The sequence below is a fragment of the Micromonospora globosa genome (assembly GCF_000717585.1).
Taxonomy (GTDB): Bacteria; Actinomycetota; Actinomycetes; order Mycobacteriales; family Micromonosporaceae; genus Micromonospora; species Micromonospora aurantiaca.
Map to the genome: position 1 here is coordinate 1 of NZ_JNZR01000005.1, position 228,639 is coordinate 228,639.

Consider the following 228,639-nt stretch of genomic DNA (forward strand, 5'->3'; position numbering starts at 1 on the left):
GGGCAGGGCGGGGCAGGGGCGGGGCGGGGCAGGGCGCGGGCTACGGGTGCAGGGCGGCGGGGGTCAGGGTGCCTGTCGCCACCAGGACGGCGGGGCCGGAGAGCCAGCACGAATCGGCTGTCACAGTGACCGTCAGACGCCCGCCTGGCACGTCCACAGTCATCGTGCCGGTGTCCAGGCCGGCGTCACGCAACGCCACCGCCGCCACCGCGCACGCGCCGGTGCCGCAGGACAGCGTCTCGGCCGAGCCGCGCTCGTACACCCGCATCAGCACGTGCCCGTCGGTGCCGTCGACCGGCTCGCCCGGCGTGGTGAACTCGACGTTCACCCCGGACGGGAACGTCGAGGCGTCCACCTCGGGCGCGCGGGTCAGGTCGAGGGCCGTCAGCTCCAGCGCGGCGGGCAGCGCGCACACCAGGTGCGGGTTGCCGACGTCCACGGCGGTGCCGGGCAGCGTCAGCCCGCCGAGCGTGGCGGTGGCCGTGTCGTACAGCCGGGGGCGGCGCATCTCGACCGCCACGTCCTCGCCCTCGACGCGGGCCCGCACCAGGCCGGCGCGGGTCGCGATCGGCAGCGTCCCGCCCGACGGGGCTGTGAGCGAACGGTCCAGCAGGTAGCGGACGAACACGCGGGCCCCGTTGCCGCACATCTCGGCGAACGAGCCGTCGGAGTTCCAGTAGTCCATGAACCACTCGGCCTCACCGGCGAGCGCGACGCCCTCGGGGTGCTTGGCGGCGCGTACGACACGCAGCACGCCGTCGCCGCCGAGCCCGCGCCGCCTGTCGCAGAGCGCGGCGACCAGGCCGGGTGTCAGGTCGAGGGTGCCGTCCGGGTCGGGCAGGATGACGAAGTCGTTGCCGGTGCCGTGACCCTTGGTGAACTCCACTCCCCCATCATGGCCGATGCTCGGCGACCACCCGCAGGGCAGTGTCGAGAAACGCGGGCGACGCCGAGTCCAGCCAGTGGACGCGCGGGTCACGCCGGAACCAGGAGCGCTGCCTCCGGACGAACCGGCGGGTCGCGCGGATCGTCTCCTCGTGCGCCTGCGCCTCGGTCAGCTCTCCGGCGAGGAACCGCAGCACCTGCTGGTAGCCGAGCGCCCGGCTCGCCGTCCGCCCGTCGGGCAGCCCTTCGCCGACCAGCGCCCGCACCTCGTCGACCAGGCCGTCGGCCCACATCCGGTCCACCCGCAGCGCGATCCGCTCGTCCAGCGCAGCGGTGTCCAGGTCCACGCCGAGCTGCACCGACGGGTAGTACGGCGTGGGCGACGGCAGCGACGCGGTGAACGGCGCGCCGGTCAGCTCGATCACCTCCAGCGCCCGCACGATCCGCCGCCCGTTGGTGGGCAGGATGCTCGCCGCCGCGCCCGGGTCGGCCTCGGTCAACCGCGCGTGCAGCGGCAGGGGGCCCACCGCGGCGAGTTCCGCCTCCAGCCGCTCCCGCAGCGCCGGGTCGGTGCCGGGGAACTCGAACTGTTCCAGCACCGCCCGCACGTACAGCCCGGAGCCGCCCACCAGCAGCGGCACCCGTCCCCGGGCCAGGATGTCGTCGACGGCCGCGCGGGCCAGCGCCTGGTATTCGGCGACGCTGGCCGGCTCGGTCACCGGCCAGATGTCCAGCAGGTGGTGCGGCACGCCCTCGCGCTCGGCCGGCGTCAGCTTCGCGGTGCCGATGTCCATGCCCCGGTAGAGCTGCATCGAGTCGGCGTTCACCACCTCGCCGTCGAGCGCGTGCGCCAGTGCGATGCTCAGCGCCGACTTCCCGGCCGCGGTCGGCCCGACCACCGCCACGACCGTCACGACCGCTCCCAGTTCGCCACGAAGTAGGCGACGCCGTAGGGGGCGCGGTGGTAGCTCAGCTCGCCGCGCCAGTCGCCGCCCGCCGCCCTGGCCGCACCGGCCAGCACCTGCCACGGCGCCCGCCCGGCGGCCCTCAGCTCCGCCGACAGCCCCGGGTCCAGGCCGAGCAACGCATCGGCGTCCGCGCCGGCCAGGGCCGCGGCGACCCCCTCGTCGTACTCCTCGGCGCGCGGATCGTCGTACCCCGGCGCCTTGACGCCCCGGCAGGCGGACCCGTCGCCGAGCACGAGCAGCGCGACCCGCGGATCGTCGTCGTCGATCAGGCTCGCGCCGAACTCCGCGCACTCGGCCGGTGTGGCGTCGTGCGCCACCGACCGGGCCAGGCGGGGCAGCTCGGTGCCGGAGCGGTTGAGCAGCCAGGCGCCGACGGTCAGGCTCAGCGGCAGGCGCTCCCCGCCGGAGCAGGAGATCTTCCACAGCCGCACCGGCCGGTCGAGCCCGAAGCCGCGCAGGGAGCCCCAGTCGGCGGAGTTGAACCGGACGGTCTCCGGCCCGCCGCCGACGAGCAGGATCGCCTCGGGGCCGGCGGCGAGCAGCCGGGCCACAGCGGCGTCGGCGGCGGCGCGCAGGTCGTCCAGCTCGGGCGCGGCGGCGCCGGCCAGCTCGGGCACGATCAACGGTGGGTGGGGGCACACGGCGGCGGCGACCAGGGACACGCCCCCAAACCTATCGGGATCCCCCGGTGCGTCCCCGCGCCGATCCGGTCATCGGGGGCGTACAACACCGTATGGTCACGGTCGGCGACAGGCGCTCGACACGGACGGGGGCGGACCTGTGACAATGCCGGGAGAAAGTTTGCTGCGCCGTGGCGGCGAACGAGGGGGCTGTCCCCTCGACGCCGGGAGAACGAGGATGGGCACATGAGCGACTGGACTGCCTTCGGACGGGTCGACGAGGACGGCACGGTCTACGTCAAGACCGCCGAGGGCGAGCGGGTGGTCGGATCCTGGCAGGCAGGGGCACCGGAGGAAGGGCTCGCCCACTTCGCCCGGCGCTACGCCGACCTGGTGACCGAGGTCGATCTGACCGAGGCGCGGCTCAACTCGGGCGCGGCTGATGCCGGCCACTCCCTGACCACGATCCGCCGCATCCGTGGGTCGCTGGCCGAGGCGCACGTCGTCGGTGACATCGACGCCCTTGCCGCCCGCCTGGACAAGCTGGCCACCGTCGCCGAGGAGAAGGCCGGCGAGGCCAAGGCCGCCCGCGAGGCCGCCCGGGGCGAGGCGCTGGCGCGCAAGACCGCCCTGGTCGAGGAGGCCGAGAAGCTGGCCGCCGAGTCGACCGGCTGGAAGACCGCCGGTGACCGGCTCAAGGAGATCCTCGACGAGTGGAAGACCATCCGCGGCGTCGACAAGAAAGCCGACGGTGAGCTGTGGAAGCGGTTCGCCGCCGCACGGGACGGCTTCACCCGCCGCCGGGGCGCCCACTTCGCCTCCCTCGACCAGCAGCGCAAGCAGGCGCAGACGGTCAAGGAGGAGCTGGTCGCCGAGGCGGAGAAGCTCAAGGACTCCAGCGACTGGGGCGTCACCGCCGGTCAGCTCAAGGACCTGATGGCCCAGTGGAAGGCCGCGCCGCGCGCCGCCAAGGAGGCCGAGCAGAAGCTCTGGGAACGGTTCCGCGCCGCGCAGGACGAGTTCTTCACCCGCCGCAGCGAGGTCTTCTCCGCCCGCGACAACGAGCAGCGGGCCAACCTGGAGCGTAAGCAGGCGCTGCTGGCCGAGGCCGAGGCGCTGGACGTCGACGGCGACCCGAAGGGCGCCCAGGCGAAGCTGCGGGAGATCCAGGCGCAGTGGCACGAGGCCGGCCGGGTGCCGCGCGAGGCCGCCGCCGGGCTGGAGCGCCGGCTGCGGGCCGTGGACGACAAGGTCCGCGACGTGATGGACTCGGCGTGGCGGCGTACCTCCAAGGAGGACAACCCGCTGCTGGCGCAGATGCGCGCCCAGGTCGCCGAGGCCGAGGACCGGCTGGCCCGGGCCCAGGCCGCCGGTGACGCCCGCCGGATCAAGGAGGCCGAGCAGGCGCTCGCCTCGAAGCGGCAGTTCCTCCAGCTCGCCGAGCAGGCCGGCTGACGCGAGCACCCCGGCCGGGCAGGCCGGCGGACAGACACATCGGGTGAGCCCCCGGCCGGGTCGGCCGGGGGCTCACCTGCGTCCGGGCCGGGTTGACGCATCGAGGCAGGCTGATCAGAATGAGCGGCGGAGCCAGGTTCCGGCACCGGCACGAGGGCATCGACGGCTGATCTGCGCCGTCGACGATCGCCGGTGCGACATCTCGCGGGTGGCCGTCCACACGACACGGCCCGGCGCGCGCTGCGCGCGTACTCGATGACGAGCGGGACGTGCCTCCTGGTCCTGCCGCCCGCGGCGCCTGCGCGGCGCGGGCATCCGAAGTGGAGCTTCCATGCACCGACGCACCGCCCTCGGCGGCGCCCTGACGGCGCTCGCCACCGCGGCAGCCGGCGTTCTCGTCGCCGCCGCCGTCTCCACCGCACCGGCCGCTGCGGCGGCCGGTGGCACCGGCACCGGTTACCTGCACACCAGCGGCAGCAAGATCGTCGACAGTACGGGCGCGACGGTCCGCCTGACCGGCATCAACTGGTTCGGGATGGAGACCGACAACAAGACGTTCCACGGCCTGTGGTCGAGCAACCCGTGGCGCTCGCAGCTCGACACCATGGCCCGGCTGGGCTACAACACGCTGCGGATCCCGTACTCGAACGACGCGCTCAAGGCCGGCGCGACAGCCACCGGCATCAACGACTTCGTCAACCCGGACCTGATCGGGCTCTCCCCGCTGCAGATCCTCGACAAGGTCATCGACTACGCGGGCAGCAAGGGGATGCGGGTCATCCTGGACCGGCACCGGCCCACGTCGGCCGGGCAGTCGCCGCTCTGGTACACCTCGACGGTCTCCGAGGCGACCTGGATCAACGACTGGAAGATGCTGGCCCAGCGGTACGCCGGCAACACCACTGTGATCGGCGCGGACCTGCACAACGAGCCGCACGCCGAGGGCACCAACCCGGCCGCCACCGGCGCCTGCTGGGGCTGCGGCGACACCGCCCGGGACTGGCGGCTGGCCGCCGAGCGGGCCGGAAACGCGATCCTCGGCGTGCAGCCGAACTGGCTGATCTTCGTGGAGGGGGTGAGCTGCCCGAGCGGCGGCCTGTCGAACGTCTGGGACAACGACCCCAGCAACGACGAGGACTGCGGCTGGTGGGGCGGCAACCTGTCCAAGGCCGGGCAGTTCCCGGTCCGGCTGAGCGTGGCGAACCGGCTGGTCTACTCGCCGCACGAGTACGCCACGTCGGTGTACCGCCAGGCCTGGTTCGACGACCCGACCTACCCGGCGAACATGCCGGCCATCTGGGACAAGTACTGGGGCTACCTCTACAAGCAGAACATCGCGCCGATCATGATGGGCGAGTTCGGCACCACGCTCCAGGACCCCAAGGACAAGATCTGGCTCCAGAACCTGATGGCGTACACCGGCACCGGCGTGAACGGCATGTCGTTCACATACTGGTCGTGGAACCCGAACTCCGGTGACACGGGCGGCATCGCCAACGACGACTGGACCACGATCAACCAGCCGAAGCAGGACATCCTCACGCCGTACCTGATCCCGCCGACCGGCGGTGGCGGCACCACCAGCCCGTCCCCCACCGGCACGCCGAACACCTCACCGGCGCCGACCACCCCGCCGCCTCCGGTGACCGGTGGCTGCACCGCCACCTACAAGCAGATCAACTCCTGGTCGGGTGGCTTCCAGGGGGAGCTGACCGTCAAGAACACCGGCACCGCCGCGGTGAACCCGTGGTCGGCCACTTGGACGTGGCCGTCCGGCGTGACGCTGGCGAGCGGCTGGAACGCCACTGTCACGCAGTCCGGCACCACTGTGACTGCCGCCGCGCCGGCCTGGGCGTCGTCGCTGGCGGCGGGCGCCTCGGTCACCGTCGGCTTCACCGCCAACGGCACCGCCGCGACGCCGGGCGGCGTGAAGCTCAACGGCACCGCCTGCTGACGTAAGGAAGGGCCCCTTCTTAACGCCTCCGGTAGAGGAAGGGCCCCCTTTTAACACCGAGTGTTAAAAGGGGGCCCTTCCTTACATGCGGTCAGGGGGCGGCGCAGCCGCCTACCGGGGCGGGTGGGACGGCCGGGGCGCCGACCGTCGGCAGTCCGAGCAGCACGCCGGGGGTACGCGGAACCTGTCCCGCCTCGGCCGCGTCCCCGGCCCGGGTACGCCGGTGCGCCAGCGGCGCGCCGTCGGCGTTGAGGTGGTGCGGGGCGGCGTACGTGACAGTGGTGTGCACGATGTCGCCGGGACGGATCCGCCCGGCCAGGTCACCGGTGGCGAAGTGCACCAGCCGGCCGTCGCGGGCCCGGCCGGACATCCGGCCGGTGCGCTCGTCCTTGCGGCCCTCGCCGACGGCCACGAGCACCTCGACTGTCTCGCCGACGAGCTTCTTGTTCTCCGCCCAGGTGATCTCCTCGACGCAGGCGATCAGCCGCTCGTAGCGTTCCTGCACGACCTGCTTGGGCAACTGGCCGTCCATGGTCGCGGCCGGGGTGCCGGGGCGCTTGGAGTACTGGAACGTGAACGCCGAGGAGAACCGCGCCTCCCGGACCACGTCGAGCGTGCGGGCGAAGTCGGCCTCGGTCTCGCCGGGGAAGCCGACGATGATGTCGGTGGTGATCGCCGCGTCCGGCATCGCCGCCCGGACCTTCTCGATGATCCCCAGGTAACGCTCCGACCGGTACGAGCGGCGCATCGCCCGCAGCACGTCGTCCGAGCCGGACTGCAACGGCATGTGCAGCGAGTGGCAGACGTTAGGCGTCTCGGCCATCGCGGCGATCACGTCGTCGGTGAAGTCCTTCGGGTGCGGGCTGGTGAACCGCACCCGCTCCAGCCCGTCGATGTCGCCGCAGGCGCGCAGGAGCTTGCCGAACGCATACCGGTCGCCGAACTCGACGCCGTACGAGTTGACGTTCTGCCCGAGCAGCGTCACCTCCAGCACGCCGGAGTCGACCAGCGCGCGGACCTCGGAGAGGATGTCGCCGGGGCGGCGGTCCTTCTCCTTGCCGCGCAGGGAGGGCACGATGCAGAACGTGCACGTGTTGTTGCAGCCGACGGAGATCGAGACCCACCCGGCGTACGTCGACTCGCGCCGGGTCGGCAGCGTGGAGGGGAAGACCTCCAGCGACTCCAGGATCTCGACCTCGGCCGCGGCGTTGTGCCGCGCCCGGTCCAGCAGCGCCGGCAGCGAGCCGATGTTGTGCGTGCCGAAGACGACGTCCACCCAGGGCGCCTTGCGGACGATGTCGCCGCGGTCCTTCTGGGCCAGGCAGCCGCCGACGGCGATCTGCATCCCGGGGTGCTTCGCCTTCACGGGGCGCAGATGACCCAGGTTGCCGTAGAGCCGGTTGTCGGCGTTCTCCCGGACCGCGCAGGTGTTGAACACCACCACGTCGGGCTGCTCGTCGGCCTCCGCGGCGCGCACGTACCCGGCGTCCTCGAGGAGGCCGGAGATGCGCTCGGAGTCGTGCACGTTCATCTGGCAGCCGTACGTACGCACCTGATAGGTGCGCGGGCTGCCCGCGGCTGCGGTAGTCATGACCCGGACAGCGTATCCGGGTGTAGCCGATCGGATCGAACGAGGAGGAGCCGTGTGCCGGAGCATCAAAACCCTGCGTGAGCCGTACGTCCCGGTGGTGACCGAGGAGGACATCCGTGCCGCCGCGTTGCAGTACGTCCGGAAGATCTCCGGATTCCGTACCCCGGCCGCGCACAACGCGGCCGCGTTCGACGCCGCTGTGGACGCCGTGGCCGCCGCCACCGCGACGCTGCTCGACCAGCTCGTGGTGCGGGGGCAGCAGCCGGCGGCCCGGGGCTGAGCCCGGGGCCGCCACCGCTCGCCGCCGGAGGGGACACGGCGGCGAGCACCTGTCACGGGTGCCGGCCGGCGTCCGCGCTCAGGCGGCGGCGAGCGCCGGGGCGACCGTGTCGGGGGCCCAGCGGGAGCGGTGGCACTGCGACCAGCCCCGGCAGCGCGCGTCGGCGACGGTGCAGAGCCGGTGGTGGCTGAGCACCTCGCCGTCGTCGGTGTCGGCCACGTCGAAGTGCACCGGCCGGATGGTGCCGTCCGGCGCGACCAGCAGGTGCCGGCCGGCGTCGAGCGTGTCGTCGCGCATCAGGCAGTTGCGGCCCAGCAGCCGGGCCAGCGCCGCGATCGCGGGCAGCTCGGACAGGCTCTCGGGCACCCCGTAACAGTCGACCACGGTGCCGTACAGCCCGGGCGCCTCCCACACGTCGCAGACCACCGCGTACGCGGGGAGCCGCATCGGGTCGGCGACGGCCATGGGCATCACCACCCGGCCGAGCGCCTCGGCCAGTGCCGGGTAGACCTCCACCGGCTCGCCGCCGTCGATTCTCCAGTTCCACAGCTCGGTCATGCCGCCTCCTCGCTGCGCTCGTTCCACCGGCCTCCGGATCGGGCCTTAATGTCGATGGTGGGGTGCATTTGACCTCAGCCGGGCGCAAGTTACCGGTCTGTGACCATTCCGGGCAAAATTCCCTCGGGCGACGTTGCCCGGAGTAGCTGGAAGATGACAGTTTATCGGGTACGGTGCCGCGGCGACGGCCCAGCCGCGCCGTGGATCCGGCGGCTCAGCGCACCCGGATCAGGTGCTCCGACGCGGGCAGCAACTCGCCGATCACAGTGCCGCCCGGCACCTCACCGGCGACCAGCAGGCCACCGGAGGTCTGCGCGTCGGCCAGCAGCAGCTGCTCCCCCTCGTCCGCGCCGCCGAAGTCGGTCCACGGGGTGACCCATTCCAGGTTGCGCCGGGTGCCGCCGCTGACGTACCCGTCGCGCAGCGCCTCCCGCGCGCCCGTCAGATACGGCACCGCCGCCGCGTCGATCGCCACCGTCAGGCGGCTCGCGCGGGCCAGCTTCGAGGCGTGCCCGAGCAGGCCGAAGCCGGTCACGTCGGTGCCGCAGCGGATGCCCGCGGCGATCGCCGCGCGGGCGGCGTCCCGGTTGAGCCGGGCCATCGACTCGACCGCCTCCGGGAAGCGCTGCCCGGTCTGCTTGTGCCGGGTGTTGAGCACGCCCACGCCGAGCGGCTTGGTCAGCGACAGCGGCAGCCCGGCCCGCCCGGCGTCGAGCGTGATCAGCTCCTCCGGCCGGACCACGCCGGTGACCGCCAGGCCGTACTTCGGGCCGTCGTCGTCCACGCTGTGCCCGCCGGCCAGGTGGCAGTTCGCCTCCCGGGCCACGTCCAGACCGCCGCGCAGCACCTCGCGGGCCATCTCCGGCGGCAGCACGCCGCGCGGCCAGCAGAGCAGGTTGAGCGCGACGAGCGGGGTGCCGCCCATCGCGTACACGTCGGAGAGCGCGTTGGCGGCGGCGATCCGCCCCCAGTCGTAGGCGTCGTCGACCACCGGGGTGAAGAAGTCGGCGGTGCTGACCAGGCCCGTACGCTCGTCCAGCCGGACCACCGCGGCGTCGTCGCCGTTCTCCAGGCCGACCAGCAGGTCGGCCGAGCCGCCGGTGGCGCCGAGACCGGCGACCATCGCCTCCAGCTCGCCGGGTGGGATCTTGCAGGCGCAACCGCCACCACGTGCGTAGTCGGTCAGCCGGATCGCGTCGGTCACCGCCTTATGATCTCCGGCCTGCCCCGGCGGCGCCACCCGGCCCCACCGGCGGGTGACGAAATTCGGACGGGCCGGTACGCCGGTGACCGGTGTTACCGCTCCGTGACCATCTGAGTTGCGATCTGCCACATCACCCCGCCTACAGTTGCCCAACCGGGGGTCGACCGACCCCCGAATTCCGCCATGGACGACAGGGACGGTGGACGACGTGACGACGGGCGACCCGCTGATCGTGCTCGACGGGGTGAACAAGTGGTTCGGGCCGCTGCACGTGCTCGACGACGTGTCCCTGTCCGTCGGCCGGGGCGAGGTGGTCGTGGTCATCGGCCCGTCCGGCTCCGGCAAGTCGACGCTCTGCCGCACCATCAACCGGCTGGAGCCGATCGACAACGGCACCATCACGTTCGACGGGCAGGCGCTGCCGGCCGAGGGCAAGCCCCTGGCCAAGCTGCGCAGCGAGGTCGGCATGGTGTTCCAGTCGTTCAACCTCTTCGCGCACAAGACCATCCTGGAGAACGTCACGCTGGGGCCGGTCAAGGTCCGCAAGGAGAAGCCGGCCGCGGCCCGTGAGCGCGGCCTGGCCCTGCTGGACCGCGTCGGCATCGCCAACCAGGCGGACAAGTACCCGGCGCAGCTCTCCGGCGGTCAGCAGCAGCGGGCGGCGATCGCCCGCGCGCTGGCCATGCAGCCCAAGGCGATGCTGTTCGACGAGCCGACGAGCGCGCTGGACCCGGAGATGGTCGGCGAGGTGCTGGACGTGATGACGTCGCTGGCGAGCGAGGGCATGACCATGGTCGTGGTGACCCACGAGATGGGCTTCGCCCGGCACGCGGCCAACCGGGTCATCTTCATGGCCGACGGCAAGCTGGTCGAGGACGCGCCGCCGGCCGAGTTCTTCGCGAACCCGCGCAGCGAGCGGGCCAAGGACTTCCTCTCCAAGATCCTCACCCACTGAGCGTCCGTAGTGGAGTCGTCCCGTCGACTCCGTCGAAGAAGGAGATGAGTATGCGTTACAAGCGCGTGGCGGCGGTGGCCATGATGGCCTCGCTCGCCCTGTCCGCGGCCGCCTGCGGCAAGGAGGGGAACCCCGCTCCCAGCGGCGGCGGCAACGCCAGCGGTGGTGCGCAGGGCGACAACTGCAGCAGCTCGGGCGTCACCTTCACCCCCAAGACGGACGCCAACGTCGCCGGCAGCCCGGCCTTCGAGAAGATCAAGTCGGCCGGCAAGGTCGTCATCGGCGTCAAGTTCGACCAGCCGAACCTCGGCTACAAGGACGCCCAGGGCAAGCGCTGCGGCTTCGACATCGAGATCGCCCAGTACGTCGCCAGCACGCTCGGCGTCGACCCGGCGAAGATCGAGTACAAGGAGATCGCGTCCGCCAACCGGGAGACCGCGATCAAGGGCGGCGAGATCGACTACTACGTCGGCACCTACTCGATCACCGACAAGCGCAAGAACGACGTCTCCTTCGCCGGGCCGTACTTCGTCGCCGGCCAGGACCTGCTGGTCCGCAAGGACGAGTCGTCGATCACCGGCAAGGACACGCTCAAGGGCAAGAAGGTCTGCTCGGCCACCGGCTCCACGCCGATCCAGAAGATCCGCGACGAGGGCCTGACCGAGGGCGAGAACATCGTCGAGTTCAAGACCTACTCCGAGTGCGTCTCGCAGCTGCTCGACAAGAAGGTCGACGCGGTCACCACCGACGACGCCATCCTCAAGGGCTACGCCGCGCAGAACCCGGACGAGCTCAAGGTCGTCGGCCAGCCGTTCAGCACCGAGAAGTACGGCATCGGCCTGCCCAAGGACGACAAGGCGCTGCGTGACTACGTGAACGACCAGATCGAGGCGGCGTTCACCGACGGCACCTGGAAGAAGATCTACGACGGCACGCTCGGCAAGTCCGGCTCGCCGGCCACCCCGCCGCAGCTCGAGCGGTACTGACGGTCCGCACCGACGTCGGACCGGGCGGGGAGGTCCTCCTCCCCGCCCGGTCCCGTCTGGAGAGAGTGAGAGCGAGGTATGGGCGAGTTCTTCCGCGTCCTGACGGACAACGCGAGCCTGTTCCGCGAGGGGTTCTACAACACCGTCAAGCTGTTCCTGATCGCCGGCGTCGGCAGTCTCGTCCTCGGCATGCTGCTCGGCGCGATGCGGGTGTCACCGGTCCCCGCGTTGCGGGCGTTCGGCGCCACCTACGTCAACCTGGTCCGCAACACTCCCCTGACGCTGGTGTTCGCGTTCCTCGTCTTCGCGGTGCCGAAGCTGGACGTCAACATCGACTACTTCAACAGCGCCTGCATCGCGCTGATCGCCTACACCTCGGCGTTCATCTGCGAGGTGGTCCGCTCCGGCGTGAACACGGTCGCCACCGGCCAGGCCGAGGCGGCCCGCGCGCTGGGCATGACGTTCGCCCAGGTGCTGACGCTGATCGTGCTGCCACAGGCGCTGCGGGCCATGGTCCCGCCCATGATGAGCGTGCTCATCGCCATGCTGAAGAACACCACGATCGCGGCCGGCTTCTCCGTGCTGGAAGCGGGCGCCATCCCGGCGTACATGTCGGAACGGGGTGAGCCGCAGTTCATCGTGCTCACCTGGATCGTGATCGGCTTCCTGATCCTGATCATCCCGCTGGTGGTGCTCCAGCGGATCCTCGAGCGCAAGTGGGCGGTGGCCCGGTGAGCAGCAGCAGCGTCCTCTACGACATCCCCGGCCCGAAGGCCCGCAGGCGCAACCGGATCCTCGGCATCGTCTCGATCGCGGCGATCGTCGCGCTGATCGCGTTCGTGGTCTACAAGTTCAACCAGACCGGCCAGTTCGAGGCCCGCAAGTGGGAGCAGTTCCAGTACGCGGCCGTGCAGCGGGAGCTGCTGAACGGCCTCTGGGCCACGCTGAAGGTCGCCGCCGTCGCCACCGTGCTGGCGCTGCTGTTCGGCGCGTTCTTCGCCAGTGCCCGGCTCAGCGACAAGGTGTTGTTCCGCGCTCCCGCCACGTTCGTGGTGGAGCTGTTCCGGGCCATCCCGCTGCTGATCCTGATCTTCTTCGGCTACTACGTGCCGCTCCAGTACGGCTGGCCGATCGACAAGTTCTGGGCGCTGGTCATCGGGTTGACGCTCTACAACGGCTCGGTGCTGGCGGAGATCTTCCGCGCCGGCATCAACGCCGTGCCGTACGGGCAGTCCGAGGGCGCGTACGCGATCGGCATGCGCAAGAACCAGGTGCTGCGGCTGATCCTGCTGCCGCAGGCGTTCCGGTCGATGCTCCCGGCGATCGTGAGCCAGCTCGTCGTCCTGCTCAAGGACACCGCGCTCGGCTTCATCATCACGTACCCGGAGTTGCTCTTCGTGGGCAAGCAGATCGGCGGCCGGCTGGCGTTCGGCCTGCCGTACGTGCCGACGTACCTGATCGTCGCGGCCATCTACATCAGCATCTGCGGCCTGCTGTCGGTGCTGGCCTGGTGGCTGCAGAAGCGGCTGACCCGGCTGCCGCGCACCGCGGCCAAGCCGGTGGCGGCCACGCAGACCGACGGTGGCACCGGCGCCACGCCGCTGTGAGCTGACGTCGTCCGACGGACACGGAACGGGCGGGTGGGGTTCTCCCCCACCCGCCCGTTCTCGGTCTTGCCGGTCTAGCGGGCGATCTCGGTGACCCGGGACTCGCGCACCACTGTCACCCGGATCTGACCCGGATAGGTCAGCTCCTCCTCGATCTGCTTGGCCACGTCCCGGGCCAGCACCGCCGCGCCGATGTCGTCCACGTCGTCCGGCTTGACCATCACCCGGATCTCCCGGCCCGCCTGCATGGCGAAGACCTTCTCCACGCCCAGCTTCCCGGCTGCGATCTCCTCGATCCGCTCCAGCCGCTTGACGTACGCCTCCAGGCTCTCCCGCCGCGCGCCCGGCCGCCCGCCCGAACAGGCGTCCGACGCCTGGGTCAGCACCGCCTCGATGGTCTGCGGCGGCACCTCGTTGTGGTGCGCCTCGATGGCGTGCACCACGTCCTCGCTCTCGCCGTACTTGCGGGCCACGTCCGCGCCGATGATCGCGTGGCTGCCCTCCACCTCGTGGGTGAGCGCCTTGCCGATGTCGTGCAGGAACGCGCACCGCTTGATCGTCGGCACGTCCAGCCGCAGCTCCGCGGCCATCACCCCGGCGATGTGCGCGGTCTCCACCAGGTGCTTGAGCACGTTCTGCCCGTACGACGTGCGGTAGCGCAACCGGCCCAGCAGCGTGACCAGCTCCGGGTGGATCTCGGTGATGCCGACCTCGACCAGCGCGTCCTCGGCGGCCCGGAGGCACAGCTCCTCCACCTCCTGCCGGGCCACGTCGTAGACCTCCTCGATCCGGTGCGGGTGGATTCGGCCGTCCAGGACCAGCTTCTCCAGCGTGACCCGGCCGACCTCCCGGCGTACCGGGTCGAAGCACGACAGCAGCACCGCCTCGGGCGTGTCGTCGATGATCAGGTTGACGCCGGTGACCGACTCGAAGGCGCGGATGTTGCGCCCCTCCCGGCCGATGATGCGCCCCTTCATCTCGTCGCCGGGCAGGTGCAGCACGCTGACCACGCTCTCCGCGGTCTGCTCGCTGGCGACCCGCTGGATGGCGTCCACCACGATGTTGCGGGCGCGCTGCTCGGCGCTGCCCCGGGCGTCCGCCTCGATCTCCCGGACCAGCAGCGCGGCCTCCCGCTTCGCCTGCCCCTCGATCGACTCGACCAGCTCGGCGCGGGCCGCGTCGGCGGTCAGGCCGGCCACCCGCTCCAGCTCCCGGCGGCGCTGCTCCTCCACCTCGGTCAGCGTCCGCTCGCGCTCGGCCAGGGCGGCCTCCCGGGCGGCGAGCGCCGCGGTGGCGGCGGTGAGCTGCCGCTCCCGTTCGGCCAGCCGCTCCACCTCCTCGGTGTGCAGCCGCTCCCGCTCGTCCATCCGGGCGGCCCGGCGTTCCACCTCGGCCGCCTGCTCCCGGGTGGTGGCGGCCAGCACCGCCACCTCCCGCTCGCCGCTGCGCCGGGCGGTGGCGCGTAACTGCTCGGCGTCCGCCTCGGCCTGCTTGTGCGCCCGCTCCAGCACCGTGTCCGCCTCGGCGCGGGCGTCGTCGAGCACCCGCCGCGCCTCGGCCCGGGCCGCCTTCGCCTCCGCCTTGGCGGCGGCCGCCTCGGCACGCGCCGCCGCGGCCGCGGACTTAGCAACGTCGATGGTGCTGTTCACCTCGTCGGCGGCCGTCCGCAACGCCGCGAGGGACTGTTCCTGCCGGTCCTTCTCCGCGATGAAGGCCGGGTCCTCCGGCGCGGGCGCCAGGCTGAGCCGCTTGAGGGTACGCACGCCGAACAGCACGGCGCCGACCACCACCACGACCAGCAGCAGCACGACCAGGAGGAGGACGACGTCGAAGGCGCTCATCGAGCCGCTCCGCACCGGTACGCGGGCACACTCGCCCGCCGCACTCCGGCGACCCGGCCGGCGTCGCCGGCCCGTCGGGGCTCGGTGGCCGGGCTGTCGCCCGCCGATGCGGGGTCGGGGCCGTGTGGCAGACCGCCGGTGAACCTGTGCCGCCCTGCCATGGCCGCCTCCCCCTGAAACGTCGGCGCCGCAGGACACGCGCGAAGGACACGCGCCTGCGGCTCTGGACGCCCGACCGGAGCGGCTGGCTGTGGGCAGCTTTCCGTCGGCGGTGTCCCTCATGGGGCACCGCTGGCGGCCGGTTGCAGTTGTCGGAGGCTCCGAAAGGTTCCGGAGCTTCCGTCAAGGGCCGGTGTAGCTGGCCAAAGTGATGCTGTTCTGTTACGAGATCTATGTTGTGCGCTTAGCCTGCGCTGGTCGGGCAAAGTGAGCCTGTATGGCGAGGCTAGGTCGCGAGGGGCCGTTCGGTCAAGGAGTCATGATCAAACCACCCGGACGGAGAGAAGTTACGACGTCACTCAGTGGTGATCAGATGCCGGACAGGCCAGGACAAACCCCGCCCCGTAGCGCCGCGACTCGGCCGCTCCGACCTGCTCATGCCCCTCTCGCACCCCCATGATCAGCTCCGCCGTCACCGTCCCACCCCCGTGATCGAGGACTCGACGTCCACCCACGACCGCCCAGACGACACAAACTCCTTGATCACCGTCCGGCCGCGCGGCCGCGCCGCCGGGGGTGGCAGGGCCGGCCGGTCCGGCCGGGCGCGCGCGATCATGAGGTTGGCCTGGACAAAGCGGACGGGAAGTGCCGCCAAGTTCATGATCGACCTGGCCGGGTGAGGGTCGCGCGAGGGCTGCGCCGAGCCGGCGCCGGGTGGGTCAGCGTGCGGCGGCGGTGAGGGCTGCGGTCACCAGGGTGGCGTTGTCGGGGGCGGGGGTGCCGTCGGGCAGCAGCAGCGTGTCCTCCAGGCCGATCCGGGTGTGCAGGCCACGCCGGACCGCCTCCGCGTACACCGGCCAGGTGGCCGGACCCTCCCCGTGCAGCAGCACCGGCGGGTGCCCGCCGGGCAGCGCGGCGAGGATCGCCGCCGCGTCGGCGAGCGCCGTCTCGACCTGCTCGGCCATGCACTCGACGAGGACCCGCCCGGCGGGCGTAGAACAACGACGCCAGGCGTCGACCGCCGCCGGGGTCCACAGACCGGCCTCGACCATCACGCCGCGCTCGTACAGGGCGGCGGCGACCTCGGCCGCTCCGGGTTCGTGGGCGTTCACCGAGGCGAAGTCGGGCAGCACCGTCCAGGCGCGGACGGCGGCGGCCCGCTCGGCCGGGTCGGGGACGATCCAGGCGCCGGTGCTCACGCCGACCGGCAGGCCGGGACGGGCGTCGCGGATGGCGGTGACCGCCGCCGCGATCACTGCCGGGTCGAGCGACTCGGTGCCGCCGTCGTCGCGCGGGTGCGCATGCACCGCCGCCACCCCGGCGGTCGCGCAGCGCACCGCGTCGGCGGCCAGTTCGGCCGGGGTGAGCGGCACGGCGGGGTGCTCGTCCAGCCGTCGGGTGCCGTTGAGACACGCCTTCAGCACGGGTGTGCGCCTCCCTCGGGACGGCGGCCGCGACGCCGGCGGCCGGTCGGTCAGTCGAGCCGGCGGGAGTCGAGGTCGTGCTCGGCGTCGGCCATCGCGTCGGCGTCGATGTGCTCGGCGAACTCGGCCGCCTCGGCGCTCTGCGCGGCGAGCGCGTCCTTCACCGCCCGGATCGCCACCCCGGCCGGGTAGCCCTTGCGCGCCAGCATGCCGACCAGACGCCGGAACACCGCGTCCGGCTCGCCCCGGGTGCTGCGCAGCTTGCGCTCCACCAGGGCGCGGGCGGTCTCCGCCTCGGTCTCCTCGTCCAGCCCGTCCAGTGCCGCGCCGGCCACCTCGCCGTCGACACCGCGCTGACGCAGCTCGTTGGCGAGTGCACGGCGGGCCAGCCCGCGGCCGTTGTGCCGGCTGCTCACCCAGGCGCGGGCGAAGGCGGCGTCGTCGACGATGCCGACCTCGTCGTACCGGTCGAGGACCTGCTCGGCGACCTCCTCGGAAATGCCGCGCCGGGCCAGCGCACCTGCCAGCTCGGCCCGGGTCCGCGGGCGGACCGCGAGCTGCCGCAGGCAGATCTCCCGGGCCAGCTCGGCCTCGTCGCGCGGCGGAGCCGGAGCCTCCCCTGCATCGGGCTCCGCCGCGCGATCACGGCGCCCCCGGCGAGGCCGGGGCGTACCTGTGGCGTCGCCCGTACGGGGTGGACCGGCATCCCAGCCCCGGCCCGTACGGGCGCGTCGTCCTGCCACGGGTCAGCGGATCAGAAGTCGACCGGCGGCAGTTCCGGGCCACCGGCGGCGTCGCCCGCACCACCGGTGCCGACGCCGAGCTTCTCCAGGATCTTCTTCTCGATCTCGGCCGCCACGTCCGGGTTCTCGCGGAGGAACTCGCGGGCCTTCTCCTTGCCCTGGCCGAGCTGGTCGCCGTCGTAGGTGTACCAGGCGCCGGACTTGCGGATGATCGCCTGCTCCACACCGACGTCGATCAGCGAGCCCTCGCGGGAGATGCCCTTGCCGTACATGATGTCGAACTCGGCCTGCTTGAACGGCGCGGCGACCTTGTTCTTCACGACCTTGACCCGGGTGCGGTTACCGACCACGTCGGTGCCGTCCTTGAGGCTCTCGATGCGGCGCACGTCGAGCCGGACCGAGGCGTAGAACTTCAGCGCCCGCCCACCGGTGGTGGTCTCCGGGCTGCCGAACATCACGCCGATCTTCTCGCGGAGCTGGTTGATGAAGATCGCGGTGGTGCCGGTGTTGTTGAGTACGCCGGTGATCTTCCGCAGCGCCTGGCTCATCAGCCGGGCCTGGAGACCGACGTGGCTGTCGCCCATCTCGCCCTCGATCTCGGCGCGCGGCACCAGGGCCGCCACCGAGTCGATCACGATGATGTCGATCGCGCCGGAGCGGACCAGCATGTCCGCGATCTCCAGCGCCTGCTCGCCGGTGTCCGGCTGGGAGACCAGCAGGGCGTCGGTGTCGACGCCGAGGGCCCGCGCGTACTCCGGGTCGAGCGCGTGCTCCGCGTCGATGAACGCGGCGATGCCGCCGGCGCGCTGGGCGTTGGCCACCGCGTGCAGCGCGACGGTGGTCTTACCGCTGGACTCCGGACCGTAGATCTCGACCACCCGGCCGCGGGGCAGACCGCCCACGCCGAGCGCCACGTCGAGCGCGATGGAGCCGGTCGGGATGACAGCCGTCTGCACGACGGGCCGCTCCCCCAGCCGCATCACCGAACCCTTGCCGAACTGCTTGTCGATCTGAGCGAGAGCAAGGTCGAGCGCCTTCTCCCGGTCAGGCCCTGCTGCCATCGTTGCCACCCCTGCCTTCGCCGGCGTCTTTCCTGAGCTTCGCGTCACGCGGGACACGCTAGGCGCTGGGTCCGACAGAAAACCAGCCGACGGGCCGTGAGCTGTGGACGAGCACCCCGCTGTGGACAATAGCCGAACAGGTGTACGACTGAGCAAGCGACACGCGGGATCGACGAAAAGGCTGCTCAGCGTAGTCGGGCGGGCACCCGGTCCGGATACGCGGCGACCACGGCGCGCCACACCACGTGCGTTTGCTCACCGGCCGCGAGCGCCTGCTCGATGGTCCGCCCGCCGAGCTGGGACAGCACCTGGTCCCTGGCGATGCTGGTCGCGTACCCGGGCCCGAACGCCTCCTCCAGCCGCGTCCAGAAGTCGGTCAGCCGCACGTGTTCAGTCCTCCTCGTCGAGTGGTCGCGTGCCGGTACGGCGCAGCGCCAGCGCCACCAGCGGCACCACAGCGATCGCCGCCAGCAGGGTGAGCGTCGGGTACCCCACGGCCCGCATGACGAACCCGCTCGCCGCCGCCGCGCCCGCCCCGGCCAGCCCCATGAGCAGGTCGGACAGGCCCTGAACGCCGGGCCGGTCGGCGGTGGGCACCGACTCCGACAGCAGCGTCGAACCCGCCACCATCGTGCCCGACCAGCCCAGCCCGAGCAGCGTCAGCCCCACCGACAGCAGCGCCGTGTGGTGCCCGGCGGTGCCGGAGACCGCGCACGCGGCCAGCAGCAGCGCCACGCCGCCGAGGATCACCGGCCGGCGGCCGACCCGGTCGGTGAGCCACCCCACCACCGGCGACAGCGCGTACATGCCGGCGATGTGCAGGCTCAGCACCAGGCCGACCACGGGCAGCACGTCCTCGTCGGAGTGCCACTCGCCGAGGTGCACCGGCGTCATCGACATGACAGCGACCATCACCAGATGCCCCACCGCCACCGCGGCGATGCCGAGGCGTGCGGCCGGCCGCCCGCGTACCGTGCGCCATGCAGCGACCATGCCACCGCGGCGGGTGACAGCCGGCGCGGCGCCGGGTGCCGGCTCGGCCGCCGCCAGCCGGCGCGCGGTGAGCAGCGGGTCCGGCCGGAGCAGGACCAGGAGTACGACGGCGGTGAGCGTGAACGCGACGGCGCTGAAGGCGAACGGGCCGGCCAGCGCCGGCAGGCCCCAGCCCCGGGTGGTGTCGTCGGCGAGCGCGGCGAAGTTCGGCGCGGCCACCGCGCCGATGGTGGTGGCCCACACCACCAGCGAGAGCTGCCGTCCCCGGCGTTGTGGCTCGGCCAGGTCCACCGCCGTGTAGCGGGCCTGGAGGTTGGCCGCCGTGCCGCCGCCGAACAGCAGCATGCCGACGAAGAGCAGCGGCACCAGGCGCGTCACGGTGGCGACCACCACCAGCACGCCGCCGACCGCGCCGACCGCGTACGCGAGGACCAGACCCGGCCGCCGACCACGCGCGGTCATGAGCCGGGTGACCGGGATGGCGAGCAGCGCGGCGCCGACCACACCGGCGCTCTGCGCCAGCCCGGCCAGGGCGGTGCCGGCGACCCGGGCGGCGAGCAGCGCGCCGACCGAGATGCCGATGGTGACGCCGATGCCGCCGATGATCTGGGTGAGGAAGAGCAGCCGGACGGTACGCCGCTGGATGCCGGCGACGTCGGGCCGGGGCGGGGCCGGCGCGGTCAGGTCGGTGGACATGCGGCGCTCCTGGTGGGGACGGGTGCCCCATCCTCCCGCACCGGCCCGCCCGGCCGGCACCCGGTTTCGCTACAGGCCGAGGCCCCGGCCGATGATCTCCTTCATGATCTCGGTGGTGCCGCCGTAGATGGTCTGCACCCGGCTGTCCAGCCACGCCTTCGCCACCGGGTACTCCGCCATGAAGCCGTAGCCTCCGTGCAACTGCACGCACCGGTCGGCGACCTTGGTCTGCAACTCGGTGGTCCACCACTTGGCCTTCGCCGCGTCGGTCACCGAGAGGCGGCCCGCGTTGAACTCGGTGACGCAGTGGTTGACGAACGTCCGCGCGATGGTGACCTCGGTGTCCAGCTCGGCCAGCAGGAACCGGTTGTGCTGGAACCGGCCGATCGGCCGCCCGAACGCCTCCCGGGAGCGGGCGTACTCGATCGTCAGCGCAAGCAGCTTCTCGCAGGCCGCCACCGCGGCGACGGCGATGCTCAGCCGTTCCCGGGGCAGGTTGGCCATCAGGTGGTAGAAGCCGTGGTTCTCGGTGCCGATCAGGTTCTCCGCCGGCACCCGGCAGTCGTCGAAGAACAGCTCGGCTGTGTCGTTGGCCTTCAGGCCCACCTTCGCCAGGCGGCGGCCCCGGCTGAAGCCCGGCGTGCCGCTCTCCACCACGACCAGGCTCACCCCGTGCGCGCCCTGGTCCGGCGCGGTCTTGGCCACCACGACCACCAGGTCGGCCATCTCACCGTTGGTGATGAACGTCTTCTGCCCGTTGAGGACCAGGCTGTCGCCGTCGCGGACCGCGCTGGTGCGGATGCCGGCCAGGTCGCTGCCCGCGCCCGGCTCGCTCATCGCGATGGCGGTGACCAGGTCGCCGGAGCAGAAGCCGGGCAACCACCGCTTGCGCTGGTCGCCGGTGGTCAGCTCGGTCAGGTACGGCGCGACCACGTCGTTGTGCAGCCCGAACCCCAGGCCGGTGCACCCGGCCGCGACGATCTCCTCGTCCAGCACCGCGTTGAAGCGGAAGTCGCGCTGCCCGCCGCCGCCGTACTCGGGGTCCACGTCCGGGCCGAGCAGCCCGGCCGCGCCGGCGGCCCGCCAGACCTCCCGGTCGACGATCCCGTCGGCCTCCCAGCGCTCGTGGTGCGGCACCGCCTCCCGGGTGAGGAACCGGCGGCACAGGTCACGGAACTCGTCGTGGACGGGCTCGTAGAGATGCTGCTCCATGGCGGCAAGTCTGGCACCGCTCACCCCCGCCGGACAGGGGCGAACCGGACGGGGTGGCCCGCCGCCGCGCGGTGGACCAGGATGACCGGATGAGCACACTCACGGGGAAGCAGGTGGCCGAGGCCGGGCTGGACGGGTGGACGTACCTGCTGGGGGCGTTGCAGACGCGCATCCGTACCCCCGATTTCGCGGCCGGACTGGCGCTGGTGGCCGCGGTCGGCGCGGAGGCCGAGCGGGTCGACCATCATCCGGATCTGGACCTGCGCTACACCCACGTGGACGTGCGGCTCTGGTCGCACGACGCGGGTGGGGTGACGCAGCGTGACCTGCGGCTGGCCCGGTTCATCTCGGGGCTGGCCGCGGATTCCGGGCTGACCCTGTCGGCCGCCGGGCTGGCCCGCCTGGAACTCGCGCTGGACACCCCGGAGCACGCCGCGGTGCTGCCGTTCTGGCGGGCGGTCCTGGCCTGGCAGTCGCCGGACGGCCGCGGACCGGACGACGACGAGGTACGCGACCCGGACGGCGTGCTGCCGACCGTCTGGTTCCAGCGCTCCGGCCGGGACGAGCCGCGGCAGCGGTGGCACCCGGACGTGTGGGTCGACCCGGCCGAGGTGGACGCGCGCATAGCGGCGGCGCTGGCGGCCGGCGGGACGCTCGTCAGCGACGCGGAGGCGCCGAGCTTCTGGGTGCTCGCCGACCCGGACGGCAACCGGGTCTGCCTCTGCACCTGGCAGCAGCGCTCCTGAGAAGCCGGGGCAGCGGCGGGCGCGGCCCGGCGATAGCGTGCCCGATGTGGACGCACGCGCGCTGATCGAGGAGTTCAACGCGGCCTGGCTGCGGGGCGACCTGGCCGCGGTGTCGGCCTGCCTGGCCGAGGACGTCACCTACTGCCCGAACGCCTGGGACGGGCCGGCCGGCACGGTACGGGGGCGGGCGGCGGTGGCCGACGTCTTCGCCGGGCAGCTCGGTCCGGGCGACGGTCCGGCGCTCGGCGCGGTCTGGGCCACCGGCGACCGGGCGGTCTGCGAGTGGGCCTGGCCGCCGGCCGAGGACGGCACCGTGCTTCGCGGGCTGGACGTCTACCGGGTCCGGGACGGGCGGATCGTCGCCAAGGACGTGTTCGGCAAGATCACTTCTTGAGTGCCTTCGCGGCCACCTTCAGGTCGGCGACCAGGCCCTCGTAGGCCACGTCCTGGTTGTCGGCGCGCAGCACCGCGGACGGGTGGATGGTGGCGAGCAGCCGGGCCGCCGGGGCGTCGGCCACAGCGCCCGCCCGGTCCACCGGCACCCGCTCGAAGTCCTCCGGGTGCTGGGCGGCGGCGGGCCAGGGCAGCAGCTCACCGCGCTGCTTCGTCACCCGGAAGCTCGGGCCGAGCAGCGCCTTGGCGGCTGTCGCGCCGAGCACCACCACGATCTCCGGGCGCAGCCGGGCGAACTCGGCGACCAGCCAGGGCCGGCAGGCGGTGACGTGCACCCGGTCCGGGGTCTGGTGGATGCGCCGCCTGCCGCGCAGCTCGAAGCGGAAGTGCTTCACGGCGTTGGTCAGGTAGATCTGGGCAGGGTCGAGCGCCGCGTCGTCGACGGCCTTGCGCAGCAGCCGCCCGGCCGGCCCGACGAACGGCAGCCCTTTCTGATCCTCGATGTCGCCCGGCTGCTCGCCGACGAATACCACGCGCGCGTGCTCGTCGCCGCGGCCGAACACGGTCTGGGTGGCGTCCCGGTACAGCTCGCAGCCCCGGCAATCCCCCGCCGCGGCGCGCAGCTCGTCGATGGTGTCCGCCGACGGCGGGATGAACTCCTGTGCGCCGGGTGCGCTCTCGGTCTCGGCCATGCCGATCGTTCTACCCCGTCGGGCGGCGCGCACGCGAGCGGCCCGCCGCGCTGTCCGGAGGTGTTAAGAAGGGGCCCTTCCTATACCGAATGCGTTAAGAGGGGGCCCTTCCTTCCCGCGGTGAGGGCGTCGGCGAGCGCGGGGACGTCCGCCTCGTCCAGCGCGCTCACCGAGACGCGCACGGCGGGGGCGGCGGCGATCCGGTACAGGCCGCCGGGGGCGAGCGACCACCCGGCGTCGCGCAGCGTCGTGATCGCCACCGTCTCGTCGGGCACCGGCACCCAGACGTTGATCCCGGTACGCCCGTGCGCTGCCACCCCGCGCGCGGCGAGCGCGGCCACCAGCCCGTCGCGCCGCCTGTCGTAGCTGTCCGCCGCGCGCCGTACCAGCCCGGCGGTGGCCGGGTCGCGCCAGAGCGACACGACCAGCCGTTGCAGCACAGTGGAGACCCAGCCGGCGCCGACCCGCGCCCGCCCGGCCACCCGGGCCACTGTGGCCTCGTCGCCGGTCAGCACCGCGAGCCGCAGGTCGGGCCCGTAGGGCTTGCTCACCGACCGGACGAAGGCCCACGCCGGGGTCGCCCCGGCGAGCGGATGCAGGGGTACGCGGGCCAGCTCGGCGGCGTGGTCGTCCTCGATCAGCAGCAGGTCGGCCCGTCCGGCGAGCAGCGTCCGCAGCGCGCCGGCCCGGTCGGCGGAGACGGCGGCGCCGGTCGGGTTCTGCGCCCGGCTGGTCACCACGAGCGCCCGGACGCCGGCGGTGAGCGCCGCCCGGACGCCGCCGACTGTGGGGCCCTCGTCGTCCACCGGCACCCCGACGGTACGCAGCCCGAGCGCGGCGATCAGGTCGAGCAGGTTGGCCCAGCCCGGATCCTCCACCGCCACCGCGTCGCCGGGGCGCAGGTGGGCCGCGAGGAGCCGTTCGATGCCGTCGAGCGCGCCGCCGGTGACTGTGAGCGCGCCGGCCGGCACGCGATCGGTGGCGAGCCGGTCCCGGGCCAGGGCGGCCAGGTCGGGCAGCACGGCGTCGGTCGCGTACCCGCCAGGGGGTCCGATCTCGGTGGCGAGCGCTGCCAGGTGCGGGCCGAGCGGGGGCAGCAGCCGGGGGTCGGGCTGGCCGGCGGAGAGGTCACGGCCGCCGGGCAGCGGCGGGGGCAGCAACGCGGCGCGGCGACCGGCGACCGGCGGGCGGGGGCGGACCCGGGTGCCGTGCCGGCCAGCGGTCGCGACCAGGCCACGTTGCCGCAGTTCCTGGTACGCCTTCGCGACTGTGGCCGGGCTGACGTCCAGCTCGGCGGCGAGCGCGCGGACGGCGGGGAGGGCGTCGCCGGGGGCGAGATCGCCGGTGCGGATGCCGGATTCGACGCTTGCCGAAATCGCGGCGGAGGTCGAGCCGGCGATCTGATAATGTGCTGCCACAGTTCGGAGATTGTACTAGAACAAAGGTGGGATGTCACGTGTACGCCCCGACCGAACGCACCACCGCCACCCGCACCCGCGACCGGATGCACTACGACCGGGTCACCGCGCACGCGCTGCTCGACGAGGCGTACCACTGCGCACTGTCGTTCACTGTGGACGGCGAGCCGCGCATCCTGCCGACCCTGCACGTGCGCATCGGAGACACGCTCTACCTGCACGGATCCACCGGCAGCCGGCCGCTGCTCGCCGCCCGGAGCGAGGCCGGGCTGAGGGTCTGCGTCGCCGTCACCCACCTCGACGGGCTGATCTACGCCCGCTCCCAGTTCCACCACAGCGCCAACTACCGGTCGGTGGTGGCGCACGGCACCGCCCACCTGGTCGACGACGCCGGCGAGAAGGCCGCGGTGCTGACCGCGCTTGTGGAGAAGGTCGCCGCCGGCCGGTCCGCCGACAGCCGCCCGCCGAACCGGCGCGAACTGGCCGAGACCGCCGTGCTGGCGCTGCCGCTGCGCGAGGTGTCGGTACGGATGCGCACCGGCGGCGTCAACGACGAGCCGGCCGACGAGGCGCTGCCGTACTGGGCCGGTGTGGTTCCGCTGCGGCTCACGCCGGGCCGCCCCGAACCCGCGCCCGGGGTGAGCGCGCCGGTGCCGGCGTACCTGCGTGCGGCCCGCTCGCCGTGGCACGAGCCGGCGGTGCTGCGCGGCGAGCACGTCGTGCTGGAGCCGCTCGACCTCGCCCACGCCGACGAGCTGTACGCCGCCACCGCCGACCCGGAGGTGTGGCGGCACCTGGGTGGTACGCAGCCCGCCGACGCCGCCGGGATGCGCCAGGTGGTCGCCGCCTACCTGGACGCGCAGGAACGCGGCGAGCAGGTGTGCTGGACCCAGCGTTGCGCCGTCACCGGCGCGGTGATCGGCACGACCTCCTACTACGAGATCGACCCGGTCCGCCGGTCGGTGGCGATCGGTTACACCTGGCTGGGCCGCCCCTGGTGGCGTACCGGCGTCAACACCGAGGCGAAGCTCCTGCTGCTGGGCCGGGCCTTCGACGACCTGGACGCGGTCCGGGTGGTCTGGCACACCGACATCCGCAACGAACGCTCGCAGCGGGCCATCGAACGGCTCGGCGCGAGCCGGGAGGGCGTGCTGCGCCGGCACAAGCAGCGCGCCGACGGCTCCTGGCGGGACACCGTCCAGTACTCGATGCTCGCGCAGGAGTGGCCGAAGGCACAGGTCAGCCTGCGGGAAAGGCTTCGCCCGACGGCACCCGCGGCGTCATGATGTCCGGCGTGCTGGGGATCACCGACATCTGGACGTACGTGCTGGGCACCGTGGCGATCGTGCTGCTGCCCGGCCCGAACTCGCTCTTCGTGCTGGCCACCGCCGCCCGCCGGGGCGTCGCCACCGGTTACCGGGCCGCGGCCGGGGTGTTCGTCGGCGACGCGGTGCTGATGGTGCTCTCCGCCGCCGGGGTGGCCTCGCTGCTCCAGGCGTATCCGCCGCTCTACCTGGTGATCAAGTACGCCGGCGCGGCGTACCTCGGATATCTGGGGCTGGCCATGCTGCGCGGCGCGTGGCGGCGCTGGCGCGACCGCAACGACCCGGCCACGCCGCGCCTGATCGACGAGGTGGAGCCGGCGGAGCAGCGGGAGCCGTTCCGCCGGGCGCTGGTGATCAGTCTGCTCAACCCGAAGGCGATCCTGTTCTTCGTCTCGTTCTTCATCCAGTTCGTCGACCCCGGGTACGCGTGGCCCGCGCTGTCGTTCCTGCTGCTCGGGCTGATCGCACAGGTCGCGAGCGCGCTCTACCTGACCGTGCTGATCTTCACCGGCACGTATCTGGCGGCCCAGTTCCGGCAGCGCCGGCGGCTCGCCGCGAGCGGTACGACTGCCGTCGCGGTGCTGTTCCTCGGCTTCAGCCTCAAGCTCGCCGCCGGCTGAGGTGTAAGGAAGGGCCCCTTCTTAACGCCTCCGGTAGAGGAAGGGCCCCTTCTTAACAACGCACACGCACGCGCACACGCGCGTGCACGCTCACGCGCTCACGTGCCGTCGCCGCCTCCGCCACCACCGCCGATGCCGGCGCCGCCGGCCGTACCCCCGAGGCCGTAACCCGGCGCGACCGGACGGTCCGGCGGGCGGCTGACGTGCGCCGACTCGCGGATCGTGGCCGACCAGTCGGCGTGCGCGGCGGCGGCCGCGTGCCTGTCGATGGCGTGCCGCAGCCAGCCGTCCACAGTGGCCACCCAGTCGCGCTCATCGGCACCGGCGTGCCAGACCCGGAACCGGCTGATGCTCTGGTGGGTGATCCCGGCCAGGGAGAGCCGCCGGTCCAGCCAGAGCAGCACCTCCACGCCGGCCGAGTCGGTCAGCATGATCATTTCGAGTTCGGTCATCGGGCCGGCGTAGAGCGGGGCGGCCCAGAAGCCGTACCACTGCTGGAACGGCAGCGTCTGCTCCACCCCCGGCAGCCGTCCCTCGCGCAGCCCGGCTTGCCGGATCGCGAAGCCGAGCGTGTCCAGCGCGGCGAGCACGTGCTCCTGGGAGGGCAGCGGGTGGATCAGCACCGGCACCATCGCGCCCTGGTCCACCTCCGGGTCCACCGACACCTCGGTACGCAGCCCGGTACGCAGGCTCAGCAGCGGCACCCCGCCGTACGTGGTCACCGGCGACTCCCACGGCAGCGGCACGGCGAACTCGACGGCCCGCCGCCGTCCGGCCGGCACCACGAACCGGCCCGCGATCGTCCACGTCTGGAACTGCACCAGGCGGCGCGGCGCCTCCGGGTCCTCCGGTTCGACCTGGGTGACCAGGCCGAGCCGGATGTGCCGGACCGGTACGTCCGACCCGCCGGCGGCGAGCGTCACCCGGCCCGGCAGGCTCAGGCCCGGCCGGGTGCTCGGGTTGGGCAGCGTGGTGCTCACCGAGAGCCCGGTCCAGGCGGAGTCCCGCGACACGCCGGTCAACCGCATGCCGGGGCTTTCCCGCTGCCCGCCCGGCCATGCCCGGCCGGGACGGACGCCGGCCCGGCGAAGTGGTTGTCCCACCTCGCCGGGCCGGTACGGATCACGACGGTCAGCGCATCCGGCGCCCTCGCGGCACCGGGTCGGTCTCGTCGTCGAACTCGCCGATGACCTCCTCCAGGAGGTCCTCCAGCGCGACGAACCCGATCGGCCGGGTCGGCCCGCCACCGTTGCTCACCAGCGCGAGCTGCGCCTGCCGCGCCCGCATGGCGGCCACCGCCTCGGTCACCGACGCCTCGGCCGGCAGCGTGAAGGCGCTGGTCATCAGCTCCTCCGCGGTCGCCGGGCGGCCGGTGGTGACGGCGCGCACCGCCTCGCGTACGTGCACCAGGCCGCACACCTCACCACCGGTGTCGACCACGGCGAGCCGGGACCGGCCGCTGTCGCGGGAGACGTGCTCGATCCGCTCGGCGGTCTCGCTCCGGCCCACCGTGACGATCTGGTCGAACGGCTCCATGACCTGGGCGACTGTGGTGCCCTGGAGTTCCAGCATGCTGGTCAGCAGCTGGTGCTGCTCGGCGCCGAGCAGCCCGTGCTCCCGGGACTGCTCCAGCAGGATGCGCAGCTCGTCCGGGCCGTGCACCTGGGCGAGCTGGTCCTGCTGCTGCACCCCGAACAGTCGCAGCATCGCGTTCGCGAGCCCGTTGAGCAGGGACAGCACCGGCCGGGCGATCCGGGCGAACGCCCGGAACGGCAACGCCAGCAGCATCGCGGACCGCTCCGCGTCGGTGATCGCCCACGACTTCGGGGCCATCTCGCCGACCACCAGGTGCAGGAACGTCACGAGCGACAGCGCGAACACCAGCGCCACCACGTGGCTGACCGCCTCGGGCAGGCCGACCGCGTGCAGCAGCGGGCTGAGCAGGTGCTCGATGGCCGGTTCGGCCAGCGCGCCCAGACCCAGCGTGCACAGCGTGATGCCGAGCTGCGCGCCGGCCAGCATCAGGCTCAGCTCGCGGACGCCGTCCAGCGCCGCGCGGGCCGCCCGGCCGCCACCGGCCGCCGCCTGCTCCAGCCGGTACCGCTTGGACGCGACGAGCGCGAACTCGGCGGCCACGAAGAACCCGTTGAGCGCCAGCAGCACCACGGAGGAGAACAACGCGAATCCGGGGCTCATGCGGAACCCTCCCCGGACACGGAGGCGGCGGGCCGCAGCCGCACCGAGTCGGCCACGTGCCGGTCCACCGCCAGCACCTCGACGAGCACCCGCGGGCCGCCGGCCGGCTCGTCGCCGTCCGTGGCGACCGGGATCTCCAGCCGGTCACCGACCTCGGGCACCCGGCCCAGCTCCCGCATCACCAGACCGGAGAGCGTGTCGTACTCGGGCGCCTCGGGCAGTTCGATGCCGGTGCTGTCGGCGACCTCGTCGATGCGCCAGCGCGCCGGGACCACCCAGGAGCCGTCCTCCTGCCGGGCCGCGGCCCGGTCCGGCGGGTCGTCCTCGTCGCGGATCGGCCCGACCAGTTCCTCGGCCAGGTCCTCCAGCGTGATCACGCCGGCGAAGCCGCCGTACTCGTCGACCACGCAGGCGAGCTGCCGGTGCCCGGACCGCAGGCGGTCCAGCACCGTCGGCAGCGGCAGCGTCTCGGGCACCAGCAACGGGGGTACGGCCACCGCGTCGACCCGGGTGGTCGCGCGCTGCGCCGGGGGCACCCCGAGCACGTCGGCGATGCCGACCACGCCGACCAGGTCGTCGACGCCCTCGGCGCCGCTCACCGGGAACCGGGAGTGGCCGGTGTCGAGCAGCTCGACGATCCGGCTGACCGGCTCGTCGGCCCGGATGGTGTGCACGTCGACGCGCGGCACCATCGCCTCCCCGGCGGTCAGCTCCCGGAAGTCCAGACCCCGGTCCAGCAGGTCGGACATCTCGGCGTCGAGGTGTCCCTCCTCCCGGGACTCGGCGATGATCTGTTCCAGGTCCTGCGGGGTGGCGCCGCTGGGCAGCTCCTCGATCGGCTCGATGCCGATGCGGCGGAGCAGCCGTACGGCGGCCCGGTCGAACAGCGTGATCAGCGGACCGGCGATCTTCAGGTAGATCAGGGTGGACCGGGACAGCGCCCGGGCGAGCGGTTCGGCCCGCGCGATGGCCAGGTTCTTCGGGGCCAGCTCGCCGAGGACCATCTGCACCACTGTGGCGATGATCAGGGCGAGGGCCACCGACAGCGGCAGCGACACCGAGCTGGACAGCCCGGCCACGCCGAGCAGGTCGGCCAGCCCGGCACCCAGGTACGGCTCGGCGACGTAACCGACGAGCAGGGCGGTCACTGTGATGCCGAGCTGCGCGCCGGACAGCATGAAGGAGAGCCGCCCGGTCACCTCCAGGGCCCGGGCCGCGGCACGGTCGCCACCGTCGGCGAGCTGCTTGAGCTTGCCCCGGTCCACGGCGACGTAACCGAACTCCTGGGCCACGAAGTAACCGGTGGCGGCGGTGAGGACGGTGATGAGAAGGAGACCGACGAGGATCAACACGGGAGGTTCAGTGCTCCCGGGGTCGTCGGGGAGGGAATTCGCCGGGTATTACCCGGCCGGCTACTGCTGCCCTCCGGGGCAGGAGAGTCGATCATGCGGCCCATTTTATCGGTACCCGCTGGACGTTCGCTGAGGGTGCCGGGAAGCCTCCCGCACGTCCGGTTCAGCGTCCGGCCAGCTCGTCGGCGTCCAGCAGCGTCCGGTCGACCCGCCCGGAACGGTACGCGGCCCGTCCGATCATCTGCGCGGCCACCGGCGCGGTGGAGAGCTGGAAGATCGCCACCAGGACCAGCATGCCCAGATCCGAGGGGGTACGCAGACGCAGCGCCAGCCCGGCCAGCAGCAGCAGGACGCCCAGCACCTGCGGCTTGGTGGCCGCGTGCATCCGGTCCAGCACGTCCGGGAAGCGCACCAGCCCGATGCCGGCGACCAGGGCCAGCACCGCCCCGACCAGCAGCAGCACCCCACCGACCCAGTCCGCGACGGCGCTCATGCTTCAGCCCGGACCGCGAAGCGCACCAGCGACACCGAACCGATGAAGCCGAGCAGCGAGAGCACCACCAGCACGGGCAGCGTGGTGGCGTGCCGGTTCACAGCGGCCTCCGCCCCCACCGCGGCGAGCATCGCCGACAGCAGCAGGTCGGCGCCGACGACCCGGTCGAGCAGGGACGGGCCGCGGTAGATCCGGGCCAGGGCGAGCAGCGCGGTGGCCGAGAGCAGCACGGTCAACGCGACGGCGAGCAGGACTGTCACGGATGGTTCCTCCGTTCGGCGGGTTCGAGGTCGAGCCGGCGTACCTCGTCGGGAGATCCGATGGCGCGGACGATGCGCCGTTCGACGGCGAGCACGCGCTGGCGGCTCTCGGCCAGGTCGTCGGGTCCGCGTACGTCGAGCACGTGCACGTAGAGCACGCCTGCGGCCCGGTCGACGTCGAGGATCAGCGTGCCCGGCACCAGCGAGATCACCTCGGCGGTGAGCGCCAGGTTGAGATCGGTACGTACGCGCAGCGGCACCGCGATGATCGCGCCGCGCGGGCGGTAGCCGAAGCGCAGCGCCACGGCTGCTACGTGCACGCTGGCGCTGACCAGCTCCGCGACGAACGTCGCAGCGAACACCAGCAGCGCGCGGGGGCGTACCCGGCCACCGAACGTGACCGGCGGCAGCGGGAAGAACAGCAGCACCGCCACACCGATCACCAGGCCGGCGACCAGGTTGCCCCAGGACACGTCGCCCCACAGCAGCATCCAGGCGACGACCAGCCAGCCGAGCGCGACCGCCTGGTCCCGCCGCCGCCCGCCCCGCCCCACGGTCGGCACCGGCGCGTCCGGGGCGGGCACCGCACGGGGTACGCCGGCGGGCTCACCGGTCGCGCCTCCGCCCGGGGGCAGGTCGTCGGTCACGGCACGTCCCGGGGCAGGACCGCCCGCACGTACGGGGTGCGCTCGCGCAGGTCGGTGGCCGCGTCCGCGGTGACCTGGAACAGCGGCCCGGCTGCCAGCGTGAACAGCACGCCCAGCGCCACCAGGGCGGTGGTGGCCCCGACCATCATTCCGGGCAGCCGGGCCGGCGGGGTGGTGGTGGCCAGCCGGGGCGCCCGCCAGAACGCGATGTTCCACACCCGGGAGGCCGCGTAGAGCGTGAGCAGGCTGGTCAGCGTGCCGGCCGCGACCAGCACGGCGGGCAGCGTCCCGCCTGCGGCCACGCCGGCCTGGAGCAGGCCGAGCTTGCCGAGGAAGCCGGAGAACGGCGGGATGCCCGCGAGGTTCATCGCGGGGACGAAGAAGAGCACGCCGAGCATCGGGGCGATCCGCGCCAGGCCGCCGATCCGGCGCAGGTCGGTGCTGCCGGCGCGTTCCTCGACCAGGCCGGCGACCAGGAACAGCGTGGTCTGGATGGTGATGTGGTGCACCACGTAGAAGATCGCCCCGGACAGGCCGGCGACGCTGCTCAGCGCCACCCCGAAGATCATGTAGCCGATGTGGCTGACGAGCGTGAAGGACAGCAGCCGCTTCAGGTCCGACTGGGCCACCGCGCCGAGGATGCCGACCACCATGGTCAGCCCGGCCACCACCATCAGCAGCGTGGCGACCTGGCCGCCGGGGAACAGCAGCGTCTCGGTGCGGATGATCGCGTACACGCCGACCTTGGTGAGCAGGCCGGCGAAGACCGCCGTCACCGGGGCGGGCGCGGTCGGGTAGCTGTCCGGCAGCCACGCCGACAGCGGGAACACGGCCGCCTTGATCCCGAACGCGAGCAGCAGCGTCAGTTGCAGGGTCAGGCGTACGCCGGACGGCAGCGCGTCCAGCCGGCCGGCGAGCTGCGCCATGTTCAGCGTGCCGGTGGCCGCGTACACCAGCCCCACGGCGGACAGGAACAGCAGCGACGACAGGATGCTGACCACCACGTACGTCGATCCGGTCCGCAACCGCACCTCGGTGCCGCCCAGCGTGATCAGCACGAAGCTCGCGGCCAGCAGGATCTCGAAGCCGACGAACAGGTTGAACAGGTCCCCGGCCAGGAAGGCGTTCGTCACGCCCGCGGTCAGCACCAGGTACGTGGGGTGGAAGATGCTCACCGGCGCGGTCTCCCCGGTCTCCCCCCGGCCCTGGCCGATCGAGTAGAGCAGCACGCACAGCGTCACCGCCGAGGAGACGAGCACCATCAGCGCCGCCAGCTGGTCCGCCACCAGCACGATGCCCACCGGCGCCGGCCAGCCGCCCACCTGCACCACCACCGGCCCGAACCGGTACGCCTGCACCAGCAGCACCGCCGCCACCACCAGGACGCTGGACAGGCAGAGCACGCTGATCGACCGCTGCAGGCGGGCGCGGCCGGACAGCAGGAGGGTGAGCGCCGCGCCGAGCAGCGGCACCACCACCGGCAGCGGGACGAGGGCACTCATGGTTTCTCACCGTCCCGGTGCAGCCGGCGGCGCGCCGGCTCCGGGTCGACCTGTTCCGGGTCCTCGTCCGGGCCCTCGCCGCCGAGGTCGGCCGTGGACACCTCGTTGCTCTCGGCGAGCCGGACGATCTGCCGGTCCTCCAGGTCGTCCTGCACCTCGTCGTCGCCGCTGGTGTACCAGCTCCGGTAGGCGACAGCCAGCAGGAACGCGGTCAGCCCGAACGTGATCACCACGGCGGTGAGCACCATGGCCTGCGGCAGCGCGTCGCTCATCTCGCCCTGCGAGGTGGAACCGACGAGCGGGGCGGCGCCGGACCGCCCGCCGAGCAGGATGAGCAGGTTCACGCCGTTGCCGAGCAGGATGATGCCGAGCAGGATCCGGGTCAGGCTGCGTTCCAGCAGCAGCGTGACACCGGCGGCGACGAGCACCCCGACCGCCAGCACCAGCACCAGCGTCGGCCCGGCCGCGCCGCGCGTCATGACTGACCCTCGCGCTGGACGACCAACCTGCGCCCCGCCTCGCCCGCCGCCTCCACGTGCCGGTCCACCTCGGCGCCCAGGCTCCGCAGGATGTCGAGCACCAGCCCGACCACCACCAGGTACACGCCGATGTCGAAGAACAGCGACGTGACCAGGTAGAAGTCGCCGACCACCGGCAGCCACAGGTTGACCTTGACGCTCTGGAGCACCTCACCGGTGAGCGCCAGGCCGAGCACGCCGCTGCCGACCGAGATGCCCAGGCCCGCGCCGAGCACGGTGCCGGCCCCGACCGGCGCCGCCTCGGCCAGCTCGTACCGGCCGCCGGCCAGGTAGCGCAGGGCCAGCGCGAGGCCGGCGACGAGCCCGCCGGAGAAGCCGCCGCCGGGGGCGTTGTGCCCGGAGAAGAGCAGGAACAGCGAGAAGATCAGGACGGTGTGGAAGATCAGCCGGGTGACCACCTCGAACACGATCGAGCGCCGCCGTTCCGGCAGCGTCTGCCCGCCGCGCAGCCACACCGTGCGCCGGTCCCCGGCGCGCAACGCGGCCGGTGGGGGACGGCGGGGCCGTGGCCCGGTGCGGGAACGCTCGTAGATCAGGCTGGCCACGCCGGTCGCGGTCACCACGAGCACCGAGATCTCCCCCATCGTGTCCCAGGCCCGGATGTCGACGAGCGTCACGTTCACGACGTTGCGGCCGTACCCCTCGATCAAGGCCAGGTCCGGGAAGTCGGCAGAGATCGACGGCGCCCGCCGTGCCCCGGCCGCGGCCAGCGCCAGACCGGCCATCACCACACCGGCGGCGATCCCGATGCCGCGCCGGACCCAGCGGCTGCGGCGCAGCGGCCGCGCCGAGAACCGCTCCGGCAGCCGCCGCAGCACCAGCACGAACACGGCGATCGTCGCGGTCTCCACCAGGAACTGGGTCAGTGCCACGTCCGGCGCGCCGTAGAGGACGAACATCATCGCGGTGCCGTAGCCGGTCACGCCGACGAGCAGCATCGCGGTGAGCCGGCGGCGCGCGCCGACCGCGAGCAGCGCGGCGACCGCGATCACCACGCAGACCACGAGCTGGGCCGGGTTGTCCCAGGGCGCCAGGTCGACCCGCCACGGCGTGGTGGCGATCATCGCCCCGCCCGGCACGAACACCAGCACGAGCAGCACCGTGCCGAGGTACTGCGGCAGCGAGCCGCGCTGGGTGGCGCCGGTGACCTCGATGGCGAGCCGGTCGAAGGCGTGCGTCACCCACTCGTACCCCTGGTTGCCGCCCACCGGCGAGCGCAGCCGGGCCAGCGCGGGCGCCAGCGGGCCGCGGACCAGGTGCAGCACCACACCGCCGGCCAGCACGAGGGCGGACAGGCCGAGCGCCGCCGTGGGTCCGTGCCAGAGCGCCAGGTGCTCCTCGACCGGTCCGAACAGCTCGGCGTACGGCTCGAACAGGCCGCTCAGCCACCCGGCCGCCGGACCGGCGGCGAGCCCGGCCACGGCGAGCAGCGCCGGGGGTACGAGCATCGCGGCGGGTGGGCGGGCCAGCTCGGTGTCCGGCGTGCCGGGCCGGGTGCCGAACGCGCCCCAGAGGAACCGGATGCTGTACGCGACGGTGAGCGCGCTGCCCACCACCAGCACGGTCAGCACCAGCGGATCACCGGTGAACGCGGCAAGCGCCGCCTCCTTCCCGACGAACCCGAGCAGCGGCGGCACCCCGGCCATCGAGGCGGCGGCCAGCGTGGCGACGACGGCCAGCACCGGCGCGGTCCGCCTGACCCCAGACAGCTCCCGCAGGTCACGGGTGCCGGCCTCGTGGTCGAGGATGCCGACGACCAGGAACAGTGCCGCCTTGAACAGGGCGTGTGCCGCCAGCATCGCCACCCCGGCCAGCGCCGCCTTCGGGGTGCCCGCGCCGAACACCACTGTGAGCAGGCCGAGCTGGCTGACCGTCCCGTACGCCAGCAGCAGCTTCAGGTCGGTCTGCCGCAGCGCCGCCCAGCCGCCGATGACGAGCGTGACCAGTCCGGCGACCACTGTGACCGGCCGCCACCCGTCGACCGGGGCGAGCACCGGGCCGAGCAGTCCGATGAGGAAGATGCCGGCCTTCACCATCGCCGCCGCGTGCAGGTACGCGCTCACCGGCGTCGGGGCGGCCATCGCCACCGGCAGCCAGGCGTTGAACGGGAACACCGCGGACTTCGCCAGCGCCCCGGCGAGGATCAGCAGCACGGCGACGACCAGGTACCCGCCGCCGGGCAGCGGCGCCGCCGCCACCGCCGACCACCGGTAGCCCCCGGCGTGGTGGCCGAGCAGCAGGAACCCGACGAGCATTGCCAGCCCGCCCAGCGTCGTCACTGTCAGCGCCTGCGCGGCGGCCCACCGGCTGGACCGGCGCTCGGTGCCGTGCCCGATGAGCAGGTACGAGAAGACGGTGGTCAGTTCCCAGAACACGTAGAGCAGCAGCAGGTCGTCGGAGACGACGAGGCCGAGCATCGCCCCGGCGAAGGCGACCATGACGGCGGCGAAGCGGGCCAGCCCGGTGGACCCGGGCGGGAAGTAGCGGGCGGAGTAGACCAGCACCAGCGCGCCGACGCCGCCGACGAGCAGCAGCATCAGCCAGGACAGCGTCGTGACGCGCAGCGCCACGTCGAGCTGGAGCTGCGAGATCCAGGGGTACGTCTCGACCACCGCGCCGCCGTCGCGTACCGCCCCTGTGTGCGCCGCCGCCCAGACCGCTGTGGCGGCCGGGGCGAGCGCCAGCATCAGGCAGGCGCGCGGACCCCACCGGCGGACCAGCAGCGGGGCGAGCAGCGCCGCCACCAGGTGCACGATCAGCAGGACGAGCACGCGTACTCCCGGTCGAGGTGACAGCGCGCGAACACGCTGGTGTCACAACCGATCACACGCCACAGAGGCACCGAACCGGGCGGTTTTCCCCAAAACCCACCCTCACCTCACCGGCCCACCCGACGTGCGCCCGCCCCGTCGCCCGGTGATCAAGGAGTTCGTGTCCGGAACCGCGCCGGAACCCACCGCGAACTCCTTGATCACCGGAGCGGTGGGGGTGAGGAGGGGCGGTGGGAGGGGTGGGGTCAGGGGGTGGGGTTGGGGGTGGCCAGCTGGCGGGCGGCGCGGTCTACCGCGCGCTGGGCGGCGACCAGGGAGCGCAGCGGCAGCCGGGCGTCCCGGCTCTCCCGGCGCTGGACGAAGTAGTGCACAGCGGCCCGGACCCGGGCGCGGTCGGCGGCACTCGACCGGGCGGTCGCGAGGATCATCTCGCGCAGCCGCGCGGCCAGCTCCTCGGCCAGCTCCAGATCGGGACCGTGCAGCGCGGCGCGGAGCGCGGCCAGTCGACTGTCGACCTTGCGGATGAGCACGTCGGTTCCGGAACCCAGACCTCGGTCCTCGACGGTCATCCACGCCTCCACCCCACGCCGCATCGCGAGTGAAGTTACTTTATGTTGCAGCCCACAAGCAAGCAGTTAAGTAAGACTTAACGGAATAATCGCCCATTCCATTCTTGGGCTGCTGCGGGCGGGACGGAACGGTCCGGCGGCGGGCCGGATGTCACACCCGCGCGGCAGGATGGGAGCGTGGCGGACGAGGTGACCCCGTCAGGCGGGTCAGGCAGGTCGGGCGGGTCAGGCAGGTCGGGCGGGTCGGGCGGGTCAGGCGGGGTGCTGGCGGATTTCGGCGCGGCGACCCGGGAGTGGTTCACCGCGGCCTTCGCCGCGCCCACCCCGGCCCAGGAGGGCGCCTGGCGCTCGGTCGCCGCCGCCCGCAACGCGCTCGTCGTCGCGCCGACCGGCTCCGGCAAGACGCTCGCGGCGTTCCTCTGGTCGCTCGACCGGCTCGCCAAGGAGCCGCCGCCGGCCGATCCCCGGCGCCGCTGCCGGGTGCTCTACGTCAGCCCGCTCAAGGCACTCGCCGTCGACGTGGAACGCAACCTGCGCGCCCCGCTCACCGGCATCCGCCAGGCCGCCTCCCGGCTCGGCCTGGTCCCGCCGGACATCACCGTCGGCATGCGGACCGGCGACACCCCGGCCGACGAGCGCCGGGCCTTCGCCCGTACCCCGCCGGACATCCTCATCACCACACCCGAGTCGCTGTTCCTGCTGCTCACCTCCGCCGCCCGCGACTCACTGCGCGGCGTCGACACGGTCATCGTGGACGAGGTGCACGCGGTGGCCGGCACCAAGCGCGGCGCGCACCTGGCGCTGTCCCTGGAACGGCTCGACGCGCTGCTGGAGCGGCCCGCGCAACGGATCGGACTGTCCGCCACCGTCCGGCCGATCGACGTGTGCGCCCGCTTCCTCGGCGGCGCACGCCCGGTCGACGTGGTGCAGCCGCCGTCCAACAAGACCATCGAGGTCAGCGTCCAGGTTCCGGTGGAGGACATGACGCGCCTCGACGAGCAGGAGCCACCCGAGGACGATCTCGGCGGCCTCGCGCCCCGCCGCCCCTCGATCTGGCCGGCGGTCGAGGAACGCGTGTTCGCGCTGATCCGCGCGCACCGGTCCACGATCGTGTTCACCAACTCCCGGCGCAGCGCCGAACGCCTCTGCGCCCGCCTCAACGAGCTGGCCGCCGAGGAGGTCGAGGCGGCGTCCGCCCCGGAGGGCAGCCGCGTGGCCCGGGGCGGGGAGCCGGTGCGCGTATCCGATCTGCTGCCCGGCGCCGACGGCCCGCCGGCCGGCGACGGCGCCGGGCCGGTGCGTGCGCCTCGGCAGCCGGCGGAGGTGATGGCGCAGTCCGGCGCGGCGGCCGGGGCGCCGGCGGTGATCGCGCGGGCGCACCACGGCAGCGTGTCCCGGGAGGAGCGCAAGCAGATCGAGGAGGCGCTCAAGTCCGGCCGGCTGCCCGCCGTGGTCGCCACGTCCAGCCTGGAGCTGGGCATCGACATGGGCGCTGTCGACCTGGTGGTGCAGATCGAGGCGCCGCCGAGCGTGGCGGCCGGGCTGCAACGGGTCGGCCGGGCCGGGCACCAGGTCGGCGCGGTCTCGCGCGGCGTCGTCTTCCCCAAGCACCGGGGCGATCTGCTCTCCTGCACTGTGGTGGCCGAGCGGATGGGCGCCGGGGCGATCGAGGAGCTGCACTACCCGCGCAACCCGCTGGACGTGCTGGCCCAGCAGATCGTGGCGATGGTGGCGCTGGAGCCGTGGCGGCTCGGCGACCTGGCCGTGCTGGTCCGGCGGGCGGCGCCGTTCGCGGAGCTGCCCGACTCGGCGCTGCACGCGGTGCTCGACATGCTCTCCGGGCGTTATCCGTCCACCGCGTTCGCCGAGCTGCGGCCCCGCCTGGTCTGGGACCGCGCCACCGACGTCCTGACCGGCCGGCCCGGCGCCCAGCGGCTCGCCGTGACCAGCGGCGGCACCATCCCCGACCGGGGCCTGTTCGGCGTGTTCCTGGCCGGCGCGGAGCGGGCCGCGCGGGTCGGTGAGCTGGACGAGGAGATGGTCTACGAATCCCGGGTGGGCGACGTGTTCCTGCTCGGCTCGTCCTCCTGGCGGATCGAGGAGATCACCCCCGACCGGGTGCTCGTCTCCCCCGCGCCCGGTCAGGCGGCCCGGATGCCGTTCTGGAAGGGCGACCAGCTCGGCCGCCCGGTCGAGCTGGGGCGGGCGATCGGCGCCCGGGTCCGGGCTCTGCTGCGGCAGTCCGACACCGACGCGGTGGCGGCGCTGCGGGCCGGCGGGCTCGACGACTGGGCCGCCGGCAACCTGATGAACTACCTGCGCGAGCAGAAGGCCGCCACCCGGTCGCTGCCGGACGACCGGACGGTGGTGGTCGAACGGTTCCGCGACGAGCTGGGCGACTGGCGGCTCGCCGTTCACTCGGTGCTCGGCGCGCGGGTCAACGGGCCGTGGGCGCTGGCGATCGGTCGCCGGCTGGCCGAGCGGTACGGCGTGGACGCCCAGGTCATGCCCTCCGACGACGGCATCGTGGTGCGCCTGCCGGACACCGCGGAGACGCCGCCCGGCGCCGACGTTGTCGTGTTCGAGCCGGACGAGATCGCCCAGCTCGTCGAGGAGTCGGTGGGCACGTCGGCGCTGTTCGCGTCCCGGTTCCGCGAGTGCGCGGCCCGGTCGCTGCTGCTGCCCCGGCGTGACCCCCGGCGGCGGCAGCCGCTGTGGCAGCAACGCCAGCGCGCCGCGCAACTGCTCGACGTGGCCCGCGAGTACGCCGACTTCCCGGTCACGCTGGAAGCCGCCCGCGAGTGCCTCCAGGACGTCTTCGACCAGCCCGCCCTCGGCGAGCTGATGCGCGACCTGGCCGCCCGCAAGGTACGCCTGGTCGAGGTGGAGTCCGAGCGCCCGTCGCCGTTCGCCAGGTCGCTGCTGTTCGGGTACGTCGGCGCGTTCCTCTACGAGGGCGACGCCCCGCTGGCCGAGCGGCGGGCCGCCGCGCTGGCGCTCGACTCCGGCCTGCTCGGCGAGCTGCTCGGCCGGGTCGACCTGCGGGAGCTGCTCGACCCGGAGGTGCTCGCCGAGACCGCGCGCCAACTGCGCTGGCTCACCGAGCAGCGACGTCCCCGCGACCCGGAGGACGTGGTCGAGCTGCTGCGCGTGGTCGGTGACCTGAGCAGCACCGAGCTGGCCGAGCGGGGAGTCCCGGAGTCCTGGACCGACGAGCTGGCGGCGGCCCGGCGGGTGCTGCGGGTCCGCATCGCCGGCGAGGACCGCTGGGTGGTCGTCGAGGACGCCGCCCGGCTGCGCGACGCGCTCGGGGTGGCGCTGCCCGTCGGGGTCGCCGAGGCGTACCTCGCGCCGGTGGCCGATCCGCTCGCCGACCTGGTCGCCCGGTACGCCCGCACGCACGGCCCGTTCGCGGCCGCCACCTGCGCGGCCCGGTTCGGGCTCGGCGTGTTCGTGGTGGAGCAGGCGCTGCGGCGGCTCGCCTCGGGCGGCCGGGTGGTCTCCGGCGAGTTCGCTCCGGACAGTGTGGGCACCCAGTGGTGCGACGCCGAGGTGCTGCGCATGCTGCGCCGTCGCTCGCTCGCGGCCCTGCGCCGGGAGATCGAGCCGGTGCCGCCGCGCGCGCTCGCCGCGTTCCTGCCCCGCTGGCAGCAGGTCGGCTCGTCGGCGCGGGGCGTCGAGGCGGTCGCCGCCACCGTCGAGCAGTTGCAGGGCGTGAGCGTGCCCGCGTCCGCGCTGGAACGCCTGGTGCTCCCGGCCCGGGTCGCCGACTACTCCCCCGCCCAGCTCGACGAGCTGTGCGCCGGCGGCGAGGTGGTGTGGGCCGGCGCGGGCGCGATCTCCGGCGGCGACGGGTGGGTGACGCTCGCGTACGCCGACGTGGCGCCGCTGCTGCTCCCGCCGCCGGACGAGGCACTGACGCTGACCCCGCTGCACGAGTCGGTGCTCGACGCGCTCGCCGACGGGCAGGCGTTGTTCTTCCGCTCGCTGTCCGACCGGGTCGGCGCCACAGACGACGCCGCCCTGTCGGGCGCGGTGTGGGATCTGGTGTGGGCCGGTCACCTCACCAACGACACGCTCGCGCCGCTGCGCGCCGCGCTCGGCGCCGGCGGGGCACACCGGTCCCGGCCGTCGGCGCCGCGCACCCGCTACCGCCGTCCGGGCCGGGTGGCGCTGCCCAGCCGGGGCGGTCCGCCCACGATGGCCGGCCGCTGGTCCCGGCTGCCCGGACGCGACCTCGACCCCACCCGCCGCGCCGCCGCCCTCGCCGACCTGCTGCTGGAACGGCACGGCGTGGTGACCCGGGGCGCGGTCGTGGCCGAGCAGGTCACCGGCGGCTTCGCCGGGGTCTACCCGGTGCTGTCCGCGATGGAGGAACGCGGGGCGGCCCGGCGCGGCTACTTCGTCGAAGGGCTCGGCGCGGCGCAGTTCGCGGTGCCCGGCGCGGTGGACCGCATCCGCGCGCTCGCCGACGACACCCAGGGCCGGGGCGGTCCGACAGTCGTGCTCGCGGCCACCGACCCGGCGAACCCGTACGGCGCGGCGCTGCCCTGGCCGGAGCGCGTGGTCGACTCCGGCGACGGCGCGGCACCGGCCACCGGCCACCGGGCCGGGCGCAAGGCGGGAGCGCTTGTCGCGCTCGTCGGCGGTGACCTGGTGCTCTACGTGGAGCGGGGCGGCCGGACGATCCTGTCGTTCACCGACGACACCGACACGCTCGCCGCGGCCGGCAAGGCGCTCGCCGACGCGGTGCACTCCGGTGCGCTCGGCGCGATCTCGGTGGAACGCGCCGACGGCGAGGCCGTGCACGCGTCCCCGCTGCGCGACGCGCTGACCGCCGCCGGTTTCCGCGCCACCCCGCGCGGGCTGCGTCTGCGCGGCTGACCGCCCGGCGTTACGGGGAGCGGGCACGTAGGGTGGGCCGGTGGCCTCGATCCGGGTACGCCAGGCGCGCGACGGGGACCGCGCCGCGCTGACGGCGCGGCACGAGCGGGAGTGGGGCGGACCGATCGTGGTGGTCCACGAGCTGCGCCTGGCGCGGCACCTCAGCGGGGCGGGCAACACGTGAACGACACCCCGCGGTGTGTCTCGCTGACCACCGACTACGGGCTGTCCGACGGGTTCGTGGCGGCGTGCCACGGCGTGCTGGCCCGGCTCGCCCCGGCCGTCCGGGTGATCGACGTGACGCACCTGGTGCCACCGGCCGACGTACGCCGGGGCGCGGCGGTACTCGCGCAGACGGTGCCGTACCTGCCGTGGGGCGTGCACGTGGCGGTGGTCGACCCGGGCGTCGGCACGACGCGGCGCGGGATCGCGCTCGCCGCGCCCGGCGGACTGCTGGTCGGGCCGGACAACGGGCTGCTGGTCCCGGCCGCGGAGGCGCTCGGCGGAGTGACCGAGGCGGTGGAGCTGACCAACCCGGACTGGCTCGGCCCGGTCGTCTCCCGCACGTTCCACGGGCGGGACGTGTTCGCGCCGGTGGCCGCCCGGCTGGCGCTCGGCGCGCCGCCGGCCGAGGCGGGACCGGCAGTGGACCCGGGCACGCTGGTCCGGCTGCCGGAACCGGTGGTACGCGCCGAGCCCGGCGGCTTCAGCGCGGAGGTGCTGACCGTCGACCACTTCGGCAACGTCCAGCTCGCCGCGCCGGGCACGCTGCTCGACGGCCTGCCGTCCCGGGTGCTGGTGAACGGCCACGAGGCGGTCCACGGCCGTACCTTCGGCGACGCGGAACCCGGCGCCCTGGTGGTCTACGTCGACTCCGGCGCCCAGGTCGCGATAGCGGTGAACACCGGCCGAGCCGCCGACACCCTCCGAGCCACCCCAGGCGCCCTGGTCACCATCACCCGTCTCCCCCGCGATCTTGCAGTTGATGCCCCGGCATAACGGGCGAATGCCCCCGGGGCAGGGCCGAAACTGCAAGATCGCGGAGGAGAGCGGGGACGGGCGGGGACGGACGGGGACGGGGGCGTCAGCAGCGGGGGACTGTGCCGCCGTAGATCGAGGACAGGTACGCGTGGCTGACGTAGTTGCCGCCCACCAGGCGGTACCACCTCGTCGTCGTGCGGTACGTGCCGGCGATCCGCTGCCCGGTCACGTAGCACTGCACCGGCACGTGGGCGTACGTGGCGGCCAGGCCCCGGCTCGCGTAGGAGGTGCTCGCCCCGGCCCGCAGGTTCAGCGGCCCGGAACCGACCACCGCCCGCGCCCCGCCGCCGGTCCACAGCAGCGTCACGTCCACCCACGCGTTGTCGGTGAGCCGCAGCCCGTCCCAGAACGTCCCGTCGGCCAGGTCCAGCCCGGCCGGGTTGCGGACGGTACGGCCGAACTGGTCGCGCCCGCCGTTGTAGCCGTTCTGGTACGCCGCCTGCGCCTCGGGCAGCCCGCGCGGCAGGTCCTTCCAGTTCTCCCTGATCGACGCCGGGTTCCACCAGTCGTCGCGGGTGTTCCACGGGCCGACGTCCCACACCGGGGCGTACTCGCAGCGGCTGCCGTTCGTCGTGCAGACCTTGACGGTGTAGTCGCCGGTGTTGCGCGGGGACAGGCCGCGCCGGGTGGGCAGCGCCGCGAAGTGGTCCCGGGTACGCACCGTGTGCCCATTGGCGGTGATGCCGCCGACCAGGCCGATCCGGGTCGCGTACACCCGGTACTTGAGCGCGGCGGCCGGCTGGACCGCCGTGGTGGCGACCTTGTCGGCGGCCAGGGTCAGGCCGGTGACGGTGGCCTCCGACGCGCTGCCGCTGGTGGTCAGCACGACGCGCGCCTGCACCCGGCTGACCGGTGCGTCGAACACCGCCTCGGTGGCGTCGCGCCACTCGGTCCAGCCTCGGCCACGCCAGCCGCGTACCTGTGCCACCGCCGTACCCCCGTCGCCGGTGCGGGCGGCGAACTGCGCGCGTACCCGGGTCGCGGGCCGGTCCAGGGTGCGCGGCGCGGACAGCAGGATGCCCTCGGCGACCGGTCCGCCGACGGCGGCCGGGCGGGTGCGGGCGTTGGGCCGGGGGTCGGCGAGCCGCAGGCGGCCGGACCGCCAGGCGACGTTGACGTCGTCGCCGCCGGCGACGGCGAGGTCGACGGACCAGCGTTCGGGGCCGGGCGCGGCGGCGCGGGCCGGTACGGCGGTGGGCGGGGGCGCGGCCGACGCGGGCGTGCCGGGCAGTCCGGCGGCCACGGTGAGCAGGGCGGTCAGGGCGACGACGGTACGACGTCGTGTATATGCCATGGGCATCTCCTCAGAACCCCCTGATCGTGGCGTTTCCGCAGATCAAGTGGAACCTCAGTACAAATAGCGACACATGCGAATTCTGCTCGGCCGGGGGACAATGGCCGGGTGCCCGAAGGCGACACCGTCTGGAACACCGCACGCGTCCTGCAACGCGCGCTCGCCGGGGCCCGGCTCACCGGGTCCGACTTCCGCGTGCCGCAACTCGCCACCACCGACCTGACCGGCTGGACCGTGCGCGAGTCGGCCAGCCGGGGCAAACACCTGCTGCTGCGCCTCACCCGCACCGACGCCGAGCCGTGGACACTGCACTCGCATCTGCGGATGGACGGCGCCTGGCGGGCGTACGCCCCGGGTGAGCGCTGGAGCGGACGGCCCGCGCACCTGATCCGGGTGGTGCTGCGCTCCCCCGCCGCTGTCGCCGTCGGCTACCACCTGCACGAGCTGGCGCTGGTGCCGACGGCCGAGGAGGAGTCGCTCGTCGGCCACCTCGGCCCGGACCTGCTCGGCCCGGACTGGGACGCCGACGAGGCGGTCCGCCGGCTCGCGGCCGACCCGGACCGCACAATCGGTGAGGCGCTGCTCGACCAGCGCAACCTGGCCGGGGTGGGCAACCTCTACAAGTGCGAGGTGCTGTTCCTGCGCGGCGTGTCGCCGTGGACGCCGGTGGGCGCAGTGCCGGACCTGACCGGCACCGTCGCGCTGGCCCAGCGGCTGCTCGCGGCCAACCGGGGCCGCTGGACGCAGAGCACCACAGGAGTGCTGCACCGGGGCGGGACCAGCTACGTCTACGGCAGGCGGGCGCAGCCGTGCCGCCGCTGCGGGACGGCCATTCGCAAGGAGGAACTGGGCGAACGGGTCACCTACTGGTGTCCGGCCTGCCAACCCGGCGTGGAACTTCCACGAAACGCCCAAGATCGGCCGAGATAGGGACGATTGGGTACTTCCGCCTCACCCCTGTGACGTCGCATGCTGCGGTGGACCGCTCACGGATCGTCAGCAGCGCGTACGCCCGCCACGCCGGGGTGTCGGCCGGCGCGCCCCGACCCCGGGGAGAGCCATGGTGCTGTTCCGCCGCAGCCGGCCCGGACGCCCGGACCGCGCCGCCGTCGTCGCCATCGCCGAGGAGACCGCGCCCACCGGTGACCCGACGCCGCCCGGTTCCGTCGCGCCCGCCGTTCCGGCCGCTCGCGGCAGTGACGAGGAACCCGGCGGCGGCCCGGCGCCTGCAAGCCTGGACCCGGCCGCCGTCCCGCGCCTGTTCGGCCCGGTGCCGAACACCGCCGCCAGCCCGCTGCCCACGCTCGACCCGGACGGCCGCCCGGTACCCGGCACCGGCATCCGCAAGTTCGCCGACCCGCTGCCGCTGCCCGGGCAGCCGGCCACCGCCGGGCTCGGCGCCCGCCTGCCCGTCGCCGTCCCGGACACCATCACCTGGCCGGGCTGCGACTACTACGAGATCGGCCTCCAGGAGTACGCGCAGCGCCTGCACCGCGACCTGCCCGCCACCCGGCTGCGCGGCTACCGCCAGCTCAACCTGGGCACCGACGCCTCCGGGCACAACACTGTCGGCCCGCCCGACCGCCCCTGGCACCTCGGCCCGATGATCGTGGCCCGGCGGGGCCGCCCGGTACGGATCAAGTTCATCAACCAGCTCCCCACCGGACGGGCCGGCGAGCTGTTCCTGCCCGTGGACGAGACGGTCGACGGCGCCGGAGCCGGGCCGCTCGACGGTCCCGCCCCGTACCCGCAGAACCGCGCCGTACCGCACCTGTCCGGCGCGCAGACCGGCTGGATCAGCGCCGGCAACCCGTGGCAGTGGGTGACCCCGGCCGGCGAGATCACCCCGTACCCGACGGGTGTGGGTGTGACGCCGGTGCCGGACATGCCGCCGCCCGGCGCGGGCGCCACCACGCTGTACTTCCCGAACGACCAGAGCGGCCGGCTCATGTGGCTGCACGACAACACGCTCGGCCTGTCCCGGCTCACCGTCTACTCCGGGCAGATCGCGCTCTACCTGCTCACCGACCCGGCCGAGGAACGGCTCGTCGACGACGGCGTGCTGCCCGCCGACCAGCTCCCGCTGGTGATCGAGGACAAGACGTTCGTACCCGACGACGCGCAGCTCGCCGCCCAGGACCCCACCTGGGACCGGGACCGCTGGGGCGCCAAGGGCAGCCTGTGGCACCCGCACGTCTACCAGCCGCGGCAGAACCCGTACCGGCTCACCGGCACCAACCCGACCGGGCGCTGGGACTACGGGCCGTGGACCCACGACCCGGACGGCGGCGCCAGCCCGTGGGTCGCCCCGGTGCCGAACCCGCACCACGACCCCGACACCGACCCGGACGAGCCGCCGCTGGTACCGGGCGTGCCGCACCCGTCGGCGGTCCCCGACGCGTACGGCGACACTCCGCTCGTCAACGGCGTCGCCTACCCGTACCTGGAGGTCGCGCCGCGGGCGTACCGGTTCCGGATCCTCAACGCCTGCGCGGACCGCGCGCTCAACCTCCAGCTCTACCGGGCCGCCTCCGACGCGCCGATGTGGGCCGAGGACGGCAGCCCGGCCGACCCGGACGCCGGTGAGGTGCCGATGGTCGAGGCGGTACGCGCGCCCGGCCGGCCCGCGTACTGGCCCGCGGACGGACGCGACGGCGGCGTGCCCGACCCGGCCGCCGCCGGACCCGAGATGATCCAGATCGGCAACGAGGGCGGCCTGCTCCCCGCCCCCGTGGTGCTGACCAACCGGCCGGTGGACTACCGGTACGACAGGCAGGACCCGACAGTGCTCAACGTGGACGGGCACGCGCTGCTGCTCGCCCCCGGCGAACGGGCTGACGTGGTGGTGGACTTCTCCACTGTGCCGCCGGGCAGCACGCTCATCCTCTACAACGACTGCCCCGCGCCGCTGCCCCGGTTCGACCCCCGCTACGACCACCACACCGGGGCACCCGACCGGACCGCCGCCGGTGGTCTGCCGCCGACCCGCCCCGGGTACGGCCCGAACACCCGTACGCTGCTCCAGATCCGGGTCACCGGCACCCCCGCGCAGCCGTACGACACGCGGAGGCTCGCCGAGCGGCTACCCGGGGCGTACGCCCGCAGCCAGCCGCCGCCGATCGTGCCGCAACCCGCGTACGACACCGCGATCGGCACCTCCACCCCGCGCCCGACGCTGGTTCCCGCGCGGGCCACCTCGGTCACGTTCACCCCGGCGGGCGCGACCGCCCCGGTCACGTTGCCGCTGGCCGTGAAGTCGGTCGGGCAGGTGTTCGAGGCCCGGCACGGCCGCGCGGTGGGACGGCTCGGCGTCGGCCACCCGGTCGCCGGGCCGCTCGCCCCGGCCACGCTGCCGCTGGGACCGGCCGACCCGGCCACCGAGGTGCTGCACGCCACCGACCCGGCGGTGGCGGTCGGCGCGCCCGGCGACGGCACCCAGCTCTGGCGGATCGTCGGGGACGCCCCGCGTACTCATCCCGTCCACATCGAGGGCTGCGACGTACAGCTCGTCAACCGGGTCGGCTGGGACGGCACGGTCCGCGCGCCCGACCCGGGCGAGCTGGGCTGGAAGGACACCGTCCGGGTCAACCCCCGGGAGGACGTCGTGGTGGCGCTGCGTCCCGTCCCACCAGCCCTGCCGTTCAAGATCGGCGACAGCGTACGGCTGCTCGACCCGACCCGCCCGGCCGGCGCACGGCTGGACGCCGGCCCGGTCAGCCCGGTCGACGGCCGCCCCGCGGTCGTGGTCAACCAGCTCGTCAACCTCGGCTGGGAGTACCGCTGGCAGACCCGCTCGGCCGGACTGCGCGACCAGGGCATGAGCCGGCCGCTGGTGGTGCGCGTGGCACCCAAGGCGCCGACCGGCCTCACCGCCACCCCGGCACCCGGCAGCGCCACCGCGCTCCCCGCCATCGCGCTGACCTGGACCGGCAACGGCAGCCGTCCCGTACCGACGAGCCACCGGCTGCAACGCGCCACCGACAGCACCTTCACCACCGGCCTGACCGAGATCACGGTGGCCGCCACCGCCACCCGGTACACCGACGCCACAGTCACGCCCGGCGTCACCTACCACTACCGGATCCGTGCCGAGAACGCGGTGAGCTGCTCGTCCTGGTCCAACGCCGTACCGGCGGCGGTGCACCTGTCCGCGCCGACCCGGGTGACAGCGGTGCTGCCGCCGACGGGGCCGCTGCGGGTGGCGCTGCGCTGGGCCAACCACTCCTTCGCCACAGGCGTGGACGTGCAGCGGGCCACGAACCCGACGTTCACCAGCGGTCCGGGCACCACGGCCATCGCCGTGGGCGAGTCCCACGTGGACCCGGCCGTCGCGCCGGACACCACGTACTACTACCGGGTACGCACGACGTACCTGGGCGCCGCCTCACCCTGGTCGACTGTGGCCACCGTGACCACACCGGCCCGGCCGGTCGCGCCCACCGGCGTGAGCGTCACCGCGAGCGTCTCCGGGCCGGACACCGCCAGCGTGACGGTGACCTGGTCGGCGCCGACGCCGGCCGGACCGGGCGCCGGTTTCGTCGTGCAGCGCGCCACCGACGCCGCCTTCACCCGTGAACCGGCGACGTTCCACGTGACCGGCCGAGGCTTCACCAACACCGGCCTGGCCCGAGGCATGACCTACCACTACCGGGTACGAGCGACAAACGTCGTAGGCACGTCCCCCTGGACCCCCCCAGCCCGAACCACAACCCCCACCTGACCTCGCCCCCATGCGCCTGCCGAGCGTTGATCATGAAGTTAGCGGCAGTTTCAGAGATCAACACCACCGCCAACTTCATGATCGAGCCCGTGGGTCACCCGCCCGCCGCCCCCTCCCTCCCTCCCCCGTGATCAAGGAGTTTGTGTCCGGATCAGGCGCGCATCAGGACACAAACTCCTTGATCACCGGAGTGAGCGGCGCGGGTGGGGTGGGTGGCGCGGATGACGGGAGGACCGGCAAGCCCGGGGCGCGAGAGGGCAGGGGCGCCGGGCGGAACGCCGCCCCGGAGTGCCGGAGCCCGGCGATCATGAAGTTGACGGCCGAAATGGAGATCGAAACCGCCGTCAACCTCATGATCGATCGCGCTGGTCGGGCGCCGCGCTTGGACGGTGATCAAGGGGTTTGTGTCGGGATCCGGCTGCGGGGAGGACACAAACTCCTTGATCAACGGGGAGACCGGGGCGGGAGGGGCGGGGCGGGGAGGGGAACTGTCAGGGGGCGCGGAGAGGGGTGCGGAGTTCGGCCAGGGCGGAGGCTACGCCGTGCAGCAGGTCGGTGGCCTCGGTCAGCCGCGCGGCGGCCGGGTGCTCGGTGTTCGGACGGGCGTCCTCGGCCACGTAACCGGCGGCGGCCACCACCAGCCGCTCGTACGCGGCCACCCCGTCCTCCAACTGGGCCACCAGCGTGGCGTGCACCTCGTTCAGCGTGCTCTGCGGGGTCAGCTTCGCCGCGCGTTCCACGCTCGCCACCCGGGTCGCCAGCTCACGCAGTGAACGATCGGCTTCGGCCGCCTCCCGGACCGCCGGCTCGGCCAGTCCGGTCAGCCGTCCGGCCAGCCCGGCCAGGGTGAGCGCGGCCCGGTCCAGCCGGGCCCACGGCTCGGCCGCGGCGGTGCCGCGCAGCGCGAGGCGGGAGCGGACCCGGCGTACCTCGGCCACGACGCCCGGGCCGACGGGCAGCCGCTCGACGGCGGCGACCAGCCGGGCGCGGGAGCGGGCGGCGGCCTCCGCCGGGTCGAGGGCGGGCGGTGGCGGCACGGCGGCCAGCGCACGGTGGTCGACCCAGCGCCAGGCGGCCACCGCGATCGCGCTGCCCGCGGCGCCGGCCCAGGCCGCGTCCGCCAGACCCAGTCCGGCGTACGGGGTCAGCACCGCGGCGGCGCCGCCGAGCCCTCCGGCCAGCACGCTCCACCGCCGCGCCGAGTTGCGTAGCCTGCGCAGCCTGCGGAAGTGCCGGGCCCGTTCGTCCGCCATCGTGTCCGCCCCTCCGTCAGCCGGTCGTGGTCTCCCCGGTGCCGCGTTCCCGGCTCATGCTGGCCCGGATCTCGTCGAGACGGGCTGCGGCTGCCGGATCGGCCGGCTGCCCCACGGCGGGGGTCTCGGACCGGCTGCCGAGCTGCTCGCCGGCCATGCTCGACCGGATCTGCTCCAGTCTCGCCGATCCGGCCGAGTCGAGCGTGGCCTTCTGGATCTCCAGCATCCGGCCCTCGACCGAGTTGCCGGCCAGCTCGGCCCGGCCCATCGCGGTGGCGTAGCGGCGTTCGATCCGGTCACGGACCTCGTCCAGCGAGGGGGTGTTGGCGGGCGCGGTGAGCGACGACATCGACTCCAGCGAGCGGGCCACGCTCTCCTGCATCTTGGCCTGCTCCAGCTGGCTGAGCAGCTTGGTGCGCTCGGCCAGCTTCTGCTGGAGGATCATCGAGTTGTTCTCGACCGCCTTGCGGGCCTGTGCGGCCGCGCCGAGCGCCTGGTCGTGCAGCGTCTTGAGGTCTTCCAGCGCCTGCTCCGCGGAGACCAGCTGGGTGGCCAGCATCTGGGCGGTCTGCTCGTAGCGCCCGGCCTCGGCCTCGTCGCCCCGGCCCCGCGCCTGGTCGGCCACCGCCAGCGCCTGCCGCGCGTTGCCCTGGAGCTGTTCCACCTCGGTCATCTGCCGGGACAGCTTCATCTCCAGCTGGCGCTGGTTGCCGATCACCGCTGCCGCCTGCTGCACCAGCGCCTGGTGCTGGCGCTGCGCCTCCTCGACGGCCTGCTGGATCTGCACCTTCGGATCGGCGTGCTCGTCGATCTTCGCGCCGAAGAGCGCCATCAGGTACTTCCAACCCTTGACGAACGGGTTCGCCATCTCCGCCTCGTCCCCTCAGTAGCGTCGCGCCTACATCGTCCCAGCCGGACGCCACTCCGGCACCCGTACGCTCCTGATCAACAGTACGACGCGAACGCCAGCACTGCCCACGACGTGACAGCCGGGGTCAGGCGGCGCAGACCACATCCCGCTCGGCGGGGCGTACGCGGGTGCTGCGCAGCGTGGCCTTGAGCGGCGAGTCCTGCCGGACCTGGACGGCGACCCCGCCGTCGGAGGTGACCTGCCGGACACCGCGGTTGGTGGCCTTGCGCACGGCGGACGGGCCCACCGGAGCCGGCTCGACCCGCTCGTCGGTCACCGGCACCAGCACGCCGGGCATCTGCTCGGCCAGGGCGACCGTGTCGCTCACCTCGCGCAGCAGCTCGGACAGGCGGGCGCCGAGCGCGTCGCAGATCGCGGCCAGCAGCTCGCTGGAGGGTTCCTTCTGGCCGCGTTCGATCTCGGAGAGGTAGCCGAGGCTGACGTTGGCGGCGGAGGAGACCTCGCGGAGGGTGCGGTGCTGCCCTTGCCTGCGTGCTCGCAGCGCGTCACCGATCACCCGGCGTAGCAGGACCATCGCACCTCCCCCTGAACGGGACCACCATCTCCGGCCGGAACACGTCGCGCCGGACGCGGCGGACCGCCCCGGCGCCGACGGCGACCGCCGGAGCCTTCCCGCAACCGTACCCGTTGGTCGCCACGACGACATCCCACCCCGCCTCTGAAAATCCGGGCGGATCGACAGGTCCGGCGATCCCGCCGCCGGGCGTGTCGGCGCCGCGCGGGCTCACCGGCGGCCCGCCCCCGCCGCCTCGGCGGCGTCGGCGTCGGCGGGGAGTTCGATGCGGTCGGCGAGCAGCCGCAGCGCCTCGATCACGGCAGCCGAGCGGATGTGGTCGCGGCCGCCCTTGAGGTCGAGCCGGCGCACCTCGGTGCCGTCCGGTCCGGCGACCGCCACGTAGACCAGGCCGACGGGCTTGTCGTCCTGCGGCTCCGGACCGGCCACGCCGGTGGTGGCCAGGCCCCAGTCGGCGCCGCAGCGCTGCCGTCCGCCCTCGGCCAGCGCGGCCGCCACGTCCGGGTCGACCGGGCCGCGGTCGGCCAGCAGGTCCTCCGGTACGCCGGCGAGCGTCGCCTTGAGTTCGGTGGCGTAGACCACCATGCCGCCCCGGTAGATGGAGCTGACCCCGGCGATCTCCACGATCGCGGCGGCGAGCAGGCCGCCGGTCAGCGACTCGACGGTGGCCAGCGTCTCGCCGCACTCGTGCAGGCGGTGCACCACGGCGGCCGCCGGGCTGCCGGCGGGCCGCTGGTCTCTCGCGTCGGTGTCCATGCCCGCCCCCATTTCCCGCCCCACGCCGGCTTACTCGTCCGCCGTCCGGGCCGACGGACCCTCGCCCCGGACCGACTGACCCGCCGTCCGGGCCGACGGACCCGCTGACCGGCTCAACGGGCCGGGCGGCGCAGTCGCAACGCCTGGGCGATGTAGTCGAACCCGGTGACCACTGTGACCACGACGGCCGCCCCCATGATCCACGGCCCGATCGCGGCGAGCGCCTCCGGCATCGGCCAGAGATACCAGGTGATGGCCAGGATCTGCAGCGCGGTCTTGACCTTGCCACCACGACTGGCGGCGATCACCCCGTGCCGGATCACCCAGAAGCGCAGCCCGGTGATGCCCAGCTCGCGGACCAGGATCACCACGGTCACCCACCAGGGCAGCCGGTCGTAGAAGGAGAGCAGCACCAGGGCGGCGCCGGTGAGCGCCTTGTCGGCGATCGGGTCGGCCACCTTGCCGAGCGAGGTGACCAGTTCGTACCGGCGGGCGATCCAGCCGTCGACCAGGTCGGTCGCGGAGGCCACCACGAAGATCACGCAGGCGGCCGTCCGCCAGCCCGCGTTGCTCATGCCGGAGGCGATCACGGTGGCCACGAAGACCGGCACCAGTACCAGGCGCGCGCCGGTGAGCAGGTTCGCCGCGTTGAGCAGCGGTACGGGGGCAGCCGCCGTCGACTCCGCTCCCGTCATGTCCCGCATCGCCCCACGTGGCTTCCCCGCTCCATCAGGGCCCGCCGTCACCGTACCGCGCCGGGCGCCGCCGAGATCATCTCATCCGGTACGGCGACCAGGTCCACGCCCTCGGTCGCCGTCACCGTGGCCCGGACCAGGTCACCGGGGCGCAGCGCGGCCAGATCGACGCCGCCGCCGACGGGCGCGACGAGTGTGGTCGAGCCGTCGACCTCGGGCGCCTGGTGGGCGGCCCGCCCCTCCACCACCCCGTCGGCGGTCGAGTCCACGAGCACCTCCACCGTCGCGCCGAGGCGTTCCTCGGCGCGCTGCGAGCAGAGTTCGTCGGCCAGCGCGCTGAGCTTGTCGTACCGCCGCTTGATCGTGGCGGCGGAGACCTTGCCGGTCAGGCCGGCGGCCTCGGTGCCGTCCTCGTCGCTGTAGTCGAACATGCCGATCGCGTCCAGCCGCGCCTCGGTCAGGAACCGGACCAGCTCGGCCACGTCCTGCTTCGTCTCGCCGGGGAAGCCGACGATGAAGTTGCTGCGCGCGCCCGCGTCCGGCGCCAGCGCGCGGGCGGAGGCGAGCAGTTCCAGGAACCGGTCGGTGGAGCCGAAGCGCCGCATCCGGCGCAGCACCGGCTCACTGGAGTGCTGGAACGACAGGTCGAAGTACGCGGCCACGCCCGGCGTGGTGGCGATCACCTCGACCAGGCCGGGCCGGGTCTCGGCCGGCTGGAGGTAGCTGGCGCGGACCCGCACGATCCCGTCGATCGCGGCGAGCTGCGGCAGCAGCTTCTCCAGCGCGCGGGGGTCGCCCAGGTCCTTGCCGTACGAGGTGGAGTTCTCGCTGACCAGCACCAGCTCGCGGACGCCGGTCTTGGCCAGCCACTCGGCCTCGGCGAGCAGCTCGTCCGGGGTACGCGAGACGAAAGCGCCGCGGAAGGCAGGGATGGCGCAGAACGCGCACCGCCGGTCGCAGCCGCTGGCGAGCTTCAGCGAGGCCACCGGGCCGGTGTCGAGCCGGTGCCGCAGCACCTGCCGCAGGTGGGCCGGGGTGTGCGCGTCGGTCTCCGGTGCGACCCGGGCCGGGGTGCCGTGCCCTGGTAGCGACACCGCCGCGTCGCGGCGCTTCACCGGGGTCAGCGGCAGCAGTTCCCGCCGGTCGCGGGGGGTGTGGGCGCCGATCGCCTCGCCGGCGAGCACCGAGTCGAGGCGGGCGGCGATGTCCGGGTAGTCGTCGAAGCTGAGCACGGCCTGCGCCTCGGGGAGACTGTCGGCCAGCTCACGGCCGTACCGCTCGGCCATGCACCCGGCGGCGACGACCTTCGCGCCGGTGTCGGCGGCGGCCAGCAGCGTCTGGATCGAGTCCTGCTTGGCCTTCTCGACGAACCCGCACGTGTTCACCACCACCACGTCGGCGCCCTCGCCGTCGGTGGTGACCTGCCATCCGTCGGCGTTTAGCCGGGCGGCCAGCTCCTCCGAGTCGACCTCGTTGCGGGCGCAGCCGAGGGTCAGCAGGGCGACGCGGCGCCCGTCGGATCGCGGGGTGGAGGAGGAGGCAGACACCATCCGAGGGTACCGGGCCGGTTCCGGTGCGCCGCGCACCCGTCCGGCCAGGGTCAGCGCGCGGACACGGCCACCCGGGCCAGCCGATCGAGGAGGAACACCTCCGTGCCGGCCAGGCCGGTGGAGCAGAAGACCGAGATCTGGTCCGCGGTGGTCCGGCCGGGAGCCGCGCCGGCCAGCACCGCGCCCAGGTCGCGCAGCCGCCCGGCGTACGGCTCGACGGCGGCGAGCATCGGCGGGACGTACGCGGCTGCCTGCCCGGGTGAGTCGGTGACCAGCAGGTCGGCGGCGTCGAGCAGGTCGGGGCCGAACTCGTGCCTGTCGACCTGCTTGAAGCCAACCGTGTTGACGTGGGTGCCGGGGGCCAGGTCGGCGGCGTCGAGCACCGGGACGGTGCTGGTGGTGGCGAGCACCACGACGTCGCGGTCGCGTACCGCGGCGGCGGCCGAGCCGACGGCGCGGGCCGGCACACCCAGCTCGGCGCGGACCCGCGCGGCGAACGCGTCCCGCCGGGCCGCCGAGCGGCTGAACACCGTCACCTCGCGCAGCGGCCGGACCGCCGCCGCGGCCCAGACCTGGGTCCACGCCTGCCGGCCGGACCCCACCACGCCGATCGTGGCGGCGTCCGCGCGGGCCAGGGCGTCCACCGCCACGCCACCGAGTCCTCCGGTACGCCGGGAGCCGAGTTCCTCGCCGACGGCGATGGCGCGTACCGCGCCGGTGGCCGCGTCGTGCAGCACGACGAGCTGACCGCTCTCCGGGTGGCCGAACGTGTCGTACGAGCGGAAGCCGTACCACTGCCCGGTGAGGTGCCCGGCGGTGAGCACCATCCGGCCCCCGCCCAGCGGCGCGGACGCCCGGGGCGGGGCGATGAGCCGCCCGGCGTGCGCGGCCAGCAGCGCGTCGCGCATGGCCGCGACGGTGAGCGGGGCGTCCACGGCGGCCGCGACGTCGTCGTCGGAGAAGAGCACGGTCATGCGTTCCATCGTGCAACCTGAAGTTGACGTCAACTCCACTCATGGTGGGCTTTCTCACCCCGCCGCCGACCCGGCCCGCCCGGTGCTACCGTCGGCCACGACGGCCCGCGGGCCGTCCCGGACGAGTGGTGGGCGTACCCGGTCAGGCCAAGACGCCCCGCGTGACCTAACCGTCGCCCGGCCCGCTCCGCGCCGGGCCCGCCCGTCAGAGGTGATGTCCCATGGCCTGGATCGTGCTGGTGATCTCCGGACTCCTGGAGACCGCGTGGGCGATCGCGCTGGACCGCAGCGCCGGCTTCACCCGTCCGCTCCCCTCCGCCGTCTTCGCCGTCACCCTGGTCGGCAGCATGGCCGGCCTGGCGTACGCGCTGCGCGACATCCCGGTCGGCACCGGCTACGCGGTGTGGGTCGGCATCGGCGCCGTGGGTACCGCGCTGGTCGGCATGCTCGCGCTCGGCGAGCCGGTCAACCTGCCGCGCGTGGCCTGCCTGCTGCTGGTGGTGGCCGGTGTGATCGGACTGAAGCTGTTCGCCTGATCGATGCCGCCTCCGGTTTGGACGGTACGGCGGCCGGGGTACCCGATCTCCCGTCGACACGTAGCGAGATCACCCACGGAGGAAACCATGGCCGACATCCACGCCACCGCCCGTCCGCGCAGCAGCGCCGCCCGGATCTGCACGATCATCGCGTTCGTCTTCGCGGCCATCGCGATCTTCATCCTGCCGCCGCTGTTCGGCCTGGTCGGCCTCGTGCTCGGCATCGTCGGCGCGGTCCTCGGTGACAAGCCGCTGGGCTGGTACGCCGCTGCCGCGAGCGTCGCCGGCGCCGTGATCGGCATGATCATCAGCTACGTGGTCCTCACCAACTGAGACCGCCGAACCGCGAACGGGCCCGCCGGGACGACCGGCGGGCCCGTTCGCGTGTACGGGTCAGTCCTCGCCGCCACGCAGGCCGGCCAGGACCTCCTCCAGCTCGTCCGGCTTGACCAGCACGTCGCGGGCCTTGGAGCCCTCGGACGGGCCGACCACGCCCCGGGTCTCCATCAGGTCCATCAGCCGGCCCGCCTTGGCGAAGCCGACCCGCAGCTTGCGCTGGAGCATCGAGGTCGACCCGAACTGCGAGGTGACCACCAGCTCGACGGCCTGCACGAGCAGGTCCAGGTCGTCGCCGATGTCCTCGTCGATCTTCTTCTTGCTGTCCTGCGCCGGGGCGAGCACGTCCGGGCGGAACTCCGGCTCGCGCTGGTCCTTGCAGAACTTCACCACGTCGGCGATCTCGCGCTCGGTGACCCAGGCGCCCTGGATGCGCTGCGGCTTCGACGCGCCCATCGGCAGGAACAGGCCGTCGCCACGGCCGAGCAGCTTCTCCGCGCCCGGCTGGTCCAGGATGACCCGGGAGTCGGCCAGCGAGGACGTGGCGAACGCGAGCCGGGACGGCACGTTAGCCTTGATCAGGCCGGTGACCACGTCGACCGAGGGCCGCTGGGTCGCGAGCACCAGGTGGATGCCGGCGGCCCGGGCGAGCTGGGTGATCCGGACGATGGAGTCCTCCACGTCGCGCGGCGCGACCATCATCAGGTCGGCCAGCTCGTCCACGATCACCAGCAGGTACGGGTACGGCCGCATCTCCCGCTCGCTGCCCGGCGGCGCCTTGATCTCGCCGTTGCGCACCTTGCGGTTGAAGTCGTCGATGTGCCGGACCCCGTTGGCGGCGAGGTCGTCGTAGCGCATGTCCATCTCGCGGACGACCCACTCCAGCGAGTCGGCCGCCTTCTTCGGGTTGGTCACGATCGGCGTGACCAGGTGCGGGATGCCCTCGTAGCCGGTCATCTCGACCCGCTTCGGGTCGATCAGCAGCAGCCGCACCTCGTCCGGCGTGGCCCGGGTCAGGACGGACACCAGCAGCGAGTTGAGGCAGGACGACTTGCCCGCGCCGGTGGCTCCCGCAATGAGAATGTGAGGCATCTTCGCGAGGTTGGCCACCACGTAGCCGCCCTCGATGTCCTTGCCGAGCGCCACCACCATCGGGTGGTGGTCGCTCGTCGCCTCGCGGGAGCGCAGCACGTCGCCGAGCGACACGTTCTCCGGGTCGGTGTTCGGGATCTCCACACCGACCGCGCTCTTGCCCGGGATCGGGCTGAGGATGCGGACGTCCGGCGACTTCACCGCGTACGCGATGTTGCGGGACAGCTGGGTGATCCGCTCGACCTTGACGCCCGGGCCCAGCTCCACCTCGTACCGGGTGACTGTCGGGCCGCGGGTGAAGCCGGTGACGGCGGCGTCCACGTCGAACTGCTCGAAGACGCCTGTGAGCGCCGCGATCACCTCGTCGTTGGCCTTGCTGCGGCTCTTCGGCTTGGCGCCGCTGCCGAGCAGGTTCGCCGGCGGCAGCGTGTAGTCGCCGGCGAGCCCGGTCAGCGCGAGCTGCTCGGCGCGGGTGGGCAGCGGCGAGTGCTCCGGCGGCTCGACCGGCTTGCGGTTCGCCGGCACCTTCGGCGGCTTGCGCGGCAGCACCAGCGTCTCCTGGAGGTCGACGCCTGCCAGCTCGTCGTCCGGGTCCAGCGGCTCCAGCGGCGGCGGCATCCGCTTCGCGGGCCGCTTGCGGGCGGGCTTCGCCGGCGCCTCGTCCTCGGCGGACTCCTCGTCGGCGTCCGCCCCGGCCGGGTCGGCGCGCAGGCCGAGCCGCTCCGGGATCTTGTTGATCGGCGTCGCGGTGACCACGAGCAGGCCGAACACCAGCAGCAGGAGCAGCAGCGGCATGGCCACCCAGGCGGTCACCGCGGACTTCAGCAGGTCGCCCACGCCCGCGCCGATCAGACCGCCGGCGAAGTCACGCTGGACCTCGTCGACCGGGTTCTGCCCGATGTGCAGCATCGCGGCGGTCGCCAGCATCATCGAGCCCCAGCCGACCAGGCCGCGACCGCGGTGCTCGGGGTCGGCGGGGGTCCGCATCAGCCGCCACGCGCCGACCATGAACAGCACCGGAAGGATTATCGAGATGGCGCCGATGAACAGCCGTACGGTGTCGGCCAGGTGCCGGCCCACCGGCCCGGCGCCGCCGCCCCAGATGCCCACCGCGCTGAGGATGGCCAGGCCGAACAGCAGCAGCCCGGCGCCGTCGCGGCGGTGCTCCGGATCCAGCTCCCGGGTGGACGCGGCCTGCCGCCCGGCCGCCCGGAACGTCCAGCCGACCGTGTGCGCAAGTCCCATCCAGACGGCACCGACCGCCCGGCCGACGAACGCGGCCGGGCTCGGCCCGGGAGCCGGGCGCCGACGCGCCGGTTTCCGCGCCGCCGCCTTCTTCGCCGGTTGCCGGGCGCGGTTGTTCGTGGTGCCACGCGGCGACGCGCCGCGCCGCCGGCTCGCCTGAGAGGTACGGCCCGCCATAGAGTCACGGTAACGGCGGCACCCGGTGGATCGCCGCTTTTCCGGGTCGTGTCCGCGCGTCGCAGCACGGGTCGGACCGTCGTTTGTGTTATTCGCCTCAGAAGGGATGCCCGATGGCGTCGCCGGAGATCGAGGACGGTCCGGACGGTCCGCTGGCCGGACACCCGCAGGAACTGCGCCCGCTGACCGGCGAGCTGATCGCCGCCGTGCTCGGCCACCGGGGGTACGCGGTGGTCGAGGAACCCGACGGCGCGCTGGTGGGCCGCTGGGAGCGGAACCTGATCTGGTTCCACCGCCGGGGCGTGGCCGGTGAGCTGCTCCAGGTACGCACAGTCGTCGCGGACCACTTCGGCATCGAGCGCGTGCCCGAGCTGCACGCCTTCTGCAACACGTGGAACCACGACCGGCTCTGGCCCAAGGCGTACGTGCACGTCGCCGACGACGGGTCGGCCCAGGTGTGCGGCGAGGTCACCACCGACCTGGAACGCGGGGTGACGCCGCACCAGCTCGACCGGCTCGTCGACTGTGGCGTGACCACCGGGTGCCAGCTCGCCGCCGCCGTCGACGAGCTGGCCGGCGGGACGCTCCGGTGACCACGGCACGCGACCGGGGGCTGGCCGCCGCGCTCGCCGACGCCCGGGACCGGCCCGACGGCGCGGAGCGCTGCGCCGAGCTGGAGCGGATCGCGTCGCGGGCGGACGCCACCGGCGACCCGCGTACCGCCCTGTCGGCACGGTTCGCGCTGGTCGAGGCGTACCTGCACCGGGGCGAGCGGTGGCGGGCGGTGGAGCCGGTCCGGCGGATGCGGACCACGCTGGACGGACACCCCGGGCTGCTGGACGCCCGCCCGGACGAGCTGACCCGGTTGCGCCGGCACCAGCGGCAGGCGGTGGAGGCGTCGTTCGGCACGCCCCGGGTGGGTCTGGACCAGGCCCGGTCCCTGTTGGACGCGCTCGCCGGGGAACTGGGCGAGGACGCCGCGCCGGTGGCGGAGCTGCGCTGCCGGCTCGCCGACCACCTCGGCGACGAGCCGGCGGCCCGGCGGGCGTACGAGCGCTGGTCGGCGGCGGACGCGAACGACCCGGTGGGCGGGTGTGCGGGGTGCGCCCCGGCGCGGCGGGCCGACCTGCTGGCCGGCTGGGGCGAGCCGGACGCGGCACTGGCGGCGCTGGCCCCGGCGCTGGCCGGCTGGGTCGAGCCGCAGTCGGTACCGACCCGGCGCGGCGAGCGGCAGGCGGCAGCCGCCGGCGCGACGGCCTGCACCGATCAGCCGGAACGGGCGCTCGCCGTGGGGCTGCTGCCGTGGCTGCGTACCGGCGCGGTGACGCGGGCGGCCCGGGCGCACGTACGCGCGTACCGCCGGCACCGCAGCGAGCGGACGGCGTTCCCGCTGCTCGCCGCACACCTGCGCTTCTGCGCGCTGGGCGGCTACCTGCATCGTGGGCTGGAGATCCTCACCGAGCAGCTGCCCGAGCTGGACCGCCCGGCCGACGACCTGGCCGCGATGGAGTTCGCCGCGGCGGGCGCGCTGCTGTGCGGACTGGTCGCCGAGGCCGGGCTGGGCGGGCGGCGGATCCACCGCCCGGGGCACGGTTCCCGGCCGGCGGCCGAGGTGGACGTGGCGACGCTCGGCACGCAGTTGCAGGGGCTGGCGACGGCGCTCGCCGGCAGCTTCGACGCCCGCAACGGCACCGGGCACCAGTCCGGCCGGATCGCCTCCTGGCTGGCCGAACGGCCGCTCGCCGCGCCGGTGTCGCTGGCTGCCGAGAGCGAGTTCGACGAGGAGCCGGACGCCGATGATCCGGCCGAACCCCTGCTGCCCGGGCCGGAGGAACCGGCCCCGCTGGACGCGGCGCTGCTCGCCGCCGCGCTCGACGCCCGGGGCGAGCCGTACACGCCTGAGCCGGACGGCACGCTCGCCGGACGGTGGGGCGAGGCCACGATCCAGTTCCGCCTGCTCGGCCGAGACGGCGACGTGCTGCACGCCCGGGTGGTGGCGGAGCGGCGGCTGCCGGCCGGTCGACGCGCCGAGGCGTACGCGTTCTGCAACGCCTGGAACCACGACCGGCTGCTGCCCGCCGCGTACGTGCACGAGCCCGGCGACGGGACGCTCGTGCTGGCCGCGGGCATCTCCACCGACCTGTCCTGCGGGGTGGCCCCGGCGCAGCTCGCGGTGCTGGTGGCCGCCGCGGTCCGCACCGGCACCGCGTACGCCGAAGCGGTCGCCGCGCTGCCCTGACACGCGGCGCGGCCCCCGATCACCGGGCGGTGGTGATCGGGGGCCGCGGTCTGGGTGCGGCGGTCAGCGGGCGGAGAACGCCAGCGTGTACTCGCCGGAGCCGGACAACCCGAGGACGCGGTACCGGTATGCACCGGCCTGGGTCTCGGTGGTCAGGCGGGCTGTGCCGTCGGCGGTGGCCGCGCGGGCCACGGTGCGGAACGCGCCGCCGGTGAAGCGTTGCAGCTCCAGCACCACCCGGGCGCCGTCCGGCGCGGACAGGCACGCCTCCTGGGTGCCGTCGGGCACCCGGTAGAAGCGCCCGTCCGGCTGGACCTGGGTCCGTCCGGCGGCGATCCGGCCGGTCCGGCTCACCTGGCCGGAGCACTCGGTGTCGTCCGCCGGCGGGGTGGGCTCGGCGGTCGCGGGCGGGGTGGTCTCGCCGCCGCCCGCAGGCGGCTGCGTGGGCGCGGGCTGGTCGCCTGCGGTGACGAGCGTCAGGTTGTTGCGCTGGAGGATCTCGTTGACCGGCTGGAAGAACGTGGTGCCGCCCCGGGTGCAGTCGCCGGATCCGCCGGACGTGACGCCCTGCGCCTGGTCGCCGGAGAGCCACGCGCCGCCGGAGTCACCCGGCTCGGCGCAGACGTTCGTCCGGGTCAGCCCGGTGACGGTGCCCTCCGGGTAGTTGACTGTGGCGTTCTTCGCCTGGATCAGGCCGCAGCGGGTGCCGGTGGTGGAGCCGGACCGGCAGATCGACGCGCCCACCGGCGCCTCGGTGGAGCCGTTCACCGCCACCGTGCCGCCGTCGTTGAAGTCGGTCACCACGCCCTGCGGCGTCCAGTCGGCGTTCACCCGCACGAACGCCCAGTCGTCACCCGGGAACGAGGACGCGGCGAACGTGCCCTGGGCGACCCGGTTGGATCCGGTGGTGCGGTCCCCCGGCCGGCCGCAGTGCCCGGCGGTGACGAACCCGCCGACCACTGAGAAGCCGACCGAGCAGCGGCCCGCGTTGTTGATCAGGTAGGCGTCGCCGCCCCGCACGTCGAACAGCGGGCGCGGGGCCTCGTCGGCGGTCCGCACCCGAACCATCGCGGCCTTCGACCCGGCGGCGGCGGCGAGCCGTCGGCCGTCGGCCTCCGCGCCCGGCCGGGCGATCACGACCACCGCGTTGTCTGCCACGTCGACGTACCAGCCGGCCACGTCCGGGCTGGCGTCGGCGCCCGCCGCGTCCAGCCGGCTCTTCACCGCGTCCAGCTCGGCGACGCCGCGGGCCACCCGCTTCGGAACCGCGCCCGCCGCCCGTACCCGCGCCTCGCCGGCCGGATCGGCCACCGCCACGGTGAGCGTGGCGCCGTCCGCGCTGAGCCAGCTTCCGCCGTAACCGGCGCCGAGTTCGCCGCGCAGCCGGGTGACGGTGCCGGCCGCCCACCGCTCGGTCCGCAGCCGCTTCACCGCCTGGTCGCGGGTCAGCGCGAGGTCGCGGCCCATCGCGTCCAGAACCTCCGGGGCGACGCCGTCGGCCGCCGGCGCGGCCCGCCGGGGTTCCTCACCGGCGAACGACGGTACGGTCACCGCCGCCGTCAACCCGGCCGCCGCCACCAGTACGCCGATGGCTGTCATCCGTCTGCGGTCCATCCGCCACGCTCCTCCCGACCGGCGCAGGGGCACGCCGGCCATCGGGAGGTACGGAGACGGACGCCGATCGGATGAGTGCGGTCACCACGTTTCGACACCGCGTGTCGGGGCGTACCCGGAAAGCGACGGCGCCGGCCCACCGCGGACGGTGGACCGGCGCGCGGCGCGGTCGGGTCAGACCTCGACGACGGTCGGGACGATCATGGGCCGACGGCGGTACGCGTCGTTGACCCAGCGGCCCACCGTGCGGCGGACGATCTGCTGGAGCTGGTGCGGGTCGGTGATGCCGTCCGCGGCGGCCCGGTTCAGCGCCTCGGTGACCAGCGGGACCACCGCGTTGAACGCCTCCGGGTCCTCGGAGAAGCCCTTCGCCGAGACGGTCGGGCCGGCGACCACCTTGCCGGTGACCGAGTCGACCACGACTGTCGCGGCGATGAACCCGCCGTCGCCCAGGATCCGGCGTTCGGTGAGCAGCGACTCGCTGACGTCGCCGACGGCGAGACCGTCGACGTAGACGTACCGGCTCTTGACCCGCCCGACCAGGCTGGCGCGGCCCTCGACCAGGTCGACCACGTCGCCGTCCTCGCAGAGCACGACCCGGTCCGGCGCGACGCCGGACTCGATGCCGAGCCGGGCGTGCGCCCGCAGGTGCCGCCACTCGCCGTGCACCGGCATCAGGTTGCTCGGGCGTACCACGTTGAGCAGGTAGAGCAGCTCACCGGCCGGGGCGTGGCCGGAGACGTGCACCTTCGCGACGTCCTTGTGCACCACCACGGCGCCGGCCCGGGCCAGCCGGTTGATCACCCGGTAGACCGAGGTCTCGTTGCCGGGCACCAGCGAGGACGCCAGCACCACCGTGTCGCCAGGGGCGATGGTGATGTGCCGGTGGTCGCCGCTGGCCATCCGGCCCAGCGCGCTCATCGGCTCGCCCTGCGAACCGGTGGACATCAGCACGATCTGCTCGGGCGGCAGGTTCGTGGCCTCCTCGATCCCGACCACCAGGCCGGGCGGGATGTTGAGCAGGCCCAGGTCGCGGGCGATGCCCATGTTGCGGACCATGGACCGGCCGATCAGCGCCACCTTGCGGCCGTGCTCGACGGCCGAGTCGAAGACCTGCTGCACCCGGTGCACGTGCGAGGCGAACGAGGCGACGATGATCCGCCCCTTGGCCTTCGCGAAGATCGAGTCGAGGACCGGGCCGATCTCCCGCTCCGGCGTGACGAACCCGGGGATCTCCGCGTTCGTCGAGTCGGACAGCAGCAGGTCGACGCCCTCGGCGCCGAGCCGGGCGAACCCGGCCAGGTCGGTGATCCGCCCGTCGAGCGGAAGCTGGTCCATCTTGAAGTCGCCGGTGTGCAGCACCAGGCCGGCCGGCGTACGGATGGCCACCGCCAGCGCGTCCGGGATCGAGTGGTTCACCGCGAAGAACTCGCACTCGAACGGGCCCAGCCGTTCCCGGCCGCCCTCCCGCACGGTCAGCGTGTACGGCTGGATCCGCCGCTCGGCCAGCTTCGCCTCGACGAGCGCGAGCGTGAACTGCGAGCCCACCAGCGGGATGTCCGGCTTGTGCGCGAGCAGGTACGGCACCGCGCCGATGTGGTCCTCGTGGCCGTGCGTGAGCACGATCGCCTGCACGTCGGCCAGCCGGTCCAGGATCGGGCCGAAGTCGGGCAGGATCAGGTCCACGCCCGGCTGCTCGACGTCGGGGAACAGCACCCCGCAGTCGACGATCAGCAGCTTGCCGTCGTACTCGAAGACGGTCATGTTCCGGCCGATGGCGCCGAGTCCGCCGAGCGGGATGATCCGCAGGCCGCCCTCGGGCAGCGGCGGGGGCAGTTCACCCTCGATGTGCGCCTCGGTCACGCGTCACCTCATTCTGCGACGCCGTCGCGCGGCGTCCGTCGTGTCGTTGATTCATTCGGGCAGGGGCAGGCCCGCCGCGGCGCAGTCGGCGCGCAGCTGGGCCAGTTCGTCACCGGTGGCGTCGACGAGCGGCGGCCGCACCGGGCCGGCCGGGCGACCCTGCGCCCCCAGGCCGGCCTTGACCAGGATCGTGCCCTGGGTGCGGAAGATGCCGGTGTAGAGCGGCAGCAACCGTCGGTGCAGGGCGAGCGCACCGGCGTTGTCGCCCGCCTCGAACGCCTCGATCATCTGCTTGGTCAGCGCGCCGGTGAAGTGGGTGGAGGTGCCGACCACGCCGACCGCGCCGATCGACAGCATCGGCAGGGTGAGCGCGTCCTCGCCGCTGTAGTAGGCCAGGTCGGTGCGGCTGAGCACCTCCGACGTGGCGAACAGGTCGCCCTTGGCGTCCTTCACCGCGACGATCCGGCCGTGCTCGGCCAGCTTGACGAGCGTCTCGGTGGCGATCGCCACGCCCGCGCGGTGCGGGATGTCGTAGAGCATGACCGGCAGGCCGGTGGCGTCCGCGACTGTGGTGAAGTGTCGCAGCAGCCCGGCCTGCGGCGGCTTGTTGTAGTACGGCGTGACCACCAGCAGGCCGTGCGCACCGGCCTTCTCGGCCTGCGTGGCCAGCTCGACTGTGTGCCGGGTGTCGTTGGTGCCCACACCGGCGACGATGCGGGCCCGGTCGCCGACCGCCTCGACCACGGTGCGGATCAGCGACTCCTTCTCCGCCTCCGTGGTGGTCGGGGACTCGCCGGTGGTGCCGTTGAGCACCAGCGCGTCGTTGCCCTGCTCGTCGACGAGATATTCGGCCAGCCGGGCGGCGCCGTCGAGATCCAGGCCGCCGTCCGGCGTGAACGGGGTCACCATGGCCGTCATCACTCGCCCGAACGGGCGCGACGCGCCCCGGCTCGGGGCGGCGGAGTGGTCGTGCGTCATGCTCACAACCTAGCGGACGGCCGCCGGTGGCCCGGCGGCGAAGGGCGACGAGTCACTCCGCGTGCGGCGACGCAGCCACCTCGGAGCCGTCGGGCAGGGTGGAGATCACGAAGTCGGCGAAGACGTTCGGCGCGACACCCTTGAGCTGGCGCAGGCACTCCACCGCCAGCTCGCGGATCTCCACGTCGGCGTGCTCGGTGGCGCGCATCTTCACGAAGTGCCGCCAGGCCCGGTAGTTGCCGGTCACCACGATCCGGGTCTCGGTGGCGTTCGGCAGCACCGCCCGGGCCGCCTGGCGGGCCTGCTTGCGGCGCAGCGTCGGGTTGGGCTCGTCGGTGAAGCGGGCCTCCAGCCCTTCCAGCAGCTCGGTGTACGCCCGCACCGCCGCGTCGGTGGCCTCGACGAACTTCTTGTGCAGCTCCGGGTCGTCGGCGATCACCGACGGCTCGACCATCGCCGCGTCCCGCTCGGGCACGTAGCGCTGGGAGAGCTGGGAGTAGGAGAAGTGCCGGTGCCGGATCAGCTCGTGGGTGAACGAGCGGGAGACGCCGCTGAAGTAGAAGCTCACCGAGCCGTGCTCCAGCACGCTCAGGTGGCCGACCTCCAGGATGTGCGCCAGGTAACCGGCGTTGGTGGCGGTGGCCGGATTCGGCTTCTTCCAGCTCTGGTAGCAGGCCCGGCCGGCGAACTCGGCGAGCGCCTGCCCACCGTCGGCGTCGGTGGACCAGGGCACCTCTTCGGGCGCCTGGAACTGGGTCCACGCGATCAACTTGACCTGGGGCTGAACCATCTCCGGCATTCCTGCGACTGTAGTTGGCCCGCGCCCGGCGTGGAAATCGGGCACGCGGCCGGCCAGCGGGCGCTCCGCCCAGGTGTCTCGGCCTGAGTCGTCCGATATCGCCGCTCCGGCTCTCAAGATCTTGGTAGGAAATGGCCCCCATAGGGGCGCTGCGCTTCCAAGATCTTCTCCGATCCCGCTTTGCGGAACATCGAACCCGGATAGCGGGAGCGCTCCGGCGGAGAGGGCGGAGAGCGCTAGACGTAGAGCGAGGTGAAGGGTGCCCAGGGCAGGTTGCGGACGACCGAGAAGACCCCCCACGCGGCCAGGAACACGCCGATGACCTTGGGGCTGAACTGGATCTCGGGCAGCTTCCAGCCGAACGCCCGGTTGCCGGCCCAGGCCACGAAGAGCCAGGCCAGGAACGGCAGCGCGAAGACGAACAGGAAGTGGTGCCGGGCGGCGGCGGGCAGGTCGCCGTGCAGCACGTACCAGAGCGCGCGGGTGCCGCCGCAGCCCGGGCAGTCCAGCCCCGTGGTCAGCTTGAGCAGGCAGGTCGGTGCGGCGTCCGGGTCGCTGCGGGTCGGGTCGCTGATCAGGGCGTACGCGATGCCGAGGCCGACGCAGCCGAGCGCGGCCAGCGGCACCGCCCAGCGCGGGGCGCGGGCGTGCAGGCGCAGCACCATCCGGGTGAACCGGTCGGCCTCGACCGGCTGGTACGCCACCGGGTAACCCGGCCACGGCGCTCCGGGCGCTCCCGGCGCTCCGGCAGGGGTGTGCGCTCCGGCGTGCGCGAACGCGGGCGCCAGGGCGTGATCGTGCGCGTCGGCGGCCGACGACAGCCCGCCGGGTGCCGGGGCGTACGCGTCCGGAGATGGGCCGGCGAGCGCGTGCGACGGCGATCCGGACTCCGGCTGCGCGTGCCCGTGCGGGTGCGGCTGGGGGTGCGGGTCGGGCGCGGTGGCAGGCCGGTCAACGCTCGTCACGCGCTCACCGTACACCGGCCACGCCCACCAGCGCGGCGGCCAGCGGCCCCGCGAGGTCGCCCGCGGCGGGCGGGGCGACCGCGTCCAGGCCGAGCCAGCCGGCCAGCCGGTAGAGCTCGGCGGCGAGCGCCACTGCCGTCTCCCCCGGGTCGGCGCCCGGCTCGACCCAGGCGGCCGGCACCAGCAGCGCCCCGGCCTTCCGGTCGGCCTTCAGGTCGACGCGGGCGGTGAAGCGCTCGCCCTGTCGGAACGGCAGCACGTAGTAGCCGTAGACCCGCTGGGGCGCCGGCACGTAGATCTCGATCCGGTAGGTGAAGCCGAACAGCCGCTCGGTGCGCGCCCGCTCCCAGACCAGCGGGTCGAACGGGCTGACCAGCGTGTTGCCGCGTACCCAGCGGGGCAGCCGCGCGTCGGCGTGCAGGTAGGCCGGCTGCCGCCAGCCCTGCACCGTGACCGGGGTCAGTTCGCCCGCCTCGACCAGCTCGGCCACCGCCCGCCGCGCCCCGGCGACCGGCAGCCGGAAGTAGTCGCGCAGGTCCGTCTCGGCGGCGACGCCGAGCGAGCGGGCGGCGATCGACACGAGCGACCGGTGCGCCTCGGCGTCGCCCGGGGTGGGCGCGTCCAGCACGGCGGCCGGGAGCACCCGCTCGGGCAGGTCGTAGCGGCGGGCGAACGAGTTGGTGCGGTCGGCGGCGGTGACCTCGCCGGCCCAGAACAGGAACTCCAGCGCCCGCTTCACGGCCGACCAGTTCCAGCCCCAGTTGCCGGTCTCCCGCGGGGCGTCGTGCTCGATCTCGGCCGCGGTCAGCGGCCCCCGGGCGGCCACCTCGTCGCGGACCCAGGCGACCAGCTCGGGCTGCTCCTCGGCGATCCGGCGCATGCCGCCCCACGCCTCGTCGCGGGCCTTGGCCATCCGCCAGCGCAACGCCGGGTGCAGCCCCACCGGGACCAGCGACGCCTCGTGCGCCCAGTATTCGAACAGCTCACGCGGGCGGCGGTAGGCGGCGGTGTCCAGCAGGGCGGTCGGGTACGGCCCGAGCCGGCTGTAGAGCGGCAGGTAGTGCGCGCGCTGGAGCACGTTCACCGAGTCCATCTGGATCAGCCCGACCCGGTCGAGCACCCGGCGCAGGTGGCGGCGGGTGGGCACGCCTGAAGGCGCCGGGTCGGCGAAGCCCTGGGCGGCCAGGGCGATCCGGCGGGCCTGGGCGAGGGAGAGCGATTCCGGTACGGCCATCGTCGGCGACCCTAATCCAGCGGTACGACATCGGGAGCGGCGGCTGGACCGATCGCCCGTCGGGGCATAGAACGGACAGGTGCTCACCATTCGCCGGGAGGAACCGGACGACGCCGAGGCCATCGCCCGGGTGCACGTCCACGGCTGGCAGGCCGGGTACGCCGGGATCATGCCCGAGGAGGTGCTGAGCCGGCTGAACCCGCGCGCCTGGGCGCAGCGCCGCCGCGACCTCGGCACCGCCGACCCGGAGCACCCGTTCACCACGCTCGTCGCCGTGGACGGCGGCACGATCGTCGGGTTCACCACGTTCGGGCCGTACCGGAACAACCAGGACCGCGGCGACCTCGACCCGGCGCACGGCGAGCTGCTGGCGATCTACCTGGAACCGGCGCACTGGGGTTCGGGCGCCGGCCGGACGCTGCTCGCGGCGGCCCGGGACGGCCTGGCCGAGCGGGGCTGGACCGGGTACCGGCTCTGGGTGCTCGCCGACAACGCCCGGGCCCGCCGCTTCTACGAGCGGGCCGGGCACTCACCGGACGGTGAGGAGTCCGCCTACCCGGTGCCGCTGTCCGGTGGCCGCACCCCGATCCTGCTCCGCGAGCTGCGGTACACCACCGGAGGCTGACCCGGCCGGGACGCCGTCGCCGGGACGCCCGCCGCCGGCCGGCGTGAGCCAGCGCCGGACCGGCAGCCCGAGCAGCAGCGCCAGGCTGATCCACACGTACGTGTTGCTGCCGAGGAAGCCGTCCACGCCAGTGAAGTCCTTCTCCCAGGACCAGACGATCCGGCTGCACAGCAGCGCGTACCCGATCAACGCGGCGGCCAGCAGCAGACGGCGCCGGCGGCTGCGCGCGGGCGCCGCCATGCCGTTGTCGACGAGCAGGATCAGGCCGGGCAGCAGCCAGACCAGGTGGTGCACCCAGGTGACCGGGCTGACCAGGCACATCACGGCACCGGTGAGGGCCAGGCCGGTGGCCTCGTCGCCGGCGGCCACCGCCGCCCGCGAACGCCACGCCCACACCACGAGCGTCAGGAGTACGAGCACCAGCCAGGCGATCGTGCTCGGGTGCTGCGGGTCGAGCCGGGCGACCACCCCGCGCAGCGACTGGTTGGAGACGAACGCCAGCTCGCCGACCCGGTCGGTGTTCCACAGCGCCTCGGTCCAGAACTCCCGGGACGCGTCGGGGAAGAGACCGGCGGCCACGAGCGTGGCGACGGCGGCCGTGCCGACTGTGGTCAGCGCGGCCCGCCAGCGGCCGGTGACCAGCAGGTAGACGATGAAGATGCCGGGCGTCAGCTTGATCGCGGTGGCCAGGCCGATGCCCACGCCCGCCCAGCGGCTGCGCGCCGGCAGCAGCCACAGCAGGTCCACCGCCACCAGGAACAGCAGCAGCATGTTGACCTGGCCGAAGTTGACCGTCTCGCGCATCGGCTCGTACGCGGCCGCCAGGCAGAGCGCCACAGCGAGCGCGAACCAGCGGGTCCAGCCGGACCGGCGGGCCACCGGGTCCAGCAGCCGCCAGATCACCACGGCGCTCGCCAGCACCGTCGCGGTCACGCTCACCACGATCGCCGCGCCCCACGGCAGGTACGCCATCGGCAGCATCACCAGTGCGGCGAACGGCGGATAGGTGAAGCCGTACTGCGTGCCGGGGCGCAGGAAGTCGTAGATCTCCCCGCCGTCACGCGCCCAGTACGTCAGCGCGCCGTAGTAGACCTGGAGGTCGAAGAAGCCGTGCCGCACCGCCGCCACGGAGAGGAACACGGTGACCGCCGCGGCGAGCGCCACCACGGCGACGACCTGCGTGATCGTCCGCCCGGCACCCTGCGCCACCGTCACCCTCCTCGCCCTGCGTAGGCTCACGTGCCATGGCTGCAGGCTACGTCCGGCCCGCGCGTCCCGAGGACGCCGGCGAGATCGCACGCATCCAGCTCGCGACCTGGCGGGTCGCGTACCGCCGGATCCTGCCACGGCACGTGCTCGACAACCTCGACGAGGCGTACCTCGCGCGGCGGTGGAGTGCGGCGGTGCAGGAGCCGCCCTCGGGCGCGCACCGGGTGCTGGTCGCCGTCGAACAGGCGGCGCAATCCTATCTGGTGGGGTTCGTCGCCTCCGGTCCGGCCGACGCCGACGCGCTCGCCCCCGACGAGCCGGCCGAGGCGCTCGGCTCGGACGTCGCCGCGGTCACGGATCTGCTGGTCGAGCCCCGGTGGGGGCGGCGCGGGCACGGCAGCCGGCTGCTCGCCGCGGCCGTCGACCACTGGCGCGCCGACGGTCTGACCCGGGCGGTGGCGTGGGCGTTCGACGCCGACGCCGCGACCCGGAAGTTCCTCGGCTCGACCGGCTGGGAGCCGGACGGAGCGGCCCGCGCGCTGGACGTGGACGACATGCTGGTCCCCCAGATCCGCCTGCACGTGGCAGTCCCGGAGGAAAATCTTCCGCCGCAGCGATGAGTTCCGCTCGTCTCGCCGGTCCACCCTCGCGTGGGTGGGCCGGCGGTCCCGGCACGGGGCAGGACCGCCACCCCACCCGCCGCACCCCGCCCCGATCCAGTCGATCATGAAGTTGGCGGCCTTTTCGATCTCCCCAACTGCCGCCAACCTCATGATCGGCCAGGTACAGGCCGGGGGGGGTGAGGGTGAGGGGGAGGGTGGGGGTCAGGCTGGGGGGAGTTCGGCTACCAGTTCTTCGTCCTCCATCGCGCCTGTGGGGTGGAAACCCAGGGACGTGTAGAGGGCGGCGGCGGGCTTGTTGTCGGGGTGGTAGCTCAGGCGGATCGGCCGGCCCGCCTCGGCGAGCCAGTCGGCGAGCGTCCGCACTGTGGCGCGGCCCAGGCCCCGCCCCTGCTCGGCGGCGTCGATCACCATGCCGCCGATCCAGCGCGACTCGTCGTCGTCCACGCCCCACATGACGTGGCCGACGACCGTCTCGTCGGCGTAGACGGCCAGCGAGTTCCAGACGTCCGAGCGCTCGGTGAGAAGCAGGTAACGGGCGGCCAGCGCGGCCACGAAGGCGCGCTGGTCGTCGTGCGGCGCGACGTCCGCCACGGCCCGCCAGTTGTCGTCGTCCACCGGGCGCAGCGTCACCCGGCGGCCGGTGCGGTCGGAGTGTCCGGAATCGATCATGAAAACAGCCTAGGTCCACGCCGCCGACCAGGCAAAACGGTTTCCCGCAGCAGGCCGGAGCACGCCGCGCGACGGATCAGTCGAGCAGGGCGTCCAGGCCGACTGTGAGACCGGGCCGGCGACCCACCTCCCGGACCGCGAGCAGCACGCCGGGCATGAACGACACCCGGTCGTACGAGTCGTGCCGGATGGTGAGCGTCTCGCCGGTGGTGCCGAACAGCACCTCCTGGTGGGCGACCAGGCCGGTGGCGCGTACCGCGTGCACGCGTACCCCGTCGATGTCGGCACCGCGGGCGCCGGCCACCTCGTCGCGGGTCGCGTCCGGCGCGGGCCCCAGGCCGGCGTCGGCGCGGGCGGCGGCGATCAGCCGGGCCGTGTGGGTGGCGGTGCCGCTCGGCGCGTCCAGCTTGCGCGGGTGGTGCTGCTCGACGATCTCGACCGACTCGAAGTAGCGGGCGGCGCGCGCCGCGAACTGCATCATCAGCACCGCGCCGATGCCGAAGTTGGGGGCGATCACCACGCCTACGCCAGGCCGGCCGGCGAGCCAGCCCCGCACCTCGGCGAGCCGCTGCCCGGTGAAGCCGGTGGTGCCGACCACCGCGTGCACGCCGTGCTCGACGCACCAGCGCAGGTTGTCCATGACCGCGTCGGGGGTGGTGAAGTCGACGACCACTTCGGCACCCGCCTGCGCCACCGCCTCCAGGTCGTCGCCCTGGTCGACGGCCGCGACCAGCTCCAGGTCGGCGGCGGAGTCGACCGCCTTGCAGACCTCCATGCCCATCCGGCCCCGGGCACCGAGCACACCGACCCGGGCCGCCGTCTTCTGCTGCTCAGTCACGGGCCACAACCTATCCCAGCGCCCGGCACGGGATCCGGCGGACCGGCGCGGCGCTCAGGACCGGTGGGGCGCTCAGCTCGTGGCCGTGAAGCTGCCGGAGTCGAACGGACCCACCACGGCAAGCGACATGGGCCGGCCGAGCAGGTCGGCGGCGAGCATGTTCACGTCGTCGAGCGTCACCGCGTCCACCCGGGCCAGCAGGTCGTCCACCGGCATCAGGTTGCCGTAGAGCAGCTCCCCCTTGGCGAGCCGGCTCATCCGCGAGCCGGTGTCCTCCAGCCCGAGCACGAACGAGCCCTTGCTCATCCCCTTGCCCCGGGCCAGTTCCGCCTCGGTGATCCCCTCGGCGGCCACCCGCGCCAGCTCCGCGCGGGTCAGGTCCAGCACCTCGTCCACCTTGCCCGGCGCGCACCCGGCGTAGACGGCGAACACGCCGCTGTCGGCGTACTGGCTGGCGTAGGAGTAGACCGAGTACGCCAGGCCACGCTGCTCCCGGATCTCCTGGAACAGCCGGCTGGACATGCCGCCGCCGAGCACGTTGTTGAGCACGCCGAGCGCGAACCGCCTGTCGTCGGTGCGGTCGATCCCCGGGCAGCCGAGGATGACGTGCGCCTGCTCGGTCTCCTTCGGCTCGACGAGCGTGGTGGCCGGCTTGGTGCGTACCGTCGGGGTGGCCGCGCGGTGCGGCGCCGGCGACGCCGGGTCGGTGTCCAGCGGGGTGCCGCGCAGCGCCTGCCGGACCAGCTTGACCACTGCGGCGTGGTCGAGGTTGCCGGCGGCGGCGATCACGATCTGCGGCGCGGTGTAGCGGCGGCGGTAGAAGCCCTGGATCTGCCGCCGGGTCATCGGCGTGACCGTCTCCTCGGTGCCGGAGATGAGCCGGCCCAGCGGGTGGTCGCCGTAGACGGCGCGGGCGAACAGGTCGTGCACCTCGTCGCCGGGCTCGTCGTCGTGCATGGCGATCTCTTCGAGGATGACGCCGCGTTCGGTCTCCACGTCGGCGGCGGTCAGCACCGAGTCGGCGACCAGGTCGCACATGACGTCGATGGCCAGCGGCAGGTCCTCGTCCAGCACCCGCGCGTAGTAGCAGGTGTATTCCTTCGTGGTGAAGGCGTTCGTCTCGCCGCCCACGGCCTCGATCTGCGACGAGATCTCCAGCGCGCTGCGTTTGTTGGTGCCCTTGAACAGCAGGTGCTCCAGGAAGTGCGCGGCGCCGGCCTGCGAGCCGGTCTCGTCGCGCGAGCCGACCGCCACCCAGATGCCGAACGACACGCTGCGCATCGCCGGGATCGCCTCGGTGAGCACCCGCAGCCCGCTGGGCAGCACGGTACGGCGGACGGTGCCGCCGAGCGGGTCGTCGCTGAGCGTCCGGGTGACCGCGCGGGCCGCCGAACCGGTCGACGCCACCCCCCGTCCCGTCGAGGCGACTGACGAACTCACGAGAACCTGCTCTCCGGATGACGAGGAACGGCGGGACGTACGACGGCTCCAGCTCGCGCAGGCGACCTGGAGCCGTGGGCCGGCCCGGGCGACGCGGACGTCACCCGGGCCGGTCGGTGGATCAGCTGTGCCGGGTCCGGCGACGCGGACGGGACTCGCCGCCGCCCTCGCCACCCTCGGAGCGACGCTCGCCACCCTCGGAGCGACGCTCGCCACCCTCGGAGCGACGCTCGCCACCCCGGTCACCGCGGTCACGCGGGCCACGGTCGCCGCCGCGGTCCCGGCCCGACGGACGGTCGCCACCGGCCGCCTCACCGGCGGCCGGCGCCTCAGCGCCCTCCGGACGGATCTTGTCCAGGTAGATCTTGCCGCGGGCGTCGATGTCCGCGATCTCCACCTCGACCTTGTCGCCGACGTTGAGGAAGTCCTCGACCTTCTCGACCCGCTTGCCGTCGCCCACCTTGGAGATGTGCAGCAGGCCGTCACGGCCCGGCAGGAGCGAGATGAAGGCACCGAACGCGGCGGTCTTCACCACGGTGCCGAGGAACCGCTCCCCGACCTTGGGCAGCGTCGGGTTGGCGATCCCGTTGATCCGGTCCACAGCGGCCTGGGCCGACGGGCCGTTGGTCGCGCCGACGTAGATGGTGCCGTCGTCCTCGATGGAGATCTCGGCGCCGGTCTCGTCCTGGATCGCGTTGATGGTCTGGCCCTTCGGGCCGATCACCATGCCGATCTTGTCGACCGGGATCTTCACGGTGGTCACCCGCGGCGCGTAGTCCGACATCTCGGCCGGCGCCTCGATGGCCCGCTGCATCACGTCGAGGATGGTCTGCCGGGCCTCGTGCGCCTGCTGGAGCGCGGCGGCCAGCACGTCCGACGGGATGCCGTCCAGCTTGGTGTCGAGCTGGAGCGCGGTGACGAAGTCACGGGTGCCGGCGACCTTGAAGTCCATGTCGCCGAACGCGTCCTCGGCGCCGAGGATGTCGGTCAGCGTCACGTACTGGGTCTTGCCGTCGACCTCGTCGGAGATGAGGCCCATGGCGATGCCGGCGACCGGCGCCTTCAGCGGCACACCGGCCGAGAGCAGGCCCAGCGTCGAGGCGCAGACCGAACCCATCGAGGTGGAGCCGTTGGAGCCGAGCGCCTCGGAGACCTGCCGGATGGCGTACGGGAACTCCTCGCGCGAGGGCAGCACCGGGATCAGCGCCCGCTCGGCGAGCGCACCGTGGCCGATCTCGCGCCGCTTCGGCGAGCCGACCCGGCCGGTCTCACCGGTCGAGTACGGCGGGAAGTTGTAGTTGTGCATGTAGCGCTTGCGGTTCTCCGGGGACAGCGTGTCCACCATCTGCTCCATGCGCAGCATGTTCAGCGTGGTGACGCCCAGGATCTGGGTCTCGCCGCGCTCGAACAGCGCCGAGCCGTGCACCCGCGGCAGCACGCCGACCTCGGCGCTCAGCGGACGGATGTCACGCGGGCCGCGGCCGTCGATGCGGACCTGCTCGCGCAGCACCCGGTTGCGGACCTCGGACTTGGTCAGCGAGCGGAACGCGGCGGACAGCTCCTTCTCGCGGCCCTCGAACCGGCCGGTCAGCTCCTCGGCGACCTTGGCCTTGATCCGGTCCAGGGCCTCCTCGCGGTCGGCCTTGCCGGCGATCTTCAGGGCCTCGGTGACGTCGGCGCGGGCCACGTCGGCCACGGCGTCGTAGACGTCGTCCTGGTAGTCCAGGAAGACCGGGAACTCGCTGACCGGCTTGGCGGCGACCTCGGCCAGCTCGCTCTGCGCCCGGCACAGCTCACGGATGGCCGGCTTGGCGGCCTCCAGGCCGCTGGCCACGATCTCCTCGGTCGGCGCGGTGGCGCCGTCGGAGATCAGGGCCACCGCGTTCGGGGTGGCCTCGGCCTCGACCATCATGATCGCGACCTCGCCGTCGGCGAGGGTGCGGCCGGCCACGACCATGTCGAAGGTGGCCCGGGCCAGCTCCTCCAGGGTCGGGAAGGCGACCCACTGGCCGTCCACGTGCGCGACCCGGGTCGCGCCGATCGGGCCGGAGAACGGCAGGCCGGAGAGCTTGGTCGACATCGAGGCGGCGTTGATGGCCACCACGTCGTACGGGTGCTGCGGGTCGAGCGCCAGCACGGTCTCGACGACCTGGACCTCGTTGCGCAGGCCCTTGACGAACGACGGGCGCAGCGGCCGGTCGATCAGCCGGCAGGTGAGGATGGCGTCCTCGCTGGGCCGGCCCTCGCGGCGGAAGAACGAGCCGGGGATGCGGCCCGCGGCGTACATCCGCTCCTCGACGTCCACCGTCAGCGGGAAGAAGTCGAACGACTCGCGCGGCTGCTTGCCGGCGGTGGTGGCGGAGAGGACGACCGTCTCGCCGAGCTGGGCGACGACGGAGCCGGCGGCCTGACGGGCCAGGCGGCCGGTGGAGAAGGTGATCTCACGGGTGCCGAAGGACCCGTTGTCGATCACCGCGGTGCGGGATTCGGTGCCGAGGTTGGTCTCGGTCATGTGCTGTGGTGCTCCTTCGCGTCGTCGGCCGACGACACGGGAACTGCTCAGGCGGCCGGTCTTCGATCGAAGCGCCCGGGGTGGCCGGCGTCGTGCCGGGATTCCCGGGGGCCACTACCGGAGACCGGTGCTGACCGGCTCCCTCTTCGGGTGTCGCGCGGCCGGGTTCTTCGGTGGTACTGCAACGGGGGAGCGGCCAGGCGGCCACTCCCCCGTCAGGTCATCGGCGCAGGCCGAGCCGCTCGATGAGCGACCGGTAGCGGTTGATGTCCTTCTTCTGGACGTAGTTCAGCAGCCGGCGGCGCCGGCCGACCAGCAGCAGCAGCCCACGGCGGCTGTGGTGGTCGTGCTTGTGCACCTTCAGGTGCTCGGTGAGCTCCGCGATCCGCTTGGTCAGGACCGCGACCTGCACCTCGGGCGAGCCGGTGTCGCCCTCGGCGGTCGCGTACTCCTGGCGGATCTTGGCCTTGGCTTCCTGGTCGAGCGCCATGTTCTCCCTGTTTCGTGGGTCATTCGATGAGGTCCGGAGCGGTCGTGGTGACCGGTGCAACGGACCGGTTCCTCGCACCCGCGGCGTCGTGCAGGCACGCGAGGCCCCCGTCGGTCAGCCGACGTCTCCGTCAGCCTACCAGCCCTCGGGACGGACGGCCGGTCAAGGTGGCCCCGCGCCGGTCAGAGCACCGCCCGGCGGGTGCGTTCCACGTCCTCGGCGATCTGGGCCACCAGCGGTTCGATCGCGTCGTATGTCCGCTGCTCACGCAGGTGCGCCACGAAGTCCAGGGCCAGCCGCTCGCCGTACAGGTCGCCGCTGAAGTCCAGCGCGTACGCCTCCACCCGCCGCTCCCGGCCGGAGAACGTCGGGTTGGTGCCGATCGACACGGCCGCCGCCAGCGGTTCGCCGTCGCGGCGCACCAGGCGGGCCGCGTACACCCCGTCGGCCGGCACCGCCGCGTACCTGTGGGTCAGCAGGTTGGCGGTGGGGTAACCCAGCTCACGTCCGCGCTGGTCGCCGCGGACCACCACGCCCTCGACGCGGTGCGGGCGGCCGAGCGCCGCCGCCGCCGCGCCCACGTCCCCCGCGTCGACGCAGGACCGGATGTACGTGGAGGAGAAGACGGTCCCCGCCTCGGCGACCAGCGGCGCCCCCTCGACGGCGAACCCGAAGGTGCGGCCCAGCCGCTCCAGCAGCGGCACGTCACCGGCGGCCCGGTGCCCGAACCGGAAGTTGTCGCCGACCACCACCAGCGCGGCGTGCAGGTGCGCGACCAGGACGTCGTGCACGAACGCCTCGGGTGGCAGCCGGGAGAACTCGACTGTGAACGGCACCACGCAGAGCACGTCCACGCCGAGCGCCTCGATCAGCTCGGCCTTGCGGGCCGGCTCGGTCAGGACCGCCGGGTGCGAGCCGGGGCGTACCACCTCGGCCGGGTGCGGGTCGAACGTCACCACCACCGACTTGACGCCCAGCTCCCGGGCGCGCGCCACGGCGTGACCGATGGTGGCCTGGTGCCCCCGGTGCACGCCGTCGAAGACGCCGATGGTGACCACCGAGCGTCCCCAGCCGCCGGGCGCCGCCTCGTACCCCCGCCACCGCTGCATGCCGTTCCTCCCCCTGTCCGCCCGCGCGCCGTTCAGGCCGGGGCCAGCACGATCTCCGCGCGGGCCCGCCCGTCCCGCTCGCTGACGATAGCGATCAGCCCGCCCGCCGGGCCGAAGACCGCGTACGGCCCGGTGATCCCGGCGGGCGCCAGCGGCCCGCCGTGGGACAGCACCCGGGTCTCGTCGGCGGTGGCGTCCCGGCGCGGGAAGAACCGCGCGGCGGCGGCGTCCAGCGGCAGGTTCACCACGTCCGGCGCGCGCTCCTCGAGCTGGTCGAGCGTGGCCGCCTCGGCGAGCGTGAACCCGCCCACAGCGGTCCGGCGCAGCGCGGTGAGGTGACCGCCGACGCCGAGCGCCGCGCCCGCGTCGCGGGCCAGCGCCCTGATGTACGTCCCGGACGAGCAGGTCACGTCCACGTCCACGTCCACCACGTCCGGGACGTCCCGGCGGATCGCCAGCACGTCCAGCCGCGACACGGTGACCCGGCGGGCGGGCAGCTCGACCGCCTCCCCGTCGCGGACCCGCTTGTACGCCCGCTGCCCGTCGATCTTGATGGCGCTCACCGCGCTCGGCACCTGGTCGATCTCGCCGGTGAGGGCGGCCAGCGCGGCGCGCACCCCGTCGTCGGTGACCGCTCCGGCCGGGGTGGTCGCGACCACCTCGCCCTCGGCGTCGTCGGTGACCGTGGCCTGTCCCAGCCGGATCGTCGCGGCGTAGCTCTTGCCGGCGCCGATCACGTACGTGAGCAGCCGGGTCGCCCGGCCCACCCCGATCACCAGGACGCCGGTGGCCATCGGGTCGAGCGTGCCGCCGTGACCGACGCGGCGGGTACGCGCCAGCCGCCGGATGCGGGCCACGACGTCGTGCGACGTCATGCCGCCGGGCTTGTCGACCACGATCAGACCGTCTGTGCTCACGACCGCCAAGCCTGCCAGACGTCGGTGATCGGCCCTGCGGGGGATACCGCCCAGCTTCGGCGGGGTGTCAAGATCGTGCGCCAGCGCCCCGTCTGCCCGGGAAGTCCGATGACCGATCACCGCTCCGCCCCCGACCCCTACTTCTCCGCCGGCCCGCCGGAGGACGAGCTGGGACGGGTGCCCGAGTGGCTGCGCCGGCCCGAGCCCGAGGTGCCGCCCGGCCGCGCGGACCGCCTGCGGATCGCGCTCGGCGGGCACTCCGGCAAGCTGCTCGGCGGCGTACTCGCGCTGGTGCTGCTCGCGTTCTTCGGGCTCGTCGGGGGCCTCGGCTACCAGGGCTTCCAGCGCTGGCGGGAACCGGCCGCCGAACACCCCACGGTGAGCCTGCCGGTCGGTGAGCAGGCGTCCTCGTCGGCCTCGCCCCCGCCGGCCGCCGGCCCGTTCGACGGCACCCCGGCGGCGGCCTTCCCGGAGGGCGCGGCGGGAATCGCGCTGCCCCGCGCCAAGCGCACCGGCCCGTTCACCGAGAAGCAGGTGGCCGACACGCTGGCCAAGGTACGCAAGGCGCTGATCACCGCCCGGCTGGACCGCACCTTCTTCACCGCGAAGGACCCGGAGCGGCTGGTGCGCCAGTTCGCCCCGGACGCGCGGGCCGGCGTGCGCGACGACTTCCCCACCGGCGAGGCGAGCACCTACGCGACCCGGCTCGCCCCCGGCGCCCGGCTCACCGCCGACCAGCCCCGGGTCAAGGGCCGGATCAGCTACCGGGCGACGAAGGACCGGGACGGCATCCGCATCCTGGAGGTGACCACGAACTTCGTCTGGGCGTACGCGTTCCCCACCACCAGCCCCACGCCGGGCGACGGCGTCGTGGTGGTCCACGACACGGTGAAATGGAGCATCCCGCACCCGGCCGACGTGACCACTGCCTCCGCCGGGCTGTGGATCGAGCGGGCCGACTCGTACGCCTCCAACATCGACTGCGCCGCGCTGGACAAAGGGCTGCTCGCGCTCGGCAAGCAGTCGTTCGGCGGGCCGGCCGACCCGGACCCGGACGCGGTCTTCGACCCGGACAAGACGGTCGATCTGCCGGACACCTGCTGACCGGCGTCAGCGCACCGCGCCGACCACCGCCCACGCACCCGAGCGCATCCGCAGCAGCAGGCCGGCCAGCCGCAGCACCACGAACAGCGTCAGTCCGGCCCAGATCCCGCCCAGCCCGAGGTCGAACCCGTAGGCCAGCCAGATCGCCGGCAGGAACCCGCCGAACGCACACACGATGGTGAGGTTGCGCAGGTAGCGCACGTCGCCCGCGCCGATCAGCACCCCGTCGAGCGCGAACACCACGCCGCCGATCGGCTGGAGCGCCACGAACCACGGCCAGGCCGTCATGGCCTGCTCGCGTACCTGCGGATCGGAGCTGAACCACGACGGCACGACGCCGGCGCCGGCGGCGATGAGCACCGCGAAGGCCACGCCGCACAGCCCGCCGAGCAGCGCGATGCGGCGGGCCAGGAACCGCGCGGCCGCCGCGTCGCCGCCGCCGAGCGCGGCGCCGACCAGCGACTGCGCGGCGATGGCCAGCGCGTCGAGCACCAGCGCGGTGAAGAACCACAGCTGTACGGCGATCTGGTGCGCGCCGACCGCGGCGGCCCCGAAGCGGGCCGCGACGGCTGTGGCGGACAGGAAGCTGGCCTGGAACGCGACGCCCCGCACGAGGAGGTCCCGGCTGAGCACGAGCTGCTGACCGATCACCCGCGGCCGGGGGCGCAGCGAGACCCGCTCCCGCACCAGCGCCGCCGCGAACAGCACCCCGGACAGCGTCTGCGCGATCGCGTTCGCCACCGCCGAGCCGACCAGGCCGAGCCCGGCCGGGTAGACGAGCAGCGGGCAGAGCACCGCGGAGAGCAGGTTCGGGCCGAGCACGAACAGCAGCGGGCGGCGGGTGTCCTGGATGCCGCGCAGCCAGCCGTTGCCGGCGGCGGCGAGCAGCAGGCCGGGCGCGCCGAGAGCCGCGATCCGCAGCCACCCGGCGGCGGCGTCGGCCACCTCGCCGGGGCCGCCGACGAGGGTACGCGCCAGCGCGCCCCCACCGATGCCGATGGCGACCGCCACCAGCACTCCGGTGGCGAGCGCGAGCCAGGACGCCTGGACGCCCTCGGCCACCGCGGCGGCCCGGTCCCCCGCCCCGAAGCGGCGGGCCGAGCGGCCCGTTGTGCCGTACGCGACGACGGTCCCGACCCAGGCGGTGAGCGTCATGACCGTGCCGCCGACGGCGAGCGCGGCCAGCGGCACCCGGCCGAGGTGACCGACCACCGCGGTGTCGACCAGGACGTAGAGCGGCTCGGCGGCCAGCACCACGAGGGCGGGCAGCGCGAGCGCGGCGATCCGCCGCGGCGAGGCGGTGACGGAGGTGGCGGTGGTGCTCATCGCCGCCGATCCTGGCACGCCCCCAGTAAGGCACGCAAGGCAGGCGACTACTTACCCACAGCGGCCGGGAAGCGGGCGGGTTCCCGAGCGGCGGTGACGTCGGCGTCGGGCCGGGGTGTGGTCCTCGGGCCCGGCCGGCGTCACCGCCGGACGGCGTATGTCACTGACGGGTGTCCATCGAGGTCTGCAGCGCGCGGCGCATCTGCTCGCGCGCCTCGTCGGTGGTGGTCTCGGTCTGCGGCTTGCGCTTGCTCGGCATCTCAAGGTCCTTCCAGGGTGCGGACCGCCGGGACGTGGCGGTCCTACGGGCGCCCGGCGCTCCGGATCGGCGCGACAGCGAATCGCGCCGCGACCGGAAGTCGTCGGCGGCTGAGCGCCCGGCAGCGGTCCGGGATCACCGGAGCGGCTCGCCTGGCAGCGGGAGCCCGGGTCGGTCTGACCCTGGAGGGAGGCGAAGCCGGGTGCGGCACCACCGCCCGTGACCAGCGCCGCGAAGCGCCGGTCCCGCACCCAAATTAACGTTCACTTTCCAGATGCTGCCCGCTGTTCCCGAAATGCGGAAAGATCAACGTCGTCGTCCGGTCCGGCGAGGGCGGTCAGCGGGCCAGGAAGTGCCAGCCCAGCCACCACCAGAAGCCGAACAGCCCGATCCGGCCGACCGGCACCGGGCCCACCTCGTACCGCATCACGAACGCGCAGACGTCGGCCAGCGACGGGATCCGCGACCCCTCGCGGCGCGCGGCCCACTCGACCACGGCGAACAGCACGATCGAGACCAGAAACCCGCCGATCGCCAGTGCCCGCATCATCGGCGCACCAGTCCCCAGAACGCGGACAGCCACGCGAACCAGGCCGCCGAGCGGGCCAGGTTGTCCTCCAGCAGCGGATCGGCCAGCCGGGAGAAGGTGGGGAAGTCGTCACCCACCGCCATCACGAACGTCGCCCCCTCGAAGACCCCGAAGACGGTCACCGGGACCAGCCACCAGAGCGCGACCGACGGCAACCGGCGCGGCGCCGGACGCCGGGGCACCCGGTTGCTCAGGCCGACCCAGATCAACCCCCCGCCGGTGGTGAGGATGTAGAGGTTCGCCGCGGTCGAGAAGGACGGCATCTGGCCGCCGACCAGAGAGAGGCAGATCAGCACCGGCACGGAGACGACCGGCCGGTCCCAGGCCCGGGGCGCCTCGACGGTGAGCTCACGGGGATGATCCATCACCCGATTGTCCCCAGCGTGACGCACCGCGGAAAGCCCGGCACGCGTCGTGATCCCCCGAAAACGCGCCGATCGGCTCACAGTTCCGATCGCCGCCGCACCGGATCGACCGGACCAGAAGGACATATCGCTCCAGCCGGGCGCCTCACGCCACGGGGGTCACCGCGCCGGTGGCCAACTCGGCGCGGATCCGTCCGACCACCTCGTCGAGCGCTCCCCGGCCGGTGAAACCGGCGGCGAACCGGTGCCCGCCGCCGCCGAGCGCCACCGCCACCCGGCTCACGTCCACCGCGCCCTTGCTGCGCAGCGACACCGCCCACTCCGCCTCGCCCGACTGCTTCACCACGCAGCTCACGTCCGCCTCGGCGGTGCAGCGCACCGAGTCGATCAGCGCCTCCAGCACGTAGGCGGGCTGGTCGTGGCGGACCAGGTCGTCGCGGGTGGCGTACGTCCAGACGAGGCCGTGCCCGGCGGCGGCCGCCGGTTCCAGCGCGGCCCGGCCCAGCACCTCGCCGAAGAGGCGGACGGCGCCGAACGGGCGGGTGTCGAAGATCCGCCGGGAGATGTCACCGGGCCTGATGCCCGTGGCGATCAGGCGGGCGGCCGTCTCGTGTACGGCCGGTGTGGTCGCCTCGAAGCGGAACGAGCCGGTGTCGGTGGTCAGCGCGACGTACAGCCCGGTCGCGATATCCGCGTCCAGCGTCACGCCGAGCCGGTCCAGCAGCTCCAGCGCGACCACGGAGGTGGCGGCGGCGTGCGGGTCGACCAGGCTGATCCGGCCGAACCCGCTGTTCGAGGCGTGGTGGTCGAGAACGAGCGACGTGCCGGCCGTGTCCAGCCGGTCGGCCAGGTCGCCCAGCCGGGACTCGCTCGCCGCGTCGAAGCAGATCACCAGGTCCGGAGCCGGGTACGCGTCGTCCTGCGGCACCAGCAGGTCCACGCCGGGCATCCACCGGAACGGCTCCGGCACCTCCGGCGGGCCGGGGAAGGTGGCCTGTAGATCGCGTACGCCGAGCCGGCGCAGACCCAGCCCGAAGCCGAGCATGCTGCCCAGCGCGTCCCCGTCCGGGTTCACGTGGCAGATCAGCAGCACCCGCGCGTCGGCGGGGAGATCGCGTACCGCCGCGACGGCGGCCGCCCATGCGGTCTCGGTGGGCCCGGCCGGCGCGCCACCCGCGGCGGCCTCGGTCACCGGCGGTCGCCGGCGCGCGGCTCGTCGTCGCCCTCGTCCTCGGCCGGGGCGTCCTCGTCGTCCTCGTCCTCGTCCCGGTACGGCTGGGCGTCACCCGCGTACGAGGCCTGGGCGGCGAGGCGCTGCACCTCGGCGTCGGCGGTACGTGCGGCGGCGAGCAGGTCGTCGATGTGCTTGACCTGGTCCTGCACGTCGTCGAGGACGAACGTGAGCGTCGGCGAGTGCCGCAGCCCGAGCGCCTTGCCGACGGTGCTGCGCAGCATGCCCTTGGCGCTCTCCAGCGCGGCGGCGGTGCTCGCCTGGGCCGCCGCGTCGCCGAGCACCGTGTAGAAGACAGTGGCGTCGCGCAGGTCGGCGGTGATCCGGGCGTCGGTGATCGTGATCATGCCGAGCCGGGGGTCCTTGATCTGGCTGCGCACCACCGACGCGACAAGTTCCCGGATGCGCTCCGCGTGCCGGCGAACCTTTGCCTGATCCGTCATGTCCCCCACCTCCGGGATCACCTGTACCAATGACGGCGCCGGATCACCAGGCGATCCGGGCCGTCGGCCGGAGACGGCGGGCGCGTGGGCGCCGCCGGGTCCGACCGCCCAACGCTGAAGAACACTACCCGCGCCCGGCCGGGCGTCGCGCGGCACGGCCGGAGTACCGCGCGACGCGCCGTCAGTCGTCCGCGCCGTGCAGACGACGGCGCACCGACAGCAGCTCGGTCTCCGGGCGGGCGGCGACCAGCCGCTCGCAGGAGTCGAGCACCTCACGGACGTGGGCCGGCTCGGCGGCCACCACCGCCACCCCGATCTCGGCCCGGCCGTGCAGGTCCAGCGCCCCCACCTCGGCGGCGGAGACCTCGAACTTGCGCAGCGCGGCGACGATCGGCCGGACGTAGGACCGCTTGGCCTTCAGGGACCGGGAGTCACCCGGGAGCAACAGGTCGAACAGTGCGGTTCCGGTATACACGGCGAGCAACGGTACGCCGGGCGGCGCACCCCGGCACGCGATTAAGGCGCGACAGCCACCAGCACGTCCCGCTCGATCGCCTGGTCGACCCGGTGGGCGAAGTCACCGAAGCCCGGGCCGTCGAGCACGCGCAGCCCGGCGTCGGCCAGCACCGCCTCCGCCTGCGCCCGCGGGGCCACGTGCGTGTTCCAGGACAGGCCGAGCGCCCCGCCCGGGCGCAGCAGCTCCCGCCACACGGGCACGGCGGCGGTGAGCAGCTCCAGCGGACTGCGGGACAACCCGTGGTCGGTACGGCTGCCGTGCGCCACGCCGTACGGCGCGTCGGTGACGATCACGTCCGCACAGCGGGCGCGCAACGCCTCGCGGGCCCGGGTGGTGTCGGTGTGCAGCACAATGACGCGCTGGGTGGCCCCGGCCCGGTGCTCGTCCCGCGACGGCGCGAGCACCGCCTCGAACCGGCGGGCCACCAGCTTGCGGTCCCGGCGCACCGACGTCGAGTCGGTGGTGTGCTTGAGCCGCTTGCGGCGCAGCCAGGTACGCAGGAACGCGGCGTACGCGTCCACGTCCTGACTGTCACGCTCGATGCCGATGCCGTCGTAGCCGTACATCAGGGCCTGGTTGAGCGTGGTGCCCCGGCCGCAGAGCGGATCCAGCACCACCACCGGCCCGTCCAGCATCCGCGGCGCGGCGGCGGAGGCGAGCACTGTGACGTTGAGCAGCAGCCGGGTGAACTGCTCGTTGGTCTTTCCGGCGTACTTGGGAATGGTGATCAGGTCGGAGTCGTACCGGGCCAGCGGGCGCAGCGGCACCGGCCGCAGCAGGTCGTCGCCGACCCGCTCGAACAGCGCGTACGCCGCCGAAAGGTTCGCCAGGTGGGCCAGGTCCCGCTCGCCCAGCCCCGGTTCGGCGGTGGTGAACGTCAGGTACTCCACCCCGCCGATCCCGGTCACCTCTGCGGCGGCCGGTACGACGTCCAGCACGCCGGAACCGGCGAACACGGCCAGCTCGGCGCGGGCCAGCCGGGCCGCCGCGTCGGCGTAGACGCGATTGGCGGAGGGGGCGAGGAGCAGCGCGTACCGGATCACGCCGCAGATTGTCGCAGCCTGAGCAGACGGCGACGGCCGGGGCCCGAAGGCCCCGGCCGCCGGCCGGTCTTACGCGTGGTCGTCAGGCGCGCGGCTTCTCGCGCATCTCGAACGTCTCGATGACGTCGCCGACCTGGACGTTGTTGTAGCCGCCCAGCGTCAGACCACACTCGAAGCCCTCGCGGACCTCGGTCGCGTCGTCCTTGAACCGCTTCAAGGAGCTGATCGTGAGGTTGTCCGCCACGACCGCCCCGTCCCGCAGCAGCCGCGCCTTGGCGTTGCGGCGGATGAGGCCGGACCGGACGATACAGCCGGAGATGTTGCCGATCTTGGACGAGCGGAAGACGTCGCGGATCTCCGCGGTGCCCAGCTCGACCTCCTCGTACTCCGGCTTGAGCAGACCCTTGAGCGCGGCGTCGATCTCCTCGATGGCCTGGTAGATGACGGTGTAGTACCGGATCTCCACGCCCTCGCGGTCGGCCATCTCGCGGACCTTGTTCGAGGCCCGCACGTTGAAGCCGATGATCGTGACCGCCTCGGACGAGGCGCTCGCGAGCATGACGTCGCTCTCGGTGATCGCGCCCACGCCCCGGTGGATGATCCGAAGCTGGACCTCCTCCGGGATGTCGAGGTTGAACAGCGCGTCCTCGAGCGCCTCCACGGAACCGGAGACGTCGCCCTTGAGCACCAGGTTGAGCGAGGTCTTCTCGCCCTCCTTGAGCTGCTCCATGAGCGTCTCGAGAGTGGCCCGGCCACGGGAGTTGGCGAACGACGCCGCCCTCCGCCGTGCCTGACGCTGCTCGGCGATCTGCCGCACGGTGCGGTCGTCCTCGGCGGCCAGGAAGGTGTCACCCGCACCCGGCACCGTGGTCAGACCCAGCACCATGACCGGACGGGCCGGACCAGCCGAATCGACCGGCTTGCCGTTCTCGTCGAGCATGGCCCGGACCCGGCCGTGCGCCCCACCGGCGACGATCGAGTCACCGGCACGCAGGGTGCCCTTCTGCACCAGCACGGTCGCCACCGCGCCACGGCCCTTGTCCAGGTGCGCCTCGATCGCGACACCCTGCGCCGGCCCGTCGATCGGAGCGGTCAGCTCCAGCGACGCGTCGGCGGTCAGCAGCACGGCCTCGAGCAGTTCCTCGATGCCGATACCGGGCTTGGCCGCCACGTTGACGAACATGGTGTCGCCGCCGTACTCCTCGGCGACCAGGCCGTACTCGGTCAGCTGCTGGCGGACCTTGTCCGGGTTCGCCTCGGGCTTGTCGACCTTGTTGACCGCGACCACGATCGGCACGTCCGCCGCCTTGGCGTGGTTGAGCGCCTCGATGGTCTGCGGCATGACGCCGTCGTCGGCCGCGACCACCAGGATCACGATGTCCGTGACCTGGGCACCACGGGCACGCATGGCGGTGAACGCCTCGTGACCCGGGGTGTCGATGAACGTCACCGCGCGGTCCTCGCCCTCGTGCGGGACGTGGACCTGGTAGGCGCCGATGTGCTGGGTGATGCCACCCGCCTCGCCGGCCACCACGTTCGCCTTGCGGATCGCGTCGAGCAGCTTGGTCTTACCGTGGTCGACGTGACCCATGACGGTCACCACCGGCGCACGGCTGACCAGGCGGTCCGCCGCGACCTCGGCGTCGAGGTCGATGTTGAACTGCGCGAGCAGCTCGCGGTCCTCGTCCTCCGGGCTGACGATCTGCACGTCGAAGCCGAGGTGCTCACCCAGCAGCTGCAGGGTCTCGTCGGAGCACGACTGGGTCGCCGTCACCATCTCGCCCAGGTTGAACATCTCCTGGACCAGCGAACCCGGGTTGGCGTTGATCTTGTCGGCGAAGTCCGACAGCGAGGCGCCACGGGACAACCGGACGACCTGACCCTGACCGCGGGGCGCACCCGAGGACATGGTCGGGGCCGACAGGTTGTCGAACTCCTGTCTGCGCTGCTTCTTGGACTTGCGACCGCGGGTCGGCCGGCCGCCGGGACGCCCGAAGGCACCCGCCGCGCCACCGCCACGGCCACGGCCACCGCCGCCGGGACGGCCACCGCCGCCGACCGGGCCACCCGGACGGAAACCACCGCCGGGAGCACCGCCACCGCCGCCGGGACCGCCGCGGTAGCCACCGCCACCGCCGCCGCCACCGGGACCGCCGCGGTAGCCACCGCCACCGCCGCCGCCACCGGGTCCACCACGGTAGCCACCGCCACCGCCGCCGGGACCGCCCGGACGACCGGCGCCTCCACCGGGTCCGCCACGACCGCCACCGGGGCCGCCGGGGCGGCCGGTGGTCGGGCGCTGGCTCGGCATCGAGGCCGGGCTCGGCCGCGGCGGCATCGACGCCGGGCTGGGCCGCGGCGGCATGCCGGCCGGGCTGGGACGGGGACCGCCCGCACCGGCGGCCGGGGGCCGCTGCTGCTGGCCGCCCTGGATGCCGAACGGGTTGTTACCGGCGCCACGCGCCGGCGGACGACCGCCGGGCCGGGCACCGGGGCCCTGACCCTGACCCGGACCGCCGGGACGACCGGCGGCCGGGGAACCCGGACGCGGCGGCATGGCGTTCGGGCCGGGACGCGGACCCGGGCGAGCACCGCCCTCGGCCGGGGGCTCCCGGCGTACGGTCTCGCGCTGCTGCTGACGGGCGGCCTGGGCGGCCTTGACCGCGGCCTCCTGCTCAGCCTTGAGCGCGGCGGCACGCGCCTCGGCGGCCGCCACTTCGATGTCGTGCGCGCTCGCCGGCTTGGCGACCGGAGTCGCCGGCTGCGGCGGGCCGGGGACCGGGCCCTTGGGCTTCGGTCCAGGGGTCGGCGCGGCCGGACGCCGGGGCGGCATCGGCTTGGCCGAGACCCGGGGGGCACCCGGGGTCGGGGTGGGCGTCGGGGTCGGTGCCGGGCCACTGGGCGCGGCAGCCGGCGGGCCGGCAGGCGCCGACGAACCGGCTACGAACGCGCTACGCAGCCGCCGGGCGACAGGCGCCTCGACGGTGCTGGACGCGGACTTCACGAACTCGCCCATTTCCTTGAGCTTGGCGAGAACGGTCTTGCTTTCGACCCCGAGCTCCTTGGCAAGCTCGTGTACGCGGGCCTTTCCTGCCACTGCACTCCTCACTCCGAGGTCGTGCGGGCAGCACCCGCAGCGACCTCACTCCTGCACTTGAAGCCTGGTCATTTCAGGGACTTCATCGTGTGCTCATGTCGGTCGTCCTACCTTGCTAGCGACCCTCGACCGGTCGGGCTTGACCGGTCGTCGGGGGTTGCGCGTCGACGTGCTCCGCAAGCGCACCGTGGTCGGGGACCCCGGTGAGGCGCAGTGCCCGCCCGAAGGCGCGGCGTCGCACCGCCTGCGCGAAGCAGGCCGGATCAGGGTGCATGTTCGCTCCCCGACCCGGCAGTCTGCGGGCCGGATCGGGCCGGAGACTGGTGTGACCAGCCTCGTCACCGATCGCGACGACCCGCAACAACTCGCTGGCCGGCGCTCGTTTCCGGCAGCCCACACAGGTGCGCTCCGGAATCGCGCGTCGTGCCACTGAGTAAGTCTACCCCTAGCCGCCGGAGATCGCGCCGCCCGGCTCCGGGACGTGATCAGCTCCGCCCCGGCTCTGCGGGGCTGCGGTCTCCGCGTCGGACCGGATGTCGATGCGCCAACCGGTCAGACGGGCCGCGAGGCGGGCGTTCTGCCCTTCCCGGCCGATCGCGAGCGAGAGCTGGAAGTCCGGCACGGTCACCCGGGCGGTACGGGAGGCCAGGTCGACCACCTCGACCCGCAGCGCCTTGGCCGGCGACAACGCGTTGCCGACGAAGGTGGCCGGGTCGTCCGACCAGTCGATAATGTCGATCTTCTCGCCGTGCAGCTCGCTCATCACGGCCCGGACCCGCTGGCCCATCGGGCCGATGCAGGCGCCCTTGGCGTTGACGCCGGACGTGGTCGAGCGCACAGCGATCTTCGTACGGTGACCTGCCTCACGCGCGATCGCGCCGATCTCCACGGTGCCGTCGGCGATCTCCGGCACCTCCAGCGCGAACAGCTTCTTCACCAGCGCGGGATGCGACCGGGACAGCGTGATCTGCGGGCCGCGCATTCCCTTGGCGACGTGCACGACCACGCAGCGGATCCGCTCGCCGTGCTCGTACCGCTCGCCGGGGACCTGCTCGGACTGCGGCAGGACGCCCTCCAGCTTGCCCAGGTCGACGCTGACGATGCCCTTCTCCCGGCGGGTCTCGTGCGCCTGCACCACGCCGGTGACCAGGTCACCGTCGCGGCCGACGTACTCGCCGAAGTGCACCTCGTCGGTGGCCTCCCGCAGCCGCTGGAGGATCACCTGCTTGGCGGTCATGGCGGCGATCCGCCCGAAGTCGTGCGGAGTGTCGTCCCACTCCCGGGTCACAGTGCCGTCGGCGTCCAGTTCCTGCGCGTAGACCGAGGCGGCCCCGCTCTTACGGTCGATCTCCACCCGGGCGTGCGGCTCGGCGCCGTCGGTGTGCCGGTAGGCGGTCAGCAGCGCGGTCTCGATCGCCGCGAGGATCGTGTCGAACGGGATCTCCCGCTCGCGCTCCAGGGCGCGCAGCGCCGCGAGGTCGATGTTCACCTCTCCTCGTCCTCCAGATCTTCGTCGTCGTCGGTGTCGTCACCGAAGTCCTCGTCGGCCAGGTCGTCCAGGCGGTTGAACTCCACCTGGACCCGGCCGGGCCCGAGTTCGGCGTACGGGTGTTCGGCGGGGCCGGCGTCGGTCTCCAGCACCACGCGCTCGTCGTCGGCGGCCGTGATCCGGCCGGTGAGCTGGCGGTCCCCCGCGTCGCCGCGGACGGTGACCTTGACCAGCCGCCCGGCGTTGCGCCGCCAGTGCCGGGGCAGGGTGAGCGGGCGGTCCACGCCGGGCGAGCTGACCTCCAGCTGGTACTCGCCGGCCACGATGTCGCCGCCGGCCTCCTCGGCCGCGTCCAGCGCCGCCGAGACCGCGCGGGAGACGTCCGCCACGCCGTCCAGGTTGATCCCGCCGTCGGCGTCCACGATCACCCGGACCACGTGCCGCCGGCCGGCGCGGGAGACGGAGAGGTCCTCCAGGTCGTAACCGGCCGCCGTGACGACCGGTTCGATCACCTCGCGCAGCCGGTTGCGGCGGGCGGCGAGATCGCCGCGGGGTGCGCCGCTCCGGTCCGTGCCGCGGGGGCCGTCGGAGCGGCGGGGCCGCCCGGAGGGCCCCGTCGACCGGGTGGCACGGCCACGCTGCGTCATTGCGCGCACCTCTCCTGCTGTTGCCACGACCCGCGGGCCGTGTTGTCCCTGGCCGGTGCGGGCGATCGGCCCGCCATACCGGCGCGCCACCGGGGCGTCCGCGCCCGGTGGTTGCGCAGAGCGTAACGCTAACGACCGCCGACGGACCCGGCGGCGCACCGAGACCCTGACCCACGAGACGGCGCGAATGGTGTTGACTCTGTCAGGTGGGGATCGGCAGAACACCATCCGACCAGGTCAGAGCGGGGCATTCCCGGCGCTGGCTGCTGCGCGCCGGCGGGCTCGTGGCGCTCGGCGGCGCGACCGCGCCGCTGACCGGTTGTGATCTTTTCGACCGCGACGAGGAGCCACCGGAGCCGGACGCGCTGGAGCCGCTCGTCGCCGAGGCGCTCGCGCTGGAGGCCCGCTACCGGGCCGCCGCCACCGCCGACCCGGCGCTGGCCGGGCGGCTCACCCCGATCGCCGACGCGCACCGGGCGCACGCCGAGGAGCTACGCCGCGTGATCGGCCGGCCGGCGCCCTCCGGCACACCGGCCGCCGGCTCGGCGAGCGCGCCCGCGCCCGACGCCGTGCTCACCGAGCTGCGCCGGGCCGAGCAGGAGGGCCGGACGAACGCGGCCAAGGCGTGCGCGGCAGCGCCGGCCGAGCGGGCCGCGCTGCTCGGCTCGATCGCCGCCGCGCGGGCCACACACGTGGAGGCGCTCAAATGACCAACCCGACGACCGGCCCGGCCTCGGCGCTCGCCGACGCGCTCGCCGCCGAGTACGCGGCGATCTGGGCGTACGGGGTGATCGGTGTGCACCTGACCGAGGCGGCGCGTACGGCGGCCCGTGCCGCCGAGGCGGCCCACCGGTCCCGCCGCGACGCGCTGCTGCTCCAGCTCGCCGAGGGCTCCGGGCAGGTGCCCGCCGACCGGGCCGGGTACGCGCTGCCCTACCCGGTGACGGACCGGGCGAGCGCGCTGCGCCTGGCGGTGGAGATCGAGGAGCGGACGGCCGGGCACTGGCGGGCCGCGCTGCCGCACACCACCGGCGCGGACCGGAACACCGCGCTCGCCGCGCTCACCGACTGCGCGTTGCGCGCCACCCGCTGGCGGCGTACGGCAGGCGTGACGCCGGTCACCGTTCCGTTCCCGGGCCGCCCGGCCTGAGCGCGACGCCGGTCACCCGGCGGAACGCTCCGGTTGCGTAGCGCATACCAGGTATGCATACTCGCGGTCATGTCCATCCGTCACGGCCTGCTCGCCCTGCTCGAACGCGGCCAGATGTACGGCTACCAGCTCCGTGCCGCGTTCGAGGAGTCCACCGGGTCGACCTGGCCGCTGAACATCGGACAGGTCTACACCACGCTGGCGCGGCTGGAACGTGACGGCCTGGTCCGCCCGCTGCCGGAGAACGAGAGCGGGCAGCGGCCGTACGAGATCACCGACGCCGGACGGGCGGACCTGGCGCTGTGGTTCGCCACGCCGATCAGCCGCGCCGACCGGCCGCGCGACGAGCTGTCCATCAAACTGGCGCTGGCGCTGACCACCCCCGGCGTCGACGTGCGGTCGGTGGTGCAGACCCAGCGCACCGCCACCATGCGCGCGCTCCAGGAGTTCACCCGGTTGAAGTACACGAGCGACAAGCCGGAGGATCTACCCTGGCGGCTGGTGCTGGACGCGATGATCTTCCAGACCGAGGCCGAGGTGCGGTGGCTCGACCACTGCGAGACGAGCCTGGTCCGGCACCGCCCGGCGCCGATCCGGGCGGTCGACCACCCCGAGGCGGTGGACCGGGCCGGCGACGAAGCCCGCCGGTGACCCGGCACGGGAGGCGCTGATGGACCCGATCGACGGGGTGCTGGAACTGCGTGACGTACGCCGGACCCACGGCGCCGGTGAGGCCGCCGTGCACGCGCTGCGCGGCGTGAGCCTGACCGTGCGGGCCGGTGAGCTGGTGGCGGTGATGGGCCCCTCCGGGTCCGGCAAGTCCACGCTGCTGGCGCTCGCCGGCGGCCTGGACCGGCCCACCGGCGGCGAGGTGGTGGTCGAGGGCGAGACCCTGGTCGGGCTGTCCGCCCGCGAGCTGGCCCGGCTGCGGCGCCGCCGGATCGGGTACGTCTTCCAGGACCTGAACCTGCTCGGCAGCCTGACCGCCGTGGAGAACGTGGCGCTGCCACTGGAACTGGACGGCACCGGCGTACGGGCGGCCCGCCAGCTGGCGCTGGCCGCGCTGCGCGAGGTCGACCTGGAGGACCTGGCCGACCGCTTCCCGGACCAGATGTCGGGTGGCCAGCAGCAGCGGGTGGCGATCGCCCGGGCCCTCGTCGGCGAACGCCGCCTGGTCCTCGCCGACGAGCCGACCGGCGCGCTGGACTCCCAGACCGGCGAGGCGGTGCTGCACCTGCTGCGCCGCCGGGTGGACGCCGGAGCGGCCGGGGTGCTGGTCACCCACGAGGCCCGGCACGCCGGCTGGGCGGACCGGGTGGTCTTCCTGCGCGACGGGGTGATGGTCGACTCGACCGCCCCGCTGATCGGCGTCGACCACCTGCTCAGCGGCAGCACCCGGTGACCGGCGGCCGCCTCGCCGCCGTACGCGGGTCGTGGCGGACCGCGCTGCGGATCGCCCGCCGGGAGGCCCGGCGGTCCCGGCGGCGCACGCTGCTGGTGCTGGTGATGATCGCGCTGCCGGTGTTCGGCCTCAGCTTCGCCGCGGTCAGCTACGACATGGGGGATCTGACCCGCGCCGAGCGCATCGAGCGCCAGCTCGGCGGCGGCGACGTCGCCCTGCGCTGGGACAGCCTCGCGCCGGTGACGCAGGACGCCTGGGGCGAGTCGGCCTGGCCGGTCCAGGGCGAATGGGTGTCCCGGACCCGCCCGGCGACCGCTGAGGAGGTGCGCGCGCTGCTGCCCGAGGGCAGCCGGCTGGCTCGCACCCGCTGGTGGATGACGTTCTCGACACGGGTGGACCGGCACGTCGAGTCGCTCGAGGCGCGCGCCGTCGACCTGACCGACCCGCTCACCCGGCCGCTGGCCCGGGTACGCGACGGCCGGCCACCGGTACGCCCCGACGAGATCGCGGTCAGCCCGACGGCGCTGCGCCGGCTGGAGACCCGCATCGGCGACCCGGTACGCACGATCGACGGCGCCACGTACCGGGTGGTCGGGGTGGTGGAGTATCCGGACAACCTCCGGGACGTGATCACGCTGCCCGCTGTGACCTCGGAGGGCATGGCCGGCAGCGACACCTGGCTGGTGGACCTGCCCGGCCCGCTGGAACCGGGGCTCGTGGACCGGCTGAACGCGCAGGGCATCCAGGTCGTCGCGCGCAGCCCGCTGCCGGGACGGCAGGAGTTCACCCGCGGCATGTCCGTACCGGACGCCGACGAGGCGGGCGTCGTCGGAGTCGTCGGCGGGCTGGGTCTGCTGGAGGTGGTGCTGCTGGTCGGCCCGGCCTTCGCGGTGAGCGTCCGGCGCCGGCGGCGGGACCTCGCACTCGTCGCGGTGGCCGGTGGCGACGCCTCCCACCTGCGCCGGATCGTGCTCGCCGACGGGGTGGTGCTCGGCGCCGGCGGAGCCGCCCTGGGCATGCTGCTCGGGATCGGGGCGGCGTTCGCCGGCCGGCCGATCGTCGAGCAGTACCTGCTCGGGGAGCGCCTCGGGGCGTACCGGATCTTCCCGGCCGCGCTGGTGGCGATCGCCGCGACGGCGGTGCTGGCCGGGGTGCTCGCGGCGATGGCGCCGGCCTGGGCGGCGGCCCGGCAGGACGTGGCGACCGGCCTGGCAGGCCGGCGCGACGCGACCCGGCCACGCCGCCGCTGGCTGCTGGTCGGGGTGGCGCTCACCGTCGCCGGGACCGCGATCGCCGCGTTCGCCGCCGGCCGCACCTCGCAGACCGGAGTGCTGGCCGGTGTCGCGCTGGGCGAGCTGGGGCTGGTGTTCTGCACCCCGTCGCTCGTCGGCGTGCTGGGCCGGGCCGGACGGCTGCTGCCGCTGACCCCCCGGCTCGCATTGCGCGACGCCAGCCGCAACCGGTCCTCGGCCGCGCCCGCCATCTCCGCGGTGATGGCGGCGGTGGCCGGAAGCGTCGCGCTCGGCGTCTACGTGGCGAGCGACGAGACCCGCTCACGGGCGCTCTGGCAACCCGGCCTGCCGCCGGGGAACGTGCTGCTCACCCACTCCGGTGAGACCCCGGCGGACCCGCCCTCGGCCCAGGTAGTCGCCGGCCGGGCCCGCGCGGTCCTGTCCGACGCCACAGTGGTGTCAGTCGCGATCCCCGGCTGCGCCGGCGACGTCCGGGAGAAGGACGACTGCAGCCCCTACGCGCTCATGCCGCAGGCGCAGCAGTGCCCGTACAGCTCCTCCGACCCGGTCATCCCCGATTCGGCCCGGCGGGATCCGCGCTGCGTGAGCCCCTTCCAGGAGCCCGTCGACGTCTACCTGCCGGCGCTCGTGGACGACGGCGCCGCACTGCCCGCGCTCACCGGCGCGCCGGACGACGAGCTGGCCGCCGCGCGCCGGACGCTCGCCGCCGGGGGCGTGGTGGTCACCGACGCCCGGCGGGTGGTGGACGGGCAGGTCCGGGTAGAGGTCAACTACAACTCCGGCGGCCCGCCCACCGGGCGTCTCCTGCCCGCGTACGCGCTGCGCGGCGGTCTCACAGTCGACCGGCTGGTGCTCTCCCCCGCCGCCGCGGACGCGCTCGGCCTGTCCGCCGTGCCGATGGGTTACCTGCTGGACACCGCCGGCTCGCCCACCGACCGGCAGGTCGAGATGCTGACCGACGAGCTGTTCGACATCGGGCCCATGTCCGCGCAGGTGGCGACCGCCGAGCCGCCGTCGGACCAGCGCTCGATGCTGCTCCTGCTGGCGGTGGCCTCCGGGGTGATCACGCTGGGCGCCGCCGCTGTCGCCACCGGCCTCGCCGCGGCCGAGGGCCGCCGGGACCTGTCCACGCTCGCGGCGGTGGGCGCCGATCCCCGGGTACGCCGCCTGCTGTCGCTCTGCCAGGCCGGAGTCATCGCGGTGCTCGGCTCCGCGCTGGGCATCGTCGCCGGGCTCGGCTCCGCCGTGGTCGTCCTGTCCGCGCTCAACCAGCGGTACGCGGAGTCCTGGCCGGTGCAGCCGCCGTACCCGGTGACAGTACCCGGCGTGACGCTCGCCGCGCTGGTCGTGGTGCCGCTCGTGGCGATGGGCGGCGCAGCGCTGTTCACCCGGTCCCGCCTGCCGATCGAACGCCGGCTCGACTGACCGTCCCGCCATGATCGACACCACTTCCGGCCATGATCGACACCATTCCGCCGGAGTGGCGGTATCGCGGTGGGGTGGATGCCACCACTTCGGCGAAATGGAGTCGACCTTGGGCGGACTGACCGTCCGAGGGATGACGGGGCACCCCGCGGACGGCACACTTGTCGGATGTCAGCCCTGGGAGCCCTCACCCGCCGTCTCGGTCACCAGCGTTGGTTCGGCGCCACCATGCGCCTGCTCGTCCCGGCCGACCGGCTGGTCGGCCGGATGACGAAGGGCCGCGTGGTCGCCTTCGGGCTCGTGCCCACGCTGGTGCTCACCTCCACCGGCCGCCGCTCCGGCAAGCCCCGCAGCAACCCCCTGGTGTACGTCCCGGACGGCGACGCCTACGTGGTGATCGGCTCGAACTGGGGGCAGCAGCACCAGCCGTCCTGGACGTTCAACCTGATGGCCGACCCGGCCGCCGAGGTGGACGTCAAGGGACGCCGGATCCCGGTCACCGCCGAGCAGGTCACCGGCGAGGAACGGGAACGGCTGTTCCAGCGGCTGGTGCAGGAGTGGCCCGCGTACCGCACGTACGTCGAGCGGGCCGGTGGCCGCGAGATCCGCGTGTTCCGGCTGGTCCCGAACGCCTGAGCGCCCTCGCCGCAGACGCGCACAATCCGACATCCGCGCCACCGGGGCGGCCCGGCCCGATCTGGCTAGGGTTGCCGCAGGCGACCTGTCGGAGGTGGACCGTGGCGCTCGACGTGAACGCCGAGCGGCGTCTGGACGACCCGCGATGGCAGGTGGCCGAGCGCGTCGGTGACGCCGTCCTGCGGCGGTTCCCGGCCGATGTGCTGGCGGTCGCCGTACACGGTCCGCTCGCGCACGGCGACGACGACGGCGGCGGGGACCGCGAGGTCGGCCTGCTGGTCGTCACCTACCGGCCCGGCGCCGGACCGCCGCCCGCCACCCGGCGGGTGGACGGGGTGCTCGTCGACCTGACAGTGGCCGGGGCGGACGACTACCTGCGCCGGGCGACGACGATCACGTCCCGCTGGCCCCTGGTCGCGGACCGGTACGTCACCACCCGCGCCCTGCACGATCCGACCGGCTGGCTGCGAAAACTGCGCGACGAGCACCTGGCGCGCCTGGCACGCGCCCGGCCGGCGGAGTTCACCGGCGCCGCGCGGCAGGCGTGGTACCGGGGCAGCGCGGCGCACGCCCGCGCGTTGCGGCTGGCCGAGTGGTACGAGACTGACCAGGCGCTGCTCATGCTCGGCGAGGCGCGGCTGGCCGCCGCGACAGTGCAGGGACTGTTCAGCCGCACCTATTTCCGCGACCCCGGTGACGCGGTGCGGCGTACCGGGCTGGCCGGGGCGGACATGACCGAGGTGGGTGCGGCGCTGACCCGCCAGGCCGAGGAACTGGCCGCCCGGGGGCGGCCGGTCGACGGCACCGTCGACGACCTGCTGGACGGCTGACGGCCCGCCGACGGCCGACCGTCAGCCGATGCCGCCGCCGACGCCGATCAGCGCGCCGATCAGGTAGGTGGCGCCGGCCGCCAGCGCGCCGAGCAGCAACTGCCGCAGACCGGCACGCCACCAGGCGCGGTTGGTGAACCGGGCCACGATCGCACCGGCGACGAAGAGGCCGACGCCGCCGACGCCGAGCGCCAGCCAGAGGCTGGTGAAACCGAGCAGGTACGGCAGCAGCGGCACCAGCGCGCCGATCGAGAAACAGATGAACGACGAGATCGCGGCGGCCCACGGGCTGGGCTGGTCGTCGGGGTCGACGCCCAGCTCCTCCCGTACGTGCACCCGCAGCGCCTCCTCCGGGTTGGCGCGTACCGCCTCGGCGACCTGCGTCGCCAGCTCGCGGGGCAGTCCACGGGCGACCCAGGCGTCGGCCAGTTCCCGGGCCTCGGCCTCCGGGTGGCGTTCCAGCTCGCGTCGCTCCTTGGCCACCTCGGCGGCGACCTGCTCGTTCGCGGACCGGACACTCGTGTACTCGCCGAGGCCCATCGAGATGGCGCCGGCCACCAGGCCGGCCGTGCCGGTGAGCACCACGCTGCGCGGCGACACCCCGCCGCCGCCCACGCCGGCGATCAGTGCGATGTTGGTGACCAGCCCGTCCATCGCGCCGAAGACGGCCGGACGCAGCCAGCCGCCGGAGACGTCCGCGTGGTGCGCCTCGCGCAGTGCCGCAGGGGTGTCGGTCACGGCAGCGTCAGGATCTCGTAGCCGTCGTCGGTGACGACGATGGTGTGCTCGAACTGGGCCGTCCACCGGCGGTCCTTGGTGACCACCGTCCAGCCGTCGTCCCACATGTCGTACTGGTAGGTGCCGAGCGTGATCATCGGCTCGACGGTGAACGTCATGCCGGGCTCCATCACGTCGGTGGGGCGCGGGCTGTCGTAGTGCGGCACGTAGAGGCCACTGTGGAACGCCTCGCCGATGCCGTGCCCGGTGAAGTCGCGGACCACGCCGTAGCCGAAGCGCTTCGCGTACGACTCGATCACCCGGCCGATGACGTTGATCTGCCGCCCCGGCGCGATGGCCTTGATGCCGCGCATCATCGCCGTGTGGGTCCGCTCGACCAGCAGGCGGGCCTCCTCGCTCACCTCGCCCACGCAGAACGTGGCGTCGGTGTCGCCGTGCACGCCGTTCAGGTACGCGGTGACGTCGACGTTGATGATGTCGCCGTCCTGGAGCACCGTGGTGTCCGGGATGCCGTGGCAGATCACCTCGTTGAGGCTGGTGCAGCACGACTTGGGGAAGCCCCGGTAGCCGAGCGTCGACGGGTAGGCGCCGTGGTCGCAGAGGAACTCGTGCACCACCCTGTCGATCTCGTCGGTGGTCACCCCGGGCTTGCAGTGCTCACCGGCGAGCTGGGTGGCCTGGGCGGCGAGACGCCCCGCGACGCGCATCTTCTCGATGGTCTCCGGCGTCTGCACGTGCGATCCGCGCCACTCCTGGGGGCGCTTCTTACCCACGTACTCCGGGCGCGGGATGTGGGCGGGGACCGCTCGCCACGGGGAGAGCGTGCCGGGGGTCAGCGGCGCACGGACGGTCATGACGCAAGCCTATCGCCGGGACCGGTGTGCCCCTCGCCACAGGCCCGCCGGGCAGGTTGTTGCCGTGCCGCAAACGCTGTGCCATTGTTGCTCCGTGGATCAAGGGGGCGCGGCGCCCGTCTTCTCCGTGACGGCGCAGGCCGACGGCGACCAACTGCGCGTCCAGGTGACCGGCGAGGTCGACATGGCGACCGCCGACACCATGTTCCAGACCGCGCTCCGCGAGCCCGCCAAGCGGCTCACGCTCGACCTGCGGGCGGTCACCTTCTTCGACTCGGCCGCCATCCACGCGGTGGTCCGGCTCGCCCAGCGGTTCCCGGACGCGTTGACCGTGCTGCCGTCGCCGCAGGTCCGGCGCGTGCTGGACATCTCCGGCCTCGGCGACCAGGACTGGCTCGCCGGCTAGATCGAGGGCTGCTCCCCGCGTGAACGCCGTCGACGCGGGACAGCGGGCAGCCCGGCCCGTCACTACGGTGCGGAGGATGGACAGCTCCCATCCGTCGATGGCCGGTGTCGTGCACGAGGCGCCCGGCTCGACCGTACGACTGCGCCCGGTGGCCGAGGACGATCTCGCGATGCTGCGCCGGTTCGCTGTCGAACCCGGGCTGATCGGCCTCGACTGGGCCGGCTTCCAGGACGCCGCCGCGCCGGCCCGCCGCTTCGCCGAGGACGGCTATCTCGGCGACCGGAGCGGTGGCCTGATCGTCCAGGTCGAGCCCCCGGACGCGCCGGTCGGTTACCTCAGCTACCTGCAGCGCGAGAGCGGGCGGGCACCGTACTGGGAGATCGGGATCGTGCTGCTGCCCGAGTGGCGCGGCCGGGGTCTCGGCTGGCGAGCGCAGGCGCTGCTCTGCGACTACCTGTTCAGCCACACCCCGGCGCAGCGCATCCAGGCCGGCACCCATCCCGAGAACGCCGCCGAGCAGCGGTCGCTGGAGAAGGCCGGCTTCCAACTGGAGGGAGTTCTGCGGTCCTGCGAGTTCCGGGCCGGCGCCTGGCGCGACGGGTGGCTCTACAGCCGGCTGCGCGACGACCCGTCGCCGCTGTGACCGGCCGCCTCAGCGTCCCGAGGGCGGCGCCTGATCGGCCAGCCGGCGGCGCAGCGTCAGCTCGGTGCCGTTCGCGGAACGGGTCACGTTCATCTCCCCCAGCGCCTGGATCAGCGCCAGCCCGCGCCCCCGGAAGGTCGACCCGCTCGACTCCCGCCAGCGTCCGCTGTCCCGGATGGTCGCGGTGACCGTACGGTCGGCGATCGTCACCTCGACCTCGATCGTCGGGTCCACCGGGTCGACCGGGTGCTCGATCGCGTTCGCCGCCGCCTCGGAGACCGCCACGGTCAGGTCGAACAGGTCGGTCTCGCCGACCTGGTGGGCGACGAGGAAGTCCTCCAGCCGCTTGCGGAGCACGCTGAGCCGGGTCGGGTCGGCGGGCAGGCGCAGCGCGAACCGGTTCAGTTCGGCCGCCTCCAGCGCGAGCACCGCCACGTCGTCGTGCCGGGACCGCTCGGCCACCCGGGCCATGACGGCGTCGACCAGGTCCGCCACGTGCCCGGCGCGCGCCGTCGCGTCGGCCCGCAACTGGCCCAGCCCGGCGTCGATGCCCGCGGACCGGTCCTCGATCAGGCCGTCGGTGTAGAGCAGGAGCCGGTTGCCCGGCGCGAGTTCGCCCTCGGCGGCCGGGTAGACGGCGCCGGGGATCGCCCCGATCGGCGGTCCGAGAGCCCGATCGTGCAGGAACGCCACGTCGTCTCCTCGGATCAGCAGGGGTGACGGATGACCCGCGCTCGCGTACCGGATCCTGCCCGTGCGCGGGGAGAAGCCGAGGCAGACCACAGTGGCGAAGGAGCCGCTGCCGGCGGAGTGGACCAGCCGGTTGAGCCGGGTCAGCGCCTCGCCCGGGTCGTAGCCCTCCAGGACGTACGCCCGAAGCGCGTTGCGGAGCTGGCCCATCGCCGCGGCGGCCCGCACGCCCTTGCCCACCACGTCGCCGATGACCAGCACCAGGTCGTCGTCGGCGGTGGCCATCACGTCGTACCAGTCGCCGCCGACCTCCACGTCGGCGCTGCCTGGCAGGTAGCGGCTGGCCACCACCGCGCCGGGCAACTGCGGCAGCGTACGCGGCAGCAGGCTGTGCTGGAGTGTGGTCGCGATGTGGTGCTCGGCCTCGTAGAGCTGGGCGTTCTCCAGCCGTACGCCGATCAGCCGGGCCAGTTCGGTGAGCGCCGCCTCCTCGGTGCCGCCGCCCTCGCGGCGCCACACCCGCAGCTCGCCGAGCTGCTCGCCGGCGGTGCCGGTGAGCGGCAGCACCACTGTCGGCTCGGCGGGCAGGTCGCCGCCGGCGTCCTCCTCGTGGCGGGCTCCGGTGGCGGTTACCCGGACCCGTCCGGCCTCGGCCAGGCGCAGCGCGTGCCGGGCGGCCACCCGGACCACCTCGGCGGTGGACCGGGCGGTGTTGATCTCCACTGCGGCGTCGGCGAGTGCCCGCAGCCGGCGGATGATCTGCCCGCGCAACTGGCCCAGCTCGACGTTGGCCCGGACCCGGGCCACCAGCTCCTGGCTGGAGAAGGGCTTGGTCAGGTAGTCGTCGGCGCCGGTGGACAGACCCGCGACCTCCTCGGCGGCGCCGGCCCGTGCGGAGAGCAGCACGATCGGCACGTGCCGGGTAGCCGGCTCGGCCCGCAGCGCGGCGACCAGCCCGAAGCCGTCCAGCCGGGGCATCATCACGTCGGTCAGCACCAGGTCGAACGGGGTCTCGACGGCCAGCCGCAGCGCCTCCACGCCGTCCGGCACGGCCACCACCTCGTACGCCGGGGACAGCAGCCGGACGACGTGCTCGCGCAGGTCGGAGTTGTCGTCGGCGAACAGGATGCGACCGGACCCACCCGGCGCGCCGGACGCCTCCGGCAGCCCGGTGGGGCGGGCCACCTCGTCGGTCCAGAGCGCCGTCTCGGCGACGTACAGGCGGGCCTGCTCCGGTTCGGTCAGCGGGACCGGCGACAGGGCGGCCACCCGGTCGGCGGGCAGGTGCGCGTACCCGAAGGGCATGGTCACGGTGAACGTGGTGCCCCGGTCCACGACGCTGTGCGCGGTCACCGTGCCGCCGTGCATCTCGACCAGCTCGCGGACCAGGGCGAGCCCGATGCCGGTGCCCTCGTGGGTACGCGAGCGGGCGCCGGCCACCCGGTGGAACCGCTCGAAGACCTGCGGCAGTTCCTCCGGCGCGATGCCGACGCCGGTGTCGGCCACCTCCAGGACGGCGGCGCCGTCGTCCGCGCGGACCCGGACCCGGATCTCGCCGTCGAACGTGAACTTGACCGCGTTCGACAGCAGGTTGAGGACGATCTTCTCCCACATGTCCCGGTCGACGTAGACCGGCGCGGGCAGCGGCGGGCAGTCCACCACCAGGCGCAGCCCGGCCCGCTCGGTGGCCGAGCGGAACGTGCTGGCCAGCCGGGAGGTGTAGTCGGACAGGTCGGTGGGCTGGTAGCGGGCGGCCAGCCGGCCGGACTCCAGCCGGGAGAAGTCGAGCACCGTGTTGACCAGCTTGAGCAAGCGCAGCCCGTTGCGGTGCATGACGGTGAGCCGGTCGAGATACCGCTCGGGCAGCTCCCGGTCGGCGAGCATCTCCTCCATCGGCCCGAGGACCAGCGTGAGCGGGGTCCGGAACTCGTGGCTGACGTTGGCGAAGAAGTTGGTCTTGGCGCGGTCCAGCGCGGCCAGCTCGGCGGCGCGGGCGCGTTCCTGCTCGTACGCCCGCTGCTTGCCCACCGCCCGGGACACCTGTGCGGCGACCAGGTCGACGAAGTCGCGGTAGTCGTCGGTGAACGGCAGCCGGCGCGACACCCCGAGCAGCAGCGCGCCGGCCGGCTCGTTCGTGGCGGTCAGCGGCAGCAGGAGCGCCTGGCCGGCGGCGTCCGGCGGCACCGCGCCCGGCAGGTCGGCGGTGGCGATCCAGCGCGGCTCGGTGAACGGCTCGCCCTCGGGCAGGCCGGGCGGCGGATCGGCGACGGTGGCCGGATCCACGCCGGAGCAGCCGCCCGGCACGAGTGTGCCGCGCTCGTCGGCGAACCACAGCGCGCTGAACGGCACGTCGGCGCGGTGGGCGTCGAGCACCCGGGCGACGGCCTGGCCCAGTTCGAGCATGCCGGGTACATCGCCCAGCTCGTTGCCCAGCTCGGCGAGGGCGCGCAGCCGGCGCTCGCCGAGCACCCGGCCGGTGGTCTCGTTGACGAAGCAGAACAGACCGCCGACGGTGCCGTCGGCGCTGCGGATCGGGTCGTACGAGACGTCGAAGTAGACGTCCTCCAGGAAACCGTGGCGGTCGAGCACGAAGGGGTGGTTCTCGCCCCGGTACGGCACGCCGGTGCGGCGCACGCCGTCCAGCAGCGGGCCGAGCACGTCCCAGGTCTCCGCCCAGTGCAGCCGGGCGGGCTGCCCGATCACGGCCGGGTGCTTGTCGCCGATGGTCGGCCGGTAGGCGTCGTTGTAGAAGGCCAGGTGCTCCTCGCCCCAGAAGACGACCATCTGGGCGCGGGACGACAGCATCGTGCTCACGGCGTGGCACAGCGCCGCGGGCCAGCGGTCCGGGCTGCCGAGAGCGGTGGTGGACCAGTCGAAGCCGCGCAGCCGGCCGCCCATCTCACCGCCGGCGGCGAACGCCGCGGCGAGCAGTGGCGGTAGGGACGCCTCGCCGGCCGCCGGGGACGAACGACCGTCCTCCCCGCCCCCGTGGGCCGAGCTCATGCAGCCTCCCGCTCCGGCCATGATCATGACGGCCGGCGATTCTCCGCCGACCGTCCCCGCCTACTACCCCGACGGACGAGCAACGTAACGCACCCGCACCGTTCGACGCTGCTTACCTCCGCCTCATCCTGGCGTAACCGACGCTCCGGGGCGACTCGGGCGGTCCTCGCCTGGTCGGCGGGCCGCCGATTCGGCTGTCCGCACCTACGAAACGCGGGTGTGTGATCTAGCCGACATCGCGGCCCGGACCAGCGCGGCCACCGGCCGCGGCTCGGCCTCGTTCTCCGGATGCCACTGCACCCCGAGCACGAACCGCCGCGCCGGATCCTCCACCGCCTCGATCACCCCGTCGTCGGCCCAGCCGGTCACCGCCAGGCCGCCGGGGTCGGCCACCGCCTGATGGTGGTACGAGTTGACCCGGTCCACCCCGGCCATCACCTCGGCGGCCCGGCTGCCGGCGGCGAAGCGCACCGAATGCGACCCGTAGACGCCCGGCGCGGGACGGTGCCCGTCGTGCCCGACCACATCCGGCAGGTGCTGGTGCAGCAGGCCGCCGTACGCCACCGCCAGCAGTTGCATCCCCCGGCACACACCCAGCACCGGCAGGTCCGCGGCGAGCGCGGCGGTCAGCAGCGTCGTCTCCCCCGCGTCGCGCTCCGGCCGGCTCTCGGTACGCGGGTCCGGCGGCTCGCCGTACCGCTCCGGCCCGACGTCCGCGCCGCCGGCCAGCAGCAGCCCGTCCAGCAGCCCCAGCACGTCCGCGTCGGCGTCGTCCGGGGGCAGCACGACGGCCCGGCCGCCCGCCGCGGTGACCGCGCGGACGTACGCGTGCGGCACGAGCGTCGCCGGCACGTCCCGCCACACCGCCCAGCCGGCCGGCTCGACGTACGCGGTGATGCCGATGACCGGCCTTCTCGCGCTCACAGTGCCAGCCTGGTTCGCGACTGCGGGGCTCGCAAGACCGGCTCACTCCTCACGCTCACAATGCCGACCTGGTTCGCGACTGCGGGGCTCGCAAGACCGGCTCACTCCTCACGCTCACAATGCCGGCCTGGGTTCGCGACTGCGGGGCTCGCAAGACCGGCTCACTCCTCGCGCTCACAGTGGGGTGACGTACGCGCCGGTGATACCGCCGTCGACGACGAACTGCGCTGCGGTCATGAACGAGGCGTCGTCGCTGGCGAGGAACGCCACAGCGGCGGCGATCTCGGCCGGGTCGCCGAACCGGCCCATCGGCACGTGCACCAGCCGCCGGGCGGCCCGCTCCGGATCCTTGGCGAACAACTCCAGCAGCAGCGGCGTGGCCACCGGCCCGGGGCACAGCGCGTTGACCCGGATGCCCTCGCGGGCGAACTGCACGCCCAGCTCCCGGGTCATCGCCAGCACCCCGCCCTTGCTCGCCGTGTACGCGATCTGCGACGTGGCAGCGCCCATCAGCGCCACGAACGAGGCGGTGTTGATGATCGAGCCCTTGCCCTGCCGGCGCATGTGCGGGATGACGTACTTGCAGCACAGGTACACGCTCGTGGTGTTGACCCGCAGCACCCGTTCCCAGGCGTCCAGGCCGGTCTCCAGGATCGAGTCGTCCTCAGGCGGCGAGATGCCCGCGTTGTGGAACGACACGTCCACCCGGCCGTGCCGCTGCACCACCCCGTCGAACAGGTCACGCACCGCCGTCTCGTCGGCCACGTCGGCGGCGACGAACTCGCCACCCACCTCCTGCGCGGCCCGGGTACCGGCGTCGGCGTCGATGTCCACGCACACCACCCGGGCGCCCTCGGCGGCGAAGCGGCGTACGGTGGCGAGCCCGATGCCGCTGCCCGCGCCGGTCACCACTGCCACCCGCTCGGAAAGCCGTCCCTGCACTGTGATCACTCCTCGGTGCCGATGAACACGTTCTTGACGTCGGTGAAGGCGTGCAGCGCGTCCGGACCCAGCTCCCGGCCCAGGCCGGAACGCTTCATCCCGCCGAACGGGGTCCAGTAGCGCACCGAGGAGTGCGAGTTGACGCTGAGGTTGCCCGACTCGACGGCGCGGGCCACCCGCACCGCGCGCCCGACGTCCCGGGTCCAGATCGAGCCGGAGAGCCCGTACTCGGTGTCGTTGGCGAGCCGGATCGCGTCCGCCTCGTCGTCGAACGGCAGCACCGAGACGACCGGGCCGAAGACCTCCTCCCGCCAGTGCCGGTCCGCCGGGGAGCCGGCGAGCAGCACGGTCGGGGCGTACCAGAAGCCGGGGCCGTCGGGGCACGAGCCGGTGAATGCGACGTCCGCCCCGTCGACGTACCCGGCGACCCGGTCCCGGTGCGCGGCGGAGATCAGCGGCCCCATCTCGGCGCTCTCCCGGGCCGGGTCCTCCACCCGCACCGCCCGTACGGCCGGTTCGAGCAGTTCCAGGAACCTGTCGTACACCCGGCGCTGGACCAGGATCCGGGAGCGGGCGCAGCAGTCCTGGCCGGCGTTGTCGAAGACCGCGTACGGCGCGGTCGCAGCCGCCTTCTCCAGGTCCGCGTCGGCGAACACGATGTTGGCGGACTTGCCGCCCAGCTCCAGCGTCACCCGTTTCACCTGGGCCGCGCAGCCGGCCATGATCCGGGTGCCGACCTCGGTCGAGCCGGTGAAACAGATCTTGCGGACCGCCGGGTGGGTGACGAACCGCTCGCCGACCACGCTGCCCCGGCCGGGCAGCACTGTGAACACGCCGTCGGGCAGGCCGGCGTCGCGGGCCAGCTCGGCCAGGCGCAGCGCGGTGAGCGGGGTCAGCTCGGCCGGCTTCAGCACCACCGTGTTGCCGGCCGCGAGCGCCGGGGCGAACCCCCAGCCGGCGATCGGCATCGGGAAGTTCCACGGCACGATCACGCCGACCACGCCCAGCGGCTCGTGGAACGTGACGTCGAGCCCGCCGGGCACCGGGATCTGGTGGCCGGTCAGCCGTTCCGGCGCGCCCGCGTAGTAGTCGAGCACGTCCCGGACGTTGCCCGCCTCCCAGCGGGCGTTGCCGATGGTGTGCCCGGCGTTGCGCACCTCCAGGAGAGCCAGCTCCTCCAGGTGCGCGTCGACCTGGGCGGCGAACCGCCGCAGCAGCCGCCCCCGATCCCCCGGCGCCACATGACGCCACGTCTCGAACGCCGCAGCCGCCCGCGAGACAGCAGCATCCACGTCCTCCACGGAGCACCCCGGAACGACCCCGATCCCCGCCCCGTCAACAGGCGAGATCACCTCACCCACGCGGTCCCCTCCCCTCACCTCGGCGATCTTGCAGTTGCTGCCCCGGCGAAAGCCGCACAACACCCGCGCCAAGGGCCGCAAGTGCAAGATCGCGGGAGCGAGAGGGCGAGGGCGCGGGCGCGGACGCGGGCGAAGGCGAGGGCGCGTACACGTCAGAGGCGTTCGAAGCCACGGGTCAGCTCCCAGTCCGTCACCGCGGCGTCGAAGGCGGTCAGCTCGACCTTCGCCTGGTTGGCGTAGTGGGCGGCCACCTCGTCGCCGAACGCCTCCCGGGCCACCTCCGAGCGCTGCCACAGGTCCAACGCGTCACGCAGCGTGGTGGGCACCCGCTCGGCGTCCGGGTCGTCGTACGCGTTGCCGGTGCACTCGTCCGCCAGCTCCAGCTCGTTCTCGATGCCGTGCACCGCCCCGGCCACCAGCGCGGCGATCGCCAGGTACGGGTTGACGTCGGCCCCCGGCACCCGGTTCTCCACCCGCATCCCCTGCCCGTGCCCGACCAGCCGCAGCGCGCAGGTGCGGTTGTCGGTGCCCCAGCGCAGCGCGGTCGGCGCGAACGAGCCGGGCTGGTAGCGCTTGTAGGAGTTGATGTTGGGTGCGAAGAACAGGCTGAACTCGCGCATGGTGGCGAGCAGCCCGGCCAGCACCCGCTGCCCGGTGACGCTCAGGTGCGCGGGCCCGTCCCCCAGCATCGCCGAGGAGCCGGAGGCGTCGCGCAGCGAGAAGTGGATGTGGCAGGAGTTGCCCTCCCGCTCGTTCGGCTTCGCCATGAACGTGATCGCCATACCCTCCTGGGCGGCGATCTCCTTGGCGCCGTTCTTGTAGATGACGTGGTGGTCGGCGCAGCGCACCGCCTCGTCGTACCGGAAGGCGATCTCGTGCTGGCCGAGGTTGCACTCGCCCTTCGCGCTCTCCGGGGTGAGCCCGGCGCCGGCCATCTCGGTGCGGATGCGGCGCAGCAGCGGCTCGACCCGGGCGGTGCCGAGCAGTGAGTAGTCCACGTTGTACTGGTTGGCCGGCGTCAGGTCGCGGTAGCCGCGCTGCCACGCCTCCTCGTACGAGTCGCGGTAGAGCACGAACTCCAGTTCGGTGCCGGCGTACGCGGTCAGCCCGTGCGCGGCCAGCCGGTCGAGCTGCTTGCGCAGGATCTGCCGGGGCGAGGCGACCACCGGGCCGGAGCCGTCCAGCCACTCCAGGTCGGCCAGCAGCAGCGCGGACCCGGGCTGCCAGGGCATCCGGCGCAGCGTGTCCAGGTCGGGGCGCATGGCGAAGTCGCCGTAGCCGCGTTCCCAGCTCGACATCGCGTACCCGTCGACGGTGTTCATGTCGACGTCCACGGCGAGCAGGTAGTTGCAGCCCTCGCTGCCGTGCGTGACCACCTGGTCGAGGAAGTAGGGCGCGTGGAACCGCTTGCCCTGCAGGCGGCCCTGCATGTCGGTGAGCGCGAGCACCACCGTGTCGATCTCACCCTCGGTGACGGCGACCCGCAACTGTTCCAGCGAGAGCGGCGTTGGTTTCATCAGGGGCCTCCATCACCAAGGTCTACTGGCAAACCGGATCACCGTCAATGCCCCGGCGAGGCCGGGTGCGAAACCGGGGAGTGCACATGCGCCGTCGTACCGTCGCGGTCGTCGCCGCCGTCCTCGCGATCGTGCTGGCCGCGACCGACGCCCACGCCGGCAACCGGCCCACCGGCCGCCCGGCCGCGGACGGCCCCGACCGGCCGGTCACCGCCGACGCGCACCAGCGCCCGGTCGCGCTGGACCTGCGCGGCTTCGACGGGCGTGCCGGCTGGTCCGGCTACGACCTGACCCGTCCCCGCGTCGTCGCGACCGGGCTGGAGGCGCCGTGGGGGCTGGCCTTCCTGCCCGACGGCAGCGCCCTGGTCGCGCAGCGGGACCAGGGCACGATCCTGCGCGTACGCCCGGGTCGCCCGGCCCGGCAGGTGGCCCGGATCGCCGACGTGGCCGCGGGCGGCGAGGCGGGCCTGCTCGGGCTCGCGGTCTCCCCCCGGTACCGCCGCGACAGGTGGGTCTACGCCGCCTACACCACGGCTGCCGACATCCGGATCGTCCGGTTCCGCCTCGGCGCGTCCCAGCCGCCGCAGGTGCTGGTGAGCGGCATCGCCCGCAGCGCGGTCCACGACGGCGGCCGGATCGCGTTCGGCCCCGACGGCATGCTCTACGCCGGGATCGGCGACGCCGGGGTGTCCGCCCGCGCGCAGGACCTGACCAGCCGCAACGGCAAGATCCTGCGGATCCGCCCGGACGGCGGCGTGCCGGCGGGCAACCCGTTCCCCGGCTCGCTGGTCTACAGCTACGGCCACCGCAACGTGCAGGGCCTCGCCTGGGACCGGCAGGGGCGGCTGTTCGCCACCGAGTTCGGGCAGAGCACCTGGGACGAGGTGAACCGGATCGTGCCCGGCGGCAACTACGGCTGGCCGCTCGTCGAGGGCGTCGCCGGTGATCCCCGGTTCCGCGACCCGGTCGTCGTCTGGCCGCCCGCGCAGGCGTCCCCGAGCGGTGCCGCGTTCACCAGGGGCACGCTCTACGTCGCCGCGCTGCGCGGCGCCCGGCTCTGGGCGGTGCCCGTCGACGCCGCCGGCCGCGTCGGCGTACCGGTGGCGGAGCTGGTCGGCACGTACGGCCGCCTGCGTACCGTCGAGGTCGCGCCGGACGGCGCGGTCTGGGTGGCGACCAGCAACCGCGACGGCCGCGGCACCCCGGCGGCCGGCGACGACCGCATCCTCCGCTTCCCGCTCACCCACCGCCGCCCCACGATCTGACCCCTTCGGTACGCGGACAGCCCGCCGTCACATCGGCTGGACCCAGGCGGATCGCCACTGCGGGGACGGGTCCGCACCGAGGCTGGTCCAGTACTCCCGGCCGTCGACGATCCGCCCGTCGCGCACGGTCCAGAACGACGCAACCCGGTGCACGCCCATCTCCTCGTGCGGCACCTCCACCTCGGACACCACGGTCTCCCCGGCCGCCACCACCCGCAGCACCCGGATCGACCAGCCCTCCGGGTACTCGGCGTTGATCTTCACGTAGTGGTCGCGGCCCACGATCCGCTCGGCGCTGACCGGCCACTCGACCACCACGTCGTCGGCCAGCAGGTCACCGACGCCGGTCCAGTCCCGGGCCTGCATGCGATCCCACAACGCGCGTACCACCGCTTCCGAGTCCATTGCCGGATCATGGCAGGACCCACCGACAGCTACGACGGCTCGGCGGGCTCGGGCTCGGGTTCGGCCTGGTCGACGGTGCGGCGCGGGCCGGTGAACCACTTGCGGGCCGAGGCGTACCACCAGGTCGCGACGCCGAGCAGCACGCCACCGATGGCGATCGGCGCGTAGTTCACAGCCGTCCAGCTGAAGTCGGGGTTGCCGGGCACACCCGCCGGGACGATCGGCAGCACGAAGTAGACCGAGATGACTGCGATCTCGACCACCGCGATCCAGCCGAGCAGCTTGTAGCGGCGGCCGAGCGTCCACGGGCCCGGGGTGAACCGGTCGCCCATCCGCAGCCGCAGGAAGATCGGGATGATGAAGGACAGGTACAGCCCGATCACCGCGACCGACACCACCGCGTAGAACGCGACCGGGATGCCGCCGCGCTGGTAGAGCGCGGGCAGTGTGAGCACCAGCCCGGCCAGCGTCGCGCCGATGATGGCGTTGACGGGCGTGCCGTTGCGGTTCACCTTCGACCAGAGTTTCCAGCCCGGCACCGCGCGGTCCCGGCTGAACGCGTACGCCATCCGCGACATCGACGTCACGCAGCTCATGCCGCAGAAGAACTGCCCGATGGTGGAGATGATGATGACGGCCTTGAAGAAGAACGGCGTCAGCGCGCTCTCGAAGATCGCCCCGGAGAAGCCGCCCGCCTCGTTGATCGCGTCCACGTCGGTGGCCGCGAACAGGAACGCGAGCAGCAGGATCCAGCCGCCCACCGCCGAGTAGAAGATCGACCGCCACAGCCCCTGCGCGGCGGCCTTGGACGCGCCCCGGGTCTCCTCGGAGACGTGCGCGCAGGCGTCGAAGCCGGTGATCGTGTACTGCGTGAGCAGGAAGCCCAGCGGCAGCACGTAGAACCAGAACGCCAGCCCGCCGGTCTCGCCGTCACCGAAGCCGGAGTTGTTGAACCGCTCGGTGAACACGAACTGGAAGCTCTGGTGGTTGTCCGGGACCAGGACCAGGATCAGCACCACGGCGGCCGCGCCGGCGACGTGCCACCAGACCGAGACGTTCTGGAGTACGTCGATGATCCGGTGCCCGTAGATGTTGATCAGCCCGTGCAGCGCGAGGATCACCACGAACAGCCCGAACGTCTGGTGCCCGGTGCCGGCCCAGCCGTCGAACAGCGCCGACAGCGTCAGGTTGAGGAACGTGGCGCAGCCGTAGTCGACCGACGCGGTCACCGCGACCAGCCCGATCAGGTTGAGCCAGCCGGTGAACCAGCCGTGCACCGGCCGGCCCATCGTCGCCGCCCACCAGTAGATCCCGCCCGCTGTCGGGTACGCCGACACCAGCTCGGCCAGGCAGAAGCCGATGATCAGGATGAACAGCGAGATCAGCGGCCAGCCCCAGGAGATCGCCACCGGGCCGCCGTTGTTCCACGCCTGGCCGAACGTGGTGAAGCAGCCGGCCAGGATCGAGATGATGGAGAACGAGATCGCGAAGTTGGAGAAGCCGCTCCACTTGCGGCGCAACTCCTGTTTGTAGCCGAGTTCGGCGAGTCGTCGGGCGTCGTCGTCCATCGGCTGCTCGGCGGTCGGCGCGGGCGTCGTGGCCACTGCACACCTCCTCGAGGCGATGCTCGTGCGAGTGCTCGCAGTGTGCTCCCAGCCGATCAAGGCGGTCAATACGTACCCCGGTAATTGCGTTGTCGCCCGATCCCACCCGGGGCATCATTGTGGGCGTGACCAGGCCCGACCCGACGGGCCGGCACCGGGCGCTCGGCAACGCCCGGTCCGCGGCGGCGCGCGGCGTCCACCTCTCTCTCACTGAAGTACGGCGATCGGCCGTACCCTCCGGACGCCCCGCGCCGCCGCTCCCTACCGGCCGACTGTCACGGTCAGCCCGGGCGCGGCCACCTCCACCGGGCCGGCGAACCCGCGCCGTACGGCGGCCAGCGCCTCCCGCGGCTCCGTCCCCGGCCACAGATGGGTGAGCAGCAGGCGCCGCACCCCGGCCTCGGCGGCGTACCGGCCGACCTCGACGGCGCTGGACAGGTTCCCCTCGTGCCGCTGCGGGATGTCGTCCGGATAGGTCGCCTCCGCGATCAGCAGGTCCGCGTCGAGGGCCAGCTCCACCAGCGCCGGGCTGGGTCCGGTGTCCCCGGTGTAGGCGAGCACCAGGCCCGCCGCCGAGAACCGGGCCCCGGCGTTCGGCACCCAGTGCGGCAACGCGAACGTCCGCACCTCGTACGGCCCGAGACGCAGCGTCTCCCCCGGGGTGAACCCGGTCAGCCGGTACCCGGGTTCGAGCAGGCCCGGCTCGTCGATCGCGAGCAGTCCGGCGAGGCTGCCGGTGGGGGCGTACACCGGCAGGGGCGGCCCGGACCGGTTCGCGAGCACCCGGGCGCGGACCAGCGGTTGCAGGTCGGCGCAGTGGTCGGGGTGGCCGTGGCTGACGTAGACGGCGTCGACGTGCTCCGCCCTTGTGAGCGCCAGCAACGGTTGCAGCGTCGCGTAGCCGGGGTCGATCAGCAGCCGGAAGCCGTCGTGTTCGACGAGGAAGCCGGCGCAGGCCTGGTGGGCGGTGGGGTAGGCGCCGAGGCCGCCCAGGACTGTTGTCCGCATCCGGTCGACCGTACCGGCCGGGTGGTCGCCGGGTGGTCCGGCGACGGTCAGACGAACAGCAGCCCCGCGACCCACAGCGCGGCGATCATCAGGCCGGCGGTGAACTCCAGGACCATCGACAGCCCGGCCGCCTTGAGCGCCTGCACCGTGGCCGGCCAGGCGAGCCGGGTGTCGCCGAGCCGCAGCCGTTCGGCGCCGAAGATGCCGCCGACGAAGCCGATCGGCAGCCCGACCACCGGGATCACGAAGAACCCGACCACGCCGAGCAGGCCGCCCGCCAGCAGCGAGGTGGTGGGCACGCCGGTCCGCTTCAGGTTGCGCCCCGGCCAGAGGTACTTGAGCACGGTGCCACCGGCGGCGATCGCCGTGGCGGCGGCGAGCACCGCCCAGCGGCCCGGCCCGGCGTCGCCGAACAGCGTCCACACCAGTACGCCGCCCCAGCACAGCGGCAGCGCCGGTAACCCGGGCACCACCACCCCGGCCAGTCCGGCGACGATCGCCAGCGCGGCGACCACCGACACCACGGCCTGCGAATCGGTGAGGCTCACCGGTTCTCCCTTCCTCGCCTGCCGCGTTCGCGGGAGGTGCTAAGCGGGGCCCCCTCCTCTACCGGAGGCGTTAAGAGGGGGCCCTTCCTTACCCGCCCAGGCGGGCGCGGATGCCGTCGGCGGGCATCGGGGCGCCGAACAGCCGGCCCTGCCCGGTGTCGCACCGTAGCGCCCGCAGCCGTTCGGCCTGCACCTCGGTCTCCACCGCCTCGGCCGTCACCGACAGCTCCAGCGCGTGCGCCAGCCGGACCAGCGCGTCCACGATCCGCTCGTCCCGGTGGTCGGCCACCGCGTCCCCGCCGTCACCCCGTATCCCCTCGACGAACGGGCCGGCCAGCTTCACGCAGTGGATCGGCAGCCGCCGCAGGTACGCGAGGTTCGAGTAGCCGGTGCCGAAGTCGTCGATGGCCAGCCGCAGCCCGAGGCCGGCGAGCTGGTGCAGCGTCCGCAGCGGCTCGCCGGCGCTGCCCATGACGGCGCTCTCGGTCAGCTCCAGCTGCAACAGCTCGGCCGGCAGGCCGGTGTGCTGCAACGCCTCGGCCACCGTCTCCACGATGGCCGGGTCGTCGGCCTGCCGGGCGGCCAGGTTGACGCTCACCACCGGCGTGGTGTCCGGGTACGCGCGCCGCCACGACTCGGCGTCGCGGCACGCCTGACGCAGCACCCAGGCGCCGAGCCGGACGATCAGGCCGGTCTCCTCGGCCAGCCCGATGAACCGGTCCGGCCCGATCAGCCCCAGCTCCGGGTGCTGCCAGCGCACCAGCGCCTCGACCGCCACCATCGTGCCGTCCAGCAGCGACACGATCGGCTGGTAGTGCAGCACGAACTCGCCCCGGTCCAGCGCGGCGGGCAGGTTCGCGGCCAGCGCGGAGCGGGCGATGTCGGCGGCGCTGCGCTCCGGGTCGTACACCGCCCAGCGGCCCCGGCCCTCCGCCTTGGCCCAGTAGAGCGTGGTGTCGGCGGCCTTCATCAGGTCGCCGACGCTCGTCTCCGCCGCCGGACACTCCACGATGCCGATGCTCGCCGACACGGCGAGCTGCTGGTCACCGACGTGCACCGGCGCGGACACCGCGGCCAGCGCCAGCTCGGCGACCTCCACCGCGTCGTCGATGCCGCCGTCGGAGTCGACCAGGATGACGAACTCGTCGCCACCCATCCGGGCCACCAGGTGGCCGCGCCCGGCCACGCAGTCGCTGAGCCGGCGGGCGATCACCTTGAGCAGCCGGTCGCCCAGGTCGTGGCCGAGGCTGTCGTTCACCGCCTTGAAGCCATCCAGGTCGATGAAGCACAGCCCGACGCGCTGGTCCGGACCGGCGCCGTCGAAGACGTCGCCGAGCGTCTCGAAGAACAGCGTCCGGTTGGGCAGGCCGGTCAGCGGGTCGTGCAGCGCCTGGAAACGCAGCCGCTGCTGCAACTCGTACCGCTGGGTGATGTCCTCCACCATCGCCACGGTGAACCGGGGCCGGCCGTCGTCGTGCCGGATGAGCGAGACCGCGAGGTCGGTCCAGACCACGCTGCCGTCCTTGCGGTAGTAGCGCTTCTCCACCCGCGCGCTGTCCCGCTTGCCCTCGATCAGCTCCTGGTACAGCTCCCACATCCCGGCCGCGTCGTCGGGGTGGAACAACGCCGAGACGTTCATCCGCCGCATCTCCGCGACGGCGTAGCCGAGCATGTCCGCGAAGGACTGGTTGACCTCGATGATCTGCCCGTCCACCCCGGCGATGCCGATGCCGATGGCGGCGCCGGTGAAGACCGCCCGGAACCGGGCCTCGCTGTCCCGCAGCGCCTGCTCGACGGTGTCCCGGGCCTGCCACGCGGACCGGGCGATCCGCTCCTGCTGGCTGAAGACCCGGTCGCGCAGCGCGCGGGCGAACCCGGCGGCGAACGCGCCCTGGAGCAGCGCGACCCGCTCACGCAGCTCCGGCGACTCGGTGCGCGACGGCAGCACCCAGGGCAGGAACCGGTCGCCGAGCGCCTGCACCGACCAGTCGAGCACGCCGGGCTCGGTGAGGTGCGCCTGGACCAGGGCACGCCCCACCTCCTCCGCCGGGCGGGCGGAGAAGGTGGGGGCGAGCAGGGCCTCGCCGAGTCGCTCGGTGAGCGGCACCAGCAGGCGCTCGGTCTCGGCCGCGCTCAGCGGCACGAACCCGATACGGCGCACCGCGCGAGCCCACTCGGCGGCGTACGCGGCGGCGCCGGGCCGGCTGACGTCTCCCCCGTCGCTGTCCGGGGCGCGCATGGGGCTCAGCCGGCGGCGCGGTCGTGCCGGGCGACGCCGCCGAAGGCCCCGAACCGCTCCGGGTGCTCGTCCACGTCCGACGGGGAGTCGGGCCGCCACAGCGGCATGTGCACGACGCCCGGTTCGAGGATCGTCCAGTCGCCGAAGAAGCCGGTGATCTCGGCCCGCGAGCGCAGCGTGATCTCCGTGGCGGTACGCGCCGACAGCCGCTGCGCGTCCAGCATCTCCTGCGGCTGATCCTCGAACGTGGAGTGGGAGATGACCAGGTAGCTGCCGGGTGCGGCGGCGGCGCGCAGCGTGGCCAGGATGTCGGCCGGGCGGTCGGCGTCGGGCACGAAGTGCACCACGCCGGCGAGCAGGATGCCCAGCGGCCGGTCGAAGTCGATCAGGCCGCTGGCGCGGGCGTGGTCCAGGATCAGCTTCGGCTCGCGCAGGTCGGCCAGGATCGCCGTGGCCCGGTCGTTGCCGGCGAGCAGTTCGTGGCTGTGCGCCACGGCGACCGGGTCGATGTCCACGTACACGATGCGGGCCTGCGGGTCGGCGGCCTGGGCGACCTCGTGCACGTTGCCGACGGTGGGGATGCCGGAGCCGACGTCGAGGAACTGGTCGATGCCGGCGTCGAGCAGCACCCGTACGGCCCGGCGCAGGAACTCCCGCCCGGAGCGCATGGTGGCGGCCAGGTTCGGCGTCATCGCCGCGATCTGTTCGGCGAGCTGCCGGTCGATCTCGAAGTTGTGCGCCCCACCGAGGAAGTAGTCGTAGACCCGGGCGGCGCTCGGCCGGGTCAGGTCGATCTCGGTGGGCAGGCTCTCCGGCGTCTGCATCGCTCGGTCCCCCAGGTCGTCGTCCGCCGTCGATGGCGGATCATGTGGTCCAGACCACTCTAGGCCGGTACGGCCGGGTTCGGGAGATCCACTGGAGGCGATGCCGGCGGCCCGGTTCAGGCGGCCGACTCCAGCAGCAGCGAGATGCCCTGGCCGACACCGATGCACATGGTGGCGAGCGCCCGCCGGCCGCCCCTTCGGCGCAGTTCCAGCGCGGCGGTCAACGCCAGCCGGGCACCGCTGGCGCCGAGCGGGTGACCCAGCGCGATGGCCCCGCCGCCGGGGTTGACGTGCTCGGCGTCCTCCGGCAGGCCCAGCTCGCGCAGCACCGCCACCGACTGCGCGGCGAACGCCTCGTTCAGCTCGATCACGTCCACGTCGGCGAGCGACAGGCCCGTCCGGTCGAGCAGCTTGCGGGTCGCCGGAACCGGACCGATGCCCATGATCCGCGGCGGTACGCCTGCCGACGCGGCGCCGCGTACCCGGGCCAGCGGGGTGAGGCCGTAGCGCTCGACGGCGGCTGCGGAGGCGACCAGCAGCGCGACGGCGCCGTCGTTGACGCCGGAGGAGTTGCCGGCGGTCACAGTGCCGCCCTCGCGGAACGGGGTGGGCAGCGCGGCGAGCTTCTCAAGCGACGTCTCGCGCGGGTGCTCGTCGGCCTCGACCAGCTTCGTCTCGCGCTTGCCCGCGGGCACCGTCACCGGGACGATCTCCTCGGCCAGCCGGCCGTCGGCCTGCGCCTTGGCGGCCCGCTGCTGCGACCGGTACGCGAAGGCGTCCTGCGCGGCCCGGTCCACGCCGAACTCCGCTGCCACGTTCTCCGCCGTCTCCGGCATCGAGTCGATGCCCCACCCCTTGCGCATCAGCGGGTTGACCAGCCGCCAGCCGATCGTGGTGTCGTACACCTCGGCGGTGCGGGCGAACGGCGTGGCCGCCTTCGGCATGACGAACGGCGCGCGGCTCATGCTCTCCACGCCGCCGGCCACCACCAGGTCGGCCTCGCCGGCGACGATCGCGCGGGCGGCGGAGGCGAGCGCGTCCAGGCCGGAGCCGCAGAGCCGGTTGACGGTGCTGCCCGGCACCTCCTCCGGCAGGCCGCCGAGCAGCGCGGCCATCCGGGCCACGTTGCGGTTGTCCTCGCCGGCCTGGTTGGCGCAGCCCAGGATCACGTCGTCGGTGCGGGCCCAGTCGACCGAGGGGTGGCGGGCCACCAGCTCACGGACGACGTGCGCGGCCAGGTCGTCGGGGCGGACCCCGGCCAGCGCGCCGGCGTACCGGCCGATCGGGGTGCGGACTCCGGCAACGAGATAGGCCACTGTCATCGCGCGTACGTCCTTCGGGGGTGGGAAGGGGTCGGTCGGCGGGTCGCGGGGGTACCCGGCGCCAGGATATCCGTGACCGGAGCGGATAGGTTTGCCGCATGTCCGGGGCCCAGTTCAGCGCAGAGACCAGCGGTGGCGGCGCGTTCGTCCGCCAGCCCAACCGGTTCACCGGCCGGGTCACTCCGCACTCCACGTCACCCGAGGGGGGCGGGCCGGACGAGCAGGGACGCTGGCCGCTGGAGGCGGGCCGCTACCGGCTGATCTGGTGCCGGGCCTGCCCGTGGGCGCACCGGGCCCGGATCGTGCGCGGCCTGCTCGGGCTGGACGAGGTGATCTCGCTGGGCACCGTCGATCCGATCCGGGACGAGCGGGGCTGGCGGTTCGCGCTCGACCCGGACGGCTTCGACCCGGTGCTCGGCATCGGCTACCTGTCCGAGGCGTATCTGTCCACCGACAGGGACTACACCGGCCGGGTGACGGTGCCGGCGCTCGTGGACACGCTCACCGGACGGGTCGTGACGAACGACTATCCGCAGCTCACGCTGGACTTCTCGACCGAGTGGCGGCGGTTCCACGCGCCGGACGCGCCGGATCTCTACCCGGTCGAGCTGCGCCCGGAGATGGACGCGCTGATGGCGGAGATCCACCGGGACGTCAACAACGGCGTCTACCGGTGCGGCTTCGCCACCTCCCAGGAGGCGTACGACGAGGCGTTCACCGCGCTGTTCGCCCGCCTCGACGCGCTGAGCGAGCGGCTGGCCGGGCGGCGCTACCTGATGGGCGACGCGATCACCGAGGCGGACGTGCGCCTGTTCACCACGCTGGTGCGCTTCGACGTGGCGTACCACGGCCACTTCAAGTGCAACGAGCGCAAGCTCACCGAGATGCCGGTGCTCTGGGCGTACGCGCGGGACCTGTTCCAGACGCCGGGGTTCGGCGAGACGGTGGACTTCGACCACATCAAGCGGCACTACTACGCCACCCACGACATGATCAACCCGACCCGGATCGTGCCGCTGGGGCCGGACCTGTCCGGCTGGACCACCCCGCACGGACGTGGTTGAGGACACCGGCCGCCGGATCGCCGCCGCGTTCGCCGCCGTCTGCCTGGCAGCCGGCGCGGCAGCGGTGACTGTCGCGGTGATCGCCGGTCCCGGCCCGGGCCCCATCGCGTACGTGAGTGAGGCGGGCATCACCGACAGCGGGTACGCCGGGGCGTACCGGATCGGGATCTTCTCGGTGGCCGCGTCGCTGCTGCTGCTCGCCGGGGCGCTGCCACCGGGGTTGCGGGCGGCGGCCGGGCTGCTCGGCGTCGGCGCGGTCGCCACGGTGCTCTCCGGCGCCGTCACGTGCAGCGAGGGCTGCCCGCTGCCGCCGTTCGAGGCCACAACGGTGGCCGACCTGGTGCACGGCGGTGCGAGCATCGCGGCGACCGCCGCGGTGGTGCTCGCCATGCTCGTACTGCTGTTCTCCCCGGCCGCGGACCAGGGGCTGCGGCGGATCGCCGCGGTCGGCGCGGCGGTGGCGCTGCCGGTGGCCGCCGTAGTGGCGGCGGCGCTGCTGCTGGTCGGGCGCAGCACGCTGCTCGGGGTGTCGGAGCGGGTGCTGCTGGTCGTGGTCGCCGCCTGGGGACTGGTCACCTCCGGCTACCTGGCTGTAAGGAGCCTCACCGGCGACGGTCCTTCCGTTCCGGCCCGGGGCGGGAGTAACGTGTCGCGACGATGACCAATGTCTGGTGCCTCACCGAGCGCCTGTACGTCGATCTGCGACGGCAGGCCAGCGGCGTCTGTCCGGCGTAGCTCCACGCCCCCGACGCCCGCCTTCCCTCTCCAGACCTTGGATCCGTCCTCATGACTTCCGCCCTGCGCAGAATCCCCTTCTCCGTCCAGATCCTGCTCGGCCTCGTGCTCGGCGTGGCGCTCGGTTTCCTCGCCCGCGCCGCCGACCTCGCCTGGCTGACCAGCACGCTCGACACCGTCGGCGGCCTCTTCGTCCAGCTCCTCAAGCTCGCCGTGCCGCCGCTGGTCTTCACCGCCATCGTGGTCAGCGTGGTCAGCCTGCGCGGCGTCGCCAACGCCGCCCGGCTGGCAGTCAAGACGCTGCTCTGGTTCGGCGTCACAGCGCTCATCGCGGTGAGCATCGGCATCGGCATCGGCCTGCTCACCGACCCCGGCCGGGGCGTCAACCTGGACCCGGCCGGCGCCACCGCGCCGAAGACCACCGGCTCCTGGATCGACTTCCTCACCGGCATCGTCCCGACCAACCCGGTCGGCGCGTTCGTCGAGGGCAACGTCCTGCAGATCGTCTTCCTCGCCCTGGTCGTGGGCGCCGCCGCGCTGCTGGTCGGCGACGCCGCCGAACCGTTCGTGTCGCTCAATCGCTCGCTGCTGTCGATCGTGCAGAAGGCGCTCTGGTGGGTCATCCGGCTCGCCCCGATCGGCACGCTCGGCCTGATCGGCAACGCCGTCGCCTCGTACGGCTGGGACCTGCTCGCCCCGCTCGCGAAGTTCACCACGGCCGTCTACGTCGGCTGCGCGCTGGTGCTGTTCGTGGTCTACCCGGTGCTGCTCGCGGTGGCCGGCAAGCTCAACCCGCTGCGCTTCTTCGCCGGCGCCTGGCCCGCCATCGAGCTGGCCTTCGTCTCCCGCTCCTCGGTGGGCACCATGCCGGTGACCCAGCGTTCGGTCGAGCGCCTGGGCGTCCCCCGCGAGTACGCCTCCTTCGCGGTGCCGTTCGGCGCCACCACGAAGATGGACGGCTGCGCCGCCATCTACCCGGCGCTCGCCGCGATCTTCGTGGCGCAGGTGTTCGGCGTGAACCTGGGCGTGACCGACTACCTGCTGATCGCGTTCGTCTCGGTGGTGGGCTCGGCTGCGACCGCCGGCCTGACCGGCGCGATCGTCATGCTGACGCTGACCCTGAGCACGCTGGGCCTGCCGCTGGCCGGGGCCGGCCTGCTGCTGGCCATCGACCCGATCCTGGACATGATCCGTACCGCCACGAACGTGGCCGGGCAGGCCGTGGTGCCGACCATCGTGGCCGCCCGGGAGGGCACGCTCGACCGGGCCGCGTACGACTCGGCCGGCAAGCGCGACCTGATCGAGCCCGCCGAGACCGAGCGGCTCGACCCCGTACCCGCCTGATCCACACCTCTTCGGGTGCGTCTCCTGAGAAGGAGGCGCACCCGTTGCCACGACCGGAGGATCCGAGAATGAGCGCCCTGTTCACCCCGCTCGCCCTGCGCGGCGTCACGCTGCCCAACCGGATCGCGCTGGCGCCCATGTGCCAGTACAGCGCCGGGCCGGACGGCCTGCCCACCGACTGGCACCGGGTCCACCTCGGCTCCCGCGCGGTCGGCGGGGCCGGGCTCGTCATCACCGAGGCGACGGCTGTGGTGCCCGAGGGCCGGATCAGCCCGCAGGACACCGGGCTCTGGTCCGACGCGCACGTCGACGCGTGGCGGCCGATCACCGCGTTCGTCGCCGCCCACGGCGCGGTGCCGGCCGTGCAGCTCGCGCACGCCGGGTTCAAGGCGTCCACGTACCGGCCGTGGGCCCCGCGGCGCGGCGGCGTGCCGGACGCCGAGGGCGGCTGGACCCCTGTCGGCCCCGGCGACCAGCCGTTCGTGCCGGAGTACCGCACGCCGACCGCGCTGGACGAGGCGGGCATCGCCGCGGTGGTGGACGCCTTCGCCACCGCCGCCGGGCGGGCGCTGGACGCCGGGTTCGCCGCCGTGGAGATCCACGCCGCGCACGGCTACCTGCTGCACGAGTTCCTCTCCCCGCTGACCAACCGGCGCACCGACGGCTACGGCGGTGACCGGGCCGCCCGGATGCGGCTCACCATGGAGGTGGCCCGCGCGGTACGCGCCGCCGTCGGCGAGTCCGTGCCGGTGCTGACCCGGATCTCCGCCACCGACTGGACCGACGACGGCTGGAGCGTCGACGACAGTGTGGTGCTCGCCGGGGAACTGGCCGCCGCCGGAGTCGACCTGATCGACACGTCCTCGGGCGGCGCGGCCGTCCAGGCGTCCATCCCGGTCGGCCCCGGCTACCAGGTGCCGCTGGCCGCCCGGATCCGCCGCGACGCCGGCGTGCCGACCGGCGCCGTGGGCCTGATCGTCGAGCCCGAGCAGGCCGAGCAGATCGTGGCCGGCGGCGAGGCGGACCTGGTGCTGCTGGGGCGGGAACTGCTGCGCGACCCGTACTGGCCGCGCCGCGCCGCCGCCAAGCTCGGCGCCGCCCCGGCCTGGCCCGACCAGTACACCCGAGCCTTCTGACCCACCCCGCCCCCGCCCGGTGGGGCGGGGGCGGTCAGCCGGCCAGGTGGTTCCAGCGGGGTTCCAGGTCGGTCCAGGTGCCCTGGTCGGCCACGGTGCCGTCGATCAGCACCACCACGTGGTCGGCCCGGACCAGGGCGGCCCGCTTCGCGGTCGAGCCGACCACAGTCACCCCGTGCTCGCGCAGCGCCGCCCACAGCGCCAGCTCCGTGCTGACGTCCAGCGCCGACGACACGTCGTCGGCCACCAGCAGCTCGGTACGCGGCGCGAGCGCCCGGGCCAGCGCCAGCCGCTGGAGCTGACCACCGGACAGGCGGGTTCCCTTGTGCCCGATCAGCAACCCGAGCCCGCCCCCGGCCGCGGCCAGGTCGTGTTCGAGCTGGGCGGTCGAGACCGCTCCGGCGGCGTCCACCTGGTGGCCGAGCGCGATGTTGTCGGCCACCGTGCCGGAGAGCACCCGGGGTAGCTGGCCCACGTACCCGACCTGGTTGGGGCGCAGGAACATCTCCGGCTCGGTGACCGGGTCACCGTTCCAGCGCAGCTCGCCGACGTGGTGCACGATCCCGGCGAGCGCGCGCAGCAGCGACGACTTGCCGGACCCGACCGGGCCGACGACCAGCACCAGCTGCCCGCGCTCGACCACCAGGTCGACGTCGCGGACGGCGAGCGTGCCGTCGGAGTGCAGCGCGCCGAAGCCGGACAGCTCCAGGCGGCGCAGCGGGTGCCGGGGCGGCGGCTCGGGCGCGGGCGCGGTGCCCGCGACCAGATCGAGGCCGGGCACCGGCGCCGCGTACACGGCCTCGCCGGTCATCGCCACCGTCCGCTTGGTCCACACCCGCGCCGACGGGTACTGCGACACCAGCGACGCGGTGGTCCACGCGAACCAGCGGGCCGCGCCCAGGGTGGACACGGCCACCAGCGTGGCACCCGCCGACAGCTCACCGGCCAGGTAGAGCGCCCACGCGCCGATCGGCAGCAGGCCGCTGGCGACCGACGGGGTGGACCGGGCCCACACCTGCATGGCGATCTCGCGTCGCTGCCGCTCGCTGCGTACCTCGTCCAGCCGGGCGAGGTGGCGCAGCACCGGGCGGGTGGCGCCGGCCAGCTTGACCGTACGGGCGGCGGACAACGCGGACACCAGCGCGGTGGCGAACGCGGCGCGCGCCTTCACCGTCCCTGCCGCGGTGCGTTCCAGCCGCGGCCCGAACAGCGTCGCCGCCAGCCCGGACACCACCATCGTGCCGACGAAGAACATCGCCGGTACGAGACTGCCCGTCACCAGCGTCATGGCGACCACGATGACCAGCGAGATGAACTGGTCCATCAGGTTGTCGGCCAGGTGCACCACCCGGTCGGTGTCGCCGCCCTGGGCCACCACCTCGGCCGGGGTGTGCCCGCTGACCCGGCGCGCGCCGGTCTGCCCGTGCACCAGCCGGGCGCTGATCCGCAGCATCTGCCGGATCCACCACTGCGGGAACCACAGGTTCGTCAGGTACGGCAGCGGCAGCACCACGAGCAGCGCGGCCACGATGCCCAGCGCCGGCAGCCACGGGTCGCCGCCGCCGACCAGGTCGGCCCAGAGCCAGGGCAGCACCGCGCCGTCCAGACCGAGCACCGTCATCACGACGAACAGGCCGACCGAGAGCAGGCCGTACCGCGGATCGTTGGTGCCCAGCCGGAAGATCTCCCGCATGGTCCGCGCGGGCGGCGAGGGCGGCGCCGGTGGCGGGTCGGTGCGCGGCACGGCGGCCGGCCGCGTCGAGGGCGCGGCCGGTGTGGCGGGCGCGTCGTCCCAGGCGGGCGCGTCGAGCAGTTCCACACCGCCGCGCCGGGCGCCCACCCCGGCGTACGCCCCGGCGTGGCTGGTGGCGAGCAGCTCGGCGAAGCGGGCCGACTCGCGCAGCGGGCCGGCCTCCAGCACCGCGCCGTCGGCCATCACGACCACCTCGTCGCAGCGGCGCACCGAGGAGAGCCGGTGCGCGATGACGATGCCGATCCGGTCGGTGAGCAGCCGTTCGGTGGCCTCTCGTACGCGGTTCTCGGTGACCGGGTCGAGCCGCGCGGTGGCCTCGTCGAGGATCACCACGTGCGGGTCGCGGACCAGGATGCGGGCGAACGCGACGAGTTGTTCCTGCCCGGCGGAGAGCACGTAGCCGCCGTCGCCGAGCCGGGTGTGCACGCCGTCGGGCAGTTCGGCGATCCAGCCGGCCAGGCCCAGTTCGGCCAGCGCCCGCTCGGCCGCGTCCAGCAGCTCCGGATCGAACAGCGCCACGTTCTCGGCGAGCGTGCCGGCCAGGATCTCGGTGCGCTGCGGCACCACGGCGATCCACCGGCGCAGTTCCTCCACGTCCAGGTCGACCAGGTCGGTGCCGCCGAGGAACACCGTGCCGCGCGGTACCTCCACCGCCCGGGTCAGCACCTTGGCCAGCGTCGACTTGCCCGAGCCGGTCCGCCCGACGAGCGCGTACGAGCGCCCGCGGACGAAGTCGAGGTGGACGTCGCGCAGCGCCGGACCGCGGTCGTCCCCGCCGGACGGGTAGCGGTAGGTGAGCCCGCGCACGGTCAGGTCGCCGTCGACCGGGGCGTCGCCGCCGCCCGGCTCCTGCGGCGATCCGGCGAGCAGTTGCACCCGGCCCCAGGCGCCGAACGCCTGTTGCAGGTGCGGCACCCAGCGGGCGATCTGCTCGACGGTCGCGCCGAACGCGACGGCCAGCAGCCAGATCGCGGTGAGCCGCGCGGCGTCCACCCGGCCGGTGGACAGCGCCCACGCGCCGCCCAGCACCACGCCCGCGACGCCGAGCCCGACCGCGCCGGCGGCGACCGCGGTGACCCGCGCGGAGAGCCGGAACACCCGGCCGCACCGGGCGATCACCTCGGCCGCGCGGCGGGCGTAGAGGCGCAGCACGTACGGCCGGGCGAGGCTGGTGCGCACGTCGTCCTGCCCGTGCACCGCCTCCTCCATCACTGCGGCGAGGTCGGACCACGCCTCCTCCTCGGCCATCCGGGCCGGGGCGATCCGGGCGGTCGGGCGGCGCAGCGTCACCGCGAGCAGGGAGGTGAGCACGATCATGCCGACACCGGCGGGCCACCAGACGATCAGCGCGCTCACCGTCGCGAGGACACAGACCGCGAGGCCCTGCGCCAGCCGTACGCCGGTGTTCCGCATCTCGGCGGCGACCTGGTAGACGTCGTTGTCGATCCGGTCGAGCAGCTCGCCGACCGGCGTGGTCTCCAGGGTGGGCAGATCCTGGCCCAGCGCGACCCGGCAGAGCCGCCGCCGCACGTCGGCCGACCAGTCGGCGGTGAGCCGGGCCATGATCAGGCCGATCAGCAGGTCGGTGACGACAGCGGCGACGAGCGCCACCGCGAGCGCGACGAACCACCCGGACGAGCGGTGCACCAGCACCGGCCCGGCCAGCGCGGAGGCGGCCGCCTGGCCGGCGGCGCCGAGCACGATCAGCAGCAGGACCGCCGTCATCCGCCGGGGCGCCGTGGCCCAGAGATCTCGGAGCAGGCGCATGGAAGGTCCTCCGGACTCGGATCGGTGGGGGCGGTGCCCTCACCCTCACCCTTCCGGCGGCCCGGAATCAACCGAATTACCGCCCGCTGGTCAGGTCCGGGCGACCCGCCGGACGATGCCGAGCAGCGACTCCTGCACCTCGTCGATCGGCCGCTCCGGCGAGAAGACCAGCCAGTCCACTGCTACCACCAGCCCGACGCCGAACAGCGCCGAACTGGCGGTACGCACGTCCAGGTCGGCGGGCAGGTCGCCGCTGTCCACGCCGGCCTTCACCGTGTCGGCGATCACCGCGACGGCCTCGCCGCGCAGCAGCCGCAGCGTCTGCTGCCACTCCCTGTTGGTCCGCCACATCTCCGAGAGCAGGAGCTGGGCGAAGGCGCGGTAGCGGCGGATGTACTCCAGCTGGGCGCGGACCAGCGCGCCGAGCGCCTCCAGCGGCGGCAGCCCGTCGACGGCGGCCCGGAACTCGGCGGTGAGCAGGCCGATGCCGTGCCGCAGCAGCTCCTCGAACAGGACGGTCTTGGACTCGAAGTTGTAGTAGACGGTCCCCTTCGCCACACCGGCGCGGGCCGCGATGTCGTCCACAGTGGTGGCCGAGAAGCCCTGCTCGGCGATGAGGTCCACCGCCGCCACGAAGAGGCGCTGGCGGGTGTCCTCGCGCCGGCGCGTCCGTCCGTCCGTCACCGGCTCATCCTCACATGGTCAGTTCGGGGTGCAGCTTGGCCGGGGTCAGCCGGCGGGACCGGCGGGCCGCGCCGACGGTGAGCGCCATGGCGCCCAGCCCGAACGCGAGCAGCACCAGCGCGGCGGTGACCACCGGGGCGGTCGTACCGCCGTTGATGGTGTGCCGCAGGCCGTCCACCACGTACGTCATCGGCAGCCAGGGGTGGATCGCCTGGAAGAAGCCGGGCGAGGTCTGCACCGGGTAGGTGCCGCCGGACGAGGTGAGCTGGAGCATCAGCAGCGCCAGCGCGGCCAGCCGCCCGGCCGGGCCGAGCGCCACGCCGAGCAGTTGCATGATCGCGGTGAACGCCAGCGAGGTGAGGGCGAGCAGACCGAACGTGGCCGGTCCGTGCCGCGGGTCGAGCCCGAGCCCGAGCGTCACCACCGTGTAGAGCACAGTGACCTGGGCCAGGCCGATGCCCGCGGCCGGGAGCCACCCGGCGAGCACGACCCGCCAGCCGGGCGCGCCTGACATCACGTGCCGCCGGTTGACCGGCCGCAACAGCATGTACGTGATCATCGCGCCGACCCAGAGCGCCAGCGACAGGAAGTACGGGGCGAAGCCGACGCCGTACGAGCCGGCCGGGTTCTGCGAGTCGCGGATCAGGCCGACCGGGTCGCCGAGCACGCCGGCGCGGGTGGCCGCGTCGTCGTACCCGGGTAGTTTCCGCTCCCCGGCGGCGAGCCCGTCGGCGAGGTCGCCGGCGCCGCCCTCCAGCCGGGTCAGCCCGTCGACCAGGCGGTTGCTGCCGCTGCCGAGCTGGGCCAGGCCGCCGTCGAGCTGGCGGGCGCCGGTGGCGAGCCGGTAGAGGCCGCCGCGCAACTGGTCGGCGCCGGTCGACGCGTCGCCCAGCCCGTCGCGGAGCTTGGCGCTGCCCTGCGCCAGCGTGGTGAGCCCACCGGCCAGCTCGTTGACCTTCGCGCGGACGGAGGCGACGTCGTCGGCCAGGTGCGGCGCGGCGGCGGCCACCTCGCGGGCGGTCTTCGCCACGTCGGTCATCTGCTTGCGCAACGTGGCCATGTCGGTCTTGTCCAGCGCGGCCACCACTGAGCGGGCCTGCGTGACGGCCCGGTCGGCGGCCTTGCGGGCGGCGGCGAAGTCCGGGTCGTCGGCCAGTTCGGGGTGTTCCTTCGCGACCGCGTCGAGCCGGTCGCTGACCTCCTCGGCGGTCGCGACCACCTCGGCGGCCTTGCCGGGTAGCGCGTCCAGCCCGGCGGCGAGCTGCTGCGCGCCGTCGGCGACGAGCGTGGCCGCCTTCTCGATCTTGTCGGCGTTGCGGCGCAGCACCGGCTCGTACTTGTCGGCGGCGGCGTTCACGGTCGCGGCCGCGGCCTTGGTCTCGGTGGCGGCGCGCCCGGCGCCGTCGGCGAGCTGGGCGGCGCCGGTCCGCAGCTGGTCGAGGCCCTTGGCGAGCTTGTCCGCGCCCTGGACCGACTGGTTGAGTCCACCGGCGAGCTGACCGGCGCCGTCCTCGGCGTCACCGAGCCCGTCGGCGATCTTTCCCGCGCCCTGCTGGGAGGTGCCGAGCCCGTCGGCGATCTTCCCGGCGCCGTCGGCGGCGCGGCCGGTCTCGGCCTTGGCGTCGGTGAAGCCGATCAGCATCTTGTCGAAGTACGTGGCAGCGGTGCTCTGCGCGGCGGCCGCCCGGATCTCGCTGAACGCCGACCGGGCGAGCAGCCCGGAGAGGTAGTTGGTGGCGTCGTCGTTGACGACCTTCAGCTCGCCCTGCCGGGCCGGGCGGTCCGGTTCCGGGCCGGCGGCGAGGGTGGCGGAGAAGTCCTCCGGGATGGAGAAGACCAGGTGGTAGCGCCCGTCGCGCAGCCCTTTGGTGGCGTCGGCCTGGTCGGTCACGGTCCAGCCGAAGACCTTGCGGTCGAGCAGCTTCTCGGTGAGGTCGCGGCCGGCGTGCACCTCGCTGCCGTCGCCGGCGGTGGCCGGGCGGTCGGCGTTGACAAGCGCGACCGGGATCCGGTCCATCTTCCCGTAGGGATCCCAGAACGCGTACAGGTAGAGGGCGCCGTAGAGCAGCGGGACGATGGTGAGCACTGCCAGGGCGGCGCGCGGCAGCCGGCCCCGGGTCATCCGGCGCAGCTCGAACAGGGCCAGTCGCAGGACGCTCATGCGGACACCTCGGTGGGCACGGTCAGGGCGGGGACGGGCAGGGCCGGGTCGCCGATGCGGTGCACGGTGGCGGTCACCCCGGGTTCGACGGCGCGGGCGCTGGCGACCACCGCGTACCCCTGGTCGGCGAGGCGTTCCAGCGCGCCCCACATCCACTCCCGCTCGGGGCGGTCGGCGCCGGCGTCCACGTCGTCGGCGACGATCAGGCTGGGGCCACCGAGGCTGGCGAGCACGAGCCCGAGCACCTGCCGTTCGACCGGGGTGAGGTCGCGGCCGTACCGGTCGGGGTCCAGGGGCGCGTCGGTGAGTCCGGCGCCGGCGATGGCTGCGGCGTAGGCGTCGCGGCGGTAGGCCCGGCGGGCCCGGACCGCTGCCACCGGCACGAGGCGGCGCCGGCGGCGTGGCACCGGGCCGAGCAGCAGCAGGCGTTCGGTGATGTGTTCGGCGACGGTGAGCGTCGGGTCGGGCTCGTGCACGCCCGCGACCTGGCCGAGCGCGGCCGGGCCGCGGCGGCGCAGCTCGCCGTGGTTGTGCGGGAAGCGCCCGGCCAGCGCGAGCAGCAGCGAGGTGCGCCCGCTGCCGGGCGGGCCGGTGACGGCGTGCAGCTCACCGCTCGCGGCGGTAAGGTCGACGTCCCGGTAGACCCAGCCCCGGCGGGTGCGCAGACCCAGGCCGACGGCCTCGACGATGTTCATCAGGACCCCGAATTCCGAACTGACTAGTCAGTATAAAAACACGCCCAGCATAGCGCCGGGTGTCCGGTTCGGGACGTCTGGCGGGAGTGATCCTCAGAACAGCACTGTGGCGAGCGTGCCGACCGGGCGGAAGCCGCAGCGCTCGTAGACCCGGCGGGCGGGCAGGTTGAAGTCGTTGACGTACAGGCTCACTGTGGGCGCGACCCGTTCCAGCGCGTCGCGGACCACTGCCGCCATCGCGGCGGCGGCGATGCCCCGGCCGCGCCACTCAGGCGCCACCCAGACGCCCTGCACCTGCGCGGTCCGGCGGGTCACCACTGCCAGCTCCGCCTTGAAGACCACCCGCCCGTCGACGAAACGGGCGTAGGCGCGGCCGGCGCGCACCAGCTCGGTCACCCGCCGCCGGTAGCCGCGCCCGCCGTCCTCGGCCAGCGGCGACACCCCGACCTCCTCGGTGTACATCGCCACCGCCGCCGGGAACAGCAGGTCGACCTCGCTGCCGCGCACCCGCCGCACGTGCGGGTCGGGCGCCACGGCGGGCAGCGCGTCCGTCGCCAGCAGCGGCTGGTTCGGGCGTACGTCCCGAGCCGGCCCCCAGTGCGCGGAGAGGCGGTCCCAGAGCCCGAGCACCGCGTCGGCGCGGCCGACGATCGAGGAACAGAGCCGCTCCTCGGCGCTCAACTGGTCGGCGAACGCGGTCACCGCCGACTCGGACGCGAGCACCGGGGTCAGGTTGCCGCCCAGCCAGCAGATCGACTCCAGGTGCCGGCGGGAGCCGTACCCGAGGATCCGCGCCTCGGCCCGCCACCAGGCCAGCCCGCGCGCCGCCACCCGCTCGGCGACCTGCGCACCGGCGTACGGGTCGAGGTCGAGCAGCCGCTCGACCGCGCGGCGCTCCGACTCCCCCAGTTGGCGTACCGGCATGGTGAGCACGGCTACCAGCCTGCCAGATCCACCCCGGCGTGCGCGGGCCGACCGGGCACCTGCCGCACGGCGCTCAGCCGGCCGGCGCCGGCACCGGTTCGGGTGCGGCCGGCCGGGTCCGGGCGGCCCATCGCACCACAGGCGGCACCATCGCGCCGAGCAGCAGGAACACCACGCCGAGCACCAGCCAGCCGGGCACGCCCCAGCCGATCGCGAGCGTGGTCACGACCACCGGGGCGACCATCGAGCCGAGTTGCATGCCCATCCCGTACGCGCCCTGGTACTGCCCGTGCGCGTGCGCCGGGGCCAGGCCGAAGGAGATGCCCCAGCCGGCCGCCGCGTGCCACAGCTCCCCCACGACGTGCACCAGCGCTCCGGCCAGCAGCAACGGCACCGCCACCGCCACCGGCACGCCGCCCCCTGCGGCGAACAGCGCGCAGGCGACAGCGAGCAGGACACCGGCCCGGCGGGCGGCCCGGCCCGCGCCGGTCAGGTCCTCGGTGCCCTGCGAGGCGCGGACCTGGAACAGGATCACCACCACGGTGTTGACGAGCAGGCAGACGGAGATCAGCCAGTTCGGCGCTGTGGTGTGCCCGGCGATCCACAGCGGCAGCGCGATGTTGATCAGCGAGAAGTGCATGGACATGAGCCCGTCCAGGACGGTGAAGGCGAGGAACGGGCGGTCCCGCAGCGCGATCAGCCGCGGCCCGTGCGCCGGGGCGGGCATCGGCGGCACCGGCGGGAGCCGCAGCAGCACCGCCGCCGCCAGCACGTACGTGGCGGCGTCGAGCAGGATCAGCGTGACGTACGCGCCGCGGGTGTCGGCGGCGAGCGCGAACCCGGCCAGCACCGTGCCCACCGAGATCCCGACGTTGGTGACAGCGCGCAGGTAGGCGCGGGTACGGACCCGCTGGTCGGGTGGGACGGCGCCGGCGATCAGCGCACCGCGGGCGCCCCGGGTGCCCGCGTCGGCGACCGCCATCAGCACGCCGACGACCAGGAAGCCGGTGAACGAGCGCACGGAGACCAGCGCGGCCGTGCACCCGGCCGAGGCGAGCAACGCGGCCATCTGGAGCCCGCGCGGGCCGAGGCGGTCGGCGAGGTAGCCCATCGGCGTGCTCGCCACCAGGCTGACCAGCGCGGTGAGCGTGAGCGCCACACCGACCTGGGTCACCGAGAGCCCGACCGACCGGGTGAGGAACAGCGCGCTGGCGGTGAGCCAGGTGCCCCGCCCGACGGTGTTGACGAGCGTGGAGAGGGCGAGGGTCCGGGACGGGCCCGGTTCGGGAAGCAGGCGCACACCGGCACCCTAACAGTACGTACGTACGGTTTGCAGCCCGGTTTACGTGACGTCTTGTCGGCGATGCATTGCCGATATATCGTTGATGCATCAGTGATACGACGACAGAAGGAGAGCTTTGATGGGTTTCCATCGACGCATGCACGCCATGCACGACGAGATGCGCCGCCGTGGCGGCTTCGGCTTCCCGCCCGTACCCCCGGGTCCGCCGCCCTTCTCCCCCGGACCCCACGGCCACGGGCGGGGCCGGGGCGGGCGCGGACGCGGCCGGCGGCCGAACGTGCGCGGGGCCGTGCTGGCCCTGCTCACCGAACGGCCGATGCACGGCTACGAGATGATCCAGGAGATCGACTCCCGCACCGGCGGGGCCTGGCGGCCCAGCCCCGGCTCGATCTACCCGACGCTGCAACTGCTGGAGGACGAGGGGCTCATCGCGACCGCCCCCGACTCCGAGGGCGGGCGCAAGCGGTTCGCGCTGACCGAGGCGGGCCAGGCCGAGGCGGCCGGCGCGGCGCAGGCCCCGCCCTGGGCGGAGTTCGCCGAGCAGACCGTCAACAGCTGGCACGACATCCGCGACGCCGGCGCGCAGGCCATGCAGGCGCTGCGGCAGGTCATGACCACCGGCACCGACGACCAGCGCGCCCGTGCCGCCCAGGTGCTCGACGAGACCCGGCGCAAGCTCTACGCCATCCTCGCCGAGTCCGAGTGAGCACCGCCGCCGGAACGGCACGCCGGCCGGACGACGACCGGCGTGCCGTCAGGCGCGGCGCGCGGTGACGAGCAGGTACTCCCAGCGCATCACGCCACCGTCCAGGTGCCGGGCGGCCAGGTCGGTCAGCGCGCGGTCGAGCCCGGCCGTACGCTCCGGGTCGCCGGCGTTCGCCAGGTAGACCGCCACAGTGGGCCCGTAGCGGGTCGCGAAGAAGTCCCGGAACTCCCCCGGCGTGGCGAACCGGTCCACCACCACGGCGTCACGCGCCGACGTGAGCGCGTCGACCCGGTCGCCGAACAACTCCCGGACGTGCTCCTCGTCGCCCCAGAGCGGGGGCGGCTGCGCGCCCGGCGGCGGTGGCGGCGCGTACGGCCGCATGGCCGCGAACAATTGGCCCACAAAGCCCTCCGGGGTCCAGTTGACCAGGCCGATCGTCCCGCCCGGCCGGCACACCCGCAGCACCTCGTCGGCTGCGGCCCGGTGCCGGGGCGCGAACATCACGCCCACACACGACAGCACCGCGTCGAAAGCGGCGTCCGCGTACGGCAGCGCCTCCGCGTCCGCCTCCTCCCAGGTCAGCGTCAAGCCCTCCCGCTCGGCCTCCGCCCGCCCGATCGCCAGCAACTCCGGGGTGAGGTCGCCGGCCACCACCTCCGCACCGGCCCTGGCCGCGGGCAGAGCCGCGTTGCCGGTCCCGGCCGCCACGTCCAGCACCCGCATGCCCGGCGCCACCCCGGCGGCCCGGACCAGCGTCGCCCCCAGCTCCGGGATCACCTGCGCGGCCACGGCGGCGTAGTCCCCCATCGCCCACATCGCGCGGTGCCGGGCCTTCACCGCGGCGTCCTGTTCCCGTTCCTCGATCATCGGTCGCTCCTCACCTGTCGTCCCTGCACAGGACGCTAGGCAGCGGACGACCCGGCCCCCAGTACGAGATCTGTACCGCTCCCGACAGGCGGCTGGCCGGGGTGGCGGGCCGGGCGTAGCGTGCCCGCCATGGGGGCCTCCTACCACCAGTTCTGCCCCGTGGCGAAAGCCATGGAACTGCTCGACGAGCGGTGGACGCTGCTCGTGGTCCGGGAGCTGGTCAGCGGCTCGGAACGATTCAACGAGCTGCGCCGGGGCCTGCCCCGGATGTCGCCCACGCTGCTGTCCCGCCGGCTGCACCAGCTCGTCCGCGCCGGTGTGGTGGAGCGGCGGGTCGACGGCGCCGACGTGCGCTACGTCCCGACCGCCGCCGGACGCGAACTGCGGCCCGTGGTGGAGGCGCTCGGCGCCTGGGGCGTGCGCTGGATCGGCGAGCTGGGCGACGCCGACCTGGACCCGAAGCTGCTGCTGTGGGACATGCACCGCCACGTCGACCACGACGCTGTTCCGCCGGGGCGTACCGTCGTGCGGTTCCGCTTCCGGGACGTGCCCACGACGCAGCGCGACTGGTGGATGGTGATCGCCGCGGGCGAGGCCGACGTCTGCGACAGCGACCCCGGGCACGACGTGACGGTGACCGTCACGGCGGACCTGCGCGCCCTGGTCCAGGTCTGGATGGGCGACCTGGAGTGGGCCGCGGCGCTGCGCGGCGGCGCGGTGGAGGTGACCGGGCCGGAGGCGTTGCGGCGCGCCGCGCCCGGCTGGTTCACCCTCTCCCCCTTCGCCGCCGTGCCCCGGCCCTGAGACGGCGCGTGCGGCCGCCCCCTGTCGGGGACGGCCGCACGGCGACGCGAAAAGCAGATCAGTGCACTGTGACTGTGGCGCCGCCCGGCACCAGGTCACGCAGCTCCTCGGGGATCTCGGCGCCCATCTCGTCGGCGATCCGCAGCGCCTCCTCGATCAGCGTCTCCACGATCTGCGCCTCGGGCACGGTCTTGACGACCTTGCCCTTGACGAAGATCTGGCCCTTGCCGTTGCCCGAGGCCACACCGAGGTCGGCCTCGCGGGCCTCGCCCGGACCGTTCACCACGCAGCCCATGACCGCGACGCGCAGCGGCACCGGCAGGCCCTCCAGCCCGGCGGTGACCTCCTCGGCCAGCTTGTAGACATCGACCTGCGCCCGCCCGCAGGACGGGCAGGAGACGATCTCCAGGCCGCGCTCGCGCAGGCCCAGCGACTCCAGGATCGCGTTGCCGACCTTGATCTCCTCGACCGGCGGGGCGGACAGCGAGACCCGGATGGTGTCGCCGATCCCCTCGGCCAGCAGCGCGCCGAACGCCACCGCCGACTTGATCGTGCCCTGGAACGCCGGGCCGGCCTCGGTGACACCGAGGTGCAGCGGGTAGTCGCACTTCTCGGCCAGCAGCCGGTAGGCGCGGATCATCACCACCGGATCGTTGTGCTTCACCGAGATCTTGATGTCCCGGAAGCCGTGCTCCTCGAACAGCGAGCACTCCCACAGCGCCGACTCCACCAGCGCCTCGGCGGTGGCCTTGCCGTACTTGGCCAGCAGGCGCTTGTCCAGCGAGCCGGCGTTGACGCCGATCCGGATCGGCACGCCCGCGTCGCCGGCGGCCCGCGCGATCTCCTTGACCTTGTCGTCGAACTGCCGGATGTTGCCCGGGTTCACCCGGACCGCGGCGCAGCCTGCGTCGATCGCCGCGAAGACGTACTTCGGCTGGAAGTGGATGTCGGCGATCACCGGGATCTGCGACTTCTTGGCGATCGCGGGCAGCGCCTCCACGTCGTCCTGCGACGGCACGGCGACCCGGACGATCTGGCAGCCGGACGCGGTCAGCTCGGCGATCTGCTGGAGCGTGGCGTTGACGTCGGCGGTGAGGGTGGTGGTCATGGACTGCACCGAGACCGGCGCGCCACCACCGACCGGCACCGAACCGACCATGATCTGGCGGCTGGCCCGGCGCGGGGCCAGCGGCGGCGGCGGTACGGGGGGCATACCGAGACTGACAGCGGTCACTTCAGGCACTCACCTTGAGAAGAGCGTGATGGGGTTGATGACATCGGCGGTGACTGTGAGCAGCGTGAACGCGCCGCCGATCAGGATCACCGCGTACGTGAACGGCATGAGTTTGAGGTAGTCGACGCGGCCCGGATCGGCGCGGCCGATGCGTGCGTAGAGCCAGGACCGCGCCCGTTCGAACCAGGCGATGGCGATGTGGCCGCCGTCCAGCGGGAGCAGCGGCAGCAGGTTGAACACGCCGATGAAGAAGTTCAGCGACACGAACAGCATGAAGAACACCAGCCAGGCGTTGTTCTCCACGGCCTCGCCGCCGAGCCGGCTGGCGCCGACCACGCTGATCGGGGTGTCCACGTCGCGCTCGCCGCCGGTGATCGCGTTCCACAACGCGGGCACCTTCTGCGGGATGCGCTGCATGGCGTGCGCGGTCTGCACGGCCATGGTGCCGGTGAAGTCGGCGGTGGCGCCGAACGCGGCGACCGGGCCGTACTCGACCCGGGTCGGGGTGCTGGGCGAGAGCGCCACGCCGAGCGCGGAGACTGCCGAGGCGGCGCCCTTCGGGTCGCCCAGCGGCGGACGCTGCACCGAGGCCAGGTCGACCCGCGCCTCGGCCGGCTTGCCGTCACGCACGTAGGCGACGGTGGCCGTGCCGGGCGGGGTGGCCCGGACCACGTCGAGCATGTCGCCCCAGGTGGAGACCGGCTTGCCGTTCACCGCGGTGATCCGGTCGCCGTCCTTGAGCTGGGCCTTCTCGGCCGGGCTGGCCGGGTCGCCGGACTCGCAGGCGCGGGCCGCGTTCTCCACCACCACGCACGGCGCGATGGCGATCACCGCCGGCTCGGCCCGGAAGCCGGCCTCGGTGCTGGGGAACTTCGGGTTCGGCAGCCCCACCGACACCGCGATGATCCAGAGCGCGATCAGGGCCAGGGCGAAGTGGGTGATCGAGCCCGCGGACATCACGATCGTCCGCTTCCACACCGGGTAGCGCCACATGGCGCGCTTCTCGTCCCCCGGCTCGACGTCGTCGTCCTGCGGTGTCATGCCGACGATCTTGCAGAAGCCGCCGAGCGGGATGCCCTTGATGCCGTACTCGGTCTCGCCCCGCTTGAACGACCAGAGCGTCGGGCCGAAGCCGACGAAGTAGCGGGTGACCTTCATCCCGAACGCCTTGGCGGTGAGCATGTGCCCCGCCTCGTGCAGGCTCACCGAGATGAGGATCGCCAGGGCGAACAGCACCACCCCGAGCAGATAGCTCATCGAGCTCCTTCCACCGACCCGACGATGATCTCCTGGGCGTGCGCCCGTGCCCACGACTCGGCGGCGAGCACGTCCTCGACGGTACCTGGTTCGTCGAAATCGGGAGCGTCCTCCAGCACCCGCTGGAGGGTGTCGACGATGCCGAGGAACGGCAGCCGGCCCGCGACGAACGCGGCCACGCACTCCTCGTTCGCCGCGTTGTAGATCGCCGGGCGGCAGCGCCCGGCCTCCCCCGCCGCCTTGGCCAGCGCGACAGCCGGGAACGCCTCGTCGTCGAGCGGGAAGAACTCCCACGTGTGGGCGGTGGTCCAGTCGACAGCCGCGGCGGCGCCGGGTACGCGGTCCGGCCAGCCGATACCCAGCGCGATGGGCAGTCGCATGTCCGGCGGGCTGGCCTGGGCGAGCGTGGACCCGTCGGTGAACTCGACCATCGAGTGGATCACCGACTGCGGGTGGACCATCACCTCGATGTCGGCGTACGGCACGTCGAACAGCTCGTGCGCCTCGATCACCTCCAGCGCCTTGTTGACCATCGTGGCGGAGTTGATCGTGACGACCGGGCCCATGTTCCAGGTCGGGTGTGCCAGCGCCTGCTCCGGCGTGACGGCGGTCAGCTCGTCACGCCGCCGCCCCCGGAACGGGCCGCCGCTGGCGGTGACCACCAGCCGCCGCACCTCGCCCCGGGCGCCGCCGCGCAGGCACTGCGCCAGCGCCGAGTGTTCGGAGTCCACCGGAACGATCTGCCCCGGGTGCGTCACCGCGGCCTTGACCAGCGGGCCGCCGGCCACCAGGGACTCCTTGTTGGCGAGCGCGAGGGTACGACCGGCGTGCAGCGCGGCCAGCGTCGGCGGCAGGCCCAGCGAGCCGACCACGCCGTTGAGCACCACGTCGCACGGCCACTGCGCCAGCTCGGTCATCGCGTCCGGCCCGGCCACGATCTTGGGCAGCTTGAAGTCGCCGGTGGCCCAGCCACGCCGGCTCGCCTCGGCGTAGAACGCGAGCTGAAGATCCTGCGCGGCGGGCGCGCGGGCCACACCGACCGCCTCCACGCCCAGCTCCAGCGCCTGCGCGGCGAGCAACTCCACGTTGCCGCCACCCGCGCCGAGGGCCACCACCCGGAAGCGGTCCGGGTTGCGCTTGACGATGTCGATGGCCTGGGTGCCGATCGAGCCGGTCGAGCCGAGCAGCACGAGATCTCGGGGAGTGGTCACCGGACCATTGTTCCCCAGCGCCTCACCCCGGTTCGTCCCGGAGTGCCCGGCGGCATGATCGACTCCACTTCGCCGAGGTGGCGGCATCAGGGTCGCCGCGATGCCACCACTTCGGCGAACCGGTGTCGATCACGCCTGCGGCGCCTCCTCGTCGAGCAGGTCGGCCGGGTCGACGCTGAACTCGACCTTCGGGCCGTTGGTCTCCGGTAGGAGATCGAGAGCGAGCTGCGCGGTCCAGGGCTCGTCGTACCAGCGGAGCACGTCGAACGACGGCTCGGCGGGCTGCGGTGCCGGCTCGGGCGCGAATGCGGCCTGGGCCATCGGGCTCACCCCCTCAGCGGGTAATCGTGCTACCCCTCACCTAGCGGCGCTGCCCCGATCCGCCCTGCTCGCACACGTTGTCCATCCCCACCGCCACTCCCGTTGATCATGAGGTTGGCGGCGTCGGCGGTCCGATTCGTCGCCGCCAACCTCATGATCGACGGGGCGGGAGCAGTTCCGCCGAACGATCAGGCGGGGCGCTCCAGGGCGAAGGTCTCCAGTTCGACGCCGCCGTACCAGTCGGTGCGCACACCCGCGTGCGTCATGCCGAGGCGCCGGGCCACCGCCATCGACGGGTCGTTCCCGGCCATCACCACCGCGTACACCCTCGGGGTGCCGGTGGCGAACTCGCGCTCCAGCACCGCGCGGGCCGCCTCGGTGGCGTAGCCGCGGCCCTGGGCGTCGGGGTGCAGGTGCCAGCCGACCTCGATGTCGTCGGTGAGAGTGACGCCGTCGCGTCCCGGTAGCGGTTTGAGCAGGATGCTCCCCGCCACCGGCCCGCCGTCGCGCGGCTCGATCGCCCACAGGCCCCACCGGCCGCCGTACGGCGTCCAGCGTTCATGCCACATCCGGACCCGCTCGCGCGCCTCGGACGGGTCGGTCATCCGCCCCTTGCCGCCGCCCAGCCAGCGCATCACCTCGTCCCGGGAGTAGATGTCGTAGATCCGGGCCAGGTCGTCCGGCGACTCGGTCCAGTCCCGGAGCACCAGCCGGTCGGTCGTGGCGATCGTCATGCCGCCGGATCGTAATGCGTGGCGCGGGGGCGTACGGGGAACGAGAGGGCGATGGGCGACGGGTGGGCACGGACCAAGCGGATCACGGCGGCGGCGTTCCGGCCGGTCCGCGGTCGCGACCTGTCGCTGCACGCCGCCGCGATCACCTTCTACGGCGCGATCGCCGTGGTGCCGGTGGCGCTGCTGGCGATCTGGCTGACCGGGCTGCTCGCCGGGGCGGACCGGGTACGGCGGCTGACCGGGTACGCGATCGACACGCTGCCCACCGAGATCGGCGCGCACCGGGCGGCGGCCGCGCTCGTCGAGGCCGGTCTGGGGCTGACCCCGCTGCTGGCGCTGGCCTCGCTGCTGCCTGCTTCGCTCTACGGCGAAGGGCTGCGCCGCGCGTTCGTCTCGGTGGCCGAGCCGCGCGCCGAGTCCGGTGCACTCGTCGGCTGGCGGGGCCGCCTGCTGCTGCTCCCGCTGCTGGCGCCGGCCCCGGCGCTGCTGCTGTCGATCCTGCTCGGGCTGCCGCTGACCACCCGGCTGGTACGCCAGGGCGGCTGGGTCGGCGCGCTCGGCGTGGTGCTGTCGTTTTTCGCGGTGTGGCTGGTGCTCACGCCGGTGCTGATCTGGGTGTTCCGGGTGGTCGGCCCGGCCTCGCCGGACTGGCTCGCCACCGTCGCCCTGGGCTCGTTCACGGCGGCGAACCTGTCCGGCTTCGTGCACGGCTTCGTGCTGTTCTGCTCGCTGCCGCTGGACCTGGGCGTGCCGTTCGGCGGGTTCGATGAGATCGGCGGCGGCGTGGCGGTGCTGCTCTGGCTGTACCTGTTCCACGTGATCGTGTTGTCCGGCTACTCCGCGACGCTGGCGGCGAGCCGGTGGCGGGCCGCCCGGGTGGCGGCCGGCGCCTGACGGCTGCGGGTCAGCGCCGGAACGGGCCGCGCACCTCGTACGTGATGCCGCCGGTCCCGGCCCGGGCGCCGCTGGTGCCGCGCTGCGAGGAGAAGTAGAGGCGGCTGCCGTCCGGCGAGAATGCCGGCCCGGTCAGCTCCGACCCGGACTGCCCGAGCAGCCGCAGGAACGGGGTCACCACACCGGCCGGCGTGATCACGTTGATCTCCATGTTGCCGCCGTCCTCGGCCACGTAGAGGTCGCCTCCCGCGGTGCCGGTGATGTTGTCGACGCCGGTCAGCGGCGCGGCACCGGCCGGCACCAGCGAGTCGTCGTACGCGAGGTCGAGCCGCTGGTTCACCGCGTCGTACGCCCACACCCGGTTGTCGCCCTTGGTGGTGAACCAGCAGGTGTCGTCGGCGTACCAGCAGCCCTCGCCGCCGTCGAACGTCTGCGCCGCGCCCACCTGGTAGCGGGTGGGCACCGGGAACCCGTCGCGGTCCGGCAGGTCCCGCCAGGTCACCGGCCCGGTCACCTGGCCGTCCGGGGCGCAGAGCACCTGCACCCGGCCGGTGCGCAGGTCGCCCCAGGTGTCCGGGACGAACCGGTAGAAGCAGCCGTCCCCCTCGTCCTCGGTCAGGTAGACCACCCGCCGCTGCGGGTCGCAGGCCGCCGCCTCGTGCTTGAAGCGGCCCATCCGGGTCCGCTCCTCACCGGCCCGGCCGCCCTCCGGCCAGGTCTCGAAGACGCGGCCCAGCGGCACCTCCTCGCAGGACAGCCACGTCCCCCACGGGGTCGGGCCCCCGGCGCAGTTGACGTTCGTGCCACCGAGGATCCGGTACGCGGCGGTGATCGCGCCGTCGGCGGCGAACCGCACCGCCGAGGCGCCACCGACGAGCGGCACCTCCGAGTTGGAGACGTAGATCCAGCCGTCGCCGGACGGGAAGCAGGCGCCGCCGTCGGGTGCCGGGTGCCAGGTGTACGAGGTGCCGGCGACGCGCTGCCCGGAACGCGCGATCACCCGGCCGGTGAAGCCGGCCGGCAACTGGAGGCCGTTGGCGTCGGCGGCCAGGAGGTCGCCGTACGGGCCGGGGCCGGGCTGGGCGGGCTGGGCCGGGGCGGCAGCGGCGGCCCAGAGACCACCGGCGAGAGCGGCGGCGCCACCGGCGGCTGTGGCGCGCAGGACGGTACGACGATCCATCGGGGATTACCTCCCGGAGGCGGTGGGTGTCCCGTCGACGGTAGGACGGAAATGCATCGACAACTGCCACTATAGGGTGAACGCCCGGTGACTGCCGTCCGGCCGTCAGAGGCCCTCGACGTACCGCTTCGCGTCGGCGAGCGACATGTGCGTGTGCTCCCGTACCACCTTGATCGCCTGGATCTTCCTGCCCCGGTACAGCAGCCGCGCGGCCTCGGCCCGCACCGCCTCGTCGACGCCCTTTCCGGGCGCCGGAGGGCCGGGCGGCCAGGATCCGCCGCCCGCCAGCGCGTCCACCGCCCGTTTCGCGTCCAGCAGCGACAGCCCGGTCTGCTCGCGCAGCACCTTGACCGCCTCGACCGTACGCCCCGCGCGGGCCAGCCGGAGCACCTCGGCCTGCCCGTCGCCGGCCGGGCGATCAGGGGCGACCAGGTCCCGGGGACGGTCGCGCCGCAGCACGAGCAGGAGCAGGAGCACCACCACGACGAGCGCCACCGCGAGCGCGATCTGAACAGCCGGGGACATGCCCGGAACGGTAGCGCCCCGCCGCGAACCCTCCCGTCCGGGACGGGCCGCCGCTACGCTCCGCGGCATGAGCGAACGCACCGAGCGAAGCGAGGGCCGTGAGCGCATGCCCAGCCCGCACTTTATGAGCGACGCCAGTGAGCTGCCGTCCCGCGCCGACGTCGTGGTGGTCGGCGCCGGACACAACGGCCTGGTCTCGGCGATCCTGCTGGCCCGCGCCGGCCTGGACGTGCTGGTGCTGGAGGCGTCAGCGGTGATCGGCGGGGCGACCCGCACCGAGAACCCGTTCCCGAAGGTGCCGGGGCTGCGTCACTCCACCGGGTCGTACCTGCTCGGGCTGATGCCGCCGGAGCTGCTGGCCACGCTCGACGTGACCATCCCGGTGCTGCGCCGCGACCCGCACTACTTCCTGCCCACGCCGGGCCGGCTCGGCTCGCCGTACCTGCTGGCCGGCAGCGACGTGGCGGCGAGCCGGCGGCAGCTCGCGGAGATGTTCTCCCCCGCCGACGTCGCCGCCGACGACGCGCTGCACGCCGAGCTGGCCCAGCTGCGGGAGGATCTCGCCCCGGCGTGGCTGGCCGAGCCGCTGCCGGTCGAGGAGACCGCCGAACGCTACGTGCGGCCCGCGCTGCAGCAGGTCTTCGTCGACCTGGTGCGCGGCTCGGTGGCCGACCACCTGGCCCGCTTCGACTTCCGCTCCGAGCTGCTGGTCAGCATGTACGCCGTCACCGACGGCCTGTCCGGGCTCAACGCCGGCCCGGACGATCCCGGAACGGGTCACAACTTCCTGGTGCACAACATGTGCCGGCTGCCGGGCGCGGACGGCACCTGGATGATCACCCGGGGAGGCATGGGCACGGTGTCCCGCACGTTCGCCGAGGCCGCCGTGCGCGCCGGGGCGCGGATCGTGGCCGACGCGCCGGTCACAGCGATCCGGCTGGCCTCCGGTGCCGCCGCCGGGGTGACGCTCGCCGACGGGCGGGAGGTGGACGCCTCCGTGGTGCTCGGCGCCTGTGACCCGTACCGGCTGATGGAGCTGCTGCCCGACGGCGCGCTCCCGGCGGAACTCGACGCGCGGATGGCGGCGGTCCGCCGCACCGGCACCACGCTCAAGCTCAACCTGGCGCTGACCGGGCTGCCGCGCTTCTCCTGCCTGCCGGACGACGCGCCGAGCCCGTTCGGGTCGACCATCCACCTGCTGCCCGGCTCGGCCTCACTCGTCGGCGACGGCGGCGAGTCGCCGATGGCGGCGCTGCGCGGCATGTGGGCGGACGTGCGGGCCGGGCGGCTGCCGGAGGAGCCGACGATCGAGTGGTACCTGCACACCACAGTCGACCCGTCGCTGTCCGACGACGCGGGGCACCACTCGTCGGCGTTGTTCGTGCAGTCGGTCCCCTACGAGCTGGCCGGCACCACCTGGGAGGCGGCGCTGCCCGGCTACGTGGAGCGGCTGATCGCGATCTGCGAGCGGTACGCCCCGGGCGCCGGTGACCTGGTCGCGGACGCGGTGCCGCTGCCGCCGCCCGGCATCGAGGCGCACTTCGGCATCACCGGCGGGCACATCCACCACGTCGACAACACGGTGTCGTTCACCGACCGGATGCCGTACGCCACGGGGGTGGACGGCGTGTACGCGGGCAGCGCCGGCTGCCACCCGGCGGGCAGCGTGATCGGCGCGGCCGGGCACAACGCGGCCCGCCGCATCCTCGCCGAGATGTAAGGAAGGGCCCCTTATTAACGCCTCCGGTAGAGGAAGGGCCCCTTCTTAACAACCGCCTCAACAACCACTCACGGCGTCTCGGGCGCCTCCTGGCCGGCGGGCGGGAGGTCGCCCGGCCCGCGCACCAGGTAGACGCCGACCAGCAGCAGGTACGCCAGCAGGCTCAGCACCGGGTCGACGAACACGATCGCGAACGCCACCAGGTAGAGCAGCGGACCGAGGCGGAACCGGCGGGCCACCGCCCGCGCCAGCCTCGGGTCCAGGCCCGGTTGCAGCAGCCCGCGGCGGCGCGCCCACCACCAGCTCAGGTTGAAGAACAGCGCCTCACCGAGCACCACGCCCGCGTACAGCGCGGCGGTCAGCCGCTGGTCGCCGACGGTGCCGCGCAGGTTGTCCGCGAGCAGGTCCGCGGTGAACGGGATCGCCGCCACGAACATCAGCAGCAGCAGGTTCAGCACCAGCAGCATCTGGTCGACCCGGCGGACGTAACGCCACATGTTGTGGTGGGTCAGCCAGACCTGGCCGACGATGGCGAACGTGATCACGTACGCCAGGTAGGCGCGCCACTCGTGCAGCAGGGCGGCCGGCAGCCCGTCGTCCTGCGGCGTGTCCGGGTCGAACGACAGCAGCTCGACGGCCATCAGGGTGAGCACGATGGCGATCACCGCGTCGCTGAACGCCTCCACCCGGGAGGCGTCGCGCGCCATCTCGTTGCCGCGCCCGAACCGGTACGCCGGTTCCCTGTCCGCACCCGTCACGCCGCCCCCTCACGACAGATGGTCGCGTGCCGGGGACGGCGGACGGGGCGGAACTCGTCAGATGGCCGCTTCCCCGGCCGGCGCCGGGGTCTCCGCGTCGGCGCGGTGCGCGCGGATCTTGTGCCCGACGCTGGTCAGGCAGCGCCCGCTGGCCAGGTCGAACTTCCAGCCGTGCAGCTGGCAGGTGAGCTGGTCGCCGTCGACGATGCCGAACCGGCTCAGGTCCGCCTTCAGGTGCGGGCAGCGCCGCTGCACCACCCAGCCGTCGAGCGTGATGTCCTCGGCGTCGACCGCCCGCTCGTGCTCGTCGTACCAGCCCTCGGCGTACTGGAGGCGCTCCTCGGACAGGCACTTGAAGAAGGCGTAGACGAACTCGTTGTACTGGCCGATGCGGGCCGCGGAGAAACGGCAGGACAGGAAGAGGGAGTTGACCCAGTCCACCTCGCCGATGTGCAGCAGGTGCTCGATCAGCGCCCGCTCGGTACGGAACCGGTAGCGGACCTTCTCGTCCGCGTACGGCCGGACCTCCTTGCCCGGGAAGTCCACGACGATGGATTCGACGCTCTCGCCGTCGTAGCCGACCAGGTCGAAGCGGACCGGCCCGCCGACGCCCTTGGCCAGGTAGATCGACTCGTCGAGCAGCGGCTCGATCCGGCGCTTCATCTCGCCGAGCACGTCGACCTCGGGGTGCCGCCAGGACGCCTTCTCGGCCTCGATGACGCCGCGCTTGCGCTCCCGCATCTCCTCCAGGTGGGCGACCTTGTTCGCGAAGAACTCCTCCACCGGCACCGGGTGGGTGGTGGTCGCGCCCTCGGTGGTGATCTCCGAGACGCTGCCCGGCAGCAACACGATGCCGTTGGTGCCGCCGACCTTGGCGTACTCGGCGAGGAACACCGACTGGTCGGGGAAGATGTTGCCCTCGTCGCCGAAGATGTCGTTGAACTGCCACAGCTCGTCGTCGAGGAAGCACGGCGGGCCGGCGATCGGGAAGACGTGGTCGGCCTTCAGGTCGTCGATGTAGCGCCAGGTGCGGTCGAACTGCCGGTCCCGCTTCTGCTTGCCGAACGCGGTCTTCGCCGCCTGCGGCAGCTCGTAGACCATCGGGTACCAGATCGCGCCGGAGAACTGGAGCATGTGCGCGTGCACGTGGCCCAGCTCGGCGAACACGCTGAGGTCGGTCGGGCGGGCGTCGTTCTGGTTGAGCAGCCGGACGCCGTCGTACTCGACCCAGAGCGAGGAGTCGCCGATCGGGCCGTCGGTCGGGCTGGTCAGCGCCTGGATCATGATCTTCAGGCCGCCGGGCAGCTCCACGACCTGCTCGTTCGGGGCCTTGAGGAACTTGGTGAAGCCCAGCTCCCGGAACTCGTCCTCCATCTCCGAGGTGGGGAACTCGGGCAGAACGGTGGCGTCCTTCGACACGAAGTCACGCAGGTGCTTCGCGTCGAAGTGGTCCCGGTGCAGGTGCGACACGTACAGGTAGTCGACCTGGCCGAGGGTCGCCCAGTCGAGCAGGGAGTTGTCCGGGAAGGGGAACCACGAGGCGAAGTAGGCGGGGTTGACCCACGGGTCGCACAGGATGCTGCCCGCGGCCGTGTCGATCCGCATGCTGGCATGCCCCGTACCGGTCACTCGCACCGCAGTCCTCCTCAAAAAGGCATCAAGGTGTACGTCAAGACGCTACCGGAGGCAGTGTGCTCGCCGTCCCGCGACGCCGGTAGTGGCCAACCGCCCCCACCGGTACGGGACCAACGACCCGGGCTGCGCCGCCCGCCCGCTGTCGCCCGCCCGGGTCATCCCCGGCACAGGAGGTCGGACCCTGCGCCGGGCCCGGTTCGGGCCGTGCCAGACTGATCGGAGATCCGATCGCGAGGGAAGGACCGACAGTGGCAGGAGACGAGCCGGTAACCGCGCCAGATCAGCACAAGCCCGGACACCGCAAGTCCGGACGGATCGGTGCGGTGCTGTCGGCGGTGGCTTTGGTACTGATGGCGCTCTGCGGGATCGAGGAGGGCCGGGTGGAGCACATCTGGCTGTTCGGGATCGCCGGACTGCTGATCGCCATCGTCATCGGCGACGCCGTGCTGCGCCGCAACGGCCTGCGGTCCTGACGCGCGGCGCCCACGGTAGTGCGCGAAGGGCCCGCCCCCTCACCGGGGGGCGGGCCCTTCGTCGTCTCGGGAGGCGGGGTCAGCGGCCGAGCAGGATGTCCTGCACGTCCTTGAGCGCGGCGTCGACCTCGGCCTCGAAGTAGCCACCGGGCACCAGCCCGAAGCGCAGCGTGTCGAGTTCCTTGGGGTTCACCGGCATCGGGTTGCGCCCCTGCATGCCGCCGAGCAGCGTCTCGAAGAACCGGTCGACCTGGTCCGGGTCGTACCCGCTGCCGAACCGCCGGACCTGGAAGCTGCGCCGGATCTGGTCGACCCGGTGCAGGTCGCTGCCGGGCGGGCCGGCCATCGGCGGCCCCACCATCGGCGGACCGGCGACCGGCGGGCTCACGAGCGGCGGGCCGGTCATCGAGGGGCCCGGGCCGTAGCCCTGGTCCGGCGGCCCGTAACCCGGGTCCGGCGGGCCGTAGCCGGGCTCCGGTGCGCCGTAACCCTGCTGCGGCAGCGCCGGCGGGCCACCGGGGCCACGACCGCGCAGCTCACGCTCGGGCATGCGGATCTCGGCGGTCATGTCGGCACGGGCACGCCGGCCGGCCTCGAACCCGTCGAAGCGCTCCTCCTGGCCGTACCCGCCGGGGCCGCTGTCCGGCGGACCGTAGCCGCCAGGGCCGCTGTCCGGCGGGCCGTACCCACCGGGACCGTTGTCCGGCGGGCCGTACCCACCGGGACCGCTGTCCGGCGGGCCGTAGCCACCAGGGCCGGGCGGCAGGCCGCGCGAGGGCGGGCCGCCGTGCCCCATCGGCGCGCCCGGGCCCATCGGGCCGGGGCCACCCGGGCCGCGGGGGCCGTCGTAGCCACCGCGCGGGCCGTCGTAGCCACCGGCGAACGCGCCGGTCGGCTCGTCGTAGCGGTTGCCGTAACGGTCGGCGGGCGGGCCGGGCTGGGCGGGCATCTGCCGGGGCGGCATCGGCGGCTGCGGCACCGGCGACATGCCCCGGTCGTCGCGCATCGGCGGGCCGAGCCGGTCGGCCATCCGCGGGTCGCCACCGCGCCCGGCCGGTGCGCCACCGCGCTCCTCCAGCTCGGCGAGCTGGCGCTCGACCCGGTCGAGGTGCAGGTCGACCTGCCACTCGTCGTAGCCGTTGAACCGGACCCGGAAGACGACGTCGTGGACCTCCTGGGAGGCCACGGGCGCGCCGATCGGCTGGCCGTCGAGTGTCGCCTCGACCCGGTCCAGGAAGGCATCGACCTCGTCGACCTTGTAGCCCCGGCGGAGCGCCTTACGCCGGAAACGCTGACCCTGACTCGCCACTATGTCTCCTGGTCTCGTACCGCTACGCCGTTGCCGCGCGTGAGTCGCCGTCCGTGTCCCCGGCGGCGGCGAGCTGCCCACAGGCCCCGTCGATCTCGCGTCCCCGGGTGTCGCGCACCGTGGTCGACACCCCGGCATCGCGCAACCGCCGGACGAACTCCCGCTCGACCGGCTTCGGGCTGGCGTCCCAGCGGCTGCCCGGAGTCGGGTTGAGCGGGATCAGGTTCACGTGGGCCAGCTTGCCGGCCAGTAGCCGCCCGAGCAGATCGGCTCTCCACGGCTGATCGTTCACGTCCTTGATCATCGCGTATTCGATGGACACGCGACGCCCCGTCGTGGCCGCGTAGTCCCACGCCGCGTCCAGCACCTCGGACACCTTCCAGCGCTGGTTGACCGGGACGAGTTCGTCGCGCAGCTCATCATCGGGGGCGTGCAGCGACAACGCAAGGGTCACCGAGAGGTCTTCGCTGGCCAGTCGGCGGATCGCCGGCACCAGACCGACGGTCGAGACGGTGATGTGCCGCTGCGACAGGCCCAGCCCCTCCGGCGCCGGGGCCACCAGCCGGCGGATCGCCGCCACCACCCGCGAGTAGTTCGCGAGCGGCTCGCCCATGCCCATGAACACCACGTGCGACAGCCGCGGCGGCGAACCGGCCACGACGCCGGACGCGGCCACCCCGGCCAGGTAGACCGCCTGGTCGACGATCTCGGCGGTGGACAGGTTGCGGGTCAGCCCGGCCTGGCCGGTGGCGCAGAACGGGCAGGCCATGCCGCAGCCGGCCTGGCTGGAGATGCAGACGGTCACCCGGTCCGGGTAGCCCATCAGCACGCTCTCCACCAGCGAGCCGTCGTGCAGCCGCCAGAGCGCCTTGCGGGTCGCGCCGTCGTCGCAGGCCAGCTCGCGGACCGGGGTCAGCAGCGTGGGCAGCAGCTCGCCCGCCAGCCGCTCCCGGGTCGCCGCCGGCAGGTCGGTCATCCGCTCCGGGTCGCGTACCAGGCGGCCGAAGTAGTGGTTGGAGACCTGCTTGGCGCGGAACGCCGGCTCACCCAGCTCGGCGACGAGCGCCTGCCGGCCCGGCAGGTCCAGGTCGGCGAGGTGGCGGGGAGGCATCGAGGGCCGGCGGCCGCGGGCGTCGGGGTCTACGGAGATCAGCGGAAGACTCGTCATGGCGCGTCCAGTCTGACACGCTCCCGCCCGGACGCACCCGTCCGTACGTGTCGAATCGCCCCCGGCCACCCGGCCCGCAGCGGGTCGCCGCCGTGACGCATGCCTCAGTTCACCACCGGGACGAAGACGGCGAGCAGCAGGTAGGCCACCGGCACGGCGAACAGGATCGAGTCGAGCCGGTCCATCAGGCCGCCGTGCCCGGGCAGCAGGTTGCTCATGTCCTTGACGCCGAGATCCCGCTTGATCATCGACTCGGCCAGGTCACCGAGCACCGCCGAGACCGAGATCGCCATCCCGAACAACGCGCCCCACCAGGGCGCCACGTCGAACAACGCCCACAGCAGCGCCGCGCTGCCCGCCGCCGCGGCCGTCACCGAGCCGGCGAAGCCCTCCCAGGACTTCTTCGGGCTGATCGTGGGCGCCATCGGGTGCTTGCCGAACGACACGCCCGCGGCGTACCCGCCGGTGTCGGAGAGCACCACCGCAGCCAGCGTCACCAGCACCCGCAGGTGCCCGTCACCAGGCGCCGCCGCGAGCATGGCCGCGAACCCGGCGAGGAACGGCACGTACACCGCGATCAGGGTGGCCGCGGTCAGGTCGCGCTGGTAGTTGCCGGGCCCGTCGCCCAGCCGCCAGATCATCGTGCCCAGCACCGTGACCAGCAGGCCGAGGCAGAGCGCGTCGGGGCCCGCGTACCAGGCCAGGCCCACTGTGATCACGCCACCGGCGACGAGCGGCGCCAGCGGCGGGTGGGCGCCGCTGCGGCGTACCGCGCGGGCCATCTCCCAGATGCCGATCCCCACAGCGGTCGCCAGCACGGCGAGGAACGCCGGCATGAAGAAGAACAGCGGCACCACGACCGCCGCGCCGAGGGCCACCCCGACGCCTATCGCGGCCGGCAGGTTGCGCCCCGCCCGGGACGTCTTCGGCACGGTGGTCGGCGGACGCTCGGCGCTCGCCCGCCGGCGTCCCGGCCCGCGGCGCCCGGCCGGCGGCTCCGAGGCGGGCTCGTCGCGTACCGCCGGGATCTGCTCGGTGGGCTCGTCGCGCACCGGCGCGATCTGCGCGGTCGGGTACTCGTCGTCGCGGGCGGGCTCACCCCACGGGCCGTCGTGGTCCGGCCCGGCGGGCCGCCCACGGTCGCCGGCCGGCGGTCCGTCGTACCGGCCCGGGCCGTCGTGGTGCCGCGAGGTCGTCGGGTACGGCCCGGCGTAGGTGTCGGATCCGGTGTACGTGTCCGGCGTCGCGTACGTGTCCGGACCGGCATACGGGTCCGGGGCTGCTCCGGGACGCGCGTAGGTGTCCGGCTCGGCGGGGTGGGTGTGCGCGGCCGGGCCGGGCCGCCAGGGGCCGGGCTCCAGATCGGTGTCCGGCCAGGGCAGGGCCGGGGCGGCCGGGCGGTCCCAGCCACGCGACTCGGTGTTGCCGTAGGGGTCGGGGTGGGACATCACGCACCGGCAGCCGGTACGAGAGCCACCACATGACGCAAGACCAAGACCATCCCCTACCGGCGTGAGACTTCCTGTTGACCGACCGACGGCCGGGCGACTCCCGCCGTTCACCCCGTGGTGGTCGGGAATCGTGCCGAGCCTACTGCACCCGCCGCGGCCCCGAGGGTGTGCGCCGCCGGGCACGACGACGGCACCGGGCCGCCGCCCGGGCGGGCGACGGCGGCGCGGTGCCGTGCGAGGTACGCGGGTGCTCAGACTTCGAGCAGCTCGCTCTCCTTGTGCTTGACCAGCTCGTCGACTCCTGCGACGAAGCGCTGGGTCAGGTCGTCCAGCTCCTTCTCCGCGCGCCGGCCCTCGTCCTCGCCGACCTCGCCGTCCTTGACCAGGCGGTCCAGCTCCTCCTTGGCCTTGCGGCGGATGTTGCGGACGGCGACCTTGGCCTCCTCGCCCTTCTGCCGGGCGACCTTGATCATGTCGCGGCGCCGTTCCTCGGTCATCTGCGGCAGGACGATGCGGAGCTGGTTGCCCTCGTTGTTCGGGTTGGCCCCGAGGTCCGAGTCGCGGATCGCCTTCTCCATGGCGCCCAGCTGCGAGTTGTCGTACGGCTTGATGATCACCATGCGCGGCTCAGGCACCGCGATGGACGCCATCTGCGGCAGCGGGGTCGGGCTGCCGTAGTAGTCGATGACGATCCGGGAGAACATGGCGGCGTTGGCGCGTCCGGTACGGATGCCGCCGAACTCCTCCTTGGCGTGCTCGATGGCACGCTCCATCTTCTCCTCCGCCTCGAGGAGGGTGTCGTCGATCACCGGTCTCCTCGCCTCCTTCTGTCGCTCGTCGTGTGTGGTGCGGGTGCTGCCGTGGCAGAGGGACCGCTGCCGGCCGGCGGGCCGGTCAGGCGGTGATCAGGGTGCCGATCTTCTCGCCGCCGACGGCCCGGACGATGGTGTCGTCGCCCTGGGCGCCGAAGACCAGCATCGGCAGGCCGTTCTCCATGCAGAGGCTGAACGCGGCGGCGTCGGCCACCCGCAGGTTACGGCGCAGCACCTCGGAGAAGGTGATCGAGTCGAGCTTGCTCGCGGTCGGGTCGATCCGGGGGTCGGCGGTGTAGACCGCGTCCACGCCGTTCTTGCTCATCAGCACCACATCCGCGCGGATCTCCAGCGCCCGCTGGGCGGCCACCGTGTCGGTGGAGAAGTACGGCATGCCGGCGCCGGCGCCGAAGATGACCACGCGGCCCTTCTCCAGGTGCCGGATCGCGCGCAGCGGGATGTACGGCTCGGCGACCTGGGCCATCGTGATGGCGCTCTGCACCCGGGTCTCGATGCCCTCCTTCTCCAGGAAGTCCTGGAGGGCCAGGCAGTTCATGACCGTGCCGAGCATGCCCATGTAGTCGGCGCGGGCGCGGTCCATGCCGCGCTTCTGCAGCTCGGCGCCGCGGAAGAAGTTGCCGCCGCCGACCACCACCGACACCTGCACGCCGCGGCGTACCACTGTGGCGATCTGGCGGGCGATGCCCTGCACGACGTCGGGGTCGACGCCGATCGCGCCGCCGCCGAAGACCTCACCGGAGAGCTTCAGCACCACCCGGCGGGACCGACCGGGCGGAGGGGCGGTCGGGTCCTCCGCCGCCAGGCTCCGGTCACTCACAACCTGCGTCATCCGCCCCGCCCCTTCTCCCCGCGCATCGCGCGAGCGTCGCGTACGTGCCCCTGCCGACCCTATGTGACGAGGAGGCCGCGGTGCCTGTCGCGTACACCGGCGGCCTCCTCGTCGACGTTCTCCCCTGTGCCCGGGCCGGACGGCCCGGTGCGGCGGCTCAGGCCTGGCCGACCTCGAACCGCAGGAAGCGGGTCACCTCGATGCCGGCGTCGGCCAGCACCTGCTTGACGGTCTTCTTGTTGTCGGCGACCGACGCCTGCTCCAGCAGGACGAAGTCCTTGAAGAAGGCGTTGACCCGGCCCTCGACGATCTTCGGCAGCGCCGCCTCGGGCTTGTTCTCCTCGCGGGCGGTCTGCTCGGCGATGCGCCGCTCGGACTCGACGGTCTCGGCCGGCACCTCGTCGCGGGTGAGGTACTTCGGCCGCATCGCGGCGATCTGCATGGCCACGGCGCGCGCGTCGGCGTCCGCCGCCTCGTCCGACTTGCCGGTGAACTCGACCAGCACGCCGACCGCCGGGGGCAGGTCCTGGCTCTTGCGGTGCATGTAGACCGCGGTGGTGCCGTCCAGCTTGGCGAAGCGGTTGAGCACCAGCTTCTCGCCGATCTTGGCGGACTGCTCCTGGATCAGGTCGGCCACGCTCTTGCCGTCGATGCTGCTGGCGAGCAGTTCCTCGGCGTTGGTGGCGCCGCTGGCCACGCCGTGCTCGACCAGCTGCTGGGCCAGCGCGATGAAGGCGTCGTTCTTGGCGACGAAGTCGGTCTCGCAGTTGAGCTCGAGCAGCGCCTGGCCGGAGTGGGCGATCAGGCCGTTGGCGGCGGTGCGCCCGGCCCGCTTGCCGACGTCCTTGGCGCCCTTGACGCGCAGGATCTCGACGGCCTTGTCGAAGTCGCCCTCGGCCTCGGTCAGCGCCTTCTTGGAGTCCATCATGCCGGCGCCGGTGAGGTCGCGGAGCTTCTTGACGTCCGCGGCGGTGAAGTTGGACATGACTCTCTCTTCGGTGTCAGTGAGGTGGTCTGGGGTGCTGGTTACCCGGTTCCGGGCCGGTTCTGCCCGGCGTACCCGTCACGCCCCCACCGCCGGGAATCGCCGACGGTGGGGACGCGACGGCGAGATCACTCCGCGGAGGCGGTCGCCGGCTGCTCGGCGGCAGGCGCGGCCGGCGCGGCCGGCTCGGCGGCGGCGGCGGGCTGCTCGTCGGCCTTCTTCGGCTCCTCGAGCAGCTCGCGCTCCCACTCGGCCAGCGGCTCGTCGGCGCCGACCTGGCCGGCCTCGGGCTTCTCGTCCGCGCCCCGGTTGCGGCCGGAACGGGCGATCAGACCGTCGGCGACGGCGGCGGCGACGACCTTGGTCAGCAGCTCGGCCGAGCGGATGGCGTCGTCGTTGCCCGGGATCGGGAAGTCGACCTCGTCCGGGTCGCAGTTGGTGTCGAGCACCGCGATCACCGGGATGCCCAGCTTGCGGGCCTCGTCGACGGCGATGTGCTCCTTCTTGGTGTCGACGATCCAGACCGCGGCCGGGAGCTTCTGCATGTCCCGCAGACCACCGAGGGTCTTGGTGAGCTTGATCTTCTCGCGGGAGAGCTGGAGCGTCTCCTTCTTGGTGTAACCGGCGGCGGTGCCGCTCAGGTCACCCAGAGCCTCCAGCTCCTTCATCCGCTGGAGCCGCTTGTACACGGTCTGGAAGTTGGTCAGCATGCCACCGAGCCAGCGGTGGTTGACGTACGGCTGGCCGACCCGGGTCGCCTGCTCGGCGATGGCCTCCTGGGCCTGCTTCTTGGTGCCGACGAACAGGATGCTGCCGCCACCGGCGACGGTGGTGCGGACGAACTCGTACGCCTTCTCGATGTAGTCGAGCGTCTGGCGCAGGTCGATGATGTAGATACCGTTGCGCTCGGTGAAGATGAAGCGCTTCATCTTCGGGTTCCAGCGGCGGGTCTGGTGCCCGAAGTGCACACCGCTTTCCAGCAGCTGACGCATGGTCACGACGGCCATGGTGGGTTACTCCTACGTTGTCCCTGGTTGTCCGTCCAGCCGGCGGCCGGACGCCTGGCGCCCGATCGCCGGCCAGGGTGGGCCCGGTACGTCAGACCGGGACCAGGGAGGCCGTCGCCCCACGGAGGAGACCGTGGAGAGGGCACGCGAGGTCGACCGCACGAGGCGGTCGCCAGTCGACCAGTGTACGCGCCCTCTCCGCTGTACGACCTCCGGGTGCGGAGGCCGGCCTGATCGACTCCAGGTGCGCCTTGATCGGCTCCAGGAGCGCCTTGATCGACTCCAGGACGGCGAAGTGGCGGCGTCACCCTGTCGGTGACACCGCCACTACGGCGTACCGGGGTCGGGCCGTCTCAGCCCGCCGCGAGGGCGGCGGCGAGGAACAGCACCAGCCCGACGGTCAGGTACGCCGTCGGCGGGCGCAGCCAGCCCCGGCTGCCGTCGGCGAGCGCCAGCCCACCGGTGCGCAGCCCGTACAGGCCGGTGCCGAAGATCGGCAGGCCGACCACCAGGAAGATGCCCACCACCACGTGCGACGTCGACACCGGGTCGCCGAACAGGCCGTGCAGCAACACCCGTACCGCCGGCACCTCCAGCACCAGCACCATCACCGCCAGCAGCACCGCCAGCGCGGGGCGCCGGGTCCGGTAGACGCCGTCACCGGGCGGCGGCCCGTCCGGACGCGGCAGCACCGCGGGCATCGGGCCGGTCGGCATCTCCAGCGGATTCGGGGTCGCGGCCGGCTGGGCCGGACCACCCGGACGCTCACCGATCCGCAGCGGGGTGGCCTCACCGGGGTTCAGCCGCGCCGCGGCGGTCGCCTCGGCTCCGCCGTCCGCGCCCGCGGTACCAGGCGCCGCCTCGACGACCGGGTAGCCGCCGATCGGGCTGAGCCGGGGTTTGTCGACGCCGGCGCCACCGGCCGGGTCGCTGCCGTGGGCGATGAGGCCGTACGGGTCGGTGCCCGCCGGGGCCGCGCCGGTCAGCGGGGCGGTCGCCGGCGTACCGAGCGTGCTCGACAGCGGGTTGCCGTGCGCGGCGGTGCCGAGCGCGTCGACGCCGCTGCGGGACACCGCGCCGAGCGGGTCGGCCGCCGACTCGCGTGCCGCGCGACGGCCGGCGCGCGACCCGGGCAGCTCACCGGAGACCTCCGGGTCGTCCGGACGCTGCGACCGCCAGCTGCTCGTGTCGTCCACCAGCGGATCGGCGGCGGAGTACCGGCCCGGCTCGGCGTACCGGTTCTCACCGGCGCGCTGCTCGGGCGTGCGGTAGTCGTCGTCGCGGTAGCGGGGCTCGCCCGCGGCGCGCCAGTCCGACTCGTATCCCCGGTCGCCCCATCGCGACCCCTGCTCATCCTCGGAGTAGCTCCGTCGTCCGTCCACGACCGGCACGGTATGCGACGGGCACCAGCCGCGCCATTCGGGTCTCCTGGGGATCGGCCCAGGTCAGCACCGATGTCGCCGGGTTGCCGACGGGACACGGTCAGTAGCCGTAGGGCGTGAACGTCGGCGCGACGTCCGGGTACGGGAAGTCGTCGGGGAAGGCGGGCACCACCCACTCGCGGTTCAGCACGGCGACCAGGCTCCGTAGCAGATCGGACCCATGATCGTCGTTCCGTCCACAAGCCCACCCCTGTCCACAGGCAACCGATCCGCGTCCCCCGCGACAGTGGCCTCCGGTCGCATCCTGGCCGGCATGACGAACCGGAACCGAGCCGTCGGGGCGTACGGCGAGCGGTGCGCGCTACGGCACCTGATCGAGACGGGCCTGCGCCCGGTCGCCCGAAACTGGCGCTGCCCCGAGGGCGAGATCGACATCATCGCCTGGGAGGGTCCGGTCCTCGCCATCTGCGAGGTCAAGACCCGCCGGAGCGAGCAGTTCGGCTCCCCCGCCGAGGCCGTCGTGCGGGCCAAGGCCCGCCGGCTGCGCGGCCTGGCCGCCCGCTGGCTCGCCGAGACCGGCACCACCGCCGCCGAGGTCCGCTTCGACGTGCTCTCCGTCCGGCTACCGCTCACCGGCCCCGCCCGCGTCGAGCACCTCCGCGGCGCGTTCTGACATGGGGTACGCGAAGGTGCTGAGCGTCGGCCTGGCCGGAGTCGCCGGGCATCTCGTCGAGGTCGAGGCCGACCTGGCTCCCGGACTGCCCGCGGTGATCATCTCCGGTCTGCCGGACACCGCGTTGCACGAGGCGCGCGACCGGGTCCGCGCCGCGATCGTCAACTCCGGCCAGAAGTGGCCCAACCGCCGCATCACGCTCAACCTGCTCCCCGCCACCCTGCCGAAGTACGGCTCGGCGTTCGATCTCGCCATCGCGCTCGCCGTCCTGGCCGGCTCGGGCGAACTGCCACCGGTCGCCCTGGACGCCACAGTCGTGCTCGGCGAACTCGGCCTCGACGGCGCGGTACGCCCCGTCCGCGGCACGCTGCCGATGGTCGCCGCCGCCGCCCGCGCCGGGCACACCCGCGTCGTCGTACCCGCCGGCAACGCCGCCGAGGCGGCAGTCATCCCGGGCGTACGCGTGCACGCGGTCGACACGCTGCACCGGCTCGTCGCCCACGTCCGCGACGGCAGTCCGCTGCTCGCCCCACCTGCCCACGTCCCGGCCTGCGGCCCGGCCGGGCCCGACCTGGTCGACGTGGCCGGGCAGCCGCTCGGGCGGCGTGCCCTGGAGATCGCCGCCGCGGGGGGCCACCACCTCGCGCTGTTCGGTCCGCCCGGCGCCGGCAAGACCATGCTCGCCGAACGGCTGCCGTCGATCCTGCCCGAACTGGACGACGAGGCAGCCCTGGAGGTGACGGCGCTGCACTCGATCGCCGGCCTGCTGCCACCCGGTGGCGGGCTGCTGCGCCGTCCCCCGTTCCAGGCGCCGCACCACACCGCCACGGTGCCCGCGCTCGTCGGAGGCGGTTCCGGGCTGGCCCGGCCCGGCGCGGTGTCGCTCGCCCACCGTGGGGTCCTGTTCCTGGACGAGCCAAGGCAGACGATAACACGCCAACGTGTACCCTCCCGCGCATGCGAGTTCTTGGAGCGGTCCGGCTGTCCCGCGAGACCGAGGCGACGACCAGCCCGACGCGGCAACGCGAGGTAATCGAGCGGTGGGCCGAGGCCCACGGTCACCAGGTCGTCGGATGGGCCGAGGACCTGGGCGTGAGCGCCAGCGTCGACCCGTGGGAACGCCCCGAACTGGGCCCGTGGCTACGCGGTGAGCGGGTGCCGTTCGACCTCATCGCGTCGTGGCGGCTGGACCGCCTCAGTCGGCGGGTCCTGCATTTCTCAAAGCTCCTCGCCTGGTCGCAGGAGACTGGTCGGACGCTGGTCAGCGTGACCGAGGGATTCGACCTCGGCACACCGATGGGCCGCATGTTCGCCCAAATCATCGCCACGCTCGCCGAGGGCGAGCTAGAGGCGATCCGCGAGCGGACGAAGGGCAGTTACGACCACTTGACGAAGGTCGGCCGCCACCGGGGCGGGTTCGTGCCCTACGGCTACCGACCGGTCCCCCATTCCTCCGGACGCGGCTACGTCCTCGACGTCGACGAGGACGCCGCCGAGGTCGTCCGCGAGATCGCAGGGCGGGTCATTGGCGGCGAGTCCATCAACGCGATCGTCACCGACCTCAACCGGCGGGGGGTCCCGACGTCGCTGGACGTCCAGCGCATCCGCGCCGGGAAGGAGCCGAAGGGGTTCCGCTGGCGGGTGGGGAACCTGTCGAACTTGCTGCGGTCCGAGACCCTGCGGGGCTACTTGGTCACCGCCGACGGGTCGCCCATCGTGGACGACGCGGGCCGACGGGTGCGCCGCGCGGAGCCGATCCTGACCGCCGAAGAGTGGGACCGGCTACAACGCGAGATCAGCGACCGCGCGACCAACCGGAAGCCCCGTCCCCGTGTAAACGCCTCGATGCTGCGCCAGTTCGCATTCTGCGGCGTGTGCGAGGAGCCGCGGCCGATGTACATCTACCCCGGCAGGGGGCGGAACTACTACCGGTGCGCCTCGAAGGCCATCGGCGGGACCGGCTGCGCGAACGGGAGTACGGCGGCGGACTGGTTGGAGGAGTACGTCAGCGAGGAGTTCCTACGGCACGTCGGACACTTTGAGGTCATGCGGCGGGTGTTCGTACCCGGCGAGTCCCACGCGGAGGAGCGCGCCGAGACCGAGGCCGCGTTAGGCCGCCTGGTCGAGCGGCTGGAGAAGATCCCGGCTGGTGGCCCGGCGGAACGCGCCGTACTCGCCAGGATGGCGGAACACGAGGAGCACTTAGCCCGACTGCTGGACATGCCCGAGGTTCCGGACCGCTGGGTAGACGAACCAACCGGTGAGACGTTCTCGGACGTGTGGGCCCGGGACCCGGACGGGCGCGGGGACCTCCTCCGCATGGCGGGCGTGCGCGTCTACGTAAACCGGACGCCAGGCCAGCGGAAGGTTCCGGCGGCGGTCCGGTTCCACCTCGGCGAGTTCGCCGACCCCGAGGCCCAGCGCCTCGCCGAGGTCGCAGCCGAGGAGGCCGCAGAGTAGCGCCGGCACCCATCCGACTTGGCCATCGGCGGGCGCGTCAAACCGCAGCGGGCCACGCCCAGGCGTAATCCCGGTGAGGCGGCTCGCATCCGTAGCCCGTCGCGATCGACTATGGAAAAACCCCCGGCCAGTAGTCCTCCTATGTGCACTACTCACGTCCGCGTGCCCGATTTCCACGCCGGGCTGGAGCCAACTACAGTTTCAGGAATGCCGGAGATGGTGCAGCCCCAGGTCAAGTTGATTGCGTGGACCCAGTTCCAGGTTCCGGACGACATGCCGTGGTCGACCGATACGGAGGGCGGTCACGAGACCGGCTGAAACGACGACGGCACCCGCGCCAACGGGTGCCGTCATCAGAAGCGCTCGCGCCAACGAGCGCCAACCGTCAAGTAGCCCCAGCTTTATGTGTGTAGGGAGGAACTAGCTCGACATGACCACAATACGTGGCGGAAAGAGCCGACGTAAGAAGCCCCCTGGAAACCGTGACGTGTCGCCTCGCGGGCTTGCGCTCCTGGTCGCGGCAGCATTCGCCGCCTACCTTGCCCTTCAGCACCCCCAGGCCGCAGCTCCGGCGCTCGTCGGGGTGGGCGTGCTCACGGTGCTGAACCAGTTCGTGAGCCGGGACCGGGACCAGGACCGCGAGTAGAAGCACAGAAGCCCCGGCTACCGGATCAACTCCGGCGGCCGGGGCTTCTGCATGATCACCCGGCGGACGGCAGCGACGAGACTTGGTCGGCCGTAGGGCGTCCCCATATACCCACACAGGTCGACCCGAGCTTGACCTAGAACTTGACTTTTGTGGCCGCCCTCCGGCGCGGTCGGTCAGTGTCAACGTCGCGTAGTCGGGCCTCGATGTCCTGCCTGACGACAGACTGTGTCGCTCCAGGCCCGAAGCTTCCAGCCCGGTCGTGGGCGCGGGCGAAGTCGCGGAACGCGGTCTGGGCGACGCCTCGGCTTCCCTCGGCGTGAACGTCGGCGTAGGTCCAGCACGCATCCCACAACGTCGCGGCGGTCCAGCCTGGAGCGGGCGCGGTCGCGTAGTCGGAAGGGTCAAAGTCGGGGTAGTTCTCGATCGCCACGGCCAGGGTTACCGGCCTCGCCGGGCGCATCGTGGCGCGGCGGCTCATCGGCGCCGCCTCCACCGGGCCCCGGCGAGGGCGCGGCCCGCGTTCGTGCTCGGCGGGTCGTCGCCGAGGTTGACCCCGACGGCCTTCATTGCGGCGATCGCGGCGGTGCGGGCCTGGCGGGCGGTGTCGGCGAGCGGGTTAGCCACGGGCGCGCCCCGGTAGCCGGTCACTAGCCACTGATCGCCGATCGCCTCTTCCGCGCGGTCGGCGAGGGTTACCAGCTTGACGGCCTGAACCAGGGCCCCGAAGCCGATGGTCGTGATGGTCTCGCCGTGGTTGGTCAGGATGTCCTCCCACAGGTCCAGGGCGTCGGGCGTGAGGTCGGCGGGCGGGTCGGGGATGGGTCGGGAGTCGCTGTCAGTCATGGAAACCTCCGGGAAGGGCTTGTGACGGGATCGGCGATGCGCTCGTCCGGTGTCAGGCGCTATGCCGCTTCGGTGCTGGAAAGGGGCCGAAGGGGGGTCACCCCCCAGGGGGTCACGCTCCGTCGTCGTCGCGGGTCGCGGCCTCGCGGCGCAACTTGGCGAGAAGGTCGCGGGCCCACTTGTCCCGGTCCCGGGCGGCGGGGGTACGGACGGGGTGGGCCAGGCGGTCGGGGAGGTGGGACGGGCACGCGGCCACCGGGACGCCGTCGACCAGGACCACGCCGGACGACGCGGACCGACACGGCCGACCAGCGGTCCCCATACCGCAGCGGAAGCCAGCGGCACGGCGGACGGCACGGGCACGGGAGAGACGGCGGCGGGTAGCGCGGGAGGGGGCGGGGGTGGAGCTGAACATCGAGGGCCTTTCGACAGGGGCGGGGGACGTCAAGGGGCCCTCGGGTCAGTTCCCGAGGGCCCCTGTCGGTTCGGTCAGTTGTCGGCCGTGCGCCGGGCGTCGGCCTCGGCGGCGGCCACAGCGCGGGCGACGCGGGCGTCCCCCGGGGTGAACGGGTCGCGGGCGATCAGATTCCCGGGGACGCCGGTCGCGACGGTTTCGACGTCCTGCCACGCCAGGGCGATCCGGTTCCCGAGGCCGGGCCGGTTCTCCGGGTGCGCCCGCTGTACCGCGTTCCGGTGCATGTCGAACGCGCGTCGCTGCTCATTGGTCGTGTCGCTGCGGGTCGACCGGAGGTAGTCCAGCCGGAACAGCAACTGAGACAGGCCGTCGGCCTCGTGATAGGCGGCCCGGGCCTCGCGGAAGGCGCGGGCGGCAGTCTCGGCCAGGTCGGGGACGCGCGGGGCGACGATCGGGCGCAGACCCTCATGGTTTGCCGGGATGCTGGCCTCATAGGCCCGGGCGGCGGCGTACGCCTTGTTCCGGGCGTGCCAGACCTTCTGCTCGCCCTGACGGATTCGCTCCCCGGTGATCTCCTGCGAGATCGGGGCGGGCGGCTTCTTGCCGTCCCGGATGGCCCGGGCGATCGCGGCGCGGTTGTCGTCCGCTTCGTCGCGGATCACGTCCACGGCGTCCCGCTCGGCCAGGGTCGCGGCGTTCGCGGCGGCCAGGGCCTCGGCGGCCTCGCGGACGGCAGAGGGACAGTCGGGATGGGCGATCACCCAAGCGGGAATGGAGTAGTCGGGCTCGACCAGGTCGCCAACGGTGGTGGGCACGGTGGTTCTCCTCAGGGTTGCGACGCCCGCCAGGCGGGACGCTGGCGGGTCGGCGGGGCGGGGTTAGGGGTTCGGGTAGCGACGGGACGGGCGGAGTAGCTGGAGGCGGACGCGGCCCGGACGGGTCTCGCGGGTCGGTTCGACCGTCGCCCGGATGCCGTACTCAGCCAGCAGGACCGGCCGGGCGGCGTAGACGGCCCGGCGACAGGCGTACGTGTCCAGCGGGGCGGCGGACAGGCCGGACAGGGCCTCGGCGAGGCGGACCGGGCCGAGGCGGACGTAACCGGTGTCCGACGCGGCGACGATCCCGGCGAGGACCAGGGCCACGCGGGCGGGGTCAGGGCGGCGAGGGCGACGAGTCATGGGCGGGTCGTCCGGGTCGGCGGGTGGCGGCGGGAACAGACGACGCGAGGGCGGCCGTCGGCGTCGCGGGTCACGCGACGTGTCGGCCGGCGACACTCTGTGCACCTGTACCGCGCGGCCCGGAGCGTGCCCCATGCCTCGGCGTACGGGACGGCGCCCGGGGCGGCGACGGTCACCGGAAGATCCGCTCGGCGTCGCGCTGGACGGCGGCCAGGGCCTCGGAGTCGCCCGCGATGATCGCGGCGGTTTGGCGGGCCAGTAGCGCCAGGGCCTCGGCGCGGCGGCGGCGGCGGTGTCGACGCATCCGGCAGGCGGCGGAACAGGTCACGCGCTCGCGGCGGCCGGGCGTCATGGGCTGGGCGCATTCCGAGCAGGCGGCCATGCGGTCCCTCCTTTCGTTGCGTTCGTGGCGTCTAGGCGCCTGAAAAAATCCCGGCGGCCGAGGCGGCTACCGGGACGCGGGATAGGGGCGGGGCGGGGTCGACCAGGCCGGGGCCCGGACGCGGAGAGAGAAACGCGAACGGGCCCCGGCCGGGGAGCGCACCGGGAAAGGCGACCGGCGCGCGGCCGTGCTGCGTGGCCCCGCCTACGACGTCAGCACAGCCAGACACACGGCCCCGAGGTGACCCCCGGGGCGTGCGGGTTCAGAGGGTCACGCGGACCGACGGCGGGCCCGGCGGGAGGCCAGTTCGTCGCCAGGCCGGGAAGGGGTCGGCGTGGTCCTGGTCCCGGTCGTCGGCGTCGACTGACGGGCCAGGGCGTACGCGCCGAGGTGCGGGCGCAGCTCTTCGTAGGCCAGCTCGGCGACGCGCTGAAGGACGGCTTCGGCGAACGCTTCGCCGTCGGCGCTGTTCATCATGCGGCTCGGGCCTCCTCTACGGCTGCGGCGGCGAGGTGTTCCCGCCGGACGATGCGGAGCAGAATCGCGCGCTGGTCCTCCCACGCGAGGCGGGCCACGCGCTCGGCTACCTCGGCGATCTCGGCCGGTTCGGGGACCACGTAGAACCGTCCAGCCGAACGCCGGACAGGCTCGCCGAGGACGGACACGGCGACCGGGTGGAATCGGGGCCGGGTCACCTGGTCGTCCTCGGGGACCTCGGCGACATAGGACGTGTAAACGGCTGAGGTCTTGTAGGCGCCGGGGCCCACACGGTCGCGCCAGTCGGTACACCACGCCTCGGCGATCGCCAGGGCTTCCGGGGCCGGGGGTCGGCGTCCCTCGCGGGTCCGGTCGTACTCGGCGCGGCGCTCGGCCGACCAGCGGCCCGCCTCGGGCTTCCCGTCGCGATACAGGGTCACGCCGAGGTCAGCCATTGCGGGCAGCTCGGCGGCGACCGCGCGGGCGACCTCGCGGACCCACGGCGAGCGGGTCCCGTGCTCGGCCAGTCGCCGGGAATGCCGGGCGGCCCCGACAACCCCGTTGGACGCCGACCCGGGCGGCGCGGGCATCTTGCAGACCACGTCGGCGACCAGGGCCACGAAATCCTCGGACGACACGTAGTCGGCCTTTGACGGGTCCTCGCGGCGGCGGCGGGCCAGCGTCCGGCGCTCGTCCATGCCGTTGACCAGGTAGGCCCGCTGGACGTGCCTACGCGCGAATAGCGGGGCGAGGGCCCGGCCGAGGGCGTCGGCCCGTAGGGGCTGGACACGGGTCCCATAGAAGCCAGGAAGGCGACTGAAACTCTCCTCGGCCAGCGGCGGCCGGGAGGCGTAGAAGGCGCGGGCGAGGGCCGACAGGTGGTCGGCCGGGCTTGGTGGGGGGTCCGAATCGGTCACGGGGTGACGCTCCTAAGTCGTGCGGCGGGGCTGCGCGGGACGGCGGTCGGTGGGCGGCCGGGGTAGACCTCGGGGTGAGCCGTCCATCGGGACGGGACCTCCTCGGCGGGTCGTTCGTCGGTCTCGCATGGCCTATGCGCCAGGGCCGGGAGACGCCGTCACGAACGGCCCATAGACCTATGCGCCAGGAGGGGTCTAGGTGTTCAAGCGACGGCCGTCTCACTACGGACGGTTCCGCCGGCCCTTGCAGGGCGTGAATCGCGGGGCCGGTCGCGGCGGTGCGCCGGGGTGGCGGCGGCCTCGGAGCGTGGTGACATGTGATGCAACCACGCTGCGTTTCATCACTCCCCTATCTCTTGTCTAGAGGAGGAGGAAGAAGACTAGAGAGAGTTATAGGGGAGTGATGAAACGCAGCCCTGTTGCATCACATGTCACTCCTCCTCGGCTCGGCCCTTCCCGGCGGCCCCGCCCGTCCTCGTCGGCGGCGCCCGCCGACCCGGGAAACGCCGAACGCCCCGCCAGGGCACCGCGCGGGGCGGCGTCCGGACGGGGCGCTCGGGGTCTCACTGGCGGCGCGGTCGCGCCGGGGCGCCTGGTGGGTCGGGGCCTGCGTCACTCATGCTGTCGGCCTCCTCGGGGCGTCGCGGTGCGGTGTCACAGGGCCTATGCGCCAGGGCGGCCCGGGGTGTTCAGCCGTTCACGCTGCGGCCGATTCTCGCGAGGAGGACGACCAGGCGGCCAGGTCCTCACGGGCGTAGAGATCGGCGGTCCCCCGCTTCCCGCGCGGCTCGGGGACGGCCCCCACGCGACGCTGAAGGCGTTTCTTCGCCGCGCCGTAGGTCCACGGGATGACGCCCGCCTCGGCGGCCTCTCGCAGCGTCAGGAAGTCCCCGGCGGGGCTTGATAGGGCCGTGACCTCGGTTGTCTCCGGGGACCGGGGACAAGCGAACGTGCGGGCCTCGGCCGTCGACAGGTAGGCCACCTGTACCTCGGTCGCTTGTCCGGCGATGACCAGTTGCCACCGGCCGAGGGTTCGGGACGCCCGGGGCATGGCGGCCTCGGGGACAAGCATCTTCCAGTTGTTTGCCGTGTACCGGGCGAGCATCCGAACGCCGAAGTTCTCCCGCGCCTCGGGCCCGCCGATCGCCCGGGCGGTCAGCATCTGCGCGATGGCGAGGACGTTCACCTTCGCCGAGCGGCCCATAAACAGGAGGTCGGCCAGGGCGGCGACCGCCGGGGACCGCTTCGGGTCGCCCTTGCCTCGGGCCTCGGCCCAGAAGTTCGCAAGCTGCCCGATGGTGGCGTTCAACTCCTCGCAGATCACGAAAACGCGCGGGCCCGGGTCCCATCCCTCTTCTTCGTGTAGGGCGAGGGTGTTCCGCTCGTCGGCGAGGGCCGCCAGGCGGACAAGGGCGGCGTGCATCTGGTCCGGACGGGCGCAGTAGTCGACTCCCGCGAGGCCGAGGGCCCATCGGTGCGACCCCTTCCGGTCCAGGATCACGACACGGCCACCCCGGGCGAGGACCTGAACAGCGACCAGCTCGGCGAGCACGCTCTTACCGGCCCCGGTCCCGGCGGACACGGCGATGTGCGGCGAGTCGTCCCGGAGGGACAGCGTCACGGGCCGGTCCCCCGCGCCGAGACCGACGAAAAACTCCCACTCGGCCAGGGCGGGGAAGCGTTCGACCAGCTCGGCCAGGCCGACCCGCGCGGGCGGGCGCTTACGGACCGTCCAGCGGGCAATTACCCGCGGACCGACCTGGTCCCAGGTCTCGACCAGGTCCGACACCGGGATCTTGCTGGTTACGATGGCCGACACCAACTGGCGCTGTTCCTTCGTCAGGTACGGCGTGTCGGCGACCAGCTCGATACGGGGGCCCTGGTCCTCCTTGCCGGGCCGTCTGAACACGTCCAGCCGGGACGTGACCGGCCGGGCCGCCCGCTGGACGGCCCACGCGGCCCGCTGGACCCGCTCGGGTAGCCACCGGACGACCGGCTCTAGGTTCTCCCCATACCAGCGCCGGACGGCCTCCTCGGCGGGCGACAACGGTCGGGCCAGTCGCGGCGCCAGGTTCCCGAGGGACGGGTCTACGTGCAAGCGGACCTGACCCGGCTCGCGGCCGAGGGCCGGGGCCAGGGCCGCCAGCGTCGGCGTGACGTACTCGCGGCGGAAGCGCCGGGCGACCAGGCGACGACGGGCCCGGTAGGCGGCCACGGCGGCGGCCGTCCCGAGGGCGGCCCCGGACTGGCCCGGGTAGGCGGCCGTCACGGCGGCCACGGCCGGGACGCCGAGGCGGACCGCCTGACGCTGGTAGCCCGTCCAGCGGCCACGGCCACGGGCCCGGTACGGGTAGCCCTCGCGGCCCGTCAGGGGACGGCCGGACACGTACCGATAAACGACCCGGGTCACGGTGTGCTTCCGGCGTAGGCGACGGATTGCCCGCTCTAGCTCGGTCACGCGGCCACCCCCGCCAGGTCGGCCCGGACGGCGGCCAGGTACCGGCGGGCCGTCCTCGGTGCGCGGCCAATCTCGGCGGCCACCTCCTCGGCCGTGACCGTCGGCCGTTCGGCCACGATCGCGGCCACGCGGGCGGCCATGCCGTCGGTCGTGGTCGTGGTCGTCCGGCGAGGCCGGGGCGACGTCGGCCGGGGCCGGTGGTCATGGGCGGCCACCGGGGCGGCCGTCGCCGTGTCGTCAGCGGCCCGCCCGTGGTCCGCCAGGGCGGGCGTGTCCAGAGTGGCCGTGACCTGCGGCCGGGCGGTGTCGGTCGTGTGGCCGTCCGCCGGGGCGGCCGTGGCCGTGGCCGAGGTGGGCGCCGGGGCCGAGGCAAAGACCAGCTTGACCAGGGCCATAAAGGCCAGGGCCGGGACGGCGGACAGGAGGCCACCGGACACGCCCGGCTTGGCGACGGCCAGTTGCGCCGCCAGAGACAGACCAGCGGCGGCGACCAGCAGGCCAAGCGGGTAGCCCGTCGGACGGCCCGCCCGGCGGCGTCGCCGAATGTCCAGCAGGGCCGCCACCGGGACCAACTCGCTGATGCAGGCGTTCGCCCAGCCGAACCACCCCGGCGTACCGGACGGGCTGTTGGTCATCGTCCAGTCGTGGACGTGTGTAAACGACGCCGCCCCGGCGGCCAGGCCGACCACCAGGAGGATCGCGACCAGGACGACGGACTCGGCGCGGGCGGCACGGTTACCCGGAGCGTTACGGCCAGCGATTCGCTGAGTAGTCATCGGGTGATCTCCTGACGAGCGGCGGCTTCGCGGCGGGCGAGGGTCTGGCGGACGGCAGCGGCGGCGCGGTCGGCGTGCTCCTCGGCGGACCGCCGGGCGAGGGCGAACGGGGCGAGCATCACGGCGGGCCCGCCGACCAGGACGGCGGCCCGGGCGTAGACGGCAGTCGGGGTCACTTGGTCCCTCCGGCGGTCGGGAAGCGGTAGACGTAGCCGCAGCGGCGCGGGCGTGGCAGGAAAGCGCGGGTGCGGTGCGGGGCGTACCCGGCGGTCTCGATCGACGCGACGGCGTGACCGGCGTGCGGGTCGCAGGCGTAGACGACGGCTTCCAGCGACCCAGCAGCCGCCGTGGCGTAGACCTCGATCCGGGCACGGGCGACGTCGCCGCAACCGACCCAGACGAACGGGCGCGGGCTCATCGGTCACCCGCCAGCGCCTCAGACCGGCACGGGGCGCAGTTGTGGGCCGGGGACCCCCGGTGCTTCGGACAGTGCGCGGCGGCGGGGTCGGTGGGGAGGGCTGCGCCCCGAAGGGAGCGCTTGCCCTCTTGGTTATTGATGGTTAAGGACGGTTTGTAGGAAGCAGGCTTCCGGCCGTTCGGAAGCACACTTCCGGCCGTTCGGTACTGCACTTCCGCCCGGTCCCGAACCGGGAGGAAGCCAGCTTCCGCCCGGTTATCCACAGGCTCCGGGGCCTCGGTCGGGCGTCCCGACTGCGGCTCGGCGAACGGGTCCAGCGCACCGGGGAGCGGTCGGCGACGCTCCATCGCGAGATCCCAGACGACCGGACGGCGGTCCGCCGGGAGGAAGATCGCGTGACGCTGGTCGCCGCGCCGGATCAGGCCGAGGCGGGCCAGCTCGGCGAGGTCGTTCCGGACAGCCCGGACCGACTTCCGGGCGTAGAACGCCAACCGCTCCTGACTCGGGAACGCCGCACGGCCGTTGGCGTGCGCGTGGTTGGCGAGGCCGATCAGGACGGCCAGACAGGACGGGGGAACGTCCGGGGCGTCGCTGAGGGCCCACGCAACGGCTTCGATGCTCACCGGGTCACCGCCAGGGCCAGGACGTCGGCCAGGCGCACCGTGGGAACGCCGTACAGCTCGGCGTGGGCTACTTCGAGAGTGTCTTCGGCGCCGGGCAGATACGCGACGACGGCGGCGGCCTCGACGGCGGCCAGGTCGTCGGCGACGCGGGCGAGGAGGTCGTCAGCGTCCAGGGCCGGAGTGAAGTCGGGGGTAGCGACGGCGAAGCCAGCGGCGGCCAGCTCGGCGGCGGCGAGTTTGATGCGCTCAACGTCGGCCGCGTGACCGGCGACGAAGATGCGAGGGCGGGTACGGTGCATTGGGCGGACCTCCAGCGTCCGTCAAGGCCCCGGGACGAGCGCGCCAACGCTGCCCGGGGCCGCCTCTGTTTGGAGTGTTTCTGTCTCCTTCGAGGAGGCGCCCGAGTTCAGCAAGGGCGCGCTGGAGGCGTTGCGGCAGCCGCTGGAGAGCGGCCGGGTGCGGGTGGCGCGTACCCGGGGCGCCACCGAGTACCCGGCCCGCACCCAACTGGTGCTGGCGGCCAACCCCTGTCCCTGCGCGAAGCCCTCCGGCGACGTCGACTGCGAGTGCCCGCCCCTGGCCCGGCGACGCTACCTGGGACGGTTGTCGGGTCCGCTGCTCGACCGGGTGGACGTGCAGGTCCGGTTGACGGCGGTACGCGCGGCGGAGCTGCTGAGCACCGACGCCGCGCAGGAGTCCTCGGCCACCGTCGCCGCCCGGGTCGTCGCCGCGCGGCACGCCGCCGCCGATCGCTGGGCGGCCACCGGGCATCGGGTGAACGCCGACGTCCACGGCCCGTACCTGCGCCGGCCGCCGTGGCACCTGCCGGCCCGGGTCACCACGGATCTGCGCCGCCGGCTCGACACCGGATCGCTGTCCGCGCGCGGCTACGACCGCGTACTCCGTCTCGCCTGGACCATCGCGGACCTGGACGGGCGGGACCGGCCCGGCCACGACGACGTGGCGGAGGCCATCCAGCTCAGGACCGGGGAGGTCGCGTGAGCGCCGACGACCGCCGGCTGGCGCGGGTCGCGCTCACCTGGCTCGCCGAGCCCGGCACCCGGTCGGTGTACGCACTGGTCGAGCGGATCGGACCGGTCGCCACGCTCGACCTGCTGTTGTCCGGCGAGGCGCCGGAGCGGACGCTGCGGTCGGCCGTCGCGGCGCGCGGCGCCGCCGGCGACGCCCGGACGGTCGCCGCGGAGGCACTGGCCCGCGGCGAACGGCTCGGCGCCCGCCTGGTCACCCCGGAGGACGACGAGTGGCCGGCTCAGGTCGGCGACCTGCGCCGGCTGGCGCTCTCCGGTGCCACCCGGCGGGTCGACGTGGAGACCGATCCGCCGCTCTGTTTCTGGGTACGCGGAGCGTGGTCGCTCGGTGAGGCGCTGGCGCGCTCGGTGGCGGTGGTCGGCGCGCGGGCGGCAACCCCCTACGGCGCGCACATCGCCACCGAGCTGGGCTACGGCCTGGCCGACCGGGAGTGGACAGTCGTGTCCGGTGGGGCGTTCGGCATCGACGCCGCCGCACATCGCGGGGCGCTGACAGCGGGCGGCCGCACCGTCGCCGTGCTCGCCTGCGGCGTGGACCGCCCGTACCCGATGGGCAACGCCGCGCTGTTCGACCGGATCGCCGAGACCGGCCTCCTGGTGAGCGAATGGATTCCGGGCGCGGAGCCGCTGCGTCCGCGGTTCCTCATCCGCAACCGGGTCATAGCGGCGGCGACGAACGGCACTGTCCTCGTCGAGGCCGCCGCGCGCAGCGGCGCGACCCAGACGCTCAACCGGGCGCTCGGCCTGCGCCGGCCGGCGATGGTGGTGCCGGGGCCGGTGACCTCAGCGATGTCGGTCGGCGGGCACGAGGTGCTGCGGGAGCGGCCGGAGGCGCGGCTGGTCACCAACGTCGCGCACGTGCTGGAGGAGGTGGGGCGGATCGGGTACGACCTGGCGCCGCCCGCCCGGGCCCCCGAGCGTCCTCGGGACCGGCTCGACGAGGAGGCCACCCAGGTGCTGGAGGCGCTACCCCGCCGCCGAACGCTCGACCTGGAGAGCGTCGCGGCGCGCGCAGGGGTGGACCTGCGCACCGCCATGCGCAAGCTGTCCATGCTGGAGGAACTGGCGATGGTGGTACGCCGTGACGACGGCTACGCGCTCGCACCGCCACCACCGGTCGCCCGCTCGTGAGCGGGTCAGTCGCCCTCGAACCGGATCTCGGCGTCAAGGCGCTCCGCACATCGGCGGACGAGCCGGGCCAGCCGGTGGACGTGGTCGACCTCGGCCGGCGCACCGGCCACCTCGGCGAGGCACCGCAGCTCGGCGAGCAGTTGCGGCATCCGCTCGGCGCTCACGGTCAGCTCACCGAGCGGGTCGACGCGGTCCAGCAGCGGGGTCCGGCCACCACCGCGGACACGCTTGAGCAGGTCGAGCAGCACGTCCTGCGGGTCCGCCACGACTTCGATCGAGACGTACGCGGGCCGCCGACGACCGTTGCCCGCCGATATCTGCCGGTAGAGGACGGCGTCCACTCCCACTCTCGGCCCTCCTCGTACCGGCGTCACCGTCACGGGGACGCGTTCGCCTGATCGCGGCCGGATCGACCCTCCGTCGGGCCGGCTCGGCCACGCTGCCCGCCGGTCGCCGCACCGGAGTGTGCCGCAGCATGAGTTTCCCCTGTCCAGACCGGCTTCTGCCACCCCGCTCAGCGCGTCGGCACCTATCCCACGCCGGAAGGATGCGGCCGACGTGGCGGTTGGCACACGACGGTCGACCGGCAGACGCCTGATGGCGAAGCGGCGGCCGGACCGGCACGGCGGCCAGGCGACTCCACGGCGGGGAGCGGGGCGGGGTGGGGCGGCCGGGCGACTGAACGGCGAGGGCGGTGTGGCGTCGGGCGGCACGGCGCACGGCGGCACTCCGGCCTTACGCTGGAGCGGTGATCGCCGGCCGCCTCCCCCGCCGCGACCCCGTACGCCTGGGTCGGGTGCCGCAGTGAGCAAGCGGCAGCGCGGCACCCGGGAGGCGCACGAGGAACTGCCCGCCTCGATGCGCGAGGCGGTGGACGACTTCGCCGACCACCTGTCGCGGGTGCGCAACCGCTCCGTCCACACCGTCCGGGCCTACGTCACGGATCTGGTGTCGCTGCTGGACCACGCCGTCCGGATGGGCTGCGCCGAACTGCCGGAACTGGACCTCGCCGTGGTGCGCAGCTGGCTGGCGAAGCAGCGGACCATGGGCGCGGCCCGGACGACGATGGCGCGGCGCGCCGCCGCGGCCCGGACGTTCAGCGCCTGGGCGCACCGGACCGGCCTGCTCGCCGACGACGTGGCCGCGCCGCTGGCCAGCCCTCGGGCCCGGCGGGAACTGCCCACCGTGCTGCGGGCCGACCAGGCCGCCGCTCTGGTGGAGGCCCCGTCGCGGCAGCGCCGGAGCCCGCCCGGGGCCGACCGTTCGACGGTCCACCCCGAGGGCACCGGGCTCGGACGCGACCACGGAACGGCCGCCGAACCGGCATCCGCCGAACCGGCCGGCGACGGACCGCCCGACGCGGTGCTGCTGCGCGACCGGCTGCTGCTGGAACTGCTCTACGGCACCGGGGTACGCATCAGCGAGGCGTGCGGCCTGGACGTCAGCGACGTCGACCAGGCTCGCCGGGTGGTACGCGTGCTGGGCAAGGGCGGGCGGGAGCGGGCGGTGCCCTACGGGGTGCCGGCCCAGCGGGCGCTCGACGCCTGGCTGCGCGACGGCCGGCCCGCACTGCTGGCCCCGGGCTCGGGCCGGGCGCTTCTGCTCGGGGCGCGGGGTGGACGGCTCAACCCGACCACCGCGCGACGGATCGTGTCCGGCTGGGCCGGTGCCGCCGGGGTACCGCGGGTGACGCCGCACGGGCTGCGCCACTCGGCAGCGACGCACCTGCTCGAAGGGGGCGCGGACCTGCGCGCCGTGCAGGAGTTGCTGGGGCACTCGTCGCTCGCCAGCACCCAGATCTACACGCACGTCTCGGTCGAGCGGCTCCGCGCCGCGTACCGGCAGGCGCACCCCCGCGCCTGACCGCCGAGAGCGCGCGGGCAGCGTCGGTGGCACCGGGCAGCGGGCGGAATCCGGCCGGCGCATGATCCATCTCGGGCTAGGATCGACTGATGACGGTGCCGCAGCCACCCGAGCCGATTCCCGGGGCTCGGCTGCTCTTCTCCCTCGATCCCTCCGTCAGTCACCTCAACCACGGATCGTTCGGCGCCGTACCGATCGCCGTGCAACGCGCCCAGCAGCGCCTGCGCGACGAGATGGAGGCCAACCCGCTGCGGTTCTTCACGCAGGGCCTCGTCGACCGGATCGCCCACGCCCGGCGGCACCTGGCCACGTTCCTCGGCGCCGACCCGGAGGGCACCACGCTCGTCGGCAACGCCACCACTGGTGCGGCCGTGGTGTTGCAGTCGCTGGCGCTGCGCCCGGGCGACGAGATCGTGACCACCGACCACGGGTACGGGGCGGTGGCGCTCTCGGTCGCCAGGGAGTGCGGCCGCACCGGGGCGGTGCACCGCACCCTGCCGGTGCCGTTGACCGCCACCGACGAGGAGGTGGTGGAGATCGTCCGCACCGGGCTGCGCCCCGGTCGTACCAGGCTGCTGATCGTGGACCAGCTCACCTCCCCGACCGCCCGGCTGTTCCCCTCAGCGGCGATCGTCGCGGTGGCCCGGGAGCAGGGCGTGCCGGTGCTGGTGGACGCCGCGCACGCGCCGGGCATGCTGCCGGCCACCGTCGCATCGGTCGGCGCCGACTTCTGGGTCGGCAATCTGCACAAGTGGGCGTACGCGCCACGCGGCACCGCCGTGCTCGTGGTGGCGCCGCAGTGGCGGGAGAAGATCCAGCCGCTCGTCGTCTCGTGGGAGCAGGACAGCGGCTTCCCGGTTCGTGTCGAGTGGCAGGCGACGCTCGACTACACCGGTTGGCTGGCCGCCCCGGTGGGCCTGTTCACGATACGCAGCCTCGGCGTGGACCGGGTACGCGCGCACAACGCGGCGCTGGCCGCGTACGGGCAACGGGTCGTCGGGGACGCGCTCGGTGTGGCGCCCGAGCGGCTGCCGGAGCCCGGCGGACCGGCGGTCGCCATGCGGCTCGTGCCGCTGCCGCCCGGTGTCGCGACGACGCTGGACGCGGCCCGGGAGCTGCGGGCCCGGATCGCGGACCGGCTCTCCGCCGAGGTGTCGATCGCCGGCTGGAACGGGCGCGGCTACCTGCGGTTGTGCGGCCAGGTCTACAACACCCCCGACGAGTACGACCGGCTGGCCGTCCGGCTGCCCACGCTGCTCGCCCAGGGCTGAGCAACACACCCGATCACCCGGCGGGGACGGGGTGCAGCGGCAGCAACCGGACGCGACCGAGCCCGAGCAGTGCCAGCGGATCGAGGTACTCCGCGTCGCGTCGCAGTCCCCAGTGCAGGCAGGCCGCCTCGGCGCAGCCCCGATGCCCGGCGAGCAGGTCGCCGACCGGCGTGCCGGCGTCCACAGGGGTACCGGCGGTGAGCCGGGAGCGGACCGGTTCGTAGGTGGTGCGCAGCCCGTCGGAATGGCCGACGGTGAGCACCGGCCGGCCGGCGACGGTGCCGGCGAACAGGACGGTCCCGGCGCCGGCCGCCAGCACCGGCGCACCCGGCTCGGCGGCGAGGTCGACGCCCCGGTGCCCGGACAGCCAGGGCTGCGGCGGCGGGTCGAAGCGCCGCACCACCCGGGGCGCGCCGGGCAGCGGCCACCGGAACGGCCCGGCAGGCGCACCCCGAAGTCCCGCAGCCGAGCCGCCCGCCGCCGAAGCACCAGGAGCCGGGGCACCCGCTGATGCGGAACCATCCGGCCCACGCGCGGGTGCAGCCGGAGACGGCCCGACCGCGAGCGAGTAGACCCCGACCCGGGATGACAACGGCGACGGCCCGGCCGAGGACGACGGCACCATGGCCCGGGGCGGCGCGAGGGCGCCCGGCAGGCAGACGACGAGGAACAACACCACGGCGTAAGAGATCGAGGAACGCACGCCGACCACCCTGCCCACCCCGGGCACCCTCCCGCGCACCCCACCCGCCGGCCCTGTGGACGACGCTCCGGCTGTGGACGAGCGCCGAAATCGGGGCCGATCTGCTACGGCCCGGACGCCTATGCTGGCCGGGTGACGAAGGACTGGTACGCCTGGCACAGCGACTACGACCAGCCCGAGTCTGCACTGGCCCGGCGGCTCGCCGAGGTGCGGCAGCGTGTCTCCGACGCGCTCGATGCGGCGCCGCCCGGCCCGCTGCGCGCGTTGAGCCTCTGCGCGGGTCAGGGCCGCGACCTGATCCCGGTGCTGGCCGCCCATCCCCGGGGCGGCGACGTGACCGCCCGCCTGGTCGAACTGGATCCACGCAACGCCGACCTGGCCCGCCGGGCGGCCGCCGACGCGGGGCTCACCGGCGTGGAGGTGGTGACCGGGGACGCCTCGCTGACCGACCGCTACGCTGACCTGGCCCCGGCGGATCTGGTGCTGGCCTGCGGCATCTTCGGCAACATCACCGACGACGACATCCGGGCCACTGTGCGGCACTGCGCCTCGCTCTGCGCCACAGGCGGCACGGTGCTGTGGACGCGGCACCGGCGCGAGCCGGACCTGGTGCCGGTCATCTGCGAGTGGTTCGCCGAGGAGGGCTTCGAGCCGGTGGCGGTGAACAGCCCGGCCGACGGTGTGGGCGTCGGCGCGCACCGCTTCACCGGCACGCCCCGCCCGCTGGCGGCGGGGGCGCGGATGTTCACGTTCGTGGGCTACGACGTGCTGGAGCGGACGGAGCAGTCATGACCACTGTGGACGACGTCAGCCGGCCCTCCCGGGTGGCCGGGCCGGACGAGGCGATCAGTGCCGAGGAGCTTCAGCTCGCCGCGCGTAACCACGGCATCCCGCTGGAGGCGCTGCGGTACGACGTGACCCCGGCGGGCCTGCACTATCTGCTCATCCACTACGACATCCCGGACGTCGACCCGGCCGCGTACGCGCTGAGCGTGTCCGGCGCGGTCGAGCGTCCACTTCGCTTGGACCTGGCGGCGCTGCGCGACCGGCCCCGGGTGACCCACAGCGTCACGCTGGAGTGCGCCGGCAACGGCCGGGCGCTGCTGCATCCCCGGCCGGTCAGCCAGCCGTGGCTGGTGGAGGCGGTGGGCAACGCCGAGTGGACCGGTACGCCGCTGGCGCCGCTGCTGCGCGAGGCCGGCCTGTCCGGCGACGCGGTGGACGTGGTGTTCACCGGCGCGGACCACGGGGTGGATCGCGGTGTCGAGCAGGACTACCAGCGGGCGCTGCCGGTGGCCGACGCGCTGCGCGAGGAGGTGCTGCTGGCGTACGAGATGAACGGCGCTCCCCTGCTGCCGCAGCACGGCGCGCCGCTGCGCCTGATCGTGCCCGGCTGGTACGGCATGGCGCACGTGAAGTGGCTGCGCGACATCACCGTGACGACCGGGCCGTTCGACGGCTACCAGAACGCGGTGGCCTACCGGTTGCGACGCGATGCCGACGACCCGGGCGTGCCGGTGACCCGGATCGAGCCGCGTGCGCTGGTGCGTCCGCCCGGGTTCCCGGACTTCATGTCCCGCACCCGGGTGCTGCGGCCGGGACCGTGCACTCTGGACGGCCGCGCCTGGTCCGGTCACGCACCGGTGACCTCGGTCGAGGTGACTGTCGACGGCGGCGAGACGTGGACACCAACGGTCCTGGACGAGCTGGCCGGTGGCGAGTGGGCGTGGTGTCGGTGGTCGGTGAGCTGGACGGCGACGCCAGGGCGGTACGTGCTCGGCGCCCGGGCGACCGACGCGTCGGGGCGTACCCAGCCGGTCGAGCAGCCGTGGAACCGGGGCGGGTTCGCGAACAACCTGGTGCAGCGGGTCGAGGTGGTCGTGCCGGCGGAGTGATCCCCGGCGGTCAGCCGCCTGCGGTCAGCTCCCGAATCCGGAATCTGCGGGAAGCGAGATGTCGGGCTTTTCGAGCTCTTCCACATTGACGTCCTTGAACGTCATTACTCGAACATTCTTGACGAAACGGGCAGGGCGGTACATGTCCCACACCCAGGCGTCGTGCATCTCGACCTCGAAGTAGACCTCGCCGTCGGAGTTGCGCACGTGCAGGTCGACCTGGTTGGCCAGGTAGAAACGGCGCTCGGTCTCCACCACGTAGGAGAACTGGCGGACGATGTCCCGGTACTCCCGGTAGAGCTGCAGCTCCATCTCGGTCTCGTACTTCTCGAGATCTTCCGCGCTCATCGCACTCCGCCTTCCATGACCACATCTTCCCCCACCGACGCCGGAGGTCGCGGCTGCTCGCCCAACGCCACGCCGACGGTACCCCCTGACGCGCCGCAGTGCCCCATCGGCTCGTCCGGCCGGCCGGCGAACGCTCCGGGCCCGAGACCCGGCAGCCCGGCCGCGGGCTCGGGCCGCGCCGCGTCGGCGCCCACCGGTCGGCGGGCGCGGGGAGGCCGGCCGTCCCGTCCGGAGACGGCGGCCACGTTCACGTACGAGAAGCGGTGTTCCCGGCAGGGCCCGAGCGCCCGCAGGGCAGCGCTGTGCTCGGCGGTGATGTAGCCCTTGTGCTCGGCGAAGCCGTAGCCGGGGAACCGCCCGTCCAGTTCCACCATGATCCGGTCCCGGGTGACCTTGGCCAGCACGCTCGCCGCCGCCACGCACGCGGCCACCCGGTCGCCCTTCCAGACCGCCAGGCCCGGCACGTCCAGCCCGTCGACGCCGAAGCCGTCGGTCAGCACGTACTCCGGGCGGGTGGTGAGCGAGGCGAGCGCCCGGCGCATCGCGGCGAGGTTGCACACGTGCAGCCCGCGGGCGTCGACCTCCTCGGCCGGGATGACCACCACCGCGTACGCCAGGGCCCGTGCCACCACCTCGTCGTAGACGCGCTCGCGGGCGGCGGGGGTGAGCAGCTTCGAGTCGGCCAGCTCGTCGATCTCGCCGCGCCGGCCCTCGGGCAGGATCGCGGCGGCGGCCACGAGCGGCCCGGCGCAGGCGCCTCGACCCGCCTCGTCGGCGCCCGCCACGTGCCGGAAGCCGCGCCGTTGCAGGGCCCGCTCCAGCGCGTAGAGGCCGCCGTCGCGGCGCACCACGGTGCGCGGCGGGGTCAGCATGCGCCACCTCCCGCCAGCACGGCGCCGAGCCGGCCGGGCAGGTCCGGCGGGTAGTAGCGCTCGGCGGTGGCGGCCAGCTCGGCGACCGGCCACCAGCGGTGCCCGTGCACGCTCGCCCGTTCGACGTCGTTGAAGCCGGCCGTGTCGACCTCCCAGCCGGTCACCCGGACCAGGTAGAACTGCTGCTCCTGGCGGTACCAGACGCCGTCGAACGGGAACTCGACGGTCTCCGCCCAGACCGGCGCTCCCAGCTCGGCCGGGGCCAGCCGCAGGCCGGTCTCCTCGGCCAGTTCGCGGGCGGCGCCGTCGGCCGGGGACTCCCCCGGGTCCAGCCCGCCGCCGGGGGTGAACCAGTAGCGGTGACCCGGCCGGCCCGGATCACTGCCCTGGAAGAGCAGCACCCGGTCGGACGCGTCGACCAGCAGCACCCGGGCCGCGCGACGAGGGGTGTAGACGGTCACCGCACCAGCCTGCCAGACGCCTGCGACGAACGACCACGCCCTCCCGCCGCCGAGCCGGGGCCGGCGTGCCGGAGCGCGGCGCGGGCCGGCTCAGGGATTGGGGATCCCGTCGAACTGCTCGGGGACGCTGAGCCAGGTCGCGCGGCTGACCGGCCAGAAGATGGTGAAGGCCCGGCCGACGACCTCGCCCTCGGGGATGGTGGCGACGTTGATGTCCTCGCCCGACTGCTGCCAGTGCTCCAGCGAGTCGCCGGACGCCTCCCGGTGGTCACCCATGACCCACAGGCGCCCCTTCGGCACCGTGATGTCGAAGTCCTGGTCGGCGGGCTTGTTGCCGGGGAAGAGGAACGGCTCGTCGATCGGCTTGCCGTTGATGACCAGCCGGTCCTGCCCGCCGGTGCGGTCGCAGCAGACCACGTGATCGCCGCCGACGCCGATGATCCGCTTGATGAAGTCCTCACCGTCGGGGTCGCCGCTCCACTCGGTGGGCGCCTTGAAGACGATCACCTCGCCCCGGTGCGGCGAGCGGAAGTCGTAGACCAGCTTGTTGACAAGCACCCGATCGTCGATCTTCAGAGTGTTCTCCATGGACTGCGACGGGATGAAGAAGGTCTGCAGCACGAAGGCACGCACCAGCACCGCGACCAGGATCGCCACGCCCAGGAGGATGGGCAGCTCCTTCCAGAAGGAGCTGCGGGGCTTCTCGGTCTGCTCGTCGATCACGGGAGGAGCCTACGTCGCCGGGTACGGAGCGGTCGCCCCGAACCCGCCAGAACGGTGAGCGTCGCCGCGAGCGGGAGGATCAGGACGACGCCGCCGACCGGGTCGGGATCCACAGGCACCGGCCCGGGCGCCGCCGCGGCGTCCGCGCGCGGCACGCTCGCGAACGTCTCCGGTACGGGCAGACCGGTCCACCGCTGCGACGGCCATACGATCATGAAGGCGCGGCCGACCACGTTCTCGATCGGCACCGGCCCCTGACATCGGGCATCCTGCGAGACGAGCCGGTGGTCACCCATCACGAAGATCTGCCCCGGCGGCACCACCACCTCGGTGAACTGCCGGGACCGGCACTCCTTCGGATTGGGCGGCAGCTCGACCGGGGAGTCCTCGGAGACGTACGCCGTCTCGTCCAGCGGCACCCCGTTGACCACCACCCGGCCGTCGTCGCAGCACCAGACCTTGTCGCCCGGTACGCCGATGACGCGCTTGATGAAGTCCTTCTCGCCGGGGCGGCTGACGCCCACCAGGTCACCGAGCGTACGGCCGACCCGGCCGGCGAAGTCGGCCGGCGGCGCGGGCGCCTCCTGGGCGACCCAGCGGTCGGTGCCCCGGAACACCACCACCTCGCCGCGGACCGGGTCGCGTACGTCGTAGACGACCTTGTTGACCAGCACCCGGTCGCCGACGAGCAGCGTGTTCTCCATCGACCCGGAGGGGATGAAGAACGCCTGGAGCAGGAATGTGCGGATCAGCACCGCGAGGCAGAACGCCACGATCAGCAGCAGCGGCAGCTCCTGCCAGAGCGGCATCTGGCGGCGGCCGCGGCGGGCCCGCCGGCGCCAGGGATCGACGGCGCCGTCCTCGTCAACCATCTGCACCATGCCACTCTCCGGTCCGCGGAAACGACACTACCGCCCGGGAGTCTCCTCGGAGACCCCACGGGCGGTAGTGGACCGTTTCGCACCGTCCGGCTGCGCCCGTACCGACCAGGGTAATGCGGTCTGGTCGATACGACATCCGCGCAGCTCGGGCGGCGTGGCGTACGGACGTCAGTTCGCCGGCTGCTTCTCCCGCAGCTCCTTGATCTTGGCCTTCTTGCCGCGCAGCTCACGCAGGTAGTAGAGCTTGGCGCGACGCACGTCACCGCGGGTCACGACCTCGATCCGGTCGATGCCCGGGCCGTTGAGCGGGTAGGTCCGCTCCACGCCGACGCCGAAGCTGACCTTGCGGACCGAGAAGGTCTCGCGCAGACCGTCACCCTGGCGGCGGATGACGACGCCCTGGAAGATCTGGACCCGGGACCGGTTGCCCTCGACGACCCGCGCGTGCACCTTGACGGTGTCACCGGCGCGGAAGTCGGGCAGGTCGGTACGCTTCGACTGGGCGTCAAGGGCGTCCAGGATGTTCATCGCTGTGTCCTCGTGAGGCTCACGGCGCATCGTCAGTCGATGCGCGGATGGGTGATTCTGACCCCCGGGTGGTGACCGGCGAGACCGGCCCCGGTCGAGGGTCCTCGCAGCCGCCCACGGCGCGGACGGATGCGGCAACCCCTCTACTTTGCCACATGCCCCGGCGGCGAGGAAAATCCGCCCCGGTCCAGCGTCGCCCGGTCCCGCTTGTCGAGCGTCTCCGGGGCCAGCGCGCCGATCATGTCGGGGCGCCGGGCCGCGGTCCGCAGCAGCGACTCGTCCCGCCGCCAGCGGTCGATCCTGGCGTGGTCGCCGGAGCGCAGCACCTCGGGCACGTCCAGCCCGCGCCAGCTCGCCGGCTTGGTGTAGAGCGGTGCCTCCAGCAGCCCGTGCGCGTGCGACTCCTCGTCCAGCGACCCGGCGTTGCCGAGCACGCCGGGCAGCAGCCGGGTGACCGCCTCCAGGATCACCAGCACGGCCACCTCGCCGCCGAACAACACGTAGTCGCCGAGCGAGACCTCGGTCACCGGCATCCGGGTCGCCGCGTGGTCCAGCACCCGCTGGTCGATGCCCTCGTACCGGCCGCAGGCGAACAGCAGGTGCGACTCGGCGGCCAGCTCGTGCGCCAAGGCCTGGGTGAACGGGACGCCCGCGGGCGACGGCACGAGCAGCCGGGGCAGCGTGTGCCCGTCCGGGCTCAGCTCGCCGGGCGCCAGCGCGTCCAGCGCCTCGCCCCACGGCTCGGGCCGCATGACCATGCCCGGACCGCCGCCGTAGGGCGTGTCGTCGACGGTGCGGTGCACGTCGTGGGTCCAGGTCCGCAGATCGTGTACGGCCAGCCGCAGCGTGCCGTTCGCCCGGGCCTTGCCGATGAGCGAGAGATCCAGCGGGGCGAAGTACTCGGGGAAGATCGACACGATGTCGACGCGCATGCGGTGGCTCCAGCTAGAGGTCGAGCAGACCGCCGGGCAGGTCGACGACGACGCGACCGCCGGCCAGATCCACCTCGGGCACGATCGCCTTGACGAACGGGACCAGCGCGGTACGCCCCTCGGGGCGCCGCAGCACCAGCATGTCGGACGCGGGCGCGTGGTCGATGCGGGCGACCTCGCCCACGTGCTCGCCGTCGCGGGTGACCACTGTGAGCCCGACCAGCTGGTGGTCGTGGAACTCCTCCGGGTCCTCCGGCGGGGCGACGTCGGCGCTGTCCACGCCGAGCAGCGTGTTGCGCAGCGCCTCGGCGACGTCGCGCTCCAGCACGCCCTCGAAGGCGACGAGCAGGCGGCCCTGATGCCAGCGGGCCGACTCGACGGTGAGTGTCGGCGGCACCCGCCAGGCGCCGGGCTCCGACGGGGTGACCCCCGGCTCGGTGGTCAACACCGAACCGGGGGCGAACCGTGCTTCGGGCTCGTCGGTACGCACCTCCACGGTGACCTCACCGCGGATGCCGTGCGGCTTACCGATCCGGCCGACGACGAGAAGCATCAGTACGAGTCGACGATGTCGACGCGTACCCCACGCCCGCCGATGGAGCCGATCACCTGGCGCAGCGCCTTGGCGGTCCGGCCGGACCGCCCGATCACCGTGCCGAGGTCCTCGGGGTGCACGCGGACTTCGAGGCGCTTGCCCCGACGGGAGTCGACCATGCGCACCCGGACGTCGTCCGGGTGGTCGACGATGCCCTTGACCAGGTGCTCCAGAGCGGGACGCAGCGGCATGTCAGGCCTGCTCGCCGGACTCGGCACCGGTCTGCTCCTCGGCCTTGGCCTCGGCCTTCGGCTCCTCCGCCTTGGCGGCGGCCTTCTTGGCCGGCTTCGCCGGAGTGTCGGCCACGCCGGCGGCGGCCTTCGCCTCGGCCTCGTACGCCGCCTTGCGGTCGGCCCGCTCGGGGGCGACCTTCAGCGGCGGCGGCGCGGGCAGGCCCTTGAACTTCTGCCAGTCACCGGTCAGCTCCAGCAGGCGCTGCACGGCCTCGCTCGGCTGGGCGCCGACCGAGAGCCAGTACTGGACCCGCTCCGACTTGACCTCGATCACCGAAGGGTCTTCCTTCGGCTGGTACACACCGACGAACTCGATCGCGCGACCGTCACGCTTGGTGCGCGAGTCGGCGATGACGATGCGGTACTGCGGGTTGCGGATCTTGCCCATCCGCAGGAGCCGGATCTTTACGGCCACAGTTGTTTCGCTCCTGTTGCGATCTCACCGGCCCGTACGGGCGGTGTGGCGGGTGAGCGCCGACCGGCACAGTGGGGTTTGGGCCGGAGACTGCTCGGTGAACTGGCGACGCGCCCGGGTTAGAGGGCGCCGGACGCGTGCCGGATACCAGCGAACCATTCTGCCAGATCCGGACCGGAACTCTCACACCGGACCCGGACACCACGCCCGGGGCGGCCCGGGCCGTGACCGAGGACACTCGTTCAGCGCACCGGCGGGCGGTCCCACCCCGGCGGAAGTTCGTCCGGTACGTCCCATTCCGCGGGTGGGGTGAAGTCGCACCAGGTGCCGTCGAACGGAAACTCCCCCGCCTCGGCGATCCGGATCACCCGCTCGCCCTCGGCGCGTACCGCCTTCTCGTCGGCCACCCAGTAGTGCTCCGGGAACGCCAGCCGCTCGGCGAACTCGTCCTCGTCCTTCCACTCCCAGCTCAGGTCCGGGTGGACCACGACGTCGAGATCCTGGTCGACCATGTCGACCCCGGCCACCGTGCCGTCGTCCCAGCGGACGCCGGGCTCCTCCAGGTTCACGTACCAGTTCTGGAAGCGGCCCGCCGCGTCGCGGAACCACCAGACCGAGTGGGCCGCGCCGGTGGGCAGGAACTTCAGCACCGGCGGGCCGTTCCACAGCCCCTGCGCGAGCCGGTAGGACGACGTCACCCACTCGGCGAACGGCACCGCCCGCATGCCCATGCCGGCGGCGTTCACCTCGTGCGCGACGGGCGCCTCGCGCGCCACCCAGAGCACCAGGCCGCGCTCGTCGTCGGAGACCACCCGGGCCGACCGGACCCAGCCGATCCGGCCGTTGCGCACGTTCCGGTGCATGATCAGCCGCCCCGGCTCGAACCGCACGCTCACCCCCGCCGTCGTGTTAACAAGGGGCCCCTCCTCTGCGGAATGCGTTAAGAAGGGGCCCTTCCTTACACCCTCAGTAGGCGCGGGCGAGGATCGCCACCAGGTCGGGCTCGTCCTCCGAGTCCGGCACCGAGCCGTCGGCGCGTACCAGGCAGCGGACCGTCACGCCCTGAGCGTTCGCCTCGGCCTCGCCCTCGACGCCGACCGCCGACCACGGCACCCGCGCCCAGCCGGTGGCGGACGCCTCGATCGCCTCGGCCAGCGTCGACACCTCGACGGTGCGGGACCGGCGGAACTCCAGCGCCTGGTCGTGCAGCGCCTGCTGGTCGGCCTCCAGCGCGGCCAGGACCGCGCCGACCACGTCGGCCACCGGCGTCGGGGCCTTCGAGCCGTCCGTACGCCGGACCACCACCGCGTTGCCGGCGGCCAGGTCACGCGGGCCTACCTCGACGCGTACCGGGTAGCCGCGCAGCTCGGCGTCGACGGCGCGGCGGCCGAACGCGGTGTCGGTCCGGTCGTCGAGCGCCACCCGCACCCCGGCGTCACGCAGCGCGTCGTGAAGCTTTCGCGCCGCCTCGCCGACGCCCTCGCCGTCCTTGACGATCATCACGTACGCCTGGACCGGCGCCAGCTTCGGCGGCACCCGCAGCCCGTTGTCGTCACCGTGGCACATGATCAGACCGCCGAGCATCCGGGTGGAGGTGCCCCAGGAGGTGGTCCACGCGTGCTCCCGGCCGCCCTCGGCCGAGGAGTAGCTGATGTCGAACGCCTTGGCGAAGTTCTGGCCCAGCTCGTGGCTGGTGCCCAGCTGGAGTGCCTTGCCGTCGCCCATCATGCCTTCGCACGTGTACGTGGCGGTGGCGCCGGCGAAGCGCTCCCGGGCGGTCTTCAGGCCGACCACCACCGGGATGCCGAGCACGTTGACCATCAGGTCCTCGTACGCCTCGTGCAGGATCCGCCGCGCGTAGGCGCGGGCGTCCTCACGGGTCGCGTGCGCGGTGTGCCCCTCCTGCCAGAGGAACTCGCTGGTACGCAGGAAGATCCGCGGGCGCAGCTCCCACCGGACCACGTTCGCCCACTGGTTGAGCAGCAGCGGCAGGTCACGGTACGAGTCGATCCACTTGGCCATGAACTCGCCGATGACCGTCTCGCTCGTGGGGCGCACCACCACCGGCTCGGCGAGCTGCTTGCCGCCACCGTGCGTGACGACTGCCAGCTCCGGCGAGAAGCCCTCGACGTGCTCGGCCTCCCGCTTGAGGTAGCTCTCCGGGATGAACAGCGGGAAGTACGCGTTCTCCGCGCCGGCCGCCTTGATCCGGGCGTCCATCTCGGCCTGCATCCGCTCCCAGATGGCGTAGCCGGCCGGTCGGATCACCATGGTCCCCCGGACCGGGCCGTTGTCGGCCAGCTTCGCCTTGGCGATCAGGTCCTGGTACCAGCGGGGAAAGTCCTCCGCACGGGGAGTGAGCACGCGTGCCATGACCACGCATCCTATGCGTCCCGTCACGGGTGGGCGCAGCCGGGCGCGCCCGCACTACCGTCTGCCGTCATGCTCTCCACCCACCCCGGCGCCGGGGACGCACCACCTGACCTTCGCCGGCCACGACGGCGGGCGGTTCCGGGCCGAGGCGGAGTACGACCTCGAGGTGCGCTGAGCAGCGCCCGTAGACTTCGATCACCATGTCTAAGCCGAGAAACGTCACTCCGGTGCGCGAGACGATCGTCGACGCCGCCCGTTCGCTGACCGTCACGACCGGCTGGGCCGGGGTCCGGATGGGTGCCGTCGCAAGCGCCGCAGGGGTGAGCCGGCAGACGGTCTACAACGAGTTCGGCACCAAGGCGGGCCTGGGCGAGGCGCTGGCCCGGCACGAGGTGGACCGGTTCGTCGGCCAGGTCCGGTCCGCGCTCGACGAGCACGACTCCGACGTCCGCGCGGCAGCGTACGCGGCGATCCACCGCACGCTCGCCTCGGCCGCCGAGAACCCGCTGGTCCGGGCGGTGCTGACCAGCACCCGGGGCGGCTCGGAGGAGCTTCTGCCGTACCTGACCACCCGGTCCGAGCTGGTGCTCGCCGAGGCCGCGGCGGCGCTGCTGGAGTGGACCGGCGAGCGCCTGCCGGACGCCGATCCGGCGGCCCTCGCGTTCGCCGCGGACAGCGTCGTACGTCTGGTGGTGAGCCACATCGTGCTGCCCGGGGGCCCGGTCGACGAGACCGCCGACCGGCTGGCCGACCTGGCGGTGCGCCTGTTCCTGATGGCGGCGACCGCCCGCTAGACCCGTCGCCGTCGGCCGGTCAGCGGACGACCCGGCCGCGCAGCACGATCCGGCTGGGCGTCCGGACCACACGCAGGTCGCGGCGCGGGTCCTCGGGGTAGACCACCAGGTCGGCGAGGCCGCCCTCGACGAGCCCGGGGAAGCCGAGCCACTCGCGGGCCCGCCAGGAGGCGGCGGCGAGCACGTCCGTGGCCGACATGCCGGCCTGCTCGTGCAGCAGCAGCATCTCCTCGGCCGCCAGGCCGTGGTCGATGCCGCCGCCCGCGTCGGTGCCGACGTAGATCGGCACACCCGCCTCGTGCGCGGCGCGCACCACCTCGGGGAAGCGGTCGCGCAGGCCGAGCATGTGGTCGGCGTACCCGGGGAACTTCGGGCGGGCCTGCTCGGCGATGTGGCCGAACGTCCGGATGTTGATCATCGTGGGGACCAGCGCGGTGCCCTGCCGGGCCATCAGGTCGATCAGGTCGAGGCTCAGCCCGGTGCCGTGCTCCACCGAGTCGACACCGGCCCGCACCATGATCTCCACGGCCGACTCGGAGAACGTGTGCACCGCGGCGCGTACCCCGGCGGCGTGCGCGGCGGCGACCGCCGCGGTCATGGTGTCGGCGTCCCAGGCCGGCGCCAGGTCGCCGACGCCCCTGTCGATCCAGTCGCCGACCAGCTTGACCCAGCCGTTGCCGGCCGCGGCCTGCGCGGCCACCGTCGCGGCGACCTCCGCCGCGCCGACCTCCACGCCGATGTCACGCAGGTAGCGCTTGGGCGGTGCGACGTGCCGGCCCGCGCGGGCCAGCCGCGGCAGGTCCGGCTCGTCCTCCAGTTCGGGGTACGGGTACGGCGACCCGGCGTCCCGGATCGCCAGCACACCGGCGTCCCGGTCGATCCGGGCCAGTTCCCGCGCCTGGTCGAGGGAGGTGATCGGGCTGCCGCCGCGGGCGATGCCGATGTGGCAGTGCGCGTCGGTCAGGCCGGGCAGCACGAAGCCGCCGTCGGCCACCGTCTCGGCGCCGGGCACCGGTTCGAAGGTGACCCGGTCGCCGACCAGCCAGACGTCCCGGACCTCGTCGTCGGGAAGGAACACACCGCGCACGTGCAGAGCCATGTGCACAGTCCTACCCGATCAGTCCTCCTCGCCGGCGAGCAGGTCGTTGCGGCGCGCGGTCAGCGCCGGCAGATCGACCGAGACCTTCCACGGCCGCTCGGTGACGAACAGGTCCTCGGTGTGGGCCAGTTGCTCGTACTCGCGGGCGGCGCCGTCGAGCGTGTACTCGGTGAGTGCGATCCGCTCGTGCTGCGGATCCACCACCCAGTAGGAGCGGACCCCGGAGCGGGAGTAGACCTTCGCCTTGTCGTACAAATCGCGGAAGTGCGACGTCGGCGAGACGACCTCGACGGCGAGCAACGCGTCCTCGACCGGGACGGGCGACCGGCCGGCGTGCTTGCGCCGGATCACCACCACATCGGGGCGCGGCTCGTTGCGGCGGTCCACGCGCATGGACAGGTCGATGCTCACCAGGAACTCCGGCGGGCAGTTGACGCGCAGCGCGAGCAGCAACTCGACGCAGATCTCCTGGTGCAGGGCGGTGGGTGACGGCACGATCAACCTTCCGTTGATCAGTTCGTACGGAAGGTCCTTGGGCAGTTCGCCCAGGTCGTCGACCGTCCACTCGTGCCGCTCCGGCAGGATCGGGGCCGCGGTCATTGACATCTCCTTCCAGGGGGCGACATCACCCTAAGAGAGAGCGACGTCGCCCACCGTCACCGACACGCTAGCGGGGGCCCTTGTCGCCGCCCTTGCCGAGCTTGTTGAAGTCGATCTTCGGCAGCTTGAAGCCCGGCGGCAGGCCCTGCCCACCGGCCAGGTCACCCGGGTCCAGGCCCGGCGGGAGCTGCGGCATCCCGCCCGGGAAGCCGCCCGGCATGCCGGCGCCGGTACGCGGCCGCCCGCCGCCCTTCGTGCCCTTGCGCTTGTTCTTCGGCGACTTGGTCGCCTTGCGCCGGCCACCGCCGGGCAGGCCCATCATGCCGCCCATCTGCTTCATCATCTTCTGCGCGTCGGCGAAGCGGTTGAGCAGCTGGTTGACGTCCATGACGGTGACGCCGGAACCGCTGGCGATACGGGCCCGGCGGGAGCCGTTGATGATCTTCGGGGTGGTGCGCTCGGCCGGGGTCATCGACCGGATGATCGCGGTGACCCGGTCGAAGTGCTTGTCGTCCAGCTCGGCGAGCTGGTCCTTCATCTGCCCCATGCCGGGCATCATGGCCAGCACGTTGGCGATCGGGCCCATCCGCCGGACCGCGATGAGCTGATCGAGGAAGTCCTCCAGCGTGAAGGTCTCCCCGCCCATCAGCTTGGCGGTCATCTTCTCCTTCTGATCGGTGTCGAAGGCCGCCTCGGCCTGCTCGATCAGAGTGAGGACGTCGCCCAGGCCGAGGATCCGGCTGGCCATCCGGTCCGGGTGGAAGACGTCGAAGTCCTCCAGCTTCTCGCCGGTGGAGGCGAACAGGATCGGCTGGCCGGTCACCTCGCGGACGGAGAGCGCGGCGCCACCGCGGGCGTCGCCGTCGAGCTTGGACAGCACCACGCCGGTGATGCCGACGCCGTCGCGGAACGCCTCGGCGGTGCGCACCGCGTCCTGGCCGACCATGGCGTCGATGACGAAGATGACCTCGTCGGGCTGGACCGCGTCGCGGATGTTCGCGGCCTGCTGCATCATCTCGGTGTCGATACCGAGGCGGCCGGCGGTGTCGACGATGACGATGTCCCGGGCGGCGCGGCGGGCGTGCTCGATCGAGTCGCGGGCCACCTGCACCGGGTCGCCGACGCCGTTGCCGGGCGCCGGGGCGTACACCTCGACGCCGGCCCGGCCACCGAGCACCTGGAGCTGCCCGACGGCGTTGGGACGCTGGAGGTCGGCGGCGACGAGCAGCGGCTGGTGGCCCTGGCTCTTGAGCCAGCGGGCCAGCTTGCCGGCGAGCGTCGTCTTGCCGGAACCCTGAAGGCCGGCCAGCATGATCACGGTCGGCGGGTGCTTGGCGAACTGGAGCCGCCGCCCCTCGCCGCCGAGGATGTTGATCAGCTCCTCGTTGACGATCTTGACGATCTGCTGCGCCGGGTTGAGCGCCTGGGAGACCTCGGCGCCGCGCGCCCGCTCCTTGACGTTCGCGATGAAGCCCTTGACCACCGGCAGGGCGACGTCGGCCTCCAGCAACGCCATCCGGATCTCGCGCGCGGTGGCGTCGATGTCGGCGTCGGTGAGCCGGCCCTTGCCGCGGAGCTTGGTGAAGATCCCGGACAGGCGGTCACTCAAGGTGTCAAACACGCGAACATCCCGTTTGTCGTTTTCGGCGGGCACATGCTGCCGGGCCGGTGGTCCAGCCCACCGTTAGGGTAGCCCGCCGCTCATCCGCCCGCTCCGGCCCGGCGGCCCGTTCCACTACACGGCGGCCAGCACGGCGGCCTCGATCCGGGCCCGTTCCTCGTCCGACGGCCAGCCGCCGACCAGGTAGAACGCGTCCACCACGTCGCCGCCCAGCGTCGAGATCCGGGCCGCCCGCACCTGGGCGCCCGCGTCGTCCAGCGCGCAGGTGACCCGGTACAGCAGTCCGGCGGCGTCGGCGGCCCGCAGCTCCAGCAGGACCGCGTCGGTGGCCGCCTCCCGGTGCCAGACCACCCGTGGGGCGGCGCCCTGGCTGCGCGCGGCCAGGGCCCGGCCGCGCAGCCGCTGGATGACCGAGACGTCGCCGCCGACCGCGCGGCGCAGGTCGGCGCTGAGCGCGATCGGGTCCGGGGCCAGCCCGTAACGCGGCTGCACCCGGCACTCGACCAGGGCGCGGCCGTCGACCGTGGCGGCGTCTGCGGAGATCACCTCCAGGCGGTGCAGCGCCAGGCACCCGGCGACAGTCGCGAGCAGTCCGCGCCGGTCGGCGGCGGCCACCGACACCCGGTCCTCCCCCAGGTGTACGACAGGCAGCGGCCCGGCCACGAGCGCCGGGTCCGGGGCCGGCGGGGCGGGCACCACGCCGGTGTCCAGCGTGGTCCGCACCCGGCTCACCAGCTCGGCGATCAGCCGGCCCTTCCAGCCGGACCAGGCCGCCGGGCCGGTGGCGGCGGCGTCGGCGCGGACCAGGGCGTGCAGCAGTTCCAGCGTGCCGGTGTCGCCGACGCGCTCGGCGACCCCGGCGACGGTCTTCGGATCGGACAGGTCGCGCCGGGTGGCCACGTCGGGCAGCAGCAGGTGCAGCCGGACCAGCGTGCCGATCAGCGCCGCCTCGGCCGGCGGCAGCCCGATCCGGGTGGCGACCGCCTCGGCCGGCGGCGCGCCGACCACCGAGTGGTCACCGTCCAGCCCTTTGCCGATGTCGTGCAGGAACGCGCCGAGCAGCAGCAGGTCAGGTCGTTCCACGTCGCGGGTGTGCCGGCTCGCCTCGTACGCGGTCTGCACCAGGTGCCGGTCGAGCGTGAACCGGTGCACCGGGTTGTGCTGGGGCAGGCTGCGCATCCGGGTCCACTCGGGCAGCCAGCGGTCGATCAGCCCGTACCTGTCGCAGGTCTCCCAGGCGGGCACCAGGCCGGGACCGGCGCCGAGCAGGGTGATCAGCGCGGCGCGGGCCGCCGGTGGCCAGGGCGCCGGCAGCGGCGGACAGTACGCGGCCAGCCACTCGCAGGTGGCCCGCGCGATCGGCAGCCGGGTGGTGGCGGCAGCGGCGGCCACGCGCAGCGACAGGCTCGGGTCGGGGCGGGCCCCGATGGCGGTACGGGCGAGCACCAGTTCGCCGTCCTGCTCCACCACGTCCCGGGCGACCGGGCGGCGCAGCGGACGGCCGGGGGCGGCGCGGTGCCGGCCGGAGCGGAGCCGGTCGGCGGCCCGCCAGGCGTCGTCGAGGGCGTGGCTCACGGTGCGGGCGTCGCCGGCCACCAGCCGCAGCAGCGCGTCGCCGTCCTCGGCGCCGAGCAGGCGCGCCACGCCGTCGCGTTCCTGGGCGACCAGGCGGTCGACCCGGCGGCCCACCTGCTGGTGCAGCGCGTCGCGGGTGTCCAGCAGCCGCCGGTGTGCCGCGTGCACGGCGGGGCGGAGCGCGTCGGTGACCCCGGCGGTGGCGATGGCGCGCAGGATGCCCACGTCGCGCAGCCCGCCGGACGCCTCCTTGAGGTCGCCTTCGAGCAGGAACGCCAGTTCGCCGTGCGCCTCCCAGCGGGCGGAGGTGATCTCGCGCAGGCCGGGGAGCTGGCGGATCGCGGTCCGCCGCCAGTGGTCGGTGGCGGTACGGGAGAGCTGGTCGGTGAGCGCCGAGTCGCCCGCCACGTGCCGGGCGTCGAGCAGGCCGAGGGCGACCTTGACGTCGTCCTGGGCCACCGACAGCGCCTCGGCGACGGTGCGCACCGAGTGGTCCAGCCGCAGCCCGGCGTCCCAGATCGGATACCAGAGCGAGGCGGCCAGCTCGTCGATGCCGGGCACCCCGGCGTGCAGCAGCACCAGGTCGAGGTCGCCGTAGGGGGCGCACTGGCGGCGGCCCAGCCCGCCCACAGCGACGAGCGCCACGCCGTCCCGGTCCGGGAAGGCCCGGCACAGCCAGGCGTCGAGCGCGTCGGCCCGCGCGGACCGGGCCGCCGCGCCGATCCCTGCGGGTACGCCGGCGACCTCGTTGACCACGGGCGCGCCGTCCCCGGTGGGGGCGGCGGCCGTGGTCAACGAGGTCACGTCGGCGGGTCCGGCGATCAGAGGGCGTCGAGCCCGCGCTCGCCGGTACGCACCCGGACGACCTCCTCGACGCCGGTCACCCAGACCTTGCCGTCGCCGATCTTGCCGGTCCGGGCGGCGCCGACGATCGCGTCCACGATCTTGTCGACGTCCATCTCGTCGGTGAGCACCTCGACCCGGATCTTGGGCAGGAACTCGACCGTGTACTCGGCACCCCGGTAGACCTCGGTGTGCCCCTTCTGCCGGCCGTAGCCCTGGACCTCGCTGACGGTCAGCCCGGCCACGCCGAGCGCGTGCAGAGCCTCCTTCACCGCGTCCAGCTGGTACGGCTTGATGACCGCGGTCACCAGCTTCATGTCCAACCCCTCCATCCCAGGAACGTTAACCGGCGACCTTCTCGCTGACCGGCGCGGACTCGTCGGTCTCGACAGCGGGCTCCGCGGCCGGCTTGCCGGCGCCGATCCCGGCCATCGCGAACGCGCCACCGCTGCTGCCCGTGGTGGGCGACAGGTCGTAGCCGCTCTCCGCGTGCTCGGCGATGTCGATGCCGTCGACCTCGGCCTCGGCGGAGACCCGCAGGCCGATCGTCTTGTCGATCACGAAGCCCAGGGCGAAGGCGACCACGAAGGAGTAGACGCTGACGATCAGCGCGCTGATCGCCTGCTTGCCGAGCAGCGACGCGTCGCCGCCGACGAACAGGCCGTCGGTCTCCACCAGCGAGCTGACCGAGGCGGTGCCGAACAGGCCGATCCAGAGGCAGCCGATCCAGCCGCCGACGAAGTGCACGCCCACCACGTCGAGCGAGTCGTCGTAGCCGAGCCGGTACTTCAGGCCGACCGCGAGGGCGCAGACCGCACCGGCCACCACGCCCAGCAGCACCGCTGCGGCCGGGGTGATGAACGCACAGGCCGGGGTGATCGCGACCAAGCCGGCGATGGCGCCGGACGAGGCGCCGACCAGGGTCGGCTTGCCGTCGCGCAGCCACTCCACCACGATCCAGCCGAGCAGCGCGGCGGCGGTGGCGACCTGGGTGTTGATGAACGCCAGCGCGGTGACCCCGTCGGCGGTCAGCTCGGAACCGGCGTTGAAGCCGAACCAGCCGAACCACAGCAGCGCGGCGCCGAGGGCGACCATCGGGACGTTGTGCGGCTTCATGCTCTCGCGCGGCCAGCCGACCCGTTTGCCGAGCACGAGCACCAGCGCGAGCGCCGCCGCACCGGCGTTGATGTGCACAGCGGTACCACCGGCGAAGTCCAGCGCGCCGATGTCGCCGCCGATCAGCCCGCCGCCCCAGACCATGTGGGCGACCGGGAAGTAGACCAGGGTGGCCCAGCCGAACGCGAACAGCAGCCAGCCGGCGAACTTCACCCGGTCGGACAGCGCACCGCTGATCAGCGCCACGGTGATGATCGCGAACATCATCTGGAAGGCGATGAAGACGTAGATCGGGATGCCGGTCTCGCCCCACAGGTCGTTCTCGCCGACGAAGGTCTTGGTGCCCAGGTACTGGCCCAGGTCACCCCAGAACCTGCCGCCCTCGCCGAAGGCGACGGTGAAGCCGTAGAAAAGCCACAGGATGCTGACGAGCCCGATGGACGAGAAGCTCATCATCATCATGTTCAGAACGCCCTTGGACCGGTTCAGGCCGCCGTAGAACAGCGCGAGACCGGGGGTCATGAGCAGCACGAGGGCAGTCGAGACAAGCAACCAGGCAGTGTTCCCGGTGTCGATCTCCACGCTGCCTCCTCTCGTTGTCGTATTCCTCCCTCCGACTGAGACCTGGCAGCATCGCCCGTCAGCCGGTTGCGCGGAAGCTTGGTCGCCGGCTGTTTCCTTCAGCGACACCGCGCGATTTCCGACGCGTGACGGGTTGTTTCCGGCGTGTGAAGAACGCCGATCTTGCTCAGCGCAGCGCGTACTCCAGCTGGTGCCGCTCGTAGTCGAGCAGCCGCAGGTCACGCATAGGCCGACGCAGGTGGCCCTTGTGGACGATCCGGACGAACGCCGGCTCACCGGCGGCGGCCATCCGCCGGATGCCCTCGACGTGGTCGACGATGCGCTTGCGGATGGTCCGGATGAGCCGGTGCCGGTCGCGCGGGATCAGCCCGTACGCGTCGGCGAACAGCCGCAGCCGGCGCGGCCGGTCCGGGTGCTTCCAGCCGAGCGTGATCGAGTCCCGGTCGGAGAAGATCGGCACCCAGGTCCAGGCGGCGTACGCCACGTCGTAGATGCGGGCGCCGGGTGAGGCGAGGTCGAAGTCGATCAGCCCGAGCGTGCCGTCCGGCCGCCAGATCACGTTGTGCGGCGCGGCGTCGTGGTGGCAGATGACCTCGGTGTCCGGCGGGGGCGGCCCGAACGAGCGCCAGACCGCGCCGGGCGGCGGGGTGAAGCCGTACTGCGCGTCGTGGAACATCCGCAGCATGGTGGCCACCGTGACCAGGGCCTCGTCGGTGACCCAGTGCGGGGCCAGCGGGTACTCCCCGCACTCCCCCTCCAGGTACGACAGGACCTCCCGGTTGCGCTCGTCCATGCCGAGCGCCCGGGGCGCGCCGGTGAATCCGACGTACTCCAGGTGGCGCAGCAGCGCGTGCACGGAGGGCGTCCACGGGCCGGCGTTGCGCCGGACCGTGTCTCCCACACGGACCACGGTGCTCACGTTCCCGCCGTGCAGCGGGATCTCCTGCGAAGTCACGTACGGTCTCCCGAGGCGTGGCGACGGGTGGCTGGGGTCGCGCCACCCCGCGTAGGCGCGATCGTCAGTCGTCACGGGAGAGGCTACGCGTCCCGGGCGAGCGGCTCGGTGCCGAGCAACGCGTCGACGAACTGTGCCGGGTCGAACGGGGCCAGGTCGTCCTTGCCCTCGCCGAGGCCGACGAGCTTGACCGGGATGCCGAGCTTGCGCTGCACGGCGATCACGATGCCGCCCTTGGCGGTGCCGTCGAGCTTGGTCAGCACCACGCCGGTGACGTTGACCGCCTCGGTGAAGACCCGTGCCTGCTCCAGCCCGTTCTGGCCGGTGGTGGCGTCGAGGATCAGCAGCGTCTCGTCGATCGGGCCGTGCTTCTCCACGACCCGCTTGACCTTGCCCAGCTCGTCCATCAGGCCGATCTTGTTCTGGAGCCGGCCGGCGGTGTCGATGAGCACGGTGTCGACGCCGGTGTCGATGCCGCGCTTGACCGCGTCGAACGCGACGCTGGCCGGGTCGGCGGCCTCGGGCCCGCGGACCGTTTCGGCGCCCACCCGGCCGCCCCAGGTCTCCAGCTGGTCGGCGGCGGCGGCCCGGAACGTGTCGGCCGCGCCGAGCAGCACGCTGCGGCCGTCCGCGACGAGCACCCGGGCGATCTTGCCGCAGGTGGTGGTCTTGCCGGCGCCGTTGACGCCGACCACGAGCACCACCGCCGGGACGCCCTCCTTCGGCGCGGTGCGCAGCGAGCGGTCCAGGCCCGGGTCGAGCGCGTTCACCAGCTCGGCGGCGAGCAGCGCCCGCAGCTCCTCCCCGGTGCGGGTGCCGAGCACCCGGGTCCGCTCGCGCAGCCGGTCGACGATCTCCCGGGTGGCGTCGATGCCGACGTCGGCGGTGATCAGGCTGTCCTCGATCTCCTCCCAGGTGTCCTCGTCCAGCCGGTCGCGGCTGAGCAGGCCGAGCAGGCCCTTGCCGAAGACGTTCTGCGAGCGGGACAGCCGGGAGCGCAGCCGGACCAGCCGGCCGGCGGTCGGCTCCGGCACCTCGACCGGAGGGGCCGGCGGCGCCTCCACCACCACACCGGTGGTGAGTTCCGCCTCGGGGGCCTCGGCCGGCGGGCCGGCCAGGTCCTCCTCCGTCCGGGTGTCGACCTCCGTGCGCGGCAGCGGCGGCTGCGGGCGCCGGCGCAGCCGGGGCACCACGAGGCTCAGGCCGCCGATGATCAGCACGCCGAGCAGGGCGAGAGCGACGAGGAGGTATTCCGTCATGCCCGAAATCCTGTCAGATGCCGACGACCGCGTCCCACTCACCGCCTCGGCACGCGAACAACCTGCGGGTACGCTCGCACCGGAAGGCGTACCGCAACCGCCGGCCGGGTAGGGAACAGCCGAAACGATCTTGTCGGAGGTGTGTCGTGCCCGGTTCCCGCCTGCTCATCGGCCCGTTGCTGCGCCGGGTCGTCGACACGCGGGCGACCGTCTGGGTGGAGACCAGTTCGCCCGCCGTGGTCACCGTCCGCACTGCGGACGGCGCCACCGGCAGTGCACCCACCTTCTCCGCGTACGACCACCACTACGCGATCGTCGTGGTGAGCGGGCTCACCCCGGACAGCGCCACGACGTACGAGGTGCTGATCGACGACGAGGTGGCGTGGCCGCTGCCCGACTCGTCGTTCCCGCCCAGCGTGATCCGCACCCGCGCGCTCGACGACGCCGACCAGCCGGTGCGGCTGCTGTTCGGCTCGTGCCGGGAGACCACCCAGCACTCCACCGCGCGGAAGCTGCCGCCTGACGCGCTCGACGCGTACGCCCGCCGGGTGATGGCCGCGCCCGACGAGGCCGTGCTGCCCGACCTGCTGGTGCTGCTCGGCGACCAGGTGTACGCGGACGAGACCTCGCCGACCGTGCGGCGGCTGCTCAAGCGGCGCCGGCGGCGGCCGAAGGACGCCCCGGCGACGCAGGTGGTGAGCTTCGACGAGTACACCAAGCTCTACCTGGAGTCGTGGCGCGACCCGGAGATCCGCTGGCTGTTCTCCACCGTGCCGAGCGTGATGATCTTCGACGACCACGAGGTGATCGACGACTGGAACACCTCGCAGTCGTGGCGCGCGGACATGCGCGAGCAGCCGTGGTGGGCCGAGCGGATCCGCAGCGGCCTCGCCTCCTACTGGGTCTACCAGCACCTGGGCAACCTCAGCCCGGACGAGATCGCCGCCGACCCGGTGTACGCGAAGGTGGTCGCCGCCGAGGACGCCACCGGCGTGCTGCACGAGTTCGGCGAGCGGGTCGACAAGGAGGCCGACCTGGCGCACGACACCGAGCGCTGGCGGGCCGTGCAGTACCAGTGGAGCTACGCGCTGGACCTGGGCCGCACCCGCCTGGTCATGCTGGACAACCGGTCCAGCCGGGTGCTCCTGCCGGGCAACCGGGCGATGCTGCCGCCGGGCGAGTGGTCGTGGTTCCTCGATCAGGCGCACGGCACCTACGACCATCTGGTGGTGGGCAGCTCGCTGCCGTGGCTGCTGCCGCCGGGCATCCACCACGTCGAGGCGTGGAACGAGCGCCTGGCCGACTCCGGCCGCCCCTGGGTGGCCCGGCTCTCCGAGCAGATCCGCCGGGCACTGGACCTGGAGCACTGGGGGGCGTTCCGGCGCTCGTTCGAGGCGCTGGGCGAGCTGTTCGTGCGGCTGGGCAGCGGCACCGCGCCGCGCACCGGGGCACGGGTGGGCGCCGGGCCGGCGTACGCGCGACCGGCGTCGATCAGCGTGCTCTCCGGTGACGTGCACCACTCGTACGTGGCCCGGGCCCGGTTCGCCGACCGTAACGTCCGTACGCCCGTGCACCAGCTCACCTGTTCGCCGATCCACAACCAGGTGCCGGCCGCGATGCGCCCGCTGATGACGCTGGGTTGGAATCCCGGCCCGGCCGGGGCGACCCGGGCGCTGGCGCGCTCGGCCGGCGTACGCCGCCCGCCGGTGCGCTGGCGGAAGCTGGCCGGGCCCTACTTCGGGAACGCGGTGGCCACGCTCACGCACCAGGGCCGCAGGGCCGCCGTGGTGATCGAGGGGACGACGAGCGAGGGCGAGCTGCGGCCGGTGGCGCGACAGCAACTCAGCGACGAGGACTGAGTACCCTCTGAGCGTGGACGAGACGCTGCGCGCCGTGGAGCACGAGTTGACCGCGTTGCTGCGCCGCGGCCGGGCGCTGTCCTGGGAGATCGCCCGCGAGGTCCACCCGAACCTGGAGCCCAACGCGTACGGCCTGCTGCTCTGGCTGCGCCGCTCCGGCTCGATCCGGCTCACCGACCTGGCCGCGAAGCTGGGGATCGGCAAGGGCACGCTGAGCCGCCAGATCGGCGGGCTGGAGGCGCTGGGTCTGGTCCGCCGCGACCCGGACCCGACCGATCGGCGGGCGGCCCAGCTCAGCCTCACCGAGGAGGGCACCCGGCGGTTCGACGCGGCCCGGGCGGCGCGACTCGGACAGATAAGGCGTTCGCTCGAAAGCTGGCCGAAAGAGGACGTGGCGGACCTCGCCCGGCTGATGCACCGCTTCAACGAGTCGTTCTGAGCCCGCCGGCAGGGGGAACAATCCGGGCCCGGCTCGAGTTGTTGCTCAGAGCAACGGCTTCTACGGTTGCCCGAGGCAACCTTTTTCCCCCGCTCCGGAGGCACTCCACGATGACTCAGGCGACTGCGCCCGCACGGGCGACCGCCGTCGACATGTCCCACCGGCAGATCCTGGAGGCGCTCTCCGGCCTGCTGCTGGGCATGTTCGTCGCGATCCTCTCCTCCACGGTCGTCTCCAACGCGCTGCCGCGGATCATCACCGACCTGCGCGGCGGTCAGTCCGCGTACACCTGGGTGGTCACCTCGACGCTGCTGGCGACCACCGCGACCACGCCCATCTGGGGCAAGCTCTCCGACCTGTTCAGCAAGAAGCTGCTGGTCCAGCTCTCCCTGGTGGTCTTCGTGCTGGGCTCGGTGCTCGCCGGGCAGGCCCAGACCACCGGCGAGCTGATCGCCTGCCGGGTGGTGCAGGGCGTCGGCGCGGGCGGCCTCACCGCCCTCGCCCAGGTGATCATGGCGACGATGATCGCGCCGCGCGAGCGCGGCCGGTACAGCGGCTACCTCGGCGCGGTCATGGCCGTCGGCACCATCGGCGGCCCGCTCATCGGCGGCGTCATCGTGGACACCTCCTGGCTCGGCTGGCGCTGGTGCTTCTACGTCGGCGTGCCGTTCGCCGTGCTCGCCCTGATCGTGCTCCAGCGGACGCTGCGGCTACCAGTGGTCAAGCGCGAGGTGAAGATCGACTGGTGGGGCGCCACGCTCATCACCGCCGCCGTCTCGCTGCTGCTGGTCTGGATCACCCTGGCCGGTGACCGGTACGACTGGATCTCCTGGCAGAGCGGTGTGATGGTGGCCGGCGCGGCGCTGCTCGGCGCGCTCGCGGCCCGGGTCGAGAAGCGTGCCGCCGACCCGATGATCCCGCCGCACCTGTTCCGCAACCGCACCATCACGCTCGCCGTGATCGCCAGCATCGCGGTCGGCGTCGGCATGTTCGGCGCCTCGGTGTTCCTCGGGCAGTACTTCCAGATCAGCCGCGGCGCCAGCCCGACCATGTCCGGCCTGATGACGCTGCCCATGATCGGCGGCCTGCTGGTCTCCTCGACAGTGGTCGGCCGGATCATCACCAGCACCGGCCGCTGGAAGAGCTGGCTGGTCATCGGCTCGGTGCTGCTCACCGCCGGCTTCGCGCTGATGGGCACCATGCGCGCCGACACCCCGTACTGGCACCTCGCGGTCTTCATGGCGCTGATCGGCCTCGGCGTCGGCATGTCCATGCAGAACCTGGTGCTCGCCGTGCAGAACACGGTCCGCCCGGACGAGCTCGGCGCGGCCAGCTCGGTGGTGGCGTTCTTCCGCAGCCTCGGCGGCGCGATCGGCGTGAGCGCGCTCGGCGCGGTGCTCGGCCACCGGGTCACCGGCTACATGGCCGACGGCCTGAGCCGCCTCGGCATCCCGGCCTCCGGGCCGGGCGGCGGCGGTCTGCCGGACGTGCACACGCTCCCCGGCCCGATCCGCACAGTGGTCGAGGCCGCGTACGGGCACGCCGCGGGTGACATCTTCCTGGCCGCCGCCCCGTTCGGGCTGCTCGCCCTCGTCGCGGTGGTCCTCATCCGGGAGGTGCCGCTGCGCCGCTCCAACGCCGAGCCGCTCCCCGCCGGGCGGGAGACGGCCGAGGCGGTACCGGCCGGAACGAAGGACTGACGATGGACGCCGCGGAGCGCGAGCGGTACGGCCCGCAGACCCGTCCGCTGCCCTACGAACGGGGTACGGACGGGCCACGGGTCGTGCTCGTCGGCGTGGACGGCAGCCGCACCTCGATGCGCGCCGCCGCGTACGCCGCCGGCCTGGCCCGGCGGCAGGGCGCCACGCTGGTGGCGGTGTTCGTCAGCTCGCCGGCCTCGTACAGCGCGATGCTCTCCGGCGTGGTGGCCGGGGCGGTCCAGCAGACCCACGACGAGCTGGCCGACGAGCTGCGTGCCGAGTGCCGGCGCGGGGCCGAGGAACTGGACCTGCCGGTGACGTTCCTGTGCCGGCGCGGCGACGCCTACACCGAGCTGTGCCGGGCCGCCGACGAGCACCGGGCCGACATGGTGGTGGTCGGCTCCTCGGAGCAGGCCGGGCACAAGCTGGTCGGCTCGGTCGCCACCCGGCTCGTTCGTACCGGCCGCTGGCCGGTCGTCGTGGTCCCCTGAGGGTGTAAGGAAGGGCCCCCTGTTAACGCCTCGCGTTGTACAGGGGGCCCCTCTTAACATCTGCGCCCATGACCTGGACCGCACCCGAGATCGACCGCCGCCACGAGCCCTACGTCGCCGACGAGCGCACCATGCTCGAAGGCTGGCTCGACCACCACCGCGACACCCTGGTGCACCCGGCCTCTACGACGACCAGGAAGACCCGGACGCCGACCTGAACGCGGTCGCCGACGCCGACCCGGAGCAGACCTTCGCCACCTACCTCGCCGAGGTCGCCGCCCGGCAGGCCGCCGCCGCCCTCTCCCTGGATCAGACCTTCCGGCGCCCCCGCCGGGACGGCACCGCCGAGACTCGGACGATGAGCGTCCGCTGGGTCTACATGCACATGATCGAGGAGTACGCCCGGCACAACGGCCACGCCGACCTGATCCGCGAGCGTATCGACGGCGTCACCGGGGCCTGACCCCTGCCGGGCCGCCCGCCCGCAGCACCTGCTCGCCCAGCGGGGTGAGGCAGTGCCGCACCCCCGCGCCGTCCCGCCGCGTGGTGATCAACCCGGCGGCCCGCAGGGTCGCCGCGTGCTCGCTGGCGGTGGCCGCGGAGACGCCGACCCGGCGGGCCAGCTGGGAGGTGCCGGGAGCGTCGGCGGTCGCCGCCAGCACGGCCGCCCGGGTCCGCCCGAGCAGGTCGGCCAGTGGCGCCCCGGCCCCCAGCTCACGCCGCCCCGGCCGGATCGGGTAGACCAGCACCAGCGGGCCGCCCGGGTCCGCCAGCAGGTAGGGCTGCGGGGCGAGATGACAGGGCAGCAGGGTCAGGCCCCGGCCGCCCGCGGCCACCTCGACGTCGTCGGCGACCGCGCACCGGTAGGACAGCGCGTAGTGCTCCCCCGTCTCGGCCCAGGCCAGGTACGGGCTGAGATCGCGCAACACCCGGTCGAGGCCGCCGGCCGCCAGCGTGTGGCCGCGTACCGCCCGGTCGGCCCGTACCGCGCCCTCGATCTCCGACCAGTAGGGCGCGAGCGCCACGCCGTGGAAGGCGCGCATCGCGGCCCGCAGCCGGGCCCGGGCGGCGGGCTCCCCGGCGGCCAGCGGCGCCACCCGGGCGGGCAGCGCGCCGGACGCCACCAGCGGGCCCAGCTCGGCGGCGAGCACCTCGTCCGGGGTGCCGGCGACCCGGTCCAGCAGGGCGTCGAGGCCGCCGTCGAACACCGGCGGGGTCACCAGGTCCGGCACCAGGTACGGCGTCCGGCACAGGTCCAGGTAGGAACGCATCTCGGGGCGCAACGCCGCCCGGGTCCGGGTCCGCCACCCGGCGAGGTGCTCCGGCACGTCGGCCAGGACCAGCCGCTGGGCGGCCATCGCCAGCTCGACCAGCACCGCCGGTTCGGACCGCAGGACGGTGCGGCTCAGGTCGGCGGCGTTGAGTCGCAGGGTGGTCACCGGCGAACGGTAGCCACCTTTCGGCCCGTGCCGAAAGGGGCTTCCGGGCGGGCCGGCGCCGCCGGACGCTGCGTGGCGTGAAGACACTCCCTGCGGCGGCCGCCGCGGTCCTGACGGCGGTGACCGTCGGCGTACCCCGGCCCGCCCCCACCGACGTCCATCCCGACACCTACGTCGTCTCCCGCGCGCCCGGCGTGCTGCCCGAAGGGCTCGCGGTAACCGCCAGCGGCACGATGTACGTCACGAGTTCGGCCACCGGCGCGGTCTACCGGGGCGACACCCGCCGGGCCGGGCTGCGCCCGTTCCTCGCCCCCGGCGCCGACGGCCGGACCAGCGCCGCCGGGGTCCGGGTGGACCGCCGGGGCCGCGTCCTCGTCGCCGGCTGGACCACCGGCACGCTCTTCGTGTACGCGCCGGACGGCACCCTGCTGGCCCGCCGCGCCGCCGCACCCGGCGCGGCCCTCAACGACCTGGCGGTCACCGAAGACGCCGTCTACGTCACGGACTCCGCCACCGGCACCGTGTGGCGGGCCGGGCTCACCGGCGGGCGCGTCGGCGCCCTGGTCCCCTGGGTGGGTCCGGACGACTTCCCGGCCGTCCCGGTCTTCCTCAACGGCATCGTGGTCGACCCGTCAGGCCGGGTCGCCCTCGTCGCGGAGCAGGGCGGCGAGCGCCTGTTCCGGGTCGACCTCGCCGACCGGTCCGTGACCGAGGTCGAGGTGAGCGGTGGCCGGATGGGCGCGGACGGCCTGCTGCTGGAGGGGGACCGGCTCTACGGCGTGGTCAACGAACCGGACGGCGCCGGCGGCACCCGGTTCCTGGTGAACCTGGCCCGGCTCGACCAGGAACTACGTACCGCCCAGGTGGTCGACCGGTCCCGCCCGGTCGGCATCCAGCGGTCGCCCACCTCGGTGGCGCGCGACGCCAGCCGACTGCTCTGGGTGGACAGCCAGCTCTTCGCGACCACGCCCGCCCCGCCGTTCACGGTCACCGAGGTGCCGGGCCTGCGGTGAGCGGCGCACGAGCCGGGCGGGACACGGGGCCCGTCCGGCTCAGTACGCCAGCGCCGCCCGCAGGTACCGCAGGTCGGCCGGGCCGCTCCAGCGGTGCGCGGACAGACCAGCCACCCGGGCGCCGGCCACCGCGCGGTCCTCGTCGTCGACGAACAGCACCCGCCCCGGCGGCGTCTCCAGCGCCTCGCAGGCGGCCTGGAAGTACTCCTTCGCCGGCTTGTGCACCCCGACGACCGAGGAGTTGACGATCACGTCCAGCTCCCCGGTCAGGCCCAGCGCGGCCAGGTCGGCGTCGAGCAGGTCGGTCGCGTTGGTGCCCAGCCCCACCCGTACGCCCGCGGCCCGCACCTCGCGGACGAACGCCAGCACGTCCGGGTCGACCTCGCCGCGGTAGCTCTGCCACTGGTCCACCGCCGCCCGGGCCCGCTCCGGGTCGCCGATCGTCGGGGTCAGCGCGTCGGCCACGCTCGCCATCCACTTCGCGTGGCTGACCTGGCCGGTGAGCACCGGCTGGAGCAGCCCCCAGGACATCGCGATCTCACCGAGGACGCCCTCGGGCAGCCCGTACTCCCGCTCGACACCGGCGGCCACCGCCGGATCCCAGCGGCGCAGCACGCCGTCGAAGTCCACCAGGAGCGCCGTGGCGCGTTCCCGACTCACTCGTCTGTCACCTGTTCCTCGTCGTCGGCCCGGTTGAGCCGCTGGCTGATCACCTGGGTCACACCGGCGCGCATTGTCACTCCGTAGAGCGCATCGGCGATCTCCATGGTCCGCTTCTGGTGCGTGATCACGATGAGCTGGCTCTTCTCCCGCAACTGCGCCAGCAGTGTGATCAGGCGGCCCAGGTTCACGTCGTCGAGCGCCGCCTCCACCTCGTCCATGATGTAGAACGGGCTGGGCCGGGCGCGGAAGATCGCCACGAGCATCGCCACCGCGGTCAGCGACCGCTCCCCGCCGGAGAGCAGCGAGAGCCGCTTGATCTTCTTGCCCGGCGGGCGGGCCTCGACCTCGACACCGGTGGTGAGCAGGTCCTCCGGGTCGGTTAGCACGAGCCGGCCCTCGCCGCCGGGGAACAGCACGGTGAAGACCTGCTCGAACTCCCGTGCGGTGTCTTCGAACGCGCTGGCGAAGACCTCCAGGATCCGGTCGTCCACGTCCTTGACCACGGTGAGCAGGTCACGCCGGGTCGCCTTGAGGTCCTCCAGCTGCTCGGAGAGGAACTTGAAGCGCTCCTCCAGCGCCGCGAACTCCTCCAGCGCGAGCGGGTTCACCTTGCCCAGCAGGGCCAGCTCCCGCTCCGCCTTGGCGGCCCGCTTCTCCTGCACCGGCCGCTCGTAGCGGACCGGCTCGGGTACCGGCCGGCCCTCCTTCTCGGCGAGCGCCACGTCCGCGTCGGTGGGCGGGACCAGCCGGTCCGGGCCGTACTCGGCGACGAGCATGGGCACGTCCAGCCCGAAGTCCTCGGCGGCCTTGGCCTCCAGCTGCTCGATGCGCATCCGCTGCTCGGCGCGGGCCACCTCGTCGCGGTGCACCTGGCTGGTGAGCCGTTCCAGCTCGGCGGCGAGGCGCTTGGCCGCGCCGCGTACCTCGGACAGCTCGGCCTCGCGGGCGGCGCGCTCGCGGGCGACGGCGTCGCGGTGCTCCTCGGCCCGGGCGATGGAGACGGTGAGCCGGGTGAGCGCCTCCCGGGCGCCGCCGACCACGGCCCGGGCGATCTGGGCGCCGCGGGTGCGGGCCGCGCGCCGGGCCGCGGCGCGCTCCCGCGCCGCCCGTTCGGCGGTGGCCTGCCGGGCCAGCGAGTCGGCCCGCCCGGCGATCGAGGCCACCCGCTCCTCGGCGGTACGCACCGCGAGCCGGACCTCCATCTCGTTCTGCCGTGCCTGCGGCACCATGGCGGCGAGCTGGTCGCGCTCCTCGGTAGAGGGTTCGGCGTCGAGCGGGGTGGCCTCGGCCAGCCGCAGCCGTTCCTCCAGCTCGGCGAGCGCCGCGAGGTCCCGCTCCCGGGCCGCCTCGGCGCGTGCCCGGGACTCGCCGAGCCGGTCGGTCTCCGCCTTGGCGGAGCGGGCGGCGGCGCCCAGTTCGGCGAGGCGGCGCGCGGCGGCGTTGCGGTGGCTCTCCGCCTCCCGCTTGGCGGCGGCGGCGTGCTGCACCGCCTCCTTGGCGGCGGCCACCTCGGCGCGCGCCTCGGCGAGCTGTTCGCGCAGCTCGGCGGCGGTGCGTTCGGCGGTGGCCCGGTTGGCTCGCGCCTCCTCGACGGCGGCCTGCACCTCGATGAAGCTGGGCGCCTTGGCCGACCCGCCCGCCGCCGCGTACGCCCCGACCACGTCGCCGTCGGGCGTGACAGCGCGCAGCTCCGGATTCGCGGCGACGAGCGCGGACGCGGCGGCCAGGTCGTCGACGAGCGCCACGTCGCGCAACGCCCGGTGCACGGCCGGGCGGATCGCGGGCGAGCACTCCACCAGGTCGGGGGCCCAGCGGGCGCCCTCGGGCAGCTTCGGGCGCAACGCGTCGGCGGGCCCGTCCATGCCCGGCCCGGCGGGGCTGCCGACCAGCAGCCCGGCCCGGCCGGCGTCGGAGATCTTGAGCAGCCGCATCGCCTCGACCGCTTCGTCCACACCGCTGACCGCCACCGCGTCGGCCAGGCCGCCCAGCGCGGCGGCGAGCGCCGCCTCGTCACCGGGGGCGACGGTGAGCAGCCCGGCGAGGCTGCCGAGCAGCCCCGGCACCTGGTCGGCGCGGGCCAGCAGCTCCCCGGCGCCGTCCTTGCGGCGCAGCCCCATGGCGAGCGCCTCCTCGCGGGCCTTCCAGGTGGCGGCGTCCTTCTCGGCGGCGCGCTCCCCGTCAGCGAGGCTGCGCACCGCCGCCTGGGCCCGCTCGTGGACGGCCACCGCCTCGTCGTGCCGGGCGTCCAGGTCGGCGTTGTCCCGGTCCGCCTCGGTCGACTGCTCGGCGACCGCGTCCAGGTCGGCCTGCGCCTTCTCGGCGCGGCCCATCGCATCGGTGTGCGCGGCGGCGAGCCGTTCGATCTCCTCGCCGGCGCTCGTGGTCCGCGCCCGGGCGGAGTTGACCTGGCCGGTCAGGCGGGCCAGCCCCTCCCGCCGGTCGGCGATCGCCTTGGCCGCAGCGACCAGTTCCCGTTCGGCGGCGGCGAGCTGCCGTTCCAGCTCCTGACGGTGCTCGACCGCCTCGGCCAGCCGGATCTGGTCCTCGGTGAGCGCCGCGCGCAGTTCCTCCTCCTGCTCGCGGACCCGCCGCGACTCCGCCTCCAGCTGCTCGGGGTCGCGCCCGGGGCGCTCGTCGTCGCCGGCGGCGCTGAGGTGACGCAGCCGCTCCCGGGCCAGTTGCTCGATCGAGCGGAACCGCTCCTGGAGCGCGGAGAGGCGGTACCAGGTGTCCTGCGCCGCGGCGAGCAGCGGCGCGTCCTCGGCCAGCGCCGCCTCCAGCTCGCCGAGGCGGCCCTGCACCTCGCCGTGCTCGGCCTCGATCAGCTCGCGCCGCTCGCGCAGCGCGGTCTCGTCGGCGATCTCCTTGTCGAGTGTGGTCCGCAGCGTGTGCAGGTCGTCGGCGAGCAGCCGCAGCCGGGCGTCGCGCAGGTTGGCCTGGATGCCGGCGGCGCGGCGGGCCACCTCGGCCTGCCGGCCCAGCGGCTTGAGCTGGCGGCGCAGCTCGGCGGTGAGGTCGGTCAGGCGGTTGAGGTTGGTCTGCATCGCGTCGAGCTTCCGCAGCGCCTTCTCCTTGCGCTTGCGGTGCTTGAGGACGCCCGCCGCCTCCTCGATGAACGCCCGCCGGTCCTCCGGCTTGGCGTGCAGCATGCCGTCGAGCCGGCCCTGCCCGACGATGATGTGCATCTCGCGGCCGATGCCCGAGTCGGACAGCAGCTCCTGGATGTCGAGCAGGCGGCAGGAGTCGCCGTTGATCTCGTACTCGCTCTCGCCGGAGCGGAACATCCGGCGGGTGATGGAGACCTCGGTGTACTCGATCGGCAGCGCGCCGTCGGTGTTGTCGATGGTGAGGGTGACCTCGGCCCGGCCCAGCGGCGCCCGTCCGGCGGTGCCGGCGAAGATGACGTCCTCCATCTTGCCGCCGCGCAGCGCCTTGGCGCCCTGCTCGCCGAGCACCCAGGCGATGGCGTCGACGACGTTGGACTTGCCGGAGCCGTTCGGGCCCACCACGCAGGTGATCCCGGGCTCCAGCTTCAACGTCGTGGCGGAGGCGAAGGATTTGAAGCCCTTCACCGTCAGGCTCTTGAGATGCACCTTCTCGATCCTCGTCCGGTGGCCGCCGTACCGTCGCCGGCTGCGCGGACCTGGTGAACCCGCAGACTAACCCGGGACCGGGGCGCCGCCGCCACGCGACCCACCCGCCGGACCGGCTGTCCGCTTTCCGCCCGGCGGTCGCGGGCGGAACGGAAATGCATGATCACAATTACCGGGCGCAATTCCAGGCGGTTCCGCAAGATCGAGAATTGCGACGCCGGCGACGAAAAGGGGTCCGCACATGGCTGCGCGCCGGCACTTGAGTGTCGGCGCGCTTTTCGGTGTGGTGCGATTCAGTTTTCCGACAACTGGAGATCAGGTCAGTGCGGGCTCGGCCAGACGGAGGAGGTCATCGGCCTCCGCCGCTGCCGCCGCAAGCCGATCGTTGTCGGCGCGCAGACGCGTGATCTCGAACTCCAGTGCCTGAACCCTGGCACGCAGTCGGGTGACCTCGTCGAGCAGACGCCGGTCGGGCGCTGCACTTACGTGGCCGTAGAGGGCCTTCGCCATGCTGACTCCTTGATGTGCGCTGCCGGAAAGGCCGGCCAACGCGCGCCCATGATGTTCGCGGCTGCCATTCCCACTGCATCGGGGCATGGCTGGGCGCGACTGGCGACACCTACATATTGAGCCGAAACCCCCTCCTTCGTCAAGTTGACCAAGGCCGTAGATCATCTCCACGTCGGCCGGTCCACTCGCCGGGGGGCTGCCACAAGGCGCGGACACGCTCTGTCCGGACGCCTTTACTGTACGCCGGAAATGTGTGAACGACTCATCCTTGCCGCCGGCTTCGCCTTAACTCTTTCTTAGCCACGTTGCCGCAGCTCGGAGTGCGCCCGTAGCGTCACCCCGGCCCGCAACCGACCCGTGGAGGGGACAGGCGTGTACCGCTGGAACGACCCGATCGAACCGGAGGGCGCCCGCCGGCGTCCCGAGCCGCCGACCGACGAGGGTCCGGCGTGGCTCAGCGACCGGCCCGAGCCGCGGTCGTCGTACCTGTTCGGGGACGAAGCGCAGCAGCGGCCCGCCGGTCACGGCGTCGAGCCGGCCGCCGGGGGCTTCCGCCCCGAGAGCGCACCCCCGGCCTACGGACCCGCCGGCTCGTACCCGCCGGCCCGGGACAGGTGGAACGGCGAGGAGCAGCCGACCGACGCGTGGCAGGGCCAGGAGCCCGCGTGGCAGGGCCAGGAGCCCGCGTGGCAGGGCCAGGAGCCCGCGTGGCGGGGCCACGAGCAGCCCGCGGCGTGGCAGGGCCAGGACCAGCCCACCGCCTGGCCGGGGCACGAGCAGCCCGCCGCTGGCTGGGAACAGCCCACCGCGACCTGGCAGCCGGCGACCGACACCCCGGCCGACGACCGGCAGCGCCCGAAGCGGCGCCTGTCCCGGCCACTCGTGATCGGCGGGGCCGCCGCCGCGGCGACGCTCGTGGTGAGCCTCGGCGTGGGCGCCGTCCTGCTGCCCGGCGACGACCAGGGCACGAAGCGCACCTCCGCAGACGCGCCGGTGGCCGCCGCGCCGCAGGGGCCCGACGGGACCGATGAGGCGCCCGCCGACACGCTCGCGTCCGAGTCGGCGAGCCCGTCCGCCGTACCGACCACCGTCGTGCCGAGCCCGACGAAGAAGGCCACCCCGAAGCCGAGCCGCAGCACCGCACCGTCGCGGCAGCAGGAGCGCAGCAGCGCCCCGAGCAGCGGCACGTCGGGCGGCGGCTCCACGAGCACCAAGGCCACCGCCACGACCGGGCTCAGCGCCGAACTCCAGAAGGTCGTCACGATCGTGAACCAGGAGCGAGCGAAGGCCGGCTGCAAGGCGCTCACGGTCAACGCAAAGCTGAACCTGGCCGCCCAGCGGCACAGCCAGGACCAGGCCGACCACAAGAAGATGGACCACACGGGCAGCGACGGCAGCCAGCCCTGGGACCGGGTCAAGGCCGCCGGCTACAGCTACCGCATGGTGGGCGAGAACGTGGCCTGGAACTACCAGACCCCGGCGGCGGTCATGGAGGGCTGGATGAACTCCGAAGGCCACCGGAAGAACATCCTCAACTGCTCGTACACCCAGATCGGGGTGGGCGTGGCGCGCAGCAACGGGCCGTACTGGACGCAGGTCTTCGCCACCCCGAGCTGACCGCGCGTCGTGACCGGCCCGGCGTTCGTTGACCGGTCGGGGGCGGCGTCGGGCCGCCCGCGTCCGGGGAGCTGTCGATGCGGATCCGGCCGGTGTGGGCCGTGCCGCGCTCCCGGCCGGCCCACGTCCGCCGACGTGGCCCGCGCCGGGGCGTGGCGCTCGCGCTGACCGCGCTGCTGCTCGCCCCGGTGCCGGCCTGCCGCCGGCCGGTCACGCCGCCCGGCGCGCCCACGCCCTGGCCGGCCGCGCAGGCCGACCGCTGGCGGTGGCAGTGGCAGCTCACCACCCCGGTGGACGTCACAGCCGACGCCGACGTCTTCCTCCTCGATCCGGTGGCGACCACCTCGGCCGAGACCGCCGAGCTGCGCGAGCAGAGCCGCCGGCTGGTCTGCCACGTCCGGGTCGGCACGTACGCCGCCGACGACCCGGACGCCACCCGCTTCCCCGCCGCCGTACGCGGCGCGGCGGTGCCGGGACGGCCGGGGAGCCGTTTCCTGGACGTACGGGGCTGGGACGCGCTCGCGCCGGTGCTGGCCGACCGGTTCCGGCTGTGCCGGGGCAAGGGCTTCGGCGCGGTGGCGCTCGCCGACGCGGACGGCTACCGGCACCGCTCCGGCTTCCCGCTGGACTTCGACGACCAGTTGCTGTTCAACCGCCGGCTGGCCGGGCTGGCCCGCAAGCTGGACCTCTCCCCCGGCCTGGTCGACGACGTGCCGCAGGTGGCCGCGCTGGCCCCCGACTTCGACTTCGCGGTCAACCAGGAGTGCGTACGCCGCCGCGAGTGCGCGAAGCTGCTGCCGTTCGTCGACGCCGGCAAGCCGGTCTTCCACGTCGAGTACACCGGCGAGCCGGCGGACTTCTGCGTCACCTCGGTCGGCTACGGCTTCGCCTCGATCCGCAAGGACCGCCAGCTGGACGCCTGGCGGGAGCCGTGCGCCCTGCCGTGACAACCCCGGCGCCCCGCTCGCCGGGGAGCGGGGCGCCGATGACGATCATCCGGTACGAAAGCTGCCAACACTCTCCGTCACCCTCAGCGGCGAACAGATGCACGGAAGGCGGTATACCTGAGAGTCATACTTATGACTCTCAGGTATACCGCGCGAACACGAATGCCTTCTCAGCGGCCGGCACGAGCCGGAACTGATGTCAAGCTGTTCGGCACTTCCGGTTGGGCGCCGGGGCGGGTCCGCTCGGGGTCAGCGGGCGCCGACCAGCTCCGGCGCCGGGGCGGGCGGCGGCTCGACCGCCGGGGTGGGCGTACGGCGGCGCATGAACCGCGGCGCCCACCAGTTCGCGTCACCCAGCAGCGTCATCACCGAGGGCAGCACGACCGCGCGGATGATCGTGGCGTCCAGCAGGATCGCCGCCGCCAGGCCGATGCCGAGCTGCTTGAAGTCGATCATGCTGAGCGTGGCGAAGATGGAGAACACCGCCACCATCACCACCGCCGCACTGGTCACCACCCCGGCCGACGAGGTGATCCCGTGCGCCACCGCCTCCCGGGTCGGCATCCCCCGGTCGACCGCCTCGCGGATCCGGCTGACCACGAAGACGTGGTAGTCCATCGACAGTCCGAACAGCACCACGAACAGGAACAGCGGCAGCCAGGTGACGATCGCGTCCATCGAGGTGAAGCCGAGCAGCCCTTCCGCCCAGGTGCTCTGGAAGACCAGCACCAGCAGCCCGTACGCGGCGCCGGCCGAGAGCAGGTTCAGCACGATCGAGGTCAGCGCCACCACCATCGACCGGAACGTCCACGCCATCACCAGGAACGTCAGCGCCAGCACGAACGCCGCGACGATCGGCAGCTTCGCCCAGATGTGGGCGGCGTAGTCCTCGCTGGCGGCCACGCCGCCGCCGACCGCGTACTCCACGCCCGGGATGCCGCCGAGCGTGGCCGGGACCAGGTCCTCGCGCAGCTCGTGCAGCGACCGGGACGCCTCGTCGGAGCGGCTGGCGTGCGGCGTGGCCACCTCCAGCACCGACACCCGCCGGTCCGCCGACACCTGGATCTCCGGGCCGTCCCCCTCGGCCGGCGCGAAGAGCGGGTCGGCGGCGGTACGGCCGGCCAGGTCGGTGAGCGCCGCCCGCACCCGGTCGGCCTGCTCGGCGGGTGCCCGCACGGCGACCGTGTGGCTGGTGCCGTTGCTCGGGAAGGCCGCGGTGAGCCGGTCGTACGCCTGCATGGCGGCGGTGGTGCGCGGCACGTCCTCCGGGCCGGGGAACTTCAGCTTCATGCCGAGCGCGGGCGCGGCGAGCGCGAGCAGCAGCGCGACCGAGATCAGCAGCGTGGCCACCGGCGCGCGCAGCGCCGGCTTGAGCACCGCCGGCCAGAACCGGGGCCGGGCCGGCTGCCCGTCACGCGGCGCGGTGAGGCGCCACAGCAGCGGCACCCGCGGCCGGTCCACCCAGCGGCCCAGCTTCGCCAGCAGCGCCGGCAGCACTGTGAGCGAGCCGATCACGGCGACCGCGACCACCAGGATCGAGCCGACCGCCAGCGACGAGAAGATCGCGTCCTGGGCGAGCAGCAGGCCGCCCATCGAGATGATCACGGCGGTGCCGGAGACCACCACGGCGTGCCCGGAGGTCTCCGCCGCGATCTCCACCGCGTCCAGGCCGGATCGGCCCTTGGCCCGTTCCTCCCGTTCCCGCCGCACGTAGAACAGCGAGTAGTCAACGCCGACCGCCATACCGATCAGCAGGATGACGCTGGCGGTGGTGTCGGTGGCCGGCACCAGGTGCGAGGCGAGTGTGGAGAGGCCCATCGCGGCGGCCACCGAGGAGAGCGCCAGCAGCACCGGCACCCCGGCGGCGATCAGCGCGCCGAACGCGATGATCAGGATGGCCAGCGTCACCGGCAGGCTGAGCAGCTCGGCGCGCTTGAAGTCCTTGCCGAGCGTGTCGTCGAGCGCCTTGTCGATCGACGGGCCGCCGACCTGCTCCACCCGTAGCTGCGGGTGCGCGTCCTGCACCTTCGCGGTGGTGTCCCGCAGCGGCTGCACCCGGTCACCGGCGGTGCCCGGGTCGCCCGACATGGTGATCGGCACCAGCAGCGCGCTGCCGTCGCGCGACGGCATCGGCGTACCGATCGAGGCCACGCCGTCGACCTGCCGCAGCCGGTCCGCCGCGTCCTGCGCGGCGGCCTTCGCCGCGGCCTGGTCGAGCGAGCCCGAGCGGGCGGTGATCAGCACGTTCTCGGTCGCCGGCCGGTCGAACCCGCCACTGTCGACGATCAGCTGTGCCCGTCCGAACTCGCCGATCGCCTGATCCTCGTCGGTCGCCTCGTTCAGCCCGGCGGCGCTGCCGCCCACGAAACACACCGCCACGAAGACCACCCACAACGCGATCGCGCGCCACGGATGCTCCGCACTCCACCGTGCCAGCCGCACGGTCACCGGTCGCCTGCCCATGTCCCGGGTTCCACCCTCCTGATGCCGGCCCTGTGCCGACCCCAGATGACGCTAGGCAGCAGGCGCGGCCCCGACATCGGGGAACGGCCCCCGCTCGTCCCCGATCCGGCGGACGAGGTCCGCGCGGCCGGAACCGGCCGCGCGGACCGGGCGGAAAAGGGCATCTCCGGGTACGCTCCGGCGCGTCTCCGGGGACCGTCGGGCGAAGCACACGGGCGCAACCCCGAACCGGCTCGGGGTCATCCCCGGAGGGTGCCCCGGGGCCGCGGCTGGCATCGCGGGCAGCTGTAGGAGGACCGGTTCATGAACGCCTCCCGCCGGATCGGCGCGCCGCAGCGCGGGCAGGGCTCCCCCTCCCGGCCGTACGCGTTCAGCGACCGGTCGAAGTAGCCGCTCTCGCCGTTGACGTTGACGTACAGCTCGTCGAAGCTGGTGCCACCCTGCTTGATCGCCTCGGCGAGCACGTCCCGCACGTGCCCGAGCAGCCGCAGCGCGGCCGGACGGGTGAGCGCGTCGGCCGGGCGGGTGCCGTGCAGCTTCGCCCGCCACAGTGCCTCGTCGGCGTAGATGTTGCCCACCCCGGAGATCAGCGTCTGGTCGAGCAGCGCGCGTTTGATCTCCGTACGCTTGCGCCGCAGCGCCGCCACGAACGCCTCGTCGGAGAACTCCGGGTCCATCGGGTCGCGCGCGATGTGGGCGATCTCGGCGGGCAACTCCGCCCCACCTTCGGACACGGACAGCCCGCCGAACGTGCGCTGGTCGACGAAGCGCAGCTCCGGCCCGTCGTCGGCGAATCGGAACCGGACCCGCAGGTGCAGTTCGTCGGCCGCGCCGACCGGCTGCAGCAGCAGCTGGCCGGACATGCCGAGGTGGCCGATCACCGCGTCGCCGCTGTCCAGCGGCAGCCAGAGGTACTTGCCCCGGCGCTGCACGCCGGTGACCGTCCGGCCGGCGAGCACGTCGGCGAAGTGCGCGCCACCGGGCGCGTGCCGGCGTACGGCCCGGGGGTGGCGTACCTCGACGGCGGCGATCCGCCGGCCGATCACCCACTGGGCGAGTCCCACCCGGACGGTCTCTACCTCGGGCAGCTCAGGCACGGCCCGCGCCCGCCTCGACGTCCGTCGCGTCGTCCTGGACCTGCGGGCTCGTCTCCTCCTGGGCCTGCGCCGCCGCCTCCGCCTCGGCCTGCTCGGTGAGCGTCCGCCAGGCCGACTCGGCCGCGCGCTGCTCGGCCTCCTTCTTGCTGCGTCCCTCCGCGCCGCCGTAGCGGTTGCCGGCCACCACCACCCAGGCGGTGAACGTCTTGAGGTGATCCGGCCCGGTGCCCTCGATCCGGTACTCGGGCACGCCGAGCCCGAGCGCGGCGGTCAGCTCCTGGAGGCTGGTCTTCCAGTCCAGCGCCGCGCCCCGGCCCGCCGACTCGGCCATCAGCGGGTCGAACAGCCGGTGGATGACGATGGCGGCGGTGTCCAGGCCGTACTGGAGATAGATCGCGCCCAGCAGCGCCTCCAGCGTGTCGGCCAGGATGCTCGCCTTGTCCCGCCCGCCGGTGGCCTCCTCACCCTTGCCGAGCAGCAGGTACGCCCCGAGCCCGTCCGGGCCGAGACCACGCGCCACGTCGGCGAGCGCCCGCATGTTGACCACGCTGGCGCGCAGCTTCGCCAGCTGCCCCTCGGGCAGGTCGGGGTGGTTGTGAAACAGGGCTGTGGTGATCACCACGCCGAGGACCGAGTCGCCCAGGAACTCCAGCCGCTCGTTCGTGGGCAGGCCGCCGTTCTCGTACGCGTACGAGCGGTGGGTCAGCGCGCGCTCCAGCAGTTCCGGGTCGAGCGACACCCCGAAGGCCGCCTCCAGGTGGCCGACGGGAGCACGCCGCCGCTTGTCGTTGGTCATGGTGCTACCTCGGTGTCGTGTCGGTCAGGTGCGAGATCGTGCGGGATGTCGGCGAGCAGGGCGCGGACCGTTCCGGCGGCGTCGCGGCGCCACAGGTGGGCCGCGAGCGCGATACCGGAGGCGACGTCCTCGGAGCCGGCCGCGCCGTGGCACACCACCACGGTGCCGCCCACCCCGAGCAGCGCGGCGGCACGCGGGGCGCCGCCGCGTGACGGTGGGCCGCCGGCCATGGCGTACGCGCCCTCGATGGCCTTCAGCAGGACGTTTCCGGTGAAGCCGTCGGTCACCACGACGTCGGCGCGGGTGCCGAGCGAGATGTCGTACCCCTCGACCAGGCCGACGTAGCGGCCGTCGCAAGGCAGCGGCGCGGCGGCGAGCGCGGGCGCGGCTACGCGGCGCAGCCGGTCGCCCTTGCCGGTCTCCAGGCCGACGGAGAGCAGCCCGACGCGGGGTGCGGTGACGGCGTGGGCCACCGACGCGTAGGCGGCGCCGAGGAGGGCGTGCCGGGCCAGCGTGGCCGGGCCGGGTTCGAGCGTGCCGCCGACGTCGAGCAGCACCACCGGCCCCTCGACGGCGGGCAGCGTGGCGGCGAGCGCCGGGCGGCGGATCCCGGTCCAGCGGCCGAGGCCGAGCGCGGCGGCGGTGACTGTGGCACCGGTCGAGCCGGCGGAGACGACCGCGTCGGCGAGCCCGTCGCGGACCGCCTGCACGGCGGTGCGTACCGTGCTCTCGCCGCGGGCGGCGGTGGGATGGTCGGCCATGCCGACGGCGGTCCGCACCGGGCGGACCGTGACCCGTGCGCGCTGAGCCGGGTCGAGCGCACCGATCAGCTCGTCGGCCACCTCGATCGGGCCGACGAGCATCAGGTGCAGGGCGGGATCCGTGCGTACCGCTCGCAGAGCGCCGTCAACCACGACGGCGGGAGCATCGTCCCCGCCGAGGAGGTCGACGGCGATCCGCGCGGTGCCCGGCTCCGACGGTCCGCCGGCCGTGAGCCGGTCGGCGGTGGCGGGAGCCGGGGCACCGGGCGAGAGCCTTGGTGCGCGCGTCACCCGACCGGTGGTCGGGGACGTCACTCGGCGGCCGGGTCAGACCTCGAGGACCTGACGGCCGTTGTAGGTGCCGCAGACGGAGCAGGCGGTGTGCGGCAGCTTGGCCGACTTGCACTGCGGGCAGGCCACGGTCGCCACCGCCGAGGCCTTCCAGTTCGCCCGGCGGGCGCGGGTGTTGCTGCGCGACATCTTGCGCTTGGGGACGGCCACGGTTCTTACTCCTCTGTACGGGTCAGTTGCGTCAGGCTCGCCCAACGCGGGTCGACCTGCTGATGGCTGTGGTCGGCCGGCAGATCGTCCCAGTGCACCCCACACTCGGGGCACAGCCCTGGGCAGTCCTCCCGGCAGAGCGGGTTGGTCGGCAGCGCCAGCACCACCGCGTCCCGCAACGCCGGCTCCAGGTCGATCAGATCGCCCTGCATCCGGCCCACCTCGTCGGTGTCGGTCGTGTCGTCCGTGGCGCTGTTCTCGTACGCGTACAGCTCCTGGATCGTCACGGCCAACGAGTCGTCGATCTCGCGCAGGCAGCGGCCGCACTCGCCCTTGACGGGACCGGTGACGGTCCCGGAGACGAGCACGCCCTCGGACACCGACTCCAACCTCAGGTCGAGGTCGAGGTCCGCGCCCTCCGGCACACTGATCAACTCCACGCCGAGGTCCGCCGGTGCCGGCACGACCCGCTTGTGCGTACGCAACGCGCCAGGTCGGCGCGGCAGTTCCCTCGTGTCGAGAACCAGCGGCGACCTGGGGTCGAGTGTGCTTGGCGAGTGTTTGGGCATAGTCAGACTCCGGCCGTTGAGAGGCCGACAAAGAAGGTTACCTGCCAGGTGGGCGGACCGTCGAACCGGGGCTCACCTCCGGCTCGACGGCAGCCGGCTGTCGGCGACCGGCCTGCGCGCCGCTCAGAAGGGTAGCGGGCGGTCCGGCTCGTCCCCGGCGAAGGTGCCGATCTCGCGCAGCGCGTGCATCTTGTCCCGGCCGCGCTCTATCGAGGCCAGCGCCCGGGTGAGGAACTGCTCGAAGTTCGCCAGCGCGGTGTCGACGTAGTCGTCCACCTCCTCGCGGAGGCGCTGCGCCTCGGCCCGCGCCTCGGCGATGATCCGGGCACCCTCGTGCTCGGCCGAGACGGTGATCTCGTTGACCGAGACCAGCCGGGCGTGTTCCGCCTCACCCTCGCTGATGATCCGGTCGGCCTCGCGCTTGCCGGCCTCCATGATCTTGTCCCGCTCCTCCAGCAGCGCGGCGGCCCGGCGCAGGTCCGCGGGAAGCTCCGCGCGCAGCTCGTCGAGCGTGGCGATCATCTCGCCCCGGTCGACCATGCAGTTGTTGCGCGACATCGGGACGGAGCGGGCCTGCTCCACCATGGCGATGAGTTCGTCGATGCGATCGAGCGGGTCCACCGGTACCTCACTCCTGTCTTCGTCGGCCGCCCTCCATCATGCGGCCTACGCCCCGTCTCGGCGCTGCAGACATCATGTCGCGCCCGGGCCACAAGCACCCCACCCGCCCCACCCGGCGCGTCGCCCCCCCACCCTCCACTCGGCGATCTTGCACTTGCGGCCCGGCACTCGTCCCTTGCGGGAGGAATGTCCGGGCCGAAAGTGCAAGATCGCGGGGGTGGGGCGAGGGCGGGCGGAGGTCAGGGGCGGAGGCGGGTGGCGAGCTGGGCTCGGACCAGGTCGGGGACGTGGGCGGAGATGTCGCCGCCCCACTTCGCCACGTCCTTGATCAGGCTGGACGAGATGAACGAGTAGAGCGGGTTGGTCGGCATGAAGAGCGTCTCCACGCCGGCCAGGCCGATGTTCATCTGCGCCATCTGCAGCTCGTAGTCGAAGTCGCTCACCGCACGCAGGCCCTTGATCAGCACACTCGCCTGCTGGGCGCGGCAGAAGTCGACGAGCAGGCCGCGGAACGACTCCACCCGGACGTTGTCGTACGAGGCGGTCACCTCGCGGAGCATGGCGATCCGCTCCTCGACGGTGAACAGGCCCTGCTTCGACTGGTTGACCAGCACTCCGACGATCACCTCGTCGAACAACCGGCTGGCCCGGCCGATGATGTCGAGGTGTCCGTTGGTGACCGGGTCGAACGAGCCCGGGCAGACCGCACGTCTCATGATCGGCGACCGTACCAAAGAGTGGTCTCGCCGTAACGTCTGCTGCGCTCCGGAGTGACACCTTCCACCCACGTGACCGGTCCGGTACGGCTGGACCGCTCGACGACCACCAGGGCGTCCGGGGCGAGCCAGGCGCCGTCGACCAGCGCGGACAGCATCGCGGTGATCTCGGCGTCCGGCACCGCGTACGGCGGATCGGCGAAGACCACGTCGTACGGCCCGTCGGTGGGTCCGGCCGCCAGCACGGTGGCGACCTTGCCGGTGACCAGGCGCGCGGCCGGCGCGGCCCGGAGCGCGGCGATGTTCTCCCGGATCACCCGGGCGGCCCGCGCGTCGGACTCGACGAGCAGGACGTGGGCCGCGCCCCGGGACAGCGCCTCCAGACCGACCGCACCGGAACCGGCGTACAGGTCGGCGAAGCGCGCCCCGTCCAGGTCGACGTGGGAGTGCACGGCGCTGAACAGCGCCTCACGGACCCGGTCGGAGGTGGGACGGGTGCCGGCGCCTGGTGGCGCGGCGATCCGCCGGCCGCCGAGCGTGCCGGCCACGATCCGGGTCACCGTCGCTCCCTGCGCATGCCCCGACGCTACGCGACGCCCGGCCCGGTGACGCGTCGGCCACCCGCCCGGCCGGACCTCGCGTGGATCACCGCGCCTCGGGGGTGTCGAGCGCCGACGTGATCGTTCGCGGATCGACCTCGGCCCGGTTGGTCAGCAGGACGAGCCGCTGGTCGGATTCGGGCAGCCAGGCGGCGAACGCCTTGTAGCCGCCGTTGTCCCCCGAGTGGTGCAACGCCCGGCGGCCGGCCAGCGGGCCGACGAAGAAGCCGTAGCCGTACGCCTCCCCGGGCCGTCCGGTGGGCGCGTGTGGCGCGGTCATCGCCGCCACCGGGTCCGGGGCGAGCAGCTGGCCCCGGCGCGGTACGTCCAGCCAGGTGAGCAGGTCCGCGCCGGTGCACCAGACGTCACCCGCGCCCATGCTGACGGTCGCCAGGTCCCACGACGGCACCGGACGGCCGCCCACGTGTCCGACCGCCACGTCCGGCCGTCCGTCGCCCGCGCCGGCGAAGCTACCGGTCATGCCCAGCGGTGCGAAGACCTCGTCGGCGAGGAACTCGGCGTACGGCCGGTCGGCCACGCGCTCGACGGTCCGGGCCAGCAGCACGTAGCCGGGGCTGCTGTAGTGCCACCCCGCGCCGGGCCGGAACAGCGGCGGCAGCGCCGCGAACCGGTCGAGCAGCTCGTCCGGCTCGGCCGGCCCGTGCAGGTCGATCGCCGGGTAGTCCTCCCAGTGGCCCAGGCCGGAGGTGTGGGTGAGCAGGTGGTGCAGTGTGATGCCGGACCACTCCGGCGGCGGCGTGCCGGGCAGCCGGCGTACCACCGGATCGGACAGGCTCAGCGCCCCCCGCTCGGCGAGCAGCAGCACCGCCGCTGCGGCCATCTGCTTGCTGATCGACGCGATCTGGAACCGCGTCGCCGCCGTGCACAGCCGGCCGGACGCCTCGTCGGCGACTCCGGCGACCCGGTCCACAGCGAGTTCGTCGCCCCGGGTCAGAAGCAGCACGCCGTGTTCGAGTGATGGTGTCGACATCTGCGCGAGCCTAGGCACGCGACGCCCGTGCCGCAGTCCCGCGAGGCCGCACCGGGGCGCCGTGCGAGCCCGCGCGTCAGCCCTTCTCCAGGTATTCGGCCCGCTCCTCGTCGACGAGCGCGGCGACCGACGCGGCCAGCGCCGGATGCCGGGAAAGATCCGGGTCGTCCTCGACCAGTTCGATCGCCTCGGCCCGCGCGTCGCGGATCAGCTCGGTGTCGCGCAGCAGCGACAGCAGCCGCAGGTGCGAACGCCGGCCGGACTGGGTCACGCCCAGCACGTCGCCCTCCCGGCGCTGCTCCAGATCGAGTTCGGCGAGCTTGAAGCCGTCGGTGGTGGCGGCGACCGCGTCCAGCCGCTCCCGCGCGGACGAACCCTCGGCCGCCTCGGTGACCAGCAGGCAGAGACCGGCGGCCGAGCCCCGGCCCACCCGGCCGCGCAACTGGTGCAGCTGGGAGACGCCGAACCGGTCGGCGTCCAGCACGATCATCACCGTCGCGTTCGGCACGTTCACGCCGACCTCGACCACTGTGGTCGCGACCAGCACGTCCAGCTCGCCGTCGGCGTACGCGCGCATCACCGCGTCCTTCTCGTCCGCAGGCAGCCGCCCGTGCAGCACCCCGATCCGCAGCCCGTGCAGCGGCCCCTCGGCCAGCAGCGGGGCCACCTCGGTCACCGCCAGCGGCGGGCGGCGGCCGTTGTCGTCCTCCCGCGGCGGCTCCTCGTCCGACACCGGCCCCTCACCGATACGCGGGCACACCACGTACGCCTGGTGGCCCTTCGTGACCTCCTCGCGCAGCCGGCGCCAGGCCCGGTCGAGGAACGCCGGTTTCTCGGCGGCCGGGACCACGTGCGAGGCGATCGGCGAGCGGCCCTGCGGGAGCTGGGACAGCGTGGAGGTCTCCAGATCGCCGTAGACGGTCATGGCCACGGTGCGCGGGATCGGGGTGGCGGTCATCACCAGCACGTGCGGCGGCTGCTCGGCCTTGGCGCGCAGCGCGTCGCGCTGCTCCACGCCGAAGCGGTGCTGCTCGTCCACCACCACCAGGCCGAGGTCGTGGAAGTCGACGCCCTCGTAGAGCAGGGCGTGCGTGCCGAGCACGATGCCGGCGCGTCCCTCGGCCACCTCGACCAGCGCCCGGCGCCGGGCCGCCGCGCCGAGCGAGCCGGTGACCAGCTCCACCCGCGTGGCGTCGTCGGCGGCGCCCAGCTCACCGGCCCGGCCGAGCGGGCCGAGCAGGTCGAGGATGCCCCTGTGGTGCTGGGCGGCGAGCACCTCGGTCGGGGCCAGCAGCGCGGCCTGCCCACCGGCGTCGACCACCTGCAGCATGGCGCGCAGCGCCACCACCGTCTTGCCGGAGCCCACCTCGCCCTGGAGCAGCCGGTGCATCGGGTGCGGCCGGGCCAGGTCGGCGGCGATCTCCCGCCCGACGACCTGCTGGCCGGAGGTCAGCTCGTACGGCAGCCGGGCGTCGAACGCGTCGAGCAGCCCGCCCGCCTTCGCCGGCCGGGCCCGCCCTGGGGACGCCGCCGCCCGCTGCTTGCGCTGCACCAGCGTGAGCTGCACGGCGAACGCCTCGTCCCACTTCAGCCGGCGGCGGGCCCGGTAGAGCGCCTCCTTGCTGGTCGGACGGTGGATCTCGCGCAGCGCGGTGCCGATGTCGGCCAGGTTGCGGGTGGCCCGCACGGTGGCCGGCAGCGGGTCCTCCGGCGGGGTGAACGTGTCGAGTACGACGCGGACGCAGCGGGCGATCACCCAGGTCGGGACCGCCGCCGCGGCCGGGTAGACCGGGATCAGCGCCCCGGCGAACTCCTCGACCTCCTCGTTTGCGGCCGCCTCGCCCTCGCCGCCCTCACCGAGCAGGACGTACTCCGGGCCGTTGAGCTGCCGCTTGCCCCGGAACTCGGTCACCTTGCCGGCGAACAGCCCCCACCGGCCGGGCCGCAGCTCCCGCTCCCGCCACGCCTGGTTGCCGAAGAACGTGCAGGTGAGTACGCCGCCGGAGCCGTCGCCGACGGTGACCTCCAGCAGGTTGCCGCGCCGCTGGCGCATCGGGCGCACCGCTGTGCGCTGCACCTGGGCGAGCACCGTGACCTGCTCCCCCACGTCGAGCGAGCGGATGTCGGTGTGCTCGCCGCGCTCGTCGTACCGGCGCGGGAAGTGGTAGATCAGGTCGCCCGCGGTGTGCAGGTCGAGATGCCCGGCCAGCGCCTTCGCGGTGCGCTCGCCGACCAGCTTCTTCAGCGGCGTGTCCACAGTGGCCGCCTCACCAGTCATTCGACCCCCACCAGGAGCGGATAGTGCGGCTGCCCGCCCTCGTACGCCTGCACCTCGACGAACGGCCAGGCCCCCTCGACGTGCGCGCGGACCCGGTCGGCCAGCCCGGCCGGCGCGTCGGCGCCGCAGAGCAGCGTGACCAGCTCGCCGCCACCGCCGAGCATCCGGTCCACCACAGCGGTGCAGGTGTCGACCAGATCCTGCCCGATCAGGTGCACCTCGCCCTCGACCAGGGCCAGCACGTCACCCGGGCGGGCCGGGCCGGCGACGGTGAGCGCCTCCCGGGCGGCGTGGCACACCTCGGCGTACCGGCAGGCGCCGGCCGCCTCGGCCATCGCGATCACGTCGTCCTCGAACCGCCGCTTCGGATCGCGTACGGCGAGCGCCGCGAGCGCCTGCACCGGCGAGCGGGTCGGCACCACGCTCACCTTGATGCCGAGGCCGTGCGCCTCCTTGGCCGCCGCGCTCGCCACCGACTGGGTGTTCGGGTCGTTCGGCAGCACCACCACCCGGGCGGCGCCGGTGGCCCGGATCGCGTCGAGCAGCTCACCGGTGGACGGGTTGGCGGGCACCACCACGGCGCCCTCGGCGGCGAACAGCTCCGCGATGCCCGCGCCGGTGGCCACCACCACGGCGGCCCGCCCGTCGGGCAGCGCCACCTGCGGCCCCGGTGCCGGGGCGGTCTGGTCGGCGAAGCGGGTCACGCTGATCCGGTGCGGGCGGCCGGCGACCACGCCCGCCTCGACCGCCGCCCCGATGTCGTTGACGTGCACGTGCACGTTCCAGGTGCCGGCGCCGTCGCCGACGATCGCCAGGGAGTCGCCGAGCGCGTCCAGCTCGGCGCGCAGCCGGGTCACCGCCTCGTCGGTCGCGTCGAGCAGGTACTGCACCTCGTAGGCGTACGCGTCGGAGCCGCTCTCCCGCACGGCGGTGACCGGCGCGCGGCGGGCGGGCGGCGTGGACGCCGGCTGCCCCGGGCTCTCCCCCGTGATCACCTCGACGAGCGCGTCCAGCAGCAGGCACAGGCCACGCCCGCCGGCGTCGACCACGCCCGCGCGGGCCAGCTCCGGCAACTGCTCGGGGGTACGCGCCAGCGCGTGCGCCGCCGCCTCGGCGGCGGCCCGGGCCACGGCGCGCAGGTCGTCGCTGTCCGCCCGGCGGGCCGCGTGGGCCGCGGCGGCGACCACGCTCAGCAGCGTGCCCTCGACCGGCCGGGCGACAGCGGCGTAGGCGGCGGTGGTGGCGTCGGCCAGCGCGTCGGCGAGCTGCCGCCCGCGCACCGCGGGCACGGCGGCGAGCGTGTCGGCGAGGCCGCGCAGGATCTGCGAGAGGATCACGCCGGAGTTGCCGCGCGCCCCGAGCAGCGCGCCCCGGGCCATCAGCCGCAAGGCGTGCCCGTGCGGGGTGTGCCCGTCGTCGGGAAGGGTGCCGAGATCCATGGCCAGGGCCTGCTGGGCCGAGGTGAACGTGAGCACCAGGTTGGTGCCGGTGTCGCCGTCGGGCACCGGGTAGACGTTCAGGTCGTCGATCTCGCCCTGGTGGGCCCGGAGGGCGGTCAGCCCGCTCGCGCACCAGCGGCGTACCGCTGCGGCGTCGAGGGTCTCCAGCACGTCGGGAAGCCTACTGGCGCGCACCGACACGCGCCGGGGTCGTCCGCCGCGTGTCCGCCCCGGCCGACGGCCCGGCCGGGACGCCGGTACGCTGGGTGGGCTCGCGAAAGGGCCGGTTGGGCGTACCGACTGTCATCGGGTAACCTGACCAGGTTGCCCGGGCAGCGCCTGGCGGCGACCTCATGAACGTTTCAATCCCAGGAGTATCCCGTGGCTAGCGTGTGCGACGTCTGTGGCAAGGGGCCGGGCTTCGGCCACAACGTGTCCCACTCGCACCGGCGGACCAACCGCCGCTGGAACCCGAACATCCAGTCGGTGCGTACCCCGGCCGGTGGTGGCACCACCAAGAAGTTGCAGGTCTGCACCTCGTGCATCAAGGCCGGCAAGGTCACCCGCGCCTGACGCGGTAGCGCCACCGGAACATCGTCGGTCGCCGGCGGATCCCTTCGGGGTCCGCCGGCTTCTGTCGTGTCCCGGCGGTCCGTCGCCCGGTATCCACCGACCGCCCCCGCACCCCTGACCGACCGTACGGCGACCCGCTGGTACGAGCCGGTTAGGGTGCTGCTGCGCCGGCCGTCCGGTTCCGGCGCGAGCCGTGGGGAGGATGACCGGTGGACCTCGATCTGGGCCGCGAGCAACTGGTGGTGGTGGGCGCGTCGTTCGGCTCGCTGAGCTGGTTCGACCAGGAACTGCCGCCCGGCAGCGTGGTGCTGGTCGAGGAGCCGGACGTGATCGCCCGCCGCGACCTGGCCCGGTTCGCCGAGCGGCTGCCGATGATCGGGCGCCTCGTCGCGGCCGAGTACCAGACCGGCTTCGACCCGGACGCCCTGCTCGCCCGTGAGCCGGGCCTCGCCGACGCCCGGCTGGTCCTGCCCGGCCTGGAGTACGCGGTCGGCGCCACCGCCCGGCTCGCCCAGCGGCTCGGCCTCCCCGGCGCCGGGGTCGAGGCCGCCGACGTCTTCTCCGACAAGCACCGGATGCGGCTGCTCGCCGACCGGATCGGACTCGCGAACCCGGCGTACGAGCTGGTCGACGACCCGGCGCGGGCGGTGGAGTTCGCGCAGGCGCACGGCGGGCGGTGCGTGCTCAAGCCCACCCGCCGCTCGGGCAGCCTGGGCGTGCAGCTGATCACCGACCCGGCCGAGGTGCCGGCCCGCTGGGCGGCCAGCGCCGCCCCGCCCGACCCGGCCGAGGCCACCGAGCGCGGCCTGCCCACGGGTGTGCTGGTCGAGGAACTGCTCGTCGGCACCGAGCACAGCGTGGAGCTGCTCGTGGCCGAGGGCGAGGTGGTCTTCGCCAACGTCACCGACAAGCGGATCGCCGGCGGCCGCTACCCGGTGGAGACCGGCCACACCGTGCCGTCCGCGCTGCCCGCCGACGCGCACGACGCGCTGCGCGCCGCAGCGGTACGTCTCGCCGAGGCGGCCAGCTTCCGCAGCGGCATGCTGCACAGCGAATGGATCCTCGCCGACGGCGTGCCGACGCTCGTGGAGTGTGCGGCCCGGATGCCCGGCGACATGATCACCGCGCTCATCTCGATCGCCTACGAGCGGGACGTCATCGAGGCGTACCTGCGGATCCTGCGCGGCGAACGGCCGGCGCTGCCGGCGCGGGCGACCGGCGCGGCGGCGATCGAGTTCCTGATCGCGCCGCCCGGCCGGGTCACCGCCGTGGACGGCAGACGCGACGCGCTGCGCGTGCCGGGCGTGCTCGACGTGCAGGTGGAGACGAAGGTCGGTCAGACAGTGCCGGAGCTGCTCTCCTCGGCGCACCGCAGCGGGCACCTGATGGCCTGGGGCGCCACCCCGGACGAGGCCGCGAACGCCGCCCGCCGCGCCGCGAGCGAGATCCGCATCTCGGTCGGCTAGAGCGTGCGGCCGTACGACAGGCAGCCCGGGGCGTCCTTGTAGAAGCCGAAGTTCGGGATCCGCTCGTAGCCGGCCGAGGTGTACATGGCGATCGCCTCGGGCTGCTTGTCGCCGCACTCCAGCACGATCCGCTTGCGGCCGTGGTCGCGGGCGGACCGCTCGACCGCGCCGAGCACCGAGCGGGCCACGCCCCGGCCCCGGGCCGCCGGGTCGGTGTACATCCGCTTCAGCTCGGCCGTGTCGCCGTCCTCGCCGTGGCTGCGCCAGCCGCCGCAGCCCACCGGCCGCCCGTCCAGGTAGGCGACGAGGAACGCGCCGTCCGGCGGGGTGAACTCGGCCGCGTCGACAGGGGTCTCGTCGCCGCTGCCGCCGTACCGGGCGCCGAGGTCGGCCAGCGCCGCCCGGATCAGCGCCTGCGACTCGGGCGCGTCGAAGCGCCGCTCCCGGATCTCGATCTCGCTCACCGTGCCAGGTTACGACCGCCGCCGGCCCCGGCCCGGCCCGGCGGCCCGGGGTCGGACGCAGATCACTCCAGGCCCGCTGGTCTCCCCGTCCGGCGGCTGTACCGGTTACTCCGCCGTCCGGCGGAAGTGGTCCCAGCCGCGCGGGCCGCTGTAGGCGGCACCGTCGACGGTGACCCCGGTGCCGGCCGCCACCCGCCCGACCGGCCGCCAGCCCTCGGGCAGCGCGGCGTCCGCCGGGAACGTCGCCGCCAGCGCGTGGTCCTCGCCGCCGGCCAGGATCCAGGTGTACGGGTCGACACCAAGCGCCTGCGCCGCGTCCCGCATCTGCCGGGGCACCTCGAACGCGTCGCGGCTCACGTCGATCGCCACGCCGCTGGCGGTCGCCACGTGCCCGAGGTCGGCCAGCAGCCCGTCCGACACGTCGATCATGGCGGTGGCCCCTGCCGCGGCGGCAGCGGGTCCGGCGGCGTACGGCACCTCGGGGCGGCGGAACGCCTCGACCAGCAGCCGGGGCGTGCGGAAACCCCGGGACAGCACGGTGTAGCCGGCCGCCGACCAGCCGGTGCGCCCGGCCAGCGCCACCACGTCGCCGGGGCGGGCGCCGGAGCGCACCACCGGGTCGCGGCCGGCCAGGTCGCCGAGCGCCGTCACCGCGACGGTGAGCGTCGGGCTGCCGGACATGTCCCCGCCGACCACGCTCGCGCCGACCAGCGCCGCCTCCGCGCCGAGCCCGTCGGCCAGCTCCTCGGCCCAGGCCGGGTCCAGCTCGGCCGGCATGCAGAGCGCGACCAGCAGTGCGGTCGGGGTGGCGCCCATGGCGGCGATGTCGGCGAGGTTGGCCGCCGCCGCCCGGTGTCCCACGTCCCGCGCCGACGACCAGTCGCGGCGGAAGTGCCGCCCCTCCACCAGCACGTCGGTCGAGGCGACCACCCGCCGGTCCGGTGCGGCCACCACCGCGCCGTCGTCGCCGGGGCCGAGCAGGCAGCTCTGTCCCTGCGCCAGCCGGGCGGTCACCCGGTCGATCAGGCCGAACTCGCCGACATCAGTGACCGTCATTCCGTCCCCTCGCTCCGCTGCGTCGTTCCGCACGTCCCACCCCTGTCCGTACCGGCGTGTGCTCGCTCACCGCGTCCGACCGGCAACCGATAGGGATCACGGCCGCTCAGTACGGTAGTTTCACCCTTCGGGTCGCCCGGAGGCGACGGACGGAGGTCGAGTCGTGGTACAGGCGTACATCCTCATCCAGACCGAGGTCGGCCGGGCGCGTGACGTGGCCGGTCTGATCGCGGACCTGGCCGGCGTGGTACGGGTCGACGCCGTCACCGGGCCGTACGACGTGGTCGTGCTCACCGAGGCGAACACCGTCGACGAGCTCGGCAAACTCATCGTCAGCAAGGTGCAGATGGTGCCCGGCATCACCCGCACCCTCACGTGTTCGGTGGTGCGGCTGTAAGTGGACGAGAAGGACACCTCCCCCCGCCGGGACGGCGCCACCCGCCGTGCCGCGCTCTGGGCGACGCTCGTCGCGGTGCCGGTGACCGTGGCGGTCGCCGGGTTCACGTTCGCCAAGCTGGCCCCGGAGTCGCCGGACGCCGGGCCGAGCGCGTCGGCGAGCCCTCGGGCCCAGTCGAGCGCGCCGGTCGAGATGCCCGCCCCGGCGCTGGCCGAGCGCCCGACCGTCCTGTGCCGGGCCCTGATGTCGCAGCTCCCGGACAGCGTGCGTGACCTGACGCAGCGCCCGGTCACCGCGGGCCCGGAGCAGAACGCCGCGTACGGCGACCCGGCGCTGACGGTGGCCTGCGGCGGCAGCCCGGCGCAGTTCCCGCCCACCGACGAGGTGTGGAAGGTCAACCAGGTCTGCTGGCACGCGGCGCAGGAGGCCGACGCCACTGTGCTGACCACGGTCGACCGGGAGACCCCGATCCGGGTGCGGGTGCCGAAGTCGTACGAGCCGCCGTTGCAGTGGGTGACCTCGATCTCCGACACGATCGTCAGCTCGGTCCCCTCGGCGAAGCAGGCCCCCTCGGGCTGCTCCGCCTGACGCCCGGCCGGCCCAGCGGCCGACGGGGCGCTACGGGCGGTCAGCGGCCGGCGCGGCGGTGCAGGGCGGTACGGATCAGCCGGTTGACCAGCTTCGGGTACTCCAGCCCGCTGGCCGACCACATCCGCGGGAACATCGACGTCGGGGTGAAGCCCGGCATCGTGTTGATCTCGTTGAGGTAGACGTCCATCTGCGGGGTCACGAAGAAGTCGACCCGGGCCAGCCCGGAGCAGTCGAGCGCGGTGAAGGCCCGGGTGGCGTAGTCGCGCACCTGCCGGGCCACCGGCTCGGGCAGGTCGGCGGGTACGTCGTACTCGCAGACCTCGTCGGCGAAGATGTACTTGGCCTCGAAGTCGTACCAGTCGCGGTCGCCGATCATCCGCACCTCGGCCAGCACGGAGGCCTCCGGCGCGCCGCCGGCCTCGCCCTCCAGCACGCCGCACTCGATCTCGCGGCCGACCACGGCGCCTTCGACGAGCACCTTGCTGTCGATCTCGCGGGCGGTGGCGAGCGCGGCGTCCAGGTCCGCCCAGTCGTCGACCTTGGTGATGCCGAACGAGGAGCCGGCCCGGGACGGCTTGACGAAGACGGGCAGCCCGAGGCGCTCCTTGTCCTCGTCGCTCAGCGACATCCCGGCGCGCAGCACCGCGTACGGGCCGACCGGGATGCCCTCGGCGGCGCAGAGCTTCTTGGTGAACTCCTTGTCCATGGCCGCGGCGGAGGCGAAGACGTTCGCGCCGACGTAGGGGATGTCGGCCATCTCCAGCATGCCCTGGATCGTGCCGTCCTCCCCGTACGCGCCGTGCAGCACCGGGAAGACCACGTCCACGTCGGCCAGCGCGACCGGCCCCTGGGCCGGGTCGAGCACCATCAGGCCGCCGACGGCGGGATCGGCGCGCAGCACCAGCTCGGCGCCGGAGCCGGCGGTGATCTCGGGCAGCTTGCGGTCGGCGATGGCGAGCCCGCTCGGGTCGCCGCTGGCGAGCACCCACTGGCCCTGCCGGGTGATGCCGACCGGGACCACCTCGAACTCGTCCGGGTCGAGCGCGGCCAGCACGCTGCCGGCGCTGACGCAGGAGATGCCGTGCTCGGGGCTGCGGCCGCCGAAGACGATCGCCACACGGGTCTTGCCTGGGGTGGTCATGGTCACCTCATCGTTCGCGACTGCGGCTGGCCGTGCTCGCCGGTGGCGCTCACCCGACTGACCTTACTGTGCGTTGCCGCAAGCGGTGGTCGTTACCCGGGGAGACGCGGAGTCGCGTGGCAAACGGTCAAGGAGCCCTATACAGGGAGTAACGGAACGGTGCGCGTCAGAAGGCCGGGTGCCGGGGCCGGCGGCCCACCGCGATGACCTTCACCCGCTGCCGGCCGGCCCGCACCATGCCCAGCGCCATGAACGCGCCGGCGATCCGGTCGGCCGCCTCGCGGCTGCTCGCGCCGACCACCTGACGGCGGCGTTCCGGGCTGGTGCGTTCGTCACGGCGGGCACCGTCCGGTGGACGCACGTCGGTCAGGACCACGAGGAACCTGGTCACCGCGGAACCCCTCCCGTCTCGTGGACCGGCAGGGGCACGCGGCGGTCGGATCGTGGGGGAGTGAAAAATCCGACCACCGCGCGCCCCATCCCCTCCGGTCGCTCACCGCCACCGTCGCCACGACAACCGGCGGTGAGGACGCCGTCACACATTGACAGGTTCACCGGCGTGAATGCAACTCTCATCGACTTTCTCTCATGCCCACGTTCCCACGGGATGTGCGACTATCGATGCATGGCGCCGAAGACCGCCCGGGCCCGACGGCTCGGCATCGCCCTGCGGACCCACCGGGAGGCCGCCGGCCTCACCCTGGAGGCCGCGGCCGACGAGATCAACAGCACCCGGAGCACGCTGTCCCGTTACGAGAACGCGCAGACGCTCGTCAGTCCCGCCACCGTGCGCGCGCTGCTCACCAGCTACGGCGTGGGCCCGGCCGACATCGCCGCGGCGGTGCAGCTGGCGAAGGACGCCCGCAAGCCGGGCTGGTGGGTGTCCTATTCGTACCTGCTGGACCAGCGCACCATCGACTTCATCGCGCTGGAGGCCGAGGCCACCGGCATCGCGAACTTCGAACCGTCGGTGGTGCCCGGTCTGCTCCAGACCGCCGACTACATCCGCGGGGTGATGCGCGGCGGGCCGCACACGCTCACCGACGAGCAGGTGGAGCAGCGGGTCCAGCTACGGCTGGACCGCCAGCAGCGGCTCTCCGGCGCCGAGCCGCCGATCCTCGACGCCATCATCGACGAGGGCGCGCTGCTGCGCCCGGTCGGTGACCGCTCGGTCATGTCCGGCCAGCTCCAGCACCTGCTGAAGATGGCCGAGCTGCCGAACGTCACGGTGCAGGTGATCCCGCTGGCCGCCGGCTACCACCGGGGCACCCGGGGGTCGCTGCACATCCTGGAGTTCGCCGACCCGGAGGACCCGATCATCGCCTCGGTGGAGACAGTCGCCGGGCAGATGGTCCTCGACCGGCCGGGTGACCTGCGAACCTGCGCCAAGATCATGGAGCACCTGCGGACCGTGGCGCTGAGCCCGGCGGCCAGTCGGGACCAGCTCCTCCGCCTGCTGAACGAGAGGTGACCAGATGAACGGCACGAACCGCACGACCCCTGCACCGGCCCGCTGGCGCAAGAGCAGCCACAGCGGCGACGAGGGCGCGTGCGTGGAGATGGCGCCGCTGACCGGCGCGGTGGCGGTCCGCGACTCGAAGGACCCGTCCGGCCCGGTGCTGGTGTTCCCGCCGCACGCCTGGGCCGCGTTCACCGCGGCACCGCCGCGCGCCTGACCGGCTGAGCGGCCCGTCAGGCGGCGGCGTCAGCCGAGCGGGGCGGCGGCGGTGACGATGCCGCGCACCGCCTCCAGCGCCGCGATGGCCACCCCGCGCGCGCCGGCCATGTCCCGGTCCGGCACCAGCGCGAAGGTGGCCACCGCCCGCTGCTCCTCCCGGAGCACCGTGTGCTCGGCGACCGCGGCGAGGAACCAGTCCCGGAACTCCGGCGCCGCCTCCACCACACCCCCGCCGACGAAGTAGGCGTGCGGGTCGGTGAAGTTCGCCGCGATGGTGAACAGCCGGCCCAGCGCCTTGGCCTGCTGGGTGAACACCAGGCGGGCCAGCGGGTCGCCGCGTTCGCCGTAGCCGCGCAGCAGCTTCGCCGCCCGGTCCGGCTCCTCCGCCGCGAGCGGATGC

Annotated in this window: 215 protein-coding genes, 6 pseudogenes and 1 riboswitch (1 of these 222 only partly in view); of the genes and pseudogenes, 68 read left to right on the forward strand and 153 right to left on the reverse strand. The window is 73.5% G+C overall.

All coding sequences use genetic code 11. The features are described 5' to 3' along the window. Positions 1-40: 40 nt before the first annotated feature. From dapF to IF06_RS33545, 3 genes are read right to left on the reverse strand one after another with little or no spacing between them, the layout of a single operon-like run. Positions 41-886, reverse strand: a complete 846-nt coding sequence (dapF, locus tag IF06_RS0107245) for a diaminopimelate epimerase (RefSeq protein WP_013284746.1) — start codon at positions 884-886, stop codon at positions 41-43. Between the two features lie 7 nt (positions 887-893). Further along, positions 894-1,913: a tRNA (adenosine(37)-N6)-dimethylallyltransferase MiaA gene (gene miaA, locus IF06_RS0107250; RefSeq protein ID WP_084588792.1), complete on the reverse strand. Its 1,020-nt coding sequence runs from the start codon at positions 1,911-1,913 to the stop codon at positions 894-896. Next, positions 1,796-2,515, reverse strand: a complete 720-nt coding sequence (locus IF06_RS33545; protein ID WP_030269773.1) for a hypothetical protein — start codon at positions 2,513-2,515, stop codon at positions 1,796-1,798. Before IF06_RS33545 ends, miaA begins: the two co-directional genes overlap by 118 nt. 204 nt (positions 2,516-2,719) lie before the next feature. Between IF06_RS33545 and IF06_RS0107260 the strand changes: the two genes are divergently transcribed. Together IF06_RS0107260 and IF06_RS0107265 are read left to right on the forward strand one after the other, a co-directional pair. Continuing rightward, the gene (locus tag IF06_RS0107260; RefSeq protein WP_013474481.1) at positions 2,720-3,928 is read left to right on the forward strand and encodes a DUF349 domain-containing protein; all 1,209 of its coding nucleotides are present in this window, start codon (positions 2,720-2,722) and stop codon (positions 3,926-3,928) included. Between the two features lie 331 nt (positions 3,929-4,259). Continuing rightward, entirely contained in the window at positions 4,260-5,882 is a 1,623-nt protein-coding gene (locus IF06_RS0107265) for a cellulase family glycosylhydrolase (protein WP_030269777.1), read from the forward strand. A gap of 91 nt (positions 5,883-5,973) precedes the next feature. On the opposite strand, the gene miaB is transcribed toward IF06_RS0107265, so the two are convergent. Further along, positions 5,974-7,473 carry a tRNA (N6-isopentenyl adenosine(37)-C2)-methylthiotransferase MiaB gene (gene miaB, locus IF06_RS0107270; RefSeq protein ID WP_030269779.1) on the reverse strand — a complete coding sequence of 500 codons (1,500 nt, stop codon included), beginning with the start codon at positions 7,471-7,473 and terminating at the stop codon, positions 5,974-5,976. Between the two features lie 52 nt (positions 7,474-7,525). Here miaB and IF06_RS0107275 point away from each other — a divergent pair, with 52 nt between their 5' ends. Next, the gene (locus IF06_RS0107275; RefSeq protein WP_013284740.1) at positions 7,526-7,753 is read left to right on the forward strand and encodes a DUF2277 family protein; all 228 of its coding nucleotides are present in this window, start codon (positions 7,526-7,528) and stop codon (positions 7,751-7,753) included. 78 nt (positions 7,754-7,831) lie between these two features. Here the strand turns inward: IF06_RS0107275 and IF06_RS0107280 are convergent, their stop codons facing one another. Together IF06_RS0107280 and selD are read right to left on the reverse strand one after the other, a co-directional pair. Beyond that, positions 7,832-8,311 (reverse strand): hypothetical protein, encoded by a 480-nt coding sequence (locus IF06_RS0107280; RefSeq protein ID WP_013284739.1) that lies wholly within the window; start codon positions 8,309-8,311, stop codon positions 7,832-7,834. Between the two features lie 214 nt (positions 8,312-8,525). Continuing rightward, the gene (selD, locus tag IF06_RS0107285; protein ID WP_013474478.1) at positions 8,526-9,515 is read right to left on the reverse strand and encodes a selenide, water dikinase SelD; all 990 of its coding nucleotides are present in this window, start codon (positions 9,513-9,515) and stop codon (positions 8,526-8,528) included. Between the two features lie 199 nt (positions 9,516-9,714). Here selD and IF06_RS0107290 point away from each other — a divergent pair, with 199 nt between their 5' ends. The 4 genes from IF06_RS0107290 to IF06_RS0107305 all read left to right on the forward strand — a co-directional run bounded on the left by IF06_RS0107290 (position 9,715) and on the right by IF06_RS0107305 (position 13,063). Continuing rightward, on the forward strand, positions 9,715-10,470 hold the full coding sequence (locus IF06_RS0107290; RefSeq protein WP_030269781.1) for an amino acid ABC transporter ATP-binding protein: 756 nt from the start codon (positions 9,715-9,717) through the stop codon (positions 10,468-10,470). Positions 10,471-10,520: 50 nt separating this feature from the next. Continuing rightward, complete coding sequence (locus tag IF06_RS0107295) at positions 10,521-11,456, forward strand: glutamate ABC transporter substrate-binding protein (RefSeq protein WP_013284736.1); 936 nt, start codon at positions 10,521-10,523, stop codon at positions 11,454-11,456. 78 nt (positions 11,457-11,534) lie between these two features. Next, positions 11,535-12,191, forward strand: coding sequence for an amino acid ABC transporter permease (locus IF06_RS0107300; RefSeq protein WP_013284735.1), 657 nt, complete (start codon positions 11,535-11,537; stop codon positions 12,189-12,191). Beyond that, positions 12,188-13,063, forward strand: coding sequence for an amino acid ABC transporter permease (locus tag IF06_RS0107305; protein ID WP_013474477.1), 876 nt, complete (start codon positions 12,188-12,190; stop codon positions 13,061-13,063). Before IF06_RS0107300 ends, IF06_RS0107305 begins: the two co-directional genes overlap by 4 nt. Before the next feature lie 74 nt (positions 13,064-13,137). On the opposite strand, the gene rny is transcribed toward IF06_RS0107305, so the two are convergent. The 7 genes and pseudogenes from rny to IF06_RS0107345 all read right to left on the reverse strand — a co-directional run bounded on the left by rny (position 13,138) and on the right by IF06_RS0107345 (position 21,192). After that, positions 13,138-14,904, reverse strand: a complete 1,767-nt coding sequence (gene rny / locus IF06_RS0107310; protein WP_013284733.1) for a ribonuclease Y — start codon at positions 14,902-14,904, stop codon at positions 13,138-13,140. A gap of 878 nt (positions 14,905-15,782) precedes the next feature. Next, positions 15,783-16,487, reverse strand: coding sequence for a 3-keto-5-aminohexanoate cleavage protein (locus IF06_RS0107320; RefSeq protein ID WP_030269786.1), 705 nt, complete (start codon positions 16,485-16,487; stop codon positions 15,783-15,785). A gap of 50 nt (positions 16,488-16,537) precedes the next feature. Then, a complete protein-coding gene (locus tag IF06_RS0107325) occupies positions 16,538-17,230 on the reverse strand; it encodes a regulatory protein RecX (protein ID WP_030269788.1) in 693 nt (230 codons plus the stop codon). Between the two features lie 11 nt (positions 17,231-17,241). After that, the gene (recA, locus tag IF06_RS0107330) at positions 17,242-18,291 is read right to left on the reverse strand and encodes a recombinase RecA (RefSeq protein ID WP_013284729.1); all 1,050 of its coding nucleotides are present in this window, start codon (positions 18,289-18,291) and stop codon (positions 17,242-17,244) included. 185 nt (positions 18,292-18,476) lie between these two features. After that, on the reverse strand, positions 18,477-18,677 hold the full coding sequence (locus IF06_RS0107335; RefSeq protein WP_013284728.1) for a DUF3046 domain-containing protein: 201 nt from the start codon (positions 18,675-18,677) through the stop codon (positions 18,477-18,479). Further along, a pseudogene (locus IF06_RS0107340) lies at positions 18,668-19,980 on the reverse strand (MFS transporter). Before IF06_RS0107340 ends, IF06_RS0107335 begins: the two are co-directional and overlap by 10 nt. Before the next feature lie 69 nt (positions 19,981-20,049). After that, positions 20,050-21,192 (reverse strand): acyl-CoA dehydrogenase family protein, encoded by a 1,143-nt coding sequence (locus IF06_RS0107345; protein WP_013284726.1) that lies wholly within the window; start codon positions 21,190-21,192, stop codon positions 20,050-20,052. An 89-nt stretch (positions 21,193-21,281) separates the two neighbouring features. Between IF06_RS0107345 and IF06_RS0107350 the strand changes: the two genes are divergently transcribed. Continuing rightward, complete coding sequence (locus IF06_RS0107350; RefSeq protein WP_013284725.1) at positions 21,282-21,938, forward strand: 4a-hydroxytetrahydrobiopterin dehydratase; 657 nt, start codon at positions 21,282-21,284, stop codon at positions 21,936-21,938. 46 nt (positions 21,939-21,984) lie between these two features. Then, positions 21,985-22,332, forward strand: coding sequence for a nuclear transport factor 2 family protein (locus tag IF06_RS0107355; RefSeq protein ID WP_225319783.1), 348 nt, complete (start codon positions 21,985-21,987; stop codon positions 22,330-22,332). Here the strand turns inward: IF06_RS0107355 and IF06_RS0107360 are convergent. Both IF06_RS0107360 and IF06_RS0107365 read right to left on the reverse strand, forming a co-directional pair. Beyond that, positions 22,322-23,023 (reverse strand): UdgX family uracil-DNA binding protein, encoded by a 702-nt coding sequence (locus IF06_RS0107360; RefSeq protein ID WP_013284723.1) that lies wholly within the window; start codon positions 23,021-23,023, stop codon positions 22,322-22,324. The genes IF06_RS0107355 and IF06_RS0107360 overlap by 11 nt on opposite strands. 80 nt (positions 23,024-23,103) lie before the next feature. Then, complete coding sequence (locus tag IF06_RS0107365; RefSeq protein WP_030269791.1) at positions 23,104-24,441, reverse strand: aminotransferase class I/II-fold pyridoxal phosphate-dependent enzyme; 1,338 nt, start codon at positions 24,439-24,441, stop codon at positions 23,104-23,106. A 38-nt stretch (positions 24,442-24,479) separates the two neighbouring features. Here IF06_RS0107365 and IF06_RS0107370 point away from each other — a divergent pair, with 38 nt between their 5' ends. Together IF06_RS0107370 and leuE are read left to right on the forward strand one after the other, a co-directional pair. Further along, complete coding sequence (locus IF06_RS0107370) at positions 24,480-25,727, forward strand: bifunctional pyridoxamine 5'-phosphate oxidase family protein/GNAT family N-acetyltransferase (protein ID WP_030269793.1); 1,248 nt, start codon at positions 24,480-24,482, stop codon at positions 25,725-25,727. Next, positions 25,724-26,386: a leucine efflux protein LeuE gene (leuE, locus tag IF06_RS0107375; protein ID WP_013284720.1), complete on the forward strand. Its 663-nt coding sequence runs from the start codon at positions 25,724-25,726 to the stop codon at positions 26,384-26,386. Before IF06_RS0107370 ends, leuE begins: the two co-directional genes overlap by 4 nt. 98 nt (positions 26,387-26,484) lie before the next feature. On the opposite strand, the gene IF06_RS0107380 is transcribed toward leuE, so the two are convergent. The 10 genes from IF06_RS0107380 to IF06_RS0107425 all read right to left on the reverse strand — a co-directional run bounded on the left by IF06_RS0107380 (position 26,485) and on the right by IF06_RS0107425 (position 36,715). Beyond that, positions 26,485-27,414 carry a sporulation protein gene (locus IF06_RS0107380; RefSeq protein WP_030269796.1) on the reverse strand — a complete coding sequence of 310 codons (930 nt, stop codon included), beginning with the start codon at positions 27,412-27,414 and terminating at the stop codon, positions 26,485-26,487. 103 nt (positions 27,415-27,517) lie between these two features. Next, complete coding sequence (locus IF06_RS0107385) at positions 27,518-28,582, reverse strand: hemolysin family protein (protein WP_013284718.1); 1,065 nt, start codon at positions 28,580-28,582, stop codon at positions 27,518-27,520. Further along, a complete protein-coding gene (locus tag IF06_RS0107390; RefSeq protein ID WP_013284717.1) occupies positions 28,579-29,934 on the reverse strand; it encodes a hemolysin family protein in 1,356 nt (451 codons plus the stop codon). The genes IF06_RS0107385 and IF06_RS0107390 overlap by 4 nt, the downstream gene beginning before the upstream one ends. A gap of 163 nt (positions 29,935-30,097) precedes the next feature. Then, complete coding sequence (gene mnhG / locus IF06_RS0107395) at positions 30,098-30,427, reverse strand: monovalent cation/H(+) antiporter subunit G (protein WP_013284716.1); 330 nt, start codon at positions 30,425-30,427, stop codon at positions 30,098-30,100. Further along, entirely contained in the window at positions 30,424-30,687 is a 264-nt protein-coding gene (locus IF06_RS0107400) for a monovalent cation/H+ antiporter complex subunit F (RefSeq protein ID WP_013284715.1), read from the reverse strand. Before IF06_RS0107400 ends, mnhG begins: the two co-directional genes overlap by 4 nt. Then, on the reverse strand, positions 30,684-31,334 hold the full coding sequence (locus IF06_RS0107405) for a Na+/H+ antiporter subunit E (RefSeq protein WP_030269798.1): 651 nt from the start codon (positions 31,332-31,334) through the stop codon (positions 30,684-30,686). The genes IF06_RS0107400 and IF06_RS0107405 overlap by 4 nt, the downstream gene beginning before the upstream one ends. Continuing rightward, positions 31,331-32,836 carry a Na+/H+ antiporter subunit D gene (locus tag IF06_RS0107410; protein ID WP_030269800.1) on the reverse strand — a complete coding sequence of 502 codons (1,506 nt, stop codon included), beginning with the start codon at positions 32,834-32,836 and terminating at the stop codon, positions 31,331-31,333. The genes IF06_RS0107405 and IF06_RS0107410 overlap by 4 nt, the downstream gene beginning before the upstream one ends. Next, the gene (locus IF06_RS0107415; protein WP_013284712.1) at positions 32,833-33,315 is read right to left on the reverse strand and encodes a Na(+)/H(+) antiporter subunit C; all 483 of its coding nucleotides are present in this window, start codon (positions 33,313-33,315) and stop codon (positions 32,833-32,835) included. The genes IF06_RS0107410 and IF06_RS0107415 overlap by 4 nt, the downstream gene beginning before the upstream one ends. Then, positions 33,312-36,146 (reverse strand): Na+/H+ antiporter subunit A, encoded by a 2,835-nt coding sequence (locus IF06_RS0107420; protein ID WP_013284711.1) that lies wholly within the window; start codon positions 36,144-36,146, stop codon positions 33,312-33,314. The genes IF06_RS0107415 and IF06_RS0107420 overlap by 4 nt, the downstream gene beginning before the upstream one ends. 245 nt (positions 36,147-36,391) lie before the next feature. Further along, positions 36,392-36,715, reverse strand: coding sequence for a hypothetical protein (locus IF06_RS0107425; protein WP_030269802.1), 324 nt, complete (start codon positions 36,713-36,715; stop codon positions 36,392-36,394). 261 nt (positions 36,716-36,976) lie between these two features. Here IF06_RS0107425 and IF06_RS0107430 point away from each other — a divergent pair, with 261 nt between their 5' ends. Genes IF06_RS0107430 through IF06_RS0107440 form a run of 3 tightly spaced genes read left to right on the forward strand, consistent with a single transcriptional unit; the run spans position 36,977 to position 42,598 of the window. Next, positions 36,977-41,599, forward strand: coding sequence for a DEAD/DEAH box helicase (locus IF06_RS0107430; RefSeq protein ID WP_030269804.1), 4,623 nt, complete (start codon positions 36,977-36,979; stop codon positions 41,597-41,599). Positions 41,600-41,639: 40 nt separating this feature from the next. Next, entirely contained in the window at positions 41,640-41,783 is a 144-nt protein-coding gene (locus tag IF06_RS33875) for a hypothetical protein (RefSeq protein WP_198039648.1), read from the forward strand. Then, on the forward strand, positions 41,780-42,598 hold the full coding sequence (locus tag IF06_RS0107440) for an SAM hydrolase/SAM-dependent halogenase family protein (protein WP_030269806.1): 819 nt from the start codon (positions 41,780-41,782) through the stop codon (positions 42,596-42,598). Before IF06_RS33875 ends, IF06_RS0107440 begins: the two co-directional genes overlap by 4 nt. A gap of 85 nt (positions 42,599-42,683) precedes the next feature. Here IF06_RS0107440 and IF06_RS0107445 read toward each other — a convergent pair whose 3' ends face one another. Further along, positions 42,684-43,934 (reverse strand): hypothetical protein, encoded by a 1,251-nt coding sequence (locus tag IF06_RS0107445; RefSeq protein ID WP_030269808.1) that lies wholly within the window; start codon positions 43,932-43,934, stop codon positions 42,684-42,686. Between the two features lie 108 nt (positions 43,935-44,042). On the opposite strand from IF06_RS0107445, the gene IF06_RS0107450 reads away from it, so the two are divergent. Beyond that, positions 44,043-44,864: a DNA-formamidopyrimidine glycosylase family protein gene (locus IF06_RS0107450; RefSeq protein ID WP_013284705.1), complete on the forward strand. Its 822-nt coding sequence runs from the start codon at positions 44,043-44,045 to the stop codon at positions 44,862-44,864. A gap of 130 nt (positions 44,865-44,994) precedes the next feature. Continuing rightward, positions 44,995-48,654 (forward strand): fibronectin type III domain-containing protein, encoded by a 3,660-nt coding sequence (locus IF06_RS0107455; RefSeq protein ID WP_030269810.1) that lies wholly within the window; start codon positions 44,995-44,997, stop codon positions 48,652-48,654. Between the two features lie 491 nt (positions 48,655-49,145). On the opposite strand, the gene pspM is transcribed toward IF06_RS0107455, so the two are convergent. From pspM to IF06_RS0107495, 7 genes are all read right to left on the reverse strand, one after another. Further along, positions 49,146-49,907 (reverse strand): phage shock envelope stress response protein PspM, encoded by a 762-nt coding sequence (gene pspM, locus IF06_RS0107465; RefSeq protein WP_013284703.1) that lies wholly within the window; start codon positions 49,905-49,907, stop codon positions 49,146-49,148. A 16-nt stretch (positions 49,908-49,923) separates the two neighbouring features. Further along, a complete protein-coding gene (locus IF06_RS0107470; RefSeq protein ID WP_013284702.1) occupies positions 49,924-50,775 on the reverse strand; it encodes a PspA/IM30 family protein in 852 nt (283 codons plus the stop codon). A 127-nt stretch (positions 50,776-50,902) separates the two neighbouring features. Further along, positions 50,903-51,352, reverse strand: coding sequence for a helix-turn-helix domain-containing protein (locus IF06_RS0107475; RefSeq protein WP_013284701.1), 450 nt, complete (start codon positions 51,350-51,352; stop codon positions 50,903-50,905). Between the two features lie 210 nt (positions 51,353-51,562). After that, positions 51,563-52,120 carry a CinA family protein gene (locus IF06_RS0107480; RefSeq protein ID WP_030269814.1) on the reverse strand — a complete coding sequence of 186 codons (558 nt, stop codon included), beginning with the start codon at positions 52,118-52,120 and terminating at the stop codon, positions 51,563-51,565. Positions 52,121-52,221: 101 nt separating this feature from the next. After that, complete coding sequence (pgsA, locus tag IF06_RS0107485; RefSeq protein WP_030269816.1) at positions 52,222-52,803, reverse strand: CDP-diacylglycerol--glycerol-3-phosphate 3-phosphatidyltransferase; 582 nt, start codon at positions 52,801-52,803, stop codon at positions 52,222-52,224. 47 nt (positions 52,804-52,850) lie between these two features. Then, on the reverse strand, positions 52,851-54,353 hold the full coding sequence (rimO, locus tag IF06_RS0107490) for a 30S ribosomal protein S12 methylthiotransferase RimO (RefSeq protein ID WP_013284698.1): 1,503 nt from the start codon (positions 54,351-54,353) through the stop codon (positions 52,851-52,853). 50 nt (positions 54,354-54,403) lie between these two features. Next, positions 54,404-55,327: an ornithine cyclodeaminase family protein gene (locus IF06_RS0107495; RefSeq protein ID WP_030269818.1), complete on the reverse strand. Its 924-nt coding sequence runs from the start codon at positions 55,325-55,327 to the stop codon at positions 54,404-54,406. Between the two features lie 96 nt (positions 55,328-55,423). Beyond that, positions 55,424-55,489, forward strand: a riboswitch (guanidine-III (ykkC-III) riboswitch). A 59-nt stretch (positions 55,490-55,548) separates the two neighbouring features. Between IF06_RS0107495 and IF06_RS0107500 the strand changes: the two genes are divergently transcribed. Together IF06_RS0107500 and IF06_RS0107505 are read left to right on the forward strand one after the other, a co-directional pair. After that, complete coding sequence (locus tag IF06_RS0107500) at positions 55,549-55,863, forward strand: DMT family transporter (protein WP_013284696.1); 315 nt, start codon at positions 55,549-55,551, stop codon at positions 55,861-55,863. Positions 55,864-55,950: 87 nt separating this feature from the next. Continuing rightward, entirely contained in the window at positions 55,951-56,196 is a 246-nt protein-coding gene (locus tag IF06_RS0107505; protein ID WP_013284695.1) for a hypothetical protein, read from the forward strand. 60 nt (positions 56,197-56,256) lie between these two features. On the opposite strand, the gene IF06_RS0107510 is transcribed toward IF06_RS0107505, so the two are convergent. Further along, positions 56,257-58,713, reverse strand: a complete 2,457-nt coding sequence (locus IF06_RS0107510; RefSeq protein ID WP_013284694.1) for an FtsK/SpoIIIE family DNA translocase — start codon at positions 58,711-58,713, stop codon at positions 56,257-56,259. A 113-nt stretch (positions 58,714-58,826) separates the two neighbouring features. Here IF06_RS0107510 and IF06_RS0107515 point away from each other — a divergent pair, with 113 nt between their 5' ends. Together IF06_RS0107515 and IF06_RS0107520 are read left to right on the forward strand one after the other, a co-directional pair. Beyond that, entirely contained in the window at positions 58,827-59,306 is a 480-nt protein-coding gene (locus IF06_RS0107515; RefSeq protein WP_013284693.1) for a YbjN domain-containing protein, read from the forward strand. Next, positions 59,303-60,952, forward strand: a complete 1,650-nt coding sequence (locus IF06_RS0107520; protein WP_030269821.1) for a YbjN domain-containing protein — start codon at positions 59,303-59,305, stop codon at positions 60,950-60,952. The genes IF06_RS0107515 and IF06_RS0107520 overlap by 4 nt, the downstream gene beginning before the upstream one ends. Positions 60,953-61,015: 63 nt before the next feature. Here the strand turns inward: IF06_RS0107520 and IF06_RS0107525 are convergent, their stop codons facing one another. The 6 genes from IF06_RS0107525 to IF06_RS0107550 form a co-directional block, all read right to left on the reverse strand. Beyond that, positions 61,016-62,566: a S1 family peptidase gene (locus IF06_RS0107525; protein ID WP_030269823.1), complete on the reverse strand. Its 1,551-nt coding sequence runs from the start codon at positions 62,564-62,566 to the stop codon at positions 61,016-61,018. 174 nt (positions 62,567-62,740) lie between these two features. Next, positions 62,741-64,429: a ribonuclease J gene (locus tag IF06_RS0107530; protein WP_013284690.1), complete on the reverse strand. Its 1,689-nt coding sequence runs from the start codon at positions 64,427-64,429 to the stop codon at positions 62,741-62,743. Positions 64,430-64,480: 51 nt separating this feature from the next. Further along, entirely contained in the window at positions 64,481-65,407 is a 927-nt protein-coding gene (gene dapA, locus IF06_RS0107535) for a 4-hydroxy-tetrahydrodipicolinate synthase (protein ID WP_013284689.1), read from the reverse strand. A 52-nt stretch (positions 65,408-65,459) separates the two neighbouring features. Then, positions 65,460-66,197 (reverse strand): FAD-dependent thymidylate synthase, encoded by a 738-nt coding sequence (thyX, locus tag IF06_RS0107540; RefSeq protein ID WP_013284688.1) that lies wholly within the window; start codon positions 66,195-66,197, stop codon positions 65,460-65,462. A gap of 245 nt (positions 66,198-66,442) precedes the next feature. Further along, entirely contained in the window at positions 66,443-66,994 is a 552-nt protein-coding gene (locus tag IF06_RS0107545; protein ID WP_052166138.1) for a DUF2752 domain-containing protein, read from the reverse strand. Positions 66,995-67,175: 181 nt separating this feature from the next. After that, positions 67,176-68,405, reverse strand: a complete 1,230-nt coding sequence (locus IF06_RS0107550; RefSeq protein ID WP_013284686.1) for a winged helix-turn-helix domain-containing protein — start codon at positions 68,403-68,405, stop codon at positions 67,176-67,178. Between the two features lie 79 nt (positions 68,406-68,484). Between IF06_RS0107550 and IF06_RS0107555 the strand changes: the two genes are divergently transcribed. Further along, positions 68,485-69,030 carry a GNAT family N-acetyltransferase gene (locus IF06_RS0107555; protein ID WP_013284685.1) on the forward strand — a complete coding sequence of 182 codons (546 nt, stop codon included), beginning with the start codon at positions 68,485-68,487 and terminating at the stop codon, positions 69,028-69,030. On the opposite strand, the gene IF06_RS0107560 is transcribed toward IF06_RS0107555, so the two are convergent. Further along, on the reverse strand, positions 68,935-70,239 hold the full coding sequence (locus IF06_RS0107560; protein ID WP_013284684.1) for a glycosyltransferase family 87 protein: 1,305 nt from the start codon (positions 70,237-70,239) through the stop codon (positions 68,935-68,937). The two genes, IF06_RS0107555 and IF06_RS0107560, sit on opposite strands and share 96 nt — an antisense overlap. Positions 70,240-70,274: 35 nt before the next feature. On the opposite strand from IF06_RS0107560, the gene IF06_RS0107565 reads away from it, so the two are divergent. Beyond that, entirely contained in the window at positions 70,275-70,859 is a 585-nt protein-coding gene (locus tag IF06_RS0107565) for a GNAT family N-acetyltransferase (protein WP_013474447.1), read from the forward strand. 204 nt (positions 70,860-71,063) lie between these two features. Here IF06_RS0107565 and IF06_RS0107570 read toward each other — a convergent pair whose 3' ends face one another. The 7 genes from IF06_RS0107570 to truB form a co-directional block, all read right to left on the reverse strand. Then, positions 71,064-71,531, reverse strand: a complete 468-nt coding sequence (locus tag IF06_RS0107570; protein ID WP_013284682.1) for a GNAT family N-acetyltransferase — start codon at positions 71,529-71,531, stop codon at positions 71,064-71,066. A 76-nt stretch (positions 71,532-71,607) separates the two neighbouring features. Beyond that, a complete protein-coding gene (gene dapB, locus IF06_RS0107575; RefSeq protein WP_030269829.1) occupies positions 71,608-72,369 on the reverse strand; it encodes a 4-hydroxy-tetrahydrodipicolinate reductase in 762 nt (253 codons plus the stop codon). A 72-nt stretch (positions 72,370-72,441) separates the two neighbouring features. Then, positions 72,442-73,809, reverse strand: a complete 1,368-nt coding sequence (locus IF06_RS0107580; RefSeq protein ID WP_036310419.1) for a M16 family metallopeptidase — start codon at positions 73,807-73,809, stop codon at positions 72,442-72,444. A gap of 121 nt (positions 73,810-73,930) precedes the next feature. Next, positions 73,931-76,321: a polyribonucleotide nucleotidyltransferase gene (locus tag IF06_RS0107585; RefSeq protein ID WP_013284679.1), complete on the reverse strand. Its 2,391-nt coding sequence runs from the start codon at positions 76,319-76,321 to the stop codon at positions 73,931-73,933. 220 nt (positions 76,322-76,541) lie between these two features. Further along, a complete protein-coding gene (rpsO, locus tag IF06_RS0107590) occupies positions 76,542-76,811 on the reverse strand; it encodes a 30S ribosomal protein S15 (RefSeq protein WP_013284678.1) in 270 nt (89 codons plus the stop codon). 182 nt (positions 76,812-76,993) lie between these two features. Continuing rightward, complete coding sequence (locus IF06_RS0107595) at positions 76,994-77,920, reverse strand: bifunctional riboflavin kinase/FAD synthetase (RefSeq protein ID WP_013284677.1); 927 nt, start codon at positions 77,918-77,920, stop codon at positions 76,994-76,996. 32 nt (positions 77,921-77,952) lie between these two features. Continuing rightward, on the reverse strand, positions 77,953-78,837 hold the full coding sequence (gene truB, locus IF06_RS0107600; RefSeq protein WP_036310423.1) for a tRNA pseudouridine(55) synthase TruB: 885 nt from the start codon (positions 78,835-78,837) through the stop codon (positions 77,953-77,955). A 108-nt stretch (positions 78,838-78,945) separates the two neighbouring features. Between truB and IF06_RS0107605 the strand changes: the two genes are divergently transcribed. Then, a complete protein-coding gene (locus IF06_RS0107605; protein ID WP_030269835.1) occupies positions 78,946-79,941 on the forward strand; it encodes a hypothetical protein in 996 nt (331 codons plus the stop codon). A 6-nt stretch (positions 79,942-79,947) separates the two neighbouring features. Here IF06_RS0107605 and IF06_RS0107610 read toward each other — a convergent pair whose 3' ends face one another. The 11 genes and pseudogenes from IF06_RS0107610 to rimP form a co-directional block, all read right to left on the reverse strand. After that, the gene (locus tag IF06_RS0107610; RefSeq protein WP_013284674.1) at positions 79,948-81,267 is read right to left on the reverse strand and encodes an MATE family efflux transporter; all 1,320 of its coding nucleotides are present in this window, start codon (positions 81,265-81,267) and stop codon (positions 79,948-79,950) included. Between the two features lie 596 nt (positions 81,268-81,863). Beyond that, positions 81,864-82,073 carry a DUF6186 family protein gene (locus IF06_RS0107620; protein WP_030269837.1) on the reverse strand — a complete coding sequence of 70 codons (210 nt, stop codon included), beginning with the start codon at positions 82,071-82,073 and terminating at the stop codon, positions 81,864-81,866. After that, complete coding sequence (locus tag IF06_RS0107625) at positions 82,073-82,480, reverse strand: hypothetical protein (RefSeq protein ID WP_013284671.1); 408 nt, start codon at positions 82,478-82,480, stop codon at positions 82,073-82,075. The genes IF06_RS0107620 and IF06_RS0107625 overlap by 1 nt, the downstream gene beginning before the upstream one ends. A 145-nt stretch (positions 82,481-82,625) precedes the next feature. Further along, positions 82,626-83,672, reverse strand: a complete 1,047-nt coding sequence (locus tag IF06_RS0107630) for a DHH family phosphoesterase (protein ID WP_013284670.1) — start codon at positions 83,670-83,672, stop codon at positions 82,626-82,628. Continuing rightward, positions 83,669-84,154: a 30S ribosome-binding factor RbfA gene (rbfA, locus tag IF06_RS0107635; RefSeq protein ID WP_013284669.1), complete on the reverse strand. Its 486-nt coding sequence runs from the start codon at positions 84,152-84,154 to the stop codon at positions 83,669-83,671. Before rbfA ends, IF06_RS0107630 begins: the two co-directional genes overlap by 4 nt. A 181-nt stretch (positions 84,155-84,335) precedes the next feature. Beyond that, entirely contained in the window at positions 84,336-84,629 is a 294-nt protein-coding gene (locus tag IF06_RS0107640; protein ID WP_013284668.1) for a DUF503 domain-containing protein, read from the reverse strand. A 41-nt stretch (positions 84,630-84,670) separates the two neighbouring features. After that, positions 84,671-85,714, reverse strand: coding sequence for a TRM11 family SAM-dependent methyltransferase (locus IF06_RS0107645; RefSeq protein ID WP_013284667.1), 1,044 nt, complete (start codon positions 85,712-85,714; stop codon positions 84,671-84,673). An 82-nt stretch (positions 85,715-85,796) separates the two neighbouring features. After that, entirely contained in the window at positions 85,797-88,811 is a 3,015-nt protein-coding gene (gene infB, locus IF06_RS0107650; RefSeq protein ID WP_030269840.1) for a translation initiation factor IF-2, read from the reverse strand. 93 nt (positions 88,812-88,904) lie between these two features. After that, positions 88,905-89,241, reverse strand: a pseudogene (locus tag IF06_RS33020) (YlxR family protein). Positions 89,242-89,256: 15 nt separating this feature from the next. Then, positions 89,257-90,300 carry a transcription termination factor NusA gene (nusA, locus tag IF06_RS0107655; RefSeq protein WP_013284665.1) on the reverse strand — a complete coding sequence of 348 codons (1,044 nt, stop codon included), beginning with the start codon at positions 90,298-90,300 and terminating at the stop codon, positions 89,257-89,259. Continuing rightward, the gene (rimP, locus tag IF06_RS0107660; RefSeq protein ID WP_013474433.1) at positions 90,297-90,947 is read right to left on the reverse strand and encodes a ribosome maturation factor RimP; all 651 of its coding nucleotides are present in this window, start codon (positions 90,945-90,947) and stop codon (positions 90,297-90,299) included. The genes nusA and rimP overlap by 4 nt, the downstream gene beginning before the upstream one ends. 263 nt (positions 90,948-91,210) lie before the next feature. On the opposite strand from rimP, the gene IF06_RS0107665 reads away from it, so the two are divergent. The 7 genes from IF06_RS0107665 to IF06_RS0107695 all read left to right on the forward strand — a co-directional run bounded on the left by IF06_RS0107665 (position 91,211) and on the right by IF06_RS0107695 (position 97,643). Continuing rightward, entirely contained in the window at positions 91,211-91,657 is a 447-nt protein-coding gene (locus tag IF06_RS0107665) for a hypothetical protein (protein WP_030269842.1), read from the forward strand. Further along, on the forward strand, positions 91,654-92,097 hold the full coding sequence (locus IF06_RS0107670) for a ferritin-like domain-containing protein (protein WP_013284662.1): 444 nt from the start codon (positions 91,654-91,656) through the stop codon (positions 92,095-92,097). Before IF06_RS0107665 ends, IF06_RS0107670 begins: the two co-directional genes overlap by 4 nt. Before the next feature lie 69 nt (positions 92,098-92,166). Then, positions 92,167-92,748, forward strand: a complete 582-nt coding sequence (locus IF06_RS0107675) for a PadR family transcriptional regulator (protein ID WP_013284661.1) — start codon at positions 92,167-92,169, stop codon at positions 92,746-92,748. A 19-nt stretch (positions 92,749-92,767) separates the two neighbouring features. Continuing rightward, complete coding sequence (locus tag IF06_RS0107680; protein WP_013284660.1) at positions 92,768-93,499, forward strand: ABC transporter ATP-binding protein; 732 nt, start codon at positions 92,768-92,770, stop codon at positions 93,497-93,499. Beyond that, complete coding sequence (locus IF06_RS0107685; protein WP_030269844.1) at positions 93,496-96,177, forward strand: ABC transporter permease; 2,682 nt, start codon at positions 93,496-93,498, stop codon at positions 96,175-96,177. Before IF06_RS0107680 ends, IF06_RS0107685 begins: the two co-directional genes overlap by 4 nt. A 168-nt stretch (positions 96,178-96,345) precedes the next feature. Beyond that, entirely contained in the window at positions 96,346-96,813 is a 468-nt protein-coding gene (locus IF06_RS0107690; protein WP_013284658.1) for a nitroreductase family deazaflavin-dependent oxidoreductase, read from the forward strand. 101 nt (positions 96,814-96,914) lie between these two features. Further along, positions 96,915-97,643 (forward strand): hypothetical protein, encoded by a 729-nt coding sequence (locus IF06_RS0107695; protein ID WP_030269847.1) that lies wholly within the window; start codon positions 96,915-96,917, stop codon positions 97,641-97,643. A 21-nt stretch (positions 97,644-97,664) separates the two neighbouring features. On the opposite strand, the gene IF06_RS0107700 is transcribed toward IF06_RS0107695, so the two are convergent. Beyond that, entirely contained in the window at positions 97,665-98,381 is a 717-nt protein-coding gene (locus tag IF06_RS0107700) for a VIT1/CCC1 transporter family protein (RefSeq protein ID WP_013284653.1), read from the reverse strand. Then, positions 98,378-99,235, reverse strand: coding sequence for a type I methionyl aminopeptidase (map, locus tag IF06_RS0107705; RefSeq protein ID WP_030269849.1), 858 nt, complete (start codon positions 99,233-99,235; stop codon positions 98,378-98,380). Before map ends, IF06_RS0107700 begins: the two co-directional genes overlap by 4 nt. Before the next feature lie 94 nt (positions 99,236-99,329). Here map and IF06_RS0107710 point away from each other — a divergent pair, with 94 nt between their 5' ends. Together IF06_RS0107710 and IF06_RS0107715 are read left to right on the forward strand one after the other, a co-directional pair. Next, positions 99,330-99,641: an STAS domain-containing protein gene (locus tag IF06_RS0107710; protein WP_030269851.1), complete on the forward strand. Its 312-nt coding sequence runs from the start codon at positions 99,330-99,332 to the stop codon at positions 99,639-99,641. 76 nt (positions 99,642-99,717) lie between these two features. Beyond that, a complete protein-coding gene (locus tag IF06_RS0107715; RefSeq protein WP_013474428.1) occupies positions 99,718-100,284 on the forward strand; it encodes a GNAT family N-acetyltransferase in 567 nt (188 codons plus the stop codon). 9 nt (positions 100,285-100,293) lie between these two features. On the opposite strand, the gene IF06_RS0107720 is transcribed toward IF06_RS0107715, so the two are convergent. The 5 genes from IF06_RS0107720 to IF06_RS0107740 form a co-directional block, all read right to left on the reverse strand. Then, on the reverse strand, positions 100,294-103,977 hold the full coding sequence (locus IF06_RS0107720) for a SpoIIE family protein phosphatase (RefSeq protein ID WP_030269853.1): 3,684 nt from the start codon (positions 103,975-103,977) through the stop codon (positions 100,294-100,296). A gap of 204 nt (positions 103,978-104,181) precedes the next feature. Continuing rightward, complete coding sequence (locus tag IF06_RS0107725; RefSeq protein ID WP_036310430.1) at positions 104,182-104,901, reverse strand: gamma-glutamyl-gamma-aminobutyrate hydrolase family protein; 720 nt, start codon at positions 104,899-104,901, stop codon at positions 104,182-104,184. A gap of 174 nt (positions 104,902-105,075) precedes the next feature. Further along, positions 105,076-105,843 (reverse strand): 3-oxoacyl-ACP reductase, encoded by a 768-nt coding sequence (locus tag IF06_RS0107730; protein ID WP_030269857.1) that lies wholly within the window; start codon positions 105,841-105,843, stop codon positions 105,076-105,078. Between the two features lie 5 nt (positions 105,844-105,848). Then, on the reverse strand, positions 105,849-107,195 hold the full coding sequence (locus IF06_RS0107735) for an aldehyde dehydrogenase family protein (RefSeq protein WP_420063436.1): 1,347 nt from the start codon (positions 107,193-107,195) through the stop codon (positions 105,849-105,851). Between the two features lie 161 nt (positions 107,196-107,356). Then, on the reverse strand, positions 107,357-108,721 hold the full coding sequence (locus IF06_RS0107740) for a glutamine synthetase family protein (RefSeq protein WP_030269861.1): 1,365 nt from the start codon (positions 108,719-108,721) through the stop codon (positions 107,357-107,359). Between the two features lie 86 nt (positions 108,722-108,807). Here IF06_RS0107740 and IF06_RS0107745 point away from each other — a divergent pair, with 86 nt between their 5' ends. Then, on the forward strand, positions 108,808-109,986 hold the full coding sequence (locus IF06_RS0107745) for a PQQ-dependent sugar dehydrogenase (RefSeq protein ID WP_030269863.1): 1,179 nt from the start codon (positions 108,808-108,810) through the stop codon (positions 109,984-109,986). Positions 109,987-110,013: 27 nt separating this feature from the next. On the opposite strand, the gene IF06_RS0107750 is transcribed toward IF06_RS0107745, so the two are convergent. The 7 genes from IF06_RS0107750 to pcaF all read right to left on the reverse strand — a co-directional run bounded on the left by IF06_RS0107750 (position 110,014) and on the right by pcaF (position 117,936). After that, entirely contained in the window at positions 110,014-110,391 is a 378-nt protein-coding gene (locus IF06_RS0107750) for a nuclear transport factor 2 family protein (RefSeq protein WP_030269865.1), read from the reverse strand. A gap of 29 nt (positions 110,392-110,420) precedes the next feature. Beyond that, a complete protein-coding gene (locus tag IF06_RS0107755) occupies positions 110,421-111,995 on the reverse strand; it encodes an amino acid permease (RefSeq protein WP_030269867.1) in 1,575 nt (524 codons plus the stop codon). 261 nt (positions 111,996-112,256) lie between these two features. Beyond that, on the reverse strand, positions 112,257-113,003 hold the full coding sequence (locus IF06_RS0107760) for an MBL fold metallo-hydrolase (RefSeq protein ID WP_030269869.1): 747 nt from the start codon (positions 113,001-113,003) through the stop codon (positions 112,257-112,259). A 47-nt stretch (positions 113,004-113,050) separates the two neighbouring features. Beyond that, entirely contained in the window at positions 113,051-113,551 is a 501-nt protein-coding gene (locus IF06_RS0107765; RefSeq protein ID WP_013284640.1) for a DUF456 domain-containing protein, read from the reverse strand. An 88-nt stretch (positions 113,552-113,639) separates the two neighbouring features. Then, positions 113,640-115,790, reverse strand: a complete 2,151-nt coding sequence (locus IF06_RS0107770) for a putative bifunctional diguanylate cyclase/phosphodiesterase (protein WP_013474415.1) — start codon at positions 115,788-115,790, stop codon at positions 113,640-113,642. Positions 115,791-115,795: 5 nt separating this feature from the next. Next, a complete protein-coding gene (locus IF06_RS0107775) occupies positions 115,796-116,614 on the reverse strand; it encodes an SAM-dependent methyltransferase (RefSeq protein WP_030269871.1) in 819 nt (272 codons plus the stop codon). Between the two features lie 116 nt (positions 116,615-116,730). Continuing rightward, on the reverse strand, positions 116,731-117,936 hold the full coding sequence (gene pcaF, locus IF06_RS0107780) for a 3-oxoadipyl-CoA thiolase (protein WP_013284637.1): 1,206 nt from the start codon (positions 117,934-117,936) through the stop codon (positions 116,731-116,733). Between the two features lie 98 nt (positions 117,937-118,034). On the opposite strand from pcaF, the gene IF06_RS0107785 reads away from it, so the two are divergent. The 4 genes from IF06_RS0107785 to IF06_RS0107800 all read left to right on the forward strand — a co-directional run bounded on the left by IF06_RS0107785 (position 118,035) and on the right by IF06_RS0107800 (position 122,215). Continuing rightward, the gene (locus tag IF06_RS0107785; RefSeq protein ID WP_013474413.1) at positions 118,035-119,000 is read left to right on the forward strand and encodes a glutathione S-transferase family protein; all 966 of its coding nucleotides are present in this window, start codon (positions 118,035-118,037) and stop codon (positions 118,998-119,000) included. Continuing rightward, positions 118,993-119,661: a DUF998 domain-containing protein gene (locus IF06_RS0107790; RefSeq protein WP_030269873.1), complete on the forward strand. Its 669-nt coding sequence runs from the start codon at positions 118,993-118,995 to the stop codon at positions 119,659-119,661. Before IF06_RS0107785 ends, IF06_RS0107790 begins: the two co-directional genes overlap by 8 nt. 137 nt (positions 119,662-119,798) lie before the next feature. Continuing rightward, entirely contained in the window at positions 119,799-121,079 is a 1,281-nt protein-coding gene (locus IF06_RS0107795; protein WP_030269874.1) for a dicarboxylate/amino acid:cation symporter, read from the forward strand. Between the two features lie 68 nt (positions 121,080-121,147). After that, complete coding sequence (locus IF06_RS0107800; RefSeq protein WP_030269876.1) at positions 121,148-122,215, forward strand: NADH:flavin oxidoreductase/NADH oxidase; 1,068 nt, start codon at positions 121,148-121,150, stop codon at positions 122,213-122,215. A gap of 34 nt (positions 122,216-122,249) precedes the next feature. Here IF06_RS0107800 and IF06_RS0107805 read toward each other — a convergent pair whose 3' ends face one another. The 6 genes from IF06_RS0107805 to IF06_RS0107830 all read right to left on the reverse strand — a co-directional run bounded on the left by IF06_RS0107805 (position 122,250) and on the right by IF06_RS0107830 (position 131,499). Next, positions 122,250-125,735, reverse strand: a complete 3,486-nt coding sequence (locus IF06_RS0107805) for an ATP-binding cassette domain-containing protein (RefSeq protein ID WP_030269878.1) — start codon at positions 125,733-125,735, stop codon at positions 122,250-122,252. 90 nt (positions 125,736-125,825) lie between these two features. Next, entirely contained in the window at positions 125,826-126,419 is a 594-nt protein-coding gene (locus IF06_RS0107810) for a TetR/AcrR family transcriptional regulator (RefSeq protein WP_013284631.1), read from the reverse strand. Between the two features lie 10 nt (positions 126,420-126,429). Next, the gene (locus tag IF06_RS0107815) at positions 126,430-128,580 is read right to left on the reverse strand and encodes a YhgE/Pip family protein (RefSeq protein ID WP_030269879.1); all 2,151 of its coding nucleotides are present in this window, start codon (positions 128,578-128,580) and stop codon (positions 126,430-126,432) included. Beyond that, positions 128,577-129,275: an ATP-binding cassette domain-containing protein gene (locus IF06_RS0107820; protein WP_013284629.1), complete on the reverse strand. Its 699-nt coding sequence runs from the start codon at positions 129,273-129,275 to the stop codon at positions 128,577-128,579. The genes IF06_RS0107815 and IF06_RS0107820 overlap by 4 nt, the downstream gene beginning before the upstream one ends. A gap of 93 nt (positions 129,276-129,368) precedes the next feature. Beyond that, positions 129,369-130,208: a DUF4081 domain-containing GNAT family N-acetyltransferase gene (locus tag IF06_RS0107825; protein WP_030269880.1), complete on the reverse strand. Its 840-nt coding sequence runs from the start codon at positions 130,206-130,208 to the stop codon at positions 129,369-129,371. A 64-nt stretch (positions 130,209-130,272) separates the two neighbouring features. Next, positions 130,273-131,499, reverse strand: a complete 1,227-nt coding sequence (locus IF06_RS0107830) for an MFS transporter (RefSeq protein WP_030269881.1) — start codon at positions 131,497-131,499, stop codon at positions 130,273-130,275. Positions 131,500-131,620: 121 nt separating this feature from the next. On the opposite strand from IF06_RS0107830, the gene IF06_RS0107835 reads away from it, so the two are divergent. Continuing rightward, a complete protein-coding gene (locus IF06_RS0107835) occupies positions 131,621-132,208 on the forward strand; it encodes a PadR family transcriptional regulator (protein WP_013474406.1) in 588 nt (195 codons plus the stop codon). Positions 132,209-132,256: 48 nt separating this feature from the next. Here the strand turns inward: IF06_RS0107835 and IF06_RS0107840 are convergent, their stop codons facing one another. Further along, positions 132,257-133,075, reverse strand: coding sequence for a class I SAM-dependent methyltransferase (locus IF06_RS0107840; RefSeq protein ID WP_030269884.1), 819 nt, complete (start codon positions 133,073-133,075; stop codon positions 132,257-132,259). Positions 133,076-133,204: 129 nt separating this feature from the next. On the opposite strand from IF06_RS0107840, the gene IF06_RS0107845 reads away from it, so the two are divergent. Then, positions 133,205-133,879 (forward strand): winged helix-turn-helix transcriptional regulator, encoded by a 675-nt coding sequence (locus IF06_RS0107845; protein ID WP_030269886.1) that lies wholly within the window; start codon positions 133,205-133,207, stop codon positions 133,877-133,879. A gap of 58 nt (positions 133,880-133,937) precedes the next feature. Here IF06_RS0107845 and ispG read toward each other — a convergent pair whose 3' ends face one another. The 5 genes from ispG to IF06_RS0107870 form a co-directional block, all read right to left on the reverse strand. Beyond that, positions 133,938-135,113: a flavodoxin-dependent (E)-4-hydroxy-3-methylbut-2-enyl-diphosphate synthase gene (gene ispG / locus IF06_RS0107850; protein WP_013474403.1), complete on the reverse strand. Its 1,176-nt coding sequence runs from the start codon at positions 135,111-135,113 to the stop codon at positions 133,938-133,940. Positions 135,114-135,122: 9 nt separating this feature from the next. After that, complete coding sequence (locus IF06_RS0107855) at positions 135,123-136,370, reverse strand: M50 family metallopeptidase (protein WP_013284622.1); 1,248 nt, start codon at positions 136,368-136,370, stop codon at positions 135,123-135,125. Then, on the reverse strand, positions 136,367-137,581 hold the full coding sequence (gene dxr, locus IF06_RS0107860) for a 1-deoxy-D-xylulose-5-phosphate reductoisomerase (protein WP_030269888.1): 1,215 nt from the start codon (positions 137,579-137,581) through the stop codon (positions 136,367-136,369). The genes IF06_RS0107855 and dxr overlap by 4 nt, the downstream gene beginning before the upstream one ends. 129 nt (positions 137,582-137,710) lie before the next feature. Beyond that, complete coding sequence (locus IF06_RS0107865; protein ID WP_013284620.1) at positions 137,711-137,902, reverse strand: hypothetical protein; 192 nt, start codon at positions 137,900-137,902, stop codon at positions 137,711-137,713. Between the two features lie 188 nt (positions 137,903-138,090). After that, on the reverse strand, positions 138,091-138,636 hold the full coding sequence (locus tag IF06_RS0107870; protein ID WP_013284619.1) for a GNAT family N-acetyltransferase: 546 nt from the start codon (positions 138,634-138,636) through the stop codon (positions 138,091-138,093). 51 nt (positions 138,637-138,687) lie between these two features. On the opposite strand from IF06_RS0107870, the gene IF06_RS0107875 reads away from it, so the two are divergent. After that, positions 138,688-139,530 carry a YhjD/YihY/BrkB family envelope integrity protein gene (locus tag IF06_RS0107875; RefSeq protein ID WP_013284618.1) on the forward strand — a complete coding sequence of 281 codons (843 nt, stop codon included), beginning with the start codon at positions 138,688-138,690 and terminating at the stop codon, positions 139,528-139,530. A 10-nt stretch (positions 139,531-139,540) separates the two neighbouring features. Here the strand turns inward: IF06_RS0107875 and IF06_RS0107880 are convergent, their stop codons facing one another. Both IF06_RS0107880 and IF06_RS0107885 read right to left on the reverse strand, forming a co-directional pair. Further along, complete coding sequence (locus IF06_RS0107880; RefSeq protein WP_013284617.1) at positions 139,541-140,710, reverse strand: alkaline phosphatase PhoX; 1,170 nt, start codon at positions 140,708-140,710, stop codon at positions 139,541-139,543. A 105-nt stretch (positions 140,711-140,815) separates the two neighbouring features. Further along, positions 140,816-141,235, reverse strand: coding sequence for a 50S ribosomal protein L7/L12 (locus IF06_RS0107885; protein ID WP_030269890.1), 420 nt, complete (start codon positions 141,233-141,235; stop codon positions 140,816-140,818). 124 nt (positions 141,236-141,359) lie between these two features. On the opposite strand from IF06_RS0107885, the gene IF06_RS0107890 reads away from it, so the two are divergent. Continuing rightward, complete coding sequence (locus IF06_RS0107890) at positions 141,360-142,955, forward strand: phytoene desaturase family protein (RefSeq protein ID WP_030269892.1); 1,596 nt, start codon at positions 141,360-141,362, stop codon at positions 142,953-142,955. A gap of 68 nt (positions 142,956-143,023) precedes the next feature. On the opposite strand, the gene IF06_RS0107895 is transcribed toward IF06_RS0107890, so the two are convergent. Then, a complete protein-coding gene (locus IF06_RS0107895) occupies positions 143,024-143,662 on the reverse strand; it encodes a TMEM175 family protein (protein WP_030269894.1) in 639 nt (212 codons plus the stop codon). Positions 143,663-143,770: 108 nt separating this feature from the next. Next, entirely contained in the window at positions 143,771-145,348 is a 1,578-nt protein-coding gene (locus IF06_RS0107900) for a Rieske 2Fe-2S domain-containing protein (RefSeq protein ID WP_030269896.1), read from the reverse strand. A 248-nt stretch (positions 145,349-145,596) separates the two neighbouring features. Here IF06_RS0107900 and IF06_RS0107905 point away from each other — a divergent pair, with 248 nt between their 5' ends. Beyond that, a complete protein-coding gene (locus tag IF06_RS0107905) occupies positions 145,597-145,821 on the forward strand; it encodes a hypothetical protein (protein WP_013284612.1) in 225 nt (74 codons plus the stop codon). 79 nt (positions 145,822-145,900) lie between these two features. On the opposite strand, the gene IF06_RS0107910 is transcribed toward IF06_RS0107905, so the two are convergent. From IF06_RS0107910 to IF06_RS0107945, 8 genes are all read right to left on the reverse strand, one after another. Beyond that, entirely contained in the window at positions 145,901-147,130 is a 1,230-nt protein-coding gene (locus IF06_RS0107910; RefSeq protein ID WP_030269900.1) for a DivIVA domain-containing protein, read from the reverse strand. A 22-nt stretch (positions 147,131-147,152) separates the two neighbouring features. Next, positions 147,153-148,298: a 23S rRNA (adenine(2503)-C(2))-methyltransferase RlmN gene (gene rlmN / locus IF06_RS0107915; protein ID WP_013284610.1), complete on the reverse strand. Its 1,146-nt coding sequence runs from the start codon at positions 148,296-148,298 to the stop codon at positions 147,153-147,155. Positions 148,299-148,402: 104 nt separating this feature from the next. Continuing rightward, a complete protein-coding gene (locus IF06_RS0107920) occupies positions 148,403-149,746 on the reverse strand; it encodes a phosphatidate cytidylyltransferase (RefSeq protein ID WP_013284609.1) in 1,344 nt (447 codons plus the stop codon). Positions 149,747-150,000: 254 nt separating this feature from the next. Then, positions 150,001-150,558: a ribosome recycling factor gene (gene frr, locus IF06_RS0107925; RefSeq protein WP_013284608.1), complete on the reverse strand. Its 558-nt coding sequence runs from the start codon at positions 150,556-150,558 to the stop codon at positions 150,001-150,003. Positions 150,559-150,643: 85 nt separating this feature from the next. Next, a complete protein-coding gene (pyrH, locus tag IF06_RS0107930) occupies positions 150,644-151,411 on the reverse strand; it encodes a UMP kinase (protein WP_013284607.1) in 768 nt (255 codons plus the stop codon). A gap of 157 nt (positions 151,412-151,568) precedes the next feature. Beyond that, positions 151,569-152,396, reverse strand: coding sequence for a translation elongation factor Ts (tsf, locus tag IF06_RS0107935; protein WP_030269902.1), 828 nt, complete (start codon positions 152,394-152,396; stop codon positions 151,569-151,571). A 128-nt stretch (positions 152,397-152,524) separates the two neighbouring features. Beyond that, positions 152,525-153,403: a 30S ribosomal protein S2 gene (rpsB, locus tag IF06_RS0107940; protein ID WP_030269904.1), complete on the reverse strand. Its 879-nt coding sequence runs from the start codon at positions 153,401-153,403 to the stop codon at positions 152,525-152,527. Positions 153,404-153,756: 353 nt separating this feature from the next. Next, positions 153,757-154,794, reverse strand: a complete 1,038-nt coding sequence (locus IF06_RS0107945; RefSeq protein ID WP_030269906.1) for a hypothetical protein — start codon at positions 154,792-154,794, stop codon at positions 153,757-153,759. Between the two features lie 304 nt (positions 154,795-155,098). On the opposite strand from IF06_RS0107945, the gene IF06_RS0107955 reads away from it, so the two are divergent. From IF06_RS0107955 to thyX (IF06_RS33550), 4 genes and pseudogenes are all read left to right on the forward strand, one after another. After that, on the forward strand, positions 155,099-155,458 hold the full coding sequence (locus tag IF06_RS0107955) for a YraN family protein (protein ID WP_030269908.1): 360 nt from the start codon (positions 155,099-155,101) through the stop codon (positions 155,456-155,458). 1 nt (position 155,459) lies between these two features. Further along, positions 155,460-156,374 (forward strand): annotated as a pseudogene (locus IF06_RS0107960) (YifB family Mg chelatase-like AAA ATPase); the annotation flags it as partial. Positions 156,375-156,415: 41 nt separating this feature from the next. Then, positions 156,416-157,918: a recombinase family protein gene (locus tag IF06_RS0107965; protein WP_052166135.1), complete on the forward strand. Its 1,503-nt coding sequence runs from the start codon at positions 156,416-156,418 to the stop codon at positions 157,916-157,918. Positions 157,919-158,134: 216 nt separating this feature from the next. Then, positions 158,135-158,221, forward strand: a pseudogene (gene thyX / locus IF06_RS33550) (FAD-dependent thymidylate synthase); the annotation flags it as partial. Positions 158,222-159,041: 820 nt separating this feature from the next. Here thyX (IF06_RS33550) and IF06_RS32780 read toward each other — a convergent pair. The 13 genes from IF06_RS32780 to IF06_RS0108045 form a co-directional block, all read right to left on the reverse strand. Beyond that, on the reverse strand, positions 159,042-159,410 hold the full coding sequence (locus IF06_RS32780; protein WP_030269916.1) for a hypothetical protein: 369 nt from the start codon (positions 159,408-159,410) through the stop codon (positions 159,042-159,044). 112 nt (positions 159,411-159,522) lie between these two features. Then, positions 159,523-159,690 carry a hypothetical protein gene (locus IF06_RS33555; RefSeq protein ID WP_157551462.1) on the reverse strand — a complete coding sequence of 56 codons (168 nt, stop codon included), beginning with the start codon at positions 159,688-159,690 and terminating at the stop codon, positions 159,523-159,525. 209 nt (positions 159,691-159,899) lie between these two features. Then, on the reverse strand, positions 159,900-160,640 hold the full coding sequence (locus IF06_RS0107995) for a hypothetical protein (RefSeq protein WP_030269918.1): 741 nt from the start codon (positions 160,638-160,640) through the stop codon (positions 159,900-159,902). Positions 160,641-160,703: 63 nt separating this feature from the next. Beyond that, positions 160,704-160,967: a hypothetical protein gene (locus IF06_RS0108000; RefSeq protein ID WP_030269920.1), complete on the reverse strand. Its 264-nt coding sequence runs from the start codon at positions 160,965-160,967 to the stop codon at positions 160,704-160,706. A gap of 208 nt (positions 160,968-161,175) precedes the next feature. After that, the gene (locus IF06_RS0108005; protein ID WP_030269922.1) at positions 161,176-161,385 is read right to left on the reverse strand and encodes a hypothetical protein; all 210 of its coding nucleotides are present in this window, start codon (positions 161,383-161,385) and stop codon (positions 161,176-161,178) included. Positions 161,386-161,655: 270 nt separating this feature from the next. Further along, positions 161,656-161,862: a hypothetical protein gene (locus tag IF06_RS0108010; RefSeq protein ID WP_030269924.1), complete on the reverse strand. Its 207-nt coding sequence runs from the start codon at positions 161,860-161,862 to the stop codon at positions 161,656-161,658. Continuing rightward, positions 161,859-162,779: a hypothetical protein gene (locus IF06_RS0108015; RefSeq protein WP_030269926.1), complete on the reverse strand. Its 921-nt coding sequence runs from the start codon at positions 162,777-162,779 to the stop codon at positions 161,859-161,861. The genes IF06_RS0108010 and IF06_RS0108015 overlap by 4 nt, the downstream gene beginning before the upstream one ends. A 697-nt stretch (positions 162,780-163,476) precedes the next feature. Further along, positions 163,477-165,237 carry a type IV secretory system conjugative DNA transfer family protein gene (locus IF06_RS0108020; protein ID WP_030269928.1) on the reverse strand — a complete coding sequence of 587 codons (1,761 nt, stop codon included), beginning with the start codon at positions 165,235-165,237 and terminating at the stop codon, positions 163,477-163,479. Continuing rightward, positions 165,234-166,013 (reverse strand): DUF2637 domain-containing protein, encoded by a 780-nt coding sequence (locus tag IF06_RS34245; RefSeq protein ID WP_232236637.1) that lies wholly within the window; start codon positions 166,011-166,013, stop codon positions 165,234-165,236. The genes IF06_RS0108020 and IF06_RS34245 overlap by 4 nt, the downstream gene beginning before the upstream one ends. Further along, complete coding sequence (locus tag IF06_RS0108030) at positions 166,010-166,189, reverse strand: hypothetical protein (RefSeq protein ID WP_030269932.1); 180 nt, start codon at positions 166,187-166,189, stop codon at positions 166,010-166,012. Before IF06_RS0108030 ends, IF06_RS34245 begins: the two co-directional genes overlap by 4 nt. Next, positions 166,186-166,431 carry a hypothetical protein gene (locus IF06_RS0108035; protein ID WP_030269933.1) on the reverse strand — a complete coding sequence of 82 codons (246 nt, stop codon included), beginning with the start codon at positions 166,429-166,431 and terminating at the stop codon, positions 166,186-166,188. The genes IF06_RS0108030 and IF06_RS0108035 overlap by 4 nt, the downstream gene beginning before the upstream one ends. Then, entirely contained in the window at positions 166,428-167,054 is a 627-nt protein-coding gene (locus tag IF06_RS32785) for a helix-turn-helix domain-containing protein (RefSeq protein WP_052166136.1), read from the reverse strand. The genes IF06_RS0108035 and IF06_RS32785 overlap by 4 nt, the downstream gene beginning before the upstream one ends. Beyond that, entirely contained in the window at positions 167,051-167,353 is a 303-nt protein-coding gene (locus IF06_RS0108045) for a hypothetical protein (protein WP_030269937.1), read from the reverse strand. The genes IF06_RS32785 and IF06_RS0108045 overlap by 4 nt, the downstream gene beginning before the upstream one ends. Positions 167,354-167,360: 7 nt before the next feature. On the opposite strand from IF06_RS0108045, the pseudogene IF06_RS0108050 reads away from it, so the two are divergent. Beyond that, positions 167,361-168,056 (forward strand): annotated as a pseudogene (locus IF06_RS0108050) (ATP-binding protein); the annotation flags it as partial. Further along, entirely contained in the window at positions 168,053-169,234 is a 1,182-nt protein-coding gene (locus tag IF06_RS0108055) for a DNA-processing protein DprA (RefSeq protein WP_036310440.1), read from the forward strand. The pseudogene IF06_RS0108050 and the gene IF06_RS0108055, both read left to right, overlap by 4 nt. A 5-nt stretch (positions 169,235-169,239) precedes the next feature. Here the strand turns inward: IF06_RS0108055 and IF06_RS0108060 are convergent, their stop codons facing one another. Then, a complete protein-coding gene (locus IF06_RS0108060) occupies positions 169,240-169,581 on the reverse strand; it encodes a hypothetical protein (RefSeq protein ID WP_013284600.1) in 342 nt (113 codons plus the stop codon). Between the two features lie 511 nt (positions 169,582-170,092). Between IF06_RS0108060 and IF06_RS0108065 the strand changes: the two genes are divergently transcribed. After that, a complete protein-coding gene (locus IF06_RS0108065) occupies positions 170,093-171,097 on the forward strand; it encodes a tyrosine recombinase XerC (protein ID WP_049794866.1) in 1,005 nt (334 codons plus the stop codon). Positions 171,098-171,186: 89 nt separating this feature from the next. After that, complete coding sequence (locus tag IF06_RS0108070) at positions 171,187-172,368, forward strand: aminotransferase class V-fold PLP-dependent enzyme (RefSeq protein ID WP_030269947.1); 1,182 nt, start codon at positions 171,187-171,189, stop codon at positions 172,366-172,368. A gap of 13 nt (positions 172,369-172,381) precedes the next feature. On the opposite strand, the gene IF06_RS0108075 is transcribed toward IF06_RS0108070, so the two are convergent. After that, positions 172,382-172,993, reverse strand: a complete 612-nt coding sequence (locus IF06_RS0108075) for a M23 family metallopeptidase (RefSeq protein ID WP_030269948.1) — start codon at positions 172,991-172,993, stop codon at positions 172,382-172,384. Between the two features lie 210 nt (positions 172,994-173,203). On the opposite strand from IF06_RS0108075, the gene IF06_RS0108080 reads away from it, so the two are divergent. Next, the gene (locus tag IF06_RS0108080) at positions 173,204-173,863 is read left to right on the forward strand and encodes a methyltransferase domain-containing protein (RefSeq protein WP_030269949.1); all 660 of its coding nucleotides are present in this window, start codon (positions 173,204-173,206) and stop codon (positions 173,861-173,863) included. Then, positions 173,860-174,966 (forward strand): sulfite oxidase, encoded by a 1,107-nt coding sequence (locus IF06_RS0108085; protein WP_030269950.1) that lies wholly within the window; start codon positions 173,860-173,862, stop codon positions 174,964-174,966. Before IF06_RS0108080 ends, IF06_RS0108085 begins: the two co-directional genes overlap by 4 nt. Before the next feature lie 24 nt (positions 174,967-174,990). Here IF06_RS0108085 and IF06_RS0108090 read toward each other — a convergent pair whose 3' ends face one another. The 12 genes from IF06_RS0108090 to proS all read right to left on the reverse strand — a co-directional run bounded on the left by IF06_RS0108090 (position 174,991) and on the right by proS (position 183,327). Further along, entirely contained in the window at positions 174,991-175,314 is a 324-nt protein-coding gene (locus tag IF06_RS0108090; RefSeq protein ID WP_011905215.1) for a DUF2469 domain-containing protein, read from the reverse strand. Continuing rightward, positions 175,311-176,186, reverse strand: coding sequence for a ribonuclease HII (locus IF06_RS0108095; protein WP_030269954.1), 876 nt, complete (start codon positions 176,184-176,186; stop codon positions 175,311-175,313). Before IF06_RS0108095 ends, IF06_RS0108090 begins: the two co-directional genes overlap by 4 nt. After that, positions 176,180-176,647 (reverse strand): NUDIX hydrolase, encoded by a 468-nt coding sequence (locus tag IF06_RS0108100; RefSeq protein WP_030269955.1) that lies wholly within the window; start codon positions 176,645-176,647, stop codon positions 176,180-176,182. Before IF06_RS0108100 ends, IF06_RS0108095 begins: the two co-directional genes overlap by 7 nt. Positions 176,648-176,737: 90 nt before the next feature. Further along, a complete protein-coding gene (gene lepB / locus IF06_RS0108105; protein ID WP_030269957.1) occupies positions 176,738-177,370 on the reverse strand; it encodes a signal peptidase I in 633 nt (210 codons plus the stop codon). Next, complete coding sequence (gene lepB / locus IF06_RS0108110) at positions 177,367-178,251, reverse strand: signal peptidase I (protein ID WP_030269959.1); 885 nt, start codon at positions 178,249-178,251, stop codon at positions 177,367-177,369. Before lepB (IF06_RS0108110) ends, lepB (IF06_RS0108105) begins: the two co-directional genes overlap by 4 nt. Before the next feature lie 168 nt (positions 178,252-178,419). Further along, entirely contained in the window at positions 178,420-178,779 is a 360-nt protein-coding gene (gene rplS / locus IF06_RS0108115; RefSeq protein WP_013284591.1) for a 50S ribosomal protein L19, read from the reverse strand. Positions 178,780-178,922: 143 nt separating this feature from the next. After that, positions 178,923-179,711, reverse strand: coding sequence for a tRNA (guanosine(37)-N1)-methyltransferase TrmD (gene trmD / locus IF06_RS0108120; RefSeq protein ID WP_030269961.1), 789 nt, complete (start codon positions 179,709-179,711; stop codon positions 178,923-178,925). Positions 179,712-179,724: 13 nt separating this feature from the next. Beyond that, entirely contained in the window at positions 179,725-180,264 is a 540-nt protein-coding gene (gene rimM / locus IF06_RS0108125) for a ribosome maturation factor RimM (RefSeq protein WP_030269963.1), read from the reverse strand. Next, a complete protein-coding gene (locus IF06_RS0108130) occupies positions 180,264-180,524 on the reverse strand; it encodes an RNA-binding protein (protein WP_026268109.1) in 261 nt (86 codons plus the stop codon). Before IF06_RS0108130 ends, rimM begins: the two co-directional genes overlap by 1 nt. Further along, positions 180,499-180,954 (reverse strand): 30S ribosomal protein S16, encoded by a 456-nt coding sequence (gene rpsP / locus IF06_RS0108135; protein ID WP_013284587.1) that lies wholly within the window; start codon positions 180,952-180,954, stop codon positions 180,499-180,501. The genes IF06_RS0108130 and rpsP overlap by 26 nt, the downstream gene beginning before the upstream one ends. Before the next feature lie 242 nt (positions 180,955-181,196). Further along, complete coding sequence (locus IF06_RS0108140) at positions 181,197-181,844, reverse strand: DUF402 domain-containing protein (protein ID WP_030269965.1); 648 nt, start codon at positions 181,842-181,844, stop codon at positions 181,197-181,199. Between the two features lie 76 nt (positions 181,845-181,920). Further along, complete coding sequence (gene proS / locus IF06_RS0108145; protein ID WP_030269967.1) at positions 181,921-183,327, reverse strand: proline--tRNA ligase; 1,407 nt, start codon at positions 183,325-183,327, stop codon at positions 181,921-181,923. Between proS and IF06_RS33560 the strand changes: the two genes are divergently transcribed. Then, positions 183,326-183,502, forward strand: a complete 177-nt coding sequence (locus IF06_RS33560; protein ID WP_157551464.1) for a hypothetical protein — start codon at positions 183,326-183,328, stop codon at positions 183,500-183,502. The genes proS and IF06_RS33560 overlap by 2 nt on opposite strands. Positions 183,503-183,527: 25 nt before the next feature. Further along, complete coding sequence (locus IF06_RS0108155) at positions 183,528-184,121, forward strand: TetR/AcrR family transcriptional regulator (protein WP_013284583.1); 594 nt, start codon at positions 183,528-183,530, stop codon at positions 184,119-184,121. A gap of 19 nt (positions 184,122-184,140) precedes the next feature. On the opposite strand, the gene IF06_RS0108160 is transcribed toward IF06_RS0108155, so the two are convergent. The 8 genes from IF06_RS0108160 to ftsY all read right to left on the reverse strand — a co-directional run bounded on the left by IF06_RS0108160 (position 184,141) and on the right by ftsY (position 193,771). After that, positions 184,141-185,220, reverse strand: coding sequence for an amidohydrolase family protein (locus IF06_RS0108160; RefSeq protein ID WP_013474365.1), 1,080 nt, complete (start codon positions 185,218-185,220; stop codon positions 184,141-184,143). An 18-nt stretch (positions 185,221-185,238) separates the two neighbouring features. Then, positions 185,239-185,820, reverse strand: a complete 582-nt coding sequence (locus tag IF06_RS0108165; RefSeq protein WP_030269970.1) for a Uma2 family endonuclease — start codon at positions 185,818-185,820, stop codon at positions 185,239-185,241. Between the two features lie 67 nt (positions 185,821-185,887). Next, positions 185,888-187,441: a signal recognition particle protein gene (ffh, locus tag IF06_RS0108170; RefSeq protein WP_030269972.1), complete on the reverse strand. Its 1,554-nt coding sequence runs from the start codon at positions 187,439-187,441 to the stop codon at positions 185,888-185,890. Positions 187,442-187,555: 114 nt separating this feature from the next. Next, complete coding sequence (locus IF06_RS0108175; RefSeq protein ID WP_030269974.1) at positions 187,556-189,820, reverse strand: [protein-PII] uridylyltransferase; 2,265 nt, start codon at positions 189,818-189,820, stop codon at positions 187,556-187,558. Between the two features lie 17 nt (positions 189,821-189,837). Continuing rightward, the gene (locus IF06_RS0108180; RefSeq protein ID WP_013284578.1) at positions 189,838-190,176 is read right to left on the reverse strand and encodes a P-II family nitrogen regulator; all 339 of its coding nucleotides are present in this window, start codon (positions 190,174-190,176) and stop codon (positions 189,838-189,840) included. Between the two features lie 25 nt (positions 190,177-190,201). Further along, positions 190,202-191,557, reverse strand: coding sequence for an ammonium transporter (locus IF06_RS0108185; protein ID WP_013284577.1), 1,356 nt, complete (start codon positions 191,555-191,557; stop codon positions 190,202-190,204). 166 nt (positions 191,558-191,723) lie between these two features. Then, positions 191,724-192,587, reverse strand: coding sequence for an aminoglycoside phosphotransferase family protein (locus IF06_RS0108190; protein WP_174361701.1), 864 nt, complete (start codon positions 192,585-192,587; stop codon positions 191,724-191,726). A gap of 8 nt (positions 192,588-192,595) precedes the next feature. Beyond that, positions 192,596-193,771: a signal recognition particle-docking protein FtsY gene (gene ftsY, locus IF06_RS0108195; RefSeq protein ID WP_030269980.1), complete on the reverse strand. Its 1,176-nt coding sequence runs from the start codon at positions 193,769-193,771 to the stop codon at positions 192,596-192,598. Positions 193,772-193,917: 146 nt separating this feature from the next. Between ftsY and IF06_RS0108200 the strand changes: the two genes are divergently transcribed. The 5 genes and pseudogenes from IF06_RS0108200 to IF06_RS33030 all read left to right on the forward strand — a co-directional run bounded on the left by IF06_RS0108200 (position 193,918) and on the right by IF06_RS33030 (position 198,723). Beyond that, a complete protein-coding gene (locus tag IF06_RS0108200) occupies positions 193,918-195,630 on the forward strand; it encodes an alkaline phosphatase D family protein (protein ID WP_030269981.1) in 1,713 nt (570 codons plus the stop codon). Positions 195,631-195,643: 13 nt separating this feature from the next. Beyond that, positions 195,644-196,069, forward strand: coding sequence for a MarR family winged helix-turn-helix transcriptional regulator (locus tag IF06_RS0108205; protein WP_013284573.1), 426 nt, complete (start codon positions 195,644-195,646; stop codon positions 196,067-196,069). A 110-nt stretch (positions 196,070-196,179) separates the two neighbouring features. Next, the gene (locus IF06_RS0108210) at positions 196,180-197,769 is read left to right on the forward strand and encodes an MDR family MFS transporter (RefSeq protein ID WP_030269983.1); all 1,590 of its coding nucleotides are present in this window, start codon (positions 196,180-196,182) and stop codon (positions 197,767-197,769) included. Between the two features lie 2 nt (positions 197,770-197,771). Beyond that, positions 197,772-198,260, forward strand: coding sequence for a universal stress protein (locus IF06_RS0108215; protein ID WP_013284571.1), 489 nt, complete (start codon positions 197,772-197,774; stop codon positions 198,258-198,260). Positions 198,261-198,328: 68 nt separating this feature from the next. Continuing rightward, a pseudogene (locus IF06_RS33030) lies at positions 198,329-198,723 on the forward strand (DUF664 domain-containing protein). Here IF06_RS33030 and IF06_RS0108225 read toward each other — a convergent pair. Further along, complete coding sequence (locus IF06_RS0108225) at positions 198,710-199,699, reverse strand: helix-turn-helix domain-containing protein (protein ID WP_013474359.1); 990 nt, start codon at positions 199,697-199,699, stop codon at positions 198,710-198,712. The pseudogene IF06_RS33030 and the gene IF06_RS0108225 overlap by 14 nt on opposite strands. Before the next feature lie 77 nt (positions 199,700-199,776). Between IF06_RS0108225 and IF06_RS0108230 the strand changes: the two genes are divergently transcribed. Continuing rightward, the gene (locus IF06_RS0108230; protein WP_030269985.1) at positions 199,777-200,712 is read left to right on the forward strand and encodes an SMP-30/gluconolactonase/LRE family protein; all 936 of its coding nucleotides are present in this window, start codon (positions 199,777-199,779) and stop codon (positions 200,710-200,712) included. Between the two features lie 39 nt (positions 200,713-200,751). On the opposite strand, the gene IF06_RS0108235 is transcribed toward IF06_RS0108230, so the two are convergent. From IF06_RS0108235 to IF06_RS0108245, 3 genes are all read right to left on the reverse strand, one after another. Then, positions 200,752-201,372, reverse strand: a complete 621-nt coding sequence (locus tag IF06_RS0108235; protein ID WP_013284568.1) for an HAD-IA family hydrolase — start codon at positions 201,370-201,372, stop codon at positions 200,752-200,754. Further along, a complete protein-coding gene (gene smc, locus IF06_RS0108240) occupies positions 201,369-204,968 on the reverse strand; it encodes a chromosome segregation protein SMC (RefSeq protein ID WP_030269987.1) in 3,600 nt (1,199 codons plus the stop codon). Before smc ends, IF06_RS0108235 begins: the two co-directional genes overlap by 4 nt. 315 nt (positions 204,969-205,283) lie before the next feature. Further along, positions 205,284-205,478, reverse strand: coding sequence for a hypothetical protein (locus IF06_RS0108245; RefSeq protein WP_013284566.1), 195 nt, complete (start codon positions 205,476-205,478; stop codon positions 205,284-205,286). Between the two features lie 372 nt (positions 205,479-205,850). Between IF06_RS0108245 and IF06_RS0108250 the strand changes: the two genes are divergently transcribed. After that, entirely contained in the window at positions 205,851-207,095 is a 1,245-nt protein-coding gene (locus tag IF06_RS0108250; protein ID WP_030269988.1) for a CAP domain-containing protein, read from the forward strand. A 77-nt stretch (positions 207,096-207,172) separates the two neighbouring features. After that, on the forward strand, positions 207,173-208,042 hold the full coding sequence (locus tag IF06_RS0108255) for an endo alpha-1,4 polygalactosaminidase (RefSeq protein ID WP_030269990.1): 870 nt from the start codon (positions 207,173-207,175) through the stop codon (positions 208,040-208,042). A 249-nt stretch (positions 208,043-208,291) separates the two neighbouring features. Here the strand turns inward: IF06_RS0108255 and IF06_RS0108260 are convergent, their stop codons facing one another. From IF06_RS0108260 to IF06_RS0108315, 12 genes are all read right to left on the reverse strand, one after another. After that, positions 208,292-210,505 (reverse strand): MMPL family transporter, encoded by a 2,214-nt coding sequence (locus IF06_RS0108260; protein ID WP_030269992.1) that lies wholly within the window; start codon positions 210,503-210,505, stop codon positions 208,292-208,294. A 239-nt stretch (positions 210,506-210,744) separates the two neighbouring features. After that, positions 210,745-211,602 carry a bifunctional DNA-formamidopyrimidine glycosylase/DNA-(apurinic or apyrimidinic site) lyase gene (gene mutM, locus IF06_RS0108265; protein WP_013284562.1) on the reverse strand — a complete coding sequence of 286 codons (858 nt, stop codon included), beginning with the start codon at positions 211,600-211,602 and terminating at the stop codon, positions 210,745-210,747. Continuing rightward, on the reverse strand, positions 211,595-212,398 hold the full coding sequence (gene rnc, locus IF06_RS0108270) for a ribonuclease III (RefSeq protein ID WP_030269997.1): 804 nt from the start codon (positions 212,396-212,398) through the stop codon (positions 211,595-211,597). Before rnc ends, mutM begins: the two co-directional genes overlap by 8 nt. Continuing rightward, the gene (locus tag IF06_RS0108275) at positions 212,395-213,354 is read right to left on the reverse strand and encodes a fatty acid synthesis plsX protein (protein WP_030269999.1); all 960 of its coding nucleotides are present in this window, start codon (positions 213,352-213,354) and stop codon (positions 212,395-212,397) included. Before IF06_RS0108275 ends, rnc begins: the two co-directional genes overlap by 4 nt. A gap of 132 nt (positions 213,355-213,486) precedes the next feature. Continuing rightward, a complete protein-coding gene (gene rpmF / locus IF06_RS0108280) occupies positions 213,487-213,660 on the reverse strand; it encodes a 50S ribosomal protein L32 (protein WP_013284559.1) in 174 nt (57 codons plus the stop codon). Between the two features lie 5 nt (positions 213,661-213,665). Then, a complete protein-coding gene (locus IF06_RS0108285) occupies positions 213,666-214,229 on the reverse strand; it encodes a YceD family protein (protein ID WP_013284558.1) in 564 nt (187 codons plus the stop codon). 123 nt (positions 214,230-214,352) lie between these two features. After that, complete coding sequence (locus IF06_RS0108290) at positions 214,353-214,850, reverse strand: hypothetical protein (RefSeq protein ID WP_013284557.1); 498 nt, start codon at positions 214,848-214,850, stop codon at positions 214,353-214,355. 239 nt (positions 214,851-215,089) lie between these two features. After that, positions 215,090-215,566, reverse strand: coding sequence for a pantetheine-phosphate adenylyltransferase (gene coaD / locus IF06_RS0108295; RefSeq protein WP_013284556.1), 477 nt, complete (start codon positions 215,564-215,566; stop codon positions 215,090-215,092). Beyond that, the gene (gene rsmD / locus IF06_RS0108300; protein ID WP_013284555.1) at positions 215,563-216,126 is read right to left on the reverse strand and encodes a 16S rRNA (guanine(966)-N(2))-methyltransferase RsmD; all 564 of its coding nucleotides are present in this window, start codon (positions 216,124-216,126) and stop codon (positions 215,563-215,565) included. The genes coaD and rsmD overlap by 4 nt, the downstream gene beginning before the upstream one ends. A gap of 85 nt (positions 216,127-216,211) precedes the next feature. Continuing rightward, entirely contained in the window at positions 216,212-217,156 is a 945-nt protein-coding gene (locus IF06_RS0108305; RefSeq protein WP_030270001.1) for a serine hydrolase domain-containing protein, read from the reverse strand. A 76-nt stretch (positions 217,157-217,232) separates the two neighbouring features. Further along, a complete protein-coding gene (gene recG, locus IF06_RS0108310; RefSeq protein ID WP_030270003.1) occupies positions 217,233-219,434 on the reverse strand; it encodes an ATP-dependent DNA helicase RecG in 2,202 nt (733 codons plus the stop codon). Then, complete coding sequence (locus IF06_RS0108315; protein ID WP_030270005.1) at positions 219,431-221,044, reverse strand: DAK2 domain-containing protein; 1,614 nt, start codon at positions 221,042-221,044, stop codon at positions 219,431-219,433. Before IF06_RS0108315 ends, recG begins: the two co-directional genes overlap by 4 nt. Before the next feature lie 210 nt (positions 221,045-221,254). Here IF06_RS0108315 and rpmB point away from each other — a divergent pair, with 210 nt between their 5' ends. Next, a complete protein-coding gene (rpmB, locus tag IF06_RS0108320; RefSeq protein ID WP_013284551.1) occupies positions 221,255-221,446 on the forward strand; it encodes a 50S ribosomal protein L28 in 192 nt (63 codons plus the stop codon). A 209-nt stretch (positions 221,447-221,655) separates the two neighbouring features. Next, complete coding sequence (locus IF06_RS0108325) at positions 221,656-222,912, forward strand: ATP-grasp domain-containing protein (protein WP_030270007.1); 1,257 nt, start codon at positions 221,656-221,658, stop codon at positions 222,910-222,912. On the opposite strand, the gene IF06_RS0108330 is transcribed toward IF06_RS0108325, so the two are convergent. Both IF06_RS0108330 and IF06_RS0108335 read right to left on the reverse strand, forming a co-directional pair. Further along, complete coding sequence (locus IF06_RS0108330) at positions 222,909-223,376, reverse strand: GNAT family N-acetyltransferase (RefSeq protein WP_030270009.1); 468 nt, start codon at positions 223,374-223,376, stop codon at positions 222,909-222,911. The genes IF06_RS0108325 and IF06_RS0108330 overlap by 4 nt on opposite strands. Before the next feature lie 105 nt (positions 223,377-223,481). After that, the gene (locus tag IF06_RS0108335; RefSeq protein ID WP_013284548.1) at positions 223,482-224,432 is read right to left on the reverse strand and encodes a thiamine-phosphate kinase; all 951 of its coding nucleotides are present in this window, start codon (positions 224,430-224,432) and stop codon (positions 223,482-223,484) included. 163 nt (positions 224,433-224,595) lie between these two features. Between IF06_RS0108335 and IF06_RS0108340 the strand changes: the two genes are divergently transcribed. Together IF06_RS0108340 and IF06_RS0108345 are read left to right on the forward strand one after the other, a co-directional pair. After that, positions 224,596-224,829: an Lrp/AsnC ligand binding domain-containing protein gene (locus IF06_RS0108340; RefSeq protein ID WP_013284547.1), complete on the forward strand. Its 234-nt coding sequence runs from the start codon at positions 224,596-224,598 to the stop codon at positions 224,827-224,829. After that, on the forward strand, positions 224,830-225,417 hold the full coding sequence (locus IF06_RS0108345; RefSeq protein WP_013284546.1) for a DUF3515 family protein: 588 nt from the start codon (positions 224,830-224,832) through the stop codon (positions 225,415-225,417). Between the two features lie 40 nt (positions 225,418-225,457). Here the strand turns inward: IF06_RS0108345 and IF06_RS0108350 are convergent, their stop codons facing one another. Together IF06_RS0108350 and IF06_RS0108355 are read right to left on the reverse strand one after the other, a co-directional pair. After that, on the reverse strand, positions 225,458-226,561 hold the full coding sequence (locus IF06_RS0108350; protein WP_030270011.1) for a D-alanine--D-alanine ligase family protein: 1,104 nt from the start codon (positions 226,559-226,561) through the stop codon (positions 225,458-225,460). A 166-nt stretch (positions 226,562-226,727) separates the two neighbouring features. Then, positions 226,728-226,952 carry a hypothetical protein gene (locus IF06_RS0108355; protein ID WP_013284544.1) on the reverse strand — a complete coding sequence of 75 codons (225 nt, stop codon included), beginning with the start codon at positions 226,950-226,952 and terminating at the stop codon, positions 226,728-226,730. Positions 226,953-227,186: 234 nt separating this feature from the next. On the opposite strand from IF06_RS0108355, the gene IF06_RS0108360 reads away from it, so the two are divergent. Together IF06_RS0108360 and IF06_RS0108365 are read left to right on the forward strand one after the other, a co-directional pair. Continuing rightward, complete coding sequence (locus tag IF06_RS0108360; RefSeq protein WP_013474343.1) at positions 227,187-228,032, forward strand: helix-turn-helix domain-containing protein; 846 nt, start codon at positions 227,187-227,189, stop codon at positions 228,030-228,032. A 4-nt stretch (positions 228,033-228,036) separates the two neighbouring features. Next, on the forward strand, positions 228,037-228,237 hold the full coding sequence (locus tag IF06_RS0108365; RefSeq protein WP_030270013.1) for a DUF397 domain-containing protein: 201 nt from the start codon (positions 228,037-228,039) through the stop codon (positions 228,235-228,237). Between the two features lie 29 nt (positions 228,238-228,266). Here IF06_RS0108365 and IF06_RS0108370 read toward each other — a convergent pair whose 3' ends face one another. Beyond that, on the reverse strand, positions 228,267-228,639 hold the final stretch of the coding sequence (locus tag IF06_RS0108370; RefSeq protein WP_030270015.1) for an ROK family protein. The gene runs 677 nt beyond the window's last position; 373 of the gene's 1,050 nt are visible here — the last part of the coding sequence; the start codon falls outside the window, past its right edge; it ends in the stop codon at positions 228,267-228,269.

Coding starts and splice junctions, on each gene's coding strand:
- rimM (WP_030269963.1), bottom strand. CDS start 180,264: ATGCTTCTCGTCGTCGGCCGGATCGGTAAGCCGCACGGCATCCGCGGT.
- rimP (WP_013474433.1), bottom strand. CDS start 90,947: ATGACGCAGCGTGGCCGTGCCACCCGGTCGACGGGGCCCTCCGGGCGG.
- trmD (WP_030269961.1), bottom strand. CDS start 179,711: ATGCGCGTCGACATCGTGTCGATCTTCCCCGAGTACTTCGCCCCGCTG.
- IF06_RS0107815 (WP_030269879.1), bottom strand. CDS start 128,580: ATGAGCGTCCTGCGACTGGCCCTGTTCGAGCTGCGCCGGATGACCCGG.
- IF06_RS0107835 (WP_013474406.1), top strand. CDS start 131,621: ATGGGTTTCCATCGACGCATGCACGCCATGCACGACGAGATGCGCCGC.
- IF06_RS34245 (WP_232236637.1), bottom strand. CDS start 166,013: ATGACTACTCAGCGAATCGCTGGCCGTAACGCTCCGGGTAACCGTGCC.
- IF06_RS0107800 (WP_030269876.1), top strand. CDS start 121,148: ATGAGCGCCCTGTTCACCCCGCTCGCCCTGCGCGGCGTCACGCTGCCC.
- IF06_RS0107360 (WP_013284723.1), bottom strand. CDS start 23,023: ATGGCCGAGACCGAGAGCGCACCCGGCGCACAGGAGTTCATCCCGCCG.
- rpsO (WP_013284678.1), bottom strand. CDS start 76,811: ATGGCGCTCGACCAGGAAGCCAAGGCCAAGATCCGCCAGGAGTACGCG.
- IF06_RS0107845 (WP_030269886.1), top strand. CDS start 133,205: ATGGGGGCCTCCTACCACCAGTTCTGCCCCGTGGCGAAAGCCATGGAA.
- IF06_RS0107475 (WP_013284701.1), bottom strand. CDS start 51,352: ATGGTCCTGCTACGCCGGGTGATCGGTGACGCGCTGCGAGCACGCAGG.
- IF06_RS0107670 (WP_013284662.1), top strand. CDS start 91,654: ATGACCAACCCGACGACCGGCCCGGCCTCGGCGCTCGCCGACGCGCTC.
- IF06_RS0107855 (WP_013284622.1), bottom strand. CDS start 136,370: ATGAGCTATCTGCTCGGGGTGGTGCTGTTCGCCCTGGCGATCCTCATC.
- IF06_RS0107350 (WP_013284725.1), top strand. CDS start 21,282: ATGAGCACACTCACGGGGAAGCAGGTGGCCGAGGCCGGGCTGGACGGG.
- IF06_RS0107680 (WP_013284660.1), top strand. CDS start 92,768: ATGGACCCGATCGACGGGGTGCTGGAACTGCGTGACGTACGCCGGACC.
- IF06_RS0107455 (WP_030269810.1), top strand. CDS start 44,995: ATGGTGCTGTTCCGCCGCAGCCGGCCCGGACGCCCGGACCGCGCCGCC.
- IF06_RS0107380 (WP_030269796.1), bottom strand. CDS start 27,414: ATGCGGTTGACCGGCGTGTCGCGGGACTCCGCCTGGACCGGGCTCTCG.
- IF06_RS0107565 (WP_013474447.1), top strand. CDS start 70,275: ATGGCTGCAGGCTACGTCCGGCCCGCGCGTCCCGAGGACGCCGGCGAG.
- lepB (WP_030269959.1), bottom strand. CDS start 178,251: ATGGTGCAGATGGTTGACGAGGACGGCGCCGTCGATCCCTGGCGCCGG.
- IF06_RS0107570 (WP_013284682.1), bottom strand. CDS start 71,531: ATGATCGATTCCGGACACTCCGACCGCACCGGCCGCCGGGTGACGCTG.
- IF06_RS0108210 (WP_030269983.1), top strand. CDS start 196,180: ATGACTCAGGCGACTGCGCCCGCACGGGCGACCGCCGTCGACATGTCC.
- rpsB (WP_030269904.1), bottom strand. CDS start 153,403: ATGGCCGTCGTGACCATGCGTCAGCTGCTGGAAAGCGGTGTGCACTTC.
- IF06_RS0107720 (WP_030269853.1), bottom strand. CDS start 103,977: ATGAGCTCGGCCCACGGGGGCGGGGAGGACGGTCGTTCGTCCCCGGCG.
- IF06_RS0107610 (WP_013284674.1), bottom strand. CDS start 81,267: ATGAGCACCACCGCCACCTCCGTCACCGCCTCGCCGCGGCGGATCGCC.
- IF06_RS0108360 (WP_013474343.1), top strand. CDS start 227,187: ATGGCGCCGAAGACCGCCCGGGCCCGACGGCTCGGCATCGCCCTGCGG.
- IF06_RS0107525 (WP_030269823.1), bottom strand. CDS start 62,566: ATGGACCGCAGACGGATGACAGCCATCGGCGTACTGGTGGCGGCGGCC.
- IF06_RS0107495 (WP_030269818.1), bottom strand. CDS start 55,327: ATGACCGTGCTCTTCTCCGACGACGACGTCGCGGCCGCCGTGGACGCC.
- IF06_RS0107715 (WP_013474428.1), top strand. CDS start 99,718: ATGGACAGCTCCCATCCGTCGATGGCCGGTGTCGTGCACGAGGCGCCC.
- pspM (WP_013284703.1), bottom strand. CDS start 49,907: ATGGCGGACGAACGGGCCCGGCACTTCCGCAGGCTGCGCAGGCTACGC.
- IF06_RS0108245 (WP_013284566.1), bottom strand. CDS start 205,478: ATGGCGAAGGCCCTCTACGGCCACGTAAGTGCAGCGCCCGACCGGCGT.
- IF06_RS0108005 (WP_030269922.1), bottom strand. CDS start 161,385: ATGGCCGCCTGCTCGGAATGCGCCCAGCCCATGACGCCCGGCCGCCGC.
- IF06_RS0107620 (WP_030269837.1), bottom strand. CDS start 82,073: ATGCGGGCACTGGCGATCGGCGGGTTTCTGGTCTCGATCGTGCTGTTC.
- IF06_RS0108335 (WP_013284548.1), bottom strand. CDS start 224,432: ATGACGGTCACTGATGTCGGCGAGTTCGGCCTGATCGACCGGGTGACC.
- IF06_RS0107425 (WP_030269802.1), bottom strand. CDS start 36,715: ATGACCGTCGAGGACCGAGGTCTGGGTTCCGGAACCGACGTGCTCATC.
- IF06_RS0107550 (WP_013284686.1), bottom strand. CDS start 68,405: ATGGCCGTACCGGAATCGCTCTCCCTCGCCCAGGCCCGCCGGATCGCC.
- miaB (WP_030269779.1), bottom strand. CDS start 7,473: ATGACTACCGCAGCCGCGGGCAGCCCGCGCACCTATCAGGTGCGTACG.
- IF06_RS0107585 (WP_013284679.1), bottom strand. CDS start 76,321: ATGACCGAGACCAACCTCGGCACCGAATCCCGCACCGCGGTGATCGAC.
- IF06_RS0108160 (WP_013474365.1), bottom strand. CDS start 185,220: ATGGCTCTGCACGTGCGCGGTGTGTTCCTTCCCGACGACGAGGTCCGG.
- IF06_RS0108070 (WP_030269947.1), top strand. CDS start 171,187: ATGACGGTGCCGCAGCCACCCGAGCCGATTCCCGGGGCTCGGCTGCTC.
- IF06_RS0107745 (WP_030269863.1), top strand. CDS start 108,808: ATGCGCCGTCGTACCGTCGCGGTCGTCGCCGCCGTCCTCGCGATCGTG.
- IF06_RS0107605 (WP_030269835.1), top strand. CDS start 78,946: ATGACCGATCACCGCTCCGCCCCCGACCCCTACTTCTCCGCCGGCCCG.
- rbfA (WP_013284669.1), bottom strand. CDS start 84,154: ATGACGGATCAGGCAAAGGTTCGCCGGCACGCGGAGCGCATCCGGGAA.
- IF06_RS0107260 (WP_013474481.1), top strand. CDS start 2,720: ATGAGCGACTGGACTGCCTTCGGACGGGTCGACGAGGACGGCACGGTC.
- IF06_RS0107920 (WP_013284609.1), bottom strand. CDS start 149,746: ATGTCCCACCCCGACCCCTACGGCAACACCGAGTCGCGTGGCTGGGAC.
- IF06_RS0107775 (WP_030269871.1), bottom strand. CDS start 116,614: ATGCAGACGCCGGAGAGCCTGCCCACCGAGATCGACCTGACCCGGCCG.
- IF06_RS0107760 (WP_030269869.1), bottom strand. CDS start 113,003: ATGCGGACAACAGTCCTGGGCGGCCTCGGCGCCTACCCCACCGCCCAC.
- IF06_RS0107885 (WP_030269890.1), bottom strand. CDS start 141,235: ATGTCCCCGGCTGTTCAGATCGCGCTCGCGGTGGCGCTCGTCGTGGTG.
- IF06_RS0107625 (WP_013284671.1), bottom strand. CDS start 82,480: ATGGATCATCCCCGTGAGCTCACCGTCGAGGCGCCCCGGGCCTGGGAC.
- IF06_RS0107805 (WP_030269878.1), bottom strand. CDS start 125,735: ATGCGCCTGCTCCGAGATCTCTGGGCCACGGCGCCCCGGCGGATGACG.
- recA (WP_013284729.1), bottom strand. CDS start 18,291: ATGGCAGCAGGGCCTGACCGGGAGAAGGCGCTCGACCTTGCTCTCGCT.
- IF06_RS0108260 (WP_030269992.1), bottom strand. CDS start 210,505: ATGGGCAGGCGACCGGTGACCGTGCGGCTGGCACGGTGGAGTGCGGAG.
- IF06_RS0108350 (WP_030270011.1), bottom strand. CDS start 226,561: ATGACCACCCCAGGCAAGACCCGTGTGGCGATCGTCTTCGGCGGCCGC.
- IF06_RS0107895 (WP_030269894.1), bottom strand. CDS start 143,662: ATGGCGCGCGACGCCTCCCGGGTGGAGGCGTTCAGCGACGCGGTGATC.
- IF06_RS0108075 (WP_030269948.1), bottom strand. CDS start 172,993: ATGGTGCCGTCGTCCTCGGCCGGGCCGTCGCCGTTGTCATCCCGGGTC.
- IF06_RS0107675 (WP_013284661.1), top strand. CDS start 92,167: ATGTCCATCCGTCACGGCCTGCTCGCCCTGCTCGAACGCGGCCAGATG.
- IF06_RS0108255 (WP_030269990.1), top strand. CDS start 207,173: ATGCGGATCCGGCCGGTGTGGGCCGTGCCGCGCTCCCGGCCGGCCCAC.
- IF06_RS0107750 (WP_030269865.1), bottom strand. CDS start 110,391: ATGGACTCGGAAGCGGTGGTACGCGCGTTGTGGGATCGCATGCAGGCC.
- thyX (WP_013284688.1), bottom strand. CDS start 66,197: ATGGTTCAGCCCCAGGTCAAGTTGATCGCGTGGACCCAGTTCCAGGCG.
- IF06_RS0108065 (WP_049794866.1), top strand. CDS start 170,093: ATGCGCGAGGCGGTGGACGACTTCGCCGACCACCTGTCGCGGGTGCGC.
- IF06_RS0107415 (WP_013284712.1), bottom strand. CDS start 33,315: ATGACGCGCGGCGCGGCCGGGCCGACGCTGGTGCTGGTGCTGGCGGTC.
- IF06_RS0108285 (WP_013284558.1), bottom strand. CDS start 214,229: ATGCCCAAACACTCGCCAAGCACACTCGACCCCAGGTCGCCGCTGGTT.
- IF06_RS0107770 (WP_013474415.1), bottom strand. CDS start 115,790: ATGCGCGCCCCGGACAGCGACGGGGGAGACGTCAGCCGGCCCGGCGCC.
- IF06_RS0107820 (WP_013284629.1), bottom strand. CDS start 129,275: ATGAACATCGTCGAGGCCGTCGGCCTGGGTCTGCGCACCCGCCGGGGC.
- mnhG (WP_013284716.1), bottom strand. CDS start 30,427: ATGAGCGCCGTCGCGGACTGGGTCGGTGGGGTGCTGCTGCTGGTCGGG.
- IF06_RS0107690 (WP_013284658.1), top strand. CDS start 96,346: ATGTCAGCCCTGGGAGCCCTCACCCGCCGTCTCGGTCACCAGCGTTGG.
- IF06_RS0107955 (WP_030269908.1), top strand. CDS start 155,099: ATGACGAACCGGAACCGAGCCGTCGGGGCGTACGGCGAGCGGTGCGCG.
- IF06_RS0108045 (WP_030269937.1), bottom strand. CDS start 167,353: ATGCACCGTACCCGCCCTCGCATCTTCGTCGCCGGTCACGCGGCCGAC.
- leuE (WP_013284720.1), top strand. CDS start 25,724: ATGATGTCCGGCGTGCTGGGGATCACCGACATCTGGACGTACGTGCTG.
- IF06_RS0107300 (WP_013284735.1), top strand. CDS start 11,535: ATGGGCGAGTTCTTCCGCGTCCTGACGGACAACGCGAGCCTGTTCCGC.
- IF06_RS0107865 (WP_013284620.1), bottom strand. CDS start 137,902: ATGGCCCAGGCCGCATTCGCGCCCGAGCCGGCACCGCAGCCCGCCGAG.
- IF06_RS0107470 (WP_013284702.1), bottom strand. CDS start 50,775: ATGGCGAACCCGTTCGTCAAGGGTTGGAAGTACCTGATGGCGCTCTTC.
- map (WP_030269849.1), bottom strand. CDS start 99,235: ATGACCGTCCGTGCGCCGCTGACCCCCGGCACGCTCTCCCCGTGGCGA.
- coaD (WP_013284556.1), bottom strand. CDS start 215,566: ATGAGACGTGCGGTCTGCCCGGGCTCGTTCGACCCGGTCACCAACGGA.
- IF06_RS0107740 (WP_030269861.1), bottom strand. CDS start 108,721: ATGAAACCAACGCCGCTCTCGCTGGAACAGTTGCGGGTCGCCGTCACC.
- pgsA (WP_030269816.1), bottom strand. CDS start 52,803: ATGACGGGAGCGGAGTCGACGGCGGCTGCCCCCGTACCGCTGCTCAAC.
- IF06_RS0108090 (WP_011905215.1), bottom strand. CDS start 175,314: ATGAGCGCGGAAGATCTCGAGAAGTACGAGACCGAGATGGAGCTGCAG.
- IF06_RS0107280 (WP_013284739.1), bottom strand. CDS start 8,311: ATGACCGAGCTGTGGAACTGGAGAATCGACGGCGGCGAGCCGGTGGAG.
- IF06_RS0107445 (WP_030269808.1), bottom strand. CDS start 43,934: ATGGCATATACACGACGTCGTACCGTCGTCGCCCTGACCGCCCTGCTC.
- pcaF (WP_013284637.1), bottom strand. CDS start 117,936: ATGACAGTGGCCTATCTCGTTGCCGGAGTCCGCACCCCGATCGGCCGG.
- tsf (WP_030269902.1), bottom strand. CDS start 152,396: ATGTCCAACTTCACCGCCGCGGACGTCAAGAAGCTCCGCGACCTCACC.
- IF06_RS32780 (WP_030269916.1), bottom strand. CDS start 159,410: ATGACTGACAGCGACTCCCGACCCATCCCCGACCCGCCCGCCGACCTC.
- IF06_RS0108010 (WP_030269924.1), bottom strand. CDS start 161,862: ATGATGAACAGCGCCGACGGCGAAGCGTTCGCCGAAGCCGTCCTTCAG.
- IF06_RS0108095 (WP_030269954.1), bottom strand. CDS start 176,186: ATGCTGACCCCGCCGCGCACCGTGGTGCGCCGCGACGGCGGCCTCTAC.
- IF06_RS0107875 (WP_013284618.1), top strand. CDS start 138,688: ATGGGCGACGGGTGGGCACGGACCAAGCGGATCACGGCGGCGGCGTTC.
- IF06_RS0107480 (WP_030269814.1), bottom strand. CDS start 52,120: ATGGGGGCGGGCATGGACACCGACGCGAGAGACCAGCGGCCCGCCGGC.
- IF06_RS0107295 (WP_013284736.1), top strand. CDS start 10,521: ATGCGTTACAAGCGCGTGGCGGCGGTGGCCATGATGGCCTCGCTCGCC.
- IF06_RS0107880 (WP_013284617.1), bottom strand. CDS start 140,710: ATGGATCGTCGTACCGTCCTGCGCGCCACAGCCGCCGGTGGCGCCGCC.
- IF06_RS0108365 (WP_030270013.1), top strand. CDS start 228,037: ATGAACGGCACGAACCGCACGACCCCTGCACCGGCCCGCTGGCGCAAG.
- IF06_RS0107840 (WP_030269884.1), bottom strand. CDS start 133,075: ATGATCGAGGAACGGGAACAGGACGCCGCGGTGAAGGCCCGGCACCGC.
- IF06_RS0108035 (WP_030269933.1), bottom strand. CDS start 166,431: ATGAGCCCGCGCCCGTTCGTCTGGGTCGGTTGCGGCGACGTCGCCCGT.
- recG (WP_030270003.1), bottom strand. CDS start 219,434: ATGACTGGTGAGGCGGCCACTGTGGACACGCCGCTGAAGAAGCTGGTC.
- IF06_RS0107870 (WP_013284619.1), bottom strand. CDS start 138,636: ATGACGATCGCCACGACCGACCGGCTGGTGCTCCGGGACTGGACCGAG.
- IF06_RS0108165 (WP_030269970.1), bottom strand. CDS start 185,820: ATGACCGCGGCCCCGATCCTGCCGGAGCGGCACGAGTGGACGGTCGAC.
- IF06_RS0107515 (WP_013284693.1), top strand. CDS start 58,827: ATGGCGTCGCCGGAGATCGAGGACGGTCCGGACGGTCCGCTGGCCGGA.
- dapA (WP_013284689.1), bottom strand. CDS start 65,407: ATGACGCACGACCACTCCGCCGCCCCGAGCCGGGGCGCGTCGCGCCCG.
- IF06_RS0107505 (WP_013284695.1), top strand. CDS start 55,951: ATGGCCGACATCCACGCCACCGCCCGTCCGCGCAGCAGCGCCGCCCGG.
- IF06_RS33560 (WP_157551464.1), top strand. CDS start 183,326: ATGACCACGCATCCTATGCGTCCCGTCACGGGTGGGCGCAGCCGGGCG.
- IF06_RS0107345 (WP_013284726.1), bottom strand. CDS start 21,192: ATGGAGCAGCATCTCTACGAGCCCGTCCACGACGAGTTCCGTGACCTG.
- rimO (WP_013284698.1), bottom strand. CDS start 54,353: ATGGTGTCTGCCTCCTCCTCCACCCCGCGATCCGACGGGCGCCGCGTC.
- IF06_RS0107385 (WP_013284718.1), bottom strand. CDS start 28,582: ATGAGCCCCGGATTCGCGTTGTTCTCCTCCGTGGTGCTGCTGGCGCTC.
- IF06_RS0107500 (WP_013284696.1), top strand. CDS start 55,549: ATGGCCTGGATCGTGCTGGTGATCTCCGGACTCCTGGAGACCGCGTGG.
- IF06_RS0107510 (WP_013284694.1), bottom strand. CDS start 58,713: ATGGCGGGCCGTACCTCTCAGGCGAGCCGGCGGCGCGGCGCGTCGCCG.
- rny (WP_013284733.1), bottom strand. CDS start 14,904: ATGAGCGCCTTCGACGTCGTCCTCCTCCTGGTCGTGCTGCTGCTGGTC.
- IF06_RS0107410 (WP_030269800.1), bottom strand. CDS start 32,836: ATGAGTGCCCTCGTCCCGCTGCCGGTGGTGGTGCCGCTGCTCGGCGCG.
- IF06_RS0107265 (WP_030269777.1), top strand. CDS start 4,260: ATGCACCGACGCACCGCCCTCGGCGGCGCCCTGACGGCGCTCGCCACC.
- IF06_RS0108180 (WP_013284578.1), bottom strand. CDS start 190,176: ATGAAGCTGGTGACCGCGGTCATCAAGCCGTACCAGCTGGACGCGGTG.
- IF06_RS0107785 (WP_013474413.1), top strand. CDS start 118,035: ATGTCCGGGGCCCAGTTCAGCGCAGAGACCAGCGGTGGCGGCGCGTTC.
- IF06_RS0108215 (WP_013284571.1), top strand. CDS start 197,772: ATGGACGCCGCGGAGCGCGAGCGGTACGGCCCGCAGACCCGTCCGCTG.
- pyrH (WP_013284607.1), bottom strand. CDS start 151,411: ATGACGCAGGTTGTGAGTGACCGGAGCCTGGCGGCGGAGGACCCGACC.
- IF06_RS0107965 (WP_052166135.1), top strand. CDS start 156,416: ATGCGAGTTCTTGGAGCGGTCCGGCTGTCCCGCGAGACCGAGGCGACG.
- rplS (WP_013284591.1), bottom strand. CDS start 178,779: ATGAACATCCTGGACGCCCTTGACGCCCAGTCGAAGCGTACCGACCTG.
- IF06_RS0108085 (WP_030269950.1), top strand. CDS start 173,860: ATGACCACTGTGGACGACGTCAGCCGGCCCTCCCGGGTGGCCGGGCCG.
- rlmN (WP_013284610.1), bottom strand. CDS start 148,298: ATGACGAGTCTTCCGCTGATCTCCGTAGACCCCGACGCCCGCGGCCGC.
- IF06_RS0108155 (WP_013284583.1), top strand. CDS start 183,528: ATGTCTAAGCCGAGAAACGTCACTCCGGTGCGCGAGACGATCGTCGAC.
- rnc (WP_030269997.1), bottom strand. CDS start 212,398: ATGACCAACGACAAGCGGCGGCGTGCTCCCGTCGGCCACCTGGAGGCG.
- ftsY (WP_030269980.1), bottom strand. CDS start 193,771: ATGACGGAATACCTCCTCGTCGCTCTCGCCCTGCTCGGCGTGCTGATC.
- IF06_RS0107890 (WP_030269892.1), top strand. CDS start 141,360: ATGAGCGACGCCAGTGAGCTGCCGTCCCGCGCCGACGTCGTGGTGGTC.
- proS (WP_030269967.1), bottom strand. CDS start 183,327: ATGGCACGCGTGCTCACTCCCCGTGCGGAGGACTTTCCCCGCTGGTAC.
- IF06_RS0108305 (WP_030270001.1), bottom strand. CDS start 217,156: ATGTCGACACCATCACTCGAACACGGCGTGCTGCTTCTGACCCGGGGC.
- IF06_RS0107595 (WP_013284677.1), bottom strand. CDS start 77,920: ATGCAGCGGTGGCGGGGGTACGAGGCGGCGCCCGGCGGCTGGGGACGC.